201 protein-coding genes, 2 pseudogenes and 2 riboswitches (2 of these 205 only partly in view) are annotated in these 227,296 nt (G+C 73.3%); of the genes and pseudogenes, 98 read left to right on the forward strand and 105 right to left on the reverse strand.

Annotated elements, in window-relative coordinates; translation table 11 throughout:
• A protein-coding gene (locus ACSNOA_RS10755) for an NADP-dependent oxidoreductase (RefSeq protein ID WP_436657806.1) crosses the window boundary here: on the reverse strand, nt 1-316 show its 5' portion. The gene continues 623 nt to the left of window position 1, outside the view; only the first 316 of its 939 coding nucleotides appear in the window; the start codon lies at nt 314-316; the stop codon falls past the left edge of the window.
• Nucleotides 317-367: 51 nt separating this feature from the next.
• Nucleotides 368-1,006: an HD domain-containing protein gene (locus ACSNOA_RS10760; protein ID WP_436657807.1), complete on the reverse strand. Its 639-nt coding sequence runs from the start codon at nt 1,004-1,006 to the stop codon at nt 368-370.
• Nucleotides 1,007-1,300: 294 nt separating this feature from the next.
• Between ACSNOA_RS10760 and ACSNOA_RS10765 the strand changes: the two genes are divergently transcribed.
• Nucleotides 1,301-2,266: a GlxA family transcriptional regulator gene (locus ACSNOA_RS10765; protein ID WP_436657808.1), complete on the forward strand. Its 966-nt coding sequence runs from the start codon at nt 1,301-1,303 to the stop codon at nt 2,264-2,266.
• Between the two features lie 152 nt (nt 2,267-2,418).
• Here the strand turns inward: ACSNOA_RS10765 and ACSNOA_RS10770 are convergent, their stop codons facing one another.
• Entirely contained in the window at nt 2,419-3,459 is a 1,041-nt protein-coding gene (locus ACSNOA_RS10770) for an aldo/keto reductase (protein WP_436657809.1), read from the reverse strand.
• Between the two features lie 162 nt (nt 3,460-3,621).
• Between ACSNOA_RS10770 and ACSNOA_RS10775 the strand changes: the two genes are divergently transcribed.
• Together ACSNOA_RS10775 and ACSNOA_RS10780 are read left to right on the forward strand one after the other, a co-directional pair.
• On the forward strand, nt 3,622-4,242 hold the full coding sequence (locus tag ACSNOA_RS10775) for a TetR/AcrR family transcriptional regulator (RefSeq protein WP_436657810.1): 621 nt from the start codon (nt 3,622-3,624) through the stop codon (nt 4,240-4,242).
• A gap of 112 nt (nt 4,243-4,354) precedes the next feature.
• The gene (locus ACSNOA_RS10780) at nt 4,355-4,933 is read left to right on the forward strand and encodes a dihydrofolate reductase family protein (protein ID WP_436657811.1); all 579 of its coding nucleotides are present in this window, start codon (nt 4,355-4,357) and stop codon (nt 4,931-4,933) included.
• Here ACSNOA_RS10780 and ACSNOA_RS10785 read toward each other — a convergent pair.
• Entirely contained in the window at nt 4,915-5,625 is a 711-nt protein-coding gene (locus ACSNOA_RS10785) for a helix-turn-helix domain-containing protein (RefSeq protein ID WP_436657812.1), read from the reverse strand. The two genes, ACSNOA_RS10780 and ACSNOA_RS10785, sit on opposite strands and share 19 nt — an antisense overlap.
• A 151-nt stretch (nt 5,626-5,776) precedes the next feature.
• On the opposite strand from ACSNOA_RS10785, the gene ACSNOA_RS10790 reads away from it, so the two are divergent.
• Complete coding sequence (locus ACSNOA_RS10790; protein WP_436657813.1) at nt 5,777-6,397, forward strand: dihydrofolate reductase family protein; 621 nt, start codon at nt 5,777-5,779, stop codon at nt 6,395-6,397.
• A gap of 75 nt (nt 6,398-6,472) precedes the next feature.
• Here ACSNOA_RS10790 and ACSNOA_RS10795 read toward each other — a convergent pair whose 3' ends face one another.
• On the reverse strand, nt 6,473-7,102 hold the full coding sequence (locus tag ACSNOA_RS10795; RefSeq protein WP_436657814.1) for a hypothetical protein: 630 nt from the start codon (nt 7,100-7,102) through the stop codon (nt 6,473-6,475).
• A 152-nt stretch (nt 7,103-7,254) separates the two neighbouring features.
• Here ACSNOA_RS10795 and ACSNOA_RS10800 point away from each other — a divergent pair, with 152 nt between their 5' ends.
• Genes ACSNOA_RS10800 through ACSNOA_RS10815 form a run of 4 tightly spaced genes read left to right on the forward strand, consistent with a single transcriptional unit; the run spans nt 7,255 to nt 10,649 of the window.
• Nucleotides 7,255-8,139 carry an ABC transporter ATP-binding protein gene (locus ACSNOA_RS10800; protein WP_436657815.1) on the forward strand — a complete coding sequence of 295 codons (885 nt, stop codon included), beginning with the start codon at nt 7,255-7,257 and terminating at the stop codon, nt 8,137-8,139.
• 1 nt (nt 8,140) lies between these two features.
• Nucleotides 8,141-8,869, forward strand: a complete 729-nt coding sequence (locus ACSNOA_RS10805; RefSeq protein WP_436657816.1) for an ABC transporter permease — start codon at nt 8,141-8,143, stop codon at nt 8,867-8,869.
• Nucleotides 8,870-8,889: 20 nt separating this feature from the next.
• The gene (locus ACSNOA_RS10810) at nt 8,890-10,047 is read left to right on the forward strand and encodes a sensor histidine kinase (RefSeq protein WP_436657817.1); all 1,158 of its coding nucleotides are present in this window, start codon (nt 8,890-8,892) and stop codon (nt 10,045-10,047) included.
• Nucleotides 10,044-10,649, forward strand: coding sequence for a response regulator transcription factor (locus ACSNOA_RS10815; protein ID WP_436657818.1), 606 nt, complete (start codon nt 10,044-10,046; stop codon nt 10,647-10,649). Before ACSNOA_RS10810 ends, ACSNOA_RS10815 begins: the two co-directional genes overlap by 4 nt.
• Before the next feature lie 304 nt (nt 10,650-10,953).
• Here the strand turns inward: ACSNOA_RS10815 and ACSNOA_RS10820 are convergent, their stop codons facing one another.
• The 5 genes from ACSNOA_RS10820 to ACSNOA_RS10840 form a co-directional block, all read right to left on the reverse strand.
• Entirely contained in the window at nt 10,954-12,423 is a 1,470-nt protein-coding gene (locus ACSNOA_RS10820; protein WP_436657819.1) for a family 43 glycosylhydrolase, read from the reverse strand.
• An 8-nt stretch (nt 12,424-12,431) separates the two neighbouring features.
• A complete protein-coding gene (locus ACSNOA_RS10825) occupies nt 12,432-14,975 on the reverse strand; it encodes an alpha-L-arabinofuranosidase C-terminal domain-containing protein (RefSeq protein ID WP_436657820.1) in 2,544 nt (847 codons plus the stop codon).
• Nucleotides 14,976-15,269: 294 nt separating this feature from the next.
• A complete protein-coding gene (locus ACSNOA_RS10830; RefSeq protein WP_436657821.1) occupies nt 15,270-17,273 on the reverse strand; it encodes an NPCBM/NEW2 domain-containing protein in 2,004 nt (667 codons plus the stop codon).
• A 203-nt stretch (nt 17,274-17,476) separates the two neighbouring features.
• Nucleotides 17,477-17,911, reverse strand: a complete 435-nt coding sequence (locus tag ACSNOA_RS10835; protein ID WP_436657822.1) for a DNA alkylation repair protein — start codon at nt 17,909-17,911, stop codon at nt 17,477-17,479.
• A 53-nt stretch (nt 17,912-17,964) separates the two neighbouring features.
• Entirely contained in the window at nt 17,965-19,167 is a 1,203-nt protein-coding gene (locus tag ACSNOA_RS10840) for an alpha/beta hydrolase family protein (protein WP_436657823.1), read from the reverse strand.
• A 195-nt stretch (nt 19,168-19,362) separates the two neighbouring features.
• Here ACSNOA_RS10840 and ACSNOA_RS10845 point away from each other — a divergent pair, with 195 nt between their 5' ends.
• Together ACSNOA_RS10845 and ACSNOA_RS10850 are read left to right on the forward strand one after the other, a co-directional pair.
• The gene (locus ACSNOA_RS10845; RefSeq protein ID WP_436657824.1) at nt 19,363-20,235 is read left to right on the forward strand and encodes an alpha/beta fold hydrolase; all 873 of its coding nucleotides are present in this window, start codon (nt 19,363-19,365) and stop codon (nt 20,233-20,235) included.
• Nucleotides 20,236-20,496: 261 nt separating this feature from the next.
• Nucleotides 20,497-23,484: a family 16 glycoside hydrolase gene (locus tag ACSNOA_RS10850; RefSeq protein ID WP_436657825.1), complete on the forward strand. Its 2,988-nt coding sequence runs from the start codon at nt 20,497-20,499 to the stop codon at nt 23,482-23,484.
• 121 nt (nt 23,485-23,605) lie between these two features.
• Here ACSNOA_RS10850 and ACSNOA_RS10855 read toward each other — a convergent pair whose 3' ends face one another.
• From ACSNOA_RS10855 to ACSNOA_RS10870, 4 genes are all read right to left on the reverse strand, one after another.
• Entirely contained in the window at nt 23,606-24,601 is a 996-nt protein-coding gene (locus ACSNOA_RS10855; protein ID WP_436658377.1) for a ribonucleotide-diphosphate reductase subunit beta, read from the reverse strand.
• 41 nt (nt 24,602-24,642) lie between these two features.
• On the reverse strand, nt 24,643-27,033 hold the full coding sequence (locus ACSNOA_RS10860; protein WP_436657826.1) for a ribonucleoside-diphosphate reductase subunit alpha: 2,391 nt from the start codon (nt 27,031-27,033) through the stop codon (nt 24,643-24,645).
• A gap of 132 nt (nt 27,034-27,165) precedes the next feature.
• A riboswitch (cobalamin riboswitch) is annotated at nt 27,166-27,375 on the reverse strand.
• 218 nt (nt 27,376-27,593) lie between these two features.
• Nucleotides 27,594-28,343, reverse strand: a complete 750-nt coding sequence (locus ACSNOA_RS10865; protein WP_436657827.1) for a CbtA family protein — start codon at nt 28,341-28,343, stop codon at nt 27,594-27,596.
• Between the two features lie 15 nt (nt 28,344-28,358).
• The gene (locus ACSNOA_RS10870; RefSeq protein WP_436657828.1) at nt 28,359-28,577 is read right to left on the reverse strand and encodes a CbtB domain-containing protein; all 219 of its coding nucleotides are present in this window, start codon (nt 28,575-28,577) and stop codon (nt 28,359-28,361) included.
• Nucleotides 28,578-28,605: 28 nt separating this feature from the next.
• Nucleotides 28,606-28,748: riboswitch (cobalamin riboswitch) on the reverse strand.
• Between the two features lie 76 nt (nt 28,749-28,824).
• Between ACSNOA_RS10870 and ACSNOA_RS10875 the strand changes: the two genes are divergently transcribed.
• Both ACSNOA_RS10875 and ACSNOA_RS10880 read left to right on the forward strand, forming a co-directional pair.
• The gene (locus ACSNOA_RS10875; protein ID WP_436657829.1) at nt 28,825-29,427 is read left to right on the forward strand and encodes a histidine phosphatase family protein; all 603 of its coding nucleotides are present in this window, start codon (nt 28,825-28,827) and stop codon (nt 29,425-29,427) included.
• Nucleotides 29,428-29,437: 10 nt separating this feature from the next.
• Nucleotides 29,438-29,881 carry an OsmC family protein gene (locus tag ACSNOA_RS10880; RefSeq protein WP_436657830.1) on the forward strand — a complete coding sequence of 148 codons (444 nt, stop codon included), beginning with the start codon at nt 29,438-29,440 and terminating at the stop codon, nt 29,879-29,881.
• Nucleotides 29,882-29,888: 7 nt separating this feature from the next.
• Here the strand turns inward: ACSNOA_RS10880 and ACSNOA_RS10885 are convergent, their stop codons facing one another.
• The 4 genes from ACSNOA_RS10885 to ACSNOA_RS10900 all read right to left on the reverse strand — a co-directional run bounded on the left by ACSNOA_RS10885 (nt 29,889) and on the right by ACSNOA_RS10900 (nt 34,133).
• The gene (locus tag ACSNOA_RS10885) at nt 29,889-31,703 is read right to left on the reverse strand and encodes a glycoside hydrolase family 15 protein (RefSeq protein ID WP_436657831.1); all 1,815 of its coding nucleotides are present in this window, start codon (nt 31,701-31,703) and stop codon (nt 29,889-29,891) included.
• Nucleotides 31,704-31,728: 25 nt separating this feature from the next.
• Entirely contained in the window at nt 31,729-32,205 is a 477-nt protein-coding gene (locus tag ACSNOA_RS10890) for a hypothetical protein (protein ID WP_436657832.1), read from the reverse strand.
• 271 nt (nt 32,206-32,476) lie between these two features.
• The gene (locus ACSNOA_RS10895) at nt 32,477-33,526 is read right to left on the reverse strand and encodes a sodium:calcium antiporter (protein ID WP_436657833.1); all 1,050 of its coding nucleotides are present in this window, start codon (nt 33,524-33,526) and stop codon (nt 32,477-32,479) included.
• 16 nt (nt 33,527-33,542) lie between these two features.
• A complete protein-coding gene (locus ACSNOA_RS10900) occupies nt 33,543-34,133 on the reverse strand; it encodes a hypothetical protein (protein ID WP_436657834.1) in 591 nt (196 codons plus the stop codon).
• Between the two features lie 236 nt (nt 34,134-34,369).
• Between ACSNOA_RS10900 and ACSNOA_RS10905 the strand changes: the two genes are divergently transcribed.
• On the forward strand, nt 34,370-35,287 hold the full coding sequence (locus ACSNOA_RS10905; RefSeq protein WP_436657835.1) for a manganese catalase family protein: 918 nt from the start codon (nt 34,370-34,372) through the stop codon (nt 35,285-35,287).
• Between the two features lie 58 nt (nt 35,288-35,345).
• On the opposite strand, the gene ACSNOA_RS10910 is transcribed toward ACSNOA_RS10905, so the two are convergent.
• A complete protein-coding gene (locus ACSNOA_RS10910) occupies nt 35,346-36,611 on the reverse strand; it encodes an MFS transporter (RefSeq protein ID WP_436657836.1) in 1,266 nt (421 codons plus the stop codon).
• A gap of 310 nt (nt 36,612-36,921) precedes the next feature.
• Between ACSNOA_RS10910 and ACSNOA_RS10915 the strand changes: the two genes are divergently transcribed.
• The 4 genes from ACSNOA_RS10915 to ACSNOA_RS10930 are packed head-to-tail and all read left to right on the forward strand — an operon-like array spanning nt 36,922 to nt 39,864.
• The gene (locus tag ACSNOA_RS10915) at nt 36,922-37,770 is read left to right on the forward strand and encodes a fumarylacetoacetate hydrolase family protein (RefSeq protein WP_436657837.1); all 849 of its coding nucleotides are present in this window, start codon (nt 36,922-36,924) and stop codon (nt 37,768-37,770) included.
• On the forward strand, nt 37,767-38,528 hold the full coding sequence (locus tag ACSNOA_RS10920) for an SDR family NAD(P)-dependent oxidoreductase (protein ID WP_436657838.1): 762 nt from the start codon (nt 37,767-37,769) through the stop codon (nt 38,526-38,528). Before ACSNOA_RS10915 ends, ACSNOA_RS10920 begins: the two co-directional genes overlap by 4 nt.
• Before the next feature lie 17 nt (nt 38,529-38,545).
• Nucleotides 38,546-38,857 carry an L-rhamnose mutarotase gene (locus ACSNOA_RS10925; protein ID WP_436657839.1) on the forward strand — a complete coding sequence of 104 codons (312 nt, stop codon included), beginning with the start codon at nt 38,546-38,548 and terminating at the stop codon, nt 38,855-38,857.
• Nucleotides 38,858-38,889: 32 nt separating this feature from the next.
• Complete coding sequence (locus tag ACSNOA_RS10930; RefSeq protein ID WP_436657840.1) at nt 38,890-39,864, forward strand: aldo/keto reductase; 975 nt, start codon at nt 38,890-38,892, stop codon at nt 39,862-39,864.
• A gap of 50 nt (nt 39,865-39,914) precedes the next feature.
• On the opposite strand, the gene ACSNOA_RS10935 is transcribed toward ACSNOA_RS10930, so the two are convergent.
• On the reverse strand, nt 39,915-41,024 hold the full coding sequence (locus ACSNOA_RS10935; protein ID WP_436657841.1) for an FAD-dependent monooxygenase: 1,110 nt from the start codon (nt 41,022-41,024) through the stop codon (nt 39,915-39,917).
• A 139-nt stretch (nt 41,025-41,163) separates the two neighbouring features.
• Between ACSNOA_RS10935 and ACSNOA_RS10940 the strand changes: the two genes are divergently transcribed.
• Nucleotides 41,164-42,129: a TetR/AcrR family transcriptional regulator C-terminal domain-containing protein gene (locus tag ACSNOA_RS10940; protein ID WP_436657842.1), complete on the forward strand. Its 966-nt coding sequence runs from the start codon at nt 41,164-41,166 to the stop codon at nt 42,127-42,129.
• Here the strand turns inward: ACSNOA_RS10940 and ACSNOA_RS10945 are convergent.
• Nucleotides 42,126-42,701, reverse strand: coding sequence for a hypothetical protein (locus ACSNOA_RS10945; protein ID WP_436657843.1), 576 nt, complete (start codon nt 42,699-42,701; stop codon nt 42,126-42,128). The genes ACSNOA_RS10940 and ACSNOA_RS10945 overlap by 4 nt on opposite strands.
• Nucleotides 42,702-42,720: 19 nt before the next feature.
• Nucleotides 42,721-43,860, reverse strand: coding sequence for a zinc-dependent alcohol dehydrogenase (locus ACSNOA_RS10950; protein ID WP_436658378.1), 1,140 nt, complete (start codon nt 43,858-43,860; stop codon nt 42,721-42,723).
• Between the two features lie 321 nt (nt 43,861-44,181).
• On the opposite strand from ACSNOA_RS10950, the gene ACSNOA_RS10955 reads away from it, so the two are divergent.
• Nucleotides 44,182-46,836: a M14 family zinc carboxypeptidase gene (locus tag ACSNOA_RS10955; protein WP_436657844.1), complete on the forward strand. Its 2,655-nt coding sequence runs from the start codon at nt 44,182-44,184 to the stop codon at nt 46,834-46,836.
• A 456-nt stretch (nt 46,837-47,292) separates the two neighbouring features.
• Here ACSNOA_RS10955 and ACSNOA_RS10960 read toward each other — a convergent pair whose 3' ends face one another.
• A complete protein-coding gene (locus ACSNOA_RS10960; RefSeq protein WP_436657845.1) occupies nt 47,293-48,057 on the reverse strand; it encodes an SDR family NAD(P)-dependent oxidoreductase in 765 nt (254 codons plus the stop codon).
• Between the two features lie 226 nt (nt 48,058-48,283).
• Nucleotides 48,284-49,228 (reverse strand): FAD-dependent oxidoreductase, encoded by a 945-nt coding sequence (locus ACSNOA_RS10965; protein WP_436657846.1) that lies wholly within the window; start codon nt 49,226-49,228, stop codon nt 48,284-48,286.
• A gap of 91 nt (nt 49,229-49,319) precedes the next feature.
• Here ACSNOA_RS10965 and ACSNOA_RS10970 point away from each other — a divergent pair, with 91 nt between their 5' ends.
• Nucleotides 49,320-49,619, forward strand: coding sequence for an excalibur calcium-binding domain-containing protein (locus ACSNOA_RS10970; protein WP_436657847.1), 300 nt, complete (start codon nt 49,320-49,322; stop codon nt 49,617-49,619).
• A gap of 39 nt (nt 49,620-49,658) precedes the next feature.
• Here the strand turns inward: ACSNOA_RS10970 and ACSNOA_RS10975 are convergent, their stop codons facing one another.
• Together ACSNOA_RS10975 and ACSNOA_RS10980 are read right to left on the reverse strand one after the other, a co-directional pair.
• Nucleotides 49,659-50,132, reverse strand: a complete 474-nt coding sequence (locus tag ACSNOA_RS10975) for a F0F1 ATP synthase subunit B family protein (protein ID WP_436658379.1) — start codon at nt 50,130-50,132, stop codon at nt 49,659-49,661.
• Between the two features lie 183 nt (nt 50,133-50,315).
• On the reverse strand, nt 50,316-51,296 hold the full coding sequence (locus ACSNOA_RS10980) for a hypothetical protein (RefSeq protein WP_436657848.1): 981 nt from the start codon (nt 51,294-51,296) through the stop codon (nt 50,316-50,318).
• Nucleotides 51,297-51,515: 219 nt separating this feature from the next.
• On the opposite strand from ACSNOA_RS10980, the gene ACSNOA_RS10985 reads away from it, so the two are divergent.
• Complete coding sequence (locus tag ACSNOA_RS10985; protein ID WP_436657849.1) at nt 51,516-51,698, forward strand: ribonuclease; 183 nt, start codon at nt 51,516-51,518, stop codon at nt 51,696-51,698.
• A 29-nt stretch (nt 51,699-51,727) separates the two neighbouring features.
• On the opposite strand, the gene ACSNOA_RS10990 is transcribed toward ACSNOA_RS10985, so the two are convergent.
• Genes ACSNOA_RS10990 through ACSNOA_RS11000 form a run of 3 tightly spaced genes read right to left on the reverse strand, consistent with a single transcriptional unit; the run spans nt 51,728 to nt 54,625 of the window.
• The gene (locus tag ACSNOA_RS10990) at nt 51,728-52,444 is read right to left on the reverse strand and encodes an NADPH-dependent F420 reductase (protein WP_436657850.1); all 717 of its coding nucleotides are present in this window, start codon (nt 52,442-52,444) and stop codon (nt 51,728-51,730) included.
• 41 nt (nt 52,445-52,485) lie between these two features.
• A complete protein-coding gene (locus ACSNOA_RS10995; protein ID WP_436657851.1) occupies nt 52,486-53,517 on the reverse strand; it encodes an LLM class flavin-dependent oxidoreductase in 1,032 nt (343 codons plus the stop codon).
• A complete protein-coding gene (locus ACSNOA_RS11000; protein WP_436657852.1) occupies nt 53,510-54,625 on the reverse strand; it encodes an LLM class flavin-dependent oxidoreductase in 1,116 nt (371 codons plus the stop codon). Before ACSNOA_RS11000 ends, ACSNOA_RS10995 begins: the two co-directional genes overlap by 8 nt.
• Before the next feature lie 27 nt (nt 54,626-54,652).
• On the opposite strand from ACSNOA_RS11000, the gene ACSNOA_RS11005 reads away from it, so the two are divergent.
• Nucleotides 54,653-55,165: a MarR family winged helix-turn-helix transcriptional regulator gene (locus ACSNOA_RS11005; RefSeq protein ID WP_436657853.1), complete on the forward strand. Its 513-nt coding sequence runs from the start codon at nt 54,653-54,655 to the stop codon at nt 55,163-55,165.
• A 114-nt stretch (nt 55,166-55,279) separates the two neighbouring features.
• Here ACSNOA_RS11005 and ACSNOA_RS11010 read toward each other — a convergent pair whose 3' ends face one another.
• Complete coding sequence (locus ACSNOA_RS11010; RefSeq protein ID WP_436657854.1) at nt 55,280-56,773, reverse strand: hypothetical protein; 1,494 nt, start codon at nt 56,771-56,773, stop codon at nt 55,280-55,282.
• Nucleotides 56,774-56,998: 225 nt separating this feature from the next.
• Between ACSNOA_RS11010 and ACSNOA_RS11015 the strand changes: the two genes are divergently transcribed.
• From ACSNOA_RS11015 to ACSNOA_RS11045, 7 genes are all read left to right on the forward strand, one after another.
• Entirely contained in the window at nt 56,999-57,301 is a 303-nt protein-coding gene (locus ACSNOA_RS11015) for a hypothetical protein (protein ID WP_436657855.1), read from the forward strand.
• The gene (locus tag ACSNOA_RS11020; RefSeq protein WP_436657856.1) at nt 57,298-58,929 is read left to right on the forward strand and encodes an amidase; all 1,632 of its coding nucleotides are present in this window, start codon (nt 57,298-57,300) and stop codon (nt 58,927-58,929) included. Before ACSNOA_RS11015 ends, ACSNOA_RS11020 begins: the two co-directional genes overlap by 4 nt.
• A 196-nt stretch (nt 58,930-59,125) precedes the next feature.
• Nucleotides 59,126-61,714: a M14 family zinc carboxypeptidase gene (locus tag ACSNOA_RS11025; protein WP_436657857.1), complete on the forward strand. Its 2,589-nt coding sequence runs from the start codon at nt 59,126-59,128 to the stop codon at nt 61,712-61,714.
• Between the two features lie 254 nt (nt 61,715-61,968).
• The gene (locus ACSNOA_RS11030) at nt 61,969-64,026 is read left to right on the forward strand and encodes a M6 family metalloprotease domain-containing protein (RefSeq protein ID WP_436657858.1); all 2,058 of its coding nucleotides are present in this window, start codon (nt 61,969-61,971) and stop codon (nt 64,024-64,026) included.
• A 76-nt stretch (nt 64,027-64,102) separates the two neighbouring features.
• Nucleotides 64,103-64,537: a hypothetical protein gene (locus ACSNOA_RS11035; protein ID WP_436657859.1), complete on the forward strand. Its 435-nt coding sequence runs from the start codon at nt 64,103-64,105 to the stop codon at nt 64,535-64,537.
• Nucleotides 64,534-65,127 (forward strand): redoxin domain-containing protein, encoded by a 594-nt coding sequence (locus ACSNOA_RS11040; protein WP_436657860.1) that lies wholly within the window; start codon nt 64,534-64,536, stop codon nt 65,125-65,127. Before ACSNOA_RS11035 ends, ACSNOA_RS11040 begins: the two co-directional genes overlap by 4 nt.
• 61 nt (nt 65,128-65,188) lie before the next feature.
• On the forward strand, nt 65,189-66,850 hold the full coding sequence (locus ACSNOA_RS11045; protein ID WP_436657861.1) for a family 10 glycosylhydrolase: 1,662 nt from the start codon (nt 65,189-65,191) through the stop codon (nt 66,848-66,850).
• On the opposite strand, the gene ACSNOA_RS11050 is transcribed toward ACSNOA_RS11045, so the two are convergent.
• The 9 genes from ACSNOA_RS11050 to ACSNOA_RS11090 all read right to left on the reverse strand — a co-directional run bounded on the left by ACSNOA_RS11050 (nt 66,851) and on the right by ACSNOA_RS11090 (nt 76,276).
• On the reverse strand, nt 66,851-68,182 hold the full coding sequence (locus ACSNOA_RS11050) for an alpha/beta hydrolase (protein WP_436657862.1): 1,332 nt from the start codon (nt 68,180-68,182) through the stop codon (nt 66,851-66,853).
• A 108-nt stretch (nt 68,183-68,290) separates the two neighbouring features.
• The gene (locus tag ACSNOA_RS11055; protein ID WP_436657863.1) at nt 68,291-68,923 is read right to left on the reverse strand and encodes a CG0192-related protein; all 633 of its coding nucleotides are present in this window, start codon (nt 68,921-68,923) and stop codon (nt 68,291-68,293) included.
• Nucleotides 68,924-69,044: 121 nt separating this feature from the next.
• Nucleotides 69,045-70,388, reverse strand: a complete 1,344-nt coding sequence (locus ACSNOA_RS11060; protein WP_436657864.1) for a glycoside hydrolase family 18 protein — start codon at nt 70,386-70,388, stop codon at nt 69,045-69,047.
• 143 nt (nt 70,389-70,531) lie between these two features.
• Complete coding sequence (locus ACSNOA_RS11065) at nt 70,532-71,290, reverse strand: zf-HC2 domain-containing protein (protein ID WP_436657865.1); 759 nt, start codon at nt 71,288-71,290, stop codon at nt 70,532-70,534.
• Between the two features lie 88 nt (nt 71,291-71,378).
• Complete coding sequence (locus tag ACSNOA_RS11070; protein WP_436657866.1) at nt 71,379-71,933, reverse strand: sigma-70 family RNA polymerase sigma factor; 555 nt, start codon at nt 71,931-71,933, stop codon at nt 71,379-71,381.
• A gap of 271 nt (nt 71,934-72,204) precedes the next feature.
• Nucleotides 72,205-73,494, reverse strand: coding sequence for a D-alanyl-D-alanine carboxypeptidase family protein (locus ACSNOA_RS11075; RefSeq protein WP_436657867.1), 1,290 nt, complete (start codon nt 73,492-73,494; stop codon nt 72,205-72,207).
• Between the two features lie 52 nt (nt 73,495-73,546).
• A complete protein-coding gene (gene bla, locus ACSNOA_RS11080) occupies nt 73,547-74,518 on the reverse strand; it encodes a class A beta-lactamase (RefSeq protein WP_436657868.1) in 972 nt (323 codons plus the stop codon).
• 120 nt (nt 74,519-74,638) lie between these two features.
• Nucleotides 74,639-75,208, reverse strand: coding sequence for a dihydrofolate reductase family protein (locus ACSNOA_RS11085; RefSeq protein WP_436657869.1), 570 nt, complete (start codon nt 75,206-75,208; stop codon nt 74,639-74,641).
• A gap of 12 nt (nt 75,209-75,220) precedes the next feature.
• Complete coding sequence (locus ACSNOA_RS11090) at nt 75,221-76,276, reverse strand: questin oxidase family protein (RefSeq protein ID WP_436657870.1); 1,056 nt, start codon at nt 76,274-76,276, stop codon at nt 75,221-75,223.
• A gap of 119 nt (nt 76,277-76,395) precedes the next feature.
• Here ACSNOA_RS11090 and ACSNOA_RS11095 point away from each other — a divergent pair, with 119 nt between their 5' ends.
• Nucleotides 76,396-79,266, forward strand: a complete 2,871-nt coding sequence (locus tag ACSNOA_RS11095; RefSeq protein WP_436657871.1) for an ATP-binding protein — start codon at nt 76,396-76,398, stop codon at nt 79,264-79,266.
• 39 nt (nt 79,267-79,305) lie between these two features.
• Here ACSNOA_RS11095 and ACSNOA_RS11100 read toward each other — a convergent pair whose 3' ends face one another.
• From ACSNOA_RS11100 to ACSNOA_RS11120, 5 genes and pseudogenes are all read right to left on the reverse strand, one after another.
• Nucleotides 79,306-79,635, reverse strand: coding sequence for a nuclear transport factor 2 family protein (locus ACSNOA_RS11100; protein WP_436657872.1), 330 nt, complete (start codon nt 79,633-79,635; stop codon nt 79,306-79,308).
• Between the two features lie 119 nt (nt 79,636-79,754).
• Entirely contained in the window at nt 79,755-80,486 is a 732-nt protein-coding gene (locus ACSNOA_RS11105) for a dienelactone hydrolase family protein (protein ID WP_436657873.1), read from the reverse strand.
• A 160-nt stretch (nt 80,487-80,646) separates the two neighbouring features.
• Nucleotides 80,647-80,796 carry a hypothetical protein gene (locus tag ACSNOA_RS11110; RefSeq protein ID WP_436658406.1) on the reverse strand — a complete coding sequence of 50 codons (150 nt, stop codon included), beginning with the start codon at nt 80,794-80,796 and terminating at the stop codon, nt 80,647-80,649.
• Between the two features lie 34 nt (nt 80,797-80,830).
• Nucleotides 80,831-80,899, reverse strand: a pseudogene (locus ACSNOA_RS11115) (hypothetical protein); the annotation flags it as partial.
• Nucleotides 80,900-80,916: 17 nt separating this feature from the next.
• The gene (locus ACSNOA_RS11120; protein WP_436657874.1) at nt 80,917-81,933 is read right to left on the reverse strand and encodes a methyltransferase; all 1,017 of its coding nucleotides are present in this window, start codon (nt 81,931-81,933) and stop codon (nt 80,917-80,919) included.
• A 94-nt stretch (nt 81,934-82,027) separates the two neighbouring features.
• Here ACSNOA_RS11120 and ACSNOA_RS11125 point away from each other — a divergent pair, with 94 nt between their 5' ends.
• On the forward strand, nt 82,028-82,792 hold the full coding sequence (locus tag ACSNOA_RS11125; RefSeq protein ID WP_436657875.1) for a hypothetical protein: 765 nt from the start codon (nt 82,028-82,030) through the stop codon (nt 82,790-82,792).
• Between the two features lie 51 nt (nt 82,793-82,843).
• Entirely contained in the window at nt 82,844-83,494 is a 651-nt protein-coding gene (locus tag ACSNOA_RS11130) for a M23 family metallopeptidase (RefSeq protein ID WP_436657876.1), read from the forward strand.
• 10 nt (nt 83,495-83,504) lie between these two features.
• Here ACSNOA_RS11130 and ACSNOA_RS11135 read toward each other — a convergent pair whose 3' ends face one another.
• Nucleotides 83,505-84,374 carry a helix-turn-helix transcriptional regulator gene (locus ACSNOA_RS11135; protein ID WP_436657877.1) on the reverse strand — a complete coding sequence of 290 codons (870 nt, stop codon included), beginning with the start codon at nt 84,372-84,374 and terminating at the stop codon, nt 83,505-83,507.
• Between the two features lie 163 nt (nt 84,375-84,537).
• Between ACSNOA_RS11135 and ACSNOA_RS11140 the strand changes: the two genes are divergently transcribed.
• Complete coding sequence (locus ACSNOA_RS11140) at nt 84,538-87,333, forward strand: helix-turn-helix transcriptional regulator (protein ID WP_436657878.1); 2,796 nt, start codon at nt 84,538-84,540, stop codon at nt 87,331-87,333.
• A 34-nt stretch (nt 87,334-87,367) separates the two neighbouring features.
• Here ACSNOA_RS11140 and ACSNOA_RS11145 read toward each other — a convergent pair whose 3' ends face one another.
• Nucleotides 87,368-87,877 carry an SRPBCC family protein gene (locus ACSNOA_RS11145; RefSeq protein ID WP_436657879.1) on the reverse strand — a complete coding sequence of 170 codons (510 nt, stop codon included), beginning with the start codon at nt 87,875-87,877 and terminating at the stop codon, nt 87,368-87,370.
• Between the two features lie 508 nt (nt 87,878-88,385).
• On the opposite strand from ACSNOA_RS11145, the gene ACSNOA_RS11150 reads away from it, so the two are divergent.
• From ACSNOA_RS11150 to ACSNOA_RS11165, 4 genes are all read left to right on the forward strand, one after another.
• On the forward strand, nt 88,386-89,222 hold the full coding sequence (locus ACSNOA_RS11150; RefSeq protein WP_436657880.1) for an alpha/beta fold hydrolase: 837 nt from the start codon (nt 88,386-88,388) through the stop codon (nt 89,220-89,222).
• 147 nt (nt 89,223-89,369) lie between these two features.
• Nucleotides 89,370-90,377 (forward strand): alcohol dehydrogenase catalytic domain-containing protein, encoded by a 1,008-nt coding sequence (locus ACSNOA_RS11155; RefSeq protein ID WP_436657881.1) that lies wholly within the window; start codon nt 89,370-89,372, stop codon nt 90,375-90,377.
• A 40-nt stretch (nt 90,378-90,417) separates the two neighbouring features.
• Complete coding sequence (locus ACSNOA_RS11160) at nt 90,418-91,305, forward strand: SDR family NAD(P)-dependent oxidoreductase (RefSeq protein WP_436657882.1); 888 nt, start codon at nt 90,418-90,420, stop codon at nt 91,303-91,305.
• A 24-nt stretch (nt 91,306-91,329) separates the two neighbouring features.
• Nucleotides 91,330-92,169, forward strand: coding sequence for an aldehyde dehydrogenase family protein (locus tag ACSNOA_RS11165; RefSeq protein WP_436657883.1), 840 nt, complete (start codon nt 91,330-91,332; stop codon nt 92,167-92,169).
• A 145-nt stretch (nt 92,170-92,314) separates the two neighbouring features.
• Here the strand turns inward: ACSNOA_RS11165 and ACSNOA_RS11170 are convergent, their stop codons facing one another.
• Nucleotides 92,315-93,694 (reverse strand): CBM96 family carbohydrate-binding protein, encoded by a 1,380-nt coding sequence (locus ACSNOA_RS11170; RefSeq protein WP_436657884.1) that lies wholly within the window; start codon nt 93,692-93,694, stop codon nt 92,315-92,317.
• Between the two features lie 226 nt (nt 93,695-93,920).
• Between ACSNOA_RS11170 and ACSNOA_RS11175 the strand changes: the two genes are divergently transcribed.
• Both ACSNOA_RS11175 and ACSNOA_RS11180 read left to right on the forward strand, forming a co-directional pair.
• Nucleotides 93,921-95,222 carry an MFS transporter gene (locus ACSNOA_RS11175; RefSeq protein ID WP_436657885.1) on the forward strand — a complete coding sequence of 434 codons (1,302 nt, stop codon included), beginning with the start codon at nt 93,921-93,923 and terminating at the stop codon, nt 95,220-95,222.
• Complete coding sequence (locus ACSNOA_RS11180; protein WP_436657886.1) at nt 95,219-96,202, forward strand: TolB family protein; 984 nt, start codon at nt 95,219-95,221, stop codon at nt 96,200-96,202. Before ACSNOA_RS11175 ends, ACSNOA_RS11180 begins: the two co-directional genes overlap by 4 nt.
• 48 nt (nt 96,203-96,250) lie before the next feature.
• Here the strand turns inward: ACSNOA_RS11180 and ACSNOA_RS11185 are convergent, their stop codons facing one another.
• Nucleotides 96,251-97,423, reverse strand: coding sequence for an alanine--tRNA ligase-related protein (locus tag ACSNOA_RS11185; RefSeq protein ID WP_436657887.1), 1,173 nt, complete (start codon nt 97,421-97,423; stop codon nt 96,251-96,253).
• A 297-nt stretch (nt 97,424-97,720) separates the two neighbouring features.
• Here ACSNOA_RS11185 and ACSNOA_RS11190 point away from each other — a divergent pair, with 297 nt between their 5' ends.
• The gene (locus tag ACSNOA_RS11190) at nt 97,721-98,284 is read left to right on the forward strand and encodes a cysteine hydrolase family protein (protein ID WP_436657888.1); all 564 of its coding nucleotides are present in this window, start codon (nt 97,721-97,723) and stop codon (nt 98,282-98,284) included.
• Between the two features lie 51 nt (nt 98,285-98,335).
• On the opposite strand, the gene ACSNOA_RS11195 is transcribed toward ACSNOA_RS11190, so the two are convergent.
• From ACSNOA_RS11195 to ACSNOA_RS11205, 3 genes are all read right to left on the reverse strand, one after another.
• Nucleotides 98,336-98,938, reverse strand: a complete 603-nt coding sequence (locus ACSNOA_RS11195) for a dihydrofolate reductase family protein (RefSeq protein ID WP_436657889.1) — start codon at nt 98,936-98,938, stop codon at nt 98,336-98,338.
• 163 nt (nt 98,939-99,101) lie between these two features.
• Entirely contained in the window at nt 99,102-99,986 is an 885-nt protein-coding gene (locus tag ACSNOA_RS11200) for an alpha/beta fold hydrolase (RefSeq protein ID WP_436657890.1), read from the reverse strand.
• A gap of 114 nt (nt 99,987-100,100) precedes the next feature.
• A complete protein-coding gene (locus ACSNOA_RS11205) occupies nt 100,101-101,051 on the reverse strand; it encodes an RNA polymerase sigma factor (protein WP_436657891.1) in 951 nt (316 codons plus the stop codon).
• A gap of 233 nt (nt 101,052-101,284) precedes the next feature.
• Between ACSNOA_RS11205 and ACSNOA_RS11210 the strand changes: the two genes are divergently transcribed.
• Nucleotides 101,285-102,784 (forward strand): phosphoesterase, encoded by a 1,500-nt coding sequence (locus ACSNOA_RS11210; protein WP_436657892.1) that lies wholly within the window; start codon nt 101,285-101,287, stop codon nt 102,782-102,784.
• Between the two features lie 90 nt (nt 102,785-102,874).
• Nucleotides 102,875-103,636 carry a DinB family protein gene (locus ACSNOA_RS11215; protein WP_436657893.1) on the forward strand — a complete coding sequence of 254 codons (762 nt, stop codon included), beginning with the start codon at nt 102,875-102,877 and terminating at the stop codon, nt 103,634-103,636.
• 16 nt (nt 103,637-103,652) lie between these two features.
• Here ACSNOA_RS11215 and ACSNOA_RS11220 read toward each other — a convergent pair whose 3' ends face one another.
• Nucleotides 103,653-103,940 (reverse strand): DUF1905 domain-containing protein, encoded by a 288-nt coding sequence (locus tag ACSNOA_RS11220; RefSeq protein ID WP_436657894.1) that lies wholly within the window; start codon nt 103,938-103,940, stop codon nt 103,653-103,655.
• 97 nt (nt 103,941-104,037) lie between these two features.
• Nucleotides 104,038-104,181, reverse strand: coding sequence for a hypothetical protein (locus tag ACSNOA_RS11225; protein WP_436657895.1), 144 nt, complete (start codon nt 104,179-104,181; stop codon nt 104,038-104,040).
• A gap of 231 nt (nt 104,182-104,412) precedes the next feature.
• Here ACSNOA_RS11225 and ACSNOA_RS11230 point away from each other — a divergent pair, with 231 nt between their 5' ends.
• Nucleotides 104,413-105,951 carry an FGGY-family carbohydrate kinase gene (locus ACSNOA_RS11230; protein WP_436657896.1) on the forward strand — a complete coding sequence of 513 codons (1,539 nt, stop codon included), beginning with the start codon at nt 104,413-104,415 and terminating at the stop codon, nt 105,949-105,951.
• Nucleotides 105,948-107,582 carry a fucose isomerase gene (locus tag ACSNOA_RS11235; RefSeq protein WP_436657897.1) on the forward strand — a complete coding sequence of 545 codons (1,635 nt, stop codon included), beginning with the start codon at nt 105,948-105,950 and terminating at the stop codon, nt 107,580-107,582. Before ACSNOA_RS11230 ends, ACSNOA_RS11235 begins: the two co-directional genes overlap by 4 nt.
• A gap of 148 nt (nt 107,583-107,730) precedes the next feature.
• On the opposite strand, the gene ACSNOA_RS11240 is transcribed toward ACSNOA_RS11235, so the two are convergent.
• From ACSNOA_RS11240 to ACSNOA_RS11250, 3 genes are all read right to left on the reverse strand, one after another.
• Complete coding sequence (locus ACSNOA_RS11240) at nt 107,731-108,729, reverse strand: LacI family DNA-binding transcriptional regulator (RefSeq protein WP_436657898.1); 999 nt, start codon at nt 108,727-108,729, stop codon at nt 107,731-107,733.
• Nucleotides 108,730-108,899: 170 nt separating this feature from the next.
• Nucleotides 108,900-112,583 (reverse strand): GH116 family glycosyl hydrolase, encoded by a 3,684-nt coding sequence (locus ACSNOA_RS11245; protein WP_436657899.1) that lies wholly within the window; start codon nt 112,581-112,583, stop codon nt 108,900-108,902.
• 16 nt (nt 112,584-112,599) lie between these two features.
• Nucleotides 112,600-113,682, reverse strand: a complete 1,083-nt coding sequence (locus ACSNOA_RS11250) for a GTP-binding protein (protein WP_436657900.1) — start codon at nt 113,680-113,682, stop codon at nt 112,600-112,602.
• 258 nt (nt 113,683-113,940) lie between these two features.
• On the opposite strand from ACSNOA_RS11250, the gene ACSNOA_RS11255 reads away from it, so the two are divergent.
• From ACSNOA_RS11255 to ACSNOA_RS11280, 6 genes are all read left to right on the forward strand, one after another.
• The gene (locus tag ACSNOA_RS11255) at nt 113,941-117,192 is read left to right on the forward strand and encodes a DUF2961 domain-containing protein (protein WP_436657901.1); all 3,252 of its coding nucleotides are present in this window, start codon (nt 113,941-113,943) and stop codon (nt 117,190-117,192) included.
• An 81-nt stretch (nt 117,193-117,273) separates the two neighbouring features.
• Complete coding sequence (locus ACSNOA_RS11260; protein ID WP_436657902.1) at nt 117,274-118,842, forward strand: sugar ABC transporter ATP-binding protein; 1,569 nt, start codon at nt 117,274-117,276, stop codon at nt 118,840-118,842.
• Nucleotides 118,839-119,903, forward strand: a complete 1,065-nt coding sequence (locus tag ACSNOA_RS11265) for an ABC transporter permease (RefSeq protein WP_436657903.1) — start codon at nt 118,839-118,841, stop codon at nt 119,901-119,903. Before ACSNOA_RS11260 ends, ACSNOA_RS11265 begins: the two co-directional genes overlap by 4 nt.
• A 23-nt stretch (nt 119,904-119,926) precedes the next feature.
• Nucleotides 119,927-120,934, forward strand: coding sequence for a substrate-binding domain-containing protein (locus tag ACSNOA_RS11270; RefSeq protein ID WP_436657904.1), 1,008 nt, complete (start codon nt 119,927-119,929; stop codon nt 120,932-120,934).
• Between the two features lie 102 nt (nt 120,935-121,036).
• Nucleotides 121,037-122,743 (forward strand): family 43 glycosylhydrolase, encoded by a 1,707-nt coding sequence (locus ACSNOA_RS11275; protein WP_436657905.1) that lies wholly within the window; start codon nt 121,037-121,039, stop codon nt 122,741-122,743.
• A 157-nt stretch (nt 122,744-122,900) separates the two neighbouring features.
• Complete coding sequence (locus ACSNOA_RS11280; protein ID WP_436657906.1) at nt 122,901-123,995, forward strand: hypothetical protein; 1,095 nt, start codon at nt 122,901-122,903, stop codon at nt 123,993-123,995.
• Nucleotides 123,996-124,027: 32 nt separating this feature from the next.
• On the opposite strand, the gene ACSNOA_RS11285 is transcribed toward ACSNOA_RS11280, so the two are convergent.
• Nucleotides 124,028-124,792 carry an SDR family NAD(P)-dependent oxidoreductase gene (locus ACSNOA_RS11285; RefSeq protein ID WP_436657907.1) on the reverse strand — a complete coding sequence of 255 codons (765 nt, stop codon included), beginning with the start codon at nt 124,790-124,792 and terminating at the stop codon, nt 124,028-124,030.
• A 276-nt stretch (nt 124,793-125,068) separates the two neighbouring features.
• Here ACSNOA_RS11285 and ACSNOA_RS11290 point away from each other — a divergent pair, with 276 nt between their 5' ends.
• A complete protein-coding gene (locus ACSNOA_RS11290; protein WP_436657908.1) occupies nt 125,069-126,229 on the forward strand; it encodes a low temperature requirement protein A in 1,161 nt (386 codons plus the stop codon).
• A gap of 13 nt (nt 126,230-126,242) precedes the next feature.
• Here the strand turns inward: ACSNOA_RS11290 and ACSNOA_RS11295 are convergent, their stop codons facing one another.
• Nucleotides 126,243-126,881 (reverse strand): TetR/AcrR family transcriptional regulator, encoded by a 639-nt coding sequence (locus ACSNOA_RS11295; RefSeq protein WP_436657909.1) that lies wholly within the window; start codon nt 126,879-126,881, stop codon nt 126,243-126,245.
• Nucleotides 126,882-126,995: 114 nt separating this feature from the next.
• Here ACSNOA_RS11295 and ACSNOA_RS11300 point away from each other — a divergent pair, with 114 nt between their 5' ends.
• Together ACSNOA_RS11300 and ACSNOA_RS11305 are read left to right on the forward strand one after the other, a co-directional pair.
• Complete coding sequence (locus ACSNOA_RS11300) at nt 126,996-127,451, forward strand: MarR family winged helix-turn-helix transcriptional regulator (protein ID WP_436657910.1); 456 nt, start codon at nt 126,996-126,998, stop codon at nt 127,449-127,451.
• A complete protein-coding gene (locus ACSNOA_RS11305; protein ID WP_436657911.1) occupies nt 127,448-129,103 on the forward strand; it encodes an MDR family MFS transporter in 1,656 nt (551 codons plus the stop codon). Before ACSNOA_RS11300 ends, ACSNOA_RS11305 begins: the two co-directional genes overlap by 4 nt.
• A gap of 170 nt (nt 129,104-129,273) precedes the next feature.
• Here ACSNOA_RS11305 and ACSNOA_RS11310 read toward each other — a convergent pair whose 3' ends face one another.
• The gene (locus ACSNOA_RS11310; protein WP_436657912.1) at nt 129,274-130,590 is read right to left on the reverse strand and encodes a low temperature requirement protein A; all 1,317 of its coding nucleotides are present in this window, start codon (nt 130,588-130,590) and stop codon (nt 129,274-129,276) included.
• Nucleotides 130,591-130,782: 192 nt separating this feature from the next.
• Here ACSNOA_RS11310 and ACSNOA_RS11315 point away from each other — a divergent pair, with 192 nt between their 5' ends.
• The 4 genes from ACSNOA_RS11315 (at nt 130,783) to ACSNOA_RS11330 (ending at nt 134,501) form a co-directional block, all read left to right on the forward strand.
• Nucleotides 130,783-131,199, forward strand: coding sequence for a GntR family transcriptional regulator (locus ACSNOA_RS11315; RefSeq protein WP_436657913.1), 417 nt, complete (start codon nt 130,783-130,785; stop codon nt 131,197-131,199).
• A gap of 10 nt (nt 131,200-131,209) precedes the next feature.
• Nucleotides 131,210-132,100 (forward strand): ABC transporter ATP-binding protein, encoded by an 891-nt coding sequence (locus tag ACSNOA_RS11320; protein ID WP_436657914.1) that lies wholly within the window; start codon nt 131,210-131,212, stop codon nt 132,098-132,100.
• Complete coding sequence (locus ACSNOA_RS11325) at nt 132,097-133,083, forward strand: transporter (RefSeq protein ID WP_436657915.1); 987 nt, start codon at nt 132,097-132,099, stop codon at nt 133,081-133,083. Before ACSNOA_RS11320 ends, ACSNOA_RS11325 begins: the two co-directional genes overlap by 4 nt.
• 224 nt (nt 133,084-133,307) lie before the next feature.
• Nucleotides 133,308-134,501: a low temperature requirement protein A gene (locus ACSNOA_RS11330; RefSeq protein WP_436657916.1), complete on the forward strand. Its 1,194-nt coding sequence runs from the start codon at nt 133,308-133,310 to the stop codon at nt 134,499-134,501.
• A gap of 59 nt (nt 134,502-134,560) precedes the next feature.
• On the opposite strand, the gene ACSNOA_RS11335 is transcribed toward ACSNOA_RS11330, so the two are convergent.
• The 5 genes from ACSNOA_RS11335 to ACSNOA_RS11355 all read right to left on the reverse strand — a co-directional run bounded on the left by ACSNOA_RS11335 (nt 134,561) and on the right by ACSNOA_RS11355 (nt 143,631).
• Nucleotides 134,561-136,879 carry a M64 family metallopeptidase gene (locus tag ACSNOA_RS11335; protein WP_436657917.1) on the reverse strand — a complete coding sequence of 773 codons (2,319 nt, stop codon included), beginning with the start codon at nt 136,877-136,879 and terminating at the stop codon, nt 134,561-134,563.
• A gap of 218 nt (nt 136,880-137,097) precedes the next feature.
• Nucleotides 137,098-137,736: a TetR/AcrR family transcriptional regulator gene (locus ACSNOA_RS11340; RefSeq protein WP_436657918.1), complete on the reverse strand. Its 639-nt coding sequence runs from the start codon at nt 137,734-137,736 to the stop codon at nt 137,098-137,100.
• Nucleotides 137,737-137,826: 90 nt separating this feature from the next.
• On the reverse strand, nt 137,827-139,206 hold the full coding sequence (gene zwf / locus ACSNOA_RS11345; protein WP_436657919.1) for a glucose-6-phosphate dehydrogenase: 1,380 nt from the start codon (nt 139,204-139,206) through the stop codon (nt 137,827-137,829).
• Between the two features lie 139 nt (nt 139,207-139,345).
• Nucleotides 139,346-142,171, reverse strand: coding sequence for a M14 family zinc carboxypeptidase (locus tag ACSNOA_RS11350; RefSeq protein ID WP_436657920.1), 2,826 nt, complete (start codon nt 142,169-142,171; stop codon nt 139,346-139,348).
• A gap of 65 nt (nt 142,172-142,236) precedes the next feature.
• Complete coding sequence (locus ACSNOA_RS11355) at nt 142,237-143,631, reverse strand: MFS transporter (protein WP_436657921.1); 1,395 nt, start codon at nt 143,629-143,631, stop codon at nt 142,237-142,239.
• A 268-nt stretch (nt 143,632-143,899) separates the two neighbouring features.
• On the opposite strand from ACSNOA_RS11355, the gene ACSNOA_RS11360 reads away from it, so the two are divergent.
• Nucleotides 143,900-145,129: an alcohol dehydrogenase catalytic domain-containing protein gene (locus tag ACSNOA_RS11360; protein ID WP_436657922.1), complete on the forward strand. Its 1,230-nt coding sequence runs from the start codon at nt 143,900-143,902 to the stop codon at nt 145,127-145,129.
• 60 nt (nt 145,130-145,189) lie between these two features.
• On the opposite strand, the gene ACSNOA_RS11365 is transcribed toward ACSNOA_RS11360, so the two are convergent.
• A complete protein-coding gene (locus ACSNOA_RS11365) occupies nt 145,190-147,058 on the reverse strand; it encodes an adenylyl cyclase (protein WP_436657923.1) in 1,869 nt (622 codons plus the stop codon).
• A gap of 252 nt (nt 147,059-147,310) precedes the next feature.
• Here ACSNOA_RS11365 and ACSNOA_RS11370 point away from each other — a divergent pair, with 252 nt between their 5' ends.
• The 3 genes from ACSNOA_RS11370 to ACSNOA_RS11380 all read left to right on the forward strand — a co-directional run bounded on the left by ACSNOA_RS11370 (nt 147,311) and on the right by ACSNOA_RS11380 (nt 151,233).
• Nucleotides 147,311-148,105 carry an FkbM family methyltransferase gene (locus tag ACSNOA_RS11370; protein ID WP_436657924.1) on the forward strand — a complete coding sequence of 265 codons (795 nt, stop codon included), beginning with the start codon at nt 147,311-147,313 and terminating at the stop codon, nt 148,103-148,105.
• 82 nt (nt 148,106-148,187) lie between these two features.
• The gene (locus tag ACSNOA_RS11375; protein WP_436657925.1) at nt 148,188-150,587 is read left to right on the forward strand and encodes a PEP/pyruvate-binding domain-containing protein; all 2,400 of its coding nucleotides are present in this window, start codon (nt 148,188-148,190) and stop codon (nt 150,585-150,587) included.
• Nucleotides 150,588-150,657: 70 nt separating this feature from the next.
• Entirely contained in the window at nt 150,658-151,233 is a 576-nt protein-coding gene (locus tag ACSNOA_RS11380; protein ID WP_436657926.1) for a TetR/AcrR family transcriptional regulator, read from the forward strand.
• A 115-nt stretch (nt 151,234-151,348) separates the two neighbouring features.
• Here the strand turns inward: ACSNOA_RS11380 and ACSNOA_RS11385 are convergent, their stop codons facing one another.
• The 3 genes from ACSNOA_RS11385 to ACSNOA_RS11395 form a co-directional block, all read right to left on the reverse strand.
• Entirely contained in the window at nt 151,349-152,149 is an 801-nt protein-coding gene (locus tag ACSNOA_RS11385) for an ABC transporter permease (RefSeq protein WP_436657927.1), read from the reverse strand.
• The gene (locus tag ACSNOA_RS11390) at nt 152,146-153,126 is read right to left on the reverse strand and encodes an ATP-binding cassette domain-containing protein (protein WP_436657928.1); all 981 of its coding nucleotides are present in this window, start codon (nt 153,124-153,126) and stop codon (nt 152,146-152,148) included. The genes ACSNOA_RS11385 and ACSNOA_RS11390 overlap by 4 nt, the downstream gene beginning before the upstream one ends.
• 67 nt (nt 153,127-153,193) lie before the next feature.
• Nucleotides 153,194-156,346, reverse strand: a complete 3,153-nt coding sequence (locus ACSNOA_RS11395; RefSeq protein ID WP_436657929.1) for a BTAD domain-containing putative transcriptional regulator — start codon at nt 156,344-156,346, stop codon at nt 153,194-153,196.
• Between the two features lie 174 nt (nt 156,347-156,520).
• Here ACSNOA_RS11395 and ctaD point away from each other — a divergent pair, with 174 nt between their 5' ends.
• A complete protein-coding gene (gene ctaD, locus ACSNOA_RS11400; RefSeq protein ID WP_436657930.1) occupies nt 156,521-158,524 on the forward strand; it encodes an aa3-type cytochrome oxidase subunit I in 2,004 nt (667 codons plus the stop codon).
• A 34-nt stretch (nt 158,525-158,558) separates the two neighbouring features.
• A complete protein-coding gene (locus tag ACSNOA_RS11405) occupies nt 158,559-159,749 on the forward strand; it encodes an FUSC family protein (protein ID WP_436657931.1) in 1,191 nt (396 codons plus the stop codon).
• 23 nt (nt 159,750-159,772) lie between these two features.
• Here the strand turns inward: ACSNOA_RS11405 and ACSNOA_RS11410 are convergent, their stop codons facing one another.
• From ACSNOA_RS11410 to ACSNOA_RS11420, 3 genes are all read right to left on the reverse strand, one after another.
• Nucleotides 159,773-160,498, reverse strand: a complete 726-nt coding sequence (locus ACSNOA_RS11410) for a hypothetical protein (protein ID WP_436657932.1) — start codon at nt 160,496-160,498, stop codon at nt 159,773-159,775.
• 69 nt (nt 160,499-160,567) lie between these two features.
• Entirely contained in the window at nt 160,568-161,650 is a 1,083-nt protein-coding gene (locus ACSNOA_RS11415; RefSeq protein ID WP_436657933.1) for a Gfo/Idh/MocA family oxidoreductase, read from the reverse strand.
• A gap of 119 nt (nt 161,651-161,769) precedes the next feature.
• Nucleotides 161,770-161,925 carry a hypothetical protein gene (locus tag ACSNOA_RS11420; protein ID WP_436657934.1) on the reverse strand — a complete coding sequence of 52 codons (156 nt, stop codon included), beginning with the start codon at nt 161,923-161,925 and terminating at the stop codon, nt 161,770-161,772.
• 28 nt (nt 161,926-161,953) lie between these two features.
• On the opposite strand from ACSNOA_RS11420, the gene ACSNOA_RS11425 reads away from it, so the two are divergent.
• Both ACSNOA_RS11425 and ACSNOA_RS11430 read left to right on the forward strand, forming a co-directional pair.
• Entirely contained in the window at nt 161,954-162,436 is a 483-nt protein-coding gene (locus ACSNOA_RS11425) for a hypothetical protein (RefSeq protein WP_436657935.1), read from the forward strand.
• Nucleotides 162,437-162,511: 75 nt separating this feature from the next.
• A complete protein-coding gene (locus ACSNOA_RS11430) occupies nt 162,512-163,714 on the forward strand; it encodes an MFS transporter (RefSeq protein ID WP_436657936.1) in 1,203 nt (400 codons plus the stop codon).
• 103 nt (nt 163,715-163,817) lie between these two features.
• On the opposite strand, the gene ACSNOA_RS11435 is transcribed toward ACSNOA_RS11430, so the two are convergent.
• A complete protein-coding gene (locus tag ACSNOA_RS11435; RefSeq protein ID WP_436657938.1) occupies nt 163,818-164,756 on the reverse strand; it encodes an SMP-30/gluconolactonase/LRE family protein in 939 nt (312 codons plus the stop codon).
• A gap of 137 nt (nt 164,757-164,893) precedes the next feature.
• On the reverse strand, nt 164,894-165,385 hold the full coding sequence (locus tag ACSNOA_RS11440) for a DinB family protein (RefSeq protein ID WP_436657939.1): 492 nt from the start codon (nt 165,383-165,385) through the stop codon (nt 164,894-164,896).
• 304 nt (nt 165,386-165,689) lie between these two features.
• Here ACSNOA_RS11440 and ACSNOA_RS11445 point away from each other — a divergent pair, with 304 nt between their 5' ends.
• The 3 genes from ACSNOA_RS11445 (at nt 165,690) to ACSNOA_RS11455 (ending at nt 168,493) form a co-directional block, all read left to right on the forward strand.
• Nucleotides 165,690-166,589: a LysR family transcriptional regulator gene (locus ACSNOA_RS11445; protein WP_436657940.1), complete on the forward strand. Its 900-nt coding sequence runs from the start codon at nt 165,690-165,692 to the stop codon at nt 166,587-166,589.
• A gap of 134 nt (nt 166,590-166,723) precedes the next feature.
• Nucleotides 166,724-167,464: an SDR family NAD(P)-dependent oxidoreductase gene (locus ACSNOA_RS11450; RefSeq protein ID WP_436657941.1), complete on the forward strand. Its 741-nt coding sequence runs from the start codon at nt 166,724-166,726 to the stop codon at nt 167,462-167,464.
• 93 nt (nt 167,465-167,557) lie between these two features.
• Entirely contained in the window at nt 167,558-168,493 is a 936-nt protein-coding gene (locus ACSNOA_RS11455; RefSeq protein WP_436657942.1) for a MerR family transcriptional regulator, read from the forward strand.
• Nucleotides 168,494-168,541: 48 nt separating this feature from the next.
• On the opposite strand, the gene ACSNOA_RS11460 is transcribed toward ACSNOA_RS11455, so the two are convergent.
• Nucleotides 168,542-168,841 (reverse strand): putative quinol monooxygenase, encoded by a 300-nt coding sequence (locus tag ACSNOA_RS11460; protein WP_436657943.1) that lies wholly within the window; start codon nt 168,839-168,841, stop codon nt 168,542-168,544.
• A gap of 486 nt (nt 168,842-169,327) precedes the next feature.
• Between ACSNOA_RS11460 and ACSNOA_RS11465 the strand changes: the two genes are divergently transcribed.
• The 4 genes from ACSNOA_RS11465 to ACSNOA_RS11480 all read left to right on the forward strand — a co-directional run bounded on the left by ACSNOA_RS11465 (nt 169,328) and on the right by ACSNOA_RS11480 (nt 172,696).
• On the forward strand, nt 169,328-169,741 hold the full coding sequence (locus ACSNOA_RS11465) for a hypothetical protein (RefSeq protein ID WP_436657944.1): 414 nt from the start codon (nt 169,328-169,330) through the stop codon (nt 169,739-169,741).
• A 19-nt stretch (nt 169,742-169,760) separates the two neighbouring features.
• Nucleotides 169,761-170,357, forward strand: coding sequence for a cell wall protein (locus ACSNOA_RS11470; protein WP_436657945.1), 597 nt, complete (start codon nt 169,761-169,763; stop codon nt 170,355-170,357).
• Between the two features lie 71 nt (nt 170,358-170,428).
• Nucleotides 170,429-171,295 (forward strand): MauE/DoxX family redox-associated membrane protein, encoded by an 867-nt coding sequence (locus tag ACSNOA_RS11475; RefSeq protein ID WP_436657946.1) that lies wholly within the window; start codon nt 170,429-170,431, stop codon nt 171,293-171,295.
• Nucleotides 171,296-171,316: 21 nt separating this feature from the next.
• The gene (locus ACSNOA_RS11480; RefSeq protein ID WP_436657947.1) at nt 171,317-172,696 is read left to right on the forward strand and encodes an N-acetylmuramoyl-L-alanine amidase; all 1,380 of its coding nucleotides are present in this window, start codon (nt 171,317-171,319) and stop codon (nt 172,694-172,696) included.
• 48 nt (nt 172,697-172,744) lie between these two features.
• On the opposite strand, the gene ACSNOA_RS11485 is transcribed toward ACSNOA_RS11480, so the two are convergent.
• A complete protein-coding gene (locus ACSNOA_RS11485; protein WP_436657948.1) occupies nt 172,745-176,014 on the reverse strand; it encodes an AfsR/SARP family transcriptional regulator in 3,270 nt (1,089 codons plus the stop codon).
• A gap of 153 nt (nt 176,015-176,167) precedes the next feature.
• On the opposite strand from ACSNOA_RS11485, the gene ACSNOA_RS11490 reads away from it, so the two are divergent.
• On the forward strand, nt 176,168-177,205 hold the full coding sequence (locus tag ACSNOA_RS11490; protein WP_436657949.1) for an NlpC/P60 family protein: 1,038 nt from the start codon (nt 176,168-176,170) through the stop codon (nt 177,203-177,205).
• 58 nt (nt 177,206-177,263) lie between these two features.
• Here the strand turns inward: ACSNOA_RS11490 and ACSNOA_RS11495 are convergent, their stop codons facing one another.
• From ACSNOA_RS11495 to ACSNOA_RS11505, 3 genes are all read right to left on the reverse strand, one after another.
• Entirely contained in the window at nt 177,264-177,587 is a 324-nt protein-coding gene (locus tag ACSNOA_RS11495; protein ID WP_436657950.1) for a TraR/DksA family transcriptional regulator, read from the reverse strand.
• A gap of 308 nt (nt 177,588-177,895) precedes the next feature.
• Nucleotides 177,896-178,663 carry an ABC transporter permease gene (locus ACSNOA_RS11500; protein WP_436657951.1) on the reverse strand — a complete coding sequence of 256 codons (768 nt, stop codon included), beginning with the start codon at nt 178,661-178,663 and terminating at the stop codon, nt 177,896-177,898.
• 58 nt (nt 178,664-178,721) lie between these two features.
• Nucleotides 178,722-179,204 (reverse strand): FBP domain-containing protein, encoded by a 483-nt coding sequence (locus ACSNOA_RS11505; RefSeq protein ID WP_436657952.1) that lies wholly within the window; start codon nt 179,202-179,204, stop codon nt 178,722-178,724.
• Between the two features lie 63 nt (nt 179,205-179,267).
• On the opposite strand from ACSNOA_RS11505, the gene ACSNOA_RS11510 reads away from it, so the two are divergent.
• The gene (locus ACSNOA_RS11510; protein WP_436657953.1) at nt 179,268-179,840 is read left to right on the forward strand and encodes a TetR/AcrR family transcriptional regulator; all 573 of its coding nucleotides are present in this window, start codon (nt 179,268-179,270) and stop codon (nt 179,838-179,840) included.
• 25 nt (nt 179,841-179,865) lie between these two features.
• Here the strand turns inward: ACSNOA_RS11510 and ACSNOA_RS11515 are convergent, their stop codons facing one another.
• The 4 genes from ACSNOA_RS11515 to ACSNOA_RS11530 form a co-directional block, all read right to left on the reverse strand.
• Nucleotides 179,866-181,644 carry an FtsX-like permease family protein gene (locus ACSNOA_RS11515; RefSeq protein WP_436657954.1) on the reverse strand — a complete coding sequence of 593 codons (1,779 nt, stop codon included), beginning with the start codon at nt 181,642-181,644 and terminating at the stop codon, nt 179,866-179,868.
• 1 nt (nt 181,645) lies between these two features.
• A complete protein-coding gene (locus ACSNOA_RS11520; protein ID WP_436657955.1) occupies nt 181,646-182,368 on the reverse strand; it encodes an ABC transporter ATP-binding protein in 723 nt (240 codons plus the stop codon).
• Nucleotides 182,365-182,901, reverse strand: a complete 537-nt coding sequence (locus tag ACSNOA_RS11525; RefSeq protein ID WP_436657956.1) for a PadR family transcriptional regulator — start codon at nt 182,899-182,901, stop codon at nt 182,365-182,367. Before ACSNOA_RS11525 ends, ACSNOA_RS11520 begins: the two co-directional genes overlap by 4 nt.
• Nucleotides 182,902-182,976: 75 nt before the next feature.
• A complete protein-coding gene (locus ACSNOA_RS11530) occupies nt 182,977-184,002 on the reverse strand; it encodes an ATP-dependent DNA ligase (protein WP_436657957.1) in 1,026 nt (341 codons plus the stop codon).
• 195 nt (nt 184,003-184,197) lie between these two features.
• On the opposite strand from ACSNOA_RS11530, the gene ACSNOA_RS11535 reads away from it, so the two are divergent.
• Nucleotides 184,198-184,722 (forward strand): SigE family RNA polymerase sigma factor, encoded by a 525-nt coding sequence (locus tag ACSNOA_RS11535; protein ID WP_436657958.1) that lies wholly within the window; start codon nt 184,198-184,200, stop codon nt 184,720-184,722.
• A complete protein-coding gene (locus ACSNOA_RS11540) occupies nt 184,719-185,609 on the forward strand; it encodes a hypothetical protein (RefSeq protein WP_436657959.1) in 891 nt (296 codons plus the stop codon). Before ACSNOA_RS11535 ends, ACSNOA_RS11540 begins: the two co-directional genes overlap by 4 nt.
• Before the next feature lie 44 nt (nt 185,610-185,653).
• Here the strand turns inward: ACSNOA_RS11540 and ACSNOA_RS11545 are convergent, their stop codons facing one another.
• Nucleotides 185,654-186,535 carry a LysR family transcriptional regulator gene (locus tag ACSNOA_RS11545; RefSeq protein WP_436657960.1) on the reverse strand — a complete coding sequence of 294 codons (882 nt, stop codon included), beginning with the start codon at nt 186,533-186,535 and terminating at the stop codon, nt 185,654-185,656.
• A gap of 128 nt (nt 186,536-186,663) precedes the next feature.
• Here ACSNOA_RS11545 and ACSNOA_RS11550 point away from each other — a divergent pair, with 128 nt between their 5' ends.
• Nucleotides 186,664-188,034: an MFS transporter gene (locus tag ACSNOA_RS11550; RefSeq protein WP_436657961.1), complete on the forward strand. Its 1,371-nt coding sequence runs from the start codon at nt 186,664-186,666 to the stop codon at nt 188,032-188,034.
• A gap of 28 nt (nt 188,035-188,062) precedes the next feature.
• On the opposite strand, the gene ACSNOA_RS11555 is transcribed toward ACSNOA_RS11550, so the two are convergent.
• Both ACSNOA_RS11555 and shbA read right to left on the reverse strand, forming a co-directional pair.
• Complete coding sequence (locus ACSNOA_RS11555) at nt 188,063-188,914, reverse strand: anti-sigma-D factor RsdA (protein ID WP_436657962.1); 852 nt, start codon at nt 188,912-188,914, stop codon at nt 188,063-188,065.
• Nucleotides 188,911-189,489 carry an RNA polymerase sigma factor ShbA gene (gene shbA, locus ACSNOA_RS11560; protein ID WP_436657963.1) on the reverse strand — a complete coding sequence of 193 codons (579 nt, stop codon included), beginning with the start codon at nt 189,487-189,489 and terminating at the stop codon, nt 188,911-188,913. The genes ACSNOA_RS11555 and shbA overlap by 4 nt, the downstream gene beginning before the upstream one ends.
• Nucleotides 189,490-189,654: 165 nt before the next feature.
• On the opposite strand from shbA, the gene ACSNOA_RS11565 reads away from it, so the two are divergent.
• From ACSNOA_RS11565 to ACSNOA_RS11615, 11 genes are read left to right on the forward strand one after another with little or no spacing between them, the layout of a single operon-like run.
• Complete coding sequence (locus ACSNOA_RS11565) at nt 189,655-190,662, forward strand: ABC transporter ATP-binding protein (RefSeq protein WP_436657965.1); 1,008 nt, start codon at nt 189,655-189,657, stop codon at nt 190,660-190,662.
• The gene (locus ACSNOA_RS11570; protein ID WP_436657966.1) at nt 190,659-191,429 is read left to right on the forward strand and encodes an MlaE family ABC transporter permease; all 771 of its coding nucleotides are present in this window, start codon (nt 190,659-190,661) and stop codon (nt 191,427-191,429) included. Before ACSNOA_RS11565 ends, ACSNOA_RS11570 begins: the two co-directional genes overlap by 4 nt.
• Before the next feature lies 1 nt (nt 191,430).
• Nucleotides 191,431-192,234, forward strand: coding sequence for an MlaE family ABC transporter permease (locus ACSNOA_RS11575; RefSeq protein WP_436657967.1), 804 nt, complete (start codon nt 191,431-191,433; stop codon nt 192,232-192,234).
• Between the two features lie 2 nt (nt 192,235-192,236).
• A complete protein-coding gene (locus ACSNOA_RS11580; protein WP_436657968.1) occupies nt 192,237-193,574 on the forward strand; it encodes an MCE family protein in 1,338 nt (445 codons plus the stop codon).
• Nucleotides 193,571-194,605 (forward strand): MCE family protein, encoded by a 1,035-nt coding sequence (locus ACSNOA_RS11585; RefSeq protein ID WP_436657969.1) that lies wholly within the window; start codon nt 193,571-193,573, stop codon nt 194,603-194,605. Before ACSNOA_RS11580 ends, ACSNOA_RS11585 begins: the two co-directional genes overlap by 4 nt.
• The gene (locus ACSNOA_RS11590; RefSeq protein WP_436657970.1) at nt 194,602-195,582 is read left to right on the forward strand and encodes an MCE family protein; all 981 of its coding nucleotides are present in this window, start codon (nt 194,602-194,604) and stop codon (nt 195,580-195,582) included. The genes ACSNOA_RS11585 and ACSNOA_RS11590 overlap by 4 nt, the downstream gene beginning before the upstream one ends.
• A complete protein-coding gene (locus tag ACSNOA_RS11595; RefSeq protein ID WP_436657971.1) occupies nt 195,582-196,832 on the forward strand; it encodes an MCE family protein in 1,251 nt (416 codons plus the stop codon). The genes ACSNOA_RS11590 and ACSNOA_RS11595 overlap by 1 nt, the downstream gene beginning before the upstream one ends.
• Nucleotides 196,829-198,265 carry an MCE family protein gene (locus ACSNOA_RS11600; RefSeq protein ID WP_436657972.1) on the forward strand — a complete coding sequence of 479 codons (1,437 nt, stop codon included), beginning with the start codon at nt 196,829-196,831 and terminating at the stop codon, nt 198,263-198,265. The genes ACSNOA_RS11595 and ACSNOA_RS11600 overlap by 4 nt, the downstream gene beginning before the upstream one ends.
• Nucleotides 198,262-199,506 carry an MCE family protein gene (locus ACSNOA_RS11605; protein WP_436657974.1) on the forward strand — a complete coding sequence of 415 codons (1,245 nt, stop codon included), beginning with the start codon at nt 198,262-198,264 and terminating at the stop codon, nt 199,504-199,506. Before ACSNOA_RS11600 ends, ACSNOA_RS11605 begins: the two co-directional genes overlap by 4 nt.
• A gap of 26 nt (nt 199,507-199,532) precedes the next feature.
• Nucleotides 199,533-200,327 (forward strand): hypothetical protein, encoded by a 795-nt coding sequence (locus ACSNOA_RS11610; RefSeq protein WP_436657975.1) that lies wholly within the window; start codon nt 199,533-199,535, stop codon nt 200,325-200,327.
• A 17-nt stretch (nt 200,328-200,344) separates the two neighbouring features.
• Nucleotides 200,345-200,860 carry a hypothetical protein gene (locus ACSNOA_RS11615; protein WP_436657976.1) on the forward strand — a complete coding sequence of 172 codons (516 nt, stop codon included), beginning with the start codon at nt 200,345-200,347 and terminating at the stop codon, nt 200,858-200,860.
• Between the two features lie 21 nt (nt 200,861-200,881).
• On the opposite strand, the gene ACSNOA_RS11620 is transcribed toward ACSNOA_RS11615, so the two are convergent.
• The 3 genes from ACSNOA_RS11620 to ACSNOA_RS11630 form a co-directional block, all read right to left on the reverse strand.
• Nucleotides 200,882-201,283, reverse strand: a complete 402-nt coding sequence (locus ACSNOA_RS11620; RefSeq protein ID WP_436657978.1) for a DUF2267 domain-containing protein — start codon at nt 201,281-201,283, stop codon at nt 200,882-200,884.
• 78 nt (nt 201,284-201,361) lie between these two features.
• Nucleotides 201,362-202,588: a PP2C family protein-serine/threonine phosphatase gene (locus tag ACSNOA_RS11625; protein ID WP_436657979.1), complete on the reverse strand. Its 1,227-nt coding sequence runs from the start codon at nt 202,586-202,588 to the stop codon at nt 201,362-201,364.
• 84 nt (nt 202,589-202,672) lie between these two features.
• Complete coding sequence (locus ACSNOA_RS11630) at nt 202,673-203,050, reverse strand: STAS domain-containing protein (RefSeq protein ID WP_436657980.1); 378 nt, start codon at nt 203,048-203,050, stop codon at nt 202,673-202,675.
• A 69-nt stretch (nt 203,051-203,119) separates the two neighbouring features.
• On the opposite strand from ACSNOA_RS11630, the gene ACSNOA_RS11635 reads away from it, so the two are divergent.
• Nucleotides 203,120-203,557 carry an ATP-binding protein gene (locus ACSNOA_RS11635; protein ID WP_436657981.1) on the forward strand — a complete coding sequence of 146 codons (438 nt, stop codon included), beginning with the start codon at nt 203,120-203,122 and terminating at the stop codon, nt 203,555-203,557.
• A gap of 106 nt (nt 203,558-203,663) precedes the next feature.
• On the opposite strand, the gene ACSNOA_RS11640 is transcribed toward ACSNOA_RS11635, so the two are convergent.
• From ACSNOA_RS11640 to ACSNOA_RS11650, 3 genes are all read right to left on the reverse strand, one after another.
• Nucleotides 203,664-205,247, reverse strand: coding sequence for an MDR family MFS transporter (locus ACSNOA_RS11640; RefSeq protein ID WP_436657982.1), 1,584 nt, complete (start codon nt 205,245-205,247; stop codon nt 203,664-203,666).
• 37 nt (nt 205,248-205,284) lie between these two features.
• A complete protein-coding gene (locus ACSNOA_RS11645) occupies nt 205,285-205,902 on the reverse strand; it encodes a TetR family transcriptional regulator (RefSeq protein WP_436657983.1) in 618 nt (205 codons plus the stop codon).
• Between the two features lie 118 nt (nt 205,903-206,020).
• The gene (locus ACSNOA_RS11650; RefSeq protein WP_436657984.1) at nt 206,021-206,176 is read right to left on the reverse strand and encodes a hypothetical protein; all 156 of its coding nucleotides are present in this window, start codon (nt 206,174-206,176) and stop codon (nt 206,021-206,023) included.
• A gap of 237 nt (nt 206,177-206,413) precedes the next feature.
• Between ACSNOA_RS11650 and ACSNOA_RS11655 the strand changes: the two genes are divergently transcribed.
• Together ACSNOA_RS11655 and corA are read left to right on the forward strand one after the other, a co-directional pair.
• Entirely contained in the window at nt 206,414-207,445 is a 1,032-nt protein-coding gene (locus ACSNOA_RS11655; protein ID WP_436657985.1) for an extracellular catalytic domain type 2 short-chain-length polyhydroxyalkanoate depolymerase, read from the forward strand.
• 140 nt (nt 207,446-207,585) lie between these two features.
• A complete protein-coding gene (gene corA / locus ACSNOA_RS11660; RefSeq protein ID WP_436657986.1) occupies nt 207,586-208,716 on the forward strand; it encodes a magnesium/cobalt transporter CorA in 1,131 nt (376 codons plus the stop codon).
• A 28-nt stretch (nt 208,717-208,744) separates the two neighbouring features.
• Here the strand turns inward: corA and ACSNOA_RS11665 are convergent, their stop codons facing one another.
• Nucleotides 208,745-208,930 carry a hypothetical protein gene (locus ACSNOA_RS11665; protein ID WP_436657987.1) on the reverse strand — a complete coding sequence of 62 codons (186 nt, stop codon included), beginning with the start codon at nt 208,928-208,930 and terminating at the stop codon, nt 208,745-208,747.
• Between the two features lie 559 nt (nt 208,931-209,489).
• Here ACSNOA_RS11665 and ACSNOA_RS11670 point away from each other — a divergent pair.
• Together ACSNOA_RS11670 and ACSNOA_RS11675 are read left to right on the forward strand one after the other, a co-directional pair.
• The gene (locus ACSNOA_RS11670; protein ID WP_436657989.1) at nt 209,490-209,852 is read left to right on the forward strand and encodes a YciI family protein; all 363 of its coding nucleotides are present in this window, start codon (nt 209,490-209,492) and stop codon (nt 209,850-209,852) included.
• Complete coding sequence (locus tag ACSNOA_RS11675) at nt 209,849-211,090, forward strand: RNA polymerase sigma factor (RefSeq protein WP_436657990.1); 1,242 nt, start codon at nt 209,849-209,851, stop codon at nt 211,088-211,090. The genes ACSNOA_RS11670 and ACSNOA_RS11675 overlap by 4 nt, the downstream gene beginning before the upstream one ends.
• Nucleotides 211,091-211,150: 60 nt before the next feature.
• Here ACSNOA_RS11675 and ACSNOA_RS11680 read toward each other — a convergent pair whose 3' ends face one another.
• Complete coding sequence (locus ACSNOA_RS11680) at nt 211,151-211,666, reverse strand: 2'-5' RNA ligase family protein (protein WP_436657991.1); 516 nt, start codon at nt 211,664-211,666, stop codon at nt 211,151-211,153.
• A gap of 81 nt (nt 211,667-211,747) precedes the next feature.
• Between ACSNOA_RS11680 and ACSNOA_RS11685 the strand changes: the two genes are divergently transcribed.
• From ACSNOA_RS11685 to ACSNOA_RS11695, 3 genes are all read left to right on the forward strand, one after another.
• Nucleotides 211,748-212,257: a mycothiol transferase gene (locus ACSNOA_RS11685; protein ID WP_436657992.1), complete on the forward strand. Its 510-nt coding sequence runs from the start codon at nt 211,748-211,750 to the stop codon at nt 212,255-212,257.
• 139 nt (nt 212,258-212,396) lie between these two features.
• Nucleotides 212,397-212,798 carry an SCP2 sterol-binding domain-containing protein gene (locus tag ACSNOA_RS11690; RefSeq protein WP_436657993.1) on the forward strand — a complete coding sequence of 134 codons (402 nt, stop codon included), beginning with the start codon at nt 212,397-212,399 and terminating at the stop codon, nt 212,796-212,798.
• Entirely contained in the window at nt 212,795-214,858 is a 2,064-nt protein-coding gene (locus ACSNOA_RS11695; RefSeq protein WP_436657994.1) for an amylo-alpha-1,6-glucosidase, read from the forward strand. Before ACSNOA_RS11690 ends, ACSNOA_RS11695 begins: the two co-directional genes overlap by 4 nt.
• Nucleotides 214,859-214,879: 21 nt before the next feature.
• Here the strand turns inward: ACSNOA_RS11695 and ACSNOA_RS11700 are convergent, their stop codons facing one another.
• From ACSNOA_RS11700 to ACSNOA_RS11710, 3 genes are read right to left on the reverse strand one after another with little or no spacing between them, the layout of a single operon-like run.
• Nucleotides 214,880-215,665 carry a Pr6Pr family membrane protein gene (locus ACSNOA_RS11700; protein ID WP_436657995.1) on the reverse strand — a complete coding sequence of 262 codons (786 nt, stop codon included), beginning with the start codon at nt 215,663-215,665 and terminating at the stop codon, nt 214,880-214,882.
• 31 nt (nt 215,666-215,696) lie between these two features.
• Entirely contained in the window at nt 215,697-216,617 is a 921-nt protein-coding gene (locus ACSNOA_RS11705; RefSeq protein ID WP_436657996.1) for a hypothetical protein, read from the reverse strand.
• 47 nt (nt 216,618-216,664) lie between these two features.
• Nucleotides 216,665-217,171 carry a DinB family protein gene (locus tag ACSNOA_RS11710; RefSeq protein WP_436657997.1) on the reverse strand — a complete coding sequence of 169 codons (507 nt, stop codon included), beginning with the start codon at nt 217,169-217,171 and terminating at the stop codon, nt 216,665-216,667.
• A gap of 119 nt (nt 217,172-217,290) precedes the next feature.
• Here ACSNOA_RS11710 and ACSNOA_RS11715 point away from each other — a divergent pair, with 119 nt between their 5' ends.
• Nucleotides 217,291-218,184, forward strand: a complete 894-nt coding sequence (locus ACSNOA_RS11715) for a DUF72 domain-containing protein (protein ID WP_436657998.1) — start codon at nt 217,291-217,293, stop codon at nt 218,182-218,184.
• A 7-nt stretch (nt 218,185-218,191) separates the two neighbouring features.
• Here ACSNOA_RS11715 and ACSNOA_RS11720 read toward each other — a convergent pair whose 3' ends face one another.
• From ACSNOA_RS11720 to ACSNOA_RS11730, 3 genes are all read right to left on the reverse strand, one after another.
• Nucleotides 218,192-219,433, reverse strand: a complete 1,242-nt coding sequence (locus ACSNOA_RS11720; RefSeq protein ID WP_436657999.1) for a cytochrome P450 — start codon at nt 219,431-219,433, stop codon at nt 218,192-218,194.
• Nucleotides 219,434-219,649: 216 nt separating this feature from the next.
• A complete protein-coding gene (locus ACSNOA_RS11725; protein WP_436658000.1) occupies nt 219,650-220,021 on the reverse strand; it encodes a hypothetical protein in 372 nt (123 codons plus the stop codon).
• Nucleotides 220,022-220,294: 273 nt separating this feature from the next.
• Nucleotides 220,295-220,465 (reverse strand): hypothetical protein, encoded by a 171-nt coding sequence (locus ACSNOA_RS11730; protein WP_436658001.1) that lies wholly within the window; start codon nt 220,463-220,465, stop codon nt 220,295-220,297.
• A 217-nt stretch (nt 220,466-220,682) separates the two neighbouring features.
• Between ACSNOA_RS11730 and ACSNOA_RS11735 the strand changes: the two genes are divergently transcribed.
• On the forward strand, nt 220,683-221,378 hold the full coding sequence (locus ACSNOA_RS11735) for a hypothetical protein (protein ID WP_436658002.1): 696 nt from the start codon (nt 220,683-220,685) through the stop codon (nt 221,376-221,378).
• A gap of 98 nt (nt 221,379-221,476) precedes the next feature.
• Here ACSNOA_RS11735 and ACSNOA_RS11740 read toward each other — a convergent pair.
• From ACSNOA_RS11740 to ACSNOA_RS11765, 6 genes and pseudogenes are all read right to left on the reverse strand, one after another.
• Nucleotides 221,477-222,328: pseudogene (locus ACSNOA_RS11740) on the reverse strand (alpha/beta hydrolase family protein); the annotation flags it as partial.
• 9 nt (nt 222,329-222,337) lie between these two features.
• Nucleotides 222,338-223,306: a glycosyltransferase family 9 protein gene (locus ACSNOA_RS11745; RefSeq protein ID WP_436658003.1), complete on the reverse strand. Its 969-nt coding sequence runs from the start codon at nt 223,304-223,306 to the stop codon at nt 222,338-222,340.
• Nucleotides 223,303-223,998 (reverse strand): SDR family oxidoreductase, encoded by a 696-nt coding sequence (locus ACSNOA_RS11750; protein WP_436658005.1) that lies wholly within the window; start codon nt 223,996-223,998, stop codon nt 223,303-223,305. The genes ACSNOA_RS11745 and ACSNOA_RS11750 overlap by 4 nt, the downstream gene beginning before the upstream one ends.
• Nucleotides 223,995-225,404, reverse strand: coding sequence for a PfkB family carbohydrate kinase (locus tag ACSNOA_RS11755; RefSeq protein ID WP_436658006.1), 1,410 nt, complete (start codon nt 225,402-225,404; stop codon nt 223,995-223,997). Before ACSNOA_RS11755 ends, ACSNOA_RS11750 begins: the two co-directional genes overlap by 4 nt.
• Entirely contained in the window at nt 225,401-226,219 is an 819-nt protein-coding gene (locus ACSNOA_RS11760) for a D-sedoheptulose-7-phosphate isomerase (RefSeq protein WP_436658007.1), read from the reverse strand. Before ACSNOA_RS11760 ends, ACSNOA_RS11755 begins: the two co-directional genes overlap by 4 nt.
• Nucleotides 226,219-227,296 carry the 3' portion of a glycosyltransferase gene (locus ACSNOA_RS11765; RefSeq protein WP_436658008.1) on the reverse strand. Its footprint extends 140 nt past the window's final position, so the window shows 1,078 of its 1,218 coding nt (coding positions 141-1,218); its start codon lies off the right edge, out of view — the gene reads right to left on this strand; its stop codon occupies nt 226,219-226,221. The genes ACSNOA_RS11760 and ACSNOA_RS11765 overlap by 1 nt, the downstream gene beginning before the upstream one ends.

Genomic DNA, 227,296 nt, shown 5'->3' on the forward strand with positions numbered 1-227,296 from the left:
CCGCGGCGTACTCCGCCAGGGATCCGTTTCGGGCCCAGTCGGTCAGCCCGAACACCCGCTGGCCCACCGTGAGGCCGGTGGTGCCGTAACCGAGTTCGACCACGGTCCCGGACAGCTCGTGCCCGGGGATGCTGGGCGTCCGATCGCGGCCGGCGCGATCGGACCACGTCGCCGGCCAGTCGAGCTCTCCCGGAGTGAAGCCCGCCGCGTGCACCCGCACGATGACGTCGTTCTCCGCGGCGTGGGGGTACGGCATGTCGGTCAGGGTGAGGCCGTCGACACCCGCGTGGCGGTCTCGCACGGTGATCGCTCGCATGCTCGGATCCTTCAAGACGTGGGCCTGGTGCGCAGTGGTGCCGAGGTGCGGTCAGCTCGGCCAGGGCGAGCCGAGGATCCGCTCGACCATCGAGACGTGACGGAAACCGGGGAGGAAGTGTTCGAGGATGTCCGAATTCATGGTGCCCTCCGTGGTCTCGGGTCGGTCCTTGAGACCGTCGACGTGGGCCCGCAGAAACTCGTTCTTGAAGTCCCCCCGCGGGTGCGCGGCGAGGATCTCGTTCAGCTGATCGGGATCCAGCCCGTCCAGGCCGATGCCGATCACGTCGGTCGCGATGCCGAGCTGGGTGATCGCGATCTCCGGCCCCATCCGCTCCGGGATGCCCAGCGTGGTGTGCAGCGCGATCGCCGTCCAGACGGTCTCGGCGGCGGCCGCCGGGTACCCCCGGTCCAGGAGGAACTTCCGCGCGTGGTCGGCGCCGTCGACCTCGAAGCGCTGCACGACGTCGGAGAACGGCGTGAGGAGGCCGGTGTCGTGGAACAGGGTCGCCACGTAGAGCAGCTCCGGATCCAGGTTCACGCCGAGCTGCCGCGCGTGGATCAGGCCGAAGAAGAAGGCCCGCCGCGAGTGGTGGTAGATGGAGGGCCTGGTCGTCTCCTGGACGAGCGTGGTCGCTTCGGCGACCGCCGCCGTCTCGGGAATTTCCAGTCCCGCGATGACCTCTGGCATGACCTCTGACTCCCAGGGATGTGTGTGCGCTGATCTGGCTCCATGCTGCCCAACGACCGGCGGGCCGCGCCGCCTTCGTCCGGCCAGGAATCACTCGAATCGGGACAGGCGCGTCGCGGTCGCTCCGGTCAGAGGGTGAGGCGGCACACCCGAGGCGGACTTGAGGATCCCCGTCATCCCCGGTGACGGTGTGTTACGAATGAGCGTGTCCCTGCCGCCCGCGTCGCCGCCCCGACGGCGGCCGGTGCCGGCGGGCTTCGGCCGGCCGGTGGGCGACCCGGAGAGACCGGAGTGGTGAGCAATCCCCACCGCCTCGGGATCCTCGCCTACGACGGAGTGACGTTGCTGGACGTCGCCGGCCCCGCGGAGGTGTTCAAGGAGGCGAACCGGTTCGGCGCCGACTACCGGATAGTGCTCGTGTCGCCGACCGGTGCGGACGTCACGTCGAACCTCGGGATCCGGATCGCGGTCGACGCCGCCGTCTTTCCGCAGCCGCCTTTCGACACGTTGCTGGTGGCCGGATCGGACCTCTATCCGCGCACCGGTGTCCCCGGTGACCTGGCGGACGCCGCGCGGACGCCGGCGAGGGCGGCCGGCCGGGTCGCGTCGGTCTGCACCGGGGCGTTCGTCCTCGCCGCCGCCGGCCTGCTCGACGGCAAGCGCGCGACCACGCACTGGAAGGTCGCGCACGAGCTCGCCGCCCGGTGCCCGACGTGTCGCGTCGAACCCGATGCGATCTACGTTCGCGACGGCACCACGTACACGTCGGCGGGGGTGACGGCCGGGATCGACCTGGCGCTCGCTCTCGTCGAGGAGGACCACGGGCCCGACCTGGCGCGCGAGGTCGCCCGCGCGCTCGTGGTGTACATGCAGCGTGCGGGCGGCCAGTCCCAGTTCTCGGCGCCGCTGCAAGGACCGCCGCCCCGCTCGCCGGCCCTCCGCCGGGTCACCGACCTGGTGACAGCCAACCCGCGCGGAGACCACTCGCTCGGAGAACTCGCGAAACACCTCAACGTGAGCACCCGGCACCTCACCCGGCTCTTTCACGAAGAGCTGTCGACGACACCGGCCCGCTACGTGGAGAACATCCGGTTCGACATGGCCAGGGCGCTGCTCGACCAGGGACACACCGCGACGCAGGCCGCGACTCTGGCCGGGTTCCCCAGCTACGAGAGCATGCGACGGGTCTTCGCCAGGAAGCTGTCGATCAGCCCCGCCGCCTACCAGCGCCGGTTCAGCACGACCCGCCGCGGGAGCTAGCACGGGTTGGGCGTCCGGCTGATCCGTCCGCACCCGGCCGGGGCAGTGGCGGCACGAGCACCCGGGCCGTGCGGGCGCGCACCGACGCGGTCGGCGCGCGGCGTCGGGTGCCAGGCGTACGCGTTCCCCGCGCCTGGCACCCGACGGACGAGTCAGGCCTGGTTGCCGGCCGGGATCCGCGTCGGGGCGAAACTGTCCTGGATCCAGTTCGGATAGGCGACCGGGAGCCGGCTGACCTCGTCGAGTGCGGCGAGATCCTGCTCGGTGAGGGTCAGGTCGCTGGCGGCGATGTTGTCCGCGAGCTGTTCCAGCTTGCGAGCGCCGACGATCACACTGGTCACGGCCCGCTGGGCGAGCAGCCAGGCGATGGCGACCCGGGCGGGGCTCACCTCGTGGCGCGCGGCGACGGTTCGCAGCACGTCGAGCACCTCGAACCCCTTCTCCTCGTCGAACGGCACGAAGTCGAACCCGACCCGGGCCCGGCGGGAGTCCTGCTCGGTGGTCACCCCGCCGCGGTCGAACTTGCCCGAGAGGAACCCGCCGGCGAGCGGGCTCCACACCGTCAGGCTCAGCCCCTCCTCCTCGGCCATGGGCACCAGGTCACGTTCGGCGTCGCGCGACACCAGCGAGTAGTGCGTCTGGTTGGCGACGAACCTCGCCTGGTTGTGCAGGGCGGAGATGCCCAGCGCCTTGCTGATCTGCCACGCCGCGAGGTTGGAACAGCCGATGTAGCGGACCTTGCCCTGCCGTACCGCGTCGTCGAGCGCGCTCAGCGTCTCCTCGAGGGGCGTGATGCGGTCGTAGTTGTGGATCTGGTAGAGGTCGATGTGATCCGTGCCCAGACGGCGCAGGCTGTCTTCGAGGGCACGCATGACGTGCAGGCGGGAGAGCCCCATGTCGTTCGGCCCTGGCCCCATGGGGGCCATCAGCTTGGTGGCGAGCACCACGTCGCGCCGGCGCCGCCGGATCGCCTGACCGAGCAGCTCCTCACTCTCGCCGTCGGCGTAGACGTCGGCGGTGTCGATGAAGTTGATCCCGGCGTCCAGCGCCGTGCCGACCACCCGGTCGACCTCCTCCTGCCCGAGTGCGCCCATGTTGCCGAACACCGGGTGCGTCTTGCCACCGAACGTCATCGTGCCGAGGGAGATCTCGGAGACCCAGACCCCGGTGCGCCCTAGAAGGCGGTATTTCACTGTTGCTCCTTTTTCGCGCTGGCTCGCCGAGCGGCCGCGCATCAAGCGAGTTGCCAAGGACGTCGCGTGCCGGGTCCGATGCTACATGCTGTCCGGACACGGTGTAGTGCACGTGTGAGCAGGGCGAACACGCCGGCGACGGGGAAGACGTAGGATCCGGGAATGCCTTCGATCACCCGACGACGCACCCCGGACCCGGGGCGACGTGCATCGGCCGAGGCGGACATCCTGGCCGCGACGCGACGTCTGCTGATCAACGGCGCGAACTACACCGAGCTCGGCGTACAGCAGATCTCCACCGAGGCCGGCGTCGCCCGCTCGACCTTCTACAGCCACTTCCGCGACAAGACCGACCTGCTCGTGCGCCTCGCCACCGCGATGCTGGCCACGTCCTTCGACATCGCCTCGACGTGGCAACCGTCGAGCGGCGTCAAGGGTCTGGCGGACGCCTTCCTCCGGGTGGTGGAGATCTACCGGGAACACGCCGCCGTACTGCGAGCCGTCGCCGAGGTCGCCAGCTACGACGCCACCGTGCGTGAGTTCTGGTACGAGGGGCTCACGCAGTTCCTCGACCGGACGACGGCGGTGCTCCGCGAGGAGCAGGAAGCGGGGCGCACCCCCGCCGACGTCGACCTCGTCAGCGCCAGCCGGGTGGTCGTCATGGGCGGGGAGCGCGCCATCTTCGACCACGTCACCGCGCGGGACTCCCGCGACGACGCGGCGTTCGCCCGCGAACTGGCCCTGATCTGGTGGCACGGCGTGTATCGCCGCCCAGCCGACTGAAGGCCACTCCGGGCGCTTCCTGTCGCACGCCGGCCGTCGTTTCTGTACAAGACGGCCGTGGTGGCCGTTTCCTAACATGGGCCCCGGCGTTCCGACGATGAGGAGAAAGCACATGCGTGAGCTGGTCTACACCGGGTTCATGTCGCTCGACGGCGTGGTGGATTCGCCCGGCGGCGGGCCGGGTGAGGGGCACCGCAGCGGCGGCTGGGTGTTCAAGGACGTCGAGGTCCTGCCCGAGGCCTTCGCCCTGAAGGGGGAGGAGCTCGCCGAGACCTCGGCACTGCTGTTCGGCCGCCGCAGCTACGAGGTGTTCGCGCCGGTGTGGCGCGAATCGGAGGACCACGCCGCCTACAAGGACCTGCCGAAGTACGTCGTGTCGAGCACGCTGCCCGAGGACGCGCTCGTCGAGGGCTGGGGGCCGACGACGATCCTGCGCTCCACCGACGATGTCGTCGACCTCAAGAAGAGCGAGGGCGGTGCGATCTTCATCCACGGCAGTGCCGAGCTGGCCCGGCGCCTGTCGAACGCACGCCTGATCGACCGCTACAACCTGCTCGTCTTCCCCGCGCTGCTCGGGGCCGGGAAGCGCCTGTTCAGCGCCGAGGACCAGGAGAAGCAGGTGCTGCGCCTGCGGGACTCCGCCGCCTACCCGAACGGCGTGCTGAAGCTGATCTACGAGGTCGCCGTCTGATCCAGCTCCAGCGAGATGGCGCCGCCAGTGCCCTCCCGCAGTTGGCGCGCCGTGCGTCCCACGTACCGTTGCAACGCTCGGGCCAGGTGCGGCTCGTCGAAGTACGCGAGCCGACCGACGACGTCGGCGCTCGCGAGGCCGCCGGCCAGCAGGGCCGCGGCCTCGCGGGCCCGTTCGATCTGTCGTACGGCGCCCTGGGTCAGCCCGGTCGCGGCGCGGAACCGGCGTTCGACGGTGCGTGTAGACACGTCCGTGCAGCCGCCGGAGCGGACGTCGCCGACCAACGGATCCCGGATCACGGCTCCGGAGCGGACGAGCCGGTCGACGAGGGCCTCGGCGTCGTCGGGGCCGGGCGTCTCCCAGCGTGCGCCGTCCAACCGGAAGGTCCGGGGCGTGGCGTCGGGCAGGACGACGCCCCTGTCGACCAGGGCCGGCGTGGGCGCGGCCCGCAGCGACGTGCCCAGCGCGAACTCGATGCCGACGAAGGTTGCGTCCGCCGGCACGGGCGCGACCCCGGCCCGGCTCTCCGGGCCGGAGACCGCCGCGTACGCCCCGCCCTCCTGCTTCCAGAACACCAGGCCCCAGTGCACGGTCGCGACGGAGGTCATCCGGGTCACCTGCTCGCTCGTGCAGGTCCAGACGGTGTCGATCCAGGGCGAGTCGGACGCGCGCGTCGTGAACCGCAGTCCCACGCGAGCAGCGTAACGGCCGCGGCGGGCAGCAATGTGCCCCTCACGGCGCGGGTGCTCGGGCGACGAGCTGCGCGACCGGCTCGACGCGGTGTCCACTCCGGAGAAGTGCTCGCCCTGCAGAATGGGCACAGCCACGATGCGAGGGGGTTCGATGAGCAGGGTGATCATGGGCTGTGCCGCCGTCTCGGTCGACGGCTTCATCGCCGACGACAGCGACGACATCGGCCCGCTGTTCGACTGGGCGACGAACGGCGACGTCGAGTGGACCTGGAGCGGCGACCCGGAGGAGCACCCGATGCGGAGCACACGTGCCTCCGTGGAGTTCGTCAGATCCGTCTATCCGCGCATCGGCTGCGTGGTCATGGGCCGCCGGACGTTCGACCTCACGGACGGATGGGACGGGGTGCCGGCCGCCGGTGAGCACGTCTTCGTCGTGACACACGAGCCGCCGACGGACTGGAAGCACGCGGGGAGCGCCCCGTTCACATTCGTCACCGAGGGGGTGGGGGCGGCCATCGAGCAGGCGCGGGCGTTCGCCGGTGACGACCGGGTCGTCGACCTCGCCGCGGGGCAGATCGGAGGGCAGGCGCTGCGCCTCGGCCTCGTCGACCAGGTCGTGATGAACGTCGTTCCCGTCGTGTTCGGCTCGGGTCGCCCGTTCTTCGGGGCGATGGGCGCGGGTGACGTCGTCTCCCTCGACGACCCCGCCCGCGTCGTCCAGGGCAACCGTGTGACGCACCTGCTCTACGAGGTGCCCCGCGCGTCGGCGTGATGACCTGACGCCGTACGCGCCGAAGCTCAGCCTGCCGGCCGTCAATGGTTGGCCGGCCCGACGGGATGTGTCGATTCATTCCTCCCGCTCATCAATAACCAGATACTCAAGATCAGCGACGACGAACTCGCCATACTCGAACCGCTCGCCGAGTCGCACGAGGCGCTCGTACTGACTGCGATCCAGCGGCCAGCTGCGCTCTCTCGCGATGCGTAGGGTCCAGCGGAGAGCAAGATCTGGGGAACAGGCCCGAACGCACCGCGAGAGAGCCGCAGTCACCGCACGACCTGGGTCCCGCCGCTCAGGCAGGGCCGCCGTCGTAGCCGCGATCTCTGCGGCCACCGTGTCTGCCGAATCCCCTCCTGGTTCGGGCTGCGGCTGCGGCGCACCGTGTACGCGAAGCCACCGCTCGCATGCGTCGACGATGAAGTCCAGCCACTCCGGTCCGGACGGCCAGGCGCCGTCCGGACCGAACCCGAAGGTGTCCCCGGTACCCGCGACCCAGAGCGTTTCGATTCCATCCGCGGTCAGCCCCGACCGCATGGACGCGGCGTCGCTGCGGAGCGCTTCGACCTCGCGCGGATCCGTTTGCGGGCCGAGCAGGTGAGCGAGCATTTCCGCGGCAGTTCCCTCATAACGCCAGTCTTGGTGAAAGCGGCCGGCGAAGCCGGTCAGGCCAAAATCGAAGCTGGAGTCGAGGCGCACCCTGTTCCTCTTCCGAGTCGCGGTTTGCTGGTGGCCTGCGGCTGTTCGACGTGCTGTCGCCGCAGGAGCCCTGATGCGCCGGGACATTTGTCACCGCGCACCGGGTACCGGCGATTCTGCCAACGCCGCCCGCGCGTTCGTAGCGTGACGGCATGGGTGACATCGCGGTACGTCTCACTGGCCTCACCCGGCGGTTCGGACCCGTCCGAGCCGTCGACGACCTCGACCTGACCATCTCGCGGGGCGCCGTGGTCGCCCTGCTCGGCCCCAACGGCGCGGGCAAGACGACGACGGTCTCCATGATGCTCGGTCTCACCCCGCCCGACGCGGGTGCCGTGTCCCTCTTCGGCCGGGCTCCCACCGAGGCGGTCCGGGCGGGCCTCGTCGGCGCGATGCTCCAGGACGCGGGCGTCGTGCCCGCCGCCACCGTCCGGGACGTGGTCGAGTTGGCCCGGGCGCTGTACCCGCGCCCGCTGGCCGCCGATCGGATCCTCGCGACGGCCGGGCTGGCCGACCGGGCCGGCCGGCGGCTGGACAGGCTGTCCGGCGGCGAGGCGCAACGCGCCCGGTTCGCGTTCGCGCTGGCCGGCGCTCCGGATCTGCTGGTCCTCGACGAGCCGACCGCCGCCTTGGACGTCGCCGCCCGGCAGGCGTTCTGGGCCGCCATCCAGGGGTACGCCGCGGAGGGCCGTACGGTCGTGTTCAGCACCCATCAGCTTCACGAGGCGGACGAGTACGCCGACCGGGTCGTGGTGCTCGCCGGGGGCCGGGTGGTGGCCGACGGGCCGCCCGCGCAGATCCGCGCGCTGGCCGGCGGCCGTACGGTCGCCTTCGATCTCGCCGGCGCGACGGTCGAGGGCCTGGACCTGTTGCCCGGTGTCCGCTCGGTGGAGGTCCGCGGCGACCGGGCGGTGCTCACCACCGACGACGCCGACGCCACCGTCACCGCGCTGGCCACCGGCCGCGGCTTCCGCAACCTCGAGGTGTCCGCCGCGCTGGAGACCGCCTTCCTCGCCCTCACCGGAACGGAGCACTGAGATGCGTGCCTACGTGCGATTCGAGCTGCGCCGGCTGGCCCGGGATCCCCGCCTCGCGCTGTTCACCGTCCTGGGCCCGGTGGTCACGTACCTCATCTTCTCGGGGTTGACCAGCGGCGGCGACCGGCTGGAGGGCCTGGACGCGGCGACCGCGCTCATGGTCGGCCTGGCCGGGTACGGCGCGGTGGCGGGCGTGCTCTCGGTGGGGTCGCTGGTGTCCCAGGAACGTGCCGTGGGCTGGCTGCACCAGCTCCGCGTCACCCCGCTGCCGCCCGGGCATGCGGTCGTCGCGAAGGCCCTGGTCAGCACCCTCAGCGGGGTGCCGTCGGTGGTGGCGGTGGGCATCGCCGGGCGGATCCAGCACGACGTCGAGCTGGGCGCCGGCCGGTGGATCGCGCTGCTGCTGATGTGGGTCGGTACGGTGCCGTTCGCGCTGCTCGGGCTCGCCATCGGGTACGGGCTGGCCCCGCAGCTCGCCCAGCCGGTCAACTTCCTGGCGTTCCTCGGCCTGTCGGTGCTCGGCGGGCTGCTGGTGCCGCTCACGTACTTCCCGACCGTGCTGCGGCAGCTGGCGCACGCGCTGCCCACGTACCGGTACGCCGAACTCGGCTGGCGGTCCGTCGCCGGGCGGGCGCCCACCGCGTCCGGGTTGGCGGTGCTCCTGGCGTGGACCGTGGTCTTCGCGGCCGTCGCGGCGTGGGCGTACCGGCGCTCGACCGCACGTCGTTGACCGGCGCTACGGTGTGCGTCATGGCCGGTGCCACCCATGCCACGCTGCCCGTCGACCCGAGCCGGCGGCGTCGCGGGCTGGTGCTCGTGGCCGCCCACACGCTGTGGCTGTGGCTGCTGCTTCCGCCGGCCACGGCCATCACCCGGGGACAGATCGACCACGCGCCCACGGCGGCGCTCGGGCTGGGCGTCTTCGCGTTGCTCTACCTCGCACTGGTGGCCGTGCCGGTGGCGGAGCTGCCCGTCCGGCCGGCTCTGCACCACGCCGGGCTGGTGCTGCTCGCGCTGCTGGGGGTCGGGCTCGCGACCGCCTACGCCGGGGCGCCGGAGGGCTGGCTGGTCCTGCTGGTGTACGTCTGCTCCGCAGGCGCCGTGGGGCTGCTGCGGGCGAGTCTGGGGTTCGGTTGGGTGGGCGGCAGCGTCGCCGCCGTGCTGCTCATCGGGGCGGTGCGCGGGGTGCCGGCGGACGACGTCGCCCAGATCGCGCTGATCACGGTGCTCGCCGGTGCCATGACGATGGCGTTCGCCCGGGTGGCCCGCCTCGTGGACGAGCTTCGACGTACGCAGCGGGAGCTGGCCCGGACCGTGGTGGAGCGGGAACGGCTCCGGTTCGCCAAGGACCTGCACGACCTGCTCGGCCACACGTTGTCGCTGGTGGTGGTGAAAGCGGAGGTGGTGCGCCGGCTCACGCCGACGGACCCCGGCCGGGCCGCGGCCGAGGCGGCCGACATCGAGCGGATCGGCCGCACCGCGCTCGCCGAGGTGCGGGAGGCGGTCACCGGCTACCGCGAGCACAGCTTTGCCCGGGAGTTGGACAACGCCCGGACGGCCCTGGCCGACGTGGGAATCGCGGTCACCGTACGCGAGAGCGGCCACCCGCTCGACGTCGAGGCCGACGACGCGTTCGGGTGGGTGCTCCGCGAGGGTGTGACCAACGTGCTGCGGCACAGCCGGGCCTCGCGGTGCGACATCGAGGTCAGCGCCGGCGCCGACGGGTCGGTGCTGACCGTTCGGGACGACGGGGTGGGCGGCCGGCCGGAACCGGGCAACGGCCTGCGTGGTCTCACCGAGCGGGTCGAGCAGGCCGGCGGGACGTTGCACGTGGGCCCGGCGCGCGGTGGCGGCCTGCTGCTCACGGCCCGGGTACCGGCGAGACCGGTCGAGCGGGTGGGCGGATGATCCGCCTGCTGCTCGCCGAGGACCAGGGCATGATGCGCGGCGCGCTGGCCCTGCTGTTGAACCTCGAAACCGACATCGAGGTGGTGGCCGAGGTCGGGACCGCCGCCGAGGCGGTGGAGGCCGCCCTTCGGCTCCGGCCGGACGTGGCGCTGCTCGACATCGAGATGCCGGACGGCAGCGGCCTGGACACCGCGGCGACGCTGCGGGACAGTGTGCCCCGGTGCCGCGTGCTGATCCTCACCACGTTCGGCCGGCCCGGCTACCTCCGGCGTGCGATGGAGGCCGGCGCGGCCGGGTTCCTCGTGAAGGACGGGCCGGTCGAGGACCTCGCGGTCTCCGTACGCCGAGTGCTCGCCGGCCACCGGGTGATCGACCCGGCGCTCGCAGCGGCGGCGCTGTCGGCCGGCCCGAACCCGCTCACCGACCGGGAGCGGCACGTGCTGGCCGCCGCCGTGGACGGTGCCACGGTCGCGGACATCGCCGCCCGCCTGCACCTGTCCGAGAGCACCGTCCGCAACTACCTGTCGGCCGCCATCGGCAAGACCGGCACCCGCAACCGGATCGAGGCGGCCCTCAGCGCCCGCGCCAACGGCTGGCTCTGAGTCGCGATCGGGGGCGAGGGTCAGGCCGGGCGGGCGTCCCGGATGCCGGCCAGCTCGGTCGGCGTCCGGAAGAGGTGCGGGCTTGATCGACTCCGCTTCGCCGATGTGGCGGTATCCCGACGTGCCGGACACCGCCACTTCACCGGAATGGTGTCGATCAAAGCGGCCGACGTGCGGGTACACCACGTGGCCCGGTTGCCCCGGCTGGGCGTTGGTCCGCGCGTAGAGCCGGTAGTTCGGGACGGCGGGTCAGTGAGCCCGAGCGGCGGGGCCGGCGCGGGAGCGCGCCGACCCCGTACGGTTGTCAGCTCAGCCAGAACGTCGACCGTGACCCGGACGGCCTGCCGACCGTGAGGCGGCCGTTGCCGTGCCGGACGTAGACGCCCGGGCGGTCGGCCAGCTCCAGCGAGATGCCGTTGCGGTGCGCGAGGCCCGGCAGCCGGCGGAAGCTGGCCTGCCCGGCGTACGGCCCGTCGGCCTCCACGGGGTCGATCCGCAGGCTCGTGCCGTCCACCCGCCAGTAGCGGTCCGGGAAGTTCACCGACTGGATCGACACGGTGCCCGCGCCGGCCAGCCCGGGCACGAACCGGAACTGCGAGTCGGCCAGTTCCCGCACTCCGCGGTCGACCCGCAGCAGGTACGCGTCGTGGCGCACGTACGTGGACGGGGCGTCCGCGGGCGACAGCCGGACGATGGGGCCGCCCTTCCCGACCGGCACGCCGAACAGGGGAGTGCCGTCCCGGTGCCAGTAGAGGCGCTGCGCACGGGCGTGGCGGTTCGGGTCGTAGAGCGGATCGCCCACGATGTCCCGGTAGTCGCGCGCATGGTAGACGAGCACATCGGTCTCGCCGTCCTCGGCCACCGTGAAGCTGTTGTGGCCGGGGCCGTACTGCCCCGTCTGCTCGTTGGTGGTGAACACCGGGTCGGGGTTCTTGCTCCAGGTGTCTGGGTCGAGCAGGTCGGCCCGCGCGTCGGCCGTCAGCAGCCCCATGCAGTAGCGGGCGTCGGTGGCGCTTGCCGAGAATGTCACGAAGATCCGGCCGTTGCGCGTGAGCACCGCCGGCCCCTCGTTGACGCGGAACCCCTGCACCTCCCAGGACTTCGTCGGTGTGGCGATCCGCGCGGGATTGCCGGTGATGGTGAACGGCGAGGTCATCCGGGCGATGTAGAGGTTGCTGTTGCTGCTGATCTCCGGCTCGCTCTGCGCCCAGACGAGGTAGCGCTGCCCGTCGTGCGCGAAGGTGGTGGCGTCCAGCGCGAAGCTGTCCCACGGTGTGACGATCTGGCGCGGCGACGACCAGCCGCTCGGGTCGCGGGGGTCGGCGGCGGCGGACTCCATGGCGTACATGCGGATCCGGAAGACGTTGTCGGAGTCACCGGCGGCGAAGTAGATGTACCAGCGGCCGTCGATCCGGTGCAGCTCCGGTGCCCAGATGTGACCGCCCATCTTCCCGCTGGCCGGGCGACGCCACACCACCGCTTCGGCGGCGTCGCCCAGCCCCTCGAGGGTCGGCGCGGCACGCACGATGAGCCGGTCGTACTCCGGCACGGACGCCGTGAAGTAGTAGAGGCCGTCGATGCGGTGCGTGACGAACGGGTCGGCCCGCTGCCACACGAGGGGATTGGCGGTCGGCGCGCCGTAGATCTCGGCGTCCGTGGGCGTCCGGGCCGGGGCCGCCCCGGCGTTCCGGGCCGCGGTGGGTAGGACCAGGCCGGTCGCGGCCACGCCGAGGCCGCCGCGCAGGAGGGTACGTCGACTGAGGTGGGTGCCCATCGCTGCTCCTATCGGGTCTGGACGCGGATGAAGGTCACCGAGTGCGGAGGGAAGGTCCGGGTGAAGGTGGGCGCCACACCCTTGATCGTGCTGGTCACCGGCTTGATCGGCTGCGCCGTGCGGGTGTTGAGCTGCTCCGGGTCACCGGTGATGACGGTCATCTGCGCCCGGTTGGCGACCCGGACGCCGGCGCCCAGGTCGATCCTGGTGCGGGCCGGGGCGTCCTGGGCGTTGACCACCTTGACGATGAGCTGCCGGGCGGCCACGTCGCGGGTGACGACCTGGGCGAAGGGCTCGGTGACGGCGTTGTCGTCGAAGCTGCCCCACACCTGCCCGTCGAGCAGCAGGGTGACCCTCGTGCCGCGGATCTGGACGGTGATGTCGTAGGTGCGGCCCGTCTCGATGGAGTTGGGCTTGGCGATCAGCGTGGTCTTGCCGCCGTCGACGGCCTTCTCCACCGCGCCCTGCGTGTTGTTCCAGCCGCCGAGGTTCCACCAGTAGTAGTTGCCGGTGTCCTTGACGCCGAAGCCGACGAGGAAACCCTCGGCGCCGGAGAGCTTCGTCGCCTTGACGTTCAGGTCGTAGTCGCGCCAGTTCTCGTCGCCGGCCTCGACCATCGTGTCCTCGGCCGTGGTGTCGGACTGGACGTAGGCGCCGTCCACCACCGACCACGACCCGCGGCCCGCGATGGGCGTCCACCGGTCGGCGCCGGCGGAGAAGTCGTCGCGGAACAGCTCGGCGCCGTCGGCGGACGTCACCGCCACGTCGTCGTACCGGGCGGCGGTCCGCCACGTGGACAGGCCGACCGCTCCGGTGACCGGCTGCGGGGTCCGTACGGCTCCGGTGGCGGTGCTCGGCACGACCCGGTCACCGACGTTGTTCATGAACAGCTTCTGCACCTCGTAGTTCGCCGAGCCCCACGACTGGTCGTTGTCGAACCAGATCAGGTCCGGCCGCCACTGGACGTAGTCGATGTTGGCGAGCAGGGGAGCGTAGGACGCCATCGTCACCACGTCGGCGTTGCGCTCCAGCCCGGTCATGTACGCGGCCTCGGCGAGCGCGTTGGACAGCTTGTTGTCCTGCGACGCGTACTCGCCCAGCCACACCTTCGGGCCGTTGCGGTCGTAGCTGTCGTAGCGCCTGTTGTTCTGGAGGAACCAGCTCGGGCTGTTGTAGTAGTGCTCGTCGACCATCTCCACGCCGTTGGCGCGGTTCAGCTCCCACGCCCGGTCGAAGGTGTTCCCGATGTCGTCCGGGCCGGAGTTGCTGATGACGGTGACGGCCGGGTACCTCGCCTTGATGGCGTCGCGGAACTGCACGAACCGCGTCATGAAGGCGTCCGGCAGGTTCTCCTCGTTGCCGACCTCGAGCCGGTCGAGGCCGAACGGCCTCGGGTGGCCCATGGCCGCGCGCTTGGCCCCCCAGGTCGAGGTCACCGGGCCGTTGGCGAACTCGATGAGGTCGAGGGTGTCCTGGATGTGCCGTCGCAGCAGGGCGTCGTCGTCGACGGCCCGGTTCTGGCCGCAGCCGGTGACGAGCGCCGGCACGACGGGCACCGGCTTGGCGCCGAGGTCCTCGGCGAACTGGAAGTACTCGTAGTAGCCGAGGCCGTAGGACTGGTTGTAGCCCCAGAAGTTCGCGTTGGTGGCCCGCTCCTCGACCGGCCCGATGGTGTCCTTCCACTGGTACGACCGGGCGCGCTGCCAGCCGTCCTCGGCCGTGTAGCCGTACATGCTGCCGGTGTTGACGAGGCAGCCGCCCGGGAAGCGGATGAAGCGGGGTTCGAGCGCGGCGATCTTCTCGGCGAGATCCCGGCGCAGGCCGTTGGGACGGCCCTTGAAGGTGTCCCGGGGGAAGAGGGAGACCATGTCGAGGCGCAGGGTGCCGGTGCCCCCGGCCTGCACGGCGAGGCGGGCGGCGTCCGTCGTGGCGGTGGCCACGAACGTGCCGCTGTACCGGCGCCAGGTGTCGCCCTGGACCGCGAGCCGGAGCGGCTCGGCGTAGGTCGTCGCGCCGGCCTGGTCGCGCAGGGTCACGGTGAGGGGCGTGCCGCCGGTCGCGTCGGTGCGGGCCCAGACCGAGAAGTCGTACGTCTTGCCGGCCTGGAGGGCGATGCCGGTGTTGTAGCCGGAGTTCAGCACGCCGTAGGTGCCGCCCTCGGCGTTGGTGAGCGTCACCGTGAGGTAGGTGCGGTTGCGCTCGTTGAGCCGGGCGTCGTCGTCGGCCGTGGCGATGCTGCCGCTCCCGCCGGGGGTGGCGACCGCGCTCCACGACGTGAGGCCCGTGTACGCACGGTTGTCGACCGGGAGGTACTCGAAGGAGCGGTTCTGGACCAGCTCGGCGTAGAGCCCGCCGTCGGCGGCCCGGTTGATGTCCTCGAAGAAGACCCCGTACATGTCCGGGTCGATGGCGGGGCCGCTGCGCTTCGGGTCGACGGTGATCGTGTAGTCGAGGGCTGCCGGCGTCCCGGCGGCGAGAGCGGGGACGCCGGGGGGCAGCGCCGTCCCGACGAGTCCGGTGACCAGGGCCGCTACGAGGCGGTGGGTGCGCATGGGGGATGAGCCTCCCTGTCGTGGGCGTGCGGCGGTGCGGGAGGGAGCGTCCGGAACGCCGAGTGAGCGTTAACATCTCGCGAACGAGCGCCAACATATGCACCACGTTCACTGATGTCAATATCTGGAGCTGCGACGATGGCGGCACCCGCACGGCGATGGGGGAGGACCGGCAAGCGTGGTTGTTAACGTTCAGGCGTGACGCGCCGCCGTCGCCGGGGACGGGAACGCCGGCACCGACGGCGCGTCGCGGATGCGAGGCCGGCCGTCGGTACCGGCGATCAGGGAAAACGGTCAGGCGCAGGTGATCACGGGTGTCGCCCAGTCGGCGTGGTCGTAGTTCTGCCCGTCGACCGGATCGGTCCGCAGCTCCACGACGTCCACCCCGCTCACCGCGACGTCGAGCGGCACACCGGCGCCCGACCCGGTGGCCTCGGCGGTCGCGAGGTTGACGCCGTCGCCCCACACCTCGAACCGGACCCGGCCCCGGTCGCCGACCTCGTCGTCGATCCCGACCGTCACCGTGAACCGGCTGCACCGTGAGTCGAGGAAGTACCCGATCCTGCTCGGGGCGTGGCTGCCGAGGCCCTTCGCGTGGACGGTGCCGGCGATCGTCAACGGCTCACCGTCCCCGGCGGCCGTCTCGCCGTTGCTGAGGTCCCTCTCGACCGGCCCCCAGCCGTTCTCCGCGTACAGCCAGGTGAGGTCCGACAGGTACGACGTACCGGCCGGGGCCGGCGGCGCCACCGTGAACTGTCCCGCCGCGCTGCCGCCGTACACCCGGTTGCGCCAGACCCAGCTGGCGCTCGCCGTCAGGTTCACGGGACCAAGGTCGGGCCGGTCCGCGCTCAGCCGCCAGGCCGCCGTGCCGGTCCGACCGGGAGCAATCGCGCCGAGCTGCGTCGGCCCGATGGCCGTCACGGTCCAGTCAACCGGAGCCGCGAGGGCCAACCGCGCCCTCGTCACGGCCGTCGTACCGTCGTTGTGGACCGTCACCGTGACCGTGTTCGCCTCGCTGCCCTCGACGTACGGCTGGGCCGGCGTCACGTCGACGGCGACCATCGGTGGCAGCCCGGCGGTGCGGCCGGCGCTGACGCGAACCATGACCGCGCCGTGGCCGGGGACCTGGGCGCGCACCCTGCCGCCCGAGGCCGACGTGGTGTCGGTCCAGAGGTCCCGCACCCGGTAGCCGGTGGCGGAGCGCGGCAGCCCGAGTTCGGTCGCCGTGGTGCCGATCATGGCCGGCGCGGAGGCCCGGTTGAGCAGGACGACGGCGGCCGAGCCGTCCGACATCCGCTTGGTCCAGACCTCGCTGTCGCCGTCGTCGCGCAGCTTCGCGCCCTGTCGCCCGCTCCAGTCCTGGTTGACCGCGAGCACGTCCGGGTCGGTGAGCTGGTTGCGCGCCCACGCCGGCATCGAGCGCACGTCGTTGCCCGCGATGAGCGGCGCGTTCAGCAGCGCCCACAGGCTCATGTGGGCGCGGCTCTCGCCCTGGGTCAGGCCGGGATTGCCGACCTCGAGCATGTCCGGGTCGTTCCAGGCGCTCGGCCCCGAGTACGCCTCCAGACCGACCTGCTGGTCGAGGATCGACATCACGCTCGACCAGGAGTCGGTGATGTCGCCGGTGGTGCGCCAGAGGTCGCCACCGACCGAGTCGCCCCACAGCCACGGGTCGTTCTCGCCCCACTCGCAGATGCTGTAGACGATCGGCCGGCCGGTCTTCCGCAGCGCGTCACCCATCGCCTGGTAGCGCTCCTGCGCGGGCACACCCTGGTTGTTGCAGTTGTCGTACTTGAGGTAGTCGACACCCCAGTCCGCGAACGTCTGCGCGTCGAGGTCCTCGTGACCGAGGCTGCCCGGCATGGTCCGCGCGCAGGTCTCGGTGCCGGCGCTGGTGTAGATGCCGAGCTTGAGGCCCTTGGCGTGCACGTAGTCCGCCAGCGCCTTGATGCCGCTCGGGAACCGTTCGTGGTGGGCGACGTACGTGCCCGTGACGGGGTCGCGCTCCTTCTCGGCCCAGCAGTCGTCGATGTTGACGTACTCGTAGCCGGCGGCCGCCATCCCCGAGGAGACGATCGCGTCCGCGGTGTCGCGGATCAACTTCTCGTTGATGTCGCAGCCGAACGTGTTCCAGCTGTTCCAGCCGAGAGGCGGTGTCCGCGCCAGCTCCGACGCGGCCGGCGCGGACGTCCTCTGCGAGGGCGGCGCCTCCGGCGGTGGAGGCGCTCCCTGCGACGGCGTCGCGGCGGCCGCCGGAACGGCGAGGGCGAGGGCGAGGGCGGTGATGACTGTTCGCATGGCGGCTCCAGAAGGGCGGCGGGTGCGAGTCAGATTCATCCGCGACCATAGATGCGCCTGAGCGATTGGGTCAAGAAGTGTGCGATCGTGTTGGATCTGCCGGCGCCGCCGTGCCGCCACCTGGCCGGGGCCGGAGAGCCGTCGTCACCTGAGGTCACCGCCGGATCGGCAGCACGATGGACGGCCATGACGCAGAGGCATGTTCATGCCTCTGCGTCATCAGCCTCGCCGGGGCGCGGCCCGCCGTCCTGTCGGCGCACCACCTCGGTGATCCAGACGGGCGCGAACGGCGACGTGCAGCCCGCGGGCGTCGGGTAGTCCTTGAGGACCTCCAGGCGCTCCCCGATGGCGATGGCACGGGCGCGGTGCTCGGCGTGCGCGATCCCGATCTGGGCCAGGCAGTGGTTCATGGCCCACTGGAGGCGGTCCGGGGCGTCCCTCAGCTCCGCCTCGATCACGTCGAGCAGGCTCGAAAGGTCGAGACCCGCGGGCTTCCTCGCCACGCGTTCGGTCGTCAACGCCCAACCGGCGCTCGCGACCACCGGATCCGGGTCGGCCGACCAGGCCACGCGCAGCTCCTCGGCGTCCTCGGCCATCACCTCGGCCACCGTCGTGCCGCTCAGCGTCGTCCCGGCCACCTCAGCCTCCCACCCCTCACCTGCGATGCAGCGTACGACGGAAGCCGGCCCCCTCAGCGAAGGAACGTGACCTCGGGAAAGCGCCGGCTCGGGCCGTCGAGCAGGTGCCCCCGCCGCCGCAGGTGCAGGTCGAAGAACGCGAGGGGGTACGCCTGCTGGATCCGTACCGCCCGGGCGGGATCGAGGGTGCCGATCATGCCCTCGAGTTCCTCGTCGCTCAGCCCGACGGCTTCCGCGAGTTGGGGGATCAGCCACTGCTGGTCGCAGTACGACGAGTGCACCGCGCCGTCGGCCTGGACGTTGAGCCGCCATCCGCGCAGGTGCGACCAGAACTCGGCGACACTCGGCTCCGCGGCCCGCGTGAACGACGCGGTCATCAGCATGAACGGCCGGTCCAGGTCGGCGGTGATCGGCGGCTGGCACTGCATCGGGCCGTCGAAGCTGAGCCCGGCGCGGACCCGCCGGTCCTCGCTCATGACGAGGGCCGTCGCCGTCGCGCCCTTCGACCAACCGAACATGCCGATGCGACGCAGGTCGAGCGCCGCGCCGAGGCCGGCGGGCAGCGGCCGGTGGTCCGCGTCGGGATTGCACCCGGCGGCGAGGTCGGCGACGCGGTCGAGCACGAACCGGATGTCGCGGGCGAAGTCCCAGGGTGTCAGCGCCGGGTCCTCCACGGGGACGATGAGCCGCCCGTCGGGGAACTCGCCGAACGCGTCGTGCGTGTGGTCCACGGTGACCACTGCGTACCCGTGGCTGGCGAGCTCCTGGACCACGATCGTCGTGTCGGAACGGTGATCGTGCGCGCCGTGCGAGAACACGACCACAGGCAACCGTTCGCCGGTGTGCCGCACCGGCGCGCCCTCGTGCCCGGCCGTGAGCGGCGCGACTGCGGCGTCGGCATCGAACCCGGCGGACGCGAGGAGCGCGCGCAGCGGAGCGGCCGGCATCCACCGCGCCAGCGGATACCGCCACACGTTCCGGGCCGGGTACCAGACGTCGGCCATCAGCTCGCGGTGACGCCCCGGGCCGGCTATGGGATCCGGCCGTGACCTGTCGACGAGATGCAGCGATACCTTGCCGACCGGGAACGGCCCGGTGGGCGGGGGCAGGGTGGGCCGCACCGGGGCCGACGTCGCCACGGCGGCCCGTGCCTGGCTTCCGACGCCGATGGGCACGGCGACCCCGGCTGCCAGCGCGGCCCCGAGGACGCGACGACGCGTCATTCGTCCTCGACCGATGAATGCTTCAGTGGTCATGGGCCCTCCCTGGGTCTGTCCGGCAGTGACTCGCAGTCCGTCTCATCCGGTGTGGACGTTGACTATACGTCGAGAGTATACGTCGAAAGTATATTCTCGGGTAGTAACATGTTGTGCGACGTGGACGCTGCGTTCGGCGACAACTGCGGCCGCGAGGACCGATGAGTTTCCGCCCCGAGGGGAGTCGACACCGTCATGACGCACACCCACACGCTGGAGACCGCCGAGGCCGAAATCGTCTACGACGTGCACGACCCGCTGACCACCGCCGACGGACGTCGACCACTGTTCCTGATCGGCCAACCGATGGACGCCGGTGGTTTCGCGGCGTTGGTCCCGCACTTCACCGACCGCACGGTGATCACCTACGACCCACGCGGCCTGGGCCGCAGCCGTCGGAACGACGGCCGAGTCGACCACACGCCCACCGTCCAGGCCGCCGACGTCCACGCCGTCATCGAGGCGCTGGGCCTCGGGCCGGTCGACATGTTCGCCAGCAGTGGCGGGGCGGTGACCGCGCTGGCGCTGGTGGCGGCGTACCCGAACGACGTGACCACGCTGGTGGCCCACGAGCCACCACTCATCTCCGTGCTCCCCGACGCCGAAGCCGCCGAGCGCGCACGGGCCGGCTTCCGCGAGGTCTACGAGGCGAAGGGTTTCCATGCCGGCATGGCGGCCTTCATCGCCATGACGTCGTGGCGGGGTGAGTTCACCGACGACTACTTCGCCCGGCCGGCGCCGGATCCGGGTCAGTTCGGGATGCCCGGCGACGACGACGGCTCTCGTGACGACCCGCTGCTGTCGGACCGGTCGTGGGCGGTCAGCAGCTACCGACCCGACCTGGACGCGCTGGCCGCGGCGCCCACCCGCATCGTGATCGCCGTAGGGGAGGAGTCCGCGGACATCTTCACCGGACGCACCGCCGTGGCCACCGCCGAAGCGCTCGGCCAGAAGGCCACCGTCTTCCCCAGCCACCACGGCGGCTTCCTCGGCGCCGAGTCCGGATACCCCGGCCAGCCGGAAGCGTTCGCGCGGAAGCTGCGCGAGGTCCTCGACGGCGGCAACTGACACCCGACGAGCGACTCGCCGCGCAAGGGTGGGCACCGGCCTCCGGTGCCCACCCTTCGCCGTGTGGTCGGCCGGTTCGGGCCCGGTTCCGGCGCGGCGAGGGGCCGTCTTTCGCTTGAATATTCAAAGGTTCCGCTATATCGATCTGAAGTGATAGTGTCACCGATCAATCTTTCGCGACGTGAGACCGTACTACCGGCCCGGGGAGAGAAAGTGGCACGGCTCCTTCCTGGCCGGAATCGCACCCACCCGGGAGGACGAATGCCCGCACCGAACCGGCGGCGCCGGCGAGCCGTGCTGACGGCCGCAGGTGCCGCCCTGGCGACCCTGCTCGCCGCCGCCCCTGCCACCGCGGCCCCGGCCGCCGACGTCCCGCCACAGGAACCGGGCGTGACCCTTCGCTCGTACGACATGGGCGTCCCGCTGTCGGCGCTGTGCACCCTCAAGCCGGCGCAGACGCCGAACGTCGACAAGCTCATGCCTCAGATCAACTGGACCGCAACCGACGAGTTCGGCCTGTCCGACCGGTTCATCAGCCATGCCATCGCCAACCTCACGGTCCCGGCCGACGGTGACTACACGTTCCGGCTCACGAGCGACGACGGTTCGCGACTGACGATCGACGACCGGCTCGTCGTCGACCACGACGGCCTGCACGGCGAGACCTCGAAGGACGGGACGGTCACGCTGACCGCCGGTCTGCATCCGCTGCTCGTCGAGTTCTTCGACAACGGCGGTGGCCAGGTGCTGCGGCTCGAATGGCGCGTCTCCGGCGCCGACGACTTCGCACTCGTGCCGGCCTCCGCGCTGAGCACCGACGCCGGCGTCGTGCGGGTCACCGCACCCGGTTGGAAGTACTGCGAAGGCGCCACCGACTCGGCCGGCGACGGTCTGCCGCTCGACCGGGTGCACCCGGGCTACACGCTCACCGACCTGCGTCCCGACGGCTTCGAGCCCCAGGTCACCGGCATGGGCTTCATGCCCGACGGCGATTTGGCGATCTCGACGTGGGGCGGCACGGACAACGCCACCGGCGAGGTCTACCTGGTCGAGGGCGTCACCGGGACGACCGGCCCCCAGCAGGTGACCTACCGCCGGTTCGCGCAGGGACTGCGCGAGCCCCAGGGCCTCGCCGTCGTCGACGGCACCGTCTACGTCAGCCAGAAACACGAGCTGACGGCCCTGCGCGACACCGACGGCGACGGCACCGCCGACGACTACGACACGATCGCGACGTGGCCGTGGGGCCAGAACTTCCACGAGTTCGCGTTCGGCCTGCTCTACCGCGACGGGTACTTCCACCTCAACCTCTCGGTGGCCATCAACCTGGGCGGCGCCACCACCGTGCCCCAGCCGGCGCCGAACCGGGGCACCTCGATCAAGGTGAACGCGCGGACCGGCGAGATCACCTACGTGGCCGGCGGTCTGCGTACGCCGAACGGGATCGGGTGGGGGCCGCAAGGCGAGGTCCTCGTCACCGACAACCAGGGCGGATGGCTTCCCGCGTCCAAGCTCGTGGCGATCTCCGAGGGCGCGTTCTACAACCACTACACGACGCCCGCGGGCCCCTTCGACGACAACCCGGTGACCCGGCCGATCGTCTGGCTCCCGCAGAACGAGATCGGCAACTCGCCGTCCACGCCGGTGCTGCTCAAGAAGGGGCCGTACGCCGGGCAGCTGGTCGTCGGCGACGTCACGTACGGCGGCCTGCAGCGCGTCTTCCTCGAGAAGATCGAGGGGCAGTACCAGGGCGCGGTGTTCCGGCACACGCAGGGCCTGGAGTCCGGCATCAACGAGGTGGCCCTCGGCCCGGACGGCGCGATCTACGTGGGAGGCCTGGGCGCGGGCGGCAACTGGGGCCAGGAGGGCAAGCTCACGTACGGCCTGCAGAAGCTCACCCCCAACGGGACGTCGGTGTTCGAGGTCAAGAGGATGCGCGCGTCGCACGTCGGGTTCGAGCTGGAGTACACCGAGCCGCTGTCGGCCGAGACCGCTCAGGACCTCGCCGACGCGTACCAGGTGACGCAGTGGCGGTACGGCGCGACGAGCCAGTACGGCGGCCCCAAGCTCGACCTGGAGACCCTCCCGGTCGCCAAGGCGGAGCTGTCGGCCGACCGCCGCACCGTCAAGCTCAAGATCCCGGGGTTGAAGGAGAACCGCGTGGTGCACGTACGCTCCCCGCGCCCGTTCACTTCGGCCGACGGCGAGGAGCTGTGGAACACTGAGGCCTGGTACACGCTCAACGAGATCCCGGGGCGCGTGGTGCAGCCGCAGACCTTCTTCGAGGCCGAGGAGGGCCGGACCGTCGGCGTCGGCATGGCCACCGACCACGCCGCCTACTCCGGTGCCGGCTTCGCCGCCGGGTTCGCCGACGACGGCTCGTCGACCAGGATCTCCGTCGACGTCCGCGAGAGCGGGTCGTACGACCTGGCGATGCGCTACAGCAACGGGCCGAACCCCTACTCAGGTGAGAAGCAACTGAGCCTGTACGTCAACGGTCGACGGGTGGAGCAGACGGTCTTCCCCTCGACGGTGACCTGGGAGGAGTGGGGCACCGTCACCACCACGGTGTCCTTGAACAAGGGTCGCAACATCGTCGAGTACCGCAAGGAGGCCGCCGACTCGGGGCACGTGAACCTGGACGTGCTCGCCGTCCGGCCGCACGGCGCGCGCATCACCCTGTTTGACGGCGGCGAGCTCACCGAGTGGCAGCACACCGACGGGCGCGAGCCCGAGTGGGCCGTCGCCGACGGTGCCATGACCGTACGCAACGGAGACCTGCGCACGGTTCAGGCGTTCGGCGACTTCCGCCTGCACGTGGAGTTCAACCTCCCCCTGTACCCGCCCGACGTGACGGGTCAGGCCCGCGCCAACAGCGGCGTGTACCTCCAGGACCGCTACGAGATCCAGGTGCTCGACTCGTTCGGGATCGACCCACCGCAGGCCAATGACGCCGCAGCCATCTACAACCAGAAGGCCCCCGACGTGAACGCGGCGCGGCCGCCGCAGACGTGGCAGACGTACGACATCGTCTACCGGCAGGCCCGCTACGACGCGGCCGGCAACAAGGTCGAGAACCCGCGCGTGACGGTGGTGTGGAACGGCGTCACCGTGCAGGACGACGTCGAGATCCTCGGCCCGACCGGCGGCAGCCGGCCCGAGGGCCCCGCGACGGGCGCGATCCGGTTGCAGGACCACGGCAACCCGGTCCAGTACCGCAACATCTGGGTCGAGCCGCTCGACCTGTAGCGCCCCACGGCGACGAGAACGCGGGCGGCCGGCACCGGTTGGTGTCCGGCCGCCCGCATCGGGCCGAGGTGGCGCGGGTCAGGCGATCAGGGTGCCCTGACGGCAGCCCGAGCCGCGCCGGTCAGAAGTCGTCGTCGAAGCTCACCGAGCCCGTCACGCCGACCTGGTAGGCCGACACCCGCCGCTCGAAGAAGTTCGACAGTTCCTGGACGTCCTGGAGCTCCATGAACGCGAACGGGTTGCGGCTGCCGTACATCGGCTCGATGCCGAGCATGGCCAGGCGCCGGTCGGCGACGTGCTGGAGATACTCGCGCATGTCCGCCAGTGACATACCGGAGACGCCCTGCTCCAGCAGGTCGGCGGCGAACTGGACCTCGCACTCCACGGCCTCGGCCAGCATGTCCCTGACCTGCGCCGCCATGTCGGCGTCGAACAGGTCCGGCTCCTCGGCACGCACCGTGTCGACCACGTCGAAGGCGAAGGCCATGTGCATGGACTCGTCGCGGAACACCCAGTTGGTGCCGGAGGCGAGGCCGTGCAGCACGCCCCGGGAGCGCAGGAAGTACACGTACGCGAAGGCGCCGTAGAAGAACAGCCCCTCGATGCAGGCAGCGAAGCAGATGAGGTTGAGCAGGAACGCCCGCCGGTCCTCGCGGGTCCGGAGTTCCCGCAGCGCGAAGACGGAGTCGATCCACTTGAAGCAGAACTCGGCCTTGCGGGCGATCGACGGGATGTTCTCCACCGCCGCGAACGCCTCGAACCGCTCCTTCTCGTTCGGGACGTACGTGTCGAGCAGGTTCAGGTAGAACTGGACGTGCACGGCCTCCTCGAAGAGCTGCCGGGACAGGTAGAGCCGGCCCTCCGGGGAGTTGACGTGCTGGTAGAGGTTGAGCACGAGGTTGTTCGCGACGATGGTGTCGCCGGTGGCGAAGAACGCCACGAGGCGGGACACGAGGTGCTGCTCCGCCGGCGACAGCCGGGCCAGGTCGGCGAGGTCGGAGTGCAGGTCGACCTCCTCGACGGTCCAGGTGTTCTTGATGGCGTCCTTGAACCGGTCGAAGAACTGCGGGTAGCGCATCGGCCGCAGCGTCAGGTCCATTCCGGGGTCGAGCAGCATGTGCCGCTCACCGGTGCTGGTGCGGGTGTCGGGAGTGGCGGTCACTGGCAGGCCTCGCAGCTCTCGGGGTTCTCCAGGGAGCAGGCCAGCGCCTCGTCGTCGCTCACCGCGACGAGCGGCTTGACCGCCGGGGTGACGGCGACGGTGGCCTGCTGGATGCGGGTCGCGGGACGCGACCGCAGATAGTAGGTGGTCTTGAGCCCGGACTTCCAGGCGTAGAGGTACATCGAGGAGAGCTTGCCGATGGTCGGCGCACTCAGGAAAAGGTTCAGCGACTGCGACTGGTCGACGAACGGGGCACGGGCGGCAGCGAGGTCGATCAGCGCCCGCTGCGGCAGCTCCCACGCGGTGCGGAACAGCTCCCGTACGTCGGCGGGCAGGTCGGTGATGCCCTGCACCGAGCCCTCGGCGCGCTTGATCTGCTCCCGCACCGCCGGCGTCCACAGCCTGCGCGCCTTCAGCTCCCGCACCAGGTACGTGTTGACCTGGAGGAACTCGCCGGACATGGTCTCGCGCTTGAACAGGTTGGACACCTGCGGCTCGATGCACTCGTAGCAACCGGCGATCGAGGCGATCGTGGCGGTCGGGGCGATGGCGACGAGCAGGGAGTTCCGCAGGCCGTGGGCGGCGATCGCCGACCGCAGCGCGGCCCACCGCTCGACCTGGGTGGTGTCGGCGCCCCACAGGTCCGGGTGCAGGTCGCCCCTCGCGGCGCGGGTCTCGGCGTACGCGGGGTGCGGGCCGAACCGCTCGGCCAGCCCGACCGACGTCTCCAGGGCGGTCAGGAAGATCTCCTCCTGCACACGCGTCGACAGCTCCCGGGCCTGGGCGGAGTCGAACGGCAGCCGCAGGGTGAAGAAGGCGTCCTGGAGGCCCATCAACCCGAGCCCGACGGGCCGCCAGCGCGGGTTCGACGCCGCCGCCTGCGCCGACGGGTAGTAGTTGATGTCGATGACCCGGTCGAGGAACACCACCGCCGTGCGTACCGTCGCCCGCAGCTTCTCCCAGTCCACACCGTCGGCCGTGACGTGGGCGCCGAGGTTGACGGAACCGAGGTTGCAGACCGCGGTCTCGGTGTCGTCGTTCACCTCGAGGATCTCGGTGCACAGGTTCGACAGGTGGATGGTGTTGCCCGGCGCGCCGGTCTGGTTGGACAGCCGGTTCGAGGCGTCCTTGAACGTCATCCACCCGTTGCCGGTCTGCGCGAGCGTACGCATCATGCGCCCGTACAGGTCCCGCGCCTTGACGGTGCGGACGGCCTTCTTCTCGGCCGCCCGGTACGCCTCGTCGAACGCCTCGCCGAACAGGTCGGGCAACTCCGGCGCGTCGGACGGGTCGATGAGCGACCAGTCGCCGTCCGCCTCGACCCGCCGCATGAACTCGTCGGGGATCCAGTTCGCCAGGTTGAGGTTGTGCGTACGCCGGGACTCCTCACCGGTGTTGTCCCGCAGTTCGAGGAACTCCTCGATGTCCGGGTGCCAGGGCTCCAGGTAGACGCAGGCCGCGCCCTTGCGCCGGCCACCCTGGTTCACCGCCGCCACGCCGGCGTCGAGGGTCTTGAGGAACGGCACGATGCCGTTCGACCTGCCGTTCGTGCCGCGGATCAGCGCGCCCCGACCGCGCACCCGGGACCAGGAGATGCCGATGCCGCCGGAGAACTTCGACAGCTTCGCGACCTGGTGGTAACGCTCGTAGATCGAGTCCAGCTCGTCCCGCGGCGAGTCGACCAGGAAGCACGACGACATCTGGGTGTGCCGGGTCCCGGAGTTGAACAGGGTCGGGGAACTCGGCAGGTAGGCCAGGCTGGACATCAGCCGGTAGAAGCCGATCGCCTCGCCCGGCGTCTGCGACAGCCCGCAGGCGACCCGCAGCAACCAGTACTGCGGCGTCTCCACCACGAGGCGGGACTCCGGATGCCGCAGCAGGTAACGGTCGGCCACCGTCCGCAGGCCGAAATACTCGAACCGCAGATCGCCGTCCGGGTCGACGGCGTCGTCGAGCTTGCGGGCGTTGCGGGCCACGAACGCGGCGGTCGCGTCCCCGATCAGTCCGAGCCCGTGGGCGTACGCGATCGACTGGCTGAAGCTCGCCACGCCCTGCCCACGGACCTCCTTGTCCACGTACGCGGCCAGCAGCCGCGCCGCAAGCCTCGAGTACTGCGGCTCCTCGCCGATCAGCTCCGCCGCCGTCTGAATCGACAGCTTGTCCAACTCGGCGGTGGTCGCCCCGTCGTACAGGCCGCTGATCGTCTTCGTGGCGACCCGCAGCGGGTCGACCTCGTCCAGGTCGGCGACCCACCGCTCGACCGCTCTGACGATCTTGTTGACGTCCACCGGCTCGGTGTCGCCGTTGCGCTTGCGGACCTGCATCACATGCCGACGCTGCTCCGGCACCGCCTCATCGGCCACCGCCTGTTCCTGCGTCGCCGTCATGTCCCCTCCTCACGCCTGTCCCCGAGGTCGATGAACGCGCAGGAGGACGCCATTGGCCGTACGCGGCCGGCCCGCCGTGACCGGCCGGCTCCTGGCGTCGGCCGTCCCGCGCGGCCTCCGACCGCCGCACGCGACGCGTGCGGCGCGCTGGCAGGTCTTCGGACTCGTGGGCCTGACGAACGTCGCCTACTGGCCGTCGCTTCCCAGACCTCGCGGCCCAGTGCTGTCGTGACGGCGGTCGTTCCCACTCACCGCTGCGGGGCAGTCCCGGATTCCCACCGGGTTCCCTGTTGCCTCGACTCCCGATGGACCGGTCGCCGAACCAGCTGCACGGACACCATATATGGGTGTGCCGGAGGAGTAGCAACACCATATGGTGTGCCGTCGTGTCGGCAGCATCACTCACGTCGTCGCGCGCGTCGGGTTGCTGGCGCCGTCCTGACGGACGCTGGCGCAGACGAAACGGGCACGGGCCTGGGCCCGCGTGGAACGCGAGACCGGCCCGTGCCCGCTGGACCGCTAGCCGATGGGCGTGGTCGTGGTCGTGTCCACCGAGGACGTCACGCCGCCGGGGTGAACACCGAACGGACGCGGAGCTGTCGCTCGGTCAACGCGCCGAAGAGCAGCCCGAGGGTGGCCCACGTGACGAGCTGGGTGCCGAGTGACGCGAGCCGGAAGTTCCAGAGCACGAGGGCGGGGAACCCGTCGGGCACCTCGCTGACCGTCGGCAGGGCGAGCTGGACCACGGCGATCACGACGGTGAACGCGACGGCGGCGAGGATGGTGGCGTTCCAGCCACCCCACCGCGGGTACAGCCAGCGTCCGAACGAGATGGCCAGCAACCCCACGGCGACCGCGATGACGATCATGAGGAAGAACAGGCCGGTGCGTTGGCCGAGCGTGTCCGGGTTGCCGGTGGCCGGGGGATTGGCGGGGTACTTGAGCGAGGGCACGAACGCGACGGTCACGAAACCGCCGAGGCCCACGAGCGCGGCCGTGGCGCGGGCGCCGAAGCGACCGATTCTGCCGTACGCCACGGCGAAGGCGAGCGCGAACAGGCCGCCGAGCGCCACCCCGTAGACGACGGTGGCGGTGGCCAGACCGATCGTGCTCTGCACGGTGCGACTGACCAGCTCGTGCTCGCCGCCTCCAGCGTGCGTGTGCGTGTGCGCGGCGGCGTGGGCGGCTTCGACGTCGATGGCCTGCCCGACCGGGCCCTCACCGAAGACGGAGGCGAAGAGGAAGGCGACGACGCCGGCGGCCAGCCCGACGAGCATGCCCCGGACGAGGAGCGAGCGTGCGGACAGCATGGGGTGCCCCGCCGCTCAGTGGCAGGGGAAACCGAGCAGGTGACGTCCATCGTGGACGAACTCGTGCACCGTCTCGCCGGCGAAGACCGAGAGGACGCCCTGCTCGACGCCGACGAAGTAGAGCAACACGGCCGCGAGCAGCGCACCGAACAGCGCCCAGGGCAGGATCTGGCGGAGCGGAACGGCGGCCGGCGCCGGAACGGCAACGGGAGTGGGCAGTGAGACGTCTGCCATGACAGACCTCCTCGGGATCACGCGTCCCATCGTGGGGTGCCGTGACGGGGAGGGTCTGACTTCCGGCCTCGGATTCCATTGCCGAGGCCCGGTTACAGTGGCGCGACCGTGCCGGGATTCCACCGGCTTCCTCCACCGTCACGCTGGTGTCCCGCACGCTACGGGGTGCCGACGAACGGTGTCAACGCGAGAGCCTGTGATGGTCGCGGCCTTGCGGCACGACGCCGACGAGCCGGAGGTTGGCAGCGTGAGCAGTCGCCTGATCCTCGTGAGCCACGCACCGACCACGGCCACCCGCGCCGCCGCCTTCCCCCGGGACGAGCCACTCGACGCGCACGGGCTGGCCGACGCGACCGCCCTCGCCGGGGCGCTGTCCCGGGTCGACGAGGTGCGCTGCGGGCCGGCTCGGCGGTGCGTGCAGACCGCCACGGCGCTCGGGCTCACGCCGACCCTCGACGAGGAACTGCGCGACGGTGACCTTGGCCGCTGGGCTGGTCGTACGCTCGACGAGGTCGCCGCGGACGAGCCGGAAGCCGTCTCCGCGTGGCTGACCGACCCGGCCGCCGCGCCGCACGGCGGCGAGTCCCTGACCGACCTGCTCGACCGGACCGCGAGGTGGCTGCGCGGGCTGCCGGACGTGGCGCGTACGGTCGTCGCCGTCACCCATCCGATGGTGGTCCGCGCCTGCGTCGTGAACGCGATCCACGCCACACCCGCGTCGTTCTGGCGGATCGACATCGCCCCGCTCACCGCGACCGTCCTGCGCGGCGGCGCCGGCAGGTGGACGCTGCGGACGACGGCGGGCCCGGTCGACCGAGTGGCCGGCCGGTCGGGGACCGGGAGGCGGTAGCGTTCCTGTCATGAGTGCGGACAGTTTCCGCTCGGTGGACATCGAGCGCACCAGCGTGGGTCAGTACGTCGTGCGGAACGTCCGCGGCGGGTCGATCACGGTGGGCACGGGCGAGGACGGCAGCTTCACACCGGTGGAACTGCTCCTGGCGGCCATCGGCGGTTGCACGGCGGTGGACGTGGACCTCATCACCAGCCGCCGGGCCGAGCCGACCGGATTCTCCGTCCAGGTCACCGGCGACAAGATCCGCGACGAGGCCGGCGGGAACCGGATGGAGAACCTCACGGTCACCTTCAACGTGACGTTCCCGGAGGGCGCGGACGGCGACCGGGCGCGCGAGGCGCTGCCCCGCTCGCTGCGGCAGTCGCACGACCGGCTCTGCACGGTCTCCCGCACCGTGGAACTCGGCACGCCCGTCTCGACGGTCGCGGTCCCCGGTCCCGACGGGGACTGAGACGACCCTAGCCCGCGGGCGCGTCCCGGATCGCGAGCGCGGCCTGGACGAGCGCGGCGTGGGTGAGCGTCTGGGGATAGTTGCCGAGGTGGGCGCCGGTCACCGGATCCAGCTCCTCGGGGTAGAGGCCGAGCGGGCCGGCGAGGTCGAGCACGGCCCGGAACAGGTCGACCGCCTCGTCGCGGCGTCCGGTGCGGGCGAGCGCCTGCACCAGCCAGAACGAGCAGGGCAGGAACGCGCCCTCGGCGCCGGGGAAGCCGTCGCGCCCCGGTGGGTAGCGGTAGAGCAGCGGACCACCGGCGGAGAGCCGGTCCCGGACGGCGTCGACCGTTCCGCGTACGCGCGGCGAGTCGGCGTGGTCCATCTCCAGCAGCGGCAGGACGAGCAGGGCGGCGTCGACGTCGTCGGAGCCGTAGGTGCGGACGTAGCTGCTGGTCGTCGCGTCGTAGCCGGACGTCCGCACCTCGGCGGCGATGGCGTCGCGCGCCTCCCGCCAGCGTCGACGTTGCACCTCCGACAGCCGGTGGGACTCGGCGATGGCGAGGGCCCGGTCCAACGCGAGCCAGCCCATGAGCTTGGAGTGCACGTGCTGGGCGGGCTCGCGGACCTCCCAGATGCCGGCGTCGGGATCCGGCCAGCACCGGGCCACCACGTCGGCGAAGGCGCGCACCGTCCGCCACGTCTCCGGGTGGAGGCGGTGCCCCGCCTGCGCGAACGCCCAGGCCGCGTCGATCACCCAGCCGTAGCCGTCGAGCTGGTGCTGCCCGGCGGCGGCGTTGCCGATCCGCACCGGGACGCTGCCGCGATAACCGGGCCAGCCGGGCAGGTCCCGTTCCGCCGGTACGTCCCGGCCGTGCAGGGTGAGCAGTGCCGGCAGGCGCGGCCGGTGCAGGCGGGTGGCGTGCAGCAGCCACGCGAGGAATCCCCGGGCCTCCTCGGGTTTGCCGACGCTGAGGAAGGCGCTGACGCCGATGCTCGCGTCGCGGGGCCAGACGTAGCGGTAGTCCCAGTTGCGTACCCCGCCGGGGTCCTCGGGCAGTGACGTCGTGGGCGCCGCGACCGGTGCCCCCGAGGGCGAGTAGGTCAGCAGCCGCATGGTCAGCAGGCTCCGGACGACGTGTTCCCGGAAGGGCAGCGACCCGTCGATGCCGGCCGTCCAGGCCCGCCAGCGGTCCTCGTCGTCGACGAGGCGTTCCCAGGCCGCGGCCGGCGGAACGTGGATCAACGGTTCCCGGTTGGCCACGGCCATCACGAGGGTCACCGGCCGACCCGGCGCGACCTGGACCACGGTGGGACGGCCCGGCTCGACGGTGAACGCCGGTTCGCAGGCCAGCGAGACCGCGAGCGGTCCCCACTCGCACACCAGGGCTTCGCGCCGGGTGTGGACCCGGGGCCTCCGGTGCCGTAAGCCCAGGCGGGGATCGAACTCGACGACGGCCTCGACCGCGGCGTCCTCGACCGACAGCCGCCGCACGACGAGTGTCGTGGGCAGCAGCCGACCGCTCACCTCGGCCACCATGGCCTCGGTGAGGGTGAGGCGCCGCCCGCCCACCGCCCAGGTCGTTGAGAGCGTGGCGGTGTGCCGCCGGTAGCGCCGGTCGACGACCGTGGCGGGCCCCGCCGGGCCGACCCGGAACGTTCCCGCGTCCGCGCCGCCGACCAGCCGGCCGAACAGGGGTTCGCTGTCGAAGCGGGGCACGCAGAGCCAGTCGATCCCGCCGTCGGCGGCGACGAGGGCGGCGGTGCGCGTGTCGCCCAGCAGCCCGTAGTCGGCGATCGGCGACGGGGGCCGGGGAGGCGTCGGGTCGGCTGCGGCGGTCATGGCGACCGCTGCCCGGTGGCGCGGATCAGTGGGCCCGCAGGAGCAGCCCGAGTACCGCACCGTAGATGATGTGGACGGCCGCCGTGACCACGGGCGTCTGGATGCCGTAGTTGACGGCGAGCAGTCCGGGCGGCTCCAGCACGGCCGTGCTGGCCGGGCCCGCCCGCTGGGAGGCCATGCGCGGGTGGACACCGGGCAGGAGCGGCAGGATCACCGTGAGCGCGATGCCGACGTGAAGCGTCCCGAGCAGGGCCCCGATCCACCAGGTGGCGCGGTGCAGCAGGGCGAACGTGGCCGCGTAGCCGAGGGCGAAGCCCTGACCGGCGCAGAGGTGGAGAAAGAACCCGACGACGCGGGCCCGGTCCGGGTCCTCGGTGACGACCGTCCCGAGCACGAGGGGAAAGTCGAGGCGCGTGAGGCCGGCCAGTTGGGCGGTGGTCAGCGACGCGGTGAGCGCCGTGGTGGCGACCAACCCGAACAGCGCCCATCCGGCCCAGTCCATCTCAGCGGTGGCGGACGTCGCGCGCGTACGCCCGGGGCGCGGCGAGCGGCGACGGTCGGTCGGTCATCGGTCGGTCCTCCGGCTGGACGACGGGAAGGTCCCCGGCCCCGGTCGGGACGCCCGTGTCGCACCGCCAACGGGCGACCGTGGCCGCGCCGGATCTTCACGGTAGGCCAGACGGGCGTGACGTGCGGCCGGGTCGCCGAGATACCACCGGGGTGGGGCGTCGTCGCCGCCGCGCCCGTGGGGCGGCCGGATCGGGGAGGACCGCTCATCCGTGCTGGAGGGCGAGGATGAGCGTCATGGCCGCGTAGGTGGTCAACAGGAGCACGCCTTCGAAGCCGAGGCGGCCCCAGCCGCAGGTCTGGCGGATGAGCAGCCCGCCGAGCAGGGTGGCGGTCATGAACAGGCTGGTGGTGGTGGCGAGCAGTTCCGCGTTGCCGGCGTTGTGGTAGATGGAGCCCTGCCGGTAGGCGAGATCGCCGGCGACGAGGGTGAGCACGTCGAGGATGTTCCCGCCGAGCACGGCGGCGACGGCCAGCGTCACCGCGCCGCGACGGACCGCGGCGATGGCGGTGACGGTCTCGGGAAGGCCGTTGACGATACCCATGAGCACCCCGCCGACGAACCCGGCGGTCAGCCCGGTGACCTCGACGAGACTCTCGGCGGCGACGGCGACGAGCCAGCCGCCGGTGGCCACGAGCAGCCCGACGGCCGCGAACTGGCCCCACAGCCACACCGGGCGGAGACGGTTGAGGGCGTTGTCGTTGTGCGGGACGTCGGGGCGGGTCTCCTCCGTGGCGATGGCCTGCCACATGGGTTGTGCGCCGGCGCGGCGGATGAGGACCAGCCCGCCGGCGTACGTGGCGACGAGGACCGCCGACATGGGGTCGACGCCCGCCACGGTGGTCTCGGGCAGGTAGCTGGCGAGCAGCGCGAGGGAGAGCAGCGCGATGAGCAGGGCGCCGGAGAGCAGGTTCGACAGGGACGCGGCGGCGTGTTCGAGGTTGGCGCGGCGGTGGAAGGCGTCGGCGACGGCGACCGCGGTGGTCTGGGCGGCGATGCCGCCGACCGCGTTGCTGTAGGCCAGCCCGGGCTCGCCGCTGTTGGCGGCCACGATGGTCATGACGATGCCGGACAGGCCGGTCACGACGCCGAAGAACACCACGCCGAACAGGGCTTCGCCCCAGCCGGTGCGGTCGGCGAGGGCGTCACCGAGGCCGGCGAGGCGGATGCTGCCGGCGACCGTGATCGCCCCGGCGACGACGAACACCCCGATGCTCCAGGTGAGCGGCCAGGGCGGGGAGGTCAGGTCCGGCACCGCGGCGGCCGGGCGGTCAGTCGGGCAGCAGGCGCCGGAGCACTCCCTTGCCGGTCGCCCCCATCCGGTACGACTGGACGAGGTACGAGCCGCAGGCGATGTTCGCCCCGGCCAGCGCCGGCACGAGATACTGGACCACCCGCTGCCGGCGCTGCCAGACGGCGATCTCCGGTGGCGTCTCCGGGGTCGACAGCGTCGCGTCGCGCACCTCGACCCGGTCACCGCGCTGGTGCGCCTCCTCGGCGAGACGCCCGATCCGGCTGCCGCAGTAGGCGGCGTACGCGCTCGCCGCGGCGCCGGCGACGGCGAGCCCGGCCTTGACGGCGCCGACCGTCCCGAAGCCCTTCTGCAACGCCATGCGTCGCCCACCGACCCGGGCCAGTTGCGCGCCGGCGAGCAGGGTGGCGCCGATGCCGAGCCACTGCACCGGGCCGAACCGGCCCCACGCCGACTCGGCGACGCGGATGCGGTCGATGCCGTCCCGCAGGTCGCTGCCCGACTTGTTCACGCCGGCCACACCCATCACCGTCCCCCCGAACCAGAGGGCGGATCCGATGTCGTGCACCGCCTGGGCGACGGCGTGGTTGTCGGTGGCGGTCATCTGCATTGCGGACTCCTCGGCGAGCGGACGTCGTCCGTGTCCTGCCGTATGTCGGCTTTGCTCCGATTGAAGCATCCTCACGGTCCCCGCACCGGCCGAATCCACCGACGGGCACGTCCGGATCCGGCGGGCCGCCTTCCGTGGCCCGGCCGGGCCACGGGGGACCCGCAGGGGCCAACCGGCCGGGTAGTTGCCGGACAACGGCACAGCAGAACCGCAACACACCCCGACGGGAGGCCATCGTGTTCCGACACGACCGACACCTGCAGTTCCAAGCCAAACCCGAGAAGCCCGACGCCCTGTTCGCCATGAAGCTGCAGGAGGTCCTGGGCGGCCAGTTCGGCGAGATGACCGTGATGATGCAGTACCTGTGGCAGGGCTTCACCTGCCGGGTCCCCGGCAAGTACAAGGACATGATCATGGACATCGGGACCGAGGAGATCGGTCACGTCGAAATGCTCACCACGATGCTCGCCCGACTGCTCGAGGGCGCGCCGGCCGAGACCACCGAGAAGGCCGTCGCCGCCAACCCCGTGCTCGCCGCGGTGCTCGGCGGCATGAACCCGCAGCACGCCATCGTCGGCGGCGGCTCGCCACTGCCGCGCGACAGCCAGGGCGTGCCGTGGAACGCCGGCTACATCGTGGCCAGCGGCAACCTCCTCGCCGACTTCCGCTCCAACGTGGCCGCCGAGGCGCAGAGCCGGCTGCAGACGAGCCGCGTCATGAACATGACCGACGATCCCGGCGTCAAGGAGATGCTCCGCTTCAACCTCGCCCGCGACACCTACCACCAGCAGCAGTGGCTGCTCGGCATCGAGCAGCTCATCGAGGACGGGTTCGTCGAGCACGGCATCGAGAACTCCAACGGCGACATCGAGAACAAGGACCACAACCACACGTTCTGGAGCTTCGGCACGGACAGCCAGGCGGGTGAGGGCCGGTGGGCACACGGACCCAGCCTGATCGGCGGCCCCGATCTGACGTACCTGCCCGAGCCGGTGGCGCTCACCGACGACACCGCCCTGCCGCCGCCGCCGGATCCGAAGCTGTACGCCACCTACGACGGCTCCCGCGGCCCGGGCAAGCCCGGCGACGCGGCCGGCGCGCACGCCCAGGGGCTCACCAACGTGGTACGCAAGGTCAAGGACGCGCTCGACTGATCCGCCGACGGAACACGGCGCGGGTGTGCGGGGCCGGCCGGTGTGACGTCCGAACGGGTCACACCGGCCGGCCGCCAACGCCGGCGCCCTCCTCCGCCGCCCGGCGGGCCGACGACGCCGGGGCGCGCGAGGAGCGGGGCAGCAGCAGCGGGCTCGTGAGGATCAGCAGTCCCGCGACCGCGATCGCGGTGCGTGGGCTGGTCGCCTCGGCGAGCAGGCCGCCGAGGGCGCTGAGGACGGCGATGGCGGCGCCGCTGCTGATCGACCAGGCCGACAGGGTGCGGGCCACGCGGTCTCCGGGCGTGTGTTCGAGCCGATAGGTGGCGAGCACCGGGTTGTACAGGCTCATGCAGAGGATGATCGCCAGCTCGACCGTCATGACGGTCACGAGACCACCGACACCCGGCTGCACGAAGGCGAGGCCGATCAGCCAGATCGCGCGCAGCGTGCCGACGGTACGGAGAATCCGGTGCTGGCCGTACCGTGCCACCACGCGCCTGGCCAGGCGTGAGCCGACGAGCCCGCCCACGCAGGGAGCGGCGAAGGCGAGGCCGTACTGCCAGGGTGGGAACCCGAGCTCGCGGAGCAGGAGCACGGCCAACAGCGGCTCGGTGGCCATGATCAGGCCGCCCACGAGCAGGTTGTTGAGGTAGAGCGCGCGCAGGCCGGGATGGGTGAGGATGTGCCGCCAGCCGGCCAGCAGTTCCCGGGCCCGGTCCCGGCTGTCGCCGATGCGCGGCGGGCGTTCCTCCCGGCCACGGATCGCCGTGATGCCCAGCGCGGAGATCAAATAGCTGAGCGCGTCGGCCAACACGGTGGTGACCGGCCCGAACAGGCCGATCGCCGCCCCGCCCAGTGGCGGCCCGACCGCGATGGAACTCCACGTCGTCGACTCGAACCGGGCGTTGGCCACGAGCAGGTCGTCGCGCCGGACGAGCGCCCGGAGGAAGGCCCCGCTCGCGGCGTTGAACGCTATCCTGGCGGCCGCCGCCACGGCGGAGACGACGAGCAGATGCGTGACGGTGAGCCGGCCGAGGGCGTAGGCCACCGGAACCGTCATCATGGCGGCGAACCGGGCCAGGTCCATGGCGACCATCACCGGCAGCTTGCGCCGACGCTCCACCCATGGCCCGAGCGGCACCGCGATCAGCGCGCCCACCGCCGGCCCCACCGCGGACAGCACGGACACCTGAGCGGGGCTGGCATGCAGCGCCAGCACGGCGATAAGCGGGAAGGCGCCGAAACCCAGCCCGGAGCCGTAGGCGCTCACCGCGTAGGCCGCCCAGAGCCAGCCGAACCGGCGGCCCAGAGATCGCCCAGCCACCGACTCCGTACCTCCCCCGTCGCGCACCTCCGCGAGATGAGAACAGGAGCGGGAGACCGGGCTCAAACAACCGCACCCCGGCGAGCCACAACCGGATGTTGTGCGACGAGGTCGCCGCGTGCGGGATCGTGGCGGCCGCGCGCCTCAGTCATCCGACCGTTGCGGCGGTTCGTCCCCTCGAATCCGAGTCTGAGCGTTGACACAGCGTCCAAAGATCCGATGTACTGCGCTCCGGCGTTGACCCACCGCGGCCGTGCGTTGACGTCAACCACTACGCATCCGACGTGCGACACGGATTCTGGGGGCGAGCGTGAGGCTGCTGCGGGTGGGCGAGCCGGGGCGGGAACGTCCGGCGTTGCTGGACGAGGCCGGGCGCGTACGCGATCTCGGCGGTGTGATCGAGGACCTGGATGGGGCGTTCCTGGCGGCCGACGGGCTCGGCCGGTTGGCCGACCTTCGCGCGGAGGAGTTGCCGATCCTCGCGACCGAGGGGCTGCGCGTGGGGCCGCCGCTGCGACCCGGCAAGGTCGTGTGCATCGGCCTGAACTACCGGGACCACGCGGCCGAGACGGGCGCACCGCTCCCGGCCGAGCCCGTCGTGTTCCTGAAGGCCTCCGACACCGTGGTGGGCCCCGACGACACGGTTCTCGTGCCGCGGGGGAGCACCAGGACCGACTGGGAGGTCGAGCTCGCGGTCGTCATCGGACGCACCGCTCGTTACCTGTCCAGCGTGGACGAGGCGATGGGCTGTGTGGCCGGCTACGCCATCGCGCACGACGTCTCGGAGCGGGAGTTCCAGCTGGAGCGTGGCGGTCAGTGGGACAAGGGCAAGTCGTGTGAGACGTTCAATCCGCTCGGGCCGTGGCTGGTGACGGCCGACGAGGTGCCCGACCCGCAGCGTCTCGGGCTGCGGTTGTGGGTGAACGGTCGCCTGCGGCAGGACGGCAATACCGCCGACATGGTCTTCCCGGTGGGGGAGATCGTCCGCTACCTGAGTCACTTCATGGTGCTCTACCCGGGTGACGTGATCAACACGGGCACTCCGGCCGGGGTGGCGCTGGGGCAGCCGGATCCGAAGCCGTACCTGGTGGCGGGCGACGTCGTCGAGTTGGAGATCGACGGGTTGGGGCGTCAGCGCCAGGAGGTGGGGCAGGCGTGAGCGAGTTCGCCGGGTTGACGGCCGTGGTGACGGGCGGGGCGTCGGGCATCGGGCTGGCCACGGCCACGCTGCTCGCGGCCCGCGGCGCTCGGGTGGCGTGTCTGGACCTGCGGCCGGAGGTGCCCGAGCCGCTGCTCGGTTTCGCGGCGGACGTCGCCGACGATCCCTCCGTACGGGAGGCGGTGGCTGCCGCCGCCCAGGCGCTGGGCGGCATCGACGTGCTCGTCAACAATGCCGGGATCGGCGCGAGCGGCACCGTGGAGACCAACCCGGACGACGAGTGGCACCGGGTGCTCGACGTGAACGTGGTGGGGATCGTACGGGTAACCCGTGCGGCTTTGCCGCACCTGCGCGCGTCGTCCCACGCCGCGATCGTGAACACCTGCTCCATTGCGGCGACCGCGGGGCTGCCGGACCGGGCGCTGTACAGCGCGAGCAAGGGCGCCGTGCAGTCGTTGACGATGGCGATGGCGGCCGACCACCTGCGGGAGGGGATCCGGGTCAACTGCGTCAACCCCGGCACCGCGGACACGCCGTGGGTACGCCGGCTGCTGGACGCGGCCGAGGATCCGCCCGCGGAGTTGGCGGCGTTGCGGGCGCGCCAGCCCCACGGCCGGCTGGTGAGCGCGGACGAGGTGGCGGCGGCCGTGGCCTACCTCGCGAGCCCGCTCGCCGGGTCGACCACCGGCACGGCTCTCGCCGTCGACGGCGGTATGCAGGGCCTGCGGCTGCGGCCCGCCGCGGATCGTCCCCGCTGAGGAAGGGAGCGGCACCCGTGCAACGGATCGCCCTGCACACCCGACTCAAGCCGGGCAGGGAGAGCGCGTACGACACCATCCACCGGGAGATCCCCGCCGAGTTGGACGGCGCGCTGCGGGCCGCCGGGGTGCACTCGTGGCGGATCTGGCGGGACGGCCGCGACCTGTTCCACCTGGTCGAGGTCGAGGACTACCAGCGGATGCGACACGAGTTGCGCGACCACCCCGCCAACGTGCCCTGGCAGGCCCGGATGGCGGAGTTGCTGGAGGTCGAGGACGACTACTCCGGCGCCGACTCGGGGCTGCGCCTGGTGTGGGAACTGCCGTGACCGGCGTCCGGCTGGGTCGGTCGGGGGTGACGGTGACGCGTCACGGTCTCGGGTGCGCCCAGCTCGGCAACCTCTACACGGCGCTCAGTGACGCGCAGGCCGCCGACACGGTGGCGGCGGCGTGGGAATCGGGTGTGCGTTACTTCGACACGGCGCCGCACTACGGGCTCGGGTTGTCCGAGCGCCGCCTCGGCGAGGCCCTGCGTGCGCGGCCGCGCGGGTCGTACACGGTCAGCACGAAGGTGGGCCGCCTGCTCGTGCCCGACCCGGCCGGGGCCACGGGTCGCGATCCGGCGGGCTTCGACGTGCCGGCCGACCACCGCCGGGTCTGGGACTTCAGCGCGGACGGGGTACGCCGCTCGCTGGAGGCGAGCCTGGACCGGCTCGGGCTCGACCGGGTCGACGTGGTGCTCGTCCACGACCCGGAGGATCACCAGAGGCAGGCGCTGGAGCAGGCCTATCCGGCCCTGCACGAGCTGCGGACGCAGGGCGTGGTCGGCGCCGTGGGGGTCGGTTCGATGCGGTGGCAGGTGCTGCACCGGTTCGTCACGGACACCGACGTCGATGCCGTGATGGTGGCCGGCCGGTACACGCTGGCGGAGCAGCCGGCCCTGGACACGCTGCTGCCGGAGTGCGAACGGCGTGGTGTCTCGGTGCTCAACGCCGGTGTCTTCAACAGCGGCCTGCTCGCCGTCGACCAGCCGGGCGCCGGCGCGACGTACGACTACCACGAGGCGCCGGCGCCGCTGCTGCACCGGGTTCGGGCGATCGCCGCCGTGTGCGCCCGGCACGGCACCTCGCTGCCGGCCGCCGCGCTCGCCTTCGCCGGCGCGCACCCGGCGGTGGCGGCGCTCGTGGTCGGCGCCCACGACCGCCGGCAGGTCCGGCGCAACGTCGCCCTGCACGAGGCCGCGCCCCCACCGGCCGACCTCTGGTCCGAGCTCGTCGCCGAGGGGCTGCTGCGACCGGACGCACCGGTGCCCGCCGGCCCGTCAGCGGCACCGTGACGATCCTGCATACGCCGACCGTGACGGGGGAGGCCGGCCTCCTCGCCGTGTCACCCGTCGAGCGAGATCGCCCACTTCGCGCGCTCGATGGACTCCTCCGCGGCGGGGCCGCCGGGATTCTCCGTGGCCAGCGCCTGGTTGAGTGCGACGAACGGGCGCATGCGCCGCTCGTACCGGGCGAAGGCGACGACGTGGTCGCCGTCGGCCGCGGCCAGCTCGGCGGCGAGCAGATAGGCGCCGACGAGGGCGAGGCTGGTGCCCTGCCCGGACAGCGGTGAGGCGCAGTAGCCGGCGTCACCGAGCAGCGCGATCCGCCCACGGGACCAGGAGTCGAGTCTCACCTGGGCCATGGCGTCGAAGTAGAAGTCCGGCGCCTTCCACATGTCGTCGAGCAGCCGCGGCACCTCCCAGCGCATCCCGGCGAACCGCTCGGCCACCAGCCGGCGCTGGGCGTCGAGGTCCCGATGGTCGTACGCGATCGGCTCGGCCATGAACCCGAGGTTGACCCGCAGCTCGGTGTTGTGCCGTGCCGGGTAGATGCCACCGCCGAGGTCGCCCTCACGGAACCAGACCTGCCAGTCGGCCAGGCCCAGGAAGTTCTCCGTCGTGAACACCGACAGGTAGGTGCCCAGGTGGTGGAGGATCGCCGTCTCGGGCCCGAACGCGAGCCGGCGTACGGTCGAGTGCAGCCCGTCGGCGCCGACCACGAGGTCGAACGTCCGCGGCGCCGCCCGTTCGAACGTCACACGGACGCCGCGGTCGTCCTGGTCGAGGGTGGCGATGGAGTCGCCGAACAGGTATTCGGTGGTGCCACTCGTCCGCTCGTGGAGCAGGGCCGTGAGGTCCTCGCGCAACACCTCGATGTCGTCGCTGTCGAGCCGGCCGCTGCTGATGGCGTGCTCGGTCGAACGCATCAGCTCGTTGCCCTCCCCGTCCACCATCGACATGCCGCGCATGTGGGTCTTCGCCGCACGCAGGGCACCGAGCAGGCCCATCCGGTCGACCACGTCGAGCGCCGCACCGCGAACGTCGATCGCCTGCCCGCCGGTTCGCAGTGCCGGCGCGCGTTCCACGATGGTGGCGGTGAAGCCGTGTCGGTGCAGCCAGTACGCCAACGCCGGGCCGGCCACGCTCGCCCCCGAGATCAGCACCTTCGTCATGACGCCTCCTTGTATAACGCTGTACGCGTCCTGAATGTACGGCGTACACACGCCTCCGAACAACGCTCTGACCTGCATTTCTGTGCTAGGACAGCGCGTGCTGGTACGGTTTCTGTACTAGGACAGAGGAGGGGCTGTGGTGGCGGAACCGCCGTACCAGCGAATCGTCGCCGACCTCCGGCGACGCATCGCCGACGGCGAACTTCGCCCCGGCGACCGGGTGCCGTCGACGCGTCAACTCGCCATCCGGTGGGGCGTCGCGCTGGCCACCGCGACGAGGGCGCTGGCGACGCTGCGCCAGGAGGGGCTGGTCCGGGCCGAGCCGCGGGTCGGCACACTCGTCGCCGAGCCTCGGCCGGTCTCCGCGCCCGGTGCGTCACCGCGGGCGCCGGATCCGCGAGCCGGCTCCGGTCGTGAGCTGACCGGTGAGCGGATCGTGCGGGTCGCCATCGAGTTCGCCGACGCCGAAGGGCTGGAGGCCCTGTCGATGCGCGGGATCGCCGGCCGGCTCGGCGTCTCGCCGATGTCGACCTACCGGCATGTGGCGAGCAAGGACGACCTCGTCCTGCTGATGGCCGACGCGGCGTTCGCGGAGCTGCCGCCCACGACCGCCGACGCGACCTGGCGCGAGCGCGTGGAGGGGGCGGTGCGGACGCTGTGGACGCTGCACCGGCGGCATCCCTGGCTGGCCCACCTGAGCCCGCTCAGCCGACCGCTCCCGCTACCCAGCCTCCTCGCGCACGGCGAGCAGATCCTCGCCGCCCTGGAGGAGGCCGGTCTGGACGCGGTCGCCACCCTCGACGTGCAGGTCCTGCTGTACAGCTACGTGCAGGGCCTCGCCGTGCACCTCGAGCGGGAGGCGCACGCCGAGGCCGCCACCGGCCTGACCGAGGACGAGTGGATGCGGCAGCAGGGCCCCGCCATGGGTGCGATCGCCGCCACGGGCCGCTATCCCGCCTTCGCCCGGCTCATGGCGCGCTTCGCCGTCGACGGCTACGACCTCGACCTCGACCGGGTCTTCGAACTCGGCCTGCGGCTCATGCTGGACGGGCTCACACCGCTCGTCGAGCGCCGTCCCCGTCCGTCCGCGACGGGCCGCGCCTAGCCCCGGCGGCGCCCCGCGACCCAGCGCAGCGCGAGGTACGCGGCCCCGCCGGCCAGCGCCCACGGCGCGGCCACGATGACCGGATCGAGCGGGTGGTGCACGCGGTCCACGCGCTTGCCGCGCAGGCGCGACGAGAGCCCGTGGTGGGTGAACTCGCTCAGGACACCGGTCTCGGTGACGGGGTTGTCGGGGTGGAGGGTGAGGAACGACCGGAGCGTGCTCTCGACCGCGTCCACCCGGTCCGCCGCGAGCAGGAGCAGCCAGTGGGCCGCGCGCCCCTCGCTGTACGTGCGGTAGGAGTACCGGCGGATCACGCCGGAGAGCCCCTTGGGCGGGCACGCCGTGCCGAAGACCGGGGTGAGGAACCTGTGCTCGATCGACCGCTCCCGCGGCCACCTCTCGGGCTGCCGCTCGGGGAACTCCCAGTGCGCGCCGTTGAGGGTCGGGTCGAACCGCTCCTTCGGCACCGAGGGCCGGTCCTTCGGGTCGAGGTCGACGCCCCACCCGGGGATACGGGCGCGCAGCTCGTCGCGGGATTCGGCGAGTTTCGGCTTGTCCGGCGTGTAGGGCATGGTCGGGCTCCCGGTCGGGTCAGGCGGCGTTCGCGACGATGAGCGGCTTGATGCAGCCGTCGAGCTTGGCGGAGAAGATGTGGTACGCCTCGGCGATGTGCTCCAGCGGGATCCGGTGGGTCACGATGTCGCTGGGCTTGAGATAGCCGTTGCGGATGTGCGCGAACAGGCGCGGCCACTGCCGCTTCACCGGGCACTGGTTCATGCGCAGCGTCAGCCCCTTGTTCAGCGCGTCGCCGAACTTCACGGCGCTGAACATCGGGCCGTACGCGCCCATCACCGAGATGGTGCCACCCTTGCGTACCGAGTCGATCGCCCAGTTGAGGGCGACGGGGGAGCCGCCCTGCAGCTTCAGCTTCGCGGCGGTGACGTGCTGGAGGAAGTTCCCGTCCGCCTCGGCGCCGACGGCGTCGATGGCGACGTCGGCGCCCAGGTGGTCGGTGATCTTCTTGAGGTGGACGACGATGTCGTCGTACTCCGCGAAGTTGTAGGTCTCGGCGTGGGCGAACGACGCCGCCTTCTCCAGGCGGTAGTCGAGGTGGTCGATGACGATGACCCGGCCGGCGCCCATCAGCCAGGCCGACTTGGCGGCGTACAGGCCGACCGGTCCGGCGCCGAAGACCACGACCACGTCACCCTCGACGATGTCACCGAGCTGCGCGCCGAAGTACCCCGTGGCGAGCGCGTCGGTGAGGAGGACCGCGTCGTCGTCGTCCATCCACTCGGGTATGAGGCTGGGGCCCACGTCGGCGAACGGCACCCGGACGAACTCGGCCTGCCCGCCGTCGTAGCCGCCGCAGGTGTGGGAGTAGCCGTAGATGCCACCCACGGCCGTGGCGTTGGGGTTGACGTTGTGGCAGTTGCTGAACAGGCCGCGGGCGCAGAAGAAACACGACCCGCAGTACACGTTGAACGGAACCATCACCCGGTCGCCCGGCTTGACGTTCCGCACCGACGGGCCCACCTCGTCGACGACACCGATGAACTCGTGGCCGAAGGTCATCCCGACCCGGGTGTCGGGCATCATGCCGTGGTAGAGGTGCAGGTCCGAGCCGCAGATGGCGGCCCGCGACACCCGCACGATCGCGTCGTTGGGGTGCTCGACGGTGGGGCGGTCCTTCTCCTCCACGCGCACCCGGTAGGGGCCGCGGTAGACCATTGCTCGCACTCGTTGCCTCCTGGACCAGCGCGCTGGCGCTCGACGTGCCCCGGCACCGTCCGAAGCACTGGAGTCGGTACCCCGACGGTCCGGGGGCAAACTCGGCGCGGTCACGACCGGTGAGCCGGGACCGAAACGGCGTCAACCCATCGCTGTGGATCAAAGGCATCGATTGACGCTGCTCAGCGGACGAATGGCCGGACGGGTCGACGGAAGGTAAGGAGTTCGTCTTCTTTTTGACCTTACCCATTGGTAATAGTTGACCGTCTCGTGGCCTCGCCGTGACCCTGTCGCCACCGGTTTCCCAGGAGAGGAGGCGCGATGAGGTTACGGCACGTAGCCGCCGTGGCGGTCGCCACGGCCATGGTGGGACTCGTATCCGTGCCCGTGCAGGCGCGGGTGCTCGAGCGACCATCGGCTCAGGTCGGCGTCAAGGTGAAAGGTGTCCCGACGCCCAAGGAGTTCTTCGGCTTCGAGATGGGCGACGAGGGGAAGCTCGCCCACTTCGACAGCATCAAGCGCTATTTCAAGCTCATCGCGGACCGCTCCGACGAAGCCGATTACCAGGTGGTGGACCGGACGACGCTCGGCAACGAGTACCCCATCCTGCTGATGAGCAGCAAACACAACCTCAAGCGGATCGACCAGGTCCTCGACATCAACAAGCGCCTCTCCGACCCGCGGGTGATGCAGGCCGAGGCGAAGCGCGCGGGCGTCCCGGTCGACGAGTACGCCAAGAAGCTCGCCGCCCAGAGCCTGCCCGTCTACTACATCGAGGCGACGATCCACTCGACGGAGGTGGGCCCCACCCAGTCCCTCGTCAACGTCGTGCACCGGCTGGCGACGGAGAACTCCGAGTTCACCCGGCAGGTCCTCGACAACGTGATCCTGCTCGTCGTCCCGTCGCAGAACCCCGACGGGCAGAAGCTGGTGGTTGAGCACTTCAACCGGACGGCGGGCACGAACTACGACCGGACGTACCCGGATCTGTACCACCACTACACGGGCCACGACGACAACCGCGACTGGTTCATGCTGACCCAGAAGGAGTCGCAGACCCGGGTCCGGCTCGAGCAGAAGTACCGGCCCGTCGCGCAGCACTACATGCACCAGGCGGGCGCTACCTCCCCCCGGATCTGGTCGCCGCCGTGGGACGAGCCGATGTCCGAGACGCTGGACCCGATCGTCGTCTCCGCGTCCAACACGCTCGGCATGCAGACCCAGCGTGACCTCGTGGCGGAGGGCAAGAAGGGCGCGAAGTGGAATGACGCATACGGCATCCTCTGGAACGCCGACGTCATCGGCTACAGCCCGTTCCTCGGCACGTCGACCTGGTTGACCGAGATCGCCTCGGTCCGGGACCTCGCGTACACGTACACCTCCGACAAGATCCTGGAGCCGGCCACCAAGACGCTGCGTTCGGTGCTGCCGTACGACAGCAAGACCTGGACGCTCAAGCAGATCGTGGAGTACGGGGCCTCCGCGGCGTACTCGGGCATGAAGACGGTCGCCAGCGACCCCGAGACGTGGCTCTACGACAACCTCTACCTGTCGAACCGGAACAGTGAGACGTGGACCGGCGGACCGTACGCGTACGTCGTGCCGGCAGACCAGCGCGACCCCTACGCCCTGTACGACATGATGAAGATCTTCGACTTCGGGCAGGTGGAGATCGACCGGGCCACGACCGCCTTCACCGTCGGCGACAAGAAGTACGCGGCAGGCTCCTACATCCTCAAGACACAGCAGCCGATGGGCCGGTGGGTCGACCAGCTCCTACGGATCGACGAGTACCCGGACGCCGCGCGCAAGTGCGCGGAATGCCCGCTGATCATGCCGTACAGCGAGACCACCGACAATCTCGCGCTGTTCATGGGCGTGGACGTCGACGCCGTGGCGAAGCCCTTCGCGGCGGCCACCACCCGCGTTCGGGGCATCGAGCCGGTGCGGCAGCAGATGCCGGGCCACCCCGGTCGCGGCGGCGCCTACGTCCTCAGTCCCACCTCGTACGGGCTGGGCCAGGTCATCGCCGACCTCCAGAAGGCGGACGTGCCGGCGTACCGGGCCAAGGCCGCCGTCACCGTCGGCGGCCGGACCCTGCCCGCCGGCGCGCTGCTCGTGCCGTCGAAGGACCCGAATGCCCGCCCGGTGCTGACCCGGGCCAGCCAGGAGACCGGCCTGCCCGTCTACGCCACCGACACGGTGCCCAACGTCGCCGCGGTCAAGCTCAAGGCCGACACCCGGGTGGGTCTCGTGCGCGGGGCCAACAACATGCCCGGCGGGTGGATGATGTGGATGTTCGACCAGTTCGGCGTGAACTACGAGGTCGTCTCCGCGGACGACTACGCCGACCTCCGCGGCAAGTACGACACCATCGTGCTCGCGCCCGGTATCTCGGCGAACTCCATCACCCGCGGTCTCGACCCCGCCAAGAACCCGCCGGAGTTCCGGTGGGCCCGGGGCGTCCCCGACGGGCTCGACAAGCTGAAGCAGTTCGTCGAGGGCGGCGGCAATCTCGTGGCGCTGGGCAGCGCGTCCACCACGGCGGCCACGTCGCTCGGCCTGCCCGTCCAGAACGTCACGCCGAGCAACCGGACCGCGTTCAACGCGCCCGGGGCGCTGCTCAAGCAGAGCTACGACCCAGAGGTCCCCGCGGCGTGGGGCATGCCCGAGTCCTGGCCGACCTGGTTCAACAACGACGCGGCGTTCAAGGTGACCGGCGACGCGCAGGTCGCCGCCACCTACCCGAAGGAGGAGGATCTGCTGGTCAGTGGCTACGCGCACGGCACCTCCGCCATCGGCGGCGCCACCAACATCGCCACCTTCGACGTGGGCAAGGGTGAGGCCACCATCGCCGGCGGCCACATCACCTTCCGCACCTGGCCCCGTGCCTCGTGGACCGTCGTCACGAACGCCATGTACAACGGCGCCGGAGAGGACGTGACGGCCGGTCAACTGGCCGGCGCCTTCCGGTAGGTCCGGCCGGCGGCAACGACATCGGCTGCGGTGCCCACCCGGCACCGCAGTCGATGCGTCGCCTCCAGGGACCGGCACAGCGGCGCGTCCGACATCGAGTCTCCGCACGCGCAGCGCGAGCGCGGAAGGGCGTTACCGGCAAGGACGCCAGGTACCGTCGCCGCATGTGGAGAGTGCTGGTCAGCGGCCGCTTGGGAGGCGCCGCAATCCGCTTCAACGAAACCGGTGTGCCGGTCGATTCACCGATCTGGCGCCAACGCCCACGTAGCCCGCTCGCAGAACTGGAACACCGAAGCAAGTAACGGGGTCGACCCCTCTGCTCACATGGGGGGCGACAGCGGAAGACCCCGTGGATCATGCAGTTGTGGTGCCCGGAGCGTCGGCGTCCGCCCCTTTTGCGAGGCACCACAACTGCATGATCGGCCCCGACTCAGCTCGGCGCGGCACGGTCTCGACCTACCAGGCGGTCGCGCCGCCCTCGACCGGGATATTTGCGCCCGTGATGTAGGAGGCGCGGTTGGACGCCAGGAAGGCGGCCAGCTCGACGACCTCCTCGGGCCGGCCGAAGCGCCGGAGGATCGTCTTCTTCGTGATCGCGTCCCGGGCCGCCTGGTCGTCGCCGAGGTCACGGTCGCTGGCCGGACTCAGGACCGGGCCGGGGCTGATCGCCAGCGCGCGGATGCCGTGCGGCGCCCCTTCGAGCGCCATTTGGCGGGTCATGCCGAGGATGCCGGCGTTCGCCGCGCAGTGTCCGACCATCGGGGGGAACTCGCCGGCGATCATCGCGGCCATCGACGCCACGTTGATGATGACGCCACCGCCTCGCCGGGCCAGGTGGGGCCACGCGAACTTCGACACGAAGAAAGGGATGTCGAGTTCGCCGGCTATCGTGGCCCGCCAGTCCTCGACGGAGAAGTCGGGCATCGGGCCGAAGCGCAGGGAGGCGGCGTTGTTGTAGACCACGTCGAGGCCGCCGAAGGCGGCCGCGGCGTCCTCGACGAACTGCCGGGCCTGCTCCGGATCGGTGAGGTCGACCGGCGCGATGCCCGTCATCTCACCGCCGGCGCGACGGACGAGTTCGACGGTTTCGTCGTTGCCGGCAGGGTTGATGTCGCATCCCACGACCTTCGCGCCTTCGCGCGCGAAGACCAGCGACGCGGCGCGGCCCATTCCGCCGCCCGTGCCGGTGATCACCGCTACCTTGCCGTCGAGCGTTCCCATGGCGCTCCCTCGTTCGTCCGGTCCGTCCGAAGGTAAGCGGCACGAGGGCGCGTTCGCCCCGGAACCGGAGGAAAGCACCGTTTCCGGTGCCTCAGGGGCGCCCGTTCACGGTTGGCGCGGGCGGTGGGACCGATCGGGTTGGTCGCCGTGAAGGCCCTCGGCACGAGGTCGAACCCCTGCCGGTGCACGGGCATCGGGCTCTGATCCTCTTCCCCGGTGCGGGCCCTCAGGACAGTCGTGACACGAGGCCTGCGACGTCCTCGGCGCAGCCGTAGGACAGTGTGACGCCGGCGCCACCGTGGCCGTAGCAGTGGATGACCGGGCCGCGGTCGAGGAACTCGGTTTCCAGCCGTACGGTCGGTCGCCCCGGTCGCAGGCCCACGCGGTGGCCGAGGACGCGGGCGGTGTCGAGGGCGGGCACGAGCCGGGCGCAGCGTCGCAGGATGTCGGCCGTCGTCTCCGGCCGCACCCGGACGTCCTCGTCGCGTTCCTCCGCGGTGCCGCCGAGCAGCACGCTGTCGCCCCTGGGGACCACGTAGACCAGGTGTTCGGGATCGGTCTGGTCGAGCAGCCACTCGGCGAGGCCAAACTGGGCCACGACGACCACCTGGCCGCGCACCGGCGTGAGGCTCGTGTCGGGGACCAGCTCCCGGGCACCCAGGCCGGTGCAGTTCACCACGACGTCCACGTCGTCGAACGCGTCGCCCAGATCGGCCACGTGCCGGGTCCGCACGGGCACCCGCGCCGCGTCAAGCCGGCCGCGCAGCCACGGCAGGTGTACCGCCATGTCGACCACCGGGACGTTCAGCTCGTAGCCGTCGACGTAGCCGGGCGGCAACCGCTCCGCGGCGACCCGAGCCAGCGCGGGAACGGCGTCGCGCCACCACGGGTCGGGGGTGTGCCGGCGGAACAGTTCCCGGCCGGCGCGCATCCGGACGCCGGCCGCCGGATCGGAGGTGAGGCCACGCAGCGCCCGGTAGCTGGTCGCCGACCACCGGGTCACGTCGGCCTCGGGGTACGCGCGATACGGATACCAGAGCGCGGCGGCGACCGATGACGTGGTGCCCTCGCCGGTCGCGGCCGCGACGACCTCGACCGCGTGACCGGCCTGTGCCAGGCGCAGCGCGCTGGTCAGGCCCACCACACCGGCGCCGACGACCCTGACTCTCATGCCTCGAGATCACACCACAACGGGGTGCTCAGCGGGAGACGGGTGGGTGACGCGACCGTGCCCCGCCGCGGACGGCTCGGTCTGTCGCCCGATGGGAGTTCGGACACCCGGTCACCGACCGTCCGCAGTCGACTGTCCGGACCGCACCGACCGGCAGCCGTGCGCCACCGTGGCGGCGACGACCGGCCGACCTCGGCCAGCCCGCTCGGGACGATCGGGCGCTGCCGGCGGTGACACCGGCGGTGGCGACAGCGGCGGCGGCGGTACCGATCCGCGCTTCGCGACGTGCACCGCCGCCAAGAGGGCGGGCTACGGGCCGTACGTGCGCGGCCAGGATCCCGAGTACGCCTGGTACGACGACCGCGACGGCGACGGGCGGGTGTGCGAGTAGGCGGACGGCTCGACGAGGCGTGGGCCGGTGACCGCCCGATCAGGACCGGGCGCCGGCCCCGCGCCCGGCCAGAAACCGGTCGACGGTGCCGGCGCGGCGGGCCTCCTCGGCCAGTGACTCGCCCACGATCCGGCTCGCCAGGTCGACGGCGATCGGCCCGATCTCGGCGTACAGCTCCCGGATGATCCCCTGCCGCTGTGCCGCGAGCCGCTCCCTCCCCGCCGCCACGGCCCGATCCGACTCCGCTCGTGCGGCGGCCAGCACCTCCTGCCGGACGCGCTCGGCGTCGGCCCGGCCTTCCTCCCGGATCCGGGCGGCGTCGGCCCGCGCCGCGGCCATCTCGGCGTGGTACTGCTCCAGCAGGCGCAGCGCCTCCGACCGGGTGGCGTCGGCGCGCGCGACGCCGCCCTCGATCGCCGCCGTCCTCGCCTGGAAGGTCTGCTCCATCCGGGGGAAGACGAACCTCAGCAGCACGAGGCACAGCAGCCCGAACGCGAGCGCGCCGGTGAGCATCTCCTGCCAGAGGGGTGTGATCGCGCGCAACCCGCACCTCCGCCAGCGTAGGAATATCGACGGATGTTACCGGCGCTCGGCCCGAGCTGCTGCCCCTGTCGCCGTGCCCGCATCGGCAAGAACGGCTTCGCGACCGGGGCCGCGCGGACGGGTGTCCGCGCGGCTCCGGTGCTGTCCGTCGCGCTAGAGGGCGATCTCGTGCTGGTAGATCCGGTGGTGCGCCCCGTGGACGAAGACCCGCAGTACCCCGCCGTACGACGCCGCGGCCGGCGCCGAGCGGGCCCCGGCCGGCCCGGGCACGACGGCCCAGCCGGACCACGTGCCGGTCGTCACCGAGTAGCGGTTGATCCGCAACTGCCCGGCGGCGTCACGGACGAACACGTGCAGCTCGCCGCCGTACACGGCGGTGGCGGGCGCCGAGGCCGCTCCGGCCGCGCCCGGCACGGTCGACCAGCCGGACCAGGCGCCGGTCTCCAGGGAGTACCGGTTGACCCGCACCCGGCCGGCGGCGTCACGGACGAACAGTTGCAGGTCGCCGCCGTAGACGGCGGCCGACGGCGCCGAGGTCGCTCCCGCGGTGCCCGGTACGGTCGACCAGCCGGACCATGTGCCGGTCGTCAGCGAGTAGCGGTTGACCCGGATCTGGGCGGCGGCGTCACGGACGAACACGTGCAGCTCGCCGCCGTACACGGCGGTGGCGGGCGCCGAGGCCGCTCCGGCCGCGCCCGGCACGGTCGACCAGCCGGACCAGGCGCCGGTCTCCAGGGAGTACCGGTTGACCCGCACCCGGCCGGCGCCGTCACGGACGAACAGCTGCAACTCGCCGCCGTAGACCGCGGTGGCCGGGGCCGAGGCCGCGCCGGGGGCGCCCGGCACCGCCGACCAGCCCGACCACGCGTCGGTGGCCAGCGAGAAACGGTTCACGCGCACCTCACCGTTCGCGCCTCGGGTGAACAGCCACAGGTCCGAGCCGTACGCGACGGCCTCCGGCCCGGACCGGGCCTCGGCCTGGCCGGGCACCGGAGTCCAGGCCGCCTGGGGCCGACCCCAGCCGGGCGCCGCGGCGCCGGCCGGTGCCGCGGCCACGCCGACGGTGGCCACGACGAGCGCGAGGAGGACGACGAGCAGTCGGGCACGTGCTCGTGGTGGACGGGATGCCTGCATGATGAACTCCCCTCGTGGACGGTCGCACATCGACCGAGCTCAGGAGTCCATGCTGGCGGCCCACCCCGGCGCCGCGCACCGGCTCTCCGGCCAGCGGCGGTGTCGACTATGCGGCACCCTCTCGCCGCAACCATCGCCGCCTCTCGCGTATACCGAGCGTGCGACGCGCGCGGCCCCGCCGTTCGTTTGCCCATGCGGCCGGAGGGTAGTGAGGGAGACGTGACCACACCTGAGCAGAGGCAGCAGGAAGACGCCCTCGAGCGTGGCGAGGTGTTCCAGGACGCCGAGGGCCACCGGACCAGGGACCCGGGCGCCGGAGCGGCGCACGCGGACAGCGAGGCCGACCGTAACGCGGAGCACCTGGCGCGCGGTGAGGTCGGCCCGGGCGTGCCGGAGGAGTAGCCGGGCAAATCCGCCCGACATCCCTCCGGTCAGCCCGCGTCGCCCGGCCCGCCGGCCCGCGCGAGGGCGACGACCCGCCCGCGCTCCGACTCGGGAAAGCGGTCGAGCATGACGCGCAGCTCGTCGGCGCTCACGTTCGCGCCGAACAGCTCGCTGCCCGGTTCGAGCCGTACGCCCTCGGCCAGGGGCCCGGCGACCACCGGGTCGAAGCCGAGCCGGTCCACGAGGGAGGCGACGACGTCGACGTCGGCGGGATCGTCGCCGGCGATCGCGATGGCCTTGCGGCCGGGAGTGCCAGCCGGCCGTGCCTCGTCCTCCAGATCGTGGTACCCCATGTGGTTGAACGCCTTGACGACCCGGGAGTCGGGCAGGAACGCCTGAACGGTCTCGCTCGACGAGGTGCGCGGGTCGGTGAGGTCGTCGCGGATGCCGTCGACCTCCCACCAGTAGTTCATGGCGTCGACGACGAGCTTGCCCCGCAACCCCTCGGCGGGAATGCTGCGGTACTTGCCGAGCGGGAGGGCGAGGACCACGATGTCGGCGTCGGCCGCGGCGTCGGCCGCCGTGGTGGCGACGGCCCCGGGCGTGAGCACCTCGATGGTGAGGGCGATCTTCGCGGGGTCGCCGGAGCCGGCGACGAGCACCCGGTAGCCGGCCGCGACGGCGAGCCGGGCGAGCACGGTGCCCACCTTGCCGGCGCCGAGGATGCCGATGGTCCGCGGCTCGTGCTGAGCGTTGTCGTTCATGTCGTCCTTCCGCATACCGGCGGGCGCGCCCCAGGGCCGGTTCAACCGGCCAGCATCTCACGGACCAGGGGTACGACGCGGCTGCCGTACAGTTCCACGGCCCGCATCCGGGCGCTCACCGGCTGGGCCCCGGCGGTGTAGATGAGGTCGAACCGGCCGACGCCGAGGCCGCGGATCGCGTCGGCCATGCGGCGGGCCACGGTCTCCGGCGAACCGATGTAGAGGGAGCCGAGCTCCACCTCGGCGTCGAACTCCTCGCGGCGGATGCGCGGCCAGCCCCGCAGCGCGCCGATGCGGTCGCGCATGACCCGGTAGTGCGGCCAGAACACTTCCTTGGCCTCCTCGTCGGTGTCGGCGATGAAGCCCGGCGAGTGCATGCCGACCGGGTACGCCGTCGTGCCGAACTGCTCGGCGGCCCGCCGGTAGAGGTCGATGTAGGGCGCGAAGCGCTGGGGCGCGCCGCCGATGATGGCGAGCATCAGCGGGAAACCGTAGTGGGCGGTACGCACGACCGACTGCGGCGAGCCGCCGACACCCACCCAGGTCGTGAGATGCCCGGACTCGGTCTTCGGGAAGACGTCGGCGTTGTCGAGCGGAGCCCGTTTGGTGCCGCTCCAGGTGACCGGCTTCTCCTCCAGCAGCTTCGCGAACAGCTCGATCTTCTCCTCGAACAGCACGTCGTAGTCGCTGAGGTCGTAGCCGAACAGCGGGAAGGACTCGGTGAACGAGCCGCGGCCGAGGATGACCTCGGCGCGGCCGTTCGACAGCGCGTCCACCGTCGCGAAGCGCTGGAACACCCGGACCGGGTCGTCCGAACTCAGCACGGTCACGCCCGACGCGAGCCGGATGCGCGACGTCCGCGTGGCGATGCCCGCCAGCACGGTCTCGGGCGTCGACACCGAGTACTCCGGCCGGTGGTGCTCGCCGAGGGCGATGACGTCGACGCCGAGCTCGTCGGCGAGCACTGCCTCGTCGACGACCTGCCGGATCGCCGCGGCGTGCGACACGGGCCGGCCGGAGTCGTCCTCCGGCACGTCGCCGAAGGTGTCGAGGCCGAACTCGAGATCAGACATGGGTGGGCTCCTTCGCCAACAGCTCCCGGACCCGCGGGGCCACCTCGCTGCCGAGCAGCTCGATGGAGCGCGCGCGTGCCTCCCGGGGCAGGTGCATGATGTCGTACTTGAGGTCGAAGCGGTTCAGCCGCAGGTCGCGGGCCATCGTGGCGATCTTCTGCGCGACCGTCTCGGGGGAGCCGACGAACAGCGCCCCGTGGTCGATTTCGGCCTCGTAGCGTCGACAGTCCGGCTTGTAGAAGCCGCGTTCCTCGGCGAGCTGCGCCACCACCGGCTGCCAGTACCGCCACCAGGTCTCCACCGCCTCCTCGTCGGAGTCCGCGACGAGGCCGAGCGAGTGCTGCCCGACCGGCTGCGCGGAATGCCCGAACTGTTCGAGCGCCCGGAAGTAGAGGTCGACGTGACCGGCGAACCGCTGCGGGCGTCCGCCGATGATCGCCAGCATAAGCGGAAGTCCGTAGCGGGCGGCGCGGATCACGGAGTTCGGGCTGCCGCCGACGCCGATCCACGTGGGGATGCCGCCGGGCCGCATCCGCGGGTGCAGCTGCTGGGCGACCAGGGGAGCGCGTACGGTACCCGACCAGGTGACCGATTCCTCCCGCTGGAGCCGGACGAAGAGGTCCAGCTTCTCTTCGAACAGCCGCTCGTAGTCGGCCAGGTCGTAGCCGAACAGCGGAAACGACTCGGTGGCCGACGCGCGCCCGAGGACCATCTGGGCGCGGCCGTTGGACACCGCGTCGAGAGTGGCGAACTCGTGGTAGAGCCGTACCGGATCGTTCGTGCTGAGCACCGTGACCGAGGTGCCCAGCCGGATCCGTTCCGTCGCGGTCGCGATCGCGGCGAGCAGCACGGGCGTGGCCGAGTCGTTGTGGCCCTTCCGGTAGTGCTCGCCCACGCTGAAGACGTCGAGGCCGACCGACTCCGCGAGCCGTGCCTCCTCGACGAGCAGGCGCACGGTCTCCGCGTCGCTCAGGACGCGGCCGCCCTCGGTGGCGACCTCTCCGAAGGAGTTCAGCCCCAGCTCGAACCTCTCGGCTGTCATCGTCCCCTCCTCACGCTCGCTCCCGGCGGCGATGCTCGTCGCGGGGGAGTTCCCGACGATTGACATGTCAATCATGCTAGCCTGCTAATTGACATGTCAATCAGGGGGGCGAGCATGACGATGGCCACACCCGACCGGCGGAAGGGACGCCGGCTACCGAACGCGGAGGAACTGCGCGCCTGGCGCTCCTTCGTCGAGACGACCGAGGTGGTCAAGTCCCGGATCGCCTCCCGGCTCCAGAGCGACTCCTCGCTCTCGCCCGGCGACTACGCCGTTCTGCTCGCCCTCAGCGAGGCGCAGGACCGGCAGATGCGCTCGTCCGAGCTCGCGGCGCACATCGGCTGGGAGCGCAGCCGGCTCTCGCACCACCTCGGGCGGATGGAGCGGCGCGGGCTCATCCAACGCCAGGAGTGTGCCACCGACCCCCGGGGAGCGGAGATCCTGCTCACGGCCACCGGATCCGAGGCGTTCCGGGGAGCAACCGTTCCCCACCTGCGCGCCATCCGCGAGCTCTTCGTCGACGCCCTCACGCCGGAGCAGATCGCCGCGGCCGGCGAGATCGCCGCGGCGCTGCGCGCGCACCTCGACGCGCGGCCCACGCAGTAGTCCCGCCAAAACCGCGAAGGCCCTGGCCGGACGTGTGTCCGACCAGGGCCTTTCGTTCGCCGGCGCGTTCCGGTCGACGGCGCCTCACGACGCGCGGCGCACCGGGCGCGCCCGTCAGGCGACGAAACGCGTACGGCGGCGGCGCGCCACCACGAACAGGGCGGCGCCCACGGCCAGCAGCGCGGCGGCGGCACCGCCCAGCACGATCCCGGACGTGCCGGTGATGGGCAGGGACGGGTCCTCCGCGCCCCCACCGCCGCCGGCGGCGCCGGCCCGGTTCACGACCAGCTCGGCCACGTCGTTGCCCGTCGCCGCGTCCGGGTTCGAGGGCGTGGCGGTCACCGAACCGCGCAGTTCCCCGGCGGTGTCGATGCGCAGCCCGAAGCTCCACGTGACGGCCTGGTCGACCTCGAGCGGGTGGACCGCCGTCGTGCAGACGTACGCGGCGTCGGCCTTCTCGCAGCCGGCCGGCACCGTGGTCACGGTGGTGCCCTTCGGCGGAGTGACGGTGACCATCGCGGCTGGCTCCGTGAGGCCCGAGGCGTACGCGGGACCGAGGTTCCGGACCCCGACCGCGGCCGTGACCGTCGACCCGACGGCGCCGCGCACCTCGGCGCCCACGGCGCTCACGTCGGCGCGGTTCGTGCCCTCGACCGTGAGGATCACGGTCTGCGAGTCAAGAAAGACGGAGTCCTCGGTCTGGGCGCCCTGGGCGCGCAGGGTCGCGGGCTTCTTCACGAGCCGCAGGTCGCCCTGGGTGCCACGGGTCGGGTTGGTGGCCCGGACCATGTCGAGGTTGTCGCGCCCGTCGACCGGGGTCGAGAACTGGAATGACGCTCCCGCGACCCCCGGCGCCGGCACCTCGGGGCGCAGCCGCAACGGCAGCTCCTCCGAGAGCACGTACTCCCCGCCGGCGGCCAGCGTCGTGTCGAAGTGGCAGTACGCGGCGAAGCTGCCGTACTCGCAGTTGTTGTACCGCTTCGGCACCGTGAACGGGGCCTCGTAGAGGAAGAACATGTCCACGCCGGTGATCGCGTTGTCCCCGGCGTTCTTCACCGAGAGCGGGTTCGTGAACGTGTCGCCCGGCTTGGCCTTCTTGCTGATGATCGGCCCGACCTCGAGCGCGACCTTCTCGCTGACGGTCACCTTCGACGTCTTGGTGAACGTCTGCTCCCGGCTCGTGACCTTGACACTCACCTCGCCCTCGTCGCCGACCTTGGCCGCTGCCTCCGGCCGGAGGGTGAGGTAGGTGATGCTCGCGAACTGGCTCTCCGACGTGAGGTTGTCGAACGCGCAGGTGATGATGCTGCCCGCCTGCTCGCACGGGTCGAAGTCGAACGTCTTCTTCGCCGTGGCGACACCGGCGAGCTTCGACGTGTCGATCGTGACCGCCACGTCGTGCAGGGTGAAGTCGCTGTCGTAGTTGTAGAGGTAGACCGACTGGGTCTTGCCGAACGATCCGGGCACCAGCGCGGTGTGGTCGAAGGTGAGCTGCGTGCCCTTGGGCAGCGCGACCGCGGACACCGGCGCGACGGCGCCGGCGCCGAGCAGGCCGACGGCGCAGGCGCCGAGCCAGGCGGCGGCCCGCAGTAGGCGTGGACGATTCACAAAGATTCCTCCCCGTTGATGGCGGGGGTGATCATAGCGGCCGGGACCAGCGGCGGCGGGTTGCCTACGCGTCCCGTGTGGACGGAGTCGGGCGGGGCGGGCGGCGGCCAGACTCAAATGTTGCTCAATTTCCCCGCTCGGCATGCCGTCGTGTTACGACGACCGGCCTAGGTTCAGACCACTTCGCCGGATCACGGCGACCGGTGCCGCACCCGAAGGAGCGCCATGGCCCCTACGCCGCCCACCGACGCCGACCTGAACGTCCTGATCAGGGCCCGGCTCGCCGCCATCGGTATCGACCTCGACCAGTTGCCGCCCGGCACCGCGCCCGACCCGGAGACCGGCGCCCCGGGGCGGGACGCCGTGCTCGCCTCGCTGCGCTCGTTCGTGCGGGGCACGGTCGCCTCGCTGGCCGCGTACCAGCCGCCCACGCCCGACGCCGCCGACCCCGAGGCCGCCAGGGCGCTGTCGCAGCAGCGCGTGCCGATCCTGTACCCCGCGAACAGCACGGAATGGCGGAAGGCATGACCCAGCCGTTGGATCGTTCGATCGACCGTCGGGCCTTCCTGGCCCGCGCCGCCGCGCTGGCCACCGCCTCCGCGGCGGGTGCCACCGTCGCGCTGCCCGCGATGGCGGCCGCGGCCGACCCCCGGACCGCGTCCGAAACGGCGCGGCGGAGAGGCCCGGCGCTGGACCGGCCCAACGCCTACGCCAGGCCCCGGCCCGAAGCGCTCGCCGACCCCACCGAACTCACCATCGCCGAGGCGGGCTGGCTCATCCGGGCCGGCAAACTCAGCCCGGAGGAACTCGTCGAGGCGCACCTGGCGCGCATCGCCACGTACGACGGCGTCTACCGGGCCTTCAACCTCGTGCTCGCGGACGCGGCCGTCGCGGCGGCGCGGGCGGCGTCCCGCGGCCCCCGGCGCGGCGTGCTGCACGGCATCCCCCTGGCCGTGAAGGACAACTACTACACCGAGGGCGTCCGCACCACGGCAAACTCCTTCCTGTTCCAGGACTTCGTACCGCCCTACGACGCGACCGCCGTGGCCCGGCTCAAGGCGAGCGGCGCGGTCGTGCTCGGCAAGACGCAGATGGGCCCTCTCGCGACGACCCGCGCCACCACGCCGGCCGGCGTCGTCACCACGGTGAACGCCTGGGCGCCGACCAGTCCCGGCGTCGACCCGGGCGGGTCCTCGACGGGCAGCGCCACCGCCGTGGCCGGCCGCATGGCCGTCTCCGGCATCGGCACCCAGACCGGCGGTTCGATCACGTCACCCTCCAACGCCCAGGGGCTGACCGGTCTCAAGCCGACCATGGGCCGGGTCTCGGCGGCCGGCATCATTCCCCTCACGTACACGCGGGACCACCCGGGCCCGCTGGCCCGTGACGCCAAGGACGCCGCCATCATGCTGACCGCGATGGCCGGCGAGGACCCCGCGGACCCCCGCAGCCAGGGTCTGCCCGACGTGCCCGACCTGATCGACGCGGCCACCCCCGTCCTCCAGCGCAACCGGGTCAGGCTCCGCTGGAACACCCGCGTCGGCGTGCTGCCCGGCTTCACGGACGGGACCTCGGCCACCGCGCTGGCCCGGCAGGCGTACCTCGCGAAACTCGCGGCGATCCCCGGCGTCACGCTGGTCGACGTGCCCCTGCCCGAGGAGTGGAGCCTGCTCACCGGCGGCACCTTCAACAACGTCCGCCTGCCCGAGCGCAGCGAGCCGTTCATGCCGTACCTGCGCACCGATCTGCGCGCCTTCGGGGTCACGCTCACGAGCTGGCTGCAGGGGGCGTTGATGGGCGGCAACGAGTTCATCACGGGCCAGCGCGCCAAGCTGGTGCTTCTGGAGCGTGTCCTCGACGGCCTCTTCGGCGCCTGCGACGTGGTGGTGCAGACGGACCCGGTGCCCTTCGACATCATCGGCCTGCCGGAGATCGCCTTCCCGATCGGGTTCACCGACGCCGGGCTGCCGATCGGCACCATCCTCGGCGGCCTGCCGTACGCCGAGGACCGGCTGTTGTCCGTGGTGGCCGCGTACCAGGCGGTCACCGACTGGCACCTGCGCCGGCCGGCCGACCCGCCGACCGCCGCCGCCCGGACCCGCGCCGCGGAGGCGCCGCGACTGACGGCCGAGCAGGTCGCCGAGCTCACGCAGTGAACGCCGGCGGAGGGCGGGAGCGCGCTCCCGCCCTCCGCCGGTCCCGGCCGATCGACGACGCTCAAGTTTTCCTCAATTGCCGGCCGCGCCGTTCCCGCGACGAATCGAAGCCTGTTGAATCGATCTCGTCCGATCTGGCGCGGCCGCCCCTGTCGGTTCCTGTCCCGTCGTGCGATGTGCTGTGGAGGGCGAACAGGTGAAACGAAGACTGTCTCGAACGGCGGTGCCGGTCGCGTGTGTGCTGGCCCTGGTCAGCACGCAGGCGTTGACGTCGGCGACCACGGCCACCGCCCGGGACCGCGTCCCGAAGCCGGAGGCCGTGATCGGCTGGACGCCGTGCGCCGACTTCAAGCTGGCGACCTACGAGCAGATCGCCGACTACTACCGGAAGCTCGACAAGGCCAGCGACCGGATGCAGCTGGTGGAGATCGGCAAGACCAGCGAGGGACGGCCGCAGTTGATGGCCATCGTCTCCTCCGAGAAGAACCTCAAGCCCGAGAACCTCCGGCGCTACCAGGAGACCTCGGTGCGGCTCTCGCAGGGCGACAAGCTCCCCGAGAAGGAGGCGCGGGCGCTGGCCAAGAGCGGCAAGGCCATCGCGTGGGTCGACTTCGGCATCCACTCCACCGAGGTCGCGGGGCACCAGACCGCGCCGCAGTTCGCGTACGACCTGGTGACCAGCGAGACGCCCGAGGCGCGCGCCATCCGGGACAACGTCATCACGCTGCTCGTGCCGAACGTCAACCCGGACGGCGGCACGAAGGTCGCCGAGTGGTACCGCAAGAACCTGGGCGGGCCCTACCAGGACGCCAACTTCCCCGAGCTGTACCAGAAGTACGCGGGTCACGACAACAACCGCGACTGGTACATGTTCAACCTGCAGGAGACCCAGAACGTGGGCCGTCAGCTGTTCCACGAGTGGATTCCGCAGGTCATGCACAACGTGCACCAGAGCGCCGTCTTCCCGGCGCGGATCAGCATCCCGCCGTACGAGGACCCGCTGAACCCGAACATCCACCCCGAGGTGGTCCGGGGCGTCAACCTCGTGGGCGACGCGATGGGCCAGCGGCTGGACCGGGAGGACAAGGTCGGCGCGCTCGCCCGCCAGTCGTACGACATCTGGTGGAACGGCGGCGCGCGGACCGCGCCGTATTACCACAACCAGATCGGCATCCTCACCGAGACGGCGCACGCCTCGGCGACGCCCCGCTACTACGACCCGGCGACCTTCCCGAAGACCTTCGCGGACGGCACCTCCACGAGCGAGCCGTCGGTCTTCTACCCCAGCCCCTGGCCCGGCGGCGAGTGGCACCTGTCGCAGAGCTGCGACTACATCAAGACGGCGTCGTGGGCGATGCTGCGGGTCGCCAGCGACGACCGGGAGGCGCTGCTCAACGGCGTCGCGAAGATGGCCCGGGACGGGGCACGAAACGGCGCGAAGACCACCTACGTTATCCCCGCCGACCAGGCGGACTTCCCGACCGCCACGAAGCTCGTGGACAAGCTGCGCTGGAACAACATCCGCGTCGAGCGGGCGGTGAACGCGTTCACGGTGGGCGACCGCAGGTACCCGGCCGGGAGCTACCTCGTCCGGGAGGCCCAGCCCTACCGGGCCGCCGTGCTGGACCTGCTCAACCCGCAGAAGTACCCGGACCGCCGGCTCTACCCGGGCGGCCCGCTGGAACCGCCGTACGACATCACCGGCTACACCCTGTCCTTCCAGATGGGCGTCACCGTCGACAAGCTCAGCCAGAACGTGCGGGCGAGCACCGTCGAGGTCGACTGGCCGGCCGTGCCGAAGGGCGTGGTGGCGGGCGCACCGAAGTACGCGTACGCCCTCGACCCCCGGGTCAACGACAGCGCGGCGGCCGTGAACGCCCTGCTCGCGGCGGGTGACAAGGTGGCACGCAGCGACGGCGAGGTGACCACCCGGACGGGCAAGCTGCCGGCGGGGACGTTCCTGGTCACGCCCGGGGCCGGCACCGACCAGCGGGTGACGGACCTCGCCACCCGGTTGGGGCTCAGCATCGCGGCCGTGGACGCCAAGCCGGCGAACGTGACGGCGCTCGCCGCGCCCCGGATCGGCCTGTACGACGGGTTCAACAACTACGACGAGGGCTGGACCCGGCTGATCCTCGACCAGTTCGGGTTCGGGTACGAGCGGCTCACGAACGCGGCCGTGCGCGCCGGCGACCTGCGGGCGAAGTTCGACACGATCGTGCTGCCCGACGCCACGTACAACTCGATGCGCAACGGCCGGGCGGCGGGCTCCCTGCCGCCGGAGTACACCGGCGGGATGACCGACGCCGGCGTGGCCAACCTGAAGGCGTTCGTGGCGGCCGGTGGCACGGTCGTCACCCTCAACAAGGCCGCCGAGCTGCCGATCAAGGCGTTCGGTGTGCCGGTCCGGGACGTCACCGAGGGTGTGGAGGAGACCCGGTACAACATCCCCGGGTCGGTGCTGAACCTGAACGTCGACGCTGACGACCCGGTGGCCGCCGGATTCGGGTCGACCGCCTCGGCGTTCGTGGCCGACGGGCCGGCGTTCGAGGTCGCCGACGGCGCCCAAGGCGTCTCCGTGGCGGCCACCTGGCCGAAGACGAACCTGCTGAAGAGCGGTTTCCTCCTCGGCGAGGACGTCATCGGCGGGAAGGCCGCCGTGGTGACCGCGAAGGTGGGCGAGGGGCAGGTCGTGATGATCGGCTTCAAGCCGCAGCACCGGGCACAGTCGCACGGCACCTACCGCCTGCTGTTCAACGCGATGTACCTCGGCGGTCAGGGCTGACCTGACCCCGGTGGGTGGTCGGGCGCGTCGGCGCCCGGCCACCCACGAGGCCGCCGACGACGGTACGACCGGCCGAGGCGACCTCGTGTCCTGCATGTGTCGGAAGACGGGCCGGTCCACCTGCCGACATCTGCACGGTGACCGCGCGACGGGCCGGCTCCTACATTCGCAGGGGACAAAGTGATCATGTGGACGGTCAACGGTGCCGGCACCGATCACCCCCTTACCAACCCCCGACCTGAAGAGGTGACCCGATGCACCTTCTGCCCAGCAGGCGCGCCGCGTGGCGCTCGGTGCTGGCCGCCGCGGTCGCGACCGTCGTGGTCGCGAGCGGCTCCGCCGGACCGGCCACCGCGGCGCCGGGCCGTCCACCGGACGGGCCCGCCCCGTTCCAGGTGCTCGACCCGCAGAACTGGCAGAACCCCGACACGATGACGTGGGACGACTACAAGCCGGTGCCCAACAAGAACTGGGCCGATCCCACCGTGCGCGGCTCCGTCCGCAACTTCAAGATCGCGCTGGTCACCCTGGACTACCCGGACCAGCCGTTCGTCATCACCCAGCCGCCGGGCTCGACGGTCTTCGGCAACCCGCAGGCGACCGCCTCCAACGTGCCGCGGAGCCAGGTTCCGCAGTTCTACCAGGACTTCCTCAACAAGCCGGGTGACCTCAACAAGGGGCACACGCTGCACGAGTACTGGATGCAGGACTCCAACGGCCGGTACGGCGTCGACCTCAGCGGCTTCGGCCCGTACGAGATGCCCGCGAAGTCGTACCAGTACGGCATCGACAATGGCTTCAACCCGGGCGCCTGCCCGTCGGGGGAGACGTGCGCCCGGAACATCCGCACCGACGGGCTCGGCGCCTGGCGCGCCGCCGTCGGCGAGGAGGTCGCGAACAGCTTCGAGCTGGTTTTCATCCTCTCCGCCGGGCAGGACGAGTCGTCCACCTGGCAGGAGTTCGGCCAGATGATGTTCCAGACCAAGGAGGACGTGCCGGACGCGTGGGGCCCTCCGGACCCCGCCCTGCCCAACTACGCGAAGACCCGGTACGTCCCGTGGACGTCCTGGAAGGCGGCCTCGACCATCTGGCCGAACGCGGGCGGCGGCTCCTCGACCCAGGCGGAGAGCTCGGGTCAGGGCACGTACGCCCACGAGCTGAGCCACCTGCTGAGCATCGGTGACAACTACAACAACCCGTACGGCACGCCACTACGACGCGCCTACAGCGGCATCTGGAGCATGATGTCGCGCGGCTCCTTCAACGGGCCGGGCGGCCCGCACACCCGCTGGCAGATCCCGCCGGTCAACGGCGGCTCGATGGGCTCGCTGCACACCCTCCGGGACAAGTTGAAGATCGGGCTGCTCGGTGAGGAGCACGCGCTGCGGCTGTCGCGGGAGGGTCTGGCCTCCTCCGGCATGGTCGTCGCCGACGTCACGGCCCGTGCCGTGGACGCCGGCGAGGGCGGCCTCACCGGCATCAACGTCGCCATGGACGCGGACCGCTCCCCGGCGTGCGACACCAGCGCCGACCCGCTCTGCGACGGCGGCCGGTTCAACAACTACACGGTCGAGGTCGTCGACCGGATGGGCGCCGACTCGTTCACGCCCGACCACGGCGTGATGATCAGCAAGACGAAGAACAACGACAGCGCGCCGTTCGTCTGGGTCGTCGACGCGAACCCGCAGGACATCGACATGGTGGACTTCTACCAGCCGAACGGCACCCCGCAGAAGATCACCATGGGTGACTACCGGCAGCTGTCCGACGCCCTCTTCCACGCGGGCGCCAACTCGGGCAGCGAGTACGAGTACGTGGACGAGGCCAACCGGCTGCACTTCTACGTGCTCAACCTGCGGCGCGACGGCGACGGGGTGCTGTCGTACACGGTGGCCGTCCGCTCGCTGGACGGCGCCGGCCCGAGCACCCACGGCGTGAAGCTGTCGAAGGGCAAGCTCGTCACCCGGGGCAAGCCGGGCGACAAGGGCGCGAGCTGCAGCTTCGACCTGGCGAACACCGGCCGGTACGTGGCCGGGGCGCAGTCGCACCCGGAGGACGCGAGCGCGTACCTCAAGTCCGACGTGTACCGTCTCTCGGCGAGCGTCGGCGGCCGGGGCTGGAAGGTGGAGCTGCCCAACGAGCTGGCCACCGCGGAGTTCGGCGACAGCACCCAGGTCAACGTCTCCGTCGGCGCCGACCGCGACGCGACCGCGACCACCCTGGTGACGCTCACCGCGACCTCGGAGAGCGACCCCAGCAAGACCGTGACCAGCCAGTGCCGGGTCGAGCGACCCCGCGCACAGCTCGGCTGACCTCGCGGCAACGCCCGGGGCGGCGGCCGACGTGCCACCGCCCCGGGCACCATTCCGGAACGACCTGGGAGGACCGATGCGTCGCCTGCTCGCAGCGTTGTGGCTGCCGGCGCTGCTCACCGGCGCGCTGACCGCCTGCGGTGGTGACGCGGAGGAAGCCCCCTCGGCGATGACCGTGCGGGTGCTCGTACGCGACATCAACATCCGGCCGGAAGGCGTCGAGTGCGCCGGCACGGGCCCCTACACCCACTTCCACAACCGGGCGCCGTTCCAGGTGATCGACGCCGGCGGCGAGACCCTCGCCGAGGGGGCGCTGCCGGCGGGCACGTCGGTGGCGACCTTCGAGGAGGACCTCGAGGTGGAGCGCGTGCCCACGTACTGCGAGTTCGCGGTGCCGGTCACGGTGGCCGCGCGGGACGCCTACCGGCTCGTGGTCGACGGGCACCCGCCCATCGCCCTGACCCCGAACGACAGCGAGGGACCGGCGCTCGTCGCCGTGGTGCCGTCGTGACCCGCCGCCGCGCCACCCGGCTGACCGCCGTCGCGCTCGCGCTGGTCGGCGTGCTCGCCACGACCGCCTGCTCGGGCGACGACGGTACGCCGGCGAAGCCGCCGCTCGCCGGCGGCGCGTCGGCGCTGCCCGGCCCCGCGCCCGCGGGCCTCGCGCTGCGCCCGGCCCCGTCCGGCGCGCCCGGCGCGCCGGCGGTCACCGGAACCCTCACCGACGGCACCCGCGTCGCCTTCGCCGACCTGTGGGCCGCCCGCCCCGTGGTGCTCGTGTTCTTCAGCTCCTGGTGCACCGTCTGCCAGCAGCGCCAGGACGCTCTCAGCGAACTGGCCCGCACCCACCGGGACAGCGTCGCGTTCGTGGGCGTGGCCACCGAGGACACCGCCGACGACCTGCAGCGGTACCTGCGGGACCACCGGGTGGAGTACCCGGTCGTGGTCGACGACGACGGGGCGATCTGGCGGTCGTACGCCGTCCGCGAACCCCCGGCCGTCGTGATCGTCGCCAAGGGTGGCGCGCTGCTGCGGGGCTGGCCCGGCGGGGTCGACGCGGCCGCGCTCGACGCCCGGCTGCGCGAACTGGTGCTGCCTTAGCCGACCGTTAAGTAACGCGCCGGCGGGTCTCCCCGGCGTCGCGCGCTGGCAGACTGTTCCGGTGCCCGCCACCGACCCGCCCGCTCCCGCCGGCCGCCGCCCTCGTACCTCCGTGATCGTCGCCGTGGTCGCCGCGCTCGCCGTGGCGGTCTCCGGCGGCGCGTGGTCGCTGCGCCGGGCGACCGGCGACGGCGGCGCGGCGGCCCCGCGCGACGGGGCAGTCCTCGACGTGGCGGCCGTTCCGGGGGCGACGGCCGGCGCCACCGGGTGCGCCGGCCGGCCCGCGCGGGCACCCCGCGAGCTGCGCGGCATGTGGCTCACGACCGTCAACAACATCGACTGGCCGAGCCGGCCCGGCCTGCCGGCCGAGAAGGTCCGGGCGGAGTACCGGGCCTGGCTGGACCTGGCGGTGCGCAACCATCACAACGCCGTCTTCGTGCACGTGCGGCCCAGCGGGGACGCGCTGTGGCCGTCGGAGTACGCGCCCTGGTCGGAGTGGCTGACCGGGCGCCGCGACGGCCGCGGTCCCGGCTGGGACCCGATGGAGTTCATGGTCGCCGAGGCGCATGCCCGCAACCTCGAGTTCCACGCCTGGTTCAACCCGTACCGGGGCGGCCAGCCGGCGTCCGTGGGCGGGCCCGGTCCGCGGCTGGACCGGCTCGCGCCGACGCATCCGCTGCGGCGGCACCCGGGCTGGGCGGTGACCTATCCCAGCGCCGACCGGCCCGGCAGCCGTCTCTACTTCAACCCGGGCATCCCCGAGGCGCGCCGGTTCGTCGAGGACGCGATGCTCGAGGCCGTCCGGCGGTACGACGTCGACGGGGTGCACTTCGACGACTTCTTCTACCCGTACCCGGAGGCGGGACAGGACTTTCCGGACGGCGCCACGTACGCCCGCTACGGCCGGGGGTTCGCCGACCGGGACGCCTGGCGCCGGGACAACGTCAACACGCTGGTCCGTGAGATGAGCGAGCGGATCAAGGCGACCAAGCCGTGGGTGAAGTTCGGGATCAGCCCGTTCGGCATCTGGCGCAACAAGCGCACCGACAAGACGGGCTCCGCGACGGCCGGCCTGCAGAGCTACGACGACATCTACGCCGACACGCGGCTCTGGGTGCGGAAGGAGTGGCTGGACTACGTGGTGCCGCAGCTGTACTGGCCCATCGGGTTCGACAAGGCCGACTACGCCACGCTGCTGCCGTGGTGGGTGGCCACCGTGAAGGGCACCCGGGTGCAGCTCTACATCGGCCAGGCCGACTACCGGGTGGGCGAGCGGGGCCCCTGGCGTGACCCGGGTGAGTTGGACCGCCAGTTGGCCCTCAACCGCCGGCACGGAGTGAACGGAAGTGTGCACTTCAGTGCCACGCAGGTCCGCGCCGACAAGCTCGGCGCCGTGAGCCGGTACCGCAGGGCGCACTACGCCGGCCCCGCGCTGCTGCCTCCGATGGCGCAGCTACCGGCCGCGCCACCGGCGGCGCCCACCGTCACCGACGTCCGGCGTACGGACGGCGGCGGGGTGGCGCTGACCTGGCGGGGGAGCGGCGCCGCGAGCTTCGCCGTCTACCGGCTCGACGCGGACGCCGCCCACCTCGTCGGCACCACCCGGGATGCGGCGTGGGTCGACCCGGCCGCCCCGCCCGGCCGCCCCGTCTCCTACTGCGTGTCCGGTGTGGACCGGGTGGGAAACGAGGGCGGCCTCAGCGCGGCCGTGACCATCGACTGATCAGAAGTCGTCGACGTTCACCGTCACCCGGTGCTCGCTGGACCTCCAGTTGGGCACCGTCACCACGTCGAGCCCGCCGCCGCGCTGGTCCACGGCGATGGACACGAGACCGAGGTGCGCGGGCGCGGCCGGAATGAACACGTCCATGCCGGTGATGAAGGTCTGGCTGAAGAACTCCGGCAGCGGCGCGGTCAGGTCGGTGACCCGGTCGCTGCCGTCGTCGAACGCGAAGACGGCGATGGCCCGCTTGGCGCGTGGGGCGTTCGCCGCGTTCAGCACGTTCCGGCCGTTGATCCAGAGCTTGTCGCCGGCCTCGCCCTGGTCACCCCACCACTCCTTCTGCCGCTGGATGGTCAGCGCCGTGTGCCGGTCGCTCGTGTCGACCAGCGCGCCGAGCCCCTCGCCGGGCGCGCTGGTCAGCAGGCGTACGAACGAGTCGGAGCGCAGGAACGGCTGGAAGTAGAAGTGGTGCGTGGCCGCGTCGGGGCGTACGACCGCGAACTCGTACCGGGCCGTGGCGAGCACCGGGAACGGCCCGAACGAGCCGTCGCCGGTCAGGGGCACCCGGTGCGCGGGCCGGTTCGACAGCCGAGCGCCGGTCAGCGGGTTCACCGGGTAGACCTCGAGCGTGGCCCCCGTGACGCCGACGTTGCTCGGGAAGAGCACCGCGCGACCGGACACCCGTGCGGTGCCGAGGATCTGGGGCACGATCCGCGTCGTGTGGGGCGCGCGGCCCCGGAAGAACCGGAAGATCTCCCCGAACGACTCCTGCGACGACACGGTCTGGGTGTGGGACTGGTCCGGGAAGTACACGTTCCGCGCGCCCACGATGGCCCGCGTCGGGTCGCCCTCGCCCCAGATCGCCAGCGTGGGCACGCCACCGGGAGGAGCCGTGGCGGTGCGCCCGTCGAGGTTGACGTAGTGGGCGACCCGCGCGGCCCGCGCCGGCGAACTGCCGAGGTAGCCCTGCATGACGAACGTGCCGAGGGAGTGGCCGAGCAGATCGACCTTGTCGGCGCCGGTCGCCACCAGGAGCCGGGAGATCCGCGCGTCCAGGCCCGCGTAGATCTGGGGCAGGATCGTGGCGACGTTCGGCGAGTCGTACTCGTGCGCCTCGATGATGTCGATCGGGTAGCCGTTGCTGGCCAGGCGCTTGGCCTGGGTCTGGAACTGCGACGCCGATCCGGCGCTGCCGTGCACGAAGATCACGGGACGGTACGCCGGCCCGGCGGGCGCGGCCCGGGCGGGGGACGGGACGGCGGCGACGGACAGGCCGGCGGCGAGCGCCGCCCCGGTCACCAGGGAGAGCAGCCTTCGACGAGAGGTGTGCATCGATCCTCCGGATTGGCGGACGTGTTTTTGCACTAGGAGCGCAAGTATCGTCTCAGGCCGATGGCCGGGAATCCACACCCTGAGGGCCGCTTGAGACCCGGTCGCGCCTCAGCGGACCGAGGCGTACGCCAGCGGCAGCGGGGTGGGCTGACCCTCCCAGGAACCCGTGAGCCGGCTGCCCGGCAGGTCGACGGGGGCGCCCAGGCGCCGGACCACGGCCAGGTCGAGAGGGCCGGCGACGATGCGGGTCGGGTCGCCGTCCTCGACCCGATCGAGGGCGGCGATCCCGGGTACGGCGGCCGGCTGGGCGCCCTCGGTGGTGAGCGCCATGCTCGGCGCCCGGTACTCGCGCCGGCCGTCCACTTCGAAGTACGCCTGGGCCTGACCCGCGCCGGCGAGAACGGCCTCCGCGAGGGCCGCCGCGTAGACCGGGTCGCCGCAGGCGTCGTACACCCAGCGTCGGCCCAGCACCGAGTGCTCGCACGTGCCGACGAGCCACGTCTCTGCACCGTCGACAGGCGCGGCCCGGTAGGTCAGCGGTACCTGGTGGACCGGCCCGGCGCCGGCCCGCACGAGCATGGTCTCGATCCCGACCTCGCCGGCCGGGTCGTCGAAGCGGTACGCCGCGACGCGCACGAGGTCGGCGCCCGCCTCACCGGAGAACCAGGAGCGGCCGGGCAGCCAGGCGGCCAGCAGTTCGATCTTCGAGGGGTGCACTTCCGCACGGTGCAGCAGGGCCATACGCGGGATCATAGGTCGTCCCCACCCGCCCGTCGATCATGCAGTTGTGGTGCCTGAGACCTGTGTCTTCGCCGGGTTCGTACCCCACCACAACTGCATGATCGACACTTGGGTGGGGGTTCTACGGCGTCATGAGCCCCAGGCTCATCGTCCTCGTGAGCGTGGCGTTGTCGTCGTCGCCGTCCAGCGACCAGGCCATCGCCCCGGCCAGGCCGGCACGCCGGATGTACAGCGTCTTCTGCAGGACGACGGCCGGGTCGTCGTACGTCCACAGCGTCGTGCCGTCGAACAGCCAGGCGTGGCCGGCGCGGAGGTCGCGGTGCACGGCGAACCCGTTGCCCGCCAGGGTCTTGAGCTGCCGGTAGTCCTCGTAGCCGGGCTCGAAGGTGGCCGGCGCAGGCCCGGCTGCGGGCTGGAACAGGCCGTCCCCGCCGCCGGTGACGCCGGTCCAGCCGCGACCGTAGTACGGGATGCCCAGGACCAGCTTCCCGCGCGGCGCGCCACGGGCGATCCAGCCGTCGATGGCCACCTCGGCGGAGAAGTCCGGGTCGTCCGGCGCACCGGCCGGCACGCGCAGCGCCGACTGCTGGTTGGTGACGGCGTCCCAGCCGCCGTGGAAGTCGTACCCCTGGACGGTGGCGAAGTCCAGGTACCGGAAGATCTTGCGTCCCTCGTACCCGGCGTCCATGGTCGCGGGGTTGGCCGGCAGGAACGCGGTGAGCGCGTAGTGCTTGCGGGTACTCCGGCCGTACGCGTCGAGCTGCCGGCGGAACTCGGCGAGCAGCTTCGTGAAGTTCTCCCGGTCCTCGGGGCGTACCACGTTGCCCGGCTCACCCGGCCAGTTCGGCCACTCCCAGTCCAGGTCGATGCCGTCGAAGACGCCGGCGGCCGCGCCCGGCCCGCCACTGCCACCGTCGAGGACCGGCAGGTTGCCCTTGAGGTAGAGGTCGATGCAGGAGGCGACGAACGCCTTACGGGAGGCGTCGGTGCGGGCCGCGTTCGAGAAGTACGTCGACCAGCTCCAGCCGCCCAGCGAGATCAGCACCTTGAGGTCGGGGTGCCGGGCCTTGAGCTTGGCCAACTGGCCGATGTTGCCGTTGAGCGGTTCGCCGAAGGCGTCGGCGACGCCGTCGACGCTCTCCTCGGCGGGGACGGGGCGCTGGTAGTCGGCCCACGCGTCGCCCTCGCCCGGGCCGCCGTCGACGAAGCAGCGGCCGTCCTCGCTGACGTTGCCGAAGGCGTAGTTGACGTGGGTGAGGCGGCTCGCGGCGCCGGAGGTGTCGAGTTTCTTGACGGGGAAGGCCCGGCCGTAGATGCCCCACTGGGTGAAGTAGCCGACCCGGTGGTAGCCGGCGCGGCGGTCGGAGCCGCGGTCGGCGCTCGCGGCGGTCGGCGGGGCGATGGTGACGAGCGTCGCCGTCAGGGCGACGAGCGCGGTGAGGCGGCGGTGGCGGAACGGTCGCATCGGCACTCCCGGTAGGGATGAGCGAGATTAGTAAAGAGACCTTTCTGATTGATGAAGCTAAGCCGATCACTGTCCGGGGTCAAGGGTTCGCGCGACGTCCGGGTCTCCGCCAGCACCCGGGACCGCCGACCGGAACGCCTCCGCTACGCCGCCGGCCGGTCGGTGACGCGCGCGCTGCCGGGATGCGGCGGTGGCAGCACCCGCAGCGGCGGCGTGGGGGACTCCTCCCGGGCGGGCAGGCGCCACCCGGGCCGGTCGTTCGGTCGCCGGCTCGGCGGGCCCCCTGGGCGCAGCCGAGGACGGGACAGGGCGGCCACGATCGCGTACCCGGCGATCAGGAAGCCGTGGCTCACGAGGCGGGCCGGGTCGACGCGGCCCGTCACGAGGTCGTTCACCGACAGCAGGACGAGCGTGCCGACGAACGCGGTGAGCATCGGCAGCAGACCGGTCGACGGGGTGCGGCGGGCGGCCACGAACAGGAAACCGGCGCCGATCGCGACGTTCCACGCGGCCGCCTCGTGCCACAGGTGGCCGGCGGAGAGGATCCCCTCGGTCGCGGCATGGTCGTGGGCGGCGCCCGGCCCGCGGCCGATCTGCGCGAGGCCGAGGACGAGCTGGAGGGCGCCGATGAGCCCCAGCACCGTGCGCAGGCCCACGACGAGGCGGGAGCGGTGCCGGGACGCGCGGGGCGCCGGCACGGCGGCCAGGATGGCGGCCGTCAGGTCGGCGGGGGGCGCCGCCACGGACAGGCGCGCCCGGCGGGTCACGGCGGCGGCCCCGTCGAGCCACCGCCGGCAGTCGGCGCACGTGGTCAGGTGCGCGTCGGCCCCGTCCCGTTCCGCGCGGGTCTCCTCGCCGTCGAGCTGCGCCGACAGCACCTCACGCCAGTGCTCGCACTCCATGTAACGGTAGTCGTCCGGAAGCCGGCTCCGGTTCCCGGGACTTTCCGGAAGAACCAAGCGTTGCCGCTGCTCACGCACCCGCCGCGGGTCAGCCGGCCCGCCCGGGCAGGGAGGCGGGACGACCACCGAGGGCGACCACGAGGTCCTCCCGGGCGCGGGCCACCCGGGACCGGATCGTGCCGATCGGGCACCCGCACACCTCGGCCGCCTCGGCGTACGACAGGCCCAGCACCTGGGTCGCCACGAACGCCTCCCGCCGGTCGCGGTCGATCGTCAGCAGGATGCGCTCCAGCGCGACCACACCCTCGAAGCCGCCGCTCCGGTCCGGCACGTCCAGGCGCTCGGTCAGGGGGACGGTGCGCGGGCGCGAGGTGGCGGCCCGGATGTGGTCGACCACGACCCGGCGCGCGATGCCGAGCAGCCACGTCCGCGCCGACGCGCGCGCGGCGAACGACGGCAGCGACCGCATCGCCCGCAGGTACGTCTCCTGGGTCAGGTCGTCGGCCTCGCCCGGCCCGGTCAGGTGACCGACGAACCGCCACACCTGCTGCTGGGTCGCCTGGACGAATCGGGTGGCGGCGTCCCGGTCGCCTCTGCCGGCGGCCAGCGCCCACGCCGTCACCTCGGCGTCCGGGCCGGTCACCGGCCGCCACCGCTCGGCCGCGCGACGCCCATGGCGGGCGGTCCCGCCGTACGCGTCGCAATGATCGCTCGCATGCCGGGTAGTCGCCGTGGAGCCCCCGAAAGTTCCCGGGCCCTTCGACAATCCGGTGGAGCTCGACCGACGGGACGTCCAGGTGCGGACATCGACGCCGCCGAGTGGAGCGGCGAGCGGGGGCCGCCGGAGGTGGCCTTCCAACAGGTCGACCGGCTGCCGGAGGCGACGTGGCCGGACGGGTCCGCTCCGGCGGTCCTCAGCGGTGTTCGCGGATGCGGTCCCAGGTGCTGGGTGGTTCCAGCCCCGCGCCCGCCCGGAGCCCGGCGGTGACCGGCTCACCGTCGCCGGCGGCCGCGCTGACCCGGCCGTGCCCGGTGCCCGCCGGCAGCCGCTCCGGCACGGCCGGGACGTCGACCTCCAGCCGCACCGGCAGGCCCGGCCAGCCCACCACCGCCACGTCGGCCGAGGCGTCGAGCGTGGTGTCGGCGCCGAGCGGCCCGCGCACGGCGGCGACCTGGTCGCCCGCCCGCACGACCTGGTGCACCGAGATCGCGGCGGCGGCCGCGCGGACGAGGGGGCGGGTCACCCGGAACACGCGGTCCAGTTGCACGGGAGTGTCGGCGCCGGGCTGCCCCAGGACGGCGCCCACGATGGTGACCTTCCGCCCGCCGACCGTGACGACGGCGGCGAAGGCCAGGCAACCTCCCGCCTCGTCGGTCGACCCGGTCTTGATCCCGACGACGCCGTCCTTGCCCACGAGGGAGTTGTAGTTGCGCACCTTCCCCTCGACCGGCAGCGTGGCCGTCTTCTGCGCCACGATCTCCGCGAAGGCGGGCAGCTCCATGGCCCGGCGGGCGAGCGTGACCTGGTCGACCGCGGTGCTCACGGTGCCCGGGTCGAGCCCGGCCGGGTCGGTGTAGCGGGTGTCCGTCATGCCGAGCGCGGCGGCGGTGTCGTTCATCTTGTCGACGAACGCCTCTTCGCTGCCGGCGTCCCAGGCGCCGAGGATCCGTGCCATGTTGTTCGCCGAGGGCAGCAGCACCGCCTGGAGCGCCTGGCGCTCGGTGAAGACGGCTCCCGCGACGACCCGCACGAGGGACTCGCCGCGTGCCAGTTCCGCGGGGTACGCGGCCGCCTGCGCCGCGGTGACCGTGAGCGACGGGCCCTGCTCGCCCCGGTCGAGGGGATGCGCCGTGAGGATGACGTACGCCGTCATCACCTTGGCCACGCTGCCGATCGGCACGGGCTTCTGCTCGCCCGACGTGCCGAACGACCCCACTCCCGGAACGGTGAGGGCGGCCTGGCCGCTTGTCGGCCACGGCATCGTCGGCGCCTTGCCCGGGATGACCATCGACGCGGGCAGCGTCCGCGTGACCGTCGGCGCGGGCAACGGGTGGCGCAGCGGCGCCACGGCCACCACCGCCGCGCTGGCCAGGAGCAGCGTCAGCAGGCCGGTGAGGAGCAGCCGGACGCCGCTCCCGCGCCGCCGGCCGGGTGGCCGTGGCGCCGGCGGCGCGGTGGTGCGGGTCGAGGCGTACTCCGTCATTCCTGCTGTCCCCCCGGTACGGCACCCGCGGCGGTCCGGGGGTGCTTCCTACTCAGACGAGTGTGGCCACCACGTAGGTTGTCGCCTCGGCGATGAGCGCCTGATCGTATTCGGCGTCCCTGGCGGCCCTGCTCGACATGATCGAGATGACGAGTGGCGGGGACGCGGGCGGCCACGCCACGGCGATGTCGTTGATGGTGCCGTGGTCGCCGGTCCCGGTCTTGTCGGCCACCGTCCACCCCCGGGGCACCCCGGCCCGGATCCGACGTGCGCCGGCCTCGGTGGCGTTGCGTTCCAACAGGTCGCGGAGGAAGGCGCGCTTGTCGGCCGGAAGGACCTCGCCCAGCAGCAGCCGCTGGTAGTCGGTGCCGACGGCCCGGGGAGAGGTCGTGTCGCGCGGGTCGCCGGGTGTCGCCTCGGTGATCTCCGGCTCCATGCGATCCATCCGGGTGACCGTGTCGCCGAGACCCCGCAGGTACGCCGTCAACGCGGCCGGCCCGCCGACGTCGCGGAGGAGGAGGTTGCCGGCCGTGCCGTCGCTGTAGCGGACGGCCGCGTCGCACACCGCGCGCAGCGTCATCCCCGTCCGCACGTGCCGTCTCGTGATGGCGGAGCTCGCCATCAGGTCGTCCTCGGTGTACCGGACGATCCGGTCCAGGTGTGACAGCGGGTTCCGGGACAGGACGGCCGCGGCCGCGAGCCCCTTGAACGTCGAACAGAACGCGAAACGCTCGTCCGCCCGGTGGGTGACGGTGGCGCCGGTGCCGGTGGCCAGCGCGTACACCCCGAGGCGCGCGTCGAACGTCCGTTCCAGCTCCACGAGGCGCGCGTGACCGGCGTCGGTTCTCGCGCCGGAGGAGGACGTGGCGGGGGAGGGCGCTGCGGAGGAGTGCGCGGCGGTCGGCGGCGGAGCAGACGTTCGGCCGTCCCCGCAGGCGGCCAACGGTGACAGGGCGGCCGCCCCGAGGAGGGTGCGGCGCGTGACGGTCGACGGCTCCGGACGGCGGCTGATCGAGATCTTCATCGTTGGTTCACACGCCCGGCGACCCCGGCCCGGTTGCCGTCCGGCCGCGACGAACCGGCGGCGGACGTCCGGAGCCGGGGACGGCGCCGCGGCTCCGGACGTCCTCGTCGGCGGGGTGGGTCAGGCCTCCGGGCGCTTCGGTTCGAAGTGCAGCGCGGTGACGCCGCAGTCGAACGGCCGTGCGGCGACGAGGCGGAGCCGCTGGTACGCGCCGTCGGTGGGGAACACGGGCAGCCCGGCCCCGATGGCCGTCGGGTTCACGAACAGGTGGAGTTCGTCGAGCAGCCCCCGGGCGATCAGTTCGCGGACGAGCGTGGCGCCGCCGTACGTGATGATGTCCCCGCCGGGTCGGTCCTTGAGCCGGGTCACCGTCTCGGTGAGATCGCCGCCGGCCACGACGGCGTTGTCCCACGGCGACTCCGTGAGGCTGCGCGAAATCACGACCTTGGGCGTGTCGTTCATCCAGTCGATGGACTCCTGGGCCTCACCGGGCGGACCGGCCGCCCAGGCCGGGATGAAGCCCTCGGCGAGCCGGCGGCCCAGCAGGATCGTGTCGACGGGCTTGGTGAGCGCGTCGATGTAGGAGCTGATGTCGTCGGTCCACGGAAACGTCATCCAGTCCATCTCGCCGTTCGGGCCGCCCATGTAACCGTCGACGGTGGTCAGGACCTGGAGCTTCAGCTTGCGCACGTGCCTCTCCTGTCAGTTCGCGGGAGCGATGAGGGTGGTGATGTGCAGCGCCGCGGCGAGCGCGTCGCGGTTGCCGGTGCGGGTGTAGACCTCGGCGGCCGTGTCGGTGAACTTGATGACGTGCTCGTCGCCGTGGGCAATCGCGCGGTCGACCACCTCGGCCGCCGCGTCCGGGCCCTCCGGAACGCCGGCGACCCGGGGCGTGGGTGGTCCCACCGGCGGAGCATACGCGGCGGTGATGGCCGCCGTGGTCGTCCACATCGCGCTGAGGCTCGGCACCCAGAGGTCGCGGGGCAGGGCGGGCAGCGTGTGCAGCACCGCGTTCGGCGCGGTGGCCGTGTGCACGAGCAGGACGGGGCTCGCGTGGCCCTGGGCGAGGTACCGGACGGTGGCGGCGGTCACGAGGTCGGCCAGCCGCGCGGGGACCTGGTCGGGCCCGCCGGCCGGTCGTAGGGCCGCCACGGCGCCGGGCCAGTCGGGCAGGGCCGCGAGCTGCCCGAGACGCTCGGCTACCCGGCCGTTCTGCACGGGGATCCGACCCAGGACGTCCAGCGCCGTGCCCGCGTCGAGGCGACCCGCGGGGTGGGCGGCCGCCGGGAGGGCCTGGTAGCGGGCGGCCCAGAAGGCCAGCCCGTGCGCCAGCTCGTCGAGCGTCTCGGGGTTCTCCGCCCCGGCGAGCAGGGCCCGCACCGCGTGCCCGACCCGGATCACCCCGTGGGTGGTGCCCGCCAGCACGCCGGGCAGCAGCCGGGGCCACCAGGTGGCCAGCACGTCCCGCCACGGCGCCTCGGCGAGTTGCCGCCCGAAGTACGCCGTCCAGTCCGCCACCCGCCGGCCGTCGCCGAGGGCCTCCGGCCAGTCGCCGTCCCCGATCGGGTCGGTGGAGCCCGGCAGGTCGTCGAGCCGCCGCCGGTACTGGTCCACCCAGCGGTCCACCCGCTCGGCGTACCCGCGCCGGATCATCACCTCCACCGCCATGGGGCCGTGGTTGGTCAACTGGTCCTCGCCCCACTCCGGGCCACTGCGGTGCAGCCTCGCGTACGCCTCGCTGAGCACTCCGGCCGGCATCACGCACCTCCGTCTCTCGTCGGTTACGCGGTCCAGCATGTCCGCACCGCCCCACGCGGGGCATCCGTGCTCAGCACGGAAACTTCCACGGTGGACGCCGATCGGCGAGGATGGTTCGCGTGACGGGCGCGGGGGGCACGCCGGCGGTCTCCCGGCGGGAGGCCGACGTGCTGGCCGCGCTGGGCGAGCGGCTGACGAACGCCGAGATCGCCGCGAAGCTGTTCATCTCCGTACGCACGGTGGAGAGTCACGTCTCGTCGCTGCTGCGGAAGTTCGCGGTCACCGACCGGCTGGCGCTCGCCGGCATCGCCCGCGCCCGCACGTCGGCGCCGACGCGGCTGCCCGGCCTGCCCGCGCCCCGCACGAGCTTCGTGGGCCGCGCGCACGAGCGCGACGCCCTCCTCACGGCGCTCGACGGCGCCCGCCTCGTGACGCTCGTGGGCCCGGGCGGCGTCGGCAAAACCCGGCTCGCGATCGAGGTGAGCGGCGTCGCCCATCCCGGCCACGGCGGCTTCGTCGACCTCGTGGCCGTCCGGGCCGGGTACGTCGCCCAGGCCGTGGCGACCCGCCTCGGGCTGCGCGAAGGACCGCAGCAGCCGCTGCTGGACGCCATCGTCGCGCACCTGGGCCACCGGCCGGCGCTGCTCGTCCTCGACAACTGCGAGCACCTCGTCGACGACGTGGCGGGGTTCGTCGACCGGGTGCTGGCCGCGTGCCCCGCCACGACCGTGCTGGCCACCAGCCGGCAACGCCTCGGCCTGCCCGGCGAGCGGACCGTGACGGTCGGGCCGCTCCCGCTCGCCTCGGACGCCGAGCGACTCTTCCAGGACCGGGCCGCCGCCGTCGACCCGGAGCTGGTCGCCGAGCCGGCCGCCGTCGCGGACATCTGCGCCCGGCTCGACGGCATCCCGCTGGCCATCGAGCTCGCGGCGGCGCGCACCGCCTCCCTGGGCGTCGACACCCTGCGCGCCGCCCTGGGCGACACCCTGCGGGTCCTCGACGGCGGCCGGGGCCACGACCGGCGGCACCACTCCCTGCGCGCCGTCCTGGACTGGAGCCACGACCTTCTGCACCCGACCGAGCAGGCGGTGTTCCGGCGCCTGTCGGTGTTCCGCGGTGGGTTCGACCTGGCCGCGGCGACCGCGGTGACGGCCGGCGCCGTCGCCGGAAGCGCCGCCGCCGGGAGCGCCCCCACCGGGAGCGCCGTCCCCGGGACGGGCGGCGCCGGGAGCGCCGCCGCGGCGCCCGTCCGCACCGCGGCCGCCGGCGATCCGCACACGGCCGCCGCCGCGTCGGTGGCGGACGTGCTCGGCCGGCTCGCCGACAGGAGCCTCGTCGTGCGCCACCGCGGCGCCACCGGCCGGTGGCGGATGCTGGAGACCGTCCGCGCGTACGCCGCCGCGAAGCTGGCCGCGAGCGGCGACGAGGCCGCCGTCCGCCGTGCGCACCTCACCTGGGCCGCGCGGACCGCGGCGACGCTCGCCGGTCGCGTCGACCTCGTCGAGGACGCCTGGGCCGACGAGTTCGACGCCGTGGCCGACGACCTGCGGTCCGCGGCGGCCACCGCGCCGGCCGGACCCGACCCGGACGCGCACCTGCTCGCCCGCTCGCTGGGCACGCTCACGTACGCCCGCCGGTTCCTCCGCGAGTCCGTCACCCACTTCCGCCGCGCCGCCGACCACGCGCCGCCGGCTGCCGCCGCGGACGACCTGCTCACCGCGTCCGACGCCGTCTACGCCATCGACCGCGCGAGCGTCGCGTTCGACCTGCTGCTGCACGCCGCGGAACGCGCGCGGGACGCCGGCGACCGTCGGGGCGAGGCCGTCGCCCTCGCCCGGGCCGTGGTCACGGTCCACCGGTTCCCCGCCGGCTTCGCCCACCCGGTGCCGGCCGACCGCGTACGCCAGCTCGGAGAGGACGCGCGGGCGGCGGCCGACCCGGACGACGCCCTGGTGGCCGCCCACCTGGCCGCCGCCGAGGCGTGGAGCGCCGGCGCGGTGGCGACCGGGGCCGCCCCGGAACTCGCCGACCCCGCCGTACGGGCGGCCGAAGCCGCGGGTGACCCGGTGCTCGTGAGCGGGGCGCTCGACCTGGCCGGCACGCTGGCGGCCCGGGCCGGTCGCCTGCGGGACGCGCACCGCATCGCGCGTCGGCGGCTCGACCTGCTGCCGCTGATGCCCCGGCACCGGCCCGTGAGCGCCGCCGAGGTCCTCGACACCTTCCACGTGGCGTGGCTGTGCGCCGTCACCGCCGGGGACCTGCCCGCCGCGCTGGCCACCGCCGAGACGATCGCCGCCGACGAGGTGCTCGGCGCGCACCCCTACCGCGCCGCCAGCAAGCTGGTGCCCACCCTGGTCCTGCTCGGTCGGTTCGACGAGGCCCTCGACCAGGCGGGGGAGATGTGGCGCGGCTGGGAGGCGGCGGGCTGCCCGGTCGCGGCGTGGATGGCGCCGGCCGTCTCGGCCGTGGCCCTCGTCCACGGTCTGCGCGGCGATGTCGAGCGGCACCACCACTGGCGGGCGCGGGCCCTGCGCGCCACCGGGGTTACCAACCCCGCGCTGGCCCGGGGCAACGCGTCCTTCGCGGCCTTCGTCGACGTGCGCGTCGCCACGCACACCGGCCGCTTCGGCGACGCCGCCGCGCTGGTCGAGCGGGCCTTCGACGACGTACCGCCGGGCCGGCACGAGACGTACGCGCGGGCCGCCGCCGCCGAACTCGCCGTGCTGGCAGGGCTTCCCGACGCGGACGACCGGCTCGCCGAGGCCGAGGCGGCGGGCGACGAGAACGCGTGGGCGGCCGCGTGCCTGGCCCGGGCGCGCGGCCGCCGGCACGGCGACCGGGACTCGCTCGGCGCGGCCGTGCGGGGCTTCGAGCGCCTCGACGCCCGCCTCGAACGTGCCGCGACCCTGCTGCTCCTGCCCGACCGGGCCGCCGAGGGCCGGGCGGTGCTCGCGGAGCTGGGCGCCTACCCCGGCCCCGTCCAACGATGACCGGAGCACGGGTTCGGCCACGGTGACGCCAGACCCGGATCAGCTGATGCGCACGCTCGCGATCCGGCCGTCGCGTAGCTGGAAGGTCATCGGGCCGGTGCCGTTGAAGCCGTTGCCGCTCACCGTGAGGGTCACCACGTAGCTGTCGGGATCACCACCGGGCTCGATGCCCACGAACTCGAAGTGCGACTGCACGCCGATGTTGTCGGTGCGGTCCCAGGAGCGCACGCCGTCGTGGCCGTGGAACTCGCGGCCCCAGTCGTTGAGGTACGCGTCGTCGGTGAACGCGGCGACGAACGCGTCCGAGTCGCCGCGGTTGGTGGCGTCGATGAAGGCGCGGATCGGGGCCGGGACGTCGGTGCTGGTCATGTGTCGTCTTCCGTTGGTCGTGCGCGAGGCCGGAGGTGACCTCCCGGAGCTGCGCCGAGCGTAGAACATCGACCCGGTTCACCCGGGTGGAACGGGCATCCGGCCGGCCGCGCGCGGCGTCAGACGAGGTGTCGGGTGAAGAACCGCATGGTGCTCTCCACCTCGAAAGCGGGGACGTGCCCGTGCCTGCCCGGGGTCGCGTGCAGGGTCTTCTCGGCCGAGGCCAGGGCGTCGAAAAGCGCCAGGCTCTGGGCACGCGGCACCCGCTCGTCGTCCCACTGCACGAGGAATTCCACCGGGACGGTGACCCTCGCCGCTGCCTCGGCCGCTGTCAGCACTCCGCCCTGCCCCAGCACGGCCGCGCGGACCCGCGGTTCGGCCGCGACGAAGGGCAGGCCGAGGCCGCACCCCAACGACACACCCCAGTAGCCGACCGGCCCGGGCCCCACATGATCGAGGGCCTGGACCGCGTCGAGGACCGCACGCCATTCCGGGACGGTCTGGCGAGCCACGAGTGCCTGGAAGTGGGCGATCAGCGGAGCCAGCTCCGCTCCGGCGTCCACGCGCGCCTGGTTCTCGGTCGCGATCCGGTCGTACTCGGCGTCGGTCGGACGGTCGCCGTGACCGGGCGCGTCCACCGCCGCCACCGCGAAGCCGCACTCGGCCACGAAGCGACGGGCGCGGGTCACGATGTCGGGGGCCTTCTTGTGCTGGCCGCCACCGTGTCCCAGGAGGATGAGGGGGCGGGTGCCGGTGGCACCGTCCGGCGTCCACAGCACGCCGGGAATCTCACCGAGGGTGAAGAGCTGTTCGGATACGCCGTCGGACGACGTTCGGGAGGTGAAGCGCATGGCGTCGCGAGCCTTTCGGGATGCGTTCCGCGGGCGCTCCCTAGGCCCTGCGCGGGAGGGAGCCCCGACCTGACACAGCGTTGATCGGTCTCACCTCCTCGGTCCGCACCGTCGCACAACGGCGGCGAACATACCACAGCCGACGTCCGTGGCGGCAGCGTCAGCGCGCGGCCTGGAACGCGCGACCGACGGCCGTGGCCTGGCTGCCGGTGCGGAACAGCCCGGTCTGGTCCTTGTCCGTGGCGGGCAGGCCGAACCAGGCGTACCGGTGCCGGACATGAAGCGTCGAGCCATTCGCCCGGCCGGTCACCACCCCAGGCCACCGCGGGGCTGCCCAGCGGGAGGCCGGTGGCCTCCAACCGCGGCCACAGGTCCAGCGCCTGCTCCACGGTCATGTTCGCCTGGCCGCCCATGTCCGGCTCGTTGAAACTCAGGCGCGGCGGCCCACCACGGCGCCGTTGGCCCCCGGTGCGTCGAACGGGACCGTGCGGACGTCGACGAAGCCGGCGTCGGCGAGCCAGGCGGCGTACTCGGCACCGGAGTAGTTCCGGCCGCCCTCGGTCTCGACGAGCATGTTCATGCCCATCAGCGCGGCCTCCGGCGGACCGGTGCGCTCGTCGTTGAGCAGCAGTTCACAGACGACGACCACGCCGCCGGCCGGCAGCGCGGCGTGGCACTTGGCGAGCAGCGCGCGGTTCGTCGGCTCGTCCCAGTCGTGCAGGATCATGCTCAGGAGGATGGCGTCGTGCCCACCCGGTAACTGCGGGTCCGTGAGGAAGTCACCGGCGACCGTGCCGACGCGCCCGCCCAGACCCGCCTCCGCGATCCGGTCCTCGGCCCGCGCGCACACGTGCGGCAGGTCGAGGACCGTCGCCGAGAGGTGGGGCAGGCGCCGGCACAGTTCGATGGGGAACGCCGCGGCCCCGCCACCGACGTCGAGCAGCCGCTCGTGGCCGCCGAAGTCGTACGCGTCCGCCAGCGCCCGCGCCGTGAAGCTCGAGGTGGAGTACATGGCGTCCCAGAACTGGGCGAGCATCGCCGGGTCGGCGGTGTCGAACATCGAGTCCTGCGCCTGGGGGTCCCAGGTGAGCGGCCGGTCGGTGCGCAACGCCTCGCCGATGCGGTGCCAGGGCAGGTACGTGCGTAGGTCGGAGTAGCGGACCTGGGCGCCGAAGTAGTACGGGGCGCCCTCGACGAGAAACTGCTCCGCCAGGTCGGAGTTGCGGTAACCGGCACCGGCCTTCTCGAGCAGCCCGAGGGAGGCGCACGCGGCCAGCAGCATGTCGGCGGGGCGCTCGGCGAGACCGAACTCGGCGGCCGCCTCGTCCACCGTGACGGTCCGTCCGCCGGCCAGCCGGGTGAAGAGGCCCAGCTCGACGGCGACCGCGAGGGTCTTGAACCCCCACACGCCGGCCACGAGGCGCATGAGGGGAGTGGGAGTGATCATGGACATATGAAAGCATGAATGTCCGCGGGCGCGGACGGGGCACGGCCGCCGGTCTCGCGCTGCGGCCGTCCTGCCGGCGGTCCATCATGGCGGTGTGACGCAGCGCGAGGACGGGCCGGCCGGGCGCCGCCGGTCCGACCGGGCGGCGCAGGCCCCGGCCGGCCGCCGCTCCGGCGTCGACACGCTGCGCCTCGCGGTGGCCCGCGAGTCCGCTCCCGCCGGTAACGGCTTCCAGGTCCAGGTCTTCGTCAACGGCGTCGAGATGACCTCGGCCGGCGCCGGCCTCGGAATGGACCCGTACGACCTGCTCGTGCCCACCAACCGCCTGGCCGCCACCCCGGACCCGGCCACCGTCGCCATCGCCCGCTGCGAGTGCGGCGTCTACGGCTGCCGTGCCACCGACGTGACGATCGTCCGTGACAGCGACCTCGTGCACTGGGTCTGGTCGCGCGAGGTCCCCCTGGACCGCCGGGCCTCCTTCCTGGCGACCGCGTACGACGCCGAGGTCACGCGCGCGGCCGCCGACCACTCGTGGGAGACGGCCGAGCGGACCGTGGGGCGGTTGGTCCTCACACAGGTCGACCGGTACCGGCTGCGGCTCCAGGGTCTCGACGTGGACCGGGTCGCCGGCGACCGGGATCCCGGGCTGTTCCGGGTCGCGCTGCGCGCCGGTGACGAGTACCAGGTGTTCGTCGACGTCCCGTGGCAGGGCCGTGGGCCGCAGGAGTTGGCGCGGGCGGTGTGCGAGATCCTGGCCCAGCCTCCCCGCACCTGGCAGGCCAGCTGGCACGCCGTCGTCCCCGCCGTGAGCGACCCGCCCGCCGCGGCCGGACCGTCCTGGCGACGCCTGCCCGGCTGACGGCCGGCGCCCGTCGAGCCGCCTTGTGGGCGTCTGCCATGCTCGTGGCCGATGACGACCGGCCAGCCACCCAGACCCCACGCCCATCGCCGGCCGCGGCGCCGCACGACCCGCCTCGTCCTCGCGCTCGTCGGGGTGGCGGCTCTCGTGGCCGTCGCCGTGGTCGTCGTGCCGCTGGTGCGGCCGCCGGGTCCGCGACCGCTCTTCCAGCTCCCCGTCGCCTGCGGCGAGACGTGGCAGCTCGGCACCTATCCCGGCCACGACGACTACGACGTCGACCTGTTCCCGATCGAGGGCGAGGCGTGGGGGAGACCCGTGCTCGCGTCCGCCGCCGGCACCGTCACCGAGGCGGGGATCAACGGCTCGCTGGGCGGACGTACACCGGACGACCCGCAGGGGCCGCGCGGACGCGGCGGCGGCTACTGGGTGAAGATCGACCACGGGGGCCGGTGGGAGACGCAGTATCTGCACATGCTCGAGCCGCCGCTCGTCGAGGTGGGTCAGGATGTGACGCGGGGCCAGCAGATCGGCAAGCTGGGCAGCACCGGCGACTCCGGGGCGCCGCACCTGCACTACGAGCAGCGCCGGGGCTGGGAGAAGGTGGAGACCTGGTTCGACGGCGAACCCTCCGGCATCACCCACGACGACCGGGAGTACACGGTCCGGCGTACGAGCAACAACTGCGCGCCGGGGCAGCCGTAGCGCAAACGGTTCAGGTGCCGTCCGCCGCGCCCTGATCCGGGTGGCGGCCCGTACCCACCAGCTGCTGCAGGTGGCGCATGGCGGCCTGCGACGCGGAGTCGGATGCGGGAATCAGCACGTGGAGTGTCTGATCCCGGTCCTCGGGCATGTGCACCGACTCGAGGTGCAGCCGGATCGGGCCCACGTCCGGATGGTCGATCACCCTGGTGTCCAGGACCACCTTCCTCGCGACGTGGCGGTCGGCCCACAGCTGCCGGAAAAGCCCGCTCCGGGCGCTCAGCTCGTCGACGAGTTCCGCCGTCCTCGGGTCGTTCGGGTGGCGGCCACACTCCATGCGCAGCATGCCGACGAGGCCCGCGACGGCGGTCTCCCAGTCGCGGTGGATGAGGCGCGACTTCTCGGAGAACAGCAGGAACCGGAGGGCGTTGCGTTCGTGCGCCGGCATCGCGTTGAAGTCGTGCACCAGAAACCGTGCCGCGCGGTTCGCGGCGAGGATGTTGGTGCGCCGCCCCAGGAGAACGGCGGGCATCCCGCCGAGCGATTCCATGAGGCGGAGCATTCCGACCCGTGCCTGCTGTTTCGCCTCGGGTGACTGCTTCGGGCGGGAATCGCGACGGGCCAGGTCCTGCAGGTGCTCCCGGGCCGCGTCGTCCAGTTGGAGCACGTCGGCGAGCGCGGTGAGGACGGCGTCCGACGGGGTGATCCGGCGACCCTGCTCGAGCTTGACGTAGTAGTCGACGCTCACGCCGACCCGTCGCGCCACCTCCTCCCGACGCAGCCCCGACACCCGCCGGGCCGGCGTCGACCGCAGGTCGCCGCTGCTCGGAGCGACGGACGCACGCCGCTTACGCAGGAAATCGCCCATGGTGAGCTCGTCCACGCTCTGATCCACCCTTTTTCGGAATTTCCATTCCAGTTTACAAGGGGGGCCTGCGGGTCCTAGGTACGATGGGCCGCTCTTGACGTGCCTGGGGCCGGCACCGGCCTGCTTATCTTGTCTCGGCCCCACACGGGTGCCGCGACCTGGAAAGGAGGAGCACGGCTTGGACCTGCACACCGTGGATCATTCCGGAGGCCCGACCGCGTCGCTGGTCGGCCGCACCGACGAGTTGCTGTCGGCTCGCAGGTTCCTGCAGCAGGCGGCCGTCAACGGTGGGGCGTTGTTGATCTCCGGAGAGGCCGGTGTCGGCAAGACGGCGCTGCTCGACGCCATCGCGGAGTCCGCCGCGGAGACGAGGACGCTGGTGCTCCGGGCCGCCGGGGTCGAGTTCGAGGCCGACGTCAGCTACTCGGGGCTGAACCAGCTCCTGTTCCCGCTGTACGAGGCATTCGGGGAGCTGGCGCCCGTGCACCGGGAGGCGCTGCAAGTGGCCCTCGGGTTCGGCACCGGCCAGCCGCCGGACCGGCTGCTGGTGTCCAACGCGGTGCTGTTGCTGCTGCGGTCCATGGCCACGGCGCGGCCGTTGCTGCTCATCGTCGACGACCTGCCGTGGCTCGACCGGGCCAGTTCGGCGGTGCTCGGGTTCGTGGCGCGCCGGCTCGTCGGCACCAGCGTCGGATTCCTGGCCGCGTCCCGGTCGCAGACCGCGAGTTTCTTCGAGCACGGCGGGATTCCCGAACTCGAACTGCAACCGTTGCCGCCGGCCGCCGCCGACGAGCTGATCAACCAACGCTTTCCCGGCCTCGCGCCCGCCGTGCGGCGACGGCTGCTGTCGGAGGCTCGCGGGAATCCGCTCGCCCTGCTGGAACTCCCCACCGCCCTGACCGGGCCGCAGCGTCTCGCCGCGGCGTCGCTGCCCGCGGTCCTTCCGCTGACGCGACGTCTCCAGACGCTCTTCGCGTCCCGGGTCTCCCAGCTGCCCGAGCCCTGCCGCCGGCTCCTGCTGTGCGCCGCACTCGACGGTACGGGCGAACTCGCCGTGCTGCTCGCGGCGGCGGGCGCGCACGACCTCGACGACCTCGAACCGGCCGAACGCGACCAGCTCGTCCACGTGCACAGCAACAGCCGCCGGTTCGCCTTCCGGCACCCGCTCATCGAGTCGGCGGTCGTGGAGGTCGCCACGAGCAGCGAGCTGCGCTGGGCACACGGCGCCCTCGCCCGGACGCTGATCGCTGAGCCCGAGCGCCGGGCGTGGCACCTCGGCGAGGCCACGGTGGGCCCCGACGAGGAGGTCGCCGCGCTGCTGGAGCAGGCGGCGCATCGGATCATGCGGCGGGGCGACGCGGTGGGCGCCGTGGCGTCGCTCACGCGCGCGGCGGAGCTGACGCCCGACCCGGTCGATCGTGGCCGGCGTCTCGCCCAGGCCGCCTACATCGGCGCCGACGCCGGAGGCGAGCTGACCAACGCGTCGCAGCTGCTCGACGACGCCCGGCGGGCCAGTCCGGGCGGCTCGTTGTACGCGAGCGCCGCCGCCGTGCACCTACTGCTCAACCGCGACGGCGACGTCCGGACGGCGCACCGGCTGCTGGTGGGCGCCATCGAGTCGGGCGGCCACGGCTACGACGCCGACGACCCGGCCCTCATGGACGCGATGCACACGCTCCTGTTGCTGTGCTTCTTCTCCGGTGAGCCCGCGATGTGGGAGCCGTTCTTCGCCGCGCTCGACCGGCTGACCCCCGAGGTGCCGGAGCTGCTCGCGGTGGCGGGTGCGAGCTTCGGCGACCCGGCGCGTACGGGACAGGCGGCGGCAGGTCGGTTTGACGCCATCGTCGCCGGCATGAGCGACGAGGTCGACTCGACGCAGATCGTGCGGATCGGGGTCGCCGCCATCTACCTGGACCGGCTTGGCGACTGCCGGGACGCGGACTGGCGGGTGGTACGCCTCGGGCGGGAAGGTGCGGCGCCAGCCCGTCGCCACCTCGGCGTGCTGTTGCACCTGTGCTTCGACGACTACCACAGCGGGCGGTGGGACGAGGCGGCGGAACTCGCCGAGGAGGGCATCCGGCTGTGCGACGAGCACGGCTTCCGCTTCTTCACGTGGTACTTCCAGTACGTCCAGGCGCTGCTCGCCGCGGCGCGCGGAGACGCCGAGGCCAGCGACAGGTTGACCGACGCCATGCTGCATTTCGCGGTCCCACGTGGTGCCCGGGCCGCCGAGTTCTACGCCTACCACGTACGGGGACTGAACGACCTGGCGCGCGGTGACCACGAGAGCGCGTACCAGCACGCGATCTCCCTGAGCCCGGCGGGCACGCTCGCCCCGTACGTGCCGCACGCGATGTGGGGCTGCCTGGACCTCGTGGAGGCGGCCGTGCGTACCAACCGCCTCACCGAGGCCGCCGCCCACGCCGCCGCCATCAGCAACGCGAACCTCGCCGGTGTGTCGTCGCGGCTCGCGTTGCTCGACGCGGCGGCGTCGGCGTTCGCCGCCCCGGACGACGAGGCCGGGGAGCTGTTCGAGGCGGCGTTGGCGCTGCCCGACGTCGAGCGTTGGCCGTTTGAGCTGGCTCGGGTGCGCCTCGCGTACGGCGAGCGGCTGCGCCGGCTCAGAGCGACCGGGCAGGCGCGGGCGCAGCTCCGGACTGCGCTCGCGACCTTCGAGTTGTTGGGCGCCCGCCCGTGGGCCGAGCGGGCGGGCAACGAGTTGCGCGCCACCGGCCTCGCCAAGCCGAGGAGCGGCACCCGGTCCGCGGTCCTCACCCCTCAGGAACGGGAGATCGCGGAGCTGGCCGGTTCCGGACTGACGAACAAGCAGATCGGCGAGAAGTTGTTCCTGTCGCACCGGACCGTCGGCACCCACCTGTACCAGATCTTCCCCAAGCTCGGCATCACCTCCCGGGCCGCGCTCCGCGACGCCCTGGCGGCACTCGCCGACGAGGGAGCCCCGGAGCCTCAGTAGTGCCATCCCGACGCTCCCTCGTCCACCCCGGTCCTCACGCCGACGGTTCGGTGCCCTCCGCGCGCTGCTTGAGCCGCAGCAGCGTGTCCTGGTGGGCGTAGTAGATCTCGTCCGCCGGCGAGTTGCGCATCAGCGCCGTCGTCAGTTCCCGCTCCACCTTCTTCGCGATGACCTGCGTGCCGGGGGCGACCGGGACGAGGATCCAGGCCTGGTAGAGGCTGAGGTCGACGGAGGAGCCGATCCAGCCGAACCGGGTGTTCGGCTCGTACTCGGTGACGACGGCCTCCAGGCGCAGCCCGTACATGTCGACCTCGAACGCCGCGCCGAGGCGGATACCGCCCGGGGCGTGCGCTCGTCGTACCTCGGGAACCCAGTCGGGCCACCGTGCGACGCCGACCAGGTGCGCGTACACCTGCTCCGGAGACGCCTCGATGACGGTCTCGCCGTGCATCGAGGACTCGGCGCGTGGGTGGGCGCCGCCGGTGGACCGGTAGGTGTCCCGGCGGGCCCAGGACACGCCGTGGCCGGCCCGTGGGTGCAGCATGTCGATCTCCGTTTCGCTACGTGGTGGACCGCTCGTCGCACCGACCCCCGCTCCGTCCCGGCGGGATGCGGACAGCACGGGTGAGCGCTCGGCACCTACTCTGCCGGCGCCGTACCGCCGAGTTACCGGTCAGATGACTTGGCGGATGACGGTCCCTCGCCGTAGACGTCGCCGCCCCCCACCTGAGCAGGGCCGACGGACCGGCCCGAGCCGCCGGACCCGGCGGTGACGGGACGATCCGCCGCCGTCGACCGTCGTCTCCCGCCCGGAACACCGTGACGTACGTCCGCGGGCCGGCCGATACGTCATCCGGCCCGAGGTCGTCACGCCGACGGCAGCGCCAGTCGCCCAGTCATCCGACAGATGCGGTTTCCGCACCCGAATCCGAATCTTGAACGGCCGCGGAGCACAGGGGCAGTGAGCGCTGGGGGCCGGGACACACCGACCCGTGCGACAGCCGCCCGCGGCGCCCTCGGGTCGAGGGATCGGATCAGGGAGAGGATGCACCATGCCGTACATCACCGTCGGCGAAGAGAACAGCAGCGCGATCGAGCTGTACTACGAGGACCACGGCAGCGGCCAGCCGGTCGTACTCATCCATGGTTTCCCGCTCGACGGGCACTCGTGGGAGAAGCAGTCGGCCGAGCTGCTGCGGGCCGGCTACCGGGTCGTCACCTACGACCGCCGTGGCTTCGGCCAGTCCAGCCAGACCACGCTCGGCATCGACTACGACACGTTCGCCGCGGACCTGAACGTCCTCATGGAGAAGCTCGACCTGACCAACGCCGTTCTGGTCGGCTTCTCGATGGGCACCGGCGAGGTCGCCCGGTACGTGAGCCGCTACGGCACCGGCCGCGTCGCGAAGGTCGCCTTCCTCGCGTCGCTGGAGCCGTTCCTGCTCAAGACGGACGACAACCCGACCGGCGCGGCGCCGCGGGAGTTCTTCGAGGGCATCGTGGAGCAGCTGCGCAAGGACCGGTACGCCTACTACACCGCGTTCTACGCCGACTTCTACAACCTCGACGAGAACCTGGGCGCGAGGATCAGCGAGGAAGCCGTTCGGAACAGCTTCTCCGTCGCTGCCGACGGCGGCTGGTACGCCGCCGCGGCCGCGCCGCTGACCTGGATCACCGACTTCCGGGGCGACATCCCCGCGATCGACGTACCGGCCCTGATCCTGCACGGCACCGGCGACCGCATCCTGCCGATCGACGCCACCGGTCGCCCGTTCCACCGGGCGCTGCCCAGCGCCGACTACGTCGAGATCGAGGGCGCGCCGCACGGCCTGCTCTGGACGCACGCCGACGAGGTCAACAAGGCGCTGCTCGCCTTCCTCGAGAAGTGACGGCCTGACCGACGGGCCGAAAGCGGCGGGCGGGCAGGCTGCGGTCCCGCGCCTGCCCGCCCGCCAGGTGCGCGCGGTCGCCTCGCGCCGCCACCTCCCATCGACCGCCAGACCGGGCGGCTGAACGACCGATCAGAAGGACTAACCATGCACGCCGCTGTCGCTACCGCTGTCGACGCGCCACTGTCGCTCGTCGAACGTGATGTGCCCACCCCCGGACCGGGCGAGGTTCTTGTCCGGATGACCGCCTGTGGGGTGTGTTTCACCGATCTGAACCTGCTCCGTGGCCACTTTCCGTTCGCTCGTTTCCCGGTGGTGCCGGGCCACGAGATCACCGGTGTCGTCGAGGCGGTCGGGGAGGGCGTCACCTTCCCGGCGGTGGGCACGGCGGTGGGGGCGCAGTTCCTGGCCGACTCGTGCGGGCACTGCGACTACTGCGTACGCGGCGACCAGATCCTCTGCCCGGCCAAGCGGATCACGGGGATCGTCGTCGACGGCGGGTACGCCGAGTACGCGGTGTTGAAGGCGGGGTTCGTGACCCCGCTGCCGGCCGGGCTGGACCCGGTCGCGGCGGCGCCGCTGATGTGCGCGGGCATCACCGCGTTCAACGGCCTGCGGCAGGCGGGGATCCGCCCGGAGTCGCGGGTGGCCGTCATCGGCGCCGGCGGCATCGGCGCGCTGGCGATCCGCTACGCCGTCGCGATGGGCGCCCGCGTCGCGGTCCTCGGTCATTCCCGCCGAGGGGAGGAGCAGGTGCTGTCGCTGGGCGCGGAGCGGTTCGTCGTGACCAGCGAGCAGGACCCCGCCGCGGCGCTGAAGGACTGGGACGGCGGGGCGAACGTGATCCTGAACGCCGCACCCACCACCGCCGCCGCGGCGGCCGCGTTCGGTGGGCTCGCCCCCGACGGCACGCTGGTGCTGTGCGGCTACGACAACACGCCGCTGAGCCTGCCCACCCAGCCGATGGTCCTCAACCGGCTGCACGTGATGGCCAACCCGTCCGGGTCTCCGCACGACCTGCGCGACACGCTCGCGTTCTCCGCCGCGCACGGGATCCTCCCCGAGATCACCCGCATCTCTCTCGACGAGGCACCGGCGGCCCTGGCCGCCATGGCGGCGGGAACCGCGCACGGGCGCAGCGTCATCGTCTTCTGACCATCTGCCGCCAGCCGCAACCACCGAGGGGAGACCTCTCATGTCCGTCGTACTGATCACCGGCGCGTCCAGCGGCTTCGGTGCGCTCACCGCCCGAGCACTCGCCCGCGCCGGCCACACCGTCTACGCCAGCATGCACGCCACCACCGACCGCAACGCGCCGGCCGTCGCCGACGCGGCCGCGTACGCCCGGGAGAACGACGTCGACCTGCGTACCATCGAACTCGACGTGCAGTCCCAGGACTCCGCCGCAGCCGCTGTGGCGGACGTCGTCGCCGAGCACGGTGCGCTCGACATCCTGATCCACAACGCCGGGCACATGGTGACCGGGCCGGCAGAGGCGTTCACCCCGGAGGAGATCGCCCACGTCTACGACATCAACGTCCTCGGCACCCAGCGCGTGAACCGGGCGGCGCTGCCCGTCATGCGCGAGCGGCGGCACGGCCTCGTGGTGTGGATCGGGTCGAGCAGCACTCGGGGTGGCACCCCGCCCTACCTCGGCCCGTACTTCGCCGCGAAGGCCGGCATGGACGCCCTGGCCGTCAGCTACGCCGCCGAGCTGGCCCGATTCAACATCGAGACCAGCATCGTCGTGCCGGGCTCCTTCACCCACGGCACCAACCACTTCGCCCACAGCGGCCGCCCGTCCGACGAGGTGACCGTCAAGGCGTACGAGGAGCGGTACGCGGGTCTCATGGAGCAGGTCTCGCAACGGTTGGCGAAGCTCGCGCCGCCGGACGCCGACGTCGCCGAGGTGGCTGCGGCGGTCGTGCGGGTCGTGGAGACCCCGCACGGCAAGCGGCCGTTCCGGGTCCACGTCGACCCAGCCGACGACGGCTCCGAGGTCGTCAGCGTGGTCGCCGACCGGATCCGCACCGAATTCCTCACCCGCATCGGCCTCGACGACCTGCTCCACCCGCACGGCTGAGGGACGGCTGTTTCTGTGACAGACATGTCCCCCCGGTCCAGGGGACGGCTCATCGGCGCCCGGGAGGTGCCCGCCGCCTCCGGTCGTACCGCGGACCTGGGCCCGGCCACCGATGGGGCGCACGTGACGGATCCGGCGGCGGAACTGGCCGACGTCCGCGCGGCCGTGGACGCGGCTCAGGCCGCGTTCCCCGGCTGGGCCGCGACCGAGGCGACGACGCGGTGCATGCTGCTCCTCAAGGCCGCGGACCTGCTCGAGCGGCATACGGAGGCGCTCGCCGGCATCCTGCGCCAGGAGACCGCGGGCAGCCGTGCGTGGGCGGAGTTCACCATCCGCATGGCCGCCGGCCAGCTACGGCAGGGTGCCGCGATGGCGACCCGACCGGTCGCGGAACTGCTCGCCGACAACGTGGACCGCGCCGCCACCGTGGTCCGCCCGCCGGCCGGCGTGGTCGTGTCGTTCGTGTCGTGGAACGGTTCCATGGTCCGCTGCGCCCGGGCGATCGCCGTGGCGCTGGCAGTCGGCAACACGGTGCTGATCCGGCCCGGTGCGGACGCGCCAGTCATCTCCGGCCTGATCCTCGCCGATGTGCTGGTCGAGGCCGGCCTGCCCACCGGCGTCGTCACCGTGGTCGCCAACGACCGCGCGGACGGCTCGGCGGTGGTCGAGGCGCTGATCGCCGACCCGCGCATACGCCGGATAACCTTCACCGGTCCGACCGGGGTCAGGCGTGTGGTCGGGCGACCTGTCGGGAACCACGTCCGCCCGATGGTTCCTGAGCCGGTCGACATGAACCCGCCCGTGATGCCCGACATCGCGGGCGTGGGACCGGCCCGTCGAGCGGACCGGGCACCGTGTCCCTGACCACCTGGGCGCAGGGGCGGGCGATCCGGCGGCGGAGTGTGCCGGCTGTGGCGACGCGAGCGATGACCCGCGTCGCCACAGCCGGGCAGGTTGCGCCCGCTGGCGCGTTCACCGACGGTGACCGCGCCGGCGGGCACGGGATGCGTCAGTGGCAGTTGCCGGTGCCGCTGTCGTTGTACGTCTGCCCCGCCACGGGCACGAACTGCCAGTCGTACGTGTTGGCGTGCAGGGTGAACTTCAGCACGCCGTACGCCGAGCTGTTGCGGGCCTCGCTGTTGGGCTGGATGGTGCCGAAGGCGTAGTGGCCGGCACCGCCCATCCCGGCCACGAAGCTGCGCAGGCCCCGGTTGGCGTCGTAGCCGCCGTTCGGGTTCATCGGGCCGAACCGCTCGTAGACGTGGTTGTGACCCCACACCACGACGTCCGCGTCGTAGTCGTAGAGCGCCTGGTAGAGCGGGCGCGTCGACGTCGACGGCGCGTGGTTGGAGCTCGACGTGAACAGCGGGTGGTGCCAGTAGGCCAGCGTGCACGGCTTCGTGCTGGCCGCGAGGTCCGCCCGCAGCCACTGCTCCTGTGCCGAGCCCGCCGACATGCTGATGTTCGAGTTCAGCGACACGACGTGCCAGTTGCCGAGGTCGTACGAGTAGTAGCCCCGCCCGCTCGGGCCGGCCTGCGAGCCGAAGTAGGTGTAGTAGCCCGTGGCGCCCGAGGTGTTGTAGTCGTGGTTGCCCGGCGACGGCCGCGTACGCGACTTGTGCCGACCCCAGGTGGGCGCGTAGTAGGAGCTGAACTCGGACGCCGTGCCGTTGCTGTAGACGTTGTCGCCGGTGGTGAAGACCGTGCCGGAGATGCCGTCGAGCAGCGCCGCCGTGGCGGTGTCCCCGGAGCCGGAGTCGGAGATGTCGCCGGCGCCCACGAGGACCGGGTCGCCGGACGGCGGCGGGGTCGTCGTGCCGGTCGTCACCACCAGTTGCGGCGCGTCGGCCCCGCTCTCGCGGGAGTCGTAGTAGGCGCCGTCGGTGTTGGCGGAGGTCGCGCCGAAGCTGAACGTGCCGTTGCCGGTGACCCGGGACGTCACGTCGACCTCGTACCACCCGTCGGCGCTCACCGAGCCGATCGAGCCGAGGGTGGCGCCGTCGATGGCCGGCTGGTTGTTCCAGGTGGTGCCGGTCTCCGACCAGGTGGTGTTGGACATCGCCTTGAACGTGCCGCCGTTGCTGCTGCCGCTGTTGCCGCTGATCGTGCGCAGTCGCAGCTTGGCGCTCGTGACGGTGCCGCTCACGCCGCTCACGGTGAACCGCAGGAACATCCGCCGGACCGGCGAGTTGTCGACCACGACCTGCGTGGACGTGCCGTAGTTGGTGGAGGCGGCGTCGCTCTGGACGTACGTGTCGGCGACCGGCTTGAACGTGACGGACGCCGCCGAGGCCGAGGTCGCGCCGGTCGCGAGGACGGCGGCGGTGGCGGCGACCAGCGCCGCGACCGTGCCCGTCGCCAGCCACGGACGGGTGATTCGGATGCCCATCCAGGAACCCTTCTCTAGAGGTGTGCAGAGAGCGGATGGAATGTAGGGACGTCGATGGGCGGGTTGGCGACGGCCGGGTGAACGCTTCCTCCGCGTAGACGAACACCTCGGTGTTGCCCGGTTGTTCATCCGGTGCATTCCCGCCTGGTGCCCGGGGTCTGTTGTGGGCGGTCGTGACAGGACGCACGATGGCTGACCGTCAACCGCCATCCGAAGGGGAGCGCTGGTGTACCTGTCGACCGTCTCCCGACCGACGACCGACCCGCCGGGCCACGGCCCGCGTCCCACCGGCCGCCGGGTCGCCCTGGTGAGCGGCAACGTCGTGGCCCTCGGCACGGTCAGCCTGATCACGGACGTCTCGGCCGAGATGGTCACGGCCGTGCTGCCGCTCTACCTGGTGCTGGGGCTCCAACTCAGCCCGCTCGCCTTCGGCGTGGTCGACGGTGTCTACACCGGCGCGACCGCGCTGCTGCGGGTCGTGGGCGGCTTCGTGGCCGACCGTTTCCGGCGGCGCAAGCTCGTGGCGGGGCTCGGCTACGCGCTGTCCGCGTTCGCCAAGCTCGGCCTGCTGCTCGCCGGTCGCTCGGTGCCGGCGATCGGCGCGGTCATCGCGGTCGACCGGCTGGGCAAGGGCGTACGCAGCGCCCCACGCGACGCGCTCATCACGCTGTCCACGCCGCCGCACTCGCTGGGTCGGGCGTTCGGCGTGCACCGGATGATGGACAGCGTCGGCGCCTTCCTCGGCCCGCTCGTCGCGATGGCGGTGCTGCTGGCCGTCGGCGGGTCGTACGACGCGGTCTTCGTGGCCAGCTTCTGCGTCGCGGCGCTGGGCATCGTCGTGCTCGTGCTGTTCGTCCGTGAACGCCCGCCGGGCAGCCCGGCGGACGGTGCGACGCCGGAGGGCGCGGGCGACGCGAGGGTGTCCGTCCGTGAGGCGCTCGGGCTGCTGCGGGAGCGGGCGCCCCGCCGGATCCTGCTGGCCGCCGCCCTGCTCGGGCTCGCCGCCATCGGCGACGGGTTCGTCTACCTGCTGCTGCAACGGCGCGAGAACGTCGACCTCACCTGGTTCCCGCTGCTCGCGGTCGGCACCAGCCTCGCGTACCTCGTCCTCGCGACACCGCTCGGCCTGCTCGCCGACCGGGTCGGCCGGCTGCCCGTGGTGCTGGGCGGGTACGCGGCGCTCGGCGCGACCTACCTGCTGCTCGCCGGCCCGGTCGGCGGCTGGCCGCTGCTGGTGCTCGCCCTCGTCCTCTACGGCCTGTTCTACGCCGCCACCGACGGCGTGCTCGTGGCACTGGCCGGGCCGGTCCTCCCGCCGCGGCTGCGCACCACCGGCATCGCCCTCGTGCAGACCGGCCAGGCGCTCGCGTACCTCGTCTCATCCGTCCTGTTCGGACTGGCCTGGCAGGCGTGGGGCCCGGACAACGCCATCCGGGTCGCCGCCGCGACCGTCGCGGGCGTCCTGGTCGGCACGGTGCTCCTGCTGGCGCCCGTCCACCGTCCCGCTTCCCGGAAGGTGCCCTCATGACCGCGCTGTCGACCCGAGCGAAGGTCGGCGTGGCAGCCGCCTCGGCCGTCCTGCTGGGGGCCGTCGCCGCCGGCTACGCCGCCGTCGCCGCCGAGCCGACCCCACCGCCGGCGTCGGCCCCGGGCGCCGGGGCCGTCACGCTGGATCCCGGGCCGCGGCTGCTCACGATCACCGACCGGCACGTCGCCTCCGTGGCCACCGCCGACCCGGCCGGGCCGCGGGCCGTCTCGGCCGTGGAGTGCCTGCGGGTGTACGCCGCGGCCGGCACCGGCGTGTGCCTCGGGCCGGAGAACGCGTGGTCGTACCGGCTCGTGGTGCTCGACGCGGCGCTGCGCCCGCAGCGGTCGTTCGCCATCCCCGGCCTGCCGAACCGGGCACGCGTCTCGGCCTCCGGCCGGATGGTCTCGTGGACGACGTTCGTGGGCGGGGACTCGTACACGGCCAGCGGCTTCTCCACCCGCACCGGGATCGTCGACACCCGTGACGGGACCACCGTGATGTCGCTCGAGGACTTCGCGGTGACCCGCGACGGCCGGCCCTACCGCGGCGCCGACGTCAACTACTGGGGCGTGACCTTCACGGCCGACGACAACCACTTCTACGCCACCATGTCGACCGGCGGCAAGCGGTACCTGGTGCGGGGTGACTTCGCCGCCCGCCGGGTCGAGACGCTGAAGGAGAACGTCGAGTGCCCGTCGCTGTCGCCGGACGGCACGCGCATCGCGTTCAAGGAGGCGGTCGACGCCGACCCGAACAAGGGCTGGCGGCTGTCGGTGCTCGACCTCGCCACGATGCGGGTGACGGCGACCGCCGAGACCGCGAGCGTGGACGACCAGGCGGCCTGGCTGGACGGCGCGACGCTCGGCTACACGCTGCGCCAGAGCGACGGCCGGCCGGACGTGTGGGCGGTCCCGGCGGACGGGTCGGGCGCGCCCCGGCTGCTCGTGCCCGGCGCCGAGTCCCCGGCGCCGCTCACGTGACCGGTCGCCCGGACCGGGCCGGTGGTGCCGGCCCCGTCCGGGCGCGGCTCAGACCGCCTCCGCCACCAGCCCGTCGACGAGGTCGCGGGGCAGACCGTGCGTGTCGTGCAGGTAGCGGTAGTCCTCCTCGCCGAGCGGCCCGCGGGACAGGCGCCGGGACACCAGCGGCCGGCCGCGCCGCAGCAGGTCCCGGAAGCGGCGTTCCTCGTCGAGCAGCAGGCCGCGCAGCCCGCCGACGTCGGTGCGCTGCCCGAACCGGTCCAGCGTCCCCGTGAACGGCTCGTCCGGCAGGTCGCCGAGGCTCCGCGACGGGTCGTCGCGCCACAGCAGGGTCAGCGTCCGGCGGACGAGCCGGCGCAGTACGTACCCGCGGCCGGTGTTCGACGGTCGTACCCCGTCGCCGACCACGACCACGCTCGACCGGAGGTGGTCGGAGACACGGCGCAGCGTCACCTCGTCCGGGCGCCACAGGCCGCCGACCGTGCGGACCCACGGGCCGAGGCCGTCGCCCTCGAAGACCGACCGGCCGCCGCGCAGCACCATCTCCATCCGCTCCAGTCCCATCCCCGTGTCCACGTTGTGCTGGCGCAACGGCTCCAGCCGGCCGTCGCCGTGGCGGTGGTAGCGCATCCGGACGTGGTTCCACACCTCCATCCAGCGCCCGTCGGTGCCGGGGGTGCCGCTCGGCGGGCCGTCGCCGGTCCAGACGAAGATCTCCGAGTCGGGCCCGCACGGCCCGGTGGGGCCGTTCGACCACCAGTTCTCCTCGCCGGTCAGTTCGACCGGTACGCCCAGCTCCCGCCAGACGTCCCGCGCGTCGGTGTCCGGTCCGACCTGCTCGTCGCCGCCGAACACCGTCGCGTGCAGCCGGTCGTGGTCGATGCCGAATCCCTCACGGAGCAGCTGGTAGCCCCAGCGGAGGCTCCGCGGGCCGTCGTAGTCGCCCAGCGACCACGACCCGAGCATCTGGAAGACGGTCAGGTGGGTGGCGTCGCCCACCTCGTCCAGGTCGGTGGTCCGCAGGCACCGCTGGACGTTCACGAGCCGCCGTCCCAGCGGGTGCGGGCGCCCCTCCAGGTACGGGGTCAGCGGGTGCATCCCGGAGGTCGTGAACAGCACCGGATCCTCCGGTGGCCGGATCAGCGAGCTCTCGGGCAGGAGGGAGTGCCCACGCTCACGGTAGAAGTCGACGAACGTGCTGATGATCTTGTCGGATGTCATGGGGGACCTTTCGGGTCAGGATGACCGGAAAGGTCCGCCGGCAGGGATTCGACCGCGGAGACGACAATGCCGGCGGACCGTTTCCGGTCGCCGGCGTGGTGTCAGGAGATCAGGCGGCAGCGACCGTCGAGCGGATAGCTCGCGCGGCCGCGGCGGCGGAAAGCCTGCTGATCTGCATGCCCGCACTCTATCTCGGCGCGACGTCGGCGCCCACTCCGATTGCGGTGGGGCCGGGCGTTGTCGGTGGTCGTCGCTACCGTGAGGCGAACCGGTCCACGTCGAGATCAAGGAGCCCCCATGACGACCCTGCCCGACCGGCCGCACAGCGCGCTGCTCGTGATCGACGTGCAGAACGGGGTGGTCGCCGGCGCACACCAGCGCGATGCCGTCATCGCCAACATCAACCTCCTCGTCGGCAAGGCCCGCGCGGAGGACGTGCCCGTGGTCTGGGTGCAGCACTCCGACGACGGTCTCCAGCAGGGCAGCGAGAGCTGGCAGTACGTGCCGGAGCTGGTACGCGAGGAGTCGGAACCGGTGGTGCACAAGCACTACGGCGACTCCTTCGAGGCCACCGAGCTGGAGGCGGTGCTCGCCGAGCGCGGTGTGGGGCGGCTCGTCGTCACGGGTGCCCAGACCGACGCGTGCATCCGCTCGACCCTGCACGGCGCCATGGTGCGCGGCTACGACGTGACGCTGGTCGGCGACGCCCACACGACGGAGGACCTGAGCGCGTACGGGGCGCCCGCGCCGGCGCAGGTCATCGCGCACACGAACCTCTACTGGCAGCACCAGAGCGCCCCGGGGCGCACCGGCGGCACGGTGGACACCGCCGACGTCACGTTCACGACCCCCGAGGGCTGAACGCCGTACCTGCCCGCGGGGGCCGGCCGGGAGACCGGCCCCCGCGCGCCGTCATACGGCCCGGCGCACCCGGTACGCGAGGTGCGTGACGCCGACGCCCTCCACCACGCGCACCGGCCCCTCCAACGAGACGGGGGCGATCCCCAGGTCCGCGAAGAGCGGGATGCCGTCGCCCAGCAGCACGGGGACGAGGTCGACGTGCACCTCGTCGAGCAGCCCGGCCCGGAGGACCTGGGCGGCGATGGTGCCGCCGTTGACGCCGACGTGCTTGTCACCCGCGATGGCCTTCGCCCGGTCGACGGCGCTTTCGATGCCGTCGGTGACGAACACGAACGAGTCGCTCTCGCGCGGCCAGCCGTCCGGAACGTGGTGGGTGACGACGACCACCGGCACGTCCATGGGGTGCCGGCCACCCCAGCCGCCCGTCATGTCGAACAAGCGCCGGCCGACGACCAGCGCGCCGGTCCGGGCGTTGAGGTCGCGCAGGTGCCGGGCGCTCGCCGCCGAGGTGCGGAACGTCATCTCGGGGTTCGCCGTCGGCGTCTCGACGTCGCCGCTGCCGTACCACTGGAAGAGGTGTTCGAAGCCTCCGTGGGTCGTGTCCGCGATGTATCCGTCCAGGGACATGGTCGCTCCGGCCATGACAGTCGTCATCGATCCGCTCCTCGGTCTCGTGGCCCCGCTGGCACGCCGGGCCTGCCTTCCACCCGGTGGTCGATGCCGAGGGACGGCCGCTCGACATGTCCGACGGACTTTTTTCGCGGCGGGGTGAGCGGAACGCGGCGCGACTCCCCGCGCGGGGTCGATCCGGCGCTGTTCACATGCGGAGCAGCTCCCGGACGGCGGCCGTGAACTCCGCCGGCTGCTCGAGGTGTCCGAAGTGACCGCTGCGCTTCAGGACCGCCAGGTGCGAGCCCTTGATGCCCTCGTGCAGCTGCTCGGCCCAGCGGACGCCGCAGATGAAGTCGTGCGCCCCGACGATCACGACGGTCGGCGCGACGATCTCGCCGAGGCGGTCCCGGACGTCGAACGGCGTCGGATCCTGCGCCGACGCCGGCTCGGCCCAGGCGCGTACGGCCGCCTGGACTCCGGCGAACTCGTCGCGGCGGCCCCAGAAGTCCGCGAAGTAGACCGGGATGGCGGCGCCCAGGGCGGCCGACAGCGTGTCGTCGTCGGTGGCGGTGACGGCCCGCTCGAAGGCGGCCGGAACGGCCGCGGCCTCCGGCTGGTCGGGGTGCCGCGACGGGTACGCGGCCAGCCCGGCCATCGCCTCGGCCCAGAACTCGGCGCCGGTGACGGGTGACGTGTCGTACAGGGCGAGGCCGGCCACCCGGTCGGGGTGCTCCAGCGCGTACCGCTGGACGACGAAGCCGCCGTGCGAGTGCCCGAGCAGGTGCGCGGCCGCCACGCCGAGGTGCTCGACCACGGCGTGGAGGAACCGGACGTAGGTGTCCAGACCGTAGTCCTCCCGGCGGGCGAGACGCCCGGAGGCTCCCGTGCCCACGGGCTCGACGTACACCACCGTGAAGTGCTCCTCGAGGGTCGGCATCCGCAGGTAGGCCCACTCGATGCCGGGGCCGCCCGAGTGCGCCACGCACACCGGGCCGCTGCCGGCGACGTGGTAGACCTGCCGGACGCCGTCGACGGCGAACTCGTGGGTGCCCGGTGCGAGGGCGGCGGCGTCGTGGCCCGTGGAACGCATGGTTGTCTCCGATCCGTGGCCCGCGCGGCATGGCGCCACGCGGGTGAGGGGTGCTGAATGACGGGGACCGGATGCGCCGCCGACCCGGAAAGTTCGCTCGGGTGCGGAACTTCTTCAGACGGTCGCGGGGTGGGGCCCGCGTGGCGGGGCGGGGTGGAAGAGCGTGAGGCGGCGCAGCCGTCCCTCCCGCAGCACCTGCAACCACAGGGCGCGCGGCGGGCAGTGCTCTGGGTCGTCGGGCGGGTTGACCAGGTCGGTCTCCCAGATAACCACGTTTCCGCTGGCCACGACGTTGCGCAGGCGCTGGCGCACCCCGGCGCCCAGATCCTTCGCCATGCCCCGGACGGCGAAGTCCCGGTCGCCGCGGATGCCGCCCGCGGGCACGAGCATCTCCGCGTCGGGCCACCAGGTGTCGCGTACCACCCGGTCGAACTCGCCGCGCATGGCGGCGGCCAGGACGTCCCGGCCCTCCCGCCAGTGGGCATCGGCGGCCGCCGCGGTGTCGGCGTGGGCGGCGGTCGCCGCCGCCCGGAGCCCGTCGGCGAGCCGACGGCGCGCGTGGTTCAGCCGGCTGCGGACGGTGCCGACCGGCACGCCGCACAGGGTCGCGATCTGCTCGTACGAGGAGGCGTCGCTGAAGTAGCGCAGCAGGGTGACCATGCGGTCGGGCTCGGAGAGCGCGTCGACGGCGTGCCGTACCCAGTCGCGCAGCGCGCTGCCCTCCAGCGCCTCCTCGGGCGTGGGGGCGCCGGCCGGCGGGGTGAACCACTCCGGCTCCGCGACCGGCACCGGTCGCGTGGCGCGTAGCGCCATCCGGCAGGTGTTGCGGACGACGGCCCGCAGCCAGGGGCCCACGGCTGCGGGGTCGCGGACGTCACCGATGCGCTGCAGCGCGACGACCATGGCGTCCTGTACCGCGTCCTCGGCCTCGGGACCGTAGCCGAGCAGGCTGAGCGCGACGGCCTTCATCCCGGCCTCGTGGCGGGCCAGCAGCGCGCCGAGCGCCGCCGCGTCGCCGGCCTGGGCGAGGCGGACGAGGTCCGTGTCGTCCTCCGCGTGCTGCATGCTCGTCCTGCCCGTTCCGTCGTGTCTGTCCGTCCGCAGGGATGGCCGGCGACCGGCACGATCCTGCCCCAGCGGCCCGCTCCACCGGCAGTGTTCTTCCTCTCGTCCGCGAGACGCAGCGCACCGCTCGCCGCTGTTCACCGGACGCCCGTGTCCCGTACAGCCACGATTCAACGCGCTTGTCGAGGCTCCTGTGTTGACACAGCAACTGCTGGATAGAGGAGTACTTCGTCTTGACAGACAAGGATCTGGAGCAGGCCGAGCAGTCCGGGCTCTCGCGGCGGAAACTGGTCAAGTACGCCGGCGTCGGCGCCACGCTGGCCGCGGCCGGCTCGGTCATGGGCGCCACCCCGGCCTTCGCCGACGAGGAGGAGGAGCGCCACGGGAAGCCGAGCAACTCCGGCGGGCGGGTCTGGCGGGCCGGCGACCACCACATCCACTCCGAGTACAGCGGCGAGTTCGACACCTCGACGAACCCGCCCACGTTCCACAAGGGCGCGGACGCGGTCTACCCGATCGTCACCAACGCCATCATGGCCAAGAACTTCGGCCTGACCTGGGCCATGTGCACCGACCACGGCGGCCCGACCCACTCGAAGGTGAACCTGGAGCAGGCCTACCCCGACCTGCTGCGGTCGCGGAAGCTGGTCCCCGAGGTGCTCCAGTTCTGGGGCATGGAGTTCGACGCCCCGGCGATGGACCACCACACGCTGATGATCCCGCGTCACGACGACGAGGCGAAGATGCTCTACGACCTGGAGAGCAAGTTCGCCAAGAACAACCCGTTCCCGGCCGACCCCACCTGGGACACCGAGGCGCGGATGGTCGAGTTCCTCAAGTACGCGAAGGGCCTGCCCCACAAGCCCCTCGTCATCGCCCACCACGCCGCCCGTTCGGCTCCCGGCTGGGGTGTCTGGGGCCAGGACACCCCGCACGAGTTCCGCAACGGCAACAACGTCGCGCCGGACATCTACGTCGGCTTCGAGGGCGCGCCGGGCCACCAGGCCGGCCCGCTCAACGGCGGCGACCGGGGCGGCTACGGCAACTACCCGACGCACGGCGGCTTCGACCAGATGACCGCCCGGGTCGGCGGCCTGTGGGACTCGCTGCTCGGCGAGGGCCGGCGCTGGTGGATCACCGCCACCTCCGACTCGCACGTGCACTGGACCCGCGGCGGCTCCGACTTCTGGCCGGGCGAGTACAGCAAGACGTACGTGCTGGCCCGCCAGGACTACGCCGACATCATGGAGGCGCTGCGCAACGGCCGGATCTGGGTCACCACCGGCGACCTGATCACCAGCCTCGACGTCACCGCGTCGAGCCAGGGCCGGGAGGCGGCGGTGGGGGAGACCATCACCCTGAGCCGGCGCAACCGGACCGACGTCGACATCGAGATCCGGTTCCGGCCGCTCGAGGGCGAGAACCACAACGGCGACCGCCCGCAGGTCCGCCGGGTCGACCTCATCACCGGTCAGATCACCGGGCCGGCCGCCAGCCTCGACGCCGACACCAACCCGACCACCAAGGTCGTGGCCCGGTTCGGCCCCCGCGACTGGCGCCGGCAGGGGCGTGACTACGTCATCACGCACACCCTGCGCAACGTGGAGACCGACATGTACGCCCGGATCCGTGGCACCAGCACGGACGAGGCCGAGCCGCTCGCCGACGGGCAGGAGAGCCCGTGGGACGACCTCTGGTTCTACTCGAACCCGGTCTTCGTCCGCGTCCGCTGACCGGAGCCGACGCTCCCCGTCGGCCCCGCGCGCCGGTTCGTCCCGGCCGCGGGGCCGACGGCCGTCGTACCCCTGCGGCATCATCGACCGATGACCTCGGAGTACGCCCGCACCGACGCCTTCCGCGGTGCCACGTTCCGCCTCGCCGACCTCAGCGGGGCGACGTTCCGCGAGTGCGACCTGTCGGGCGTCCGGATCGTCGGCTCGCACGTCGACGACCTGCGGGTGTCCCGGCAGGGGGAGGCGACGGGCCGGGTGATCGTCGACGACGTCGACGTGAGCGCGTTCGTGGCGGCCGAGCTCGACCGGCGGCACCCGGAGCGGGTGCGGCTGCGGGGTGTCCGGACGGCCGACGACCACCGCGCGATGTGGGCGACGATCGAGGACCTCTGGTCGGAGACGGTGGCCCGCGCCGAGCGGCTGCCCGAGAGTATCCGCCACGAGCGCGTCGACGAAGAGTGGTCCATCGTGGAGACGCTGCGCCACCTGGTCTTCGCCATCGACTCGTGGGTGGGTCGGATGATCCTCGACGAGCCACGGGCCTACCACCCGCTCGGTTTGCCGCCCACCGACTTCTCCGCCGCGAGCGCGGCGGCGCTCAACGTGGCGGCCGAGGCCCGCCCCTCGTACGCCGAGGTCCTCGCCGTCTATGACGACCGCCGGGCGCAGGTGCGCCGGGTCGTCGGGGCCGCCACCGACGAGCTGCTCGCCGAGACGCGGACGGCGACGCTGGATCCCGCCTGGGGCGCGGAGTCGCACGCGGTCGGCGAGTGCCTCCGCGTGGTGTGGGAGGAGCACATCGCCCACCGCCGTTACGCGCTGCGTGACCTCGCGCGGCTCGAGGCGCGCTGAGCGGCACTCGCGGCGATCAGACGTCGACGCTCAGCCGCACGGTCACCAGGTCCCCGATCTCCAGCCCTTCGGCGTTTCGCACCGAGGTCCGCACCGGCACGATGTAGCGGCCGTCCTTCGGCCACAGGGAGGTCGTCCAGGTCGTCGCGCCGATCCGGGCGGTGACCGGGATCATGCCCCAGCCGTAGCTGACCAGGGCGGCGCTGGCCTCCAGCTCGCGGCACCCGTCGGCCGGCACCGTGACGAAGTGCCACGGCGCGGGGCCCCTCCAGAACCACAGTTCGCCGCTGAACGTCAGCTCCACCGGCCCAGCATAGGAGCCCGCCGGCCGCGCGTACGCCCGGCGACGACGGGGCCCGGGCCGCTGGCGACGCCGACGACCCAGCCCGGCCCGGCCCGTCCTACTGTGTGTCCACCTGGACGCCGGGGCGGCCGCTCTCCACCACGAAGCTGGCGCGGGTCGACACCGACGCGCCCTGCTGGGTGACGAACGGCGCGAGCCGGTAGTCGGTGCGCCACTCCGGGTGGTCGAGCTGGCAGCGCATCAGACCGGGGAACCGACCGCCGCCGATCGCCGTGCGGCGCCACCGCCGGGCCCGGATCCGCGCCGAACCGGGTTAACGATTTCCCGCCGGGCCCGGGCATCGACGGCCCTTCCGGCTCCCGCTTCCATCAGCCCATACAGACCGTGTGGGACCCGCCGTTCGCCCATCCGAGAGGAAAGCCACCGTCGCAGCGGTCTTGATTCGGAAATCGATTGCTGGAACAGTGGCGCCATGAAGGTTGCGGCCGTCCTGGGCGTGGACATCGGCACATCGAGCAGCAAGGGTGTCCTCGTCGACGCCGAGGGCCGGGTCGTCCGCTCGGCGACACGGGCCCACGAGGTGAGCCGCCCCCGACCCGGCTGGGTGGAGATGGACGCCGACGTCTGGTGGCAGGAGTTCGTGGCGCTCAGCCGCGAGCTCCTCGCGCCCGGCGACGCCGACGTCGTCGCCGTCGGCGTGAGCGGCATGGGTCCGTGCGTGCTGCTCACCGACGCCGCGGGCGTCCCGCTGCGTCCAGCCATCCTGTACGGCGTCGACACCCGCTCGACCGCCCAGATCGCCCGCCTCACCGAGCGGTTCGGCGCGGAGGAGATCCTCCGGCGGTGCGGCTCCGCGCTGTCCAGCCAGGCGGCGGGTGCGAAGGTCGCCTGGGTCGCGGACAACGAGCCGGAGCTGTTCGGGCGGGCCCGCCGGCTCTTCATGCCCAACTCCTGGCTGGCCTGGAAGCTCACCGACCGGTACGTGCTCGACCAGCACTCCGCGAGCCAGTGCACGCCGCTCTACGACACCGAGGCTCAGGACTGGTACGCGCCCTGGGCCACCGAGATCGCGCCGGAGCTGGAGCTGCCACCACTGCGCTGGCCCGGCGAGGTTGCCGGGGCCGTCACGGCGCGGGCGGCCGCGGAGGCCGGTCTGCCGGCGGGCGTGCCCGTCGTCACGGGCACCATCGACGCTTGGTCCGAGGCGGTCAGCGTCGGCGCGCAGGGCGTCGGTGACCTCATGCTCATGTACGGCACCACGATGTTCCTCGTCCACACCGTGCGGGCCCGGCTCACGAACCCGTCGCTGTGGGGGACCGTGGGCGCCCTGCCCGGGACGCGGAACCTCGCCGGCGGCCTGGCCACCTCGGGCGCGATCACGGCGTGGCTGCGCGACCTGTTCGGCTCGCCCGACTATCCCGAGCTGCTCCGCCTCGCCGAGGCCTCCGGCCCCGGCGCCAAGGGGCTGCTCATGCTGCCGTACTTCGCGGGCGAGCGCACGCCCATCCTGGATCCGCGGGCGCGCGGGATCGTCGCGGGTCTCACCGTCTCGCACAGCCGCGGCGACCTGTACCGCGCCGCGCTCGAGGCGACCGCCCTCGGCGTACGCCACAACATCGAGACCATCGAGGCGAGCGGCGGCGACATCCGGCGCGTCGTCGCGGTCGGCGGCGGTACCCAGGGCGGGCTGTGGACCCAGATCGTCTCGGACGTCACCGGCCGGCCCCAGGTCGTCCCGTCCCAGACGATCGGCGCGAGCTACGGAGCCGCGTTCCTCGCGGCGCAGACACGGTGGCCCGTCTCGATCGAGGAGTGGAACCCCGTCGAGGAGGTCCGGGAGCCCCGCGCCGAGCTGGCCGCCGACTACGACGAGCTCTACGGGCTGTACCGGGAGCTGTACACGAGTACCAAGCGGGTCGCTCACGCGCTCGCTGCACGTCAGGACCGTCTCCTGGCCGCCGGGCCGCCGGCTGCCAGCGACACCCCACGCACCGAAGGAGTCGCCCCATGACCAGTTACCCGCTGCCCGTGCTGGCCGACCCGCCGGCCGCGGCACCCGCCACCGTCTACACGGTGGCCAGTGGCGACCTCCGGCCCAGCGCGAACGTCACCTGCTGGCCCACGCAGCAGCAACTGGAGGCCGACCTCGCGGCCGCCGTCAACGCGCTCGGGTGGAAGGTCGAGCGCGGCCACGCGTTCCACCCGGACAAGGGCCACGGTTTCATCGACAGCCAGCGGGCCGGCATCGAGGTCTTCAAGCGGATCCCCGTCGACGCGCCCCTCATCGTGGTCGAGGCGGTCTGGCAGTACAGCCACCACGTGCTCGCCGGGCTCCGCAGCCACCGCGGGCCCATCCTCATCGTGGCGAACTGGAGCGGCGAGTTCCCCGGCCTCGTCGGGCTGCTCAACCTCACGGCGAGCCTCACCAAGGCGGGCGTACGGCACTCCGCGCTGTGGAGCCGGGACTTCACCGACGAGTGGGCGGTCGACGGGCTGCGCACCTGGCTGGAGACCGGCGAGCTGCGCCACGACACGAGTCACGTGCGTGACCTGCCCGCCCTGCCCGACGACCCGGAGGTCGAGCTGGGCCGCGCGCTGGCCACGCAGCTCGCCCGGGAGAAGGCCATCATCGGCGTCTTCGACGAGGGCTGCATGGGCATGTACAACGCGATCTTCGACGACGAGCTGATCAACCCGCTCGGCATCTACAAGGAACGGCTGTCCCAGAGCGCGCTGGTCGCCGAGATGGCGCGGGTGCCGGACGAGGAGGCCCACGCGGTCCGCCGCTGGCTCGACGAGGCCGGGATGACCTTCCACACCGGCACTGACGAGGCCACCGAGCTGACCGACGCGCAACTGACGAGCCAGTTCAAGATGTACATCGCGGCCCTGCGCATCGCCGACGACTTCGGCCTCGACGCGGTCGGCATTCAGTACCAGCAGGGCCTCAAGGACACCGTCCCGGCCAGCGACCTCGCCGAGGGGCTGCTGAACAACGTCCAACGGCCGCCGGTGCGCAGCCGCGACGGCGAGCGCGAGCTCTACCCGGATGCCCCGCTGCCGCACTTCAACGAGGTCGACGAGGGCGTGGCCGTGGACTCGTTGGTCACGAACCGCATCTGGACCGCCATGGGTCTCGACCCGGCCACCACCCTGCACGACATCCGGTGGGGGGAGACGTACGGCGACGACTTCGTGTGGGTGTTCGAGATCTCCGGCTCGGTGCCCGCGTCGCACAACGGCGGGTACGACAAGTCGTACAGCATGCGGCAGCCGCCGATGTTCTTCCCGCTCGGCGGCGGCACGTTGAGCGGCGTCTCCAAGCCCGGCGAGATCGTCTGGTCGCGTGTGTTCATCATGGACGGCGCCCTGCACGTCGACCTGGGTCGCGCGACCGTCGTCGAGCTGCCCGAGGAGGAGACCCGGCGTCGCCTGGAGGCCACGAACCCGCAGTGGCCCATCATGCACGCCGTGCTGCACGGGGTCGGTCGCGACCAGTTGATGGCCCGGCACAAGGCCAACCACGTCAACGTGGCCTACGCGCCGGATGCCGAGACGGCCGACCGGGCGCTGCGGGTCAAGGCCGCCATGTTCGCCGAACTGGGCGTCCGGGTGCACCTCTGCGGCGACGTCAACCTCTGAGGGGGCGAGACCCGGCCGGACGGATGCGTCCGGCCGGGTCGCCGACCCACACACGGCCACCTCCCGGCGCGCGCCGGAGACCCGGTGGCGACGACGAGACCGGGGAGCCCGAGGTTGGGGCGGGCTCCCCGGTCTCCCGTCTGGGCGGTCAGCCCGGACGGGAGGAACTCTCCCGCACCTGGAGGCCGGTGCTCAGCGTGACGGTCGACGGCGGCCGCGAGGGGTTGGCGATCCGCTCGGTGAGCAGGACGGCGGCGGCCCGCCCGAGGTCGTACGTCGGCTGGGACACGGTGCTCAGCGACGGCCGGACCAGGTGCGCCCACGGGATGTCGTCGAAGCCGACCACACCGAAGTCGGCCGGTACCCGGATGCCGCGGTCGACGAGGCACTCGAGGGCGCCGACGGTCATCAGGTTGTTCGTCGCGAACACCCCGTCGGGCGGGTTGTCGCTGTCGAGCAGCGAGGCCATCGCGCGGTAGCCGCCCTCCTCGCGGAAGTCCGCGTACCGCACGAGGGCGTCGGTCGCCTCCTGGCCGCGCGTCCGCAGGGCGCGCTGGTAGCCGCGGAGCCGCTGGGCGGCCGTGGAGATCCGGCGGGGGCCGGTGATGCACGCGACCCGCTGGTAGCCGTTGTCGAGCAGGTGGGTGGTCGCCAGTTCCGCACCGTGCACGTTGTCGACGAGCACGGTGTCGATGGTGACGCCGCGCAGTTGGCGGTCGATCGCCACGACGGGGATGCGGGCCTCGACGAGCCGGTTTATCACCGTCGAGCGGCCCGACGTGGAGATGATGACGCCGGCCATCCGCTCGGCCAGGGCCGCCGCGATATACCGGGACTCCTTCTCCGGGTCCTCGTCGCTGTTGCACAGGACCACCGAGTAGCCGGAGCTCTGCGCGACGTCCTCGACCCCGCGCACCATCGAGGTGAAGAAGGGGTTCCCGATGTCGGAGATGATGACCGCCCAGAGGCTGGTCTGGCTGAGCCGCAGGTTACGGGCGACGGCGTTGGGACGGTAGTCGAGGTCCCGCATCGCCTCGTGCACGCGCGCGGCCATGGCTGGATCGACGGTGGTACGTCCGTTGAGCACCCGCGAGACGGTCGCAGGCGAGACCTGGGCCTGCCGTGCCACGTCGTAGATCGTCGCCATTCGCCTCCATCCGGTCGTTTCCTATCGATGACGAGCCCGAGAGTGGTCGCCGTGGCCCCGCACCTCCGGCGGTGCGGGGGACTCGGCATCCTACGGGCGAAAAATGACGGAATTGTCACGGACTTCCCGCACGGACGGTGGGCGGGGTCCCGTGGCGGGCGCCGGCACGGTCAGCCGTCGACCGCGACCCGGAGGGCCTCACCCCGACCGACCACGGCCCCGGCGGCCAAGGTAACGAGAATACGCCCGTCCCGGTACGTCCAGTCACGGACGGGTACGGTGCGGTTGCCCAGGCGGACGGCCACCCGGGCGGGGCGGTCCGGCACCGCCAGCGCGACGCTCGCCACCCGGAGCCGCCCGTACCGCACCTCGATCGTCCCGGTGAGGTGCCGGCCGTGGCGCTCCTGCCGGTAGAGGCCCCAACCCTCCGCCGCGGTGAACGCCGCGGCGAAGCGGTCCGGGCCGACGCGCGGCGCGAAGCCGATGTGCCCCCGAGGTCCGTGGTACTCGAAGCCGCACGCCGCCAGGTACACGCCGTGGCTCGCCATGGCCCGGGCGTAGTGGTCGCCGCACTCGATCTCGTTGTACGGGTTGCGCTTGCCGGCCGCGTACCGCTCGTGCACCGCCCGGGTCAGCGTGAGTCCCTGCTCGACGAGACCCTCCTGGAGCATGTGCGCCGCGACCTGGTACTCCTGCCCGCTCCACACCTCGTTGAAGTACATGGCGGCCCAGCTCGCCGGGTTTCCGGCGGCGGTGTCCGCGCCACCGTGCGGCCAGGTGGTCATGAGCATGCCGTACTCGTGGTCCATGGCGAACCACCGGCCACCCGGGATCACGTTGCCCTCCCGGTACGCGGCGTGGTCGGGCGTGAAGTTGTAGCGGTAGAGGCTCTCGAGGGCGCTGACGGCCTGCTCCGCCGGCACGACGCGGGGGAGCCCGAGCTGGCCGGCGAGGCTCTGCCCGAAGAGCTGGTCGATGTGGCACCCCCGGTTGCTGTTGATCGCGTCGGCGTGGGCCGGGTCGACCTTCTGGACGAAGTACTCGCCGTTGAACAGCTCCGTCGACAGGTACCGGCTGCCGGACTCGGCCAGGTCGCGGCACCGGCCGGCGAACTCGGCCTGACCCACCTCGTCGGCCATCTCGGCGCCCGCCCGCAGCGCCGCCACGTACATGCCGGTGATCCAGGCGATCTCGCCGTACCAGACGGTGTCCAGCGTGTTCGGCTGCGCGCCGTCGAGCGTGCCGTCGGGGCCCGCGTCGTGCTCCATGATCCATTCCAGCGCGCGTCGCAGCCGGGACCAGTTCGTCCGCAGGTAGGTGTCGTCGGGCGCGGTCAGGTGCTCCCGGTAGCAGCGCAGGATCGTGCCGCACTGCCCGTCGGTGGCCCAGGCCATGTCGGCCTCCGCGCGGTTGCCGATCTCGCCGGTGTCCGGGTGGAAGCCGACGCCGAGGTCCACCCGACCGCGGGTGTCGCGTTCCAGCTGGGGGAAGAGCCGGGCGATGGACTGGGCGTAGTTCCACACGTGCTCGCAGGTGCCCGGGCAGCAGTAGACGCCCTCCCAGCCGTAGAACCGCCCGTCGTCGAACAGGTAGCAGGTGTTGGTGGCGAGCGTCGACGCGGGCGCCAGCGTGCGCTCCAGGAACCAGTGCGGCAGCGTGGAGTCGGTGTACCAGGTCCGTACCCAGGAGCGGGTGTCGGCCTCCAGCCGGTCGAGGTCGCCAGCGACGTGCTCGACCACGGCCCGGGCGTCGGCGAACCGGGTGGCGTAGTGCCGGCGCAGCGTGTCCGAGCCGCGTAGGAAGCCGAGCGAGACCCGGTCCGGCACGGGGAAGTGCCAGCCGAGGACGAACCGCACGGTGCGGCTCTCGCCGGGGGCCAGCCGGACCGGAACGGCCACCGACCCGGCCTGCCCGGCCAGCGAGCCGTCCACCTCCGTGGGGCCGGCCTCCGCCGCGAACACCTCGGCCAGGCTGCCCCACCGGGCGAGCGACGGACGCGTCACGGCCCGGCCGTCCAGCGCGGCGAGCACGAGCGTGCCGTTGTCGGGCACCTGGTCGAGCGGCCTCGTGTCGGTCGGCACGTCGCTGAACACGATCCGGTCGACGTTGACGTGCCCCCATCCGCCGGTGTCCGCGTCCACGATCTCGATGACCGCGGTGCGGCCCTGGTAGGCGGACACGTTCATCGTGGTCACGGCGACCGGCTCCGCGTCGCGACCGGCCACGCTGGCGACCGGCACGCCGTCCACGAGGAGGTTCACGACCGTGCTGCCGCGGTGGCTGCCACCGCCGACGGCCACGTTGACGTAGCGGCGCTCGACGGTGAACGGCCGGCTCGTCAGCTTGCCGGTCGCGGCGTCGGCGCGGCCCGTGTCCCCGCCCGCGCCGCGGAAGTCGTGGGAGGTCACGAACCGCTGACCCGACACGCCGAGGTCGCCGAAGCGCTTCATGTAGTCGGGAACCTCGGAGACGAGCACCGGGCCGGCGCCGAAGGCGGTGCCCTCGACGGTCCAACCGTCGTACGTGTCGCGCTCCCAGTCCTCGAACACGATCTCGGGCCTCGGCGCGGCGTCGGTGAACACGATCCGGTCGCAGTTGACGTGCCCCCAGGCCCCGTCGTGGCCGTCGACGATCTCGATGACGGCCGACCGGCCCTCGTACGCGGCCACGTCGAGGTGGACCGTCGTCATGGCCTCGGCGTCCCGGCCGGTCGCCGTGGCGACCACGGTCCCGTCGACCACCACGTTGACGCAGGTCTGCCCCGGGTGGTTGCCGCCGCCGATGGACAGCCGGACGGACTTGCGGCTGATCGTGAACGGGCTGCTGACGAGCCGGCCGGTGGGCGCGTCGGCCCGGCCGATGTCGCCGCCGGCCCCGCGGAAGGCGTGCGAGGTGACGAGGCGCTGCCCGGTCGCGTTGAGCGGGCCGCCGCGTCGCATGTAGTCGGGGATTTCGGAGACGAGCACCGGGCCGGCGCCGAAGGCGGTGCCCTCGACGGTCCACCCGTCGTACGTGTCGCGCTCCCAGTCCTCGAAGACGACGTCGGGGCGGTCCGGTGTCGCCGTCTGCTCGGCGGCCGAGAACCGGACGCCGCGCAGTGACCGGTCCCCGAACGCCGCCGACCGGAGCGTGATGCCGCGCTGCGTCCGGGTGTCCAGGCAGACGGGGTTCTCCACGTAGCCGAGCACCGTGGCGTCCACCGCGTGGCGCGACGTGTTGCGCAGCGTGTACGCGAGCACGGTCGCCGGCAGCGTCGAGTCGGCCACCGACAGCGGCACGAACGGGGAGAACGCCTCCAGGGTGACCTCGACGGGGGAGTCCTCGGCCCGGTACCGCACCTGGCCGACCGGGTACTGCCCCGTGAAGCGCACCTCGTCGAACCCGCTGGCGTCGAGGGCGCGGGTCTGCACCCGGCCGGCCGACCGGGTGCGCACCGCGAAGCCGTGCCGTACCGGCGAGGCGGGCTGCCGGGGGTTGGCGTAGCCGGCGTCGGTGGTGCCGGCCGCCGCCCGGTTGAAGATGTCCCAGTTCCACAGCCGCCCGTCACCGCCCAGGTAGAGCTGCCCGGTGGCGCCGCCGCCGACCGGCATCCCGAGCCAGCGCAGGTCGGCACCCTCGTAGCTGGTCGGTTCACCTCGCCGGTACAGCGTCGTGGACCAGTCGGGTGGCAGCGCCTTGTCGACCGGTACGCCGACGAGCGAGTCCTCGGCCACGCCGAGGGCGGCGGCGGCTTCGGCCCGGGACCCGGCCAGCAGGGTGCCGGCGGCGACCCCGAGGGAGAGGGTGAGGACCTGACGACGGTTGGGGCCGCACGCGTTGCCGGCGCAGCACTGGTCGTGCGAGTGGTCTGCCATGGGTGCTCCTGACGGGTCAGGCCGGTGCGGCCGGGAGGCGGTGCACGGGGCGCGGATAGGACGGTGCGAAGGCGCGGGCCGGTCCGGGCCGGCCCGCGGCGCCGGCCGCCAGGTCGGCCTCGTAGGCGGCGGCGCGTACCAGCGATTCGAGGTCCTCGGGCGGGCAGGTGGCGCGGACGTTGACGAGCACGGTGGCGTGGGTGACCGGCGGTCCGTCCGGCCCGGCGGGTTCGTGGCGCGGCGGGTCTCCCGCGGCCACGACGCTCATGCGGACCAGCCCGGCGGGCGACTGGACGGCGAGTTTGGCGTGACCGATGACGTCGCCGCGCCGGGCGCAGGCGGCCGAGAGCGAGTCGAGCGCGACGTGCGCCCAGCGCCGCGCGGAGAACCCGGTGTCGGCCGAGACCTGCCAGACCTGGTTGAGCCAGCCCAGTCGCGCCTCCGCCGCCGCGTACCGGTCGTAGTCGACGTCGAGGTCCACCTCCGCGGCGCGGCCGGGCGGGCCGGCCCACCGCGTGACGAGCGCGTCGAGGTTGTCGCCGCGGCTCGCGCTGTAGCCCAGCACGCCGGCGTCGGGGTGGTCGCGTCGGATCCGGTCGAGGAGGGCGTCGAGGTCGGCGCGGGGCAGGGTGTCGCACTTGTTGACCGCCACGAGGTCCGCCTCGGCGAGCTGGCGGTCGAACAGGTAGCCGAGGTCGCCGTCGAGGGCGTCCAGGCGGGCCGGGTCGACCACGGTGGTGAGGGGTGCGAGCGCGAGACGGTCGCCGTAGTGGGCCCGCAGCGGTCGGATGACGGTCGCCTGGAGGTCGGTGCAGCTGCCGACGGCCTCGGCGAGGATCGTGTCGGCCCGTCCGCTGTCGAGCAGCTCGGTCACGAGGTCGGCCAGCTCCTCGAAGCGGCAGCAGAAGCATCCGTCGGTGACCTCGCCGACGTCGGCCACCGCGTCCCGGGCCAGCCGGGTGTCGACGAGGTCGCTGCCCTGGTCGTTCGTGATGACCGCGACCCGGCCACCGCGTGCCGTGAGCAGCCGCCCGGCGGTCAGCATGGTGGTGGTCTTGCCCGCGCCGAGGAACCCGGTGAGGACGACGAGTCGGGGCACGGAGCGCCTCCCAGCCCGCCGCGGGGGCCGCGGCGACGCTTGTGCGAACGGAGAAATCGTTTGCTCAGTTCTGATCGAGGACCATAGGAGCGCGATGGAGGGCTGTCAACGCCGGTATGCCGCCTACCTCGTCGTCGACAGTCGAGGATTGACCGCCGCGCGACGGCTGCCTACGCTGATCGCTACTGCAGCGAGAAATCGATTCCTTGCTCGCCGCACCTCACGACCCGCCCCACCCACCGATGTGGAAGGCGTTTCATGACACCCACCACCCGTGCACCACGCACCTCGCCCCGGCGGCTGCTCCGTGCCGCCGCCGCGGCGACGCTCATCGCCGGCTCCGCCGTCGTCGGTCTCGCCGGACCGGCCGCGGCCTCGACCGGCCCGACCACGAACGGCCCGGTCGGCTGGGACGTCTACCGCCGGCTCGACCGGCTGCCGGAGCTCACCGACGGATCCCGCGCCTACCAGTTCTCCAGCTTCGACCGCAGCGGCGGCAACGACGACGGCTTCTCGGGGCAGTACTCGTGCCTGCGCACCGCCGCCGAGGGCTGCGTCATCGCCGAGGCGACCGGCGCCGGCGAGATCGACTCGATCTGGTTCACCCGCGACGAGGGCAACGTCTCCGCGACGGGCACCATCAAGGTCGTCCTCGACGGCAAGACCGTGCTCGACGCGAAGCTCCAGGACGTCGTCGACGGCAAGCTGGGCGCTCCCTTCGTCTACCCGGTCGTCGCCAACGCGGCCCAGAGCTCCGGTGGCGTCTACATCAAGGCGCCCATGACGTACCGCAGCTCGATGCGGGTCGTCACCGAGAAGAACCCGATCTTCTACCACGTCACCTACCGGAAGTTCACGACGGCCGACGGCGTCCGCACCTTCGACCCCTCCGACCGGGCCGAGGACGTCATCGCGAAGCTCAAGGCCGCGGGCACGGCCGACCCCAAGCCCGCCGAAGCGGGCGCCACGACGACCGAGCGGCCCTTCGCCGTTCCGGCCGGCGGCCGGGCGACCCTCGCCAGCGGCGTGGGCCCCGGCGCCGTCACCGCGCTCCAGCTGCGCATCCCGCAGCTCGTCGGCGCCCCCGAGCCGATCGCCGACGACGGCCGCGCCTACGGCGCCGGCGGTGGCAGCGAGTTCACCGTCGCCGTCGACCCGGCCAACACCGGCGTACGGCTCACCCGCCGGCTCGACCCGCACATCGGCAACCAGCGGGCGCGGGTCCTGGTCGACGGCGTAGCGGTCGCCGAGTGGCCGGCCAACGACGCGATCCCGTTCGGCACCTGGCTGGACCAGACCGTCGAGCTGCCGGCGAGCGCCACGGCCGGGAAGTCGAAGCTGACCATCCGCAACGAGTTCGTCTCGTCCGACCTCGACGTCAACGAGTTCACCTACTGGGTCGACAGCGTCGTCGCCGGCACCGCGAAGCGCACCGACACCGTCGACCTCGGACCGGCCCACACCGACGTCGAGGCCGCGCACGGCTACCGGATCACCGCGCAGAACTGGGAGGGCAGCAACACGATGTCCTACCCGGCCGACGCCGCGCGCAAGGCGGCCGTCGCCGCGTCCGACGCGGTGCTGCGTGAGACCCGGCTGCGCATCTCGTTCGACGGGAAGACCACGGTGGACGCGCCGCTCGGCGAGTTCTTCGGCACCGGCCTCGGGCTGCACTCCGTCCGGTCCCTCATGTTCGGCGTCGACCCGGCGACCGGGACGCTGTCGGCCTGGTGGCCGATGCCCTACCGGTCGCGCTGGTCCGTCGAGCTGCGCAACGCCTCCGACGTGGCCATCAAGCCGTCCGTGGCCACGGTGACCACGGCGCGGTCCGGCCGCTGGGCCGCGGCGCTGCGGCCGACCGGCGACACCGGCTACTTCCGCGCGACCGCCACCAGCGCGGACACCACCCCGGGCGCCGACCACCTCTTCCTCGACGTGGCGGCACGGGGCAAGTTCGTGGGGGTCACCCACACCATGGAGGGGCACATCCCCGCCGGCAACCAGCGCGACTACCTAGAGGGTGACGAGCGCGTCTACGTGGACGGTGCGCAGAGCCCGAGCATCCACGGCACCGGGACCGAGGACTTCTACGAGAGCGGTTGGTACTTCAACCACGGCACGTTCTCGGCGCCCGTGAACGGCAACCCGGCCCACGAGGTCGCCGACTACGGCTGCCAGTACGACTGCACGGGCGCGTACCGGCTCCTGCTCGCCGAGTCGGTGGCGTTCTCCACCGGGCTGCGGTTCGGCATCGAGCACGGCCCGGGCGACCAGGACCCGGCCCGGTACGGCTCCACCGCGTACTGGTACGGGCAGGACAACCTCGGCCAGCGGTGGACGGACACCGTCGACGTCGGCGACACCGCCAGCGAGTCGGCCCACGGGTACGCCTCCGGTGGCGATCGGACGGTGCTCACGTCGACGTTCGAGGGCGACGACGGCGCGCCCCGGCCCGTGACCGACGACGTCCGCGCCTCCACCAGCCCGATCCGGTTCCGGGTCGCGCTCGACAAGCAGAACGACGGTGCGGTGCTGCGCCGGGTCGGCGACCAGTCGGCCGCGTACCAGTCGGTGGCCGTCCAGGTCGATGGTCGGGACGCCGGCACCTGGACCCAGCCGCTGGCCAACACGACGCACCGCTGGCTCGACGACGAGTACCGGCTCCCGGCCGCGCTGACCCGGGGCAGGTCCGCGGTGACCGTGACCCTGACGCCCACCGCCGGCGCCCCGGCCTGGTCGGCGGCCCGGTACGCGGCGCTCAGCCTGGTCACGCCGTTCACCGACCACACGCGGCCGGGCGCCGTCAGCGGGCTCACCGCGACCAGCGGCACGACCAACGCCGTGGCGTTGACCTGGCAGCCGGCCCGCGACGACGTGTACGCCCCGAGCTACGAGGTGTTCGCCTCGCGCACGCCGGGCTTCACGCCTGGACCGGCCAACCGGGTGGGCACCACGACCCGGCCGAGCTTCCAGCACACCGGACTCGGCCTGCGGGAGACCTGGTACTACCGGGTGCGCGCCGTGGACGCGGCCGGCAACGCCGGGCCGTACTCGGCGATCGACTCGGCCAGCACCGGTGACACGCTGCGGCTCGAGGCCGAGTCGCTGCTGCCCGCGGTGAGCGGCGACGCGCCGGCCGACGTGCAGGGCGACTGCTGCGGCGTGCACTGGTCGCAGAGCGCGCAGCTGTGGTTCCACGCGAACGGGCCGAACCAGAGCGTCACCATCGGGTTCACGGTGCCCACCACCGGGACCTACGACCTGCGCCTCGTGCAGACGCTGGCCCGGGACTACGGCACCAACACGGTGGCGATCGACGGTGAGCGGATCGGGGACTCCTTCGACGCGTACCACTCGCCGGAGGTCGTCGTCAGCGAGCCGCTCGACTACGGCCAGCGGGAGCTGACGGCGGGGCGGCACACGCTCACGCTCACCGTGACCGGCAAGGCCGCCGAGTCGGTCGGCTACCTGGCCGGGCTCGACTACGTCGAGGCGCGGCTCGTCTCCTGACCGACCGGAGCCGCCGGGCCCGCACCGGGCCCGGCGGCTCCGGCCCGACCCCGACCCCGCAGACGACCCACGAGGTGTCGCATGACAGAACGCCCGCTGGTCCGGATGACCGGCATCGGCAAGCGGTTCGGCGGCGTGCACGCCTGCCGCGACATCGACCTCACCGTCACGGCCGGTGAGGTGCACGCGCTGCTCGGCGAGAACGGCGCCGGCAAGTCGACACTGATCAACATTCTCTCCGGCGTGATCACCGAGTACGACGGCACCATCGAGGTCGAGGGCCAGCCGGTGAGCTTCGGCGGCCCGGCCGACGCGCAGCGCGCCGGGATCGCCACGATCCACCAGGAGCTGGACCTGGTGGCCGGGCTCTCCATCGCGGAGAACATGTTCCTCGGGCGCGAGCCGCGCACCCGGCTGGGCACCGTCGACATCCGGCGGATGCGCCGCCAGGCCGCGGAGCATCTGCGCACGCTCGGCGCCGACCTCGACCCCCGCCGACTCGTCGGGTCGCTCCGCGTCGGTGAGCAGCAACTGGTGGAGATCGGCCGGGCGCTGTCGCTGGACGCGCGGGTGCTCATCATGGACGAGCCCACCGCGGCGCTGGCGGACGCGGAGGTCGAACGCCTCTTCGCGACGATCGCCGAGCTGCGCCGCGCCGGCGTGGGCATCGTCTACATCTCGCACCGGATGGCCGAGATCGAGGTCGTGGCGGACCGGGTCACCGTGCTGCGCAACGGTGGCGTGGCGGGCAGCGTCGACCCGAAGACCGCCAGCCGCGACGAGATCATCCGGCTGATGGTGGGCCGCTCGGTTGACGCGCTGTTCGGTGAGGGCCGCAACGAGCCCGGCGACGTGCTGCTCGACGTCCGCGGGCTGGCCGTGACGCCCCGCCGGCCGACGCCCGGACGGACCGAGCCGGCCGGTGTGGACCTCACGGTGCGCGCCGGCGAGATCGTGGGGCTCGCCGGGCTGATGGGCGCCGGTCGCACCGAACTCCTCGAGACGCTGTTCGGCGCGGGCGGCTCGGGCCACCGCGACGGCGAGGTGACGATCGACGGACGCCCGTACCGCCCGCACGGCCCACGCTCGGCCCTCGCGCGCGGGGTGGCGTTCGTCCCCGAGGACCGGCGCGGCGCGGGACTGATGCTGGAGCACTCGGTGGCCGACAACGTCGTGCTCTCCGCGCTGTCGTCACTGACGACGCTCGGCCTGGTCCGCCGGCAGGCGCTCAAGCGGACGGTGGCCGCGCAGCTCACCGCCCTGGCCGTGAAGGCCGCGTCGCCCGCGGTCGCCACCGCCACGCTCTCCGGCGGCAACCAGCAGAAGGTCGTGTTCGCCAAGCAGTTGCTGACGCGACCGCGACTGCTGCTGCTCGACGAGCCGACCCGGGGCGTCGACATCGGGGCCAAGGCGGAGATCTACCGGCTGCTGCACCAGCTCGCCGACACCGGCATGGCGATCCTGCTCGCCTCGTCCGAGCTGCCCGAGCTGCTCAGCCTCTGTGACCGGGTGGTCGTCCTGCACCGCGGTCGCACCGTGGCCGCGCTGCCCCGCGCGTCCGCCAGCCAGCAAGCGATCCTCGCCGCGGCCAACGGGGACCAGCCGGTGACCGGCGTCCTCGACGGCCTCGACGCCAAGGAGGCCCGATGAACTCGCCCAACCCCACCGCCGTCGCCGAGGCGCCGCCCGAGACACCGCCCCGCCGCCGGCCTCTCCGGCTCCCGCGGGACCGGCACGCGCTCGTCGACAGCTTCTTCCGGTTCCAGAGCCTGTTCGGCCTGGTCGCCGTCTTCGTCATCGCGATCGCCGTGTCGCCCGTCCGCAACGGAGAGAACGTCTTCCTCAGCTCCGGGAACCTGGCGAACATCGTCCGGGCCGTCTCGGAGATCGGCATCATCGCGGTCGGGATGACGTTCGTCATCCTGATCGGCGGGATCGACCTCTCGGTCGGCGCGGTGCTCGGGCTCGCGGCGGTCGGGTCGGCCACCCTCATGGTCGACAGTGGCCTCGGCATCCTGCCGGCGGTCCTCATCGTGCTCCTCATCGGCACCGCCTTCGGGGCCACCCAGGGCGCGATCGTGGCGCGGCTCGGCATCCAGTCCTTCATCGTCACCCTCGCCGGCCTGCAGGCGGCCCGGGGCATCGCCCGGATGTGGTCCGGCGGCCTCGGCATCCCCATCGCCTACGGTGACGGGCCGCAGGAGGCGCCGGAGGCGTTCTCCCTGCTCAGCGGGTCGATCAACGGGATCCTTCCGGTGCCGGCGGTGCTGTTCCTCGCGATCGGCGTCGGGGCGCTGCTGGTGCTGCGCTCCACCGCCTTCGCCCGGCACGTCTACGCCATCGGCGGCAACGAGAAGGCCGCGCGGCTCTCCGGCGTGCCCGTACGCCGCGTGCGGATCACCGTGTTCGCCATCTCCGGCCTGCTCGCCGCGCTGGCCGGGATCATCCACGCCGGGCAGCTCAACCAGGGCAGCCCGAACGACGGCGCCGGCTACGAGCTCGACGCTATCGCGGCCGTGGTCATCGGCGGGACGAGCCTCGCCGGTGGCAGCGGATCCATGGGCGGCACCATCGCCGGCGCGCTGCTGCTCGGGATCCTCAACAACATCCTCGCCCTCAACAACATCGACGCGAACGTGCAGCTGGTCGTCAAGGGCCTCGTCATCGTGGCCGCCGCCGCGCTGCAGAAGCTCCGCCCCCGCATCGCCTGACCCACCACCCAACGGAGGACACCATGCGTTACGCCCGAAGAGCCGTCACCATCCTGGCGCTGGCCGCACTCGCCACCACCTCGGCGTGCAGCGTCGAGAAGGACGACCCCGGCAGCGGCAGCGCCGACGCCTCGGCGAACTGCGGCACCGGCAAGGACTTCCTGATCGGCATGTCGCAGGCCAACAACGCCGAGCCGTACCGGCAGGTCATGAACGACGACGTGACCAACGCGGCGAAGAACGTGCCCGGCTTCAAGGTGGTCGTCTCGGACGCGGCCCAGGACAACAGCAAGCAGGTCGCCGACGTGGAGAACTTCCTCTCCCAGGGCATCAACCTGCTGATCATCTCGCCGAACGAGGCGAAGCCGCTGACCGCCGTCGTGAAGAAGGCGTACGACCAGGGGATCCCGGTCATCGTGCTGGACCGCAAGGTCGAGGGCGACGCGTACACGGCCTTCATCGGCGGTGACAACGTGGCGATCGGCAAGGCGGCGGGCGAGTACTACGCCAAGACGCTGCTGCCGCAGGGCGGCAAGGTCGTGGAGATCTCCGGCCTGCCCGGCTCGACCCCGGCCGCCGAGCGCGCCCAGGGCTTCCGCGAGGGCATCGCGAGCAACCCGAAGATCGAGATCGTGGCCAGCCAGACCGCCGAGTGGCTGCGGGAGAAGGGGCAGAGCGTCATGGACGCGATGCTCAAGGCGAACCCCGACATCGACGCCGTGTACTCGCACAACGACCCGATGGCCGAGGGCGCGTACCTCGCCGCGAAGGCGGCCGGCAAGGAGAGCGCCATCAAGTTCACCGGGATCGACGCGCTGCCGGTGCCGTCGGGCGGCATCAAGGCGGTCGAGCAGGGCCGCCTCCAGGCGACGTTCCAGTACCCGACCGGCGGGCGTGAGGCCATCGACATGGCCAAGAAGATCCTCGTCGACTGCTCGAAGGACGTCCCGAAGACGACCACGCTCGGCACCCTCCAGATCACCAAGGAGAACGCGGCCGAGGCCTACACCACGCTCGGCGGCAAGCAGTAGCGACCGCGGCGCGGGTCCGCCGCCGGCGGTACGACGGCGGACCCGCACCGGCCGCGCACGTCCGGGATACCCCCACGCCACCCGTGAAGCACTGGAGGAACCATGCCCCGCTCACCGTCCCGCGTCGGCCGGCTCTCCGCGCTGCTCGCCCTCGCCCTGGGGTTGGTCGTGGCCCCGGCGCCGGCGCGGGCCGCCGACACCGCCACCGCTGACACCGCCACCGTCGACAACCAGGCGTACGAGAACCGGTCCGTGCAGGTGACGGCCGGCGAGTTCGTGAACGTGTACGACCCCAGCGTCGGCGAGAACGAGCGCTGGTACTACAACGACCACACCCTCGTGCGCGACCGCCGGACGGGCCTGTGGCACGTCTTCGCGATCACCCACGCCGAGCCGGCCAACCCGCTGGACGAGAAGGTCTTCGGCCACGCCACGGCCCCCTCGCCGCGCGGCCCCTGGACGAAGCAGCCGTTCGCGCTGGAGGCCGACCCGAGCGCGGGGGAGACCCACATCTGGGCGCCGTACGTGCTGTTCAACGGCGGCACCTACTACATGTTCTACGCCGGCGGCACCGCCGACCACGAGGCGTACCGCATGCACCTCGCCACGTCGAAGGACCTGACGACCTGGACCCGCCACCCGGGCAACCCGCTGTTCACCGACGGGTTCGACGGGCGGGACCCGATGGTGACCCGGGTGGGCGACCAGTGGGTCATGTACTACACGGCCAACAGCACCCCCGCCGGCGGCCACCACATCGTCGCGTACCGCACCAGCCGCGACCTCGTGCACTGGAGTGACCGGCGGACGGCCTTCGAGCACCCGGCCACCGGGACCTTCGGCGGGCCGACCGAGTCGCCGTTCGTGGTGCGCCACGACGGTTCGTGGTACCTCTTCGTCTGCTGCGAGAGCGGCTACCAGGACACCCGCGTGTACCGCAGCTCCGACCCGTTCCACTTCTCCGTCGACCAGTTGGCCGGCCAGATCGACGCGCACGCCGCCGAGGTGGTCAAGGACGACTCGGGCGACGGCCGGTGGTACGTCACGGGCGCCGGCTGGGGCCAGGGCGGCCTCTGGCTGGCGCCGCTGAACTGGCGTACGCCGGTGGTCACGAAGGGACGCATCGTCACCACGCCCTACTACCGGGCCGTCGTGCAGACCGCGCCCGCCGCGCGCCTCGTCTCCTACGAGGTGGACCCCGCCGGCGGTGGGCAGTACCGGCCGGTGACGGACTCGTCGTTCCGGTCCACGGCGCCCTACCTCGCGGTCGGGACCTTCGGGCCCACCGACCTCGCGGGCGCCGCGGGGAACGTGACCGTGTCGGCCGACGGCACGGACGTGAACCTCACCGGCATCCCGCTCGGCGACGAGCCGGTCAGCGTCGACTGGCGCTTCCGGTTCGCGGCGACCACGGTGGACCTCGGCTTCGTCTGGCACGTGACCGGCCCGACGAGCGCGCCGGTCTGGGAGGCCGCCTGGAACCTGGACTCGACCCTGCCCCGGCTCGCGGACCCGGCCGGCGCCGACCGCGACGGTGACGCGGCGGGCTTCACCCCGTGGGTGCTCGCCACGGACGACACGACCACGCTGGTGGCCGCGTACCGGGCTGGCTCGGCGTGGAGCGAGGACAACCGGTGGTTCAACCGGCCGAGCGGCTCGATCGCGTGGCAGCCGCTGTGGCAGCCGGGCGGGAGGGCGCTGCCGGTGGGCGACCTGGCGGGTGGCACCTGGCGGATCGGCGCGAGCGGCGCGCCGGCAGACACGGGGTTCGCCGCGGCCCTGGCCGCCTCGCTCAACGGCGCGGCCTGAGGGTCGAGACCGGACCACCGACCGCGTGCCGGCCACCCGACGGGGTGGCCGGCACGCGGCGTGTCGGACCCGTCCGCGGGTGGCGTCGTCAAGCCGACGACCCCGCGCCGGCCTGTTCCCTCCCGCGGCGTGCGGCGGCGGTGCGAGGATGGCGGCGATGCGAGGTCAGGAGATCAGAAGACGGCGGGCGGCGGTGTGGGCCCTGGCCGTCCTCGCCGCCGCGCTGGCACCGGGCCCGGCGGCGGCGGAACCCGTGGCCACCCCGGCCCCGGGGGAGCCGGTGTGCGAGGTACGGGACGGCCGGTTGACCGAGATCTCCGGGATGGCCGCGACGGACGACGGTTTCGTGATGGTCAACGACGGCGCGGACGACGAGGCCGCCCGCCGGATCTTCTTCCTGGACCGGGCCTGCACCGTGGTGCGGGCGGTGCCCTTTCCGTCCCGGCCGCGCGACACCGAGGACCTGGCGGTCGGCGCCGACGGGACCGTGTGGGTGGGGGACACCGGCGACAACGACCGCACCCGGCAGACGGTCGCGCTGTGGCGGCTGTCGCCCGGCGCCGACCGGCCCGTGCTGCACCGTCTGGCGTACCCGGACGGCGCGCACGACGCCGAGGCCCTTCTCGTGACCGGTGACGGCCGGCCGGTCATCGTGACGAAATCGTCGAGGATCCTGTACGCCCCGGCCACCGCGTTGCGGCCCGGCGCGACGGTGCCGCTGGTGAAGGTGGGCCAGGTGCGGCTGCCGGCGTCCACGACCAGCAACCCGTTCGGCCTTGTCGGACGTGCCGTCGTCACGGGCGCGGCCACCGCGCCGGGTGGGGACCGGGTGGTGCTGCGCACGTACGCCGACGCCTTCGAGTTCGACGTCGCGGGCGGGGACGTGGTCGCTGCGCTGACCCGCGGCACGCCCCGGATCGTCCCGCTGCCGGACGAGCCGCAGGGCGAGTCGGTCACGTACAGCCGGGACGGACGTAGCCTGCTCACGGTCTCCGAGACCGCCGGCCGCCCACCGGGCACGAGGCCCACGGTCCTGCGCTACCCGCTGCCGGAGGCCGTCGCGTCGGCCGCGCCGGCGGGGGCGCTTCCCTCCGGTGCCACCGCTGCGCCCGTGGCCCCCAGGGCGGGCGGCCAGTCGCGCGGCACCCTCGCCGTCGTGGCGGCCGCCGGCGCGCTGGGCGTGTTACTCCTGGTCGGCGGCCTGGTGGCGGCGCGGCGTACGCGGTCCCGCCGCGCGGGTCCCGGGACGTAGCGGCTTCCACGTCCCGGTCACCGCGCCGGCCGTCAGTTCACGCTCTGCCCGCCGTCCACCATCACCGACTGCCCGGTGACGAAGGAGGCCCGGTCCGACAGGAGGAAGAGCGCCACCTCGGCGACCTCCTCCGGCTCCCCGATCCGGCCGAGCGGGATCCGCTCGCCGTGCGGGTGGTGCTCGGCTCCCTCGTCGGTCGTCGAGATGCCGCCCTCGGTGAGCGGGGTCCGGATGACGGTCGGGTTCACGGTGTTGACCCGGATGCCGTCGGGGCCCAGCTCCACGGCGGCGGCCCGCGCCAGCGCGGCCACGCCACCCTTGCTGGCGCTGTAGATCGAGATGCCCCACGTGCCCAGCTCGGCGAAGACCGAACCGTTGAACACGATCGAGCCGCCGCCGCCCTGCCGCTTCATCTGCGCGGCCTCCGCCTGGAGGTAGAAGAAGACACCCTTGAGGTTGCCGTCCACGAGATGGTCCCAGTCCTTCTCGCCCAGCTCGGTCAGCGGACCGACGGCCGCCGTGCCGGCGTTGTTGAACGCCACGTCGAGCCGGCCGAACCGGTCGACGACCTGCCGCACGACGTCGGCCGCGCCCTCGAAGTGCGTGGCGTCGGCCCTGATGAACAGCGCCTCCCCACCGGCCTCGGCGATCTCCTGGGCCACCGCGCGGCCCGCGTCATCGCGTCGCCCGGTGAAGGCCACCTTGGCGCCCTCCCGCGCGAACAGGAGGGCGCTGACCCGGCCGATACCGGAGGTGCCCCCGGTGACCAGCGCGACCTTACCGTCCAGCAATCCCATGGTTCGCTCCATTTCGAAGTCTCGTTTCCGCCGTCGGCGGCATGGTGCTGGCTCGTCGCCGCCCCGCACCGCCGCGTCGCCCGATCGGCGACGGTCGGTACAACCGGGACCGGTGGAGGCCGATTTCGCAGCGGCCATCGGGAAGCCGGATGGCGGCCATAGCCCGCGGTGATGGCGCGCCGCGACGGCGTGGCGCGTGCGCGGGCAGGTGTCGGCCCCGAGGGTGACTCGGGCAAAGGGGATGGGCGACGCATACCGCCCGGCTAGGCTGATCCGGTGGAACGGCAGGGCCGCGCCGGCTCGCGGGTCGACGGCTCCGCGGCCGGGCGTCGGTCGAGCTGGCTCGAACTCTTCTTCGACCTGGTGTTCGTTGTCGCCGTCTTCCAGCTCGGCGGGTTCCTCAACGAGCACCCGACGGTCCACGGCGTGCTGGTCTTCGCCGGGCTGCTGACCACCGTCTGGTGGCTGTGGTTCAGCTTCTCCTACTTCGCGGACCTCTTCGACGACGACCGTCCGCCGAGCCGGTTGGTCCAGCTGGTCGCGATGCTGGGCGTGCTGGCTCTCGCCGCGTCATTGGACGGCGGGGTGACCGACGACTCGGTGCGGTTCGGGTTGCTGTACGGGTTGCTGCTCGTCCTGCTCGCCGGCATGTACGGGCTCGTCGGGTGGCGGCAACCCGCGACGCGGGACTTCTGCCGGTGGAACGCCGCCGGGTTCCTGCTCGGCGCCGCCGGCTGGTTCGCCTCCCTGGCCACCCCCGCACCGACCCGGTACGCGCTCTGGGGCCTGGCGCTCGCCGTCAACGCCGCGGTGGCCGGGCCGCTGGCGTACGCCCGGGTGCGGCGGTTGCCGATCCAGCAGTCGCACATGCCGGAGCGGTTCGGCCTGTTCACCATCGTGGTGCTCGGCGAGGCGGTGCTCGCGGTCGCCAACGGCATCGGGGAGACGGGCTGGCGACCTCCGGCCGTCGCGGTCGGCGTCGGCGGGTTCGTGATCGCCTGCGGCATCTGGTGGGTCTACTTCACGTCGACCTTCGACCCGGAGGCGGGCAACCGCGCGGTGCGCGCCGGCCGGGCGCTGATCGTGCGCAGCTACCTCTACGCGTACGGGCACCTGCTCGTGTACGGGGCGATCGTGGCCTCGGGGGTCGCCGTCGAGGTGGCCGCGCGGGAGGCGGTGCACGGCGGCGGGGGAGTGGCCGGGCCGCTGCTGGGCGGAAGCCAGCTGGTGCTGGTGCTGGGGTGTGTGGTCGTCTACCGCGGGTTCGACGTCCGGGTCGGCCGGCGGGTCGCCCTCGCCCAGGCCGGGCTGGTGCTGGCCGCCCTCCTGATCGGCCTGGTCGGCCTGCCGCCGCTGGCCGTGGTGCTGCTCGTCGCCCTGGCGTGGGTGACGCTGGCCGTCATCGAGTGGAGCGCGCCGCCGGTCTGGCGGCGCTGATCATGCAGGGCGCTCAGGCCGCCCCGGCCTGCGGGGTGTCGGAGGCCGCGAGATCCCCGGGTCGGGTCGCCGCGGGGGCGGCCGCGGCGAGCGCCTTGCGTACGGCGTCGAGTATCGGATGCTCGGGATGCTCGATCCACTCCTGCACGGCCACCCGCACGGTGGTGAGGAAGGTCGCCGCCAGGACCCGGGACCGCAGCACCACGTCGCGGCCGCCCAGCCGGCGGGCCAGCTCGGTGGCCACCTCCCGCTCGATCGTGGCGTACGCCGCCACCTGGTGCGCGGCCAGGCCCGGGTGGCCCCGCAGCTGCCGTCGCTGGGTGAGCCACTCCGCGTCGGCGTCGAGGTAGCTCTCCTCGGTGAGGCGCAGCGCGGCCCGGGTCAGCACGGTCCAGGGCTGCTCGTCGATCGGCTGTTCCCGGATCAGCTCCAGCATCCGGCGCAACCGCATGGTGTCGCCGTGGAAGATCGCCTCCTCCTTGCTGGAGAAGTAGTTCGAGAACGTCCGCCGGGAGACGTTCGCCGCGTCGGCGATGGCCTCGACGGTCACCCGGTCGAGCCCCTGGTCGATGGCGAGCCGGAGGGCGGCCTCGTGCAGCGCGAGGCGGGTGGCCGCCTTCTTGCGCTCGCGCAGCCCAGGGGTCTCGTCCATGCTTTTCACCGTACGTGACGCAGTTCTCAAGGGGCAAACTTGCCTGATGGGCAAGATTTGTAGATGCTTGCATGAGGCAACCATCTGGATCCGGGGGGAAGTGTGGGCAAAGACGTGGGCGACCTCGTTCTCCGGCTGCACGATTTCCTCCGCGGTATCCGGTTGGTGAAGCAGCGCCGGGCCGAGGAGCGGCCTGCGGTTCCGGTCGGACTTGTGGGCATCCTCACGCAGATCGACCGGCTCACCGACGGTTGTCACGCGCGGGAGCTGGCGCTACACACCCGGCTGGATCCCTCGACGGTCAGCCGTGCCGTGGCCGCCCTGGTCACCGACGGCCTGGTCGAGAGGCGCCCCGACCCGGCCGACAAGCGGGCGCACGTCCTCGCGCTCACCCCCGACGGCCGGAGGACCCTCACCGAAGCCCAGGAGTGGTATGCCGGGCTCCTCGGTCGGGCGCTCGCCGGCTGGACCGCCGACGAGGTGGCCGCGCTCAGCGCCGGGCTGCGCCGATTCACCCGCGACATTGAGGTCGCCCTCGCACACCACGACACCATGGAGGCCGCGCGATGAGCGCACCCACCACAACGACCGGCGCCGAGCCGATGACGCACCGGCGGACGCTGGAGGCACTCAGCGGTCTGCTGCTGGTGCTCTTCGTCGCGATGCTGAGCAGCACGGTGGTCTCGACGGCTCTGCCGAAGATCATCGGTGCGCTGAACGGGTCGCAGACCCAGTACACCTGGGTGGTCACCGCGACGCTGCTGACCGCCACCGCCACCACCCCGATCTGGGGCAAGCTCGCCGACCTGTTCAGCAAGAAGCTCCTGATCCAGATCGCCATCGTGGTCTTCCTGCTGGGCTCGGTGGTCGCGGGCTTCTCGCAGAGCGCCGGGCAGCTCATCGCCGCCCGTGCCTTCCAGGGCATCGGCGTCGGCGGCCTGCAGGCCCTCGTCCAGGTGGCGATCGCCGCGATGATCCCGCCGCGGGAGCGGGGCCGCTACAACGGCTACCTCGGTGGCGTCATGGCCCTCGCCACGGTCGGCGGCCCGCTGCTCGGCGGTCTCATCGTCGACACCTCGTGGCTCGGCTGGCGCTGGTGCTTCTTCGTCGGGGTGCCCGTCGCCATCATCGCGCTGGTCCTGCTCCAGGCCACCCTGCGTCTGCCCACGGTCCGCCGGGACAACGTCAAGATCGACTATCTCGGCGCCTTCCTGATCGCCGCCGGCGTGAGCGTGCTGCTCATCTGGATCTCGTTCGTCGACAGCTCGTTCGCCTGGGTCTCCTGGCAGACCGCGGCCATGGTCGGCGGTTCGCTGGTCCTGTTGGCCCTTGCCGTCTGGGTCGAGAGGCGGGCCGCGGAGCCCGTCGTCCCGCTCCACATCGTCCGCGAGCACACCACCGCGCTCGCCATCCTCGGCAGCCTCGCGGTCGGCATGGCGATGTTCGGCGGTGCCGTCTTCCTCGGCCAGTACTTCCAGATCGGCCGCGGCTACAGCCCGACCGAGGCCGGCCTGCTCACCATCCCGATGATGGCCGGCGTGCTGCTCTCCTCGATCATCGCGGGCCGGCTCATCACCAAGACCGGACGGATCAAGCCGTACATCGTCGTCGGCTCGATCGTCCTCGTCGTCGGGTTCGCCCTGCTCGGGACCATCGACCACGAGACGTCGCTGGTCCTGGTCGGCGCGGCCATGCTCATCGTCGGCGTCGGTGTCGGTATGACCATGCAGAACCTGGTCCTCGCCGTGCAGAACACCGTGGCGCTCAAGGACATCGGCGCGGCCAGCTCCAGCGTCGCGTTCTTCCGGTCGCTCGGCGGCACCATCGGTGTGTCGGTGCTCGGCGCGGTCCTGGCTCGCCGGGTCACCGACCAGATCACCCACGACCTGGCCGCCGCCGGGGTCCCCGCCTCGGCGGGAAGCGGCAACAGCAACCTCAACATCACGGCGCTGCCCGAGGCCATCCAGCACATCGTCCGGGCCGCGTACGGCGACGCCACCGGGCACATCTTCCTCATCTCGGCGGCCATCGCCGTGGTGGGTGTCATCGCCGCCCTGCTGCTCAAGCCGGTCACGCTGCGGACCAGCCTCGACCTGCCGGACGCCGCCCGCTCGGCGGCCGTCGCCGCCGACGCGGTGGACGGCGCGCCGCCCTTCGACGAGGTGGACCTCGGCGGGACCACCGCCGGCGGGACGCCGGAGCGGGCGTCGACCGGGCGCTGACCGCCCCGACACCCGGGAAGGGCCGCCCCGCCGCACGGCGGGGCGGCCCTTCCCGTCCGCCCGTCCTTCCCGGCGTCCCCGCGCCCCGCCCGGTGATCAAGAGCTCTGCGTCATCCCGAAGCCGGATCCTGACGCAAACCTCTTGATCAACGGGGCCCGGGGCCGGCCGGTCACCGGTCGCCGTCGTGCCAGCGGGCGCGGAAGGCGGCCTCGTTCGCCTCGTGGGTGGTCTTCTCCTCGAGGATGGCCGCCCGCAGGGCGCGCCGGGAGTCCGCGAACACGACCGCCTCGACGGTCACGAGCGCGACGCAGATCGCGGTGAGCAGGGCGAGGGCGGCGAGCGCCGGCAGGTGCCCGGCGAGCGGCAGGCAGACGCCCAGGGCCACGAGCACGCCGACGCGCGTCCAGGTGACCGTGCGCAGGGCGCGCAGTTGGAACGCCAGGTCGGCGGCGAGGTAGAGCAGCACCCCACCGAAGAGCATGGGTACGGCGGGGCCGTGCGCCTGCTCGCTCGTCCCACCGGCCGGGTCGGTGATGGTCCGGACGACCTCCTCGGCCCCGATCGCGAAGAGGATCACGCCGGCGATCATCGGTAGGTACAGGTACGCGTAGGCGTCCCGGGCCAGCGCGATGCGAGGGCCGCCCTCGGCGGCGTGCAGGGCGATCCGCGCGGCCGGCCCCACGAAGTCGAAGTGCGCCCACCACAGGGCCGCCGTGAACACGATTCCGAGCATGGCGGCCGGGATCGCCTCCCAGGTGACCGGCTTGCCGATCAGGTTGCCGCCGACGCCGACGGAGATGACCGACTCGCCCAGCGCGATGATCAGGATGAGGTCGTAGCGTTCCGTCCAGTGCTCGGCCGACGGCAGTTCCCAGCCCCACGTGCCGCCGACCAGCCCGCTGCCGTACTGGATGACGGCGACCGAGATCCACAGACCGTCCCGGACCAGCGCGGCCGTACCCGGATCCTCGATGTGCTGGGGCACCAGCGCCGCGATCACCAGCAGGACGGTGGTGATCGCGATCTCCGGTACGAATTGGAGCATCCTGCGGCGGGCGTGCGGCCTTCCCCGGACGGCGTGCAGGTACAGCCCCAGGTGCACGACGCGGATCGCCACGTAGCTGGTCGCCACGAGCATGGGCCCCGCCACCCCGTGCCGTGGGTCGTCGAACGCCTGGGGCAGCGCCAGCGCGAAGGTGAACAGCGCCGCCATCCCCAGCACCATGGCGACCGGGACGAAGCCCTCGCCGAGCCGGACCCGGCTGGCCACCACGCTGTGCACCACCCAGCACCACCAGAGCACGGCCAGCACCAGCAGCGCGTGCAGCAGCTCGGTGCCGGTGACGTTCGCCGCGGTGGCCCGGGTGATGATGAAGAACGAGACGACGAAGACGAGGTCGAAGAAGAGTTCGAACTTGTCCGCCCGGGTGCCGGGCGCGATGGGTACGGCCGGCCCGAGCGTCCCCCGCCACCGGAAGCCGCCCACCGCACGAGTCTCGCAGCGCGGAATGCCACCGCGGGCCGATTCGGCGTTCGGTCCGGCGATCACCCCGGCCCGTCGGGGGCCACGCGACCAGCCCGTCACGCGACCCGCCGGCGGCACCTTGACAGCGGCCGGTTGCCGCGTTCATCCTCTCCTTGTCCTACTGGCGTAGGACAATAGAGAGGATCGTCTCGAGTGATCGAGTTTGTGCTGGACAGCCGGTCGAAGGTGAACACCTACATGCAGCTGGTGCAGCAGGTGAGGCAGGCGCTCCGGGTCGGCCTGCTGGTGCCCGGCGACCAGTTGCCGAAGGTCCGGGAGGTCGCGCAGTCGCTGGCGATCAACCCGAACACGGTGCTCAAGGCGTACCGCGAACTGGAGATCGAGGGATTGGTGGCGGGCCGACCCGGGGTCGGGACGTTCGTCGAGCGGACCCTGGCCGGCGCGTCCCTGCCCAATCAGGCCGAGCTGCGCGAGGACCTCGAGGCCTGGCTCGCCCGGGCGCGGGCGGCCGGGCTCACGCCCGAGGACGTCACGGCCCTGGTGGAGACCACCCTGCGGGCCGCACTCGCCGACGACACATCGCAGAGGGAGACCGCGCGAGCGGAATGAGAGGACGAAGATGGACGTGGTCCTGGAGGCCGACCGGTTAGGAAAGAGATACGGCAACACGTGGGCGTTGCGGGACTGCTCGCTGCGCCTGCCGGCCGGGCGGATCGCCGCGCTGGTCGGCCCGAACGGCGCCGGCAAGAGCACACTGCTGCACCTGGCCGTCGGCCTGCTCCGGCCCGACGCGGGGGCGGTCCGGGTGTTCGGCGAGTCACCGTACGACAACAGGGGCAGCCTCGCCGACATCGGCTTCGTGGCCCAGGACACTCCGCTGTACCGGGACTTCACGGCCGCGGAACTGGTGACCGCCGGTGGAAAGCTCAACCAGCGGTGGGACGCGGCGCTGGCCCGCAACCGGCTGGCCCAGCTGGGCATCCCGCCCGACCGGCCCGTCGGCAAACTGTCCGGCGGGCAGCGCGCCCAGGTGGCGCTCGCGCTCGCGCTGGCCAAGCGCCCACGGCTGCTGCTGCTCGACGAGCCGGTCGCGAGCCTGGACCCGCTCGCCCGGCGGGAGTTCCTCCAGTCGCTGATGGGCAGCGTCGCCGACGCCGGCACCACCGTCCTGCTCTCCTCGCACCTGCTCGCCGACCTGGAGCGGGTGTGCGACTACCTGATCGTGCTGAACGCCGCGCGGGTCCAGCTCGTCGGCGTGGCCGACGACATCGTGGCCGACCACCGGCAGATCGTCGGCCCGCGGCACGACGGCGGCCCGATCGGCGGTGTCGCGGCGGTGGTCCGGGCCAGCCACACCGACCGGCAGTCCACCCTGCTCGTCCGCACCGACGGGCCGATCACCGATCCGTCCTGGACGGTCCGGGAGGTGGCCCTGGAGGACCTCATCCTGGCCTACCTGGCCGACGGCGACACCACGACCAGTCACTCCGCGTGGGGGGTGCCGGCATGATCTGGATGGCCTGGCGGCAGCACCGGCGGCAGGTGCTGTTCACGCTCCTCGCCTTCGCGGCGCTCGCCGCCCTGATGGTCCCGATCGGGCTGGCGACGCGGCACTCCTTCGACCAGCTCGGGCTGCCGGACTGCGTACAGGCCCTGAGTCGCGCCGACGTGGCGCGGGAGACCGTGGACTCCTGCGAGCAGGGCTTCCGCCGGTTCACGAACCAGTACGGCGCCCTGAACTTCGTCGCCGTCCTGCTGCTCATCCTGCCGCTGCTCGTCGGCCTGTTCTGGGGCGCGCCGCTGGTGGCCCGCGAGGTGGAGCACGGCACCCACCGTTTCGTCTGGACCCAGGGCATCAGCCGGCGGCGGTGGGCGCTCGTGAAGGTCGGGCTCGTGGGCGCGATCGTGTTGGTCCTCGCGATCTGCTACGGGCTGGGCATGTCGTGGTGGGTCGACCCGCTCACCAAGGCCGCGCACGAGGGCCGGCTCGGCTTCATCATCTTCGACCTACAGGGCGTCGTGCCGATCGGCTACACCCTGTTCGCCGTGGCGCTCGGCATCTTCGCCGGCACCGTCTGGCGGCGCATGCTTCCCGCGATGGCCGTCACCCTCTTCGGGTACGTCGGCGTCCGCGCGGCCGTGGAGGTGCTGGCCCGGCCCCGCTATCTACCCGCCGAGACCCTCACGTTCCCGGTGGCGGGCTCGGAGTCGCACGAGGCCCGGGGTGACTGGATCCTCGCCAGCGGGGTGCGCGCCGCCGACGGGAGGCTGGTGGTGAGTGACGGCACGCTCATGTGCCCGCCGGCCGACCAGATGCCGCCGGGGAGAGTGTGTGGCGAGAAAATGGGGCTCGGGCCGGGCGCCTACAACTGGCAGCAGTACCACCCGGCCGACCGTTTCTGGCCCTTCCAGGCCATCGAGACGGGCATCTTCGTGGCCCTCGCCCTGCTCCTGGTCTACCTCGCCGTCCGCTGGATCCGTCGCATCGCGTAGCTCGGCCGCCGTGGAGGCGGCAGCCGCCGGATGCCGCCTCCACGTCCGGTGGCGACGTATCCGTCCATACGCATCTGGACGGGTATATCGTCATCTTTCGGGTGCCTCGAGCGCGCTGCGGAGGTGAGGGGACGTGGCTCAGTCGGCTTTCTTCGCCGAGCCCGTCGGGCGCCCGCCATGCTGATCGCTCCGACGGGGCCGTGTCACGCCGCCCCACGACGGGCATGCTGAAGCGTACGGAGGGCCGCTGGTTCGGTGTGGGCGCGGTCCCCCGTGAGGCGACCGTCCTCGAGCTGCTGTTCGACATCGTCTACGTGTTCGCGCTCGCGCGTCTCGCGGGCCGCGTCGCCGACGACCTCACCATCGTCCGGCACACCCTGCTGTCCGAGGCCGGCCAGACGCTGCTGTTCTTCATCGCGATGTGGATGATCTGGTCCCTCAACGCGTTGATGAGCAGCGTCTACGACCCGCGCAGCCCGAGCATCCAGGTCGCGCTGCTGGCCACGATGTTCGGGACGCTGGTGCTGGCGGTCTCGCTGCCGCAGGCGTTCGGCGAGCGCGGGGTCATCTTCGCCTGCACGTACGTCCTCATCCAGGTCGGTCGTCCGCTCTACCTGACGCTGGCGCTGCGCCCGCAGCCGGAGTGGCGGCAGCCGGCCCGCGTGCTGGCCTGGCACGTGGCGTCCGGCGTGCTCTGGCTCTGCGGCGCCGCCACCGCGGGCCTCGGGCGCGGAATCCTGTGGACCGCCGCCCTTGCCGTCGAGGTGCTCGGTAGTGCCCTGAGCTGGCCCGCCCCCCGCCTCGGACTCACCCGATCGGGGTACGCGCGCGTCAACTACGAGCACCTCGCCGAGCGCTACAACCAGTTCTTCATGATCGCCCTCGCCGAGGTGGTGCTCGAGACCGGCGCCGCCGTGAGCTTCCCGGGCTTCTCGCTCGAACGGACCGTCGTGCTGGTGGCCGCCTTCCTGGCCGTCGTGGCCTTCTGGCGGATGTACTTCTACCACGTCGGCCGCGGGCCCGCCCCGTCGCGCGCCCGGGGCGGCGCGCTGCGCCTGAACGAATGGTCGAGCTTCAGCCTGCTGCTCATCGTCGCCGGGGTCATCTGCACGGCGGTCGGCTACGGGCAGATCATCCGGCACATGAACCCGCCTGTCGACTGGGCCCTCGTGGTGGTGATCTTCGGTGGCCCGGCCCTGTTCCTCGTCGGCCGGGCCTATCTCGAGGGCCCCACCCCGCTCAACGGCCAGTGCCCGGCGCTCTACCTCGGGCTGCTCGCCCTGGGGGTGGTCGCGCCGGTGATGGTCGTCCTGCCGCCCATCGCGGCGGCCGTCGCCGTGGGGGTGATCCTGGCCGGCGCCGCCGGCATGGACTTTGTGATCCACCGGCAGGGCCCGGAGACCAACCCGCCGCTCTAGGCGACGGGGTCCGGCGGCGCGGCCCGGAGGTGTGCCTTTCCGGGCCGCGCCCACGGGAGTCAGAGACCCCGGCACTGCCCCGACGCGGCCCCGCGCACCGTGTTCCGAGCGCCGAGGTCGACAGGTGCCGGGCTGTTGCCCGCGCACTGCAGCACGGCCACGTCGTTGCCGGCGAGGATCGACGCGGTCGTGCCGGTGACACTGCCGTTGAGGGCCAACGCCCCGTGCACCCTGCTGCCCACCACGGTGACGTGGCCCGTGGTGCCCGTCAACGCGACCGCCCCCCGCACCTCGCTGCGCAGCAGCTCGACGGAGGCCGCGCCGACCGTCGCCAGCGCACCGGAGATCGTGGACCGTTCGACGACGAGGGCGGCACCGGGGCGTACCGTCACCCCGCCGGACACGGTCGCGTCGCGCAGGCACGTGACCCCGGAGGTCACCACGAGCGCCCCCTGGTGGCGGCCCGAGACGACGCTGGTGCACGCCGGCGGCGGTGGGATCAGCGTTGCGACGAACTCGCGGGCCGGCCCGATGTTGCCCACCGCGTCGATGCCCCGGTATTCCACCGTGTGCCGGCCGTAGCCGGGGGACCGCTGTGCGAACGGCGACACCGACAGGCCGCCGGAGCCGAGGTTGCCGTAGACGAGGCCGTCGACGTCGGTGCCGGTGGCGGTGAACAGGAAGGGCGCCTGCGCGTCGGTCGGCCAGCCGTAGTAGTTGTGCCAGCCGTCCCGGTCGACGCGGAACTCCGCGGTGACCTGCCCGGTGCCCTCGTCCGCGCCGGCGAGCTTCATGCCGAACGGGCCGTTGTACACGTACTCGGTGGGCCGGCCCGGTCGGGCGACGGTGAGCAGGGGCTCGGAGAGGTCGTAGTCCACCCGGGGCCGGGCCGCGTCGACCGTCCAGGTGCGGGACGCCGACTGGTGGGTCACCGGGTCGGTGACCGTGGCGGTGAGCCGGTGGCTGCCGCCGGTCAGCCCGAGCGGGCCGAGTTCCAGGGCGCCGTCGTGGCCCGGGTTGGCGACCGCCCGGCCGTCGACGGTCCAGCTCACCGCGGGCACCCGGTCGCTCGGGTGGGTCGTCTCCACGTACACCACGTCCTGCGCGCCGACCGGCCGGTCGGTGGCGGTGGACGCGGCGATCGCGAGCGGCGCCTCCGCCGGGGGAGTGGTCAGCGCCGTGTCGACCGTCCAGGTGCGGCGCTGCGTCAGCGCTGCCGATCCCCGCACCGCCGGGTCGCGGACGAACGGGGTCGGGTCGGTCACCGTGGCGGTGACGGTGTGCGTGCCGGGCGCGAGTCGCAACGCCCGCAGATCGAGGCTGCGCGCGTTGCCCGTGCCCGGCACGGTCGCGCCGTCGACCGACCAGGTGACCGCGAGCTCGTGGCTGACCGGGTGCAGCGTCTCCACCGACACGACCCGGTCGGCGCCGATCGGCCGGTCGGCCGGCGTGCCACCGGAGAGGATGTGGAGCTTCCCCGCGATCCGCTGCGTCATCCGCTCGCGCGCGACCTGGTCGAAGTAGAAGCCCAGCGACTTCATCATCGAGTGCCGACTGGGCCGCCACACACCCTTCTGCAGGTACATGCCGCCCTCGTAGCGGCCGATGGTGCCGCCGGACTCGCTTGGCTCACCCAGCCAGCGCCACCACTTGGCCCGGGTGTCGCGCATCTGCTGCTCGGTCAGGAGGGTGTGGTGCACCGACGACGGCTCGGGACCCTCGTACGTGTCACCGGCGACGCCGCGGGCGTAGTAGTCGTACTCGTCCTGCAGGCCGCCGAGGGAGTGCCCGATCTCGTGCGGGCCGATGAGCGCGGACAGCGCGTTGCCGCCGGACGCGGTGGCGTTGGTGCCGCCCGCCCCGCCGTACGTGCCGCTGTTGGCCAGGGCGATGAGCTGCCGGTTGCCCGGGTTGGTGCCGGTGGCGAGGTCGGCGTACGCGTTCGCCGTGGCGCCGTCCACCGCCAGCAGGCGCTGGACGCTGCCGGGGTTGCAACCACCCCAGAAGCCCATGTCGAGCACGGTGTCGCGCTGCGGGTCGGACAGGCCGGGGTCGCAGTCGACACCCGACTCGGCCGAGACGATCTCGACGGCGTAGACGTTGAAGTAGCTGCGGTACGACTTGAACGGCTCGATGGTCCACAGCGTGTTGAGGTGCTTGTCCACGTGCGCGCGGAAGGTGGGCAGGTCGGCCTCGGTGTAGCCGTCGCCGAGCACCACCAGGTTGAAGCGTTCCGCCGGGTCACCGGTCACCTGGATCGGCACCACGGTCGCACTGCCCACCGCCGCACCGCCCACCGCCGCGACGGCCGCCGGCTGCGCGGCCACGAGGCCCGCCGCCACCATCGCGGCGACGCACAACCCTGCTCTGATCTTCACCCGCACGCCCTCTCCCGGAAACGGCCGTAGCACCACGGTCGCGGCCCGCATCGGCCGTGATCGTGGTCATACGGACCGTACAAGGGTTCGGCCGATGGCAGAACCCTTCGAGCGTCGGCGATGGACCGGCCCACCGGTCGCGGGCCGGGCTGCCGTGCGATTCGTACGCGGCGGCGGCGACCGACGCCGGCGACGTTCGGGGGAGCGGCGGCCGGTGGTCAGGCCGCGAAGGTCTCGATGTAGCCGACGGCCGCCTCGGTGGCGGCGCGGAGCGGCTCGGGGGAGCGCCGGACCTGGGTGAGGAGCAGCCCGCCCTGGACCGCCGCCAGCATCGCGGTGGCCAGCTTGTCGACGTCGGCGTGGGCGGCGAGAGTGCCGTTGCGCCGCATCCGGCGCAGCCCCTCCCGGATGGGGGCCTCCCACCGGTCGAAGGCCGCGACCAGCTCGCCGCGCATCAGCTCGCAGGTCTCCACCAGCTCGCTCGCCAGGGAGCCGATCTCGCAGCCCCCCTCGCAGCCGCGCCGCTCCTGCACCTCGACGGTCGCCGCGCACCAGGCCCGGAGCGCCTCGAAACTGTCCAGGTGCTCGAGCAGCGGTTGCTGGCCCGCGAGGGTCTGCTCGATCTGGTGCCGGATGACCGCGCGGACGAGGTCGCTCTTGTCGCCGAAGTAGTGGTAGATCTGCGAGGCGCTGACCTTGGCGGCCTGCTGCACGTCGGGGATGCTCGTGCCGGCGACGCCCTTGCGGAACATCAGCTCCGCCGCCGTCCGCACGATCCGGTCCCGGGTGCGGCGGCCGGCGGCCGTGATCCGGGGCGCGGGTGGCGCCGACCCCAGGGCGGCGTCGGGAGGCGTCATCGGCTCATCCTACCGTCGGGTAACCGAGGCTGTCGGCGTCCGTTCGGACGGCGTGGCGGGTGGGCCCGCGCGGAGCCCACCCGCCACCGGTCAGCGCCGCGTCGGCGCGTGCCAGCGCCCGGCCAGCGCCTCCGCCTCCGCGGGCCCCCAACTGCCGCGCGGGTACGACGCCACCGGCTCGGGCAGGTCCAGGATCGGCTCGACGATCCGCCACTCCTGCTCGATGGCCTCCTCGCGGGCGAACCGCAGGTGCCGGCCGTCGAGCGCGTCGTCGAGCAGCCGCTCGTACGCCTCACGCCGGTGACCGAGGACGGCGTCGAAGTCGATCGGCAGCTCCACCGTGCGGCTCGCCACCTCGGCCCCCGGCTCCTTGGTCTGGAGCGACAGGGCGATCCCGTCGTTGCGGCCGAGCCGGAAGCGCAGCAGGTTCGGCTGACGCTCGCCCCCGCCGGCCGGCGCCACGAGGTCGCGTTCCGGCGCTCGGAACTCCACGACGACCTCGGTGGCCGTGCCCGGCATGAGCTTGCCGGTGCGGAGGTAGAAGGGCATCCCCGCCCAGCGCGGGGAGTCGACGAGCAGGCGCGTGGCCACGAACGTCTCGGTGTTGGAGTCGGCCGCCACACCGGGTTCGAGACGGTAGCCGGCGTACTGCCCGCGTACCGTCGTCTCGGGTGACAGCGGCCGCACCTGCCGCAGCACCCGGACCTCCTCGGCGCGGAAGGCCTCGTCCCCGGCCGCGGCCGGGGGCTCCATGGCGAGCAGGGCGACGACCTGGAGCATGTGGTTCTGCAGGACGTCGCGGGTGGCGCCCATCCGGTCGTAGAAGCCGGCCCGGCCCTCGGTGCCGAAGCCCTCGGCGAGGGTGATCTGGATGTTGGCGATGTGCTCCGCGTTCCACAGCGGCTCGAACAGCCGGTTGGCGAACCGGAAGACGCGCAGCCCCTCCACCGACTCCTTGCCGAGGTAGTGGTCGATCCGGAAGATCCGCTCCGGGGCGAAGGCGGCCCGCAGCGCCTCGTTGAGCGTGTACGACGAGGCCAGGTCACGCCCGAACGGCTTCTCGACCACGACCCGGCCGCGCCCGGCCAGGCCCGCGGCGGCCAGACCGTCGACCACCGGGGTGAAGACCGCCGGCGGGATGGCCAGGTAGAACAGCGGCCGCTCGGCGGCGGACAGCGCCTCGGCGAGGCGCCGGTACGTCGCCGGGTCGGCGTAGTCGCCGGAGAGCATCGTGAGACGTCGGGTGAGGGCCTCGAAGACCTCGTCGTCGACGCGGCCGTTCGCCTCCAGCACCGACTTGCGCGCCGCCGTGATCAACTGCTGGTGGTCCCAGCGGGAACGGGCGACACCGATCACCGGCATGTCCAGCCGGCCACGACGGGTCAGCTCGTAGAGCGCCGGGAAGAGCTTCTTCGCGACCAGGTCTCCGGTCACGCCGAACAGCACGACAGCGTCTGAGCGCAGGTCCATGGGAACGTTCACCTCATCTTGGAATCAGCTTTCCAAGACTCCCGCGGACCTTGAGAAGCGTCCATCCCCAACCACGTGACGTCCATGACAGGGGCGCCGGCCCCGCCCCCTTGGGAGCGGGGCCGGCCGCCCGGCTGGCTCAGGCCACCAGGGAGCGCAACGGCACCCCGCTCTCCTGCAGCGCGCGGACGAGGTCGCCCAGGAACGGGTGCTCGTCGGCCTGCCGGCCCTCGCGGTTCGGGATCACGAGGTACGCCGAGCCGCCGGCCCCGGACACCCGCGCCTCACCCGTGAACCGCTCCACGATCGCCCGGGTGCGGGCCAGGTCGGCGCTCGCCACCTCGATCGTGATCGGTCGCCACTCCCCGCCGAGGTTCTCGGTGGCCGGCGCGGCGGCCGCCGCGGCCCGCGCCGGGTCCACGGCCGTGGCGGTCGGCGGGGCGGTGCGCCCCGCCGCGCCGGCCCCCGTCGAGGGGTAGAGCAGCGCGTTGGCCAGGAGGTGCAGCCCGCTCTCGTTGTACGCCCGGAAGAGCGGGTTGAACGCGAACAGCAGCGCCCGGCCGGCGCCGGTCGGCTCGTCGACCAGCGCGGCGGTGCCGCGCAGCGTGTCGACGCCCACGGTGTGGCCGTTCGACCAGAACGTGTCGCCGCTCGGGTAGCGGAGCACGTTGGTGCCGGTGGTGCTGGGGTTGAGGATCGGGTCACCGTTGTTGAACTGGAAGTCCTCGGCCGGGCGGCCGGAGGCCACCGGGCTGTCGTGGTCGACGTCGACCCGCAGGTGCGAGCCGATCACCTGGTACTCCTCCGGCGCCGGCTTCGGCTTCTCGGTGGCGGAGGTGAGCCCGGCGGCCCGAGCCAGCCGGGTGCCCTCGTTGCGCAGGCCGATGTAGGTGTGACCCGCGGCGATCCACGCCCGCAGGTTGGCCTGTCCCGCCGCGGTGAGACCGCCCGTCGGGCTGCTGCCGTCCGGCACGAGCAGCACCGTACGACCGGTGAAGGCCGGGGTGTTGTCGTTGATGTCGGCCGTGGTGACCGGCGTGAGGTCGAGACCCCACCGCTCGCCGAGCACGTACCGGGCCTCGCCGTGCGAGCCGGAGGTCGTCGAGATGCCGGTGCCCTGGAAGAGCCCGACGTCGGGCCGCGCCAGCGGGGTGCCGGTGGCCGGCCCGCCCGGGGTCAGCGTGACCCCGAGCGACTCGGCGAGGTCGTCGACCTCCCGGGTCAGGCGCGCCGCCGCCAACCGGACGACGGTGGAGTCCCCCTCGCGCACCAGGGGCACGCCGCGGTCGAGCAGCCGGAAGGTGAACTCCGCGCCGGCCGCCGAGTCGAGCCGGTAGCCGTACGAGCCGCGGAACGAGGCCCGGCCGGTGGCGCCGCCCGAGATCCGGCGGACCAGCTCCGCCTTCGGCCGCACGTCGTCGCCCGTGTACAGGGTGTTCACGCCCATGAGCAGCGGGTTGCTCCAGGAGGACACGTCGTAGAAGTACGGGAACGGCGCGTACGGGTCCTCACCCATGATCGCCTGGATCCAGTGCTTCTGCGGCTGCTCCATCGGAATCCAGTAGGCGCCCTTCGGCACGCTGACGTTCCGGGCGCTGCGGCCCCCGAAGATCCGCGCGTGGGGCACCCGGATCTCCTTCTGGACCTCGTACACCTCGACGTCCATCCGGCGCAGCCGCTCGACGAGCCGCCGCACGTCGGCGAGCTGCCGGTCAGGCAGCAGGAAGTACGACCGGATCCGCAGGTCCGGCACCGGGAACTGGACCTCGTTGGTGGGCTCGACCACCTCGTTCGGCTCCAGCGCCCCCGCCCGGCCCTGGGCGATCGCGTCCGTCCAGATCCGGTAGTAGTCGCTGAGCACCTCGTGCCGGTTCGCCGCGGCCCAGCCGAGCGTCGACCACTGGGTGTGGAACTGCTGCTGGACGCGGTCGGCCACGGCCGAGGCGCTGCCCTTCTCGAAGGTCATGCCGGCGGCGCCGAAGCCGGTGGCCGGCACCGTGTCGCCGTAGCCCATGTAGAAGAGGTCGTACCTCGCGTAGTTGAAGTAGCACTCGGTGGTGACCGCGCCGCCGCAGGCGCCGTTGTAGCCGAAGCCTGCCTTGTTGGCCTCGCCGATCCGGTTGATCCAGTCCACCGCCTCGCCCGCGATCTCGTGGTGGATCGGGTCCGCGTTGGGCGGGAAGAAGTACTGCGAACCGTTCATCTCGTGGGCGTCGACGAAGACCTGCGGCGGGTAGCGCCGCATCAGCTCCAGCTTGCTGTCGGTCTCGCGCTGGGTGCGCGCGAACCAGTCGCGGTTCAGGTCGAAGCCGAACTCGTTCTGCCGCCGGTTGGCGTCCCGGCCGTCCGGGTTCTGCGTGGGCACGATGATCGTGACGAGGTTGTCGTTGCGCTGGGCGACCGCGCAGGACAGGCCGGCGGCCAGCTCGTACAGCGTCTTGAGCGCGGCGTCCCCGCCGCTCTTCTCACCGCCGTGCACGTTGCCGGCCACCCAGACGATGGCCGGGCTGTCGGCCGCCGTCCGCGCGGCCTCCCACCGGTTGGTCCGCCGCGGGTCGCGCAGGTCGCGGACGTCCTCGGCGATCTTCCGCAGCGCCGCGGGTCGGACGTTGCGCTCGTTCGACACCACGGCGTACGGCAGCGGCTGACCGAGCACGCTGCTGCCCAGCACGCCGGTCACGACCCGGTCGGAGGCCTTGTCGACGGCGTGCAGGTAGGTGTCGATCTCGTCGGTGGTGACGACGCGCTCCTGGCCGACGCCGAGGGGGAAGCCGAGCACCCGCTCGGGGCTCGGCACGGTGGACAGGCGGGCGGTGGGGTCGGTGGAGCAGTGGGTGGGGGACGGGGGCCGGGCTCCGGCCGGGGAGCCGCCGAGCAGCGGCGCCGTGCCGAGGAGGAGGGCGATCGCGGCGGCGCTCGCGAGCCGCCGGCGGGGAGGCGTACGGAACGGACGCATCGGGGCCATGCAGGTTTCCCTTCCCGGGAACTGGCTCACATTGACGCGAGCCTATGACCTGCGGATTCCCGGGGTCAAGATCCGATCGACGCCGGCCGTTTCGGATCGTGGCGTACGCCCGAGGGATGCCGCGGGCCGCCGGGGCGGGCGGACGCGGCCCGGCGTCGCCGGCGTCCCGCGGTGGACCGGGTGCCCGCGACCGGCCCGTCGCCGCCACCGGCGGGCCGCGTCACCAGCTCGTCGACGTCGCGGGCGCGGCGCAGAGGCGACAGCAGCAGCGGTATCGGTGCCAGGGTGAGTCCGACACCGACGGCGAGGAGGGTGGCGCGCACCCCGACGGCGTCACCGAGGGCGCCCCCGAGCAGGCCACCGAGCGGCATCGCGCCCATGACGAGGAAGCGCATGCTCGCGTTGACCCGGCACAGGAACCGGGCGGGCACGATCGTCTGCCGGTACGTGACCTGGGTGATGCCGTACACGACCTGACCGACCCCGGCCCCGACGATGCCCGCCACGAAGAACGCGGCCCCCCAGCCCGGGCCGGTGAGCGGGACCAGCAGGTTCGCCGGGCTGGTGGCCACCACGGCCAGCCAGATGATCCGTGCCGACCCCACCCGACGGGCCAACCGCGCGGCGGCGGCGGCGCCCAGCAGCGCGCCGGCCGGAGCGGCGGACATCAGCATGCCGGCGGTGCCGGGCGCGAACCCGACGGTGTCGACGAGGAACAGCACGAGCAGCGCGGTCGCCGCCGCGAAGAGGAGGTTGGACAGGGCGCTGGTCACCGCGATCGCCCGCAGGACCGGGTTGGCCAGCACGAGACGCAGCCCCTCCCGGGCCTCGTGCACCGGCCCGGCCCGACCGACACGGCGGGGCGCCGGCTCACGGGTGCGGATCCGGGCGAGGCAGGCGGCGCTCGCCAGGAAGCTGGCCGCGTCGACGAGCAGCGTGTTCGTGGCGCCCACGAGCTGGGTGAGCCACCCGGCGAGGCCGGGGCCGGCCACCTGCCCGGAGGAGCGGACGGTCTCCACGGCGGAGTTGCCCTGGAGCAGGTGCCGGCGGCCCAGCACGGACGGCAGGTACGACTGGTGGCCGATGTCGTACAGCACCCGCATCACGCCCATGACGCCGGCCGCTCCCATGAGCAGCGGCAGGCTCAGCCAGGACAACGCGGCCGCCACGGTGACGGTGACCAGCGCCGCGCACCGGACCAGGTCGGTGGCGATCAGGACCGGTCGCAGTCGCCGCCGGTCCAGCCACACTCCCGCCGGGACGCCGACCAGCAGGAACGCGCCGTTCTGCACGGCCACGAGAGCGCCCAGCTGCAGGGGCATGGCGTCCAGGAGCAGGACCGCGATGAGCGGAAAGGCCAGCGCCGTGACGTCGGTGCCGAGCTGGGTCACCGTCTGGCCGGCGACCAGCAGCCGGAAATCACCGGACCGCCAGGGGCCGTCCTGCGGTCGAGGGGTCATCTGCGCCCTTCGCACGAGCCGGAAATCGGTCGTCGTGGCGGCCCGGCTCTCGAAGCCGTCGGCTGCCCGGAAGGGAGTGCGAAAGGGCGCGGGGTCTGGCGCCGTCCCCGCCCCGAGGCTAGCCGAGCGGCACGGGTCGAGCCCGCGATACCGGCGGGGTCCCGGGTCCGGCTTTCTCGCCCGTTTGCCGCCGGGCGGCACGGGTAATGCGCCGCGACCCGGACGGACGCCGGCCGCGAGGCCACGGCGGAGCTGAGGAGCGGAATCGGTGAAGGCAGTCGTGTTCCACGGGGTGGGCGACATCCGTGTCGACACGGTCTCCGAGCCGAGGATCGAGCAACCGTCGGACGCCATCGTCCGCATCACCACCGCGGCGATCTGCGGCACCGACCTGCACTTCATCCGGGGCACGGTGCCGGGCATGCAGCCCGGCAAGATCCTCGGGCACGAGGGCGTCGGGGTGGTCGAGGAGGTCGGACGGGACGTCCGCAACCTCCGGCCCGGCGACCGCGTGCTGGTCTCCGCCGTCCTCGGCTGCGGCTCCTGCGCCTACTGCCGGCGGGGCTACTTCGCCCAGTGCGACACCATCAACCCGTACGGCTCGCGGTCGGGCACCGGCTCGTTCGGCTCGCCGGAGGTGCAGGGACCGTTCAACGGCCTCCAGGCCGAGTACGCCCGGGTCCCGGCCGCCCACACGAACCTGTTCCGACTTCCGGACTCGGTCTCCGACGCGCAGGCGATCCCGCTGTCGGACATCTACCCCACCGGCTACTTCGCGGCCGTCATCGCCGGCGTCTCGGACGGGAACGTGGTGGCGGTCTGGGGTTGCGGGCCGGTCGGGCAGTTCGCGATCCTGTCGGCCTTCCAGCAGGGCGCCCGCCGGGTCATCGCCGTCGACGGCCACGCCGACCGGCTCGAACGCGCCCGGCGGCTCGGTGCCGAGATCGTGAACTTCAACGAGGCGGACCCGGTCGAGGCGATCCTCGACCTGACGCTGGGGATCGGCGTGGACTGCGCCATCGACGCCGTCGGCGTGGACGCGGAGAGCCCGAAGGCGGGCCCGGCCGGGGACCAGGCGCGGCAGGCCGACGAGCGGCACCGCGCGGAGCTGCGCGAGATCGCCCCGCAGACCAACCAGCAGGACGGGCGCTGGAAGCCCGGCGACGCGCCGAGCCAGGCCCAGTCCTGGGCGGTGGAGAGCCTCGCCAAGGTGGGAACCCTCGGCGTCGTGGGTGTGTACCCGGCGACCGACCGCTTCTTCCCGATCGGGACAACGCTGAGCCGCAACCTCACCATCCGGACCGGGAACGGCAACCATCCGCGCTACATCCCACGGCTGCTGTCCATGGTGGAATCCGGCCTCGTCGACCCGGAGAGGATGCTGACCCAGCACGAACCGCTCGACGACGCGCTCGCCGCGTACCGGGAGTTCGACCTGCGCAGCCCGGGCTGGCTGAAGGTGGCGCTGCGGGCGAGCCCGGTTCTGCAACGAGCCTGAAGCGGCGAGGGCGAGCCGGGCGCGTCGCGCGCCCGGCCCGCCCCGATGTCCCGCCGACCGCTACGGGAGCGGGTACTCCGCCACGTAGACCGGCGCGCCGACCCGCGTCGTGTCGGCCGCGTCGCCGACGCCGTTGACCACGTGGTCGATCGTGCCGGCGCTGAGGTTCACGGTCATGACGTGGTGCAGCCGTACGCCGGGCGTCTCCGGCACCTCGAAGCCGTTCTCGGTGTGGATGGACGGGTTGTTCTGGTTGAAGACGTACACGCCGCCGCCGTACAGGGTGTGGTGGCGGACGCGGTCGCCCACCTTGTACCCGGCGAAGCCCTCGACGTCGCCGTTCATCCAGTCGGCCTGCGTCGGCGGGTCGTACGGCAGCTCGTTCTGGTAGAGGACCGTTGTGCCGTGCTCGCCGTTCCAGACGGTGTTGTACCGCTGGAAGTGTTCGACGAACAGGCCGGTGGCTGTCACGTGGTCGCCGTTGATCACGGCGCCGTAGCGGCCGGTGTTGGTCCGCCACCGGTCGGTGTCGCCGTTGACCCCCTCGGTGAAGCCCTCGACGCCGTGGTCGCCACGCCAGACCCAGGTGTGGTCGATGAGCACGTTGTCGCTGTTGACCTCGAGGGCGATGTTCGTCCGCCCGATGTGCGGGCCGCCGACGCGGAAGTACACGTCGGAGAGCGTGGTGGGGTCGTCCGCCCGGCTCGCGTCACGGCCGTGCCGCTGGCCCACGCGCAGCAGGACGGGCGACTCGCGCAGCCCCGCGTCGATGGTCACGCCCGCCACCACCACGCCGGGGACACCGGCGACGTCCAGGGGCACCGAACCGTCCACGGCGGTGAGCGTGGCGTGGCCGAGGCCGAGCACCACGGTGCCCGGACGCTTCACCTCGATGCTGCGCGCGATGTCGTACACCCCGGGGGTGAGCAGCAGGTGCTTTCCGCGCGCGAGCTGGCTGTTGATGGTCCGCACGGAGTCGGACGGCCGGGCCACGAAGAAGTCGTCGATGCCGATGGTGCGCCCCGGCGTGACGCCGTCGGCCCAGGAGACGCCTCGCGTGTTCCGCTGCGCGGCCGGGACGCGCACGGCGTACCGGCCCCTGCCGTCGACGAAGAGGTACGGCTTCTCGCGGCTGAGCGGGGTGGTGTCGAGCGTGGTGTACGGCGGGTCGGGGAAACCGGCGTCGTCCGGTGCGCCGACGACGCCCGCGAAGACCTGGTTCCACACGCCGTTGGACCAGCCGGCCACCTCGCTGTTGCGGGTGAGCCACTGCTGTTGGGAGCCGTTGGTGACGGCGGGCAGCCGCGAGTCGGCGATGAAGCCGCCGCTGGCGTACTGGGGGCCGGCCGTGCAGTAGTCCATGAGGGACAGGCCGCCGCCGGTGACGTTCATCCGGCGCAGTGACACCGCCTGGGAGACGGCCCAGAAGTTCGCCGAGGAGCGGCAGCCGTCCTGGCCCGCGCCGTTGATGGTGAGGGAGAGGTTCGACAGCGTACGCCAGAAGTTGACAAGCGCGAGGCAGTTGCTCGTGCCGCCGCCCTCGAGGCAGCGGTTGTAGACCTCGATCTTGCCGTTGATCTGCACGTCGGTCGGGGAGGCGCCGAGGCCGGCGATCTCCGTGTAGTAGCCGACCTTGATCTGCAACGGCTGCTCCGGGGTGCCGTAGCTGCCCGGCTTGAAGAGGAAGGCGTACCGCTGGGTGCCCATCTCGTTGCCGACCTGCTGGGCGTGCGTCGCGTCGAGCCGCGCCTGGATCTCGCCGACCGGCATGCTCGGGTCGAAGACCGTGACGTTCGGACCGAGCTCGGGCCCGCCGTGCCGGGGTGCCGCGGCGCTGGCGGCCGTGGGAGTGGCGCTCACGGCGGTCACGAGCGCCAGGCCGAGGATGAACGCCCGGCCGAGTCGCCGGGCGCGTCGGTGGTGGGTCATCGGGTTCGTCCTCTCCGCCGTGCTCCGCAACGGGCTCGGGAGCGCGGCGACGTGGGGGAGGCGGCGTGTGGAGAGCGCTCTCACGACCCTCCGACTTCCATCACGCCGGAGAAAAAGGGATCGGCATGTTTCTACCCCGTGAACGCCGCACGCGCCACCGTCGCGCCCCGGATTCTCGGCCGGGCCGTGCCGCGGTCACCTCGCTGCCTGAAAGTGAGCATCTCTCTGTTCTGGCCGGGCTAGATTCGGTCAGTGGACGCCCGAACCGGTGCCATCGAGGCACTGAAGACGGATCCGGCAACCGTCTCCCTGCGCCGCTCGCTGGAGGTCTACTACGGCCACCCGGCGCGCGAGGCGGCCATGGACGCCTTCTACGCGCGCTTCGTCCGGCCCGGCGACCTCGTCTTCGACGTCGGCGCGCACGTGGGTGACCGGGTCGGCAGCTTCCGCCGGCTCGGCGCCCGGGTGGTCGCCGTGGAACCGCAGCCGCCCTGCACGAGGGCGCTGCGGGCCATCTACGGCCGTGACGACGGCGTGACGGTGGTCGAGGCGGTCTGCGGCGACCGGGCGGGCCGCGTCCCCTTCAACGTCAACTCCGCCAACCCCACGATCTCCACCGCCTCGGCGGCCTTCATCCGCGCCGCCGACGGCGCCGCCGGGTGGGCCCACGAGCGGTGGGACGCCCGGATCGAGGTCCCCGCCGTCACGCTCGACGGGCTCGTGGCCGACCACGGCGTGCCGGCCTTCGTGAAGATCGACGTGGAGGGTTTCGAGGACGCGGTGCTCGCCGGTCTGACCCGTCCACTGCCCGCGCTCTCGTTCGAGTTCACCACCATCGAGCGCGCGGTGGCGCGCCGGTGCCTGCGCCGGCTCACGGCGCTCGGGTTCCACTCCTTCAACCTCGCGCTGGGCGACGCGATGGCGCTCGCGTCGTCGCAGTGGATGTCCGCGGCCCGGATGGCGGCGCACCTGGAGTCGCTGCCCCACGAGGCCAACTCCGGCGACGTCTACTGCCTGTCGCGGGCACACCTGCGGCGCCGCCGCTGAGACGCCGGACACCCGTCCTTGGCATTGCAGTCGTATTGCCATACGCTCGTCGCAATGCAGTCGTATTGCAAAGGGGCGTCCCATGCGGGTGATCGCGCTGTCCGAGCTGACCCGGGAGATGATCGACCTGGTCGGCGGCAAGGCGGCCGGGTTGGGGGAGCTGATCCGGCTCGGTGAGCGGGTGCCGGAGGGGTTCTGCGTCACCACCGCCGTCGACGACACGGACGTGCTGCCGGAGGCCGAGATCGAGGCCGCGTACCGGCGGCTCGGCGGCGGGCCGGTCGCCGTCCGGTCCAGCGCCACCGCCGAGGACCTCCCGGACGCGAGTTTCGCCGGGATGCAGGACACGTACCTCGACGTCACCGGCCTCGCCGACCTGCTCGCGGCCATCGAGAAGTGCCGCCGCTCCCTGCATACCGCCCGCGCCGTCGCCTACCGCGACGCGCACGACATCGACCACGCGACGGTGCGCATGGCCGTCGTGGTGCAGCGCATGGTGGCGCCCGCCGTGGCGGGGGTGCTCTTCACCGCCAACCCGGTGACCGGGAGCCGGAGCGAGACCGTCGTGGAGGCCGCCGCCGGGCCCGGCACGTCCGTCGTCGACGGCGGCGGCGACGTCGACCGGTACGTCCTCGACGGTTCCCCGCGTCCCGTCGAGGGCGTGCTGACCGCCGACCAGCTCGACGAACTGCGCCGGGCGGGCGAGCGACTCCAGCGCCGGCTCGGCGGCCCGCAGGACGTCGAGTGGGCGTACGACCGGGCCGGCGTCCTGTGGTTGCTCCAGTCACGGCCGATCACCACGCTGTTCCCCCTCCCGCCGGCGACCGACGACCCGGAGCCCCGCCTCTACCTGGAGTTCGGGCACGTGCAGGGCATGCTGCGGCCCGTCACCCCGATGGGCATGTCGACGCTCAAGGCCGTCGTGGCCGCGATGCTCGCGAGCTTCGGGCTGCGGGTCGAGATCACCGACATCGGCGGGCGGCTCTACGGGGACCTGACCGACCTGGCGCGTGACCCGTCCGCCCGCAAGCGCCTCGTGAAGCTCATGGCCGTGGACTTCGGCCCGCGCGCCCAGGCGGTCATGGAGCGGGCGCTCGCCGATCCGCGCTTCGCGCCCCGGCCCGGGCCCAGGACGCGGCGCGCCGGCGGCGGCCCGACGGCGGGTACGGCGGTGCGGGCCGTGCGTGGGGTGGTCGGCGCCCTCGCCCGGCCGGAGGCCGCCCGTGCCCGGCTGTTCGCGGAGGTCGACCGGCTCGCGGCGAGCCCGACCGGGCCGCCCGGGCAGCCCACCGCCGCCGACCGGCTCCGGTTCGTGCGGGACCTGGACACGGCGACGGGCCCGGACGACATCGTCTGGCCGATCGTCGCCGGCATGCTGGCGGCCACGCTGCCCGCACACCTGCTGAAGGGCGTGGCGAGCCGCCACGAGATCGACACCGTGCTCGGCGGGATGCCGCACAACGTGACGATCGAGATGGACCTCGCGCTGTGGCAGCTCGCCGACCGGGCCCGGGCCCACCGCGAGTTGCTGCTCACCACGCCGCCGCAGGAACTCGCCGACCGGTACCGGCGCGGGGCGCTGCCCGACATCGGACTGGACGCGTTCCTGCTCCGGTACGGACACCGGGCCGTCGCCGAGGTCGACCTCGGGGTCCCGCGCTGGGACGAGGACCCGACGCCCGTCTTCGCCGTGATCGCCAACTACCTGCGGGTCACCGAGCCCGACCAGGCGCCGGACCGGCGCTTCGCCCGGGCCGCCGCCACGGCCGAGGCCACGCTCGCCGACGTCGTGGCCCGCGCCCGCCGGAAGCGGCCGGTCCGTGGCCGCCTCGCCGGTTTCCTGCTGCGCCGGGCGCGGTCGCTGGCCGGTCTGCGCGAGGCCGGCAAGTTCGCCGGCCTCTACCGGCTGCGCGCGATGCGCCGCCAGCTCCTGCTCATCGGGGCCGAGTTGGCCGACGGCGGGCTGCTCGCCCGGGCCGACGACATCATGTTCCTGACGCTCGACGAGGCGGCCAGCGCCGTGCACGACCGCGCCGACCACCGGTCGACGGTCGCCGCCCGCCAGGCGGTGCACCGGCGCGAGCTGCGCCGCCGCGCGGTGCCGGTGGCCCTGCTCTCCGACGGCACCGACCTCGAGGCCGTCCTCCCCGCACCGGCCGACCCGACCGGCGCCTTGCGCGGGGTCGGTGCCGCGGTGGGCGTGGCGACCGGACCGGCGCGGGTCGTCCACGACCCCGCCACCGCCCAGGTGCGACCCGGCGAGATCCTGGTCGCGCCCACCACCGATCCCGGCTGGACCCCGCTGTTTTTGACCGCTGCCGGGCTGGTCACCGAGACCGGCGCCGTCATGGCGCACGGCCCGACGGTGGCCCGCGAGTACGGCATCCCCGCCGTCATCTGCGTGCCCGGCGCCACCCGGCTCATCCGCACCGGCGACGTCGTGACGGTGGACGCGGCGGCCGGCACGGTGACCGTGGCGTGAGCCGAGGGGACACGGCGCGCGCCACCGCGGACGATCAAGGACCCGACCACGTCGTGACAGCATGGGAGCCATGCCCAAGAAGGTCGACCGCCACGAGCGGCGCACGCTCATCGCCGACGCGCTGATGCGGGTGGCCGCCCGACAGGGCCTGGAGGCGGTCAGCCTGCGCCACGTGGCGACCGAGGCCGGCGTCTCGTCGGGCATGGTCCAGCACTACTTCCGTACGAAGGACGAGATGATGGCGTTCGCCATGGCCGTCGTACGGGAACGCAACCAGGCCCGCGTGACCGAGGCGATCGCCCGGCTGGGCGAGGCCCCGCCGCCGCGGCTGCTGCTGCGCACGATGATCGCGACGCTGCTGCCGCTCACCGAGGAGTCCCGGGCCGACGGACGGGTGGCGCTCGCGTTCCTCGCCTACAGCGCGGTACGCCCCGACGCCGCCGCCGGCCTGAGCGAGGACACCCGGGAGCTGGTGGCCTTCCTGGCCGGTCTCCTTCCCGGGCGACAACGGGAGGAGCGGGCCGCCGGTCTGCTCGGGCTCATGGAGGGTCTCGGCATCTACCTGCTCGGCGGCCAGTACACCGCCGAGCAGGCGTTGGCGGCGCTGGACGCCCAGCTCGACATCCTGTTCGCCCCGCAGGCGTAGGGACCGAACCGGCGACGGGCGTGATGCCTCAGAGGCATATTGATGACTCTGAGGCATCACGCCCGACCGGCCACGGCGGCCGGCGGCGCCGGCCACCCGACTGCTTTCCGGCGCCTCAGCGGCTCAGTCGCCGGTAGCGGCGGACGGCCAGCGGACCGATCACCGCGATGATGAGGACCGGCCAGCCGAGCGCCAGTAGCAGCGCGTGCTGGGCCGCCCACGACTCGCCGCCGATCCCCGGGTTGCCGAACAGCTCGCGCGCGGCCGCCACGGTCGCCGACAGCGGGTTCCACGCGGCGACCGCGCCCAGCCAGTCCGGAAGCAGCTCCGGAGCCACGAACACGTTGGACAGCGCGGTGAGCGGGAACGCGAGCGGGAACACGATCACCGAGACCGTGTCCGGGTTCGGCACGAGCAGGCCCAGCAGGATGCCCACCCACGTGAGCGCCAGCCGCAGGAGAAGGATGAGGCCCACGGCCGCGAGCGCGTCGCCCACCCCGTTGCGCCAGCGCCAGCCGACCAGCAGCCCGCAGACCACGAGAACGGCCAGCTCCAGCAACGCCCGCAGCAGGTCCGCGCCGGCCCGCCCCGTCAGCAGCGCGGACCGGGCCATCGGCAGCGAGCGGAACCGGTCCACCACACCGCGGCTGGCGTCGAGGGAGATCTGCGACGCCGTGGCGCCGAGGCCGTACAACATCGTCATCACGAACACGCCGGGAAGCAGGAACTCGCGGTAGCTGCCGTCGCCGGGCACCGCCATGCCACTGCCGAACACGTAGCCGAAGACCAGCACGAACATGATCGGCAGGCTGAAGTAGAGGACGATCTCCTCAGGTGACCGGATCACGTGCCGCATGTTCCGGCCGGTCATCACCCAGCCGTCGGCCATCGCCCAGCCCCACCGTCCCGGCCTCATGCGGCCACCTCCGCCCGCTCCGTGGCGCCCGCGGCGCGGTGCCCGGTGAGCTGCAGGAACGCCTCGTCGAGCGTGGGCCGGCGCAGCACGACGTCCTCGACGGCCACGGCGGCGTCCTGGAGCGCCCGCAGCAGGTCGGCGAGCGCGCCGATCCGGTCGGCCACCGGTGCGCTGAGCTGCCGGATCTCCCGGTCCAGGGTCACCGCGCCGCCCGTCACCCGTTCGACGATGGCCGCCGCCACGGGCAGGTGCCCCGCGTCGCGGACCACCAGCTCGATCCGGTCCGCGCCGCTGCGGGCCTTCAACTCGTCGGAGGTGCCCTCGGCCACCACCCGGCCGGCGTCCACCACCGAGATCCGGTCGGCGAGCTGGTCCGCCTCCTCCAGGTACTGCGTGGTGAGCAGCACCGTGGTGCCCTCGGCGACCAGCGACCGGACCGCCTCCCAGAGCCCGTTGCGGCTGCGCGGGTCCAAGCCCGTGGTCGGCTCGTCGAGGAAGAGCACCCGGGGCCGGGTGATGAGGCTGGCGGCCAGATCGAGGCGGCGACGCATCCCGCCGGAGTACGTTCCGGCGGAACGCTCCGCCGCGTCGGTGAGCCCGAACTGGTCGAGCAGCTCGCCGGCGCGCCGGCGAGCCACCCGTGCCGGCAGGTGCCGGAGCCGGCCGAACAGCACCAGGTTCTGCCGGCCGCTGAGCGTCTCGTCGACGGCGGCGTACTGACCGGTCAGCCCGATGGCCGTACGCACCCGGTCGGGGTGGCGGGTCACGTCGTACCCGGCCACCCGGGCGTGGCCGCCGTCGAAGCGCAGCAGTGTGGCCAGGACGCGCACGGCCGTGGTCTTGCCGGCCCCGTTCGGGCCGAGCAGCCCGCACACCGTGCCGGCGGGAACGGTCAGGTCGAACCCGTCCAAGGCCCGGGTGCGGCCGTAGTACTTGCGCAGGCCCTCGGCCACGACGGCCGATGTCTCGTCAGTCATGCCGGCAGCGTCGCCGCCGTCGCTGACCGGGCTCGCACCGGACGCTGACGGCGCGCGCCTCCCGCCGTCAGCCGGCGCTCAGCAGGGCGAGGGCCTGCTCCCGGTCGAGGGCCGCGCCCCGGGCGAACTCCCGCGCGAACCGCGCGGCCCCGAGCGCGGCCCGGGTCGCCGCGGCCACCGGGACGCCGTCCGCCGCCGCCTCGGCGCCGGTGCCGCGCAACACGGCCGCCGCGGCCCCGAGCAGCACCGCGGCCCGGCCGTCCTCGCCCCGCCGGAGCACCGGCGCGACGAGGCCCTCCACGGCGGCGCCCACGGTGGGCACGTCCCACATCCCGATGGTCGCGCCGAGCACCTCGCGGTAACGGGCGCGAGCCGTCGGCGCGTCCCCCACGGTGTCCGCGATCCGCCCGAGCGTCACGAGCGCCGCCAGCCGCACCACCGCGGCGCCGAACCAGCCGCTCGGGCACTCCGCCACGGCCTGCTCGCAGAGGTGCCGGGCCGCCGCCAGGTCGCCGCGCTGCCGGGCGATCTCGCCGAGCCCGTAGTGCCCCGCGGCGACCAGCTCCGGCGCCCCGGCCGGCTGCGCCACCTCCACCACCCGCCGGTAGTCGGCCTCGGCCCCGGCCAGGTCGCCGACCCCGAGCCGGCCGTCGGCGCGGGTACGCAGCAGCTCCGCCGTGTCGAGCGCGGAGCCGAGCTCGTCGGCCAACCGGAGGGCCTCCGCCATCGGCCCGGCGGCCGCCGCCGGGTCGCCGACCCGGTACGCGGCCTCGGCCAGCGTGCTGTGCGCCAGGATCATCCCCCAGCGCTCGCCGAGCGCCCGGAACCCGTCGAGGGCCGCCGCCAGTTCGGCGCGGGCCTCGTCGTGCCCGCCGTCGAGCAGCCGCACCATGGCCATGCCGAGCGACCCGAGCGCGATGCTCCAGCGGTCGGCGCCGAGCAGCGCGTGCCGGCTCCCGTCGGCGAGCAGCAGCGCCCGCCGCTCCGCCGACGGCGGGCCGGCGGCCATCCCGGACAGGTAGAGCAGGAACGGATGGCGGGGCGGTCGTCCCAGGGTCCAGAGGATGTCGCCGGCCGCACCGACGACCGTGCGGTCCGTCCCACCGGAGCCGCTGAGGGCGGTCACCAGCAGGCAGAGCGCGTACTCCTCGGCGAGCCCGGGCGGCGGGCCGTCGAGCCGGTCGACCAGCCGCCCGGCGAGCGCGGCCCCCTCGGCCCGGAGACCGCGCAGCCACCAGTAGAACGACAGGCCGGCCACGAGGCCGAGCGCGGTGGCGGTCTCGCCGCCGTCGGCCGCCCGGCGCAGCGCCGCGTGCAGGTCGTCGCGGTCGGCGTCCAGCCGCCGCAGCCAGTCCAGCTGCGCCGGGCCGCGCAGCCCGGCGTCGCCGGCCCGGGCGAGGTCGAGGAAGTACGCGGCGTGGGCCTGCCGCAGCGCGTCGGCCTCGCCCGCCTCGACGAGCCGCTCGGCGGCGAACGCGCGCACCGTCTCCAGCATGCGGAAGCGGCCGTCGGCCGCGTCGACGAGGGACTTCTCCACGAGGCTGGTCAGCACGTCGAGGACCTCGGCGCCGAGCGGCGCGCACACCCGTTCCACGGCCGCGAGGTCGGCACCGCCGGCGAACACGCTCAGCCGTCGCGCCAGTCGTCGTTCGGGCTCGTCCAGCAGGTCCCAGCTCCACCGCACGACCGCGTGCAGCGTCTGGTGCCGGGGCGCGGCCACCCGGCTGCCCCGGTTCAGCAGCCGGAACCGGTCGTCCAGCCGGCCGGCCACCTCGTCGACCGGCAGCGCCCGCAGCCGCGCCGCGGCCAGCTCGACGGCGAGCGGGAGGCCGTCGAGCGTGCGGCAGATCCGCAGCACCGCCGCGACGGTCGCGGCGTCCAGGGCGAAGTCCGGCGCGACGTCGGCGGCGCGCTCGGCGAACAGCCGTACGGCGGCGTACTCCCGGGCCAGCTCGGCCGGCGCGGCGCCGGGCGGCACCGGAAGGCCGACGACCGGGCAGAGCGCCTCCCCGGTCAGGCCGAGGGGCTCCCGGCTGGTGGCGAGCACCCGCACCGCCGGGGCGGCGCCGAGCAGCCGGGCCGTGAACCGGGCGGCGTCGGCCACCACGTGCTCGCAGTTGTCCAGCACCAGCAGCAGGCGACGGTCGGCGAGCGCCGCCACCAGCCGGCCGGCGACGTCCGGCGAGCCGCCCGGCACGCGCAGCGCGCTGTCGCGCAGGTCCAGCGCGGCGAGCACCGCCGGGGCCACGTCGGCCCCGGGCGGCAGCGCGGCCAGTTCGACGAGGCGGACCTCGCCGTCGTACCGCTGCGCGGCCTCCAGGGCGAGCCGGGTCTTTCCGGCCCCGCCGGGGCCGTGCAGCGTCACGAGCCGGGCCTCGCCCAGCAGCTTGGCGAGGCGACGCAGCTCCTCCTCCCGGCCCACGAAGCTGGTCAGCGGCGTCGGCAGCCGGGGCGGCCCGGGGGCGGCAGCGGCGTCGTCGCGGAGCAGGGTCGTGTGCAGCGCCACCAGCTCGGCGGACGGGTCGGCGCCCAGCTCGTCGGCGAGCAGCCGGCGCAGGTCGGCGAAGGCGGCGAGCGCCTCGGCGCGTCGGCCGTCGGCGTGCAGCGCGCGCATCAGCTGACCGTGCAGCCGCTCCCGCAGCGGGTGGGCGGCCACCAGCTCCCGCAGCTCGGTCACGAGCGGCCCGAGGCGTCCGGCGTCGGCCAGCGCGAGGTCCGCCTCGACCCGGTCCTCGACGGCGGCCAGCCGCCGCTCGAGCAGGCGGGCCGCCGCGGCAGGGGCGAACGGCGCGTCGGCCACGTCCGCCAACGGCTCGCCGCGCCAGAGGCCGAGCGCCGTGCGCAGCAGCTCGGCGGCCCCGCGGTGGTCGCCCGCGTCGAGAGCGGCGCGGCCCGCGTCGGCCAGCCGGGCGAACCGGTGCGCGTCGACGTCGTCCGGGTCGATGGCGAGCCGGTAGCCCGCCGGGTGGAACTCGACGGGGTCGGCCGGACCGGCCGCCAGCACCTGGCGCAGCCGGGACACCTGCGACTGCAGGGCGTTGGCCACGCCGGCGGGCGGAGCTTCGCCGTAGAGGCCGTCGACCAGTCGCTCCCGGGACACCACCCGCCCGGCGTCGAGCAGCAGCAGGGCCAGGAGCGCGCGCAGCCGCGGGCCGCCGACGGGAAGCCGGCGGCCGTCGGTCGTGCCGACCTCTGTCGTGCCCAGGATGCCGAACCGCACGGCGCCATTGTCGCGCAGCCGCCCTCCGGCACCCGTACGCGACCGCGGGTCGGCGGATCCGCCGAGCGACACCCGAGCGTGAACGGTTTTGTCCAACTTGCCCTCGTTGTCCGGCTGGCTGTGCCAAGGTCTGGAGGACTGTTGGCGCGCGGATAACTGGTCTCGGAGTGGGTCATGCCGAAGCGGGGGAGTGCGGTGTCCGGTCAGGACCGGCAGCCGGCGATCCTGGCGCCGGGCCGGTTCGGCGGATATCCCGGGCCCCTGCGGCGGCCCGTTCCGGGTAGTTCGCTGATCCGGTTCCTGGCCACGACGGACCACAAGCAGATCGGGATCCTGTACCTGCTCACGTCGTTCGGGTTCTTCGTGGCGGCGGGGTTCGAGGCGATGGTGATGCGCGCCGAGTTGGCGCGTCCGGGGCTGCAGTTTCTGTCCTCGGAGCAGTACAACCAGCTGTTCACCTCGCACGGCGCGGTGATGCTGCTGCTGTTCGCCACACCGGCGGCGTTCGGGTTCGGCAACTTCATCGTGCCGATCCAGATCGGCGCCCCCGACGTCTCCTTCCCCCGCCTGAACGCCCTGGCCTACTGGCTCTATCTCCTCGGTGGGCTCATGGTCCTCGGCGGGTTCATCGTGCCGGGCGGTTCCGCGGACTTCGGGTGGACGGCCTACACGCCGCTGAGCGACGTCGAGCACTCCCCGGGCGTGGGCGCGAACATGTGGGTGATCGGCCTGGTCATCTCGGGTCTGGGCACGATCCTCGGCGCGGTCAACCTGATCACCACGATCCTCACGCTGCGCGCACCCGGCATGACCATGTTCCGGATGCCGATCTTCACCTGGAACATGCTCTTCGTCAGCGTGCTCGTGATCCTCGTCTTTCCGCTGCTCGCCGCCGCCCTGCTGGCGCTCGCCGCCGACCGGCTGATCAACGCGCACGTCTACGATCCCGCCACCGGCGGCCCCATGCTGTGGCAGCACCTGTTCTGGTTCTTCGGCCATCCCGAGGTCTACATCATCGCGCTGCCGTTCTTCGGCATCATCACCGAGATCATCCCGGTCTTCTCCCGCAAACCGATCTTCGGCTACACCGGTCTCGTGCTCGCCACGATCGCGATCACCGTGCTCTCGATGACGGTCTGGGCGCACCACATGTTCGCCACCGGGCAGGTGCTGCTGCCGTTCTTCAGCATCCTCAGCTACCTCATCGCCGTGCCGACCGGCGTGAAGTTCTTCAACTGGATCGGCACGATGTGGAAGGGGCAGCTCACCTTCGAGACACCGATGCTGTTCGCCATCGGCTTCCTCGTGACCTTCCTGCTCGGCGGCCTCACCGGCGTGCTGCTGGCCGCGCCACCGGCCGACTACCACACCCATGACACCTACTTCGTGGTCGCGCACTTCCACTACGTGGTCTTCGGCACCGTGGTGTTCGCCCTCTTCGGCGGCTTCTACTTCTGGTGGCCCAAGTTCACCGGCCGGATGCTCGACGAACGGCTCGGCAAGGTCCACTTCTGGACGATGTTCCTGGGCTTCCACGGCACGTTCCTGGTCCACCATTGGCTGGGCAGCGAGGGCATGCCCCGGCGGTACGCCGACTACCTGCCCACCGACGGGTTCACCACGCTCAACACGATCTCCACGATCTCGGCGTTCGTCCTGGGCTTCTCCACGCTGTTCTTCATCTACAACGCCTGGAAGTCGTGGCGCTACGGGGCCGTGGTCACCGTGGACGACCCGTGGGGCTTCGGCAACTCCCTCGAGTGGGCCACCTCCTGCCCGCCGCCGTTGCGCAACTTCGACCGGATGCCCCGCATCCGCTCGGAGCGCCCGGCCTTCGACGCCAAGTACGGGACGATGGTCGCCGACCTGGGCCGCGACCTGCCGCAGCGCGCCGCCCGGCCGCCGCAGGAGATGCGCGACGAGTTGCACGGCGAGCGGCGCGGACCGGAGGCGCCCACCCTCACCGGCGCGCACGGGGCCGAGGAGGTGGAGAGGTACCACCCGAGCCCCGAGTCGGGTGCCCGTCCCATCGACGTTCCGCGTCCCGAGGAGGTGCGCCGGCCGAGCTTCGAGCACACACGGGAGGCCGACGCGGATCCCCTGGACGCCCAGCACCGCGAGGGCGCACCCCGCGAGTGGCGCCACCCCGGGGACGAGGAGGACGAGCGCGACCGGTGACGACTGATCCGCCGGGCAGCGGGTAGGAGCGGCCGTGGTCGACGCCGGTCCGCGGGAAGGTGGCGGCGGACCGGCTCGGGCCGGTGCGCCCGGGGAGGCCCTGGCTGCCCGGCTCGCGTCGCTGCGGTCGCGGCTCGCCGGCTCACTAAGCGACCGGTTGCGGCGGGTGCGCGCCGGGGGCGGGCTGGCCCTCCAGGCCGGGCTCGCCGCCGGTCTGTCCTGGCTGGTGGCCGACACCCTGCTGCACATCCCGCAGCCGGTCTTCGCGCCGATCTCCGCGGTGATCGCGCTCGCGGCCTCGGTCGGTCAGCGACTCCGCCGCACCGTCGAGCTGATCGTCGGGGTGTCCCTCGGTGTGCTGATCGGCGACCTGCTCATCCTCGCCGTCGGGACGGGGGCGTGGCAGCTCGGCCTCATCGTGGTGCTGTCCATCGTCGTGGCGGTGCTGGTCGGCGGCAGCCCGGCGGTGATTGTGCAGTCCGCGGCGACGGCCGTGCTCATCGGCACGCTGAGCCCGGTCGTGGCGAACCTGGAGTTCCCGCGCTTCCTGGCCGCCCTCATCGGCGGGGCCGTGTCCGTGGGGGTCACGGCGGTGCTGCTGCCGCTCAACCCGCTCCGGGTCATCAACCGGGCCGCGAAGCCCGCGCTGGACCTCCTCGTCGACCAGCTCGAGGCGACCGCCGGGGCGCTGCGACGACGCGACGCCGCCGCAGCGCAGGCGGCCCTCGACCGGCTGCGGAACAACAAGAGCGAGGTGGCAGCGTTCTTCGAGGCGGCGCAGGCCGCGCGGGAGGCGAGCGCCCTCTCGCCGGTGCACTGGGAGCACCGGCAGGGCCCGGTGGGCCGGTACGCGCGGGCCGCGGAGCCGGTCGACCGGGCCATGCGCAACAGCGGTACCCTGATCCGCCGCACGGTGACCCTCATCGAGGACGACGAGCCGATCCCCGACGCGCTGCCCGCCGCGGTGTCGGCGCTCGCCGAGGCGTGCCGGCACCTGCGCCGGGAGTTCGCCACCGCCGACGAACCCGACGAGGCCCGCGAGCAGGCGTTGCGGGCGGTGGCCGAGGCGGGACACGCCTACCGGGTCGGCGTGGGATTCTCGGGAGCGGTCGTGGTCGCCCAGGTGCGCACCACCACGAGCGACCTGTTCGTGGCGACCGGGGTCGAGCAGGAGGAGGCGAACCGGCTGGTGCGGAAGGCCTTCGGCGCCCTGGACCAGCCCTGAACGCCGTGATCTGCCGGCGGCCGTCAGGCGAAGCGCTCCGTCGTCGCCGGAATGAGCCCGGCCAGGCGTACGGCGGTGGTCAGCTCGTGCAGGACGGGCCCGACGGTCGCGTCGGTCGCGGTCGCCAGGTCCACGGTGAGGTCGACGCACCAGGCGATGCCACCGCCGATCCGGCGCAGCGTCCAGCGGTGGTCGTCGCCGTCGACGCGGCGCCGCCCGGCGGGCATGCCGTCGACGGGCGGCGGCGCGCCGACCGGTCGCCAGTGTGCGGCCAGCCTCGCCACCCGGTCGGGCGGAAGGTCTCCTGCGAAGAGGACGCGGTACACGCGCCGCTCGTGGCGGCCGTGGGGTGCCTGCGGCACACCGAGCCGCAGCGGCGCCGTGGCGGGGAACGCCTGCCGGTCCTGGAAGCGGGTGCGTAGCGCGCGCTCGTCGGGCAGCGGCCCGCCGCCGAGCCACCGGTGGGCCGCGTCCGCGGCGTCCCGGGCAACCGGAAGCGTCCGGGCCCGAAGCTGCGGGTCAGCGCGCATGCCCCGGCTGAACGCGGCGGAGCCGCCCCAGCCGGCCGACGGCGTCCACACGGCGCTGTCGAGGCCGGTCGTGGACCAGTCGGGCGCGCGCAGGAACTCCTCGACCACGAGGGCCTCGGCGGTGCCACCGGACGCGTCGAGGATCAGGTAGTAGTCCAGCGATGGCGCGGTCCCGGCGGTCGCCACCGCCGGCCGCGTACCGTGCGCCTCGACGCTCATCCGGCCCCCTCCGGCTCGCGTGGCCCGAGCCCGACCCGCACGCTAGCGGAACCGTGCCCGGCCCGGGGGTCACCGCGCCGAGGCCGGCGGTACGGGAAGGACCGCCCCCTCGACGGAGGAGCGGTGCGCCAGCTCGATGAGCGCCACCGTGTCGACGGCGTCGCGCGGGTCCACGGGCATCGGCACGCCGTCGCGCAGCGCCACCGCCACCTCCCGGTAGAAGCTCTCGTACCGGCCCGGCTCGGTGGGCACCGGCCGCAGGTCGCCGTCGACGCCGAGCCGGCCGTACCGGTCGGGGCCGACCTCGCCCCAGCCGGGCGTGCCCGGGCGGCCCCCGTCACGCAGTGCCGCCTCCTGCGGGTCCAGCCCGTACGTGGTGTAGCCGGCCCGGTCGCCGAGGACGCGCAGGCGCGGGCCGAGCTGCGGGGTGACGGCGCTCATCCACAGGTGGGAGCGGACGCCACCGGTGTGGGTCAGGGCCACGAACGCGTCGTCGTCGACCTGTGCCCCGGCTCGCCGGCGGTCCACCTCGGCGTAGACGTGGGAGACCGGCCCGAAGAGCTGCACCGCCTGGTCGACGAGGTGCGCGCCCAGGTCGTACAGGGCGCCGCCGGCCTCGTCCGGGGCGCCCAGCTCCCGCCAGCCCGGCTTAATCTCCGGCCGCCAGCGCTCGAACCGGGACTCGAACCGGGTGACCCGCCCCAGGTCGCCCCGCTCGACGAGCCGGCGGGCGGTCAGGAAGTCGCCGTCCCAGCGGCGGTTCTGGAACACGGTCAGCGGGACGCCCCGCCGCGCCGCCTCGTCGACCAGCTCGCGGCCCTGCGCCGAACTGGCGGCCAGCGGCTTGTCCACCACGACCGGAAGGCCGGCCGCGATCGCGGCCCGGGCCATCGGCACGTGCAGCCGGTTGGGCGTGGCCACCACCACGAGGTCGAGGGCGTCCGGGGTACGCCACAGCAGGTCGGCGTCGTCGACGAGGCGGGCGTCCGGGTGGTCGTGCCGCACCTGCTGCCGCCGCTCCGGATCCCGGGTCACCACGGCGTGCAGCCGCAGCCCGGGTGTCGCGGTGATGAGCGGGGCGTGGAACACCCGGCCGGCGAGCCCGTACCCCAGCAGCGCGACCCGCAGCGGTGCCTGCGCCGTACCCGCCATGCCACCCTCCGTCTCCCGGGCGGCGTCCTGGTGAGCCCGGCCCGGTGGCCCCGAATCTACGCCGCGCGGATGCCGGTTCCGGCCGGCATGGCGAAGATCACCACCGGGGCAGCGGGAGGTCAGAGCCGGTCGTACTGGCGGCGTAGCAGCGCCTCCGCGGCGGTCGCGTCGTCCGCCGCTCCGCCACCGGCGGTCACGATCACGACGACGTCGTCGTGCTGCGCGACGGCGTGCACCTCGGGCAGCAGCGCCACGGTCCGGCCGACCCCGTCCACACCGGACGCGTCAATGTAGCGTTGACACGTGCCGCCGGACCTGGAGCGACTCGCCGCCCTCCGCGCTGCGCGGGAGCGCCTCGACAAGCAGGAGTTGGAGCTGATCGACCGGGCGCGTCACGCCGGCGCCACCTGGGCGCAGGTCGCGTCGGCGCTCGGCCTCGCCAGCCGGCAGGCGGCGGAGCAGCGCCGGCAACGCCTCGCCGCGGCCCGGCGCGCCCGCCGGCAGGAGCGGGACCGCGGCTACTCCGCCCGGATCGTCGCCCTGCGCGCCGCCGTCCTCGATCTCCAGCGCTGGATCGACGCGGACCGGCGCTGGGACGGCCGGTTCCCGCGTGCCGCACTCGTGCGCGCCACGGCGGCGGCTGCCCACGACGCCGAGCCGGGCGCGTTGTACGCGCTGGCCCGGCACATCGCCGCCGACCTCGCCGAGGCGGGACCGGACGGGTTGCCGGCGCCGGTCCGGTCCATCGCGGGCCGGCTCGACGGTGAACTGTCAACAGCGCATTGACGCATCCTTCAGCCATTGCGCCGTGCCGGCTCAACTCCGAGGATCTGAGTCGTCTCGACTTGACCCGGAGGGGCTGTGCGACGGAACGCGACACTGTTCGTGGCGATATCGGTGCTGTCCGGCCTCGGCGGCAGCGCCATGAACCTGGTGAGCGGCCTCTGGGTGCTCGACCTCACCGGGTCCACCGGCATCGCGGCGCTCGCCGGGCTCTTCCTCTACGGCCCCCAGCTCGCCGGCCCGTGGCTGGGCGGCGTGCTCGACCGGGCGCCGCGGCGACCGCTGCTCGTCACGACCAACCTGGCCCTCGCCGTCGTCATCGCGAGCCTGCTCACGGTACGCGGGCCCGGCCAGACCTGGCTGATCTTCGTGGTCTCCGCCGCGTACGGGATCAGCTATTTGCTGATCGACGCGGGTGAGACGGCGCTGCTGCCGTCCGTGCTGGCGCCCGGTGAACTCGCCGACGTCAACGGCTGGCGGTCCAGCGCCCAGGAGGGCATGAAGCTCGTCGCCCCGCTGGCCGGCGCGGGCCTCTACGCCTGGCACGGCGGGCCGGTCGTCGCGGTGCTCTGCGCCGGGCTGCCCGTGCTGGTGGCCGCCCTGTACGTGGCGCTGCGGCCGGCGCGTACGCCGTCGGCGCCGGCACCGGACCGCCCCGGCGGCGTACGGGCCGGCTTCCGCCTCCTCCTCGGACAGCGGGTGACCCGGGTGACCGTCGGGCTCGCCGCGGTGTCGATCGCCGTGTCCGGCTTCACGACGGCCGCGGGCTACGCGGTCGTCACGGAGGACCTCGGCCTGCCGAGCACGTTCCTCGGCGTGCTGCTCAGCGCGCAGGGCGCCGGGTCGGTGGCCGGCGGGCTTGTCGTCGGGCGTCTCCTGGCCCGCCACGGCGCCGTACGGGTGGCGGTGGTCGGTGCGCTCCTGTTCGCGGCCGCCTGCCTGGGCCGGTGCCTGCCCTGGCCGCCGGGCGTCCTGGCGGCGGCCGTGGTCGGCGGCGTCGGTCTGCCGTGGACGCTGGTCGCGGCGATCACCGCCGTGCAGACGCACACCCCGCGGGCGATGCTCGGCCGGGTGTCCGCCACGGCCAACACCGCCATGTTCGGGCCCATCGTGCTGGCCACGCCGCTCGGGTCCGAGGCCGTCGCCCTCGGCGGCCGGCCGGCTCTCGTCGCGGCCGCCGGGGTCTGCCTCCTCGCCGTGGCCGTCACCGCCCGCCGGCCGGAGCCGCGGAGGCCGGACCGGGCGCCGACCCCGGCCGGCCCGGTCGCCGGACGGTCATGATCCCCAACGGATCGGCGATGTGGCGGCATCCGGCGGACCCGGACACCGCCACATCGGCGAAATGGGGTCGATCAGACGTCGACCGGGCGCGCCCGACGGGTCGTCAGCGCGGGTCGACCGCGACGACCCGGTACTTCGTGGTCGGCGTCGGGGTGGTCGTGAAGCGCGCGTTGGGCAGGTAGAGCCGGCCGAACGCCATGGCCACCGTGGTCGGGACGTCGAAGCGCGGGTGGGTGATCATGCCGGTGAGCCGCCCGGCCGTCCCGGCGGGGTCGAGCTCGACCACCGCGATCTGGTTGAGGCGGTTCTGCACGACGTAGAGCGTGCGCCCGACCAGCAGCAGCCCGTCGCCGGCGGCGAAGGTGTGCCCGGGCACGTCGACGGCGGTGGTCACGCCGGTGGCCGGGTCCACCCGGAAGAGCGTGCCGGTGTTCGACTGCACGACGATCAGCGCCCGGCCGTCCGGCGTACGGGCGATGCCGTTGCTGTTGATCCCCGTGCCGACCTGCTGGAACTCGCCGGTCAGCGGGATCGTGGCGAAGCCGTCGGCAGGCGGCGGCGCGCCGTGGCGACCCAGCGGCAGCCGGTAGAGCACCGGCCGGTTGGAGTCGGTGAAGTACGCGGCCCGGTCGGTGAGGACGACGTCGTTGACGAACGTCGGCGCCGTGGCGAACTGGTAGTGGGCCAGCACCCGGCCGGTGCGCGTGTCGATCACGCGAGCGTCGCCGGCCGCCCCGCCGGCCACGAAGAGCCGGCCGCGACGGTCGACCTTGAGGCCGAGCGACGGGGTCCCCGTGGCCGGGCTGATCACCCGACCGTCACCACGGACCAGGTCGGCCCGGTAGATCTCGCCGGTGGCACGCGAGCCGAGGTACGCGTACCGGCCGGCGGTGGCGATGCCCTCGGGCTGGAAGCCGTCCGGCAGGGCGATGCGGGTGGGCTTGGTGGGGCGGTCGTGCGCCGCGGCCGGTGTGGCGACGGCGGTGGCGAGGAGGGTGGCGGTCAGGGCTGCGGAGAGCGCGGTCCTGAGGTGACGGTTCACTGTGCTCCTTCCGGTCGGCGGCCCGCTCCCCGGCGGCATGCCTCGCGGTGGGGGAGCCGGGCCGGCCACGATCAGTGGGGCCAGGACCCACCCCACTGTACGTGCCCCGCCCGGCAGCGCACGGTGAGCGCCGGCGTTCAGCCGGCCCGGCGGATGTCGAGCAGGTGGTGCTCTCCCTCGTGGACGGTGTGCTGCCCGAGCCACAGCAGCGTCCGGGCCCGCGGCTGCGGCCACGGATAGACGCCGGTGCGGGCCAGCTCCGCCGGGCCGAGGCCGTCGAAGCGGGCGGCCAGGGCGTCGGCGGCGTCGGCCAGATCGGCCAGCACCACGGCCGGGGCCTGCTCGTTGTACGCCTCGGCCACCGCGCGTTCGTCGCGGCCCATCGGCGCGAACTCGGGTGCGGTCACGGTGAGCGCGAGCACCAGCCGCTCGCCCTGCACGCGCAGCACGTCCCGTACGTGGCAGGTGTACTCCAGCGGTGACCAGACCCGCTCCGCCGGCCGCCGTCGAGGCGCCCGCGCCGCGCCGAGCGCCGCGGCGTAGCGGCCGCCCAGCGCGCGCAGGAGCGCCGGCAGGTCCGCCGGGGAGACGCTCGCGTAGACGAAGCCGCACTCGTCACATCGGTCCACGGCGCGAGCGTACGCCGGGGCGGGTCCCCGGCCGGCCCCGTCGCCCGCCGGTCCCGGCGCATCACCCCGGGCGGTCGCGTCGTGGCCGGCGGCGCATCACCCCGGGCGGTCGCGTCGTGGCCGGCGGCGCATCACCCCGGGCGGTCGCGTCGTGGCCGGCGGCGCATCACCCCGGGCGGTCGCGTCGTGGCCGGCGGCGCATCACCCCGGGCGGTCGCGTCGTGGCCGGCGACGGACCGGGCGGGCGTCGCGACGACTCGGCCGTTCGGCACGGCGGCGGGGGCGGCCGTGATGTCATGGGCCCGTGGAACTGCGTGAGATGCGGGCGTTCGTCGCCGTGGTGGAGGAGGGCAGCCTCTCCGGCGCCGCCCGGCGGCTGCACGTGAGCCAGCCCGCGCTGTCGCAACAGATGAACGGCCTGGAGCGGCAGCTCGGTGTGCAGCTGCTGGTCCGCAGCAGCACCGGGGTCCAGGTCACCGAGGCGGGCGCCACGCTGCTCGCCGAGGCGCGGGCGGTGCTGGCCCGCTACGACCAGGCGGTGGCCGCCGTCACCCGGCACGCCGGGCCGGGCGAGACGGTGCTGCGGCTCGGGATCCCGCTGGAGCTCCCCGCCGACCTGCTGTCCGCTCCGCTCGCCGAGCTGGCCACGGCATACCCGGGCACCCGCGTCCAGGCGCTGCACATGCCGACCGCGGCCCAGATCGCCGCGCTCCGCGCCGGAGACCTGGACGTGGGCCTCGTGCGGGAGCACCCGGTCGGCCCCGACCTGGATGCCGTGCTGGTCGTCGAGGAGCGCCTGGGAGTGCTGCTCGACGCCGAGCGGGCGGCGAAGCTGGGCGGCCCCGACGGGGTACGGCTGGATGCCCTCGCCGGGCTCGACTGGGTCGGCTTCCCCCGGTCCGGAAGCCCCATGTGGTACGACGAGGTGACGGCCATCCTGCGCAGCCACGGGCTGGACCTGGGCCGTACGCCGCCCGAGGGGCAGGGGCTCATCGCCCCGGTGAAGCTCGCCGCGGTGACCGCCGGCGGGGCGTTCGCGTTGGCGCCGCCGGACTGGCAGCAGCCCATACCGGAGTCGCTGGCCTGGCTGCCCCTCGTCGGGCATCCGCTGGTCCGCCGTACGTGGGCGACCTGGCCGGCCAGTTCCCGGCGCCGCGACCTCGGCCACCTGATCGCCGCGCTGGAGTACCAGGGGCCGGAGTAGGCCGGCGACCGCTTATGGCGGCCATAAGCGGCTCCGTCAGCCGTTCGGGAAAGTCGTGGCCGCTGCGCGCCTTGACACCCACGGGTCGGGACAGCCCCGACCGTCGCAGGAACGAGATGTGGGTGGAAGAGATCATGGAACTGCAGGGAACCGTGGCGCTGGTGACCGGTGGCACGAGCGGCATCGGCCGCGCCGCCGCCGTGGCGCTCGCCCGCCAGGGCGCGCACGTGGTCATCTCGGGGCGGGACGAGGCCCGGGGCAACGAGGTCGTCGGGGAGATCTGGGCGGCCGGCGGTCGGGCGGACTTCGTGGTGGCCGACCTGCGGGACGAGGCGTCGGCGCGGGCGCTGGCGGCCCGGGCCCGGGAGCTGGGCGGCAGGGTGGACATCCTGGTGAACAACGCCGGCATCTACCCCTTCGGCCCCACCGAGCTGACCACCGAGCAGGACTTCGACGCCGTGTACTCGCTCAACGTGAAGGCGCCGTACTTCCTGGTCGCCGACCTCGCGCCGGAGATGGCCAAGCGGGGTCACGGCGCGATCATCAACGTGAGCACGATGGTCGCCGAGTTCGGTTCGCCGGGCATGGCCCTGTACGGGTCGAGCAAGGCCGCGGTCGTGCTCCTCACCAAGTCGTGGGCGGCCGAGTACGGCCCGCACGGTGTGCGGGTCAACGCGGTGAGCCCCGGCCCGACCCGGACCAGCGGCACCGCTCCGATGGGTGACGCCCTCGACCAGCAGGCCGCCCAGGCGCCCGCCGGCCGGCCCGGCTCCGCCGAGGAGATCGCCGAGGCGATCGTCTACCTGGCCAGCGACCGGGCGAGCTTCGTGCACGGCGCGGTGCTGCCGGTCGACGGCGGCCGCATCGCCGTCTGACCCTTCGCGGCGGCCCGTTCGACGACGATGCTCGGGCGGGCCGTCGCCGGGGTGGCTTGCATCTCCCGTGGGGGGAGAGGCGAGGGTGGGGGCATGGACGGCGACGCGCGGTACGCGATCGGTGAGCTGGCCCGGCGTACGGGGCTCACGGTCAAGACGATCCGGTTCTACGCCGACCGGGGGATCGTGCCGCCGGCCGGGCGCAGCCCCGCCGGCCACCGCCGCTACGGCGCCGACGCGGTCGCGCGCCTGGAACTCGTGCGGACGCTGCGGGACCTCGGGCTCGACCTGCCGACGATCGGCCGGGTGGTGCACCGGGAGATCCCGCTCGCCGAGGTCGCCGCGGCGCACGCCGACGCGCTCTCCGTCCAGATCCGGTTGCTGCGCCTGCGCCGTGCGGTGCTCGTGGCGATCGCCCGGCGCGAACCCGACGCGGAGGAGATGGAACTGATTCACCGGCTGGCGACCCTGAGCAGGGAGGAACGCGGGCGCCTCGTGGGCGAGTTCCTCGACGCCGTCTTCGGCGGCCTCGACGCCGACCCGGCGTTCGCCGGCCTCCGGCGCTCGATGACGCCGGAGCTGCCGGACGACCCGGACGGCGACCAGGTCGAGGCGTGGATCGAGCTGGCCGGGCTCGCGCAGGACGCGGACTTCCGCGCCCGGATGCGGGAGGTTGCCGAGCAGTACGCCGCCGACCGTGCGCACGACGTCACGGGCGGGGTGCGCCGGGACGCGGTGGCGGTCGTCCGTGCCGAGGCCGGGCCCGCGCTCGCGGCCGGCGTCGACCCGTCCTCGCCACCGGCCGACGCCGTGGTCGCGGCGATCACCGCCCGGTACGCGCGGCTCTGCGGCAGACCGGACGGCCGCCCCTTGCGGCGTCGGCTGCTGGCCCGGCTGGAGGCGGCCAGCGACCCCCGACGGGAGCTGTACCTCCGGTTGCTGTCGGTCGTCAACGGCTGGCGGGCGACCGACAGCCTCGCGCCGGTGCTCGACTGGTCGATCCGGGCGCTGCGCGCCCGCGTCGTCTGACCGCTGCTTGGGTCCGCGCGTCCGCGGGGTCTGACCACGTGTCCGCCGTTAGACGCCCAGGCCGCCGACCACGGCCATCTCCTGGCTGGCGAACTCCCCGGTCAGCAGGGGCATGGCCCGGGCGATGGCGGCCCTCGTCTCGGGCAGGTGGAGCGACCGGTCGTGGTGCTCCCGGGACTCCCAGATCTCGCAGACCCGGATCAGGTCGGGGTCGTCCTCGACGACGCCGACCGCGTAGAGGTGGCACCCGGCCGCGCGGAGGCCGTCGCCGCCCTCGAGGAGGATGGCCACCACCTCGTCCCGGTGTCCGGGCCGCGTCCTCATCGAGTTGACGTAGCCGTAGGTCATCGCACCCTCCCGTCGCCGGACCATCCTCGACGACCACCGTGCCCCCTCGGTACGACAGTGGCCACCACCACCGCCGTCGGACCGGGTCGTGTCGCGTGCCGCGGCCGGCGCGACCCGATCCGCCGGCCCGCGAACCCGACCCGCCGAGCGGGGCGACGTGGCCCGGTCGACCGGCTCACGGGAGAGGCGTGATCGACACGGGATCGCCGATGTGGCGGTTCCGGGGCGGTGCGACACCGTCGTATCGCCGGAACGGAGTCGATCAAGCCGGGTCACGGCGCGCCGGCCAGCGCGAGCCGGCCGGCCCGCCAGCCCATCAGCCCGCGTGGATCGCACCCCGTCAGCCCACGGCCGAACGCGGCCCCGCGGCCGGCTCACCGGATGTAGGAAAACTTCTTTCAAGCGGTTGACTTCGATGCTTTGTGACGGAAACAATCCCCGTCTATATCTACCGCTGTCAATTGTCATCCCTGGAAGGAGGCACCCATGGCAGCTCTGCGAGGCGAGGTGTCCTGGTTCTGCTGCGGCAGTGCCTGGGGTCCCTGCGGCACGGCCGGCGGCGGCGCGTGCGGCACCTGCCGCTCCGCCAACTACCAGCACGCCTGGCCGAACACCTCGGACGCGTGCCTGGCCATCACCCGCCCCGACGCCTGCGGCATCACCGGCATGACCCGGCGTACCTGCGGCTTCCGGCACTACACGACCAACCTCTGCAACGGCGCCCGGATCGGCACCACCATCGCCGACTGCGGGCCGCAGACGGACCTGTTCTGCGGCGAGCGCACCTGCTGCGGCTCGGCCTGCGGCAGCAACCGGATCATCGACCTGACGCCCGCGGCGTACAGCGCGATCGCCAGTCTCTCCGCCGGGCTGCGGCCCTGCTCGGTCGACACCGTCTGACAACGGGAGGGCGCAGACCATGAACCAGACCCTGGACCGCCGCCGACTGCTCGCCACGGCCGCGCTCGGCGGCGTGGTCGGTGCCACCGGCCTCGGCTCGCTGGCTCCGGAGGCGGCCTTCGCCGCCGAGACGGCGGCCGTCGAGCCCGGCATGCCCGACCCGAACTTCGCCGAGGGCCGGATCAGCAAGATCTCCGGAAGCATGCTGCTGGTCACCGGCTCGGACGCCGTCCTGCACTCCATCCGGATCACCGACGGCACGAGCATCTGGAAGCTGCACCCCACCACGTTCGACCGGGTCGCCGTGGGGGACGGGCTCTACGCCCGCGGCGTGCGCCTGCCCGACGGCACGCTCGCCGCCGACTCCGTGTGGGTGAACATCGTCAACCTGCACGGGCACATCGCCTCGGTCGGCCGCAACATGCTGCACCTCGACCACAAGGGCCAGCGGATCGTGGCGCACGTGGTGCCCGGCCGCTCCGCCGCCGTCTACAACGGCACCCCCGCCATCAGCGACATGTCGCTGCTGCGGGTCGGCCGGCACGTCCAGGTGCTCGGCGCCTGGCACCCGGACACCAACGAGATCGACATCGCCACCGTCTACGCCGCCGCCTGACCGGGCCGCGCCCCGGGCGGCGCCGTACGCCGTCCGGGGCGCCGCCCGCCGGACCACCGGAGGGAGAACCCATGCTCGAGATGATCGCGGCGCTGCAACCGCTGGTCATCGGCGCGGTGCTGGTCTGGTCCGCCCGCGTCAAACTTCTCAGCCGGCACGCCGCCGCGACCGCCAACCGGTCGGCGCTGGCCCGGCTCGTCGGGGAGCGTCGGGCGCTGCCCGCGTACCGGCTCCTCGGCGGCGTCGAGCTGGCTGTCGGCGGGCTGCTCCTGCTACCGCCCGCGTCGCGGTGGGAGGCGGGCGCCGCCACCGTCCTCGCCGTCGGTTTCCTCGCCTATCTCACCTACGCCCGCCGGGTCGCCCCCACCTCGTCGTGCGGCTGCCTGAGCGCCCGGTCCACGCCGGTCTCCGGCCGGAGCGTCGGCCGAGCCGCCGTGCTGGTGGCGGCGGGCGGCCTCGCCGTGTTGGCGAGCGGCGGCTGGACGGGCGCGCTCACGGCGCGGCCGCTCGCCGGTGCGGCCGTGCTGCTCGCCGAACTGGCCGCCGTCGTCGCGCTCTCTCCCGAACTGGACCGGGTCTGGCTGCTCCCGCTCCGCCAGGTGCGGGTGCGGCTCACCCATCCGCTGCGCGGCAACTCGGGCGTTCCGCTGCTCGCGAGCGTCCAGCAGCTCCAGCTCAGCGACGCTTACCGGCGGATCGCGCCGCTGCTGCGCTCCGACGTACGCGAGCACTGGGACGACGACGGCTGGCGCTTCGTGGGCCACGCCGCCCGTTACCAGGGGCGGCCGGCGACCGCCGTGTTCGCCGTGCCGCTGGCCGACCCGGAGCCCGCGTCGGTGCGTGTCGCCGTCGTCGACGACGCCACCGGGCACACCCTTCTCAGCCTGGCCGGCACCCCACCGCCCGCCGGCCCGCACCTCTTCGTCGTCCCGGCCTGACCGTCCCCGAAAGGACAGAAGATGATCGCGGCACCCCCCTCCCGTCGCGCTCGGCTCGCGCTCGCCCTGATCACCGCCCTGGCCGTCCCGGCCGCGGTCGCCGCGCCGGCGGCCGCCGACCCGGTCCGGTCACCGGCGGGCACCGGCCCCCTGACCCCCGCGTTCGACGCCGCCGCCGCGCGGTACGACGTGCCCCGCGACCTGCTCGTGGCCCTCGGCTACGCCGAGACGCGGCTGGACATGCACGCCGGGGCGCCCAGCGCGTCCGGCGGGTACGGCCTCATGCACCTCGCGAGCAACCCGCAGGTGCGCACCCTCGACGAGGCGGCCGCCCGGACGGGGCTTCCGGCGGCTGCGCTGCGCACCGAGCCGGCCGCCAACGTGCTCGGCGCGGCCGCCGTGCTGCGCGCGTACGCCGACCAGACCGGCCTGACCCCGGCGGCGCGCGACGACCTCGGCCGCTGGTACGGGGCGGTGGCCCGGTACGGCGGCGCGCGCGAGCCCTCCGCCGCCCGCCTCTACGCCGACAGCGTCTACGACCTGCTGCGCACCGGATTCGCGTCCGATCAGGGCGAGACGGTGACCGGCCGGGCCGTCACGCCGCAGCGGGGCGCGCTGGAGCGGGCGTCGTCGCCGGGCGACATGGGCACCCTGAGCACCGACTACCCGCCGGCGGCGTGGGCGCCGGCCAGCACCAGCAACTACACGGTGGCCAGCCGGCCCAGCAGCCACCGGGTCAACTACGTGGTCATCCACATGACGCAGGGCTCGTACGCCGGCTCGATCAGCTGGTTCCAGAACCCGGCCTCCCAGGTGAGCGCGCACTACACCTTCCGCTCCTCCGACGGTGCGGTCACCCAGTCGGTACGGGAGAAGGACATCGCCTGGCACGCCGGCAACTGGACCTACAACACGCAGTCCATCGGCATCGAGCACGAGGGGTACGTGGACAACCCCGCCTGGTTCACCGACGCCATGTACCGCGCCTCGGCCGCGCTCACCCGCAGCCTCACCACGAAGTACGGCATCCCCCGCGACCGGTCGCACATCATCGGGCACGTCGAGGTGCCCGGCGCCACCCACACCGACCCCGGTCCGAACTGGAACTGGACGTACTACATGCAGCTGGTCAACGGCGTCACCGGCATCGGCTCCGGCACGGTGAACACCTCCTCGGCCAACCTGAACGTGCGCTCGGGCCCCGGCACCGGCTACGCGATCGTCGGCAGCGTGGCGGCCGGCGCCACGGTGAGCGTCTACTGCCAGGCCGCCGGCACGACGGTCACCGGCCCGTCCGGCACCAGCAACGTCTGGAACCGGATCGGCACCAACCGCTGGGTCGCCGACGTGTACGTGAACACCGGACACAGCGGATACATCCCGGGCGTGCCCCGCTGCTGACGGCGTGACGAGCCGCCCTTCCAACGGCGCGGTGTCGGGGTCTCCCCGTCACCGCGCCGTCGGGGGAGTCGCGTCGATCCTGGGACGCCGGAACCGGGGCGCCGCCTCGGCGAGCAGGGTCTCGATGGTCGCCGTGTGGCTGCCGTCGCCGGTCGCCGCCCGCAGCGCGAGAAGGGCGTGGGCGTGCTCGAGGTGGGAGCCGACGTCCCGGAGCAGGTCGGCGGCGGCCCGGGCCAGCCGCTGCGCGCCGGCCCGGTCGCCGGCACGCAGCGCGGTCTCGGCGAGCAGGGTCCCGGCCATCCCCTCGTACTGTCGGTAGCCGCACTCGCGGGCGAGCGCCGCGGCCTCGGCGGCGTCGCGTCCGGCCCGGTCCGTGTCGCCGGACGCGAGGTGGGCGCGGCTCAGGCCGAGCAGCGCGAGCACCCGGCCCTGCGCCGCGTCGGCCTGGTCGGACAGGCGCAACGCCCGTCGGAAGTACGCCGCCGCGAGCCGCCGGTGCCCGAGTTCGAGACGGACGGTGCCGAGGCTGTGCAGCACCAGAGCCTGCGCGAGCGGGTCGGTCACGGTGCGGAGGGCGGCGAGGCCGCGGACCGCGGTGCGCAGCGCCCCGGACAGGTCGCCCTGGAACATCCGCACCACGGCGAGGTGCCCGGCCGCCGCGGCGCGGCCCTCGACGTCGCCGAGTTCCTCGTACCGCTCCGCCGCGCGGCTCAGCTGCTCGTACGCCTGACCGAGCTGCCCCCGCCACAGGCTCAGCACGCCGAGGTTGATGAGCGCGGACGCGGCGCCGCGTTTCGCGCCAGCCCTCTCGTGCCGCCGCAGCGCCTCCGCGAGGTCGGCGGCGGCATCGGCCAACCGGCCGGTGAGGATCCGGGTCACACCGAGGTTGTTGAGCGCCACCGCCACCTGTGCGCCGCCGGCGTCGCCGTGCGCCGCGACGGTGTGCGCGAGCTGGCGCTCCGCGGCGCGCGTCCGGCCCATCCGGGAGAGCTGCACGGCGGTCAGGGAGCGGGCCGACAGATCCCCCTCCGTCCAGCCGATCCGGCGACTCAGCCGCCGGGCCCGGGCGCTGTGCGCGATCGCCTCATTCGGGCGTCCCTCCAGCACGTGCGCGATGGCGAGGCTCAGGCACAGCGCCGCCACGGCCTTGACCTGGCCCTGCGCCTCCGCCGCCCGGAGGCCGGCGCGGGTCACCGTGAGCCACGCGTCGATGTCCCGCGCGGCGAGGAACTTGACGCGCAGCGCGAGGGCCAGCCGCCAGGCGAGGTCCGGAACACCCCGCTCGGCCGCGCGCAGGGTCAGCGACCGGAGGTGGTCGTACTCCTCGTCGAGCCAGGTCACGGCCTCGGCCGGACCGGCGAAGAACGACGGTGGCGCGGCGGTGTCGACCTGGAGCAGCTGCGGCGCCAGGAGTCGGCACGCCGACGCGGCCCGGTCGAGGTACCAGCGGTGGACCCGGCGGACCGCGGCGGCCCGCTCCTCGGCGGGGTCGCGGTTGCGGGTCAGACCGCCGGCGTACTCGTGCAGGAGGTCGTGCACCACGAAACGCCGGCCGGGACCGACGGTGAGCAGGTGCGCGTCGGCCAGGCGGAGCAACGACGGCTCCACCTCGTCGGCCGGTCCTCCGGCCAGCGCGACCGCCAGCGAGCGGTCGAACTCGGTCACCGGGAGGAGCCCGAGGAACCGGAACACCCGCTGGGCGGAGGGCGCCAGCCGGTCGTACGAGTGGTGGAACACCGCCGTCACGCCGCTGGCGCTGTCGTCGCCGGTGCGCAGCAGTGGGAGCCGGGACCGGCCGGCGAGCTGCCGCGCGCGGGCGGCCACCGGGCGCTCGATACCGACCGGCAGGTCGACTGCGGCGATGCGCAGCGCGAGCGGCAGCAGACCGCAGCGCCGGGCGAGGTCCCGGGCCGCGTCCGGCTCGGCGGCGACCGTCTCGGGGCCGGCCACCCGGCCGATGAGTTCGACGGCGTCGGCCTCGTCGAGCGCGTCGATCTCCACCCGCTCGGCGCCCTCACGGACGACCAGGCCGAGCAGCCGTTCCCGGCTGGTGACGAGGACCCGGGTGGCAGCCCCACCGGGGAGCAGCGGCCGGACCTGCTCGGCGGAACGCGCGTTGTCGAGGAGGACGAGCAGCCGCAGGTCGGCCGTGAGGGACCGGAACAGCGCGGCGGCCTGCTGCACGTCGGCCGGCACCTCGCGGGCCGGCACGCCGATGCCGCCGAGAAGGTGGTGCAGCGCCTCCCGTGCGGTCAGCTCGGGCTCGGTGCCATGTCCGTGCAGGTTCACGTAGAGCTGTCCGTCGGGGAACGCGTCGGCGGCGGCGCGGGCGGCCCTAACGGCGAGGGTCGTCTTGCCGGCGCCGGCCATCCCGGAGATGACGATGGCGGGAGTGCCGGACGACGCGTCGGTGAGCAGCCGGCCCACCCGCGCGAGTTCCCGTTGTCGGCCGACGAAGTGCTGGCCCACGGCGGGCAGCTGTCGGGGCCGCGGCACCGGGCCGGCCGTCGTCGGGGCGGCGTCCGGGTCGGGTGGCGGCGGCGCGGTCGGCGGCTCGACGGTCGTCACGGCCGACGGTGGGGCGGCGAGGGCAGGGTCGGCCGCGAGGATCCGCCGGTGCAGGCGTTGCAGCGCCGCGCCGGGCTCGATGCCCAGCTCGGTGCGGAGCAGGTGACGCCCACGTGTGAACACGTCGAGCGCCTCGGCGCGCCGGTCCGCCCGGTGCAGCGCGAGCATCAGCTGTGCCCGCAGCCGCTCGTCGAGCGGCCGGTCGGCGACCAGCCGGCGGAGTTCGGGGAGCAGCTCGGCGTGCCGGCCGAGCGCCAGCTCCGCCTCGATCCGGCCGGCGCGCGCGGTCGCCCGCAGCTCCTCGAGGGGCGGCCCCTCGGCGGCGGCCAGCTCGTCGGTGACGTCGGCCAGCGCGGGACCCCGCCACAGGGCGAGCGCCTCGTCGAGCAGGCTGGCCGCCGTCGCCGCGTCGCCCGCGTCCAGGGCGGCCCGGCCGGCCGAGGTGAGCGCGCCGAAGCGGACCGAGTCCACCGTCTCGCCGGGCACCCGGAGCACGTAGCCGGCCGGTTTCCGAACGATGACGTCGGCGGGGAGGGCCCGACGCAGCAGTGACAGGTACTGGTGCAGCACGCGCCGGGCGGTGGGGGCCGGGTGGGCGCCCCAGGTCAGGTCGATCAGCCGCGCGGTGGACACGGGCTGGTTCGGGGTGACGGCGAGGGTGGCGAGGACCGTCCTCGGCTTCGTGCCGAACAGGGGGAGCCGGTCCCGGTCGTGCCATGCCTCCACCGGACCGAGAATCCGAAACTCCACGCGCCAATCCTGGCACAACCGTCGATGTCCAACCAGGCGACCGTGAACGGGCCGCGACGGCTGGACATCGAAGATCTAAACAACCGGACGCACAACGCTGAAACAGCGGTCGCGGATGGTCGTCGCCGTAAACCCCTACCGGAAGGCGAGACCATGCAGAGAACCGTCCATGCTGGACGTGGGGGCGCGTTGAGGCGGCGCGCCGTCCTCGTCGCGCTGCTCGTCCTGGCCTCGGTGGGCGCGACGCTCACCGTCGCCGCGCCGGCCCAGGCCGACGAGCCGCGCGGCACCCGGATCAGCCGGGCCGAGATCATCGTCCGGGCGTACGACTGGTGGCAGCGCCGGATTCCCTACAACCAGGGGGCGACGGCCACCGACGTCGAGGGCGTCCCGTACCGCACCGACTGCTCCGGTTTCATCTCGATGGCCTGGCGGCTGTCCACGAGCCGCACCACCGACACCCTCGACGACGTCTCGACGACCATCCCGAAGTCGGACCTGCAGGAGGGCGACATCATGATGTGGGACGGCTCGGGCACGGCCGGGCACGTCGTGCTCTTCGAGAAGTGGGCGAACGCCGACAAGACCCGACTGTGGATCTTCGAGCAGGCCAGCACGGCCGAGGACATGAACCACCGGGAGGCGGCGCTGTCGGAGTTCTCCCACATGACGGCGTACAAGTACGGCGACGGGGACGGCGCCGCCGACGAGCGCAACGAGTCGTTCAACCAGGTTGCCGGGACGGAGGTGCCGAACCCGGGCACGTCCGCGCCGGCCTGCAACACCCGCGAGCTGCCGCTGTTCCGGCTCACCGGCTATCGCAACGTCGAGATGAGCTACCACAGCTGTATCCGCGAGGAGTCGGCGACGACCTTGACCGGTTGGATCGCGGTGTCGTGGAGACCGTACTCGGGAAGCGACGACGACAGCACCGTCACGGTCGGCACGAAGTTCGACGGCTTCGGGATCCATCCACAGTTGCAGGTGGGCGACATCACCAAGAAGGAGTGGGAGTGCTGGGTCGGCGGTGACATCAACGCGGCGGCGTCGGGCGTACGCGCCTGCTCGTTCTCGGCGACCCGCCCGAGCGGCGGGACGGTGAGCGTCGACGGGTTCCTCAACTGGGACGAGAACAACGACGGCCTCTTCGCCTTCGGTCCGCACTACGTGTACGGCAGCCCGGTCCTCTAGGGCGAACGGACGGGGGTGGCCGGGTCCCGCCGGGACCCGGCCATACCGTGCGGTCGCGTCAGCCGTTCTGCTTCTGCTGGCAGGGCACGCAGTAGCGGGCGTGCGGCAGGATCCCGAGGCGCTCCGCCGGGATGTCGCCCCGGCACCGTTCGCAGGCGCCGTAGCTGCCGTCGGCGATGCGCCGCAGCGCCCCGGCGATCTGCTCCAGGCTCTGGCGCGTCGCGGCGATCAGCGCCGACTGGGTGTGCGCCTGGCCGGGGTCGCCCGTGTCGGCGGTGAGTTCGGTCAGCCTCGCCGTGTGGACCTCGAACTCCTTGGCGAGGGATGCGTGCAGCTCGTCGAGCCGTTCCTGGTCGGCCCGTCGGTGGGTGCCGGTGCTCATGGCGTGTCTCCTTGTCGGGGGTAAAAAGAAAAGGGCCGAAGCTTGGAAGCTTCGCCCCTGGCGTCCGTTGTGGTGTGCGGATCCGCCGGTGGGCCACGGCCCGGGATCGGGCTCGGCCGCCCGGTGGCGACGGCGGTGGGCACGACGGGCGCGCCCGCGGGGCGGCCGTCGGGCAGCGCGGCGTGGCGGGACCGGTGGGCAGCACGCAGCGCCGTCAGTGTCCTGACGGTGGTGGCGCACTTACCGACCGTTGGCATCCGACCACCATAGGCGGACGGGACGGGAAAACCAACCGTGTTGGCTCGCGTTCAGCCGGCCAGGGCCGGCACCGGCTCGGCCGGGCGCAGCCGGCCCCGGGCCACCAGCTCGACGGTGATCACGATCGCCACGACCTCCACGGCGAGGAGCCCCACGAGGACGAAGAGCTGGGTCACCCCCGCTTCGAGGGGGCTCGCGCCGCCGAGCAGGACACCGACGAACGCCCCCGGGAGGGTCACGAGACCCACCGTGCGGGTCTGGTCCAGCGCGGGGATCAACGCCTGGGCGGCGGCGGACCGGCAGACGAGCAGCACGGCGTCGCGGGGGACCAGGCCGAGCGCGAGCGCCGCCTCGACCTCGCCGCGGCGCCCCGTCAGCTCGTCGAGGGCCCGCCGGCCGGCGAGCGAGGTGGCCGTCATGGCCCCGCCGATCATGATGCCGGCCACCGGGATGACGGCGATCCCCCGCGCCGGCACCAGGCCGGCGACCAGCAGCGACGCCACCACGGCGAGGCTTCCCGCCGCGACCGGCAGGCCGGCCCACCAGCCCCGTACGCCGGGGGTGATCCGCCGGGCGGCGGTGCCGGACGCGACGACGCACATCAGCGCGACGAAGCCGGCCGTCGCCCGGAGCGAGGTGACGATGGCGGCGATCAGCAGGGACACGGCGGTGAGCTGGACGGCGGCACGGACGGCGGCCACCACGATCTGCCGCTCGTGCCCCAGCCGGCCGAGGACCGCCACGCCCGCCGCCACGGCGGTGAGCGCGGCGAGCGCCACCCAGAGCTTCGGCCCGAGCACCAGCATCGTCGAGGACATGCGGCCAGTCTTCCCCGGGCGCCCGCCGACGGCGGCGGGCGCCGAGGTCACCGCGCGGTCAGCCGACGACCTTGCGGAGGAAGGCGGCGAGGTTCGCGGTGGTCCGGTCGACCTTCTCGGCCACGGTGAGGGTCTCGTCGAGCCGCCGCCCGGCGTCCTTCCTGCCCCGGAGGTAGAGCGAGCAGGCCAGGTCGGTGCAGATGTACGCGCCCACGGAGTTGCCCTGCCGCCCCTGCCGCCCGGCCTTGCGCGCGGTCATCAGCGAGACCCCGTCGCCGGTGTGGGTGGTCAGGCACAGCGAGCACATGCTGCGCCGGGCGCGCCCGGCGTGCGGCGCCACCCGCAGCGCCACGCCGACGAGCCCGGTGTCGGCTTCGGCCACGAGGTAGGCCCGTTCCTCGGCGGCGGGGTCGTGCCACCCGAGGAAGTCGAGGTCGGCCCAGGGGCGCTCGGCGAGGTCCCGCGGCACGGCGAGACGCTGGGTTTCACCCTTCGTGCAGTTGACGAAGGAGGCGCGGATCGCGGGTTCGGTCGCTGGCATCATAGGATCTAGCCTAATACTATTAGGGAAATGCCCAAGACATCTAGGCGTGGGGTGGAACACATGGCGCGTGCGGGGGTGACCGTCGAACGCCTGACCGTGGCGGCGGCCGAGCTGGCCGACGAGGTGGGCTTCGAGAACGTGACCGTGTCGGCGCTCGCGCGTCGCTTCGGCGTCAAGGACGCGAGCCTCTACTCCCACATCCGCAACGCCCAGGACCTGCGGGGCAGGGTGGCGGCCCTGGCCCTCACCGAGCTCGCCGACCGCGTCGCCGCCGCGCTGGCCGGCCGTTCCGGCAAGGACGCGCTGGTGGCCTTCGCCGACGCCTACCGGGCGTACGCGAAGCAGCACCCCGGGCGTTACGCGGCCACCCAGCGGGAGCTCGACCAGCCCGATCCGGCGACCGTGGCGGCGGCCGTGCGGCACGCCGAGCTGACGCGGGCCATCCTGCGCGGCTACCAGCTCGCCGAGCCCGACCAGACGGACGCCGTACGGATGCTGCACAGCACGTTCCACGGGTACGTGAGCCTGGAGCGGGCCGGCGGCTTCCGCCACACCCCGCGTGAGGTGGACGCCTCCTGGTCGCGGACCCTCGACGCCCTCGACGCCGTCCTGCGGAACTGGCCGCCGCGGTGAGCGGCCGCGTGCCGTCTGCTGCCGGTCAGGTCGGCGTGGACCGAAGGGCGTCCGCGACCGGATGCCGGGTGGTGGTCAGGGCGGGGATGGCGGTGAGTACGGCGACGGCGAGCAGGACCGCGAGTGCCATGGCGAGCATCCAGGAGGCGGGTGCGTACCGGATCTCGCCCGGACTGACGACCAGATACAGCCCGATGCCGAGCGGGATCCCGAGGGCGACGCCGGGTGTCGCGGGAAGGAGCTGGGCCACCGCCATGCCCCCGGTCACCTGCGCCGGCGTGGCACCGAGTGTCCGGGCGACGGCCAGGGGGTGACGGGCGTCGAGGACGGCGGTCCAGGTGCTCACGATGGCGTTGATGAGCGCGAGCACGCAGAGGACGCCGATGACGAGGAGCATGGCCTGGAGGGTTCGCGTGTCCTGGGGGTTGGCCAGCTCCGAATCGCCGAGCTTGACCTGCCGGTCCTGTGCCAGGCCCATGAGCAGGGCGGCGAGCGCGGTCGTGGTGATCAGGGTGTTCACCATGACGAGGCGGGCGCGGCGGGGGCGGCGGGCGTTGACGCGCACCCCGATCAGCAGGGCGGTGGGTAGCCGGCGCGACAGCCAGACGCGCCACCGACGGCGTCGGGGTGGTGTGGCGGCGTCGGCCAACGCGTGGACGGTGTCGGTGGTGGCGGCGCGCAGCACGGGCGCCACGGTCGCCGCGGCAGCGATGGCGAGGGCGAGCACGGTGGCGGTGACCACGGTGCGGAGCGCGGGCGGGTGAACGCCGACGGAGCCGAGGAGCCCGGCACCGGGGTTGGTCAGCGCGGGCGCGGCGAGCCAGCCGGCGGCCAGGCCGATGCCGGCCGCGGCGAGCCCGATGACGAGGTATTCGGCGAGGTGGACGACGGCGATCATGGCTGGTCCGGCGCCGACGGCCTTGAGCAGTCCCACGCGGCGGCGTTGGTCGACGACGCGACCGGCGACGATGTTGGCGACGCTGGCCACCGCGAGGGCGGTGAGCAACCAACTGCCGACCTGCAGGGCCAGGTGCGCCTTCTTGACGAGCCTGCCGTCCGCCTCGGCGATCTGCCTCCAGCTGGTGTATTCGATCCCGCCGCTGCTCAGGTGCCGGAACGAGGCGCTGGCCTGCGGGTCGGCGAGTCTCAGGTTCAGCGTGTACGACAGGGGCCGCCCGCCGGCCAGCACGCCGATCTCGCTGCGGTCCACCCAGACCAGGCCGGCGAGCTGGACCAGGGGGCTGCCGAAGTCGTAGCGCCAGTCGGCGTTCGGGTAGACGGCTCTGGCGGCCGTCACCGCGGTCCCGACCACCCGCAGCGACCGACCGCCGATGGCGACGGTGTCGCCCACGTGCACGCCGAGGGCGTTGGCGAAGGTGGGTTCGACGACCACCCCTCCGGGGCGTACCCAGGTGCCGGCGGTCACCGCGGGCCGGTCGAGCGCCGCCGGCGAGCCGTCCCGCCCCTGGACGACCGCCTGCACGGTCTTGCCGTGGGCGGTCAGCATCAGGAACGCGATGGGATACGGGCCACTGTGCGCCGTCACACCGGGCCCGGTGGGCAGCGGCGCGAGGGCGGCCAGGGCGTCGGGGCCGGTCGCTCCCGGCATCGCCACCACGTCGGGGCCCGCGGTCGCGGCCCGGGTCCGCTCGTACGGCCCGGCGAGAGCGTCGTTCAGGGCGAGGCCGATGGTCAGCGTGCCGGTCGCGGCGGTGATCGCGATCAGCAGCAGGACGGTTTCGGTCCGGCGCCGGCGCAGGTCCCGCACCAGCAGCCGGCACACGAGCAGGAGACGGCCGCCCACCTCAGCGCGACCCGCCGTAGAGCGTGCCGGTGCCGGCGAGCCGGCTGTCGTCGGCGAACGCGCCGTCACGCATGGAGATCACCCGGTCGGCGACCGCGGCGATGCGCGCGTCGTGGGTGACCACCACCAGCGTCTGCCCCGTCGTACGCAGATCCTCGAAGAGTCGCAACACCTCGAGGGTCGCGGCGCTGTCCAGGTTTCCGGTCGGCTCGTCGGCGAGCACGACCAGCGGCTCGTTGCTCAACGCGCGGGCGATGGCGACCCGTTGCCGCTGGCCGCCGGACAGCGCCGACGGCTGGTGCCGGGCGCGGTCGGCGAGCCCGACGCGGTCGAGCAGATGCAGGGCACGTTGCCGCGCCCGGCGGGGAGACTGCCCGGCCAGCAGCGCGGCCAGCTCGACGTTCTCCACGGCGGTCAGCTCGTCCATCAGGTGGAAGGACTGGAAGACGAAGCCCACGTGGTGGCGTCGGAGGCGGGCCAGGGCGCGTTCGCTCATCGCGTCGATCCGGTGCTCGGCCAGCCAGATCTCGCCGTCGGTGGGGCGTTGCAGCCCGCCGAGCAGGTGCAACAGGGTCGACTTCCCGCAACCGCTGGGACCCATGATCGCCACCGTCTGCCCCGCGGGCACCTCAAGGTCGACCTCGTCGACCGCGCGCACCAGCGCGCCTCCCCGGCCGTACCACCGGCTCACCCCGTGCGTCCGCAGCAGCGCCGACCCGGTCATGCCTCCGCCTTCCGGCCGCGTGCGGTCCACATACGTTCGCACGCCTCCAGCCACTCCAGGTCGGCCCGCAACCGGAGCACGACCCCCTCCAACAACAACCCGACAACCGGATCGACCGACCGGTCCAGCGCGGCCCGCTGGGCGTCCCGCAACCGACGCAGCACCTCACGCCGGTGCGCGTCGACCAGGGCCACCGGATCGGCCAGCCGGGCGGCCGCGGCGGCCACGAGCTTGAGGTGGAACTCCGTGAGATCCGGTTTCGGCCAGGTCACCTCGGTCAGCCAGGCGGTGACCCGTTCCTGCCCGGCGGGCGTCAGCGCGTACACCCGCCGGTCGGGCCGGTCCGGCAGGCCCTCGGCCCGTTCCGAGGTCACCAGCCCGGCCTTGGCCAGCCGTGTCAGCGTCACGTAGATCTGCCCGGCGTTCATCGCCTCGCCGAGCGGGCCGAGCGCACCACGCATCCGCCTGCGCAGCTCGTACCCGTGTGCCGGCTCCTTCGCCAGCATGGCCAGCACCACGTCCTGCACCCGCACGCCCCTCAGCTAGATCGCTTATGGATAACCGCTAGCTATGTGGGATGTCAAGTGCGGAGGCGTGCGGCCTGCGCCCTACGGTGCCCAGCCGGGCACCTCCGACGGGTCGAGGTCCGCCCGGGGGCGCAGGAAGCGGACGCGGTGCCGCCAGCGGTGATGTTCGTACGCCGTGTCGACCTCGATCTCGGCGACGACCGTCGGGTCCATTGGGACGTACGGCAGCGGCTCGGGATGGTCGAGCTGCCCCGACCACGCCGCGGGAAGCGGTTGCGGCCACGGATGGGCGGGCCCGCCGGGGCCGGCCGGAGTGAGCAGCGGGGCGAGTTGCCGGCGCTGGTGCGGCCGCAGCGGGTGGCTGCGGCCGGTGTAACGCAGCGTCCCCGCCTCGTCGAGGTGGCCCAGCAGGACGGTCTCCGGATCGTCCGCCCTGCCCGTGACACCTCCGATGATCGCCTCGGTGGTGCACCGCGTCCGGTACTTGCGCCAGCCGCGGCGGCCCGGTTCGTACCGGCCGTCCAGGCTCTTGATCATGACGCCCTCGACGCCCGCGGCCGTCCAGGTGCGCAACCACTCGCTCGCCTGCCCCACGTCGGTGCTCAACGGCGAGAGGGTGAGCGTCGCGGGCGCGTCGGCGAGCAGGTCGGTGAGCAGCGCCCGCCGTTCGGCGAGTGGCAGGTCGAACAGGACGCGGTCGGGCGGCGCGCCGAGCACGTCGAAGACGACGTAGTTGGCCGGGTGGGCGCGGGCCACGGCGGTGAGCCGCCGGCCGGCCGTGACCCGTCGTTGCAGCAGCGCGAAGTCGGTGCGGTCGCCCTGCCAGACGACGAGTTCACCGTCGAGCACCACCCCCGGCGGCACGGCGGCGCGGACCGCCCGGCCGATCTCCGGGAAGTACCGGGTGAGATCCCGGCCGGCCCGGGACTGGAGGTACACCGAGTCGGCCCGGCGGAACGCGAGGGCGCGCCACCCGTCCCACTTCGGCTCGTACGCGAGCCCGCGGCCCTCGGGCACGGTCTCGACCGACGCCGCGAGCATCGGCGTGAGCGGCGGCCGCAGGGCCGGTGGGCGGCCGGTGCCGGTCCGGCGGCGGGCCGGGCTCACCCGGGCCGGCGCTTCCCGCGACCATCGTAAGAAACCCTCATGTTTCCTCCACCCGGGATCCTCGCCGAGCGGCCGGCCGTCCCGCCGGAAGATGCCGGAGGATGAATGGCTTCCGGACGCCGCCCGGAATCCCGCACCGACCGGTCAACCTTCGGTCGGCGGCCGTCGTCCTTGGTGGCGACGGAAGGAGAGCGCGTGCGTTGGAGAAGACGCTTCGAGGGGCTCGACACCCTCGTGGCCGAACGCGGCGACAGCCTGCTCGCGGCGGCGGTCCTGCTGACCGGCAGCCGTGCCGCGGGGGAGGACCTGCTGCAGGCGGCACTGGAGCGCCTCATGCGGCACTGGCACCGGATCCACGGTGACCCGGAGGGATACCTGCGCCGCACGTTGTACCACCTGGCGGTCGACCAGTGGCGGCGGCGCGGGCGGCGACCCGAGGTGCTGGCCGAAATCGAGCCGCCGAGCCAGCCCGACGGCACCGACGCGCTGCACCTGCGCGCGGCGTTGGTCCAGGCGCTCGCCACGCTGCCGCCCCGGCAACGGGCGGTGCTGGTGCTGCGCTACTGGGAGCAGCTCACCGAGGCGGAGTCCGCCGAGGTTCTCGGGTGCTCTGTGGGCACCGTCAAGTCCACCGCCTCGCGGGGCCTGTCCCGCCTGCGCGAGGTCACTGCTGCCTGGGCGCGCGACGACGCCCCGGCCTGGAACGGAGCGGGAAGATGACCATCGACATCGAAGAGCAGTTGACCGCCGGCATGCGCCAGGAGGTCGCGGGCGTCACCCTCGCCACGGACGTCCTCGGCGCGGCCACCCGGGCGCACCGCCGCCACACGCTGGTGCGCCGCGGGGCGTACGCCGCGGGCGTGGCCGGTCTCGCCGGCGTGCTGGCCGTCTCGGCCACGGTCGGAGGCGCCGGTGGCGGCTCTGCCCCGCAGACCCGCCCACCCGCCGCGGCGGGGCCGGCGCCGGCCGAGGGGGAGGCGAACGTGGAGCTCGTCGCGGCCGTCACGGCGAGCGAGAAGACGAGCTACCGGATCCGGGTGACCACCGCGAGCAAGGGGGACCCGGGCAGCCGGGAGACCGCGGAGGGGGCCTTCGACCCGGGGGAGCGGACGGGCTACCTGCGCTCACCCATCGCGGGCGGTCCCGCGTACGCGGAGGAGCGGCTCGTCCGGGGCGTGCGCTTCCTCGGCAGCACCGGCTCAAAGACGTGGAAGCAGGAGCGCGGCCGGCACGACCGGCTCGACTACGGTGGCGCCGCCCCGGAGGGGACCGTCGTGGCCTCGGCCGACCCGGAGGAGCTGTTCGCGGCGCTGCGCCGCGCCGACGCCAGGGTCACCCGGACCGGTCCCGACACGTACCACGTCGTGAGCAACCAGCCGTACGAGGACCGGTACGCGACCGGCACCCGGCGGCTGGACGGCACCGTGACGGTGAGCGGGGGCCGGATCGCCACGATCGCCGTCGAGTCGACCAACGAGGGGCAGCTGAAGCCGGGCGTGAAGCAGGGTGAGCGCTTCGGCTCGACGTGGCTCGTGACGGTGGCGCTGTCCGACTACGGCACGCCCGTACGGGTCGAGCGTCCCGCGCACGTGGTCGCCGTCCGCTAGGCGGTCGCGTCGACGGGCGCGGATCCGGCGGCCCGCCCCGGAGGTCAGGGGCGGGCCGCCGCGTACAGGACGTCGCGCATGCCGGGCAGGCGTTCCCGGTCCGTACGCCAGACGAGGCGCAGACTGAGATCCGGGAGCGGAAGGTCGAGCGGGACCAGCGTGCCCGCGCGGAGGCTGTCGGCGACCGCGAACCGCGGCAGCAGCGAGATCCCGAGCCCGTGCTCGGCCCAGGCGCGCATCACCGGCACGCCGCCGGCCCTGATCCGCTCGGGCCCGGCGCCGAGGATCCGGTCCCCGGCCATCGAGAACGAGCACTCCGGGACGTTGACCAGGAGCCGCTCGCCGTCGAGGTCGGCGGGGGTCAACGCCCCGCGGACGGCCAGCGGGTGGGTCGGCGCGGAGACCAGCACGAGCGGGACCGGCTCCAGGTCGACGAAGGTGAGCGGCTCGGCGGGAGCGGGAAAGCCGAGCCCACCGACTTCGTCGCCGGAGTCCAGCAGCAGGGCCGCGTCCAGGCGGCTCTCGGTCAGGTCGGTGAGGAGCCCGGCGCGGGAGCGGTCGGCGTGCACGTCGACGTCGATGTCGGGCCGGCGTCGCGCCAGCCGGGTGAGCACGTGGGGCACGTGGGAGCCGGCGAGGGTCTCCAGCGCGCCCAGCCGCAGCCGCTGCCGTTCGCCCCGGACGTCTCGGGCCGCCTGCTCGGCCTGGTCGAGCAGCGATCGTGCCCACCCCCGCAGCCGCTGCCCCGCCCGGGTCAGCTCCATGCCCCGGGGGCCGCGCGCGAACAGGTCAACGCCGAGCGCGGCCTCGAGCGCCCGGATCTGCTGGGAGACGGACGAGGGGGCGAGGCCGAGCGCGACGGCGGCGTCGGTCACCGTCCGGTGCCGGACGACGGCCTGGAAGGTCCTGAGCTGGCGCAGTTCCACGCGGTGTGCCAACAGCGCGGGGCGTTCGGGAATTCCGAACGCGGCGTACGGCCCCGGCGGTGGAGCCGGACACCCGCGCACGCGGACAGTGGTCGCGCCCCTTTCCGTACGACTCGGAGCTGTCGCGCATGACCCTCGTGAACCCGTCCCCGTGCCCGTCCCCGCCCGCCGAGGCCGCGCCCCGGCGGGTCCGCGCCCGCGCGCTGACGGGCATCTCGCTCGGCTACTTCATGGTGCTGCTGGACATGACGGTGCTGCCGGTAGCCGAACCCGACCTGGCGTCGTCGTTGCACACCTCGATGGCCGGGTTGCAGTGGGCGACCACCGGCTACACCGTGGCGTTCGCCGCCCTGCTGCTGTCGGCCGGCGCGGCGGCGGACCGGTTCGGCGCCGAGCGCCTCTTCCGGGCCGGTGTCGCCGTGTTCGCGATCGCGTCCCTGCTCAGCGTGGTCGCACCGGACTTGTGGGCCCTGCTCGTCCTGCGCGCGGTGTCGGGGGTGGCCGCGGCGGCGTGCGTACCCGCCTCGATGGCGATGATCGCCCGGCTGTACCCCGGGGCCGGACCGCGGGCACGTGCGGTGTCGACGTGGGCCGCCATCAGCGGCGCGGCCGTGGCCGCCGGCCCGGTCGTGGGCGGTGCGCTCGTGGCCGCGGCCGGGTGGCGGGCGGTCTTCCTCGTCAACGTGCCCATCGGGCTCCTGGTGCTGTGGCTGACCCGGGGGCGGGCCGTGGTGTGCCCCCGCAACGACCATCGGATCGACTGGCCCGCCCAGCTCGCGGCAACCGCGGTGCTGGCGCTGTGCACCGACGCGCTGATCGCCACCGGCGCCCGCGCCTGGGCACATGCCGCGTGGTCGTCCGCCGGGCTCGCCGTGTCGGCGCTGGCGTTCCGGGCGCGGGAGCGCCGCAGCGTGGCCCCGGTGCTGAACCGGGCCCTGCTGCGGTCGGCCGGGGTGCGCGCCGGGCTGCTGGCCGCCGCGGTGGCGAACTTCGCGTTGACCGGCGGGCTGTTCGTGCTGCCACTGCTGCTCGAACAGCAGTGGCGGTTGGATTCGCTGGAGACCGGCCTGGCGTTCCTCCCGCTGACCGTCCCGTTCGTGGCCAATCCTCCGCTCACGGGCCGGATCGTGAGCCGGGTGGGCCCGCGCCGCCCGATCCTCGCCGGGCTCGGCCTGCTGGCCGCCGGCGGGCTGGTCCTGGCCGGCGTCGTCTTCGCCGGTGGCGGCTACCCGTGGCTCGCGGCGGGTCTCCTGCTCACCGGTCTCGGCGTCTCCTCCGTCCTGCCGGCCCTGGTCGCGGCCCTGGTCGGCGTCGCACCGCCGGGTACGGCGGGCGCGGTGGGCGGACTGCTCAACGCCGTACGCCAGGTGGGCGCCACCCTCGGCGTCGCGTCGATGGGCGCCGCCGTGGCCGTCGGCACCGGCTGGGCCCTGCTGCTGTCGGCGGGCTGCTGCGCCGTCGCGGGCCTCGTGTTCGCGCTCACCCGCCCGGCCGCCTGACTGGCCTCGCCGGACGACGGTGCCTTGCTCAGCCGAGCGTTACGACGGTGGGCAGCGGCAGCGGCAGTCCCGGCAGGGAGGGCAGCGGCAGGATCGGCGGGACTATCGGGTCCAGGCCGGGCAGGGACGGCAGCGGCAGGATGCGGGGCGGGCCGGGCGCAACCGACGACGACGGGGGCCGCGGCGCGGACGGCACGGGGGCGTGACCGGTGGCGCCCGGCGCCGGAGCGCTCGTCGGCCCGGCCGGCGTCGGGCCGGCCGGCGTCGGACTCGCCGGCGCCGGACCACCCGTGGGCGCGGACGGCGCGGGCACGACGGGCGCCGGCGCCGCCGCCGCGAGGTCGCGGTCCAGCCCGTCGAGGTCGGCGCGCAGCCGCGCGGCGGCGGCCCGGTCGTCGACGGCGGTGAGGTCGCGGCGCGCCCGCTCCACGAGGGCCCGCGCCTCGTCGAGCCGGCCCGCCGTCAGGGCCGCACGAGCCCGGGCCAGGGTGTCCTCGACGACCCGCATCTGGGCGTGCTCCGGGTAGAGCACGCGGGTCAGTGACCAGAGTGGACTGGCCGGTCCGGCGTGACGGCTGCCGGCGCCGAGCCCGGTGACGATCGCCAGAAGCACGACGACGGCGGCGGCGAGGCGCAGCGCGCCCCGGCCGACCGGCGCCGGCCCGGGCAGCGGCGCCGGGGGCGGGACGTCCACGGCGGCTCGGATCAGCCGCTGGTCGGCGTCGTCGTCGAGGTCCGTGCGCCAGGCGGCCAGCAGCGCGGCCACCTCGTCGCCGGCGGGCGCGGTCTCGCCGCGGCCGAGCGCGTCGAGGAGCGCGTCGTCCCGGGCGATCGTCGCCAGGTCCAGGTCCTCCCCGCCGTCGCGGGCCCGCTCGGTCATGCCGCCACCTCGCCGAGTGTGTCGCCGGCCAGCGTACGGAGCCGGGCCAGCGCGCGGGACTGGGCCACGCGGACGGCCGCCGCGGACATGTCGACGATGGCGCCCACCTCCTCGGCGGAGAGGCCCACGGCCACGCGCAGCACGACGATCTCCCGTTGCGTCTCGGGCAACTGGTCGAGCAGCCCGGAGAGCCGGCGCGCCAGGTCGGTGGCCACCGCCCGCTGCTCGGGGCCCGGGTCCGCGTCGGGCGTCTCGGGCGGCGGGTCGTCGGCGGTGACGGAGGCCGCGCGGACCGCCGCGCGCTGCGCGTCGGCCACCTTGTGCCCGGCGATGGCGTACACGAACGCGGAGAACGGCACGCCCCGCTCGCGGTAGGTGGGCAGGGCCCGCAGGACGGCGAGGCAGATCTCCTGCGCCACGTCGTCGGCCGTGGTGTACGCCCCGCCGATGCGGCCCAGGCGGGCCCGGCAGTAGCGGACCAGCCCGGGGCGGACGTCGGCGAGCAGCATCGCGGTGGCCGTCCGGTCGCCCTGGGCGGCCCGGCGGACGAGCTGGGGCTCGATGGTGGTCGTCATGCGTCGGGGGGACACCTTCGGTTACCGGCCGGTTAACGGGCACGCTATCGAGCCGCCCGCCGGCGCGCCACCTCACGCTCCGTCATCCGCCGGTGCCGCAAAGAAAGTGTGTTGCGTTCGGACGCTCTCCCGCGATGTCCCCATTAGCGAGTGGGAGGAGGGGCCATGGGTGTCGAGGTGGCCGTGCAAGGGCTCACCAAGTCCTTCAACGGCCAGCCGGTCTGGTCGGACGTCACCCTCACCCTTCCGGCGGGTGAGATCTCGGTGCTGCTCGGCCCCTCCGGCACGGGCAAGTCGGTGTTCCTCAAGACCCTCGTCGGGCTGCTCCGCCCGGACCGGGGCTCGATCGTCATCGAGGGCCTCGACCTGCCGCGGCTCTCCGAGCGCGCCCTCTACGAGGTCCGCAAGCTCTTCGGCGTCCTGTTCCAGGACGGCGCGCTGTTCGGCTCCATGACCATCTACGACAACGTGGCGTTCCCACTGCGTGAGCACACCCGCAAGACCGAGGCGGAGATCCGCGCCGTGGTCACCGAGAAGCTGGACATGGTGGGTCTCGTGGGCGCCGAGCGGAAGCTGCCGGGCGAGATCTCCGGAGGGATGCGCAAACGCGCCGGGCTGGCCCGGGCGCTCGTCCTCGACCCGCGGATCATCCTGTTCGACGAGCCGGACTCCGGGCTGGACCCGGTGCGCACCGCGTACCTCAACCAGCTCATCATCGACCTCAACCAACGCACCGAGGCGACGTTCCTGATCGTCACCCACGACATCAACACCGCCCGGACGGTGCCGGACAACATCGGCCTCATCTACCACGGGCGCCTGGCCATGTTCGGGCCGCGGGAGATGCTGCTCTCCAGCACCGAACCGGTCGTGCGGCAGTTCCTGAACGCGCAGCGGATCGGCCCGATCGGCATGGCCGAGGAGAAGGACGCCGAGGAGTTGGCGGCCGAGGCGCAGGCGGGCGCCGAACTGCCCCCGCTGCCGCCCATCCCGCTCCAACTGCCGCCGTCCGACGGGAGGCCGCGCCGGGCCGAACGACCGCCGGGGCAGTGGTGCCGCGAGCACGGCGTCACACCGCCGCCGGGCTCCTTCGCGGACGCGGTGGCCGGGACGGCCGCCGGCGACGGCGACCGCCGACCCGGGCCGGTCGGCGCGGGAGGTGGGCCCCGGTGAGCGCCCCCGTCACGGCGGTACGCCGCACCGGCGAGTTCTTCGCGTTCTGCCTGGACGCCCTGCGTGGGCTCTTCCGCCGGCCCGTGCAGGTGCGCGAGTTCGTCCAGCAGGCCTGGTTCATCAGCTCGGTCTCGATCCTGCCCGCCGCGCTCGTGTCGATCCCGTTCGGCGCGGTCATCGCACTGCAACTCGGCTCGCTGGTCCGCCAACTCGGCGCGCAGTCGTTCACGGGCGCCGCCTCGGTGCTCGCCGTCGTGCGGGAGGCCGGGCCCATCGTCACCGCGCTGGTCATCGCCGGCGCGGGCGGCTCGGCCATCTGCGCCGACCTGGGCTCGCGGAAGATCCGCGAGGAGTTGGACGCCATGCAGGTGCTCGGCATCGACCCGATCCAGCGGCTCGTGGTGCCCCGGGTGCTCGCCTCGATGCTCGTGGCGGTGCTGCTCAACGGGCTCGTGAGCGTGGTCGGCGTGACCGGTGGCTACGCCTTCAACGTCGTCCTCCAGGGCGGCACGCCGGGGGCGTACCTGGCCAGCTTCCAGGCGCTCGGCCAACTGCCCGACCTGCTCGTCGGCGAGGTGAAGGCGGTGCTGTTCGGCGCCGCCGCCGCGCTGGTGGCGTCGTACAAGGGGATGACCGCGAAGGGCGGCCCGAAGGGTGTGGGGGACGCGGTCAACCAGAGCGTCGTCATCACGTTCATGCTGCTGTTCGCGCTGAACTTCCTCGTCACGGCCGTGTACTTCCAGGTCGTACCGCAGAAGGGAAGCTGACGTGGCGCTGTGGCGACTCCTCGACGGACTGGGCGGCCAGCTCGCCTTCTACCTGCGGGCGTTCGCCTGGAGCCCCCGCACGCTGCGCCGCTACAAGCGCGAGGTGGTACGGCTGCTCGCCGAGATCAGCTTCGGTTCGGGCGCGCTCGCGGTGCTCGGCGGCACCGTCGGCGTCATCTGCTTCCTCACGTTCTTCACCGGCACCGAGGTGGGGTTGCAGGGCTACCAGGCGCTCAACCAGATCGGCAGCAGCGCGTTCACCGGCTTCGTCTCCGCGTACTTCAACACCCGGGAGATCTCGCCGCTGGTGGCGGCGCTGGCCCTGTCGGCGACCGTGGGCTGCGGGTTCACGGCGCAGCTCGGAGCCATGCGGATCTCCGAGGAGGTGGACGCGCTCGAGGTGATGGGCGTGCCGTCCCTGCCGTTCCTCGTCACCACCCGGATGATCGCCGGCTTTGTCGCGGTGGTCCCGCTGTACGTGGTGGGCCTGCTCGCCAGCTACCTGGCCACCCGCACCATCGCCGTCTTCTACTTCGGACAGTCGGCCGGCACGTACGACTACTACTTCCACCTGTTCCTGCCACCGGGCGACGTGCTCTGGTCGTTCGGCAAGGTGCTCGTGTTCAGCGTGATCGTCGTGCTCGTGCACTGCTGGTACGGCTACACGGCCAGCGGCGGGCCGGCCGGCGTGGGCGTCGCCGTGGGCCGGGCCGTCCGCCTCGCCATCGTGGCGGTCAACGTCGTCGACTTCTTCCTGTCGCTGGCCATCTGGGGCGCGACCACCACCGTCCGGATCGCGGGGTGAGCATGAGACATCGCATCCTCGGCATCGTCTTCGTCGCCGTGCTGGCCGCGGCGCTGACCGCCTCGGTGCTGCAGTACCACAGGGCGTTCACCCCCGTGGCGTGGGTCACCCTGCACGCGGACCGCGCCGGCCTGCAGCTCACCGAGGGCGCCGACGTGAAGGTACGCGGGGTGCTCGTGGGCGACGTGCGATCGGTGCGCAGCACCGGCGCGGGCGCCGTGCTGCGGCTGGCGATCGACCCCGCCCGCACCGACCGGATCCCCGCCGACGTGACCGCCCGCCTGTTGCCCAAGACGCTCTTCGGCGAGCGGTACGTCGAGCTGGTCCCGCCGCCCGGCGGTGGCGCCGCGCCGATCCGCGACGGCGCGGTCATCGGCCAGGACCGCAGCCAGACCGCTGTGGAGCTGGAAAGGGTGCTCGACGAGGCGCTGCCGCTGCTCCAGTCGATCCGCCCCGACCAGCTCGCCGCCACGCTCGCCGCGCTGGCGACCGCCCTCGAGGGACGCGGCGAGCAGCTCGGCGCGACCGTCGAGCGGCTCGGGGCGTACCTGCGCGAGCTGAACCCCGCGATGCCCACCATCACCGAGGACGTCCGGAAGCTCGCCACCGTGCTCGACGCCTACGACGCCGCGCTGCCCGACCTGCTCGCCCTGCTGCGCGACGTCACCGTCACCGCCGCGACCGTCGCCGACCAGCGCACCCAGCTCGCCGCGTTCCTCGCCGACACCACCGGCACGGCCGAGACCGCCGAGGGCTTCCTCGACCGGCACGGCGACCAGCTCATCCGGCTGGGCGACGTCAGCCGGCCGGTGCTCGAACTGCTCGCCACGTACGCCCCGGAGTACCCGTGCCTCGTCGACGGCCTGGTGGCGCTCCAGCCCCGGGTCGAGGAGGCCTTCGCGGGCGGACGGATGCACGTCACGCTCGAGGTGACCCGGGACGGCGGGCCGTACGAGCCGGGCCGGGACGAGCCGGTGTACGGGGCCCGCAACGGCCCGCAGTGCCACGGCCTGCCGCACCCGCCCGTCCCCGCACCGGAGATGCCCGTGAACGACGGCTACGACTACTCCGGCGACCGTCCGCACCCCCTGCTGCGGGTCGGCGTACCGGGCCGGGCGCCCGCGAAGCCGCCCGCCGCGCCCGCGACGCCCGCCCGCCCGGCCGCCCCCGCCGACGGCAACCTCCCCGTCGAGATGGGCCGGGCCGGCACCGCCGAGGAGCAGGCGCTCGTCAGGCCGCTCCTCGGCGCGCTCACCGGCCTCCTGCCCGCGGAGGTGCCGGACGTCGCGGTCCTGCTGTGGGGGCCGCTGCTGCGTGGTGGGGTGGTGAACGCCCGATGACCGGGAAGACGCTCGCGCCGCTCGTCAAGCTGCTGGTCTTCGCGGCGGTGACGGTGCTGCTCACCGCGTTGCTCGCCCAGACCCTCGGCGCCTTCCCGCCCGGCGGGGTCACCTACCGGGCCCGGTTCACCGACGTCACCGGGCTGCTCGCCGGCGACGACGTCCGGGTCGCCGGGGTGCGGGTCGGCAAGGTCCGGGACATCCGGGTCGTCGACGACACCGTGGCGGAGGTGGCCTTCACGGTCACCGACGACCTGCCGCTGGCCACGAGCGCGCGCGCCAAGATCCGCTACCGCAACCTCGTCGGCCAGCGCTACCTGGCGCTCACCGAGGGCCCCGGTGACGGCCGTCCGCTGCCGGCGGACGGGCTGATCCCCCTCGCCCAGACCACGCCGGCACTCGACCTCACCACGCTGTTCAACGGGTTCCGGCCACTGTTCACGGCGCTGAACCCCGACGACGTCAACAAACTCGCCTACGAGATCATCCAGGTGTTCCAGGGCGAGGGCGGTACGGTCGCCAGCCTGCTGCAACGCACCGCGTCGCTCACCAACACGCTCGCCGACCGGGACGCCGTCATCGGCCGGGTGGTCACCAACCTCAACGAGGTGCTCGGCACGCTGGCCGGCCGCGACGCCGAACTCGACCAGACGATCGCCCAGGTGCAGCAGTTCGTCTCCGGCCTGGCCGCCGACCGCACCGCGATCGGCGACGCCCTGGCCAACCTCGGCGAGCTCACCGACGTGACCGCCGGCCTGCTGAAGGAGGCCCGGCCGCCGCTCGCCGCCGACGTACGCGCCCTCGGCGACCTCGCGGGCACCCTCGACCGCAACGCGGCCGTCATCGACGGCACGCTCGGCCGGCTGCCGGAACGGTACGAGGCCCTCACCCGGGTCGCCTCCTACGGCTCCTGGTTCAACTTCTACCTCTGCGACTTCGACGGCCGGGTGGCCGTCGCCGGGCACGCCCCGCTCAACCCGGCGACCCTCAGCGCGCCGGCCGCCCGCTGCGCCACCGGAGGCCGCCAGTGAAACCCTTCCGCGAACGCAACCCGGTCGTCGTCGGCACCGTCGGGCTGACCCTGGTGGCCGCCGCCCTGCTCGGCGCCTTCCAGCTCGACCGGCTGGCCGCGCTCACCGGCCGGACGTACCAGGCGGCCTTCCACGACGCGAGCGGCCTCGCCGCCGGCAACGAGGTCCGGGTCGCCGGGGTCCGGGTCGGCGCCGTGACGGCCGTCGAGCTGGCCCGCGACGCCCAGCCGTACGTGCGGGTCCGGTTCCGGGTCGACGACGACTCCGTACGCCTCGGCCGGGACACCGGCGCGATGATCCGGATCAAGACGGTGCTCGGGCAGAAGTACCTGGCCCTCACCCCGGCGGGCCCGGGACGGCTGGCCGAGGGCGCCCGGATCCCGCTGGACCGCACGGCGGCCCCGTTCGACGTGGTGCAGGCGGTCACCGGGCTCGCCGACACCCTGGACCGGGTCGACACCGACCAGCTCGCCACCGCGTTCCGCACACTGAGCGACACGTTCGCCGACACCCCCGGCAGCGTCCAGTCGTCCCTCACCGGCCTCTCGCGGCTGTCCCGGACGGTGGCCGAGCGCGACGCCGAGCTGCGCGCCCTCCTCGGCCGGGCCCGCCAGGTCACCGACGTGCTGGCCACAAGGGACGAGGAGTTCCGCAAGCTGGTCGCCGACGGCGAGGCGCTGCTGGCCGAGGTGAGCCGCCGCCGCGACGCCATTCACCGGCTGCTGGTCGGCACCGACGAGCTGTCCCGGGAGCTGTCCGGGCTGGTGGCCGACAACCGCGCCCAACTCGAACCGGCGCTGCGCAAGCTGCGCGACGTGGTCGCCGTGCTCCAGCGCAACCGCGACGAGCTGGAGCAGACGATCCAGCGGATGGCGCCGTTCGTCACCGCCTTCGCCAACGTGGTCGGCAACGGCCGCTGGTTCGACTCGTACGTGAGTGGCCTGTTGCAGCCCTACGTGCCGACGGGAGGACGCTGATGTCCGGGCCGATCCGAGGGTGGCGCCGACCCGTCGCCGCCGCCACCGTGCTCGTGACCGCCCTCGCCGCGGGTCTCGTGGTCTGGCGTCACGAGCCGCCGCAGCGGTGGGTGGTCGCGTACTTCACGCGCGCGGTCGGGGTCTATCCGGGCTCGGACGTGCGGGTGCTCGGGGTGCGCGTCGGCGAGGTGGAGCAGGTGACCCCGCAGGGGCGGGTCGTCCGGGTGCGCATGCGCTACGACGCGGAGGTGAGCGTCCCCGCCGGAGCGCAGGCCCTCATCGTGCCGCCCAGCGTGGTGAGCGACCGGTACGTGCAGCTCACGCCGGCGTTCACCGGCGGCGCCGCGCTGCCCGACGGCGCCGAGATCCCGGTCGACCGCACCGCCGCGCCCCTGGAGATCGACGACATCTACCAGGCGCTCGACGATTTCAACCGCACGCTCGGCCCGCAGGGGGCGAACAAGGACGGCGCCCTGTCCGACCTGCTCGCCACCGGGCGGGCCAACCTGGAGGGCAACGGCGACGACCTGCACGAGACGCTGACCGGGCTGTCCCGCGCGCTCGACACGCTGGCCGACGGCCGGCAGGACCTCTTCGCCTCGGTGGCCAACCTGCAACGGTTCACCACGGCGCTGGCCCGCAGTGACCAGCAGGTGCGCGGCTTCCAGCAGCAGCTCGCCGACGTCGCGCAGCAGCTCGCCGGCGAGCGGGACGAGCTGGCCGCGGCGCTGCGCAACCTTTCGGCCGCGCTGGGCGAGGTCACCACGTTCGTCCGCGCCAACCGCGACGAGCTGACCGGCAACGTGGCCGCGCTCGCCGACGTGACCGGCGTGCTCGTGCGGCAGCAGAAGGCCGTCATCGACCTGCTCGACGTGGCCCCGCTGACGCTCAACAACCTCGCGCTGGCCTACAACCCCCGCTCGGGCACCCTGGACACCCGCGACAACGTCATGGGCCCGTACGACCCCGCCGGCTTCGTGTGCTCGCTCATCGTCGACCAACTGCCGGGCGCCAAGGTGCCCGAGACCTGCACGGCACTCGCCCAGACCCTGCACGCGCGCGGCCTGCCCCTGACCGACCAGCTCCGCAAGCTCCTCAAGCTGCCGCCCGGCGCTCCGGCGACCGGCCCGACCCCACCGGCACCTCCTCCGGTCAGCTCCGCCGGTGGGCCGGGTCCGGACGGGGCGCCGGGCGGCCCCGGCATCACCCGTGACCTCACCCTCGGCGGGATCCTCGGAGGTGGCGCATGACTCCTCGGCTGTCCCGGGCACTGGCCGGCGCGCTCGCCGTCCTGCTCCTGCCGACCGGGTGCGGCCTGCCCGAGCTGGCCGACCTGCCGCTGCCCGGCGGCGCCCCGGCGGGCGACGGCTACACGGTCACCGCCGAGTTCGGCGACGTGCTCGACCTGGTGCCGCAGGCCGCCGTCAAGGTCGACGACGTGACGGTGGGCAGCGTGGAGAAGATCTCGCTGGCCGGCTGGACGGCCCGGGTGCGGCTGCGCATCGACCGCGCGGTGCGCCTGCCGGCCAACGCCACGGCGGCGGTGCGGCAGAGCAGCCTGCTCGGCGAGAAGTACGTGACGGTGGCTCCGCCGCCGACCGGCGCGGCGGGCCGACTCGCCGACGGTGACGTCATCCCGCTGTCGCGCACCGAGCGGGGCGCCGAGGTGGAGGAGGTGCTGGCCGCGCTCGGCCTGCTCCTCAACGGCGGCGGGCTGGCCCAGGTGCGCACCATCAACGAAGAACTGGGCCGTGCCCTGGACGGGCGCGAGCCCGCCGTCCGCGACGCGCTGCACCAGCTCGACACGTTCGTCGGCGGGCTGGAGCGGCAGAAGGCCGACCTGGTGCGGGCCATCGAGGCGCTCGACCGCCTGACCGACCGGCTCAGCCGGCAGCGCCAGGTGGTCGGTGACGCGCTGGACTCGCTCGCCCCGGGCATCACCGTGCTGGCCGAGCAGCGGACCCAGCTCACCGACGCGCTGACCGCCCTCGGCGAGCTGGGGAAGGTCGGCACCCGGGTGGTCGACCGCAGTCGGGACGACACCCTCGCGAGCGTCCGCGCGCTGCAACCGATCCTGGAGCAGTTGGCCCGCGCCGGCGACAACCTGCCGAAGTCGCTGGACTTCATGCTGTCGTACCCGTTCCCGCCGAACGTCACGGGCGCGATCTCCGGCGACTTCGTCAACCTGGCGATCACGGCCGATCTCGACGCGGCCACCATCCTGGCCAACCTCGTCGTCGCGGCCCCGCCCCCGCCGCCCGCGCCCGCGCCGACGGCTCGGCCGCCCACGCCGGGCACGAAGCGACCGGCGGCCAAGCCCGGCGCGGTCGCGCCGAAACCCCGTCCGGGCACCGGTACCGGTGAGGGCGGGGAGCCCCGCCCGGGCCCGCCACCGCTCACCGAGTGCCTGCCCGACCTCAAGGACTTCCCGAACGTCTGGACACCGCCCACGGAGTGCCTGCTGCCGAAGGGCTGCAAGCTCCTGAAGCCCGGTTCCCTGCTGCCGCTCGGCGGGCTGCTCCTGCCCAAGGGGCTGGTGCCGCCCGGCACCGCGTTCCCGGCCGGGACGAAGCTGCTGCCCGGCACGGTGCTCACCGCGGAGTGCGTGCTGCCCGTGACCGGCGCGGTGACCGGGCTGATCGGCGATCTGGGCGACGTGCTGGGGGGAGGGCTGCTGCGGTGATCGGACGTACGGCGAAACTCCAGGTGCTCGTGTTCGTGCTGGTGAGCCTGCTCGGCGTCGGGTACGTGGGCGTCCGCTACGTCGGGCTCGGTGAGCGGCTGCTCGGCGGCGGCTACCTCGTCCACCTCGACCTCGCCCGCGCCGGCGGGATCTTCCCGCACGCGCCGGTCACCTACCGGGGTGTGCCGGTGGGCCGGGTCACCGCCGTGGAGCTCCGGGCCGGCGGCGTCCGGGCGGAGCTGTCGATCCGGCGCGGCGTCCGCGTCCCCGCGGCGTTGCGGGCGGTCGTGACCCAGCGCTCGGCCGTCGGGGAGCAGTACGTCGACCTGCGCCCGGACCGCGACGGCGCGCCCTATCTCGCCGACGGCGCGGTCATCCCGGCCGACCGCACGGGTGTCCCGCTCGCGCCGGAGACACTGCTCACCAACCTGGACGAGCTGGTCCGCTCCGTGGATCCGGAGGACCTCACCGTGCTCGTCAGCGAGCTGGGCGCCGCGTTCGAGGGCAACGAGCAGGCGCTGGCCCGGATCCTCGACGCCGGCGACGCGCTGCTCGCCGACGCCGCCGCCCGGCTGCCCGAGACGCTGGCCCTGATCCGCGACGGGCGCACCGTGCTGACCACCCAGGCCGAGTCGGCCGAGGCGCTGCGCCGCTGGTCCGCGGGGCTCGCGGCGCTGGCGGCCACCGTCCGCTCGGCCGATCCCGACCTGCGGCGGCTGCTCGCCGACGGCCCGCCCGCCGGCGCGGAACTGCGGACGCTGCTGCGCGGCCTGGAGCCGACCGTCGGCACGCTGCTCGGCAACCTGGTGACCACGGGCGGCGTCGCGGCGCGGCGGCTGCCCGGGATCGAGCAGCTGCTGGTGGTCTACCCGATCGCCGTGGCCGGCGGGTTCACCGTCACTCCGGGCGACGGCACCGCCCACCTCGGCCTGGTCCTGAACGTCGGCGACCCACCGTCCTGCGTGTACTCGGGCGGTGGGACGCGTTGCGGCGAGGGGGACCGGGCGGCCGGGGGGAGCGTGCGGGGCGCCGGCAACGCCCCGCGACCGTCCGGCCGGGACCCCGCCCCGCCGTCCGCGGCCGGGGCCACGCCGGTCGCGCCCGGCGGGTACGACCCCGCGACCGGCCTCGTGCTCGCCTCGGACGGCCGACCCCTGCAGTTCGGGGGTACCGGCGGCCAGTACCGGACGGCCGGAGACCAGTCGTGGAAGCAGTTGCTGCTCGCCGGGGTGACACCGTGACGGGCGACGGACAGGGAGGTGACGGTGTGCCGACCCGCAGGGAACGGACGCTCAGAGTGATCAAGGGGGCGAAGGCCGGCGTGCCCGGCCGGCCCGTGCGGCGCCGGATCGTCTCCCGACCCGCGCCCACCGCCGGCGGCGGGATCGAGGAGGTGCTGGAACGCCTCGACCGGGAGCCGGTCGAGGATCCCCTGGAGGCCGGTGACCTCACGGTGGTCGGCGACCCGGCCGAGGTCGAGGACACGCCGGACCCCGACGAGGACGCCTCCCCCAGCGACGACCGGGACGCCACCGTGACGGTGGCACCCCCCGCCGGGGACCGTGCGAGCGGGCCCGGCCGGCGTCGGGCCTTGATCGTCGCGCTGGTGCTGCTGCTCGCCGCCGCCCTGGCCGGCGCCGGGGTGTACGGCCACCGGTGGTACGTGGCGCGGGCCACCGAGCAGGCCCGGCAGGACGCCCTCGCCGCCGCCCGGCAGGCCAGCGTCAACTTCGTGTCGGTGAGCGCAGCCAGCGTCGACCGCGACCTGCAACGGATCACCGCCGGCGCGACGGGGGAGTTCCGGGACGAGTTCACGCGCGGCCAGGCGCAGGTCCGCACCGCGGTCGTCGAGAACAAGGTGGACTCGGAAGGCACGGTGCTGCGCGCCGGGCTGGTCTCCGGCGACCGGCGGCGGGCCGTGGCGCTGGTGGCCGTCGACGCCACCGTGAAGAACGTCAAGGCGCCGCAGGGCCGGCCGTCGCACTACCGGATCCAGCTCGACCTGGTCCGCGACGACGACTCCGGCGACTGGCTCGTGGCGAAACTGCAGTTCGTCGGTTGACCCGGAGGAGGTTCACCATGCGTGTCCCACGCTCGCAGCGGCGCGACGGCGTCACCCGGCGTCGCCGGTCTCCCGTGGTGGCGCTGGCCGTCGCGACCGTGCTGGTGACCGCCGTCGCCGCGTACGGCTGGTACGAGGACCGCGGCGCCGCCCAGCGGGACGAGGCGGTGCGGGAGGCCGTCGCCACCGCGCCCGCGGCCGCGAAGGCCATCTTCTCGTACGACTACCGCACGTTCGACGACAGCGTGGCGAACGGCCGCACCTTCGCCACGGGCGCGTTCGCCGAGGAGTACGCCCGGACGACCGCGACGCTCAAGGAGACGGCCGGCAAGCAGCAGGCCGTGGTGCTGGCCGAGGTGTCGGCCACGGGGGTGGTGAGCGCGGAGGCCGACCGGGTGGAGCTGCTGCTCTACCTCAACCAGTACCGGCGCAACGTCAGCACGGCGGGGGAGAAGGTCGACCAGAACCGGGTGGTGCTGACGCTGGTGCCGGTGGGCGGCGAGTGGAAGGTGTCCCAGGCCACGGCCATCTGAGGGCGGCGGTCCCGGCGCGGGTCAGTCCCGGCGACGTCCGTCGTAGCGGGCGGCAGAGTCGGTGAGCTCCCAGAACTCCGCGGGAAGCTGGGTGACGACGTCGTCGTACGCGGCGGGCGGAATGGCCTCGCGCAGCGTGTCGAACACGGCGCGCACCCCGTCCCGGGCCGTCGGGTCGTCGACCTCCGCCCGCCCCCGCACCTGGTTGAGGAACGAGGTGAAGCTGAAGCGGCCGCTCTCGCCGGCGGGCCCGTGGGCGTACCCCCGCAGCTCCTCGGGCAGCTGGGCCGCCAGGTCCTTGGCCTCGCCGCTCTCGATCCGCTCGGCCAGCGTGGTGAGCGTGGCGCGCGTGATGGCGGTCGCCTGCTCGGGCGACGTCCGCAGGCGCTTCGCCACCGAGTCGATGAACTCGCTGTTCTCCACCGTCGCGGCCTTTCTCTGCGAGGGACAGCGGCGTCTACCCGCGTGCCGGGACGGCAAACCGTCACGGGCCTGGGGCGCTCAGCCCGCGGTGTCGGTACGCCGGACAGTCAGCACCGCGATGTCGTCGGTGGCATCGACGTTGTCGCTGAGCAGCGCGGCCATGGCGTCGCGGCAGACGATGTCGGCGGGCGCGCAGGTCACGGAGGCGCGGAGCAGGTCGACGCCCTCGTCGAGGGGGCGGGTGCGTCGCTCGATGAGGCCGTCGGTGTAGAGCACGAGGCACCCGTCGGGCGCCAGGGTGGCGCGGGTGTTGCGCCGGACGGTGTGCCGGTAGGCGCCCAACGGGAGGTCGGGAGGGACAGCGACCAGCCGCGTGGGCTCGTCCGGCTCCGCGACGAGCGGGGGGAGGTGTCCCGCACTGGAGAGGGTGAGCTCGCTGAGGGTCGGGTCGAGGACGGCGTAGAGCACCGTGGCCATGGCGTCCGGCTCGAAGAGCTGCACCTTGCGGTCGAGGCGGGTGAGCACCTCGGCGGGGTCGTCGGTCTCCAGCGCGTACGCCCGCAGGGCACTGCGGATGCGTCCCATGACCACGGCCGCCCGCAGGCCGTTGCCGGCGACGTCGCCGATCGCGACGCCGACGTGCCCCGACGGCAGCGGGAACAGGTCGTACCAGTCGCCGCCGACGCCGGCAGCCGTGCCGGGCACGTAACGGGCGGCGACGTCGAGCCCCGGCACCGCCGGCGGGCGGGCCGGCAGCAGGCTGCGTTGCAGGGCCACCGCGGCGGCCCGGTCGAGCCGTGACAGCCGGGCCTGGGTGGCGAGGCTGGCCCGGTCGGCCACCAGCCGCAGCAGCTCGACGTCGTCGGGCGTGAACTGCCGGGGGGTCAGCGTCCCCACGTGCAGCACCCCGATGACCTGGGAACCGTCGAGCATCGGCACGCCGAGGAGGGAGGCGATGCCCCGGTTGACCAGGATCGGGTTGAGCACGTTGGTGTGGTCCACGTGGTCGAGCATGAGTGGCTCGCCGCGGGCGGCGACGGAGCCCGCGAAGCCCCGGCCGACCGGAAGCCGCACCCCCTGGCGGACCTCTTGCTCCAGGCCGCTGGCGGCGGTGGCCACCAGTTCGGTGCCGTCCGACTCGACCAGCAGGATCGCGGCCGTGTCGGCGCGCAGGAGATCCCGGGCCCGTTCCAGCAGCTCGTCGAGCAGATCCTCGAGGCCGAGCTGGGACAGGGCCGCGTCGGTGATGCTCTGCAGCCGGCGTAGCTTCTCCTCGCTGCTCGCCCGTGAGACGTCGCCGCTCATGACCATGGCGTCCTCAACCCGCCGCCGGCGCGCTGGTCCGCGCGTGTCCGTGCCCGACCCGGGCCCGCTGCCGCCCCATGCCGGTCACCCGGCCGCCGGCGCGGCGAGGTGGTCCCAGACGCCGGTCATCCGGAGGAGCTGTTGGACCATGCCGTGGGCGTTGCTGACCTGGTAGACCTTGCCCTGCTCGTCGGCGAGTCGCCGCCCCCGCAGCAGGACGTTGATCCCCGCGGAGTCGAGGAACGACACGGCGGTGAGGTCCACGATGACGGTGGCCGCCTCGCCCGCCACGGCGGCCTCGATCTCCCGCTGCAGCTCGTCAGCGGTGGACAGGTCGATCTCGCCGTGCGCGGTCACCGTGACGGCCACGGCGCCCTGATGGTCGGAGAACGACAGCGCCACGCCGTCCACCTCCTCTCGCATCCCGGTCTGCAGGGTCGTGCCGACTCTATAGTGGGTCACCGGCATCGTGACGTCTCGGGCGCGGATCGCCGATCGTGGTTAGGCTCCGGCGGTGAGGACGTTGTGGAAGTGACATCAGCGGACCAGCCGGATGCGCATCCGGTTGCGGCGACAGTACGCGGTGTCACGGCGCCCGGGGCGGCAGACGTCCGCCGCCGGGTCACCGCGGCGGCGCTGGGGGCCGGCCTCGGGCCGGACGGCGCGGAGCAGTTCACGATCGCGGTGAACGAGGTGATGATCAACGCCATCCAGCACGGCGGCGGTGCGGCCGACGTCACCCTCAGCGTGGCGCCGGGCCTCGTGGTGGTCAGCGTCCGCGACCGCGGCAGCGGGATCCCCGAGCACGTGTCGCCCCACCTTCCCTCGCCGCAGACGCTGGGCGGTCGCGGGCTCTGGCTCGTGCAGCAGCTCTGCGAGAACGTGACCATCGACACCTCCGACACCGGCACCGTCGTCACCCTGAGCGCCACCGCGGCTCCAGGTGTGACATCCGAGCGGCGGCCCTGACGGCCCGGGGCCCTCGCCGACCCGGCGCGGCCGGGCGGCCCGGAAACGGCGAAGGGGTCCCGCGGCGCGGTGCCGGCGCCACGGGACCCCGTTCGGGTGGGGGTGCTCAGTGGGACAGGGTGGCCGACCGGGCGGCCTCCTCCTGGGCCCGCCGCTCGTCACCGCTGAGTGTGTGCAGCGGCTTCTCCCGGATGAAGATGACCACCACCATCGCGAGCAGGGCCAGTGGCGCGCCGACCAGGAACAGTTCGGCGGTGGCGGTGCCGTACACGTCCTGGATGATCCGCAGCACCGGCGCGGGCAGCGCGCTCAGGTCCGGTACCTCGGCGGACGAGCCGCCGCCGGCCGCGGCCGGGCCGAGCTTCTCCGTCGTGAGGTCGGTCACCCGGTTGGCCAGGACGGCGCCGAGCGCGCTGACGCCGATGGCGCCGCCCATGCTCCGGAAGAAGGTCAGCACGGACGTGGCCGCGCCCAGCTCGTGCGCGGGCACGTCGTTCTGGGCGGCGAGCACCAGGTTCTGCATGAGCATGCCGACCCCGATGCCGAGCACGGCCATGTAGATCCCCAGGACGACCACGCTGGTCCGCGCGTCGATGGTGCCGAGCAGGACCATGCCGGCCGTCATGATCGCGCCGCCCGCCACCAGGTAGGGCTTCCAGCGCCCGTACTTCGTGATGAGCTGGCCGGCGACGGTCGACGAGACGAGCAGACCGAAGATCATCGGAAGGCTCATGAGGCCGGCCACCGTGGGCGACTTGCCGAGCGAGATCTGGAAGTACTGCGACAGGAAGACCGTGCCTCCGAACATCGCCACACCGACCAGGACGCTGGCGAGGGTGGCCAGCGAGACGGTCCGGTTGCGGAAGATGTCCAGCGGGATGATCGGCTCGGCCGCCCGGGACTCGACGAACACCGCCACCGCGAGCAACGCGACACCGCCGGCGACCATCAGCGCCGTCCACCCGGAGGCCCAGGCGAACTTGTTGCCGGCGAGCGACGACCAGACCAGCAGCAGCGAGACGCCGGTGGTGATCAGCGCGGCGCCCAGCCAGTCGATGCGGACCTCGCGGCGGACGACGGGCAGGTGAAGCGTGCGCTGCAACAGGAAGATCGACAGGAGGGTGAACGGGACCCCGATGAGGAAGCACCAGCGCCAGCCCAGCCAGGACGTGTCGACCAGGACACCGCCGATCAGCGGGCCGGCGATGGTGCCGACGCCGAACACGGCGCCGAAGATGCCGGCGTAGCGGCCGAGCTCGCGGGGCGGGATCATGGCGGCCATCACGATGGTGGCCAGGGCCGTCATGCCACCCGCGCCGACGCCCTGGACGATGCGGCTCACCAGCAGGATCTCGACGTTCGGCGTGAAGCCGGCGATCAGCGAACCGACCACGAACAGCGCCAGGGACGACTGGATGAGCAGCTTCTTGCTGTAGAGGTCGGCCATCTTGCCCCACAACGGCACGGTCGCCGTCATGGCCAGCAGCTCCGTCGTGACGATCCAGGTGTAGACCGTCTGGCTGCCGTGCAGGTCGGCGATGATGCGCGGCAGCGCGTTCGCCACGACCGTGGACGCGAGGATCGACACGAACATGCCGACCATCAGGCCGGAGAGGGCCTGGAGGACCTCTCGGGGGGACATGCGTGCCGGGCCGGCCTCGGCGACGTCGGCGGTGGTGGGTGCGGTCATCGGTTTCCTCGTCTCGTCGGTACGGAACGTCTCGGGGTCACGGCGCCGGGCGGGGGGCCGGCAGGCCGGCGGCGAGCGACTCGAACGCCTCGTCGACCAAATCGGTCAACGACCGGGCGCCGCCGGCGGCGGCCCAGCGCAGCATGGCGGTGCGGAACGCGGCGCCCGTCACGGTCGTGAGCAGGGCGGGAAACCCGTGATCCGGGGGTACGCCCACCCGCGCGGCCACGGCCTCGGTGATGGCCCGTTCCGCCTCGGTGCCGGCCGCGACCAGGCGGGGCAGCAGGGCGGGGTTCTGCTCGACGACCGCGATACGCAGCAGCCACCGCTCGCGGTCGGCCTGCATCGCGTCGATCACCTCGGTGAGCGCCGCGCGGACCGCCGCGAGGGCGGGCACCGCCGGCGGCACCGCGGCGAGGCGCTCCCGGAACCGGGCGCTGTCGACGACGTGGTCGCCGAGCAGGGCGTCGTCCTTGCTCGGGAAGTAGTTGAAGAACGTCCGGGACGAGACGTCGGCCGCCGCGCTGATGTCCTCCACCGTCACGTGTTCGAGCCCGCGCTCGGCGACCAGGCGCAGCGCCGCCGTGGCCAGCGCGTCGCGGGTCTGCCGTTTCTTCCGGTCCCGCAGGCCGGCGGGGGCGGGGTCGAGGACCACGCCGCGAACCTAGAGAAGATCTTGCAGCCTCCGCAAACTTTCGTGCTCTGAAGTGATCAGGCTAACGTGCCGTGGGCGTCGCCCGCTCGCCCGAGCCCGGAAATCCGGCGAACGGGCGTCAGGGCTCCTCGGTCGTCGCGGTGTCGGGCGTTCGCGCGTCCTCGTCGGTCATCGCGTCGTCGTCGCGGTCGGTGGGCGGCTCCGGCTCGCGGTGGTCCGCAGGCCGCGCCCGCCCGCGCGCGGGTGGGCGCTGCTCGTCGGAACCCTGCGACATCGTGGCCTCCCGGCGCTCCCTGACACCCGGCGTCCGCGGGCCCGCCCCGGATACCCGTGGCCGCGGCGCCGACACTCCGGGTCCAGGCGCGCCCCGCGCCGGGCCCCACCGGCGGTCCCGGTGGTCGCCGACACCCCGGACCGAACGGATGTGTGGGCCACGGTCATATGGACTGTGATGCATGTCTCGGTACCGTCGGCGCACCGCCGGCGCCGCCGGTTCCGGGAGGAGTGGGACATGAAGACTGCGTGGAAGGTCCTGGCCGCGGCCGTCGGCCTGCTGCTGGCGCTGCCCCCGGCCGGCGCCGCCCGGGCCGCCGGCACCCTCTACACCGTGCCGCCCGTGGCCGGCGCGTTGAAGACGTACAACGTCTCGGCCGTGTACGTGGCCGGCGTCTCCTCCGGCGGCTACATGGCCACCCAGCTCCAGGTGGCGTACTCCGGGCGGATCCGTGGGTCGGCCGTGTTCGCGGCCGGTCCCTACTACTGCGCGCAGAACACCGTGAGCCAGGCCCTGTACGCGTGCGGCGACAACATCTACCCGACCTACCTGCCCAATCTCGAGGCGTACACCCGCACCTGGGCCTCGTACGGCTGGATCGACCCGGTGGGCAACCTCGCCTCCCGCCCCGCGTACGTCTTCCACGGCGGCTCCGACAGCACCGTCCGGAAGTCGGTCACCGACGACCTCGTCGGCTACCACCAGCGCTTCGGCGGGAGCGTCCAGTACGACAGCGGCTCGCCGGCCGGCCACGCCTGGGTGACCCCGTACGGCACCGGCGGGTGCACGGTCACCGCGTCGCCGTTCCTCAACGACTGCGGCACCGACCCGCAGAACGCCTTCCTGCGCAAGCTCCTCGGATCCGTGCAGGCGCCGAACACCGGGCCGCTGCGCGGCACGCTGATCCGTTTCGACCAGGACACCTTCGCCGTCAACGGCTGGGCCAACGGCCTCAGCATGGACGCCGCCGGCTTCGCGTACGTGCCACCCTCCTGCGCGGGCGGGCAGTCCTGCCGGCTGCTCGTGGCGCTGCACGGGTGCCTCCAGGGCTACCGCAGGGTGGGCACCGCGTTCGTCGACCGGGCCAACCTCAACCAGTACGCCGACACCAACAACATGGTCGTGCTGTACCCGCAGGCCACCACCTCGGCCGTGAACCCGAACGGGTGCTGGGACTGGTGGGGCTATCTCGGCGCGACGAACTACCCGATCAAGGGCGGCGCGCAGGTCGAGACCATCATGAACATGGTCCGCCGGATCGACGGCTGACACCGCGGGGCGACCGGCCCGGGGGTTTCGGCCGGCGGCCAGGGGGGATGCAGGCCCTCCGGTGGGCGTGCCGTCCGGCCCCGGGTCGTCGCGGCGGGCCGTCCCGCGCCGGCCACCGGACAGCCCGTGGGGAGGTGGTCATGGTCGGCGACGGTCACCTCCGGACGGACGAGGCCGGTTTCGGGCGCCGCCTCGACGAGCACGAACACGCACCCGACGAGCCGCGGCCGGAGGACATCCCGCACCGGCCCCGGGGCCTCGTCGACAGCGCCGTGTACGTCCAGGGACACCGGCACGCCTCGCCCGCGACCCTCGCCGACACGTACCGCTGCCTCCAGGAGGTGGCCGACGGCATGGCCTGGATCGGGCTCTACCGCCCGGACCGGGACCAGATCACCTCGCTCGCCCGCGAGTTCCGGCTGCACGACCTCGCCGTGGAAGACGCGATCAACGCCCACCAACGGCCCAAGCTGGAACGCTACGGCGACACGCTGTTCGTGGTCCTGCGCGCCGCGCGCTACGTCGACGTGCGCGAGGAGGTCGAGTTCAGCGAGGTGCACCTGTTCATCGGCCCCGGCTTCGTCATCACCCTGCGGCACGGCGAGGCGCCCGACCTGGCGGCCGTCCGCCGGCGACTGGAGGCCGAGCCGCAGATGCTGGCCCAGGGCCCGCAGGCGGTGCTCTACGCGATCCTCGACCAGGTGGTCGACGGGTACGCCCCGGTCGTGGCCGGGCTCGAGCACGACATCGACGAGATCGAGACCGAGGTGTTCGGCGGGGACCCGAACGCCAGCCGGCGCATCTACGAGCTGAGCCGTGAGGTGATCCAGTTCCAGCGGGCCGCCCGGCCCCTGCTCGGGGTGCTCGGCGCGCTCGCCGCCGGGTCGGGCAACTACGGCAGCGACGAGGAGCTGCAGCGTTACCTGCGGGACGTCAACGACCACCTCACCCAGGTGGTGGAGCGGGTGGACAGCTTCCGGCACCTGTTGCAGAACATCCTCACCGTCAACGCGACCCTCGTCTCGCAGCAGCAGAACGAGGAGATGCGCAGCCTCACGGCGGCCAGCTACGCGCAGAACGAGGAGCTGAAGAAGGTGTCCTCGTGGGCCGCGATCCTCTTCGCCCCGACCCTGATCGGCACCGTCTACGGCATGAACTTCGTGCACATGCCAGAGCTGCACTGGCGGTTCGGCTACCTCTTCGCGGTCGGGCTCATGGCCCTCGTCTGCGGCACCCTCTACCTGATCTTCAAGCGTCGCGGCTGGCTCTGAGACGGGGCGGGCGGCCCGCCGGCCGCCGCTACTCGAACCCGCGCAGGATGTGCCGCTCGTCCTCCGTGTCGTCCTCGTCGGCGCCGATGCGGCCGAGCAGCGCGGAGGCGGCCCAGACCGTCAGCGGGGTGGACGCCCCGGTGGTGCCGCCGCGCTGTGGGTCGTCGGCGGTCCGGCTCGATTCGACCGGTGGCGCGCTGCGTTGAGCCTGCATGGCACTGCCTCTCTCGTCGCAGCCGTGACCCGTGCGAAGGCCCACCGGGATGGCGGGCGGCAGGGTGGGTACGGCGGGCGACCGCGGCCCTGCGATCGCGCGCCGTGTGACACGGCTCACTACCACCATCCCACGGCATGGCCCGCTGGCACAGCGCGTTTCCCACTAGCCGACTCTGGAACGAGCACCGTCGTGGCCCGGTGAGCACGTCACCAGCGGTGCACCTGGGCCCACGCGGCGGCGCGGGCCAGCTCGACGAGCCGCCTGGCCGCCGACCACCCGGGTGCCGTTCCCTTCGCGCCCGAATTGGGCCTCCGCCACCTCCGCAACGCCCACAGGCATGCTCGCCCGCTCATCCGCATCATCGCCTCCCGCATCCGCCATCGCCCCCACCCGGGGCCGCTGAGGAGACGACGGAGCTGGGCTCGTTGACCGGACCACCGGCCGATAAAAAATTCCTCACCGCCGAGGTGTCGGGTTCGAGGACCCGGCTGCGTCGTCTCAGTGAACCGGCGCGGCCGGGCGAGGTGCGATCCTGGATGCGGAGACGGGGAGTGGAATGAAGTACCTACTGCTGATCTACAGTTCGCCAGCGACCTGGCAGGCGCTGCCGGGGCAGCAGCGGGAGCGGATGACCCGCGAACACGCCGCCCTTGTGGCCGAGCTGACCGCTTCGGGGGAGTACGTCGGCGGCCACGCGCTGGCCGACGCCACGCACGCCCGGGTGGTTCGGGTCCGGGAGACCGTCCCGATGATCACTGACGGTCCGTACGCGGAGGTCAAGGAGCAGCTGGCCGGCTACGACGTGGTCGACTGTGACAGCATCGAACGGGCGACGGAGATCGCCGCCCGCCTGCCGGAGGCGGGACTCTTCGCGGTCGAGGTACGACCGGTGATGGATTTGAACGGCATGGAGATGTGAACGGCGTCGACGCCGGATTGACGGACCTGCTTCGTCGGCTCGCGCCGCAGGTCCTCGGCGCGCTGGTTCGGCACGGTGGCACCTTCGACGCGGCCGAGGATGCCGTCCAGGAGGCCCTCATCGCCGCGGCCGAGCGCTGGCCGGTGGACGGCCAGCCGCAGAATCCGCGTGGCTGGTTGATCAGGGTGGCGGCCCGGCGGCTGGCCGACCAGCGGCGCAGCGACGTGGCTCGCACACGGCGCGAGATGGTCGCCGCGCAGCTCGTACCGGCGGACGATCACGTCGCGCCGCCGGCCGACGAGATGCCCCCGGCCGCCGAGGACGACACCCTCGACCTGCTCTTCCTGTGCTGCCACCCGGCGCTGTCGCGTTCCTCCCAGGTCGCCCTGACCCTACGGGCCGTCGGCGGGCTGACCACCGCCGAGATAGGCCGGGCCTTTCTGGTCCCGGAGCCGACCATGTCCCGTCGGATCGGGCGCGCGAAGCAACGCATCCGGGAAGCGGGCGCAACGTTTGGGGCCGTGACCGGCATCCCGCGGGAACGGCTCGACGGCGTCCTGCGGGTGCTGTATCTGATCTTCAACGAGGGCTACAGCGCGAGCGCGGGTCCACACCTGCACCGGCCCGAGTTGACCACGGAGGCGATTCGCCTCACCCGCCAGGTGCGGGGTCGGCTGCCCCGGGACGGGGAGGTCGCGGGACTGCTCGCGCTCATGCTCCTCACCGAGGCGCGCCGCCCGGCGCGGGCCGACGCCGACGGAAACCTGATCCCGCTCGCGGATCAGGACCGGCGACTCTGGCGGGCGGATCTGATCGTCGAAGGCGTCGAGCTGATCACCGAGACACTTCCACGCTCCCTGATCGGGCCGTACCAGATCCAGGCAGCCGTCGCCGCTGTGCACGCCGAGGCGAGGTCGGCGGGAGAGACGGACTGGGCGCAGATCGAGGCGCTGTACCAGCTGCTCGAGTGCCTCGAACCCAACCCCATGACCACCCTCAACCGCGCCGTCGCCTCCGCCATGATCCACGGACCGCAAGCCGGGCTCGACGTGATCACTCACCTGGCCGGCGACGACCGGTTGGCGGGCCACCATCGGCTGTACGCGGTCCGCGCCCACCTGCTGGAGCTGGCCGGCGACGTGCCCGCGGCCCGCACCGACTACCTCACGGCCGCGCGGTTCACCACCAGCCTCCCCGAACGTCGTTACCTTGAGGCCCGCGCCGCGCGGCTTGACTGAGCCGGGCGCATACGGGACAGGACCGAGTCCGACCCGTCGCATACGCGCCGCCTTTCGCGATCAGGGCAGGGGGCAGGAGATGCCCCGGGCGTGATCGGCCAGCGCCGCCCCGACGACGGTCGCCTCCACGGGCAGCACCTCCAGGCAGCGGCGCACGGCGGCGGCCATCAGCGCGTTCGGCACCCGCATGGACAGCGTGCAGTGCGGCACCCAGCGCCCCGGCTGGTAGTGCTCGACGAGCGGAACACCGGCGGCCGCCAGCCGGGCGTGCACCTCGCGGTGGTGGGCCAGCAGCTCGGCGGTGGGGGTCGGCCCGATCCACAGCACCCGGCCGACGAACTGCCCGGCGTGCTGGAACGACAGCCGCAGCGGAGCGGCCACCACCATGTCCCGCAGTGCCGTGGTGACCCGTTCCGGGTCGAAGCGGGGCGCCACCGCCAGGGACACGTGCGGACGGTGCCGCTGCGCGAGCAGCGACCGCATGCTCTGCACGCCCTCCGACTCGAGCGCGTCCCACAGCACGCGGATGCGTCGGGTGGCGTCGGTGTCGAGGTAGAGCTCCAGCGCCGCGACCACCCGATCACCGTAGTCGGCAGGTTTGGCGGTCGCCGGCGGCGGTACGTACCCGTAAACGGCGAGCGTGAAGGGCGTGACGGCGTGGACGTGAGTGACCTGCTGATCGAGACGTACGACCGGCTGCCCGACCTGGTCCGCGCGGCGGTCGACGGGCTCGGCCCGGAGCAACTGCGCCAGGCGCCGGGCCCGGGCGCCAACCCGGTGGGCTGGCTGGTCTGGCACCTGACCCGGATCCAGGACGACCACGTGGCCGACCTGATCGGGACCGAGCAGGTCTGGGTGACCGGCGACTGGGCCGGCCGGTTCGGGCTCGCGGCGGACCCGCACGACACCGGTTACGCCCACACGGCCGACCAGGTCGCGGCGGTGCGCCCGGAGAGCGTCCAGGTGCTGCTCGACTACTACGACGCCGTCCACGCCCGGACCCGGGAGTTCCTGGCGGGGCTCGGCCCTGCGGACCTGGACCGCGTGGTCGACGAGGCGTGGGACCCGCCCGTGACCCTGGGCGTGCGGCTGGTCAGCGTCGCCAACGACGACCTCCAGCACGTCGGGCAGGCCGCCTACGTGCGGGGGCTGCTCGGCGCCGACTGACTCGGGCGGGCGCGCGCCCGCCCCGGACGGCCGCGCGCCGGCCCGTTCCGGCCGCGAAACGCCGGTGATCTCACCCGATGCGGGTGAAGCCCGCTCACCCCCGCCGGTGCGACCGTGTGCGGACGAGGGGAGGGGGCCGATGGGCACGACGGCGGCGGACTACCTCGCGGCGTTGACGCCGGGGCGGCGACCGGACCTGCCGGAGGCGACCGCGGGGACGCTGCGGCTGGACGCGCGCGAGGACGGCCGCACCGATCACTGGTACCTGACCGTCGCCGACCAGCAGGTCGAGGTCAGCCGCTCCTCGGAGGACGCGGACCTTGTCGTCCGCGCCCCTCGGGCGGTGTTCGACCGCCTGGCCAACGGGGGCGTGCACGTCTCGGAGGCCCTGCTGCGCAACGACCTCACCGTGCAGGGCAACATCCGGCTGCTCATGCTGCTCCGCCGGATCTTCCCCGGCCCGGCCGACGCTCGGCACCCCCGCGCGCTGGGCCGGGCCGCCACGACGGGCCGCGCCGGCGCGGGGGAGGGCCGGCCATGAGGCAGGAGCCCGTGTACGTGCTGGCGGGGAACGCCTTCGCGCTCAGCGACACCCAGGGTGACATGCTCGTCGACCCGCGCGCCCCAGTCGGTCTGATCTCGTTCGACACGCGGTTCCTGTCCCGCTGGGTGCTCAGCGTTGACGGCGAGCGGCTGAACGCGCTGTCCCGCGACGACATGACGTACTTCGAGACGCGGTTCTTCCTGGTGCCCGGCGCCGCGAGCCACTACGTCGACGCCGACGTCTCGGTGATCCGCCACCGGTCCCTGGACAGCGCCTTCCACGAGCGCGTCACCGTGCTCAACCACTCGGCCGAGCCCGCCGAGTACACCGTGCGGCTCGACATCGGCAGCGACTTCGCCGACACCTCCGAGATCCGCCAACCGTGCCCGCGCGACGTCGCGGTCATCGCCGACCCGGGCCGGCGCCAGCTGCGGCTCCGCTACACCCGCGACCGGTTCGTCCGGGAGACCACCGTCACGAGCACCGTGCCGGTCGACGTGGACGAGGAAGGGATGACGTTCCGCATCCGGATCGAGCCGGAGGGCTCGTGGGTGGCCGACCTGCACGTCGCCATGACCATCCAGGGCGAGGGTGGACGCGACCTGCGGGCCAACCTGGAGGAGCACCGGCACCACGTGCGCCGCGGGATGCGCGAGGACCTGGAGGAGTGGGTCGACCGGGCGCCGCACCTCGTGGCCGAGCGGCCGGTGCTCGAGACGACGTACGAGCGGGCCCTCGTCGACCTGGCCTCGCTGCGGTACCGCCCGCTGTCGAACCCCGGGCCCGTGCCCGTGGGCGGCCTTCCGTGGGCCATGACGCTGTACGGCCGCGACGCCCTCATCACCTGCCTCCAGACCATGGCGTTCACGCCCGAGCTCGCCGCGCCGACGCTGCGCATCCTCGCCATCCTCCAGGGCAGCCGGCTCGACGACGCGCACGACGAGGAACCCGGAAAGATCCTCAGCGAGGTCCGCTACGGCGAGGCGGCGGCCTTCGGCGACCAGCCGACCGCCATCTACTACGGGGCCGCCGACACCACCCCGCTCTTCGTCGTCCTGCTCGACGAGTACGAACGCTGGTCCGGCGACGCGGACGTGGTTCGGGAGCTGCGGCACCCCGCCCGGATGGCGCTGGACTGGATCGACGAGTACGGCGACATGACCGGCGACGGCTACCTGCGCTACCAGACCCGCCTCCGCCGGGGCGGCACGGCCAACCAGAGCTGGAAGAACTCACCCGATGCCATCACCTACGCCGACGGGCGCATGCCGGGCCTCCCGCGCGCGACCTGCGAGCTCCAGGGCTACGTGTACGACGCCAAGCGGCGCGGCGCCCGGCTGGCCCGCGAGTTCTGGGGCGACCCCGCGTACGCCGACCGGCTCGAACGGGAGGCCGCGGAGCTGAAGCGGCGGTTCAACCGGGACTTCTGGCTGCCGCAGCAGGAGTACTACGCGCTGGCGCTGGAGCCGGACGGGACACCGGTGGACGCGCTGTCGTCCAACATCGGGCACCTGCTGTGGAGCGGCATCGTCGACGACGAGCGCGCCCCGGCGATCGCCGCGCACCTCGTGAGCCCGGAGCTGTTCTCCGGGTGGGGCGTACGCACCCTCGCCGCCGGGCAACGCCCGTACAACCCGGTCGGGTCGCACCTGGGCGCCGTCTGGCCGTCCGACAACTCCCTCATCGTGGCCGGGCTGCGTCACTACCGCCGCGACGCCGAGGCCGCCCGGATCGCGTCCGGCCTGTTCGACATGGCCTGCACGCTCGGCGGGTCGGTGCCGGAGATGGTCGCCGGCTACGAGCGGCACGTCACCAAGTACCCGGTGCAGTTGCCGGCGGCCGGGCGACCCCAGGCCTGCTCCTCCGGCGGGCTGCTCATGCTGCTCGGCGCCCTGCTCGGGCTGCGGCCCAGCGGGGAGAACCTGCTCGTGAACCCGGCACTGCCGGCGGGGTTCGGTCGTATCGAACTGCTGGACATCCCGGGCCGCTGGGGGCACTCCGACGCGTACGGGCGGGACCGCGCCACGGCCGGCCAGGGTCGGCCCCGGCTGCGCTGATCCGCCCGGCCCGTCAGCCCGTCAGCCCGTCGGCCCCGCGGGCAGGTCCGCGTCCGTCTCGTGGGCCCCGCGGGCCGCCCGCGGTCGCGGCGCCACCACCGGCGCGCGCCGGCGTTCGCCGACCTGCGGGCCGGGGCCCGGCCGCACGTCCGGCCGGCCCGGCTCCGGCGTCGCCGTCCCCGCGCGCCGGGCGAGCGCCCGGTCGGCGCCCACCAGAAGCACGCCGAGCAGCCAGAACGCCATCGCCAGCAGGACCGACACGAGCGCCACGCCGCCGTACCCCAACTCGCCGGCGTCGAGGAAGGGGTACGGGTAGCCGTGCACCACGAGCCCGCGCAGCAGCGCGAACGCGAGGTACGCGAGCGGGAACGCCAGCCACCAGGCCGCGTGCCGGAGGCGCATCCGCCCGCGCCGGTCGAACAGCGCCCAGTCCGTCAGGGCGAGCAGCGGCACGACGGTGTGCAGGAGCTGGTTGCCGAGCGCCTCCCCGGGGGCACGATCGGGTTGGGCGACGGCGAACGGGCTGGCCGGATTCGCGAGCACCAGGTGGTACACGACGCCGGTGATCGTGATGTAGAGGGTGACGGCGCCCGTGAGCACCGCCGGCGGCTCGGGCCGTTCCCGCCAGGCCCGCCAGGCGGCGTAGCCGGCGAGGAGCCCGACCGCCACGTTGCTCTGGATGGTGAAGTACGGCAGCAGCCCCGTCACCGTGGCCGGGCCGAGCGCCGTGAGCAGGATCCCGGCCAGCACGCCGGCCACCGTCACGACCCGCAGGACCGCGACCGCGCGCCGACGCCGCACACTCATCGGGGCACGGTAACAGCCGCGGCGGGCCCGGTCAGCCGGCCGGCGGGCCGCCGCCGCGATCCTCGTCGCCGGCCGGCGCGGCCGACCCGTCGGACTGCCTCTTCCCGGTGCCACCTGTGGCGTCGGGGCCCGGCCCGCCCGGCTCGCGCGGCCCACCCGGCTCCCCGGACCCGGGCGGCTCGCCGCGCCCGGCCGGCTCGGTCGGCTCGGCGCGCTGCCCCGGGGACTCGGTCGGCTCGGCGCGCTGCCCCGGTGGCGCGGTCGGGGGCGCGCCCGACCCGGCGCCCGGCCGGCCGGGGCCCTGCGACCGGTCCGCGGCACCGCCGTGCGGCGGCTCGTCGGCCAGAACGAGATCGCAGTAGTCCGCGACCCGGCTCGGCCCGCCGGCGGCGGCGACGAGAGCGGCGAAGGCCGGATTCCGGAGCGCCCGGCCCGGGCTGTCACCCTCCTCCGCCCGGTACGCCCGGCACAGGCCGGTCAGGGCGGCGGCCGGCGTCGGCCGGGCCGACGCGTCCGGCCCCCGCGTCGGCGCGCGTCCGGTGCCGCCGCCCGCGGACGGCCCCGCCCCCGACGTGGACGGTGCGGAGGGCGCGGACGACGCGGGCGGGCTGGTCGTAACCTCCGGCGCGCCGCCCGGCAGGGTGCCGGTCGCGGCCAGAGCCACCCCGCCGGTCGCGGCGAACGCGAGCGCGGCGAGACCGGCCCGCGCGGCGATGCTGGTCAGCGTGCGTCGACGCCCCGGTGCCCCGGCCGGGTCGGCCAGGGCGCGGCGGAACGCCTGCACGGCCGCGTGCTCACCGTCCAGCTCGCCGGGCAGCGGTGCGCTGCGCACGGCCAGCAGCAGCGGCGCGAGCGGGTGGGTGGCGTCCGGGTGCGTGGCGTCCCACGACGCAGCGTGGCTGGCGTCGAGCAGGCGCTCGACGGTGTCCTGGTCCATCCGATGTGCGGTCATCTCGTGTCCCTCAGCGCCACGCGGCGAGGGGACGTCACATGCGGGTGTCAGCCCATGGTCTTGGCGCCGTCGATCGCCTCGCGAAGGATGTCGGCGTGCCCGGCGTGCTGGGACGTCTCGGCGATGACGTGCAGCAGCACCCGCCGCACCGACCAGCTCGCCCCGGGCTCGAACCAGGGCGCCACCGGCAGCGGGTGCGCGCTGTCGAGGTCGAGCGTCGCGACGAGGTCGTCGGTGCCCGCGGCGACCCGGTCGTACTCCTCGAGCAGCCCGGCGAGCGTCTCGCCCTCCTGCATCCGGAACTGGCCGGCCCAGTCGATCGGCTCGCTCTGCATCGCCTCGGCGCCGCCCACCGCGAAGCGCATCCAGCGCTCCTCGGTGACCGCCACGTGTTTGACGAGGCCGCCGAGGCACAGCTCGCTCACGGTGGTGCGGGCCGCGGCCTGCGCGTCGGTGATGCCGTCGACGGTCTGCCGGAGGAAGCCGCGGTGCCGGCGGAGCGTCTGCAGGAGGTCGGCCCGCTCGCCCGCGTTGACCTGCTCGGAGATGGTCATGCACTCGCCTCTCGCTCGGTGTCGGCCACGCGCACACGGTAGAACGGGTCACCGACATTTCCGCGCCACGCGGCCGGCGGGTCGGTTGCTGCCACCCGCATCCGGGTACCTCGAATGACATGGGTGTGATTCGGGTGGGCACGTCGTCCTGGGCCGATCGGGAGCTGCTGAGGTCCGGGTGGTATCCGCGGTCGGTGTCCACACCGGCCGCCCGGCTGGGCTGGTACGCCCGGCACTTCCCCCTCGTCGAGGTGGACACCTCGTACTACGCGGTGCCCGTACCCGAGACCACGCAGGGCTGGGTGGACGCCACTCCGGACCGGTTCACGTTGGACGTCAAGGCGTTCAGCCTCTTCACCGGCCACCCCACACCCGTCGCCGCGCTGCCGCGCGACCTGCGTCCCGCCGCCGGCCCCGGCCGGATCCGCCGTCGCGACCTGCCCGCCGGGGCGTACGACGAGCTGTGGGCCCGGTTCCGCGCGGCGCTGGAGCCGATCGCGGCGGCCGGCAAGCTCGGCGCGGTCCTGCTTCAGTTCCCACCGTGGCTGGTCCGCAGCGCGGCCGCCGAGCGGCGCGTTGCCGAACTGGCCGAACGGTGCCGGCCGTGGCGCGTCGCCGTGGAGCTGCGGCACGGGTCCTGGTTCGACGGTCGCGCCGCACTGGACACGGTGGAGTTCCTGCGCGCCCACGGGCTGGCCCTCGTCTGCGTGGACATGCCGCAGGGCCACCCCTCGTCGGTCCCGCCGATCCTGCTGGCCACCGCCGAGCTGGCGATGGTCCGGTTCCACGGGCACAGCGACGCCTGGGCGACGGGGGACAAACAGGAGAAGTTCCGCTACGCGTACGGCGAACGCGAGCTGCGCCACTGGTCGGATTTGCTCACCGAGCTCGCCGGGCAGGCCGCCGAGCTGCACGTCCTGTTCAACAACTGCTGCGCCGGGCAGGCGCAGCGCGACGCCGAGGAGATGGCCCGCCTGCTGCCCGGCCCCGCGGCCGCCCAGCCCGTCGGATGACCGACGCTCAGGCCGGCTCGCGGACCTCGACCACCACGCCGCTGCGCGGCCGCGTGGGAATGCGGCGCAGCGGGATCCGCAAATCCTGCGGGGGAAGGCGGTAGTCGAGGCGGGCCAGCCGGACGACGAGGTCACGCAGCAACGCCACGGTGATCATCTCGCCCGGGCAGCGGTGGCCGGTACGGGGATCCCCGCCGCCCTGCGGCACCAGCTCGAACGGGCCGATCTCCCGGCCCACGAACCGGTCCGGATCGAAGCGGTACGGGTCCGGCCAGAGCCGCGGGTCGTGGTTCTGCCCGTACAGGTCGAGCAGCACCATGGCGCCGCTCGGGATGCGTACGCCGCCCCACTCCAGATCGGCGACGGCCCGCCCGCCCACGAACGGCGCGAACGGGTAGAAGCGCCGGACCTCGTGCGCGTACGCCTCGGCGAACGCCGGGTCACCCGCCCGCAGCCGCTCCCGGTGCTCCGGCCAGCGGTGCAGCGCGTGCCCCGCGAACGCCACGAACCAGGTGACCGCCACGGTCGGCCGGACGATGTTGAGCAGCTCGACGGCGGCCGTGCACGGATCCAGCGCCGAACCGTCGGCGTCCCGGTGCTCGGCGACGGCACGCACAGCCGACCCGTCCGGTACGGACACCACACCCCGGCGTACGCCCTCGACGAGGCCGGCCGACCAGTCCTCCCGGCGCGTCCGCGCGCGCCGCCCCCGCCAGTGCCGCGGCCCGCCGGTCGCGAATCCGTCCACCATGGCCACGAGATCGGCGGCGAGCGCCGGCACCTGCTGAGGTGGCAGCGCGATGCCCGTCCAGTCGCACACCGCCCGGGTCAGCACCCGGCTCGCCTCGTCGAAGAGCACCACCGGCCCGCGTACCGCCCAGTCCCGGGCGGCCGCCTCCCAGGCGACGCCGGCCCGCTCGACCAGGGCGTCGATGCCCCCGTTCATGAGCAGCGCCACCAGCAGCGCCTTGCGGACCCGGTGGGCCTCACCGTCGAGGGTGTGCACCGCGCCGTGCCCGAACAGCGTGCTCTGGACCGGTCCCGGGATCGCGCCGTGCCGGCGCACGTGCCGCTCGTCGTAGAAGAAGCGCGCCGCGTCCGGGCCGTGCAACGCCACCGCGCGCTGACCCAGCAGTCGCGTGCGCAGCACGTCCGCGCCGCAGCGGCGCAGGCGGTTGGGCAACCAGGCGTAGCCCTCGAGGGCCAGCGCGAGCGTGTTGTCCGGTCGGACGACGTGGCGGGACGGCATGGCCCTCTCCTGCCCGGGCCGAGGGTCGGCAAACGTGCCGCTGATTGGCCGTCGCCCCGCGTCGTCGTACGACACGTCGCCGTCGCGGCATCACACCCTCCGGGCGCCGCACGGCCGGGTGAGGCGCGATGTCACGCTCGCCCGGTGGTGGGCTCGAGCGGCGGCGCTTGGTGCGCCGTCACGCGGCCGCGGGATCGGGTGGTGCCGGCCGCGGCGTCACGCCGACCGGCGGCCCCGGCTGCGGAAGGCGTCCTGCGCGCGTTCGTCGATGTCCGCGTCGTCCGGGAAGGGCCGGCGGCTGGGCGCCGGATCCGGGGGCGCGCCGGGCCCCGCCTCCGGCATCCGGCTCGGCTCCACCGAGCCGAAACCGTGCCGCCCCGCCGGGCCCGACGGTCCCGCCGGCGCGCCCGCGCGGAGCTCGCCCCGGTGCCCCTCGGGCACGGCGGGCGTCTCGCTGCCCTCGTCCATCTGGTCGTCCTCGCCGACACCCCAGGGCGGTTCGGTGTCGTAGACGTCCCGCGTGCCCCACGGGACCGTCGCCTCCGGATCGCGCGGGGCCTGGCCACCGCGTCCGTCATCCGCCGTCATGTCCCACCTCGCTGCTCGGTCGCCGGTACCGGCGCTGATTGCCCGCGCCGACGCAGGTCATGCCGCCGGGTAGGGAGCGCAGGCCGTCCGGCTTGATCGACTACGTTCCGGCGATGTGGCGGGGTCCCGGTCCATCGGATACCGCCACATCGGCGAGCTGGTGTCGATCAAGAGGGAGCCGCCCCCTTGCCGCCTGCCGGCCACGAGAGTGCCGGCAGGCGGCCCGCCCGACCCGGGCAGGTCGCCGTGCCGGCCCCGTCCGGGACGGCAGGGTCACTCCTCCGGTTCGAGGGGCACCATCTCGCCGTCGCGCTCCACGCGGATCTCGCCGTGGTCCCGCCTCGGTGGCACCTCCGCGGTGGTCCGGTGGGGGTCGTTGCCCGGGTGCATCAGCACCGCGTCGGTATCCGACGTCTTCTCGCGGCTCTCGTCCGGCTGCGTCATCGGCCGTCCCCTTTCCTCGTCGGTCCGCTCTGCACTACCCCGGCAGGCCCCGACGACTCCTGCCGGGCGCCGGCCACCCGTCGACGTTCGCGCGGCGCGCCTTCCGGGCCATCCCGTCCCGGCCGTTCCGGTTGCGAGGTCTCGACGGGTGAGGGACGGGGTTAGCCGCCCGGGCGGTGGGTAAGCCGCACCGCCCGACACGGCGGAAGGGGATCAGATGTCGGAACGGCACACCGCACTGCGTTCGATGCACGATCTGGGTCTGGCGGCCTGGTTCGGGGGTTCCCTCATGGGGGCGCTCGGTGTCAACGGCGCGGCGGCGAAGATCAATGATGCGACCCAGCGGCTTCCGGTGGCCTCGGCAGGCTGGGCCCGCTGGACTCCGGTCAACGCGGCCGCCATCGGCGCGCACCTCGCCGGCGCGGTCGGCGAACTCGTGGCGGAGAGCCCACGCGTGGCCGCGCAGGCGGGCGTCGCCCGGGCGAGCACCGTCAAGACCGCGCTCACCGTGGGCGCGCTCGCGGTCACCGGCTACAGCCGGCTGCTCGGCATGCGGCTCCAGCGTGCCGGCGGCCCTCCGGTGGACGGCGTCACCGAGCCGAACCACCAGACTCCCGCCCAGGTGGCCGCCAGCCAGCGGCAGATGAAGATGCTCCAGTGGGCGGTGCCCGCACTGACCGGCGCCCTCGTGGTGGTGACCGCGTACATGAGCGAACAGCAGAAGCCCGGCCAGATGTGGCGCGGGATGCTCGGCCGCGCCGGCGGTCTGCTGGGGCCCAGGAAGAACGCGGGCAGAATGAGGGGCATGGGCAAGATCGCGGGCCCGGCCAAGCTGATGGGCGCCGCGAAGTTGGCGGGCCGGATGGGCGGAACGGGCACCGGCAAGCGGCAGATGGCGATGGCCGGCCGCTGACGACCCGGTCAGACCGGTTCGGCCGGTGCCCCGCCGTCAGCTCGGCGGGGCACCGGCCCGTCGGCATCCGGGGCCACGCCCGGCCGGGACCGGGCCGTCGGTAGGCCCGCCGTGAAGGCGGCCACCCGGGCGGCCAGTGGCGTCGCGGCGCGTACCCAGGTGAAGTGGTCCAGCGCGGCGCCGGCCGCCGCCGCGGTGTAGTGCTCCCGGTCCACGGGCGCCGCGGCCAGCTTCGCGCAGAGATAGTCCATCGTGGCGTGCGGCGTGTACTGGTCGTCGTCGACGCTGACCGCGAGCACCGGTGTGCGTACGGCTCGCACCGCCGCCTCGGCGTCCACCCCGTCGAGGCGCGGGAAACGCCCGGTGCGGGCGGTGTACGCCCAGTCCCGGATGACCCCGCGCGCCTGTCGGCCGCCGAAGCCCCAGCCCGGCCACACGCCCAGGACCGCCGCCGTGGCCGCGATCCCCTGCGTGTACGGCAGTACCCCGTACCCGCGCCGGCCGGGATACGCGCGCCAGTAGGGCAGACCGACGGCCACGAGCGCGAGCCCGTCCACCGCGTCGGTCCCGTGCAGGGCGAGGTGCAGCAGGGCGGCCTGCCCGCCGAGCGAGTGGCCGAGCAGGAGTCGGGTGCGCCCGTCGTGGCGGGGCTTGAGCGCCTCCAGCACGGCGCCGACGTCGCCGGCCAGCTCGGCGTACCCGTAACGGGACCGGCGGCTTGGTGGCGGTGTGCTCGCGCCGGTGCCGCGCAGGTCGGCCACGGAGACGGCCAGCCCTTCGGCGCGCAGCGCCGCGGCGAGGGGCCGGTAGTAGCGGGCGCGGACGCCCATGGCCGGCCAGACCACCACGGCGGGCGCGTCGGGCCGGTCGGGCTCGGGGTACACCTGCACCCCGAGCCGGTCGCCGTCGACGTCGACGAACTCCTGCGTGTACTCGATCGCCCCGTTCACCGGCCCAGCCTACGACCGCACGCTACCGGCGGGTAGCCGCCGCGGGCGGGCAACGCGGGCGCCCCGCTCCACCCGGTCCACGGCGTCGAGGACGTCGGGCACGTCCAGGGCGGCGAGTGCGGGGTGCGGCACCGCGCCGGACCCGTCCGCGCGGGGGCCGACCCAGAGGGCCTGGTGCCACGGCCGGTCCGGCGGCGGGCCCCACTGCGCGGGCGCCACGGGACCGAACAGCAGCACCGACGGCGTGGCGTACGCGGTGGCGAGGTGGCCGATGCCGGTGTCCCCGCTGAGCACGAGCCGGGCGTGAGCCACCAGCGCCGCGAGTTCGCCGAGATCCGTGCGGCCGGCGAGCACCGCGGCGCCGGGCAGCCCGGCCAGCGCGGCCACCCGCTCGGCGATGTCCCGCTCCGCGCCACTGCCGGTCACCACGACCCGGTGCCCGCGCGCGGTGAGTTCCCGGGCCACGGCCGCGAAGCGGGACGGCGGCCAGCGCCGGTGGGCGGCCTTCGCCCCGGGGTGCACGATGCTCACGCCGGTGGGCAGCCCACCCGGCTCCGGCCGGCGCAGCGCCAGGTCGGCCCGGTCGGCGGGAACGCCGTACCAGGCCAGTAACCGGCACCACCTGTCGATCTCGTGCTCCTCGGCGCGCCACGGCGGCCCGTCGGTGAACCCGGCCTCCGGGTTGGCGAACGCCAGCAACCGGCCCGGGCGCGCCCCGGCCAGCATCCGGTGCGACTGCGGGCCGCGCCCGTGCAGGTTCACGGCGAGCCGCGGCGGGGAGCCGGACCAGCGCAGGTTTCCCAGCCCGGGGGCGTCCACCAGCCGGTCGACGCCGCCGACGAGGTCGACGAGCGGCGCCAACGCGCGCGGCGCGACCAGTGCCAACTCCTCGCGGGGGTACGCGGCCCGCAGCGCGCGCAGCGCCGGCACCCCGGTCGCGAGGTCGCCGACGCCGAGCGCCCGCAGCACGAGGATCACGGGTAGGAGCTCTCCTGCTCGGCGCAGACCACCAGCTCCCGTACCGCGCAGCCGGCCGGCTGGGACAGCGCGAAGAGCACGGCGGCCGCCGTGTCGGCCGGGTCGTTGAGCACGGCGTCCGGCCCCGGCTTGTACCGCTCGTCGCGGTCGTCGAAGAAGGCGGTACGCATGCCGCCCGGGATCAGCAGCGTGACGCCCACGGTGCCGGCCAGTTCGGCGGCGAGGGCGCGGGTGAAGCCGACGACGCCGAACTTCGCGGCGCAGTACGCGGTGGCGTCGCTGACGGCCTTGACGCCGAGCGTGGAGGCGACCGTGACGACGGTGCCGTGCGCGCGTTCCAGCCAGGGCAGGGCGGCCCGGATCACGGCGGCGGTGGCGAGCAGGTCGACGGCCACGATGCGGTCCCACGTCTCGCCGGGCACGTCGGCGAGCCGGCCGGGCACGTCCATGCCGGCGGCCGTCACCACGCCGTCGAGGCCGCCGGCCTGCTCGGCGATCCGCCGGGTGGCCGCCTCGGCGGCGCGCGTGTCGGCCAGGTCGCACTCGACCCACGGCACACCGTCGGCCGGTGCCTGCCGGTCCAGCACGTACGGCCGGCCGCCGGCCTTGGCCACCGCGGTCACCACGGCGGCGCCGAGCCCGCTCGACCCGCCGGTGACCAGGACGGGCGACCCGTTGAGGTCCCTGCTCATGCTGCTCCCTTCACGAGGTTCCCGTCGCGCGAGCGCGCGGCGGCGATGGTGGCGGTGGTGGACCGCCCGGCCAGGTAGGGCACCGTCACCACCCGGCCGCCCCACCCGCGTACGAGGTCCGCCTCGGGCAGCTCGGGTCCGCCGTCGCCGGCGTAGTCACCGCCCTTGACCCACACGTCGGGGCGCAGGCGGGCGAGTACGGCGTGCGGTGTCGGCTCGTCGAAGACGACGACGCCGTCCACACAGTCCAGGGCGGCGAGCAGCCGGGCGCGGTCGCCCTCGCCGTTGATCGGCCGGTCCGGGCCCTTTAGACCTCGTACGCTGCGGTCGGAGTTCAGGCAGACGACCAGGACGTCACCGAGCCCGCGCGCCGCCCGCAGAGTGGCGAGGTGACCGGCGTGCAGGATGTCGAAGCAGCCCCCGGTGGCCACCACGGTGCCGCCCGCGGCCCGGACCCGCGCGACCAGCTCCGCGACCGGCGCGGCGGGATCCGCCGCTGGCCGGGGCGGCTCGTCGGTCAGGCCGGCCGCGCCTCCGGCGGCCACGTACGCCGACGCGGCCGCCACCGCGTCCTGCACCGCCTCCGACACGAGCGCGCCGCCGGCCAGCGCGGTGGCCGCCGCCGCGGCGAACCGGTCCCCGGCGCCGCAGGTGTCCTCGACCCGGTCCACGGGGGACGGTGGCGGCACCACGAGGGGGGTGCTGCCGGAGTGGCAGAGCACCGCGCCGGCCGACCCGGTGGTGACCGCGACCGCGGCGGCCCGCCACCGCCGCCGCAGCTCCTGACCGGCGCGGCTCGCCGTGGACAGCGCCGAACCGGCGCCCGCGTCGCCGGTGAGCTGTCGCAGTTCGGCGAGGTTCGGGGTGGCGAGCCGGACGCCGGGCACCGCGGCCGGGCCGCGCGGGTGCGGGTCCCACACGACGGGGGCGGACGCCTCGGCCAGCGCCGCCCGCAGCGCCGGCTGCCGCAACAGGCCGCGCCCGTAGTCGCTGGCGAGGATCGCGGAGGCCCCCAGCAGCGCGTCCAGCGCGGCGGGCGCCGGCTCGGCCGGCGACTGCGGCTCGCCGCCGCGGTCCAGTCGTAGCAGCGTCTGGCCGCCGGCGCGCAGCCGGATCTTCTCCGGAGTCGCGCCCGGCATCCGGAGCGGGTAGACGGTGACGCCGGCCGCGGCGAGCAGGTCCGCGAGCCGGGCGCCTCCCGCGTCGTCGGCGAGCGCGGTCACGAGTGCCACCTCGGTGCCCTGCGCGGCCGCGAGCAGCGCCGCGAGACCGGCGCCGCCGGGCCGGTCGGTGGCGGAGCGCTCGTCCAGCACCGGCACCGGCGCGTCGGGGCAGACCCGGGTGACCGCTCCCGACACGTCGCGGTCGAGCAGGGTGTCGCCCACCACCACGAGCGGCCCGCTCACGACCCGCTCCCGGTGCCGTTGCGGCCGTCCGGCCCGTGCCCGTTACGCGGGATCTGCGGGGTGGCCCCGCCGGCGCGGCCGGGAGCGTGCCCGTCGGGCCCGTGGCCGTTCGTTCCCGGGGCGGCGCCGGACCCGCGCCCGGGGCTGCCGACCACCGTGAGGGCGCGGCCGTCGACGCGGGCGCGGTCGGTCGGGACGACGCCGTGCGCGCCGGTGCCGGCCAGGCGCGGCAACTGCCGGACCAGCGGCAGGGCCTGGTCGACGTACTCGCAGAGCACGTGGGTGGAGACCAGGTGCAGTTCCTGGACGACCTGGCTGTCGGGCGACGGCACGGCGAGGACGTCGTCGCAGGCGTCGGCGAGGGGGTTGGGGGCGGGGCCGGTGAAGGCCCAGGTGCGCAGGCCGGTGTCGTGGGCGGCGGTGGCGGCGGTGAGGAGGTTGGGGCTGGTGCCGCTGGTGGACAGCAGGAGGAGGATGTCGCCGGGGCGGCCGTGGGCGCGGACCTGGCGGGCGAAGACGTCGTCGTAGCCGTAGTCGTTGGCGATGGCGGTGATGGCGGAGGTTTCGGCGTGTAGGGCGATGGCGGACAGGGGTTGGCGGTCGTCGCGGAGTTTGCCGACGAGTTCGGCGGTGAGGTGTTGGGCTTCGGCGGCGCTGCCGCCGTTGCCGGCCACCAGCAACCGCCCACCACCGGCCAGCGTCCAGGCCAGCTCGGTGCCCCACCCGCAGAGCCGCTCGGCGACCTGCCGGTACGGCAGCAGCGCGGCCGCGAGCCCGGTGAGGTGCGCGTCGACGATGGAGAGCGTCCCGGTCATCAGGCCACCGCCGGGGTGGGACGGCCGACGGCGCCGAGCGCAGCGTAGACCGCGCCGAGCTGCTCGGCGGCGCGCTTCCACGAGTAGCTGCTCCGGATCCGGTCCAGCGCCGCCGTGGCGTACGCGAACCGCCGGACCCGGTCGGTCAGCAGCCGGCGGATCGCGGCGCCGAGCGCGCGGGGATCCCGCGGCGGGACCAGGTCACCGGTCAGCCCCTCCACGACGGTGTCGGCGATCCCGCCCACGTTCGTGCCGATCACCGGCACGCCGCAGGCCATCCCCTCCAGCGGGGTGAGCCCGAACGGCTCGTACCAGGGCGCGGCCACCAGAATGTCGGCCGAGCGGTACCAACGGCCCATCTCCTCCCGCGGCACCGCCCCGACGAGGCGCACCCGGTCGGCCACCCCGCACGACTCGGCGAGGCCACGCAGCCGGCACGCGAACGCGTCGGCCGGGAGCTGGCCCGCCGGCGGCCCGCCGATCACCACGCACTCGGCGTCCGGAACCGCGGGGAGCGCTCGGATGACGTCCTGGAAGCCCTTGCGTTCCACCATCCGGCCGACGGTGAGGATCCGCGGCCGGGCCGTATCGCGCGGGACGGTCGGGCCGTCGGGACGGAACATCTCCTGGTTGACGCCGGAGGGGACGAGCGTCATGCGGCTGCGCGGCACGCCCATCCGGACCAGCTCGCCGATCTCGTCCTGACACTGGACGACGACCCGGTCGGCGGCCCGCCCGAGCGCCCGTTCGTACCCGACCCGGCCTGGTGGGCTCGTGTCCCGTGCGCCCTGGTGGCGCCTCTTCACGACGCCGAGCGCGTGGTACGTGAGCACCATGGGCACGCCCGTCCGCCGGCTCGCGTGCAGGGTGGCGAGGCCGCTCATCCAGAAGTGCGCGTGCGCCACGTCGGGCGTCCAGCCGCCGTCGCGCCACTGCCCGGCGAGCCACCTGCCGAACTCGCCCATGTACGGCAGCAGGTCGTCCTTGGGTACCCGCCGGGCCGGGCCGGCCGGCACGTGCAGCACCTGGTAGCCGGCCGCGGCGCCCACGGCCTCGGGGAGCGTGGGGGAGTCCCGC

Origin of the sequence: Micromonospora sp. URMC 103 (assembly GCF_051386435.1) — a bacterium.
In the GTDB taxonomy this organism is placed as follows: Bacteria; Actinomycetota; Actinomycetes; order Mycobacteriales; family Micromonosporaceae; genus Micromonospora.

Coding starts and splice junctions, on each gene's coding strand:
- ACSNOA_RS10760 (WP_436657807.1), bottom strand. CDS start 1,006: ATGCCAGAGGTCATCGCGGGACTGGAAATTCCCGAGACGGCGGCGGTC.
- ACSNOA_RS10775 (WP_436657810.1), top strand. CDS start 3,622: ATGCCTTCGATCACCCGACGACGCACCCCGGACCCGGGGCGACGTGCA.
- ACSNOA_RS10780 (WP_436657811.1), top strand. CDS start 4,355: ATGCGTGAGCTGGTCTACACCGGGTTCATGTCGCTCGACGGCGTGGTG.
- ACSNOA_RS10790 (WP_436657813.1), top strand. CDS start 5,777: ATGAGCAGGGTGATCATGGGCTGTGCCGCCGTCTCGGTCGACGGCTTC.
- ACSNOA_RS10800 (WP_436657815.1), top strand. CDS start 7,255: ATGGGTGACATCGCGGTACGTCTCACTGGCCTCACCCGGCGGTTCGGA.
- ACSNOA_RS10805 (WP_436657816.1), top strand. CDS start 8,141: ATGCGTGCCTACGTGCGATTCGAGCTGCGCCGGCTGGCCCGGGATCCC.
- ACSNOA_RS10810 (WP_436657817.1), top strand. CDS start 8,890: ATGGCCGGTGCCACCCATGCCACGCTGCCCGTCGACCCGAGCCGGCGG.
- ACSNOA_RS10815 (WP_436657818.1), top strand. CDS start 10,044: ATGATCCGCCTGCTGCTCGCCGAGGACCAGGGCATGATGCGCGGCGCG.
- ACSNOA_RS10820 (WP_436657819.1), bottom strand. CDS start 12,423: ATGGGCACCCACCTCAGTCGACGTACCCTCCTGCGCGGCGGCCTCGGC.
- ACSNOA_RS10825 (WP_436657820.1), bottom strand. CDS start 14,975: ATGCGCACCCACCGCCTCGTAGCGGCCCTGGTCACCGGACTCGTCGGG.
- ACSNOA_RS10830 (WP_436657821.1), bottom strand. CDS start 17,273: ATGCGAACAGTCATCACCGCCCTCGCCCTCGCCCTCGCCGTTCCGGCG.
- ACSNOA_RS10840 (WP_436657823.1), bottom strand. CDS start 19,167: ATGACCACTGAAGCATTCATCGGTCGAGGACGAATGACGCGTCGTCGC.
- ACSNOA_RS10845 (WP_436657824.1), top strand. CDS start 19,363: ATGACGCACACCCACACGCTGGAGACCGCCGAGGCCGAAATCGTCTAC.
- ACSNOA_RS10850 (WP_436657825.1), top strand. CDS start 20,497: ATGCCCGCACCGAACCGGCGGCGCCGGCGAGCCGTGCTGACGGCCGCA.
- ACSNOA_RS10855 (WP_436658377.1), bottom strand. CDS start 24,601: ATGCTGCTCGACCCCGGAATGGACCTGACGCTGCGGCCGATGCGCTAC.
- ACSNOA_RS10860 (WP_436657826.1), bottom strand. CDS start 27,033: ATGACGGCGACGCAGGAACAGGCGGTGGCCGATGAGGCGGTGCCGGAG.
- ACSNOA_RS10865 (WP_436657827.1), bottom strand. CDS start 28,343: ATGCTGTCCGCACGCTCGCTCCTCGTCCGGGGCATGCTCGTCGGGCTG.
- ACSNOA_RS10870 (WP_436657828.1), bottom strand. CDS start 28,577: ATGGCAGACGTCTCACTGCCCACTCCCGTTGCCGTTCCGGCGCCGGCC.
- ACSNOA_RS10880 (WP_436657830.1), top strand. CDS start 29,438: ATGAGTGCGGACAGTTTCCGCTCGGTGGACATCGAGCGCACCAGCGTG.
- ACSNOA_RS10885 (WP_436657831.1), bottom strand. CDS start 31,703: ATGACCGCCGCAGCCGACCCGACGCCTCCCCGGCCCCCGTCGCCGATC.
- ACSNOA_RS10890 (WP_436657832.1), bottom strand. CDS start 32,205: ATGGACTGGGCCGGATGGGCGCTGTTCGGGTTGGTCGCCACCACGGCG.
- ACSNOA_RS10900 (WP_436657834.1), bottom strand. CDS start 34,133: ATGCAGATGACCGCCACCGACAACCACGCCGTCGCCCAGGCGGTGCAC.
- ACSNOA_RS10935 (WP_436657841.1), bottom strand. CDS start 41,024: ATGACGAAGGTGCTGATCTCGGGGGCGAGCGTGGCCGGCCCGGCGTTG.
- ACSNOA_RS10945 (WP_436657843.1), bottom strand. CDS start 42,701: ATGCCCTACACGCCGGACAAGCCGAAACTCGCCGAATCCCGCGACGAG.
- ACSNOA_RS10950 (WP_436658378.1), bottom strand. CDS start 43,860: ATGGTCTACCGCGGCCCCTACCGGGTGCGCGTGGAGGAGAAGGACCGC.
- ACSNOA_RS10955 (WP_436657844.1), top strand. CDS start 44,182: ATGAGGTTACGGCACGTAGCCGCCGTGGCGGTCGCCACGGCCATGGTG.
- ACSNOA_RS10960 (WP_436657845.1), bottom strand. CDS start 48,057: ATGGGAACGCTCGACGGCAAGGTAGCGGTGATCACCGGCACGGGCGGC.
- ACSNOA_RS10965 (WP_436657846.1), bottom strand. CDS start 49,228: ATGAGAGTCAGGGTCGTCGGCGCCGGTGTGGTGGGCCTGACCAGCGCG.
- ACSNOA_RS10970 (WP_436657847.1), top strand. CDS start 49,320: ATGGGAGTTCGGACACCCGGTCACCGACCGTCCGCAGTCGACTGTCCG.
- ACSNOA_RS10975 (WP_436658379.1), bottom strand. CDS start 50,132: ATGCTCACCGGCGCGCTCGCGTTCGGGCTGCTGTGCCTCGTGCTGCTG.
- ACSNOA_RS10980 (WP_436657848.1), bottom strand. CDS start 51,296: ATGCAGGCATCCCGTCCACCACGAGCACGTGCCCGACTGCTCGTCGTC.
- ACSNOA_RS10990 (WP_436657850.1), bottom strand. CDS start 52,444: ATGAACGACAACGCTCAGCACGAGCCGCGGACCATCGGCATCCTCGGC.
- ACSNOA_RS10995 (WP_436657851.1), bottom strand. CDS start 53,517: ATGTCTGATCTCGAGTTCGGCCTCGACACCTTCGGCGACGTGCCGGAG.
- ACSNOA_RS11000 (WP_436657852.1), bottom strand. CDS start 54,625: ATGTCAATCGTCGGGAACTCCCCCGCGACGAGCATCGCCGCCGGGAGC.
- ACSNOA_RS11005 (WP_436657853.1), top strand. CDS start 54,653: ATGTCAATCAGGGGGGCGAGCATGACGATGGCCACACCCGACCGGCGG.
- ACSNOA_RS11015 (WP_436657855.1), top strand. CDS start 56,999: ATGGCCCCTACGCCGCCCACCGACGCCGACCTGAACGTCCTGATCAGG.
- ACSNOA_RS11020 (WP_436657856.1), top strand. CDS start 57,298: ATGACCCAGCCGTTGGATCGTTCGATCGACCGTCGGGCCTTCCTGGCC.
- ACSNOA_RS11030 (WP_436657858.1), top strand. CDS start 61,969: ATGCACCTTCTGCCCAGCAGGCGCGCCGCGTGGCGCTCGGTGCTGGCC.
- ACSNOA_RS11035 (WP_436657859.1), top strand. CDS start 64,103: ATGCGTCGCCTGCTCGCAGCGTTGTGGCTGCCGGCGCTGCTCACCGGC.
- ACSNOA_RS11050 (WP_436657862.1), bottom strand. CDS start 68,182: ATGCACACCTCTCGTCGAAGGCTGCTCTCCCTGGTGACCGGGGCGGCG.
- ACSNOA_RS11055 (WP_436657863.1), bottom strand. CDS start 68,923: ATGGCCCTGCTGCACCGTGCGGAAGTGCACCCCTCGAAGATCGAACTG.
- ACSNOA_RS11060 (WP_436657864.1), bottom strand. CDS start 70,388: ATGCGACCGTTCCGCCACCGCCGCCTCACCGCGCTCGTCGCCCTGACG.
- ACSNOA_RS11065 (WP_436657865.1), bottom strand. CDS start 71,290: ATGGAGTGCGAGCACTGGCGTGAGGTGCTGTCGGCGCAGCTCGACGGC.
- ACSNOA_RS11075 (WP_436657867.1), bottom strand. CDS start 73,494: ATGACGGAGTACGCCTCGACCCGCACCACCGCGCCGCCGGCGCCACGG.
- bla (WP_436657868.1), bottom strand. CDS start 74,518: ATGAAGATCTCGATCAGCCGCCGTCCGGAGCCGTCGACCGTCACGCGC.
- ACSNOA_RS11090 (WP_436657870.1), bottom strand. CDS start 76,276: ATGCCGGCCGGAGTGCTCAGCGAGGCGTACGCGAGGCTGCACCGCAGT.
- ACSNOA_RS11100 (WP_436657872.1), bottom strand. CDS start 79,635: ATGACCAGCACCGACGTCCCGGCCCCGATCCGCGCCTTCATCGACGCC.
- ACSNOA_RS11105 (WP_436657873.1), bottom strand. CDS start 80,486: ATGCGCTTCACCTCCCGAACGTCGTCCGACGGCGTATCCGAACAGCTC.
- ACSNOA_RS11120 (WP_436657874.1), bottom strand. CDS start 81,933: ATGATCACTCCCACTCCCCTCATGCGCCTCGTGGCCGGCGTGTGGGGG.
- ACSNOA_RS11130 (WP_436657876.1), top strand. CDS start 82,844: ATGACGACCGGCCAGCCACCCAGACCCCACGCCCATCGCCGGCCGCGG.
- ACSNOA_RS11145 (WP_436657879.1), bottom strand. CDS start 87,877: ATGCTGCACCCACGGGCCGGCCACGGCGTGTCCTGGGCCCGCCGGGAC.
- ACSNOA_RS11150 (WP_436657880.1), top strand. CDS start 88,386: ATGCCGTACATCACCGTCGGCGAAGAGAACAGCAGCGCGATCGAGCTG.
- ACSNOA_RS11155 (WP_436657881.1), top strand. CDS start 89,370: ATGCACGCCGCTGTCGCTACCGCTGTCGACGCGCCACTGTCGCTCGTC.
- ACSNOA_RS11160 (WP_436657882.1), top strand. CDS start 90,418: ATGTCCGTCGTACTGATCACCGGCGCGTCCAGCGGCTTCGGTGCGCTC.
- ACSNOA_RS11165 (WP_436657883.1), top strand. CDS start 91,330: ATGTCCCCCCGGTCCAGGGGACGGCTCATCGGCGCCCGGGAGGTGCCC.
- ACSNOA_RS11170 (WP_436657884.1), bottom strand. CDS start 93,694: ATGGGCATCCGAATCACCCGTCCGTGGCTGGCGACGGGCACGGTCGCG.
- ACSNOA_RS11180 (WP_436657886.1), top strand. CDS start 95,219: ATGACCGCGCTGTCGACCCGAGCGAAGGTCGGCGTGGCAGCCGCCTCG.
- ACSNOA_RS11185 (WP_436657887.1), bottom strand. CDS start 97,423: ATGACATCCGACAAGATCATCAGCACGTTCGTCGACTTCTACCGTGAG.
- ACSNOA_RS11190 (WP_436657888.1), top strand. CDS start 97,721: ATGACGACCCTGCCCGACCGGCCGCACAGCGCGCTGCTCGTGATCGAC.
- ACSNOA_RS11195 (WP_436657889.1), bottom strand. CDS start 98,938: ATGACGACTGTCATGGCCGGAGCGACCATGTCCCTGGACGGATACATC.
- ACSNOA_RS11200 (WP_436657890.1), bottom strand. CDS start 99,986: ATGCGTTCCACGGGCCACGACGCCGCCGCCCTCGCACCGGGCACCCAC.
- ACSNOA_RS11205 (WP_436657891.1), bottom strand. CDS start 101,051: ATGCAGCACGCGGAGGACGACACGGACCTCGTCCGCCTCGCCCAGGCC.
- ACSNOA_RS11215 (WP_436657893.1), top strand. CDS start 102,875: ATGACCTCGGAGTACGCCCGCACCGACGCCTTCCGCGGTGCCACGTTC.
- ACSNOA_RS11225 (WP_436657895.1), bottom strand. CDS start 104,181: ATGCGCTGCCAGCTCGACCACCCGGAGTGGCGCACCGACTACCGGCTC.
- ACSNOA_RS11230 (WP_436657896.1), top strand. CDS start 104,413: ATGAAGGTTGCGGCCGTCCTGGGCGTGGACATCGGCACATCGAGCAGC.
- ACSNOA_RS11235 (WP_436657897.1), top strand. CDS start 105,948: ATGACCAGTTACCCGCTGCCCGTGCTGGCCGACCCGCCGGCCGCGGCA.
- ACSNOA_RS11240 (WP_436657898.1), bottom strand. CDS start 108,729: ATGGCGACGATCTACGACGTGGCACGGCAGGCCCAGGTCTCGCCTGCG.
- ACSNOA_RS11245 (WP_436657899.1), bottom strand. CDS start 112,583: ATGGCAGACCACTCGCACGACCAGTGCTGCGCCGGCAACGCGTGCGGC.
- ACSNOA_RS11255 (WP_436657901.1), top strand. CDS start 113,941: ATGACACCCACCACCCGTGCACCACGCACCTCGCCCCGGCGGCTGCTC.
- ACSNOA_RS11260 (WP_436657902.1), top strand. CDS start 117,274: ATGACAGAACGCCCGCTGGTCCGGATGACCGGCATCGGCAAGCGGTTC.
- ACSNOA_RS11265 (WP_436657903.1), top strand. CDS start 118,839: ATGAACTCGCCCAACCCCACCGCCGTCGCCGAGGCGCCGCCCGAGACA.
- ACSNOA_RS11270 (WP_436657904.1), top strand. CDS start 119,927: ATGCGTTACGCCCGAAGAGCCGTCACCATCCTGGCGCTGGCCGCACTC.
- ACSNOA_RS11275 (WP_436657905.1), top strand. CDS start 121,037: ATGCCCCGCTCACCGTCCCGCGTCGGCCGGCTCTCCGCGCTGCTCGCC.
- ACSNOA_RS11280 (WP_436657906.1), top strand. CDS start 122,901: ATGCGAGGTCAGGAGATCAGAAGACGGCGGGCGGCGGTGTGGGCCCTG.
- ACSNOA_RS11285 (WP_436657907.1), bottom strand. CDS start 124,792: ATGGGATTGCTGGACGGTAAGGTCGCGCTGGTCACCGGGGGCACCTCC.
- ACSNOA_RS11295 (WP_436657909.1), bottom strand. CDS start 126,881: ATGGACGAGACCCCTGGGCTGCGCGAGCGCAAGAAGGCGGCCACCCGC.
- ACSNOA_RS11305 (WP_436657911.1), top strand. CDS start 127,448: ATGAGCGCACCCACCACAACGACCGGCGCCGAGCCGATGACGCACCGG.
- ACSNOA_RS11320 (WP_436657914.1), top strand. CDS start 131,210: ATGGACGTGGTCCTGGAGGCCGACCGGTTAGGAAAGAGATACGGCAAC.
- ACSNOA_RS11325 (WP_436657915.1), top strand. CDS start 132,097: ATGATCTGGATGGCCTGGCGGCAGCACCGGCGGCAGGTGCTGTTCACG.
- ACSNOA_RS11330 (WP_436657916.1), top strand. CDS start 133,308: ATGCTGAAGCGTACGGAGGGCCGCTGGTTCGGTGTGGGCGCGGTCCCC.
- ACSNOA_RS11340 (WP_436657918.1), bottom strand. CDS start 137,736: ATGACGCCTCCCGACGCCGCCCTGGGGTCGGCGCCACCCGCGCCCCGG.
- zwf (WP_436657919.1), bottom strand. CDS start 139,206: ATGGACCTGCGCTCAGACGCTGTCGTGCTGTTCGGCGTGACCGGAGAC.
- ACSNOA_RS11350 (WP_436657920.1), bottom strand. CDS start 142,171: ATGGCCCCGATGCGTCCGTTCCGTACGCCTCCCCGCCGGCGGCTCGCG.
- ACSNOA_RS11355 (WP_436657921.1), bottom strand. CDS start 143,631: ATGACCCCTCGACCGCAGGACGGCCCCTGGCGGTCCGGTGATTTCCGG.
- ACSNOA_RS11365 (WP_436657923.1), bottom strand. CDS start 147,058: ATGACCCACCACCGACGCGCCCGGCGACTCGGCCGGGCGTTCATCCTC.
- ACSNOA_RS11375 (WP_436657925.1), top strand. CDS start 148,188: ATGCGGGTGATCGCGCTGTCCGAGCTGACCCGGGAGATGATCGACCTG.
- ACSNOA_RS11380 (WP_436657926.1), top strand. CDS start 150,658: ATGCCCAAGAAGGTCGACCGCCACGAGCGGCGCACGCTCATCGCCGAC.
- ACSNOA_RS11385 (WP_436657927.1), bottom strand. CDS start 152,149: ATGAGGCCGGGACGGTGGGGCTGGGCGATGGCCGACGGCTGGGTGATG.
- ACSNOA_RS11390 (WP_436657928.1), bottom strand. CDS start 153,126: ATGACTGACGAGACATCGGCCGTCGTGGCCGAGGGCCTGCGCAAGTAC.
- ctaD (WP_436657930.1), top strand. CDS start 156,521: ATGCCGAAGCGGGGGAGTGCGGTGTCCGGTCAGGACCGGCAGCCGGCG.
- ACSNOA_RS11410 (WP_436657932.1), bottom strand. CDS start 160,498: ATGAGCGTCGAGGCGCACGGTACGCGGCCGGCGGTGGCGACCGCCGGG.
- ACSNOA_RS11415 (WP_436657933.1), bottom strand. CDS start 161,650: ATGGCGGGTACGGCGCAGGCACCGCTGCGGGTCGCGCTGCTGGGGTAC.
- ACSNOA_RS11450 (WP_436657941.1), top strand. CDS start 166,724: ATGGAACTGCAGGGAACCGTGGCGCTGGTGACCGGTGGCACGAGCGGC.
- ACSNOA_RS11455 (WP_436657942.1), top strand. CDS start 167,558: ATGGACGGCGACGCGCGGTACGCGATCGGTGAGCTGGCCCGGCGTACG.
- ACSNOA_RS11460 (WP_436657943.1), bottom strand. CDS start 168,841: ATGACCTACGGCTACGTCAACTCGATGAGGACGCGGCCCGGACACCGG.
- ACSNOA_RS11465 (WP_436657944.1), top strand. CDS start 169,328: ATGGCAGCTCTGCGAGGCGAGGTGTCCTGGTTCTGCTGCGGCAGTGCC.
- ACSNOA_RS11470 (WP_436657945.1), top strand. CDS start 169,761: ATGAACCAGACCCTGGACCGCCGCCGACTGCTCGCCACGGCCGCGCTC.
- ACSNOA_RS11475 (WP_436657946.1), top strand. CDS start 170,429: ATGCTCGAGATGATCGCGGCGCTGCAACCGCTGGTCATCGGCGCGGTG.
- ACSNOA_RS11480 (WP_436657947.1), top strand. CDS start 171,317: ATGATCGCGGCACCCCCCTCCCGTCGCGCTCGGCTCGCGCTCGCCCTG.
- ACSNOA_RS11490 (WP_436657949.1), top strand. CDS start 176,168: ATGCAGAGAACCGTCCATGCTGGACGTGGGGGCGCGTTGAGGCGGCGC.
- ACSNOA_RS11495 (WP_436657950.1), bottom strand. CDS start 177,587: ATGAGCACCGGCACCCACCGACGGGCCGACCAGGAACGGCTCGACGAG.
- ACSNOA_RS11500 (WP_436657951.1), bottom strand. CDS start 178,663: ATGTCCTCGACGATGCTGGTGCTCGGGCCGAAGCTCTGGGTGGCGCTC.
- ACSNOA_RS11505 (WP_436657952.1), bottom strand. CDS start 179,204: ATGCCAGCGACCGAACCCGCGATCCGCGCCTCCTTCGTCAACTGCACG.
- ACSNOA_RS11510 (WP_436657953.1), top strand. CDS start 179,268: ATGGCGCGTGCGGGGGTGACCGTCGAACGCCTGACCGTGGCGGCGGCC.
- ACSNOA_RS11520 (WP_436657955.1), bottom strand. CDS start 182,368: ATGACCGGGTCGGCGCTGCTGCGGACGCACGGGGTGAGCCGGTGGTAC.
- ACSNOA_RS11540 (WP_436657959.1), top strand. CDS start 184,719: ATGACCATCGACATCGAAGAGCAGTTGACCGCCGGCATGCGCCAGGAG.
- ACSNOA_RS11550 (WP_436657961.1), top strand. CDS start 186,664: ATGACCCTCGTGAACCCGTCCCCGTGCCCGTCCCCGCCCGCCGAGGCC.
- ACSNOA_RS11555 (WP_436657962.1), bottom strand. CDS start 188,914: ATGACCGAGCGGGCCCGCGACGGCGGGGAGGACCTGGACCTGGCGACG.
- shbA (WP_436657963.1), bottom strand. CDS start 189,489: ATGACGACCACCATCGAGCCCCAGCTCGTCCGCCGGGCCGCCCAGGGC.
- ACSNOA_RS11565 (WP_436657965.1), top strand. CDS start 189,655: ATGGGTGTCGAGGTGGCCGTGCAAGGGCTCACCAAGTCCTTCAACGGC.
- ACSNOA_RS11580 (WP_436657968.1), top strand. CDS start 192,237: ATGAGACATCGCATCCTCGGCATCGTCTTCGTCGCCGTGCTGGCCGCG.
- ACSNOA_RS11585 (WP_436657969.1), top strand. CDS start 193,571: ATGACCGGGAAGACGCTCGCGCCGCTCGTCAAGCTGCTGGTCTTCGCG.
- ACSNOA_RS11595 (WP_436657971.1), top strand. CDS start 195,582: ATGTCCGGGCCGATCCGAGGGTGGCGCCGACCCGTCGCCGCCGCCACC.
- ACSNOA_RS11600 (WP_436657972.1), top strand. CDS start 196,829: ATGACTCCTCGGCTGTCCCGGGCACTGGCCGGCGCGCTCGCCGTCCTG.
- ACSNOA_RS11615 (WP_436657976.1), top strand. CDS start 200,345: ATGCGTGTCCCACGCTCGCAGCGGCGCGACGGCGTCACCCGGCGTCGC.
- ACSNOA_RS11625 (WP_436657979.1), bottom strand. CDS start 202,588: ATGAGCGGCGACGTCTCACGGGCGAGCAGCGAGGAGAAGCTACGCCGG.
- ACSNOA_RS11640 (WP_436657982.1), bottom strand. CDS start 205,247: ATGACCGCACCCACCACCGCCGACGTCGCCGAGGCCGGCCCGGCACGC.
- ACSNOA_RS11650 (WP_436657984.1), bottom strand. CDS start 206,176: ATGTCGCAGGGTTCCGACGAGCAGCGCCCACCCGCGCGCGGGCGGGCG.
- ACSNOA_RS11655 (WP_436657985.1), top strand. CDS start 206,414: ATGAAGACTGCGTGGAAGGTCCTGGCCGCGGCCGTCGGCCTGCTGCTG.
- corA (WP_436657986.1), top strand. CDS start 207,586: ATGGTCGGCGACGGTCACCTCCGGACGGACGAGGCCGGTTTCGGGCGC.
- ACSNOA_RS11665 (WP_436657987.1), bottom strand. CDS start 208,930: ATGCAGGCTCAACGCAGCGCGCCACCGGTCGAATCGAGCCGGACCGCC.
- ACSNOA_RS11670 (WP_436657989.1), top strand. CDS start 209,490: ATGAAGTACCTACTGCTGATCTACAGTTCGCCAGCGACCTGGCAGGCG.
- ACSNOA_RS11690 (WP_436657993.1), top strand. CDS start 212,397: ATGGGCACGACGGCGGCGGACTACCTCGCGGCGTTGACGCCGGGGCGG.
- ACSNOA_RS11695 (WP_436657994.1), top strand. CDS start 212,795: ATGAGGCAGGAGCCCGTGTACGTGCTGGCGGGGAACGCCTTCGCGCTC.
- ACSNOA_RS11700 (WP_436657995.1), bottom strand. CDS start 215,665: ATGAGTGTGCGGCGTCGGCGCGCGGTCGCGGTCCTGCGGGTCGTGACG.
- ACSNOA_RS11705 (WP_436657996.1), bottom strand. CDS start 216,617: ATGACCGCACATCGGATGGACCAGGACACCGTCGAGCGCCTGCTCGAC.
- ACSNOA_RS11710 (WP_436657997.1), bottom strand. CDS start 217,171: ATGACCATCTCCGAGCAGGTCAACGCGGGCGAGCGGGCCGACCTCCTG.
- ACSNOA_RS11715 (WP_436657998.1), top strand. CDS start 217,291: ATGGGTGTGATTCGGGTGGGCACGTCGTCCTGGGCCGATCGGGAGCTG.
- ACSNOA_RS11720 (WP_436657999.1), bottom strand. CDS start 219,433: ATGCCGTCCCGCCACGTCGTCCGACCGGACAACACGCTCGCGCTGGCC.
- ACSNOA_RS11725 (WP_436658000.1), bottom strand. CDS start 220,021: ATGACGGCGGATGACGGACGCGGTGGCCAGGCCCCGCGCGATCCGGAG.
- ACSNOA_RS11730 (WP_436658001.1), bottom strand. CDS start 220,465: ATGACGCAGCCGGACGAGAGCCGCGAGAAGACGTCGGATACCGACGCG.
- ACSNOA_RS11735 (WP_436658002.1), top strand. CDS start 220,683: ATGTCGGAACGGCACACCGCACTGCGTTCGATGCACGATCTGGGTCTG.
- ACSNOA_RS11750 (WP_436658005.1), bottom strand. CDS start 223,998: ATGAGCAGGGACCTCAACGGGTCGCCCGTCCTGGTCACCGGCGGGTCG.
- ACSNOA_RS11760 (WP_436658007.1), bottom strand. CDS start 226,219: ATGACCGGGACGCTCTCCATCGTCGACGCGCACCTCACCGGGCTCGCG.